Annotated in this window: 205 protein-coding genes and 1 tRNA gene (2 of these 206 cut by a window edge); 114 read left to right on the top strand and 92 right to left on the bottom strand. The window is 39.6% G+C overall.

The annotated features are described in order from the left end of the window. The 4 genes in view from ATE92_RS05170 to ATE92_RS05155 are tightly spaced (at most 47 nt apart) and all read left to right on the top strand, a layout consistent with a single transcriptional unit that may run on beyond the window. Positions 1 to 374, top strand: partial view of an O-antigen ligase family protein gene (locus ATE92_RS05170; protein ID WP_100802691.1) — the final stretch only. 850 nt of this gene lie to the left of the window's left edge; the window shows 374 of its 1,224 coding nt (coding positions 851–1,224); the start codon falls outside the window, past its left edge; it ends in the stop codon at positions 372 to 374. Positions 375 to 421: 47 nt separating this feature from the next. Beyond that, positions 422 to 1,732: a UDP-glucose/GDP-mannose dehydrogenase family protein gene (locus tag ATE92_RS05165; protein ID WP_100802690.1), complete on the top strand. Its 1,311-nt coding sequence runs from the start codon at positions 422 to 424 to the stop codon at positions 1,730 to 1,732. Next, on the top strand, positions 1,732 to 2,721 hold the full coding sequence (locus tag ATE92_RS05160; protein WP_100802689.1) for a UDP-glucuronic acid decarboxylase family protein: 990 nt from the start codon (positions 1,732 to 1,734) through the stop codon (positions 2,719 to 2,721). The genes ATE92_RS05165 and ATE92_RS05160 overlap by 1 nt, the downstream gene beginning before the upstream one ends. Before the next feature lie 5 nt (positions 2,722 to 2,726). Beyond that, positions 2,727 to 4,079: an exopolysaccharide biosynthesis polyprenyl glycosylphosphotransferase gene (locus ATE92_RS05155; protein WP_100802688.1), complete on the top strand. Its 1,353-nt coding sequence runs from the start codon at positions 2,727 to 2,729 to the stop codon at positions 4,077 to 4,079. Here ATE92_RS05155 and ATE92_RS14135 read toward each other — a convergent pair. The 3 genes from ATE92_RS14135 to ATE92_RS05145 are packed head-to-tail and all read right to left on the bottom strand — an operon-like array spanning position 4,076 to position 6,560. Beyond that, entirely contained in the window at positions 4,076 to 4,501 is a 426-nt protein-coding gene (locus tag ATE92_RS14135) for a glycosyltransferase (RefSeq protein WP_232729116.1), read from the bottom strand. The genes ATE92_RS05155 and ATE92_RS14135 overlap by 4 nt on opposite strands. 53 nt (positions 4,502 to 4,554) lie before the next feature. After that, a complete protein-coding gene (locus ATE92_RS14130; protein WP_232729115.1) occupies positions 4,555 to 5,241 on the bottom strand; it encodes a glycosyltransferase in 687 nt (228 codons plus the stop codon). 11 nt (positions 5,242 to 5,252) lie between these two features. After that, positions 5,253 to 6,560 (bottom strand): phenylacetate--CoA ligase family protein, encoded by a 1,308-nt coding sequence (locus ATE92_RS05145; protein ID WP_100802687.1) that lies wholly within the window; start codon positions 6,558 to 6,560, stop codon positions 5,253 to 5,255. A gap of 164 nt (positions 6,561 to 6,724) precedes the next feature. Here ATE92_RS05145 and purD point away from each other — a divergent pair, with 164 nt between their 5' ends. After that, positions 6,725 to 7,999, top strand: a complete 1,275-nt coding sequence (purD, locus tag ATE92_RS05140; protein WP_100802686.1) for a phosphoribosylamine--glycine ligase — start codon at positions 6,725 to 6,727, stop codon at positions 7,997 to 7,999. On the opposite strand, the gene ATE92_RS05135 is transcribed toward purD, so the two are convergent. Continuing rightward, the gene (locus ATE92_RS05135; protein WP_100802685.1) at positions 7,991 to 8,224 is read right to left on the bottom strand and encodes a uracil phosphoribosyltransferase; all 234 of its coding nucleotides are present in this window, start codon (positions 8,222 to 8,224) and stop codon (positions 7,991 to 7,993) included. The genes purD and ATE92_RS05135 overlap by 9 nt on opposite strands. Positions 8,225 to 8,263: 39 nt before the next feature. Here ATE92_RS05135 and ATE92_RS05130 point away from each other — a divergent pair, with 39 nt between their 5' ends. The 3 genes from ATE92_RS05130 (at position 8,264) to ATE92_RS05120 (ending at position 10,982) form a co-directional block, all read left to right on the top strand. Next, the gene (locus tag ATE92_RS05130) at positions 8,264 to 9,190 is read left to right on the top strand and encodes a DUF6427 family protein (protein ID WP_100802684.1); all 927 of its coding nucleotides are present in this window, start codon (positions 8,264 to 8,266) and stop codon (positions 9,188 to 9,190) included. 145 nt (positions 9,191 to 9,335) lie between these two features. Then, on the top strand, positions 9,336 to 9,944 hold the full coding sequence (locus ATE92_RS05125) for a DUF4254 domain-containing protein (protein ID WP_100802683.1): 609 nt from the start codon (positions 9,336 to 9,338) through the stop codon (positions 9,942 to 9,944). A 6-nt stretch (positions 9,945 to 9,950) separates the two neighbouring features. After that, a complete protein-coding gene (locus tag ATE92_RS05120) occupies positions 9,951 to 10,982 on the top strand; it encodes a glycosyltransferase family 9 protein (protein ID WP_232729114.1) in 1,032 nt (343 codons plus the stop codon). Positions 10,983 to 10,999: 17 nt separating this feature from the next. On the opposite strand, the gene ATE92_RS05115 is transcribed toward ATE92_RS05120, so the two are convergent. Next, positions 11,000 to 12,049 (bottom strand): ferredoxin--NADP reductase, encoded by a 1,050-nt coding sequence (locus ATE92_RS05115; RefSeq protein WP_100802681.1) that lies wholly within the window; start codon positions 12,047 to 12,049, stop codon positions 11,000 to 11,002. A gap of 248 nt (positions 12,050 to 12,297) precedes the next feature. Between ATE92_RS05115 and ATE92_RS05110 the strand changes: the two genes are divergently transcribed. From ATE92_RS05110 to ATE92_RS05030, 17 genes are all read left to right on the top strand, one after another. After that, positions 12,298 to 14,877 carry a hypothetical protein gene (locus ATE92_RS05110; protein ID WP_100802680.1) on the top strand — a complete coding sequence of 860 codons (2,580 nt, stop codon included), beginning with the start codon at positions 12,298 to 12,300 and terminating at the stop codon, positions 14,875 to 14,877. A 6-nt stretch (positions 14,878 to 14,883) separates the two neighbouring features. Further along, positions 14,884 to 15,366 carry a polymer-forming cytoskeletal protein gene (locus ATE92_RS05105; RefSeq protein ID WP_100802679.1) on the top strand — a complete coding sequence of 161 codons (483 nt, stop codon included), beginning with the start codon at positions 14,884 to 14,886 and terminating at the stop codon, positions 15,364 to 15,366. Next, the gene (locus ATE92_RS05100; RefSeq protein WP_157809564.1) at positions 15,317 to 15,568 is read left to right on the top strand and encodes an AtpZ/AtpI family protein; all 252 of its coding nucleotides are present in this window, start codon (positions 15,317 to 15,319) and stop codon (positions 15,566 to 15,568) included. The genes ATE92_RS05105 and ATE92_RS05100 overlap by 50 nt, the downstream gene beginning before the upstream one ends. Next, positions 15,561 to 15,956: a hypothetical protein gene (locus ATE92_RS05095; protein WP_100802677.1), complete on the top strand. Its 396-nt coding sequence runs from the start codon at positions 15,561 to 15,563 to the stop codon at positions 15,954 to 15,956. Before ATE92_RS05100 ends, ATE92_RS05095 begins: the two co-directional genes overlap by 8 nt. Before the next feature lie 69 nt (positions 15,957 to 16,025). Further along, positions 16,026 to 17,141 carry a F0F1 ATP synthase subunit A gene (gene atpB, locus ATE92_RS05090; RefSeq protein ID WP_232729113.1) on the top strand — a complete coding sequence of 372 codons (1,116 nt, stop codon included), beginning with the start codon at positions 16,026 to 16,028 and terminating at the stop codon, positions 17,139 to 17,141. A 23-nt stretch (positions 17,142 to 17,164) separates the two neighbouring features. Next, positions 17,165 to 17,404 (top strand): ATP synthase F0 subunit C, encoded by a 240-nt coding sequence (gene atpE, locus ATE92_RS05085; RefSeq protein ID WP_100802676.1) that lies wholly within the window; start codon positions 17,165 to 17,167, stop codon positions 17,402 to 17,404. A 74-nt stretch (positions 17,405 to 17,478) separates the two neighbouring features. Continuing rightward, positions 17,479 to 17,973: a F0F1 ATP synthase subunit B gene (locus ATE92_RS05080; RefSeq protein WP_100802675.1), complete on the top strand. Its 495-nt coding sequence runs from the start codon at positions 17,479 to 17,481 to the stop codon at positions 17,971 to 17,973. A gap of 37 nt (positions 17,974 to 18,010) precedes the next feature. Beyond that, on the top strand, positions 18,011 to 18,553 hold the full coding sequence (atpH, locus tag ATE92_RS05075) for an ATP synthase F1 subunit delta (RefSeq protein WP_100802674.1): 543 nt from the start codon (positions 18,011 to 18,013) through the stop codon (positions 18,551 to 18,553). A 112-nt stretch (positions 18,554 to 18,665) separates the two neighbouring features. Then, a complete protein-coding gene (gene atpA / locus ATE92_RS05070) occupies positions 18,666 to 20,246 on the top strand; it encodes a F0F1 ATP synthase subunit alpha (RefSeq protein WP_100802673.1) in 1,581 nt (526 codons plus the stop codon). 88 nt (positions 20,247 to 20,334) lie between these two features. Next, positions 20,335 to 21,198, top strand: a complete 864-nt coding sequence (gene atpG, locus ATE92_RS05065) for an ATP synthase F1 subunit gamma (RefSeq protein ID WP_100802672.1) — start codon at positions 20,335 to 20,337, stop codon at positions 21,196 to 21,198. A gap of 103 nt (positions 21,199 to 21,301) precedes the next feature. Next, positions 21,302 to 21,823: a hypothetical protein gene (locus ATE92_RS05060; protein ID WP_157809563.1), complete on the top strand. Its 522-nt coding sequence runs from the start codon at positions 21,302 to 21,304 to the stop codon at positions 21,821 to 21,823. Positions 21,824 to 21,880: 57 nt separating this feature from the next. Continuing rightward, entirely contained in the window at positions 21,881 to 23,341 is a 1,461-nt protein-coding gene (locus ATE92_RS05055; protein ID WP_100802670.1) for a lipopolysaccharide biosynthesis protein, read from the top strand. Next, positions 23,338 to 23,772, top strand: coding sequence for a dUTP diphosphatase (gene dut, locus ATE92_RS05050; RefSeq protein ID WP_100802669.1), 435 nt, complete (start codon positions 23,338 to 23,340; stop codon positions 23,770 to 23,772). Before ATE92_RS05055 ends, dut begins: the two co-directional genes overlap by 4 nt. A 21-nt stretch (positions 23,773 to 23,793) precedes the next feature. Further along, positions 23,794 to 24,810: a sugar nucleotidyltransferase gene (locus ATE92_RS05045; protein ID WP_100802668.1), complete on the top strand. Its 1,017-nt coding sequence runs from the start codon at positions 23,794 to 23,796 to the stop codon at positions 24,808 to 24,810. 133 nt (positions 24,811 to 24,943) lie between these two features. Further along, positions 24,944 to 26,290, top strand: a complete 1,347-nt coding sequence (locus ATE92_RS05040) for a tetratricopeptide repeat protein (RefSeq protein WP_100802667.1) — start codon at positions 24,944 to 24,946, stop codon at positions 26,288 to 26,290. A 1-nt stretch (position 26,291) separates the two neighbouring features. Continuing rightward, complete coding sequence (locus ATE92_RS05035; protein WP_157809562.1) at positions 26,292 to 27,065, top strand: DUF4292 domain-containing protein; 774 nt, start codon at positions 26,292 to 26,294, stop codon at positions 27,063 to 27,065. 9 nt (positions 27,066 to 27,074) lie between these two features. Then, positions 27,075 to 28,301 (top strand): murein hydrolase activator EnvC, encoded by a 1,227-nt coding sequence (locus ATE92_RS05030; RefSeq protein WP_369819682.1) that lies wholly within the window; start codon positions 27,075 to 27,077, stop codon positions 28,299 to 28,301. A 28-nt stretch (positions 28,302 to 28,329) separates the two neighbouring features. Here the strand turns inward: ATE92_RS05030 and ATE92_RS05025 are convergent, their stop codons facing one another. Next, positions 28,330 to 28,839 carry an acyl-CoA thioesterase gene (locus tag ATE92_RS05025; protein WP_100802664.1) on the bottom strand — a complete coding sequence of 170 codons (510 nt, stop codon included), beginning with the start codon at positions 28,837 to 28,839 and terminating at the stop codon, positions 28,330 to 28,332. A gap of 74 nt (positions 28,840 to 28,913) precedes the next feature. Then, a complete protein-coding gene (locus ATE92_RS05020; protein WP_100802663.1) occupies positions 28,914 to 29,855 on the bottom strand; it encodes an SPOR domain-containing protein in 942 nt (313 codons plus the stop codon). Positions 29,856 to 29,966: 111 nt separating this feature from the next. Here ATE92_RS05020 and dprA point away from each other — a divergent pair, with 111 nt between their 5' ends. Next, the gene (gene dprA, locus ATE92_RS05015) at positions 29,967 to 31,073 is read left to right on the top strand and encodes a DNA-processing protein DprA (protein ID WP_100802662.1); all 1,107 of its coding nucleotides are present in this window, start codon (positions 29,967 to 29,969) and stop codon (positions 31,071 to 31,073) included. Here the strand turns inward: dprA and trpS are convergent. Then, complete coding sequence (gene trpS / locus ATE92_RS05010) at positions 31,070 to 32,038, bottom strand: tryptophan--tRNA ligase (RefSeq protein ID WP_100802661.1); 969 nt, start codon at positions 32,036 to 32,038, stop codon at positions 31,070 to 31,072. The genes dprA and trpS overlap by 4 nt on opposite strands. A 143-nt stretch (positions 32,039 to 32,181) precedes the next feature. On the opposite strand from trpS, the gene ATE92_RS05005 reads away from it, so the two are divergent. Then, positions 32,182 to 32,928, top strand: a complete 747-nt coding sequence (locus tag ATE92_RS05005) for a 1-acyl-sn-glycerol-3-phosphate acyltransferase (protein ID WP_100802660.1) — start codon at positions 32,182 to 32,184, stop codon at positions 32,926 to 32,928. 81 nt (positions 32,929 to 33,009) lie between these two features. Here the strand turns inward: ATE92_RS05005 and ATE92_RS05000 are convergent, their stop codons facing one another. The 3 genes from ATE92_RS05000 to recA form a co-directional block, all read right to left on the bottom strand. Continuing rightward, positions 33,010 to 34,581: an outer membrane beta-barrel protein gene (locus ATE92_RS05000; RefSeq protein ID WP_100802659.1), complete on the bottom strand. Its 1,572-nt coding sequence runs from the start codon at positions 34,579 to 34,581 to the stop codon at positions 33,010 to 33,012. A gap of 29 nt (positions 34,582 to 34,610) precedes the next feature. Continuing rightward, a complete protein-coding gene (locus ATE92_RS04995; RefSeq protein WP_100802658.1) occupies positions 34,611 to 35,147 on the bottom strand; it encodes an RNA polymerase sigma factor in 537 nt (178 codons plus the stop codon). A 115-nt stretch (positions 35,148 to 35,262) separates the two neighbouring features. Beyond that, positions 35,263 to 36,270, bottom strand: coding sequence for a recombinase RecA (gene recA, locus ATE92_RS04990; protein ID WP_100802657.1), 1,008 nt, complete (start codon positions 36,268 to 36,270; stop codon positions 35,263 to 35,265). A 369-nt stretch (positions 36,271 to 36,639) separates the two neighbouring features. Here recA and ATE92_RS04985 point away from each other — a divergent pair, with 369 nt between their 5' ends. From ATE92_RS04985 to ATE92_RS04960, 6 genes are all read left to right on the top strand, one after another. After that, on the top strand, positions 36,640 to 37,671 hold the full coding sequence (locus tag ATE92_RS04985) for a rhodanese-related sulfurtransferase (protein WP_100804358.1): 1,032 nt from the start codon (positions 36,640 to 36,642) through the stop codon (positions 37,669 to 37,671). A 138-nt stretch (positions 37,672 to 37,809) separates the two neighbouring features. Beyond that, entirely contained in the window at positions 37,810 to 38,970 is a 1,161-nt protein-coding gene (locus ATE92_RS04980; RefSeq protein ID WP_100802656.1) for a regulatory iron-sulfur-containing complex subunit RicT, read from the top strand. Next, entirely contained in the window at positions 38,963 to 39,445 is a 483-nt protein-coding gene (locus ATE92_RS04975; protein ID WP_100802655.1) for a gliding motility lipoprotein GldH, read from the top strand. Before ATE92_RS04980 ends, ATE92_RS04975 begins: the two co-directional genes overlap by 8 nt. Before the next feature lie 6 nt (positions 39,446 to 39,451). Then, entirely contained in the window at positions 39,452 to 41,764 is a 2,313-nt protein-coding gene (locus ATE92_RS04970; RefSeq protein ID WP_100802654.1) for a penicillin-binding protein 1A, read from the top strand. Between the two features lie 165 nt (positions 41,765 to 41,929). Beyond that, positions 41,930 to 42,631 (top strand): CoA transferase subunit A, encoded by a 702-nt coding sequence (locus ATE92_RS04965; protein ID WP_100802653.1) that lies wholly within the window; start codon positions 41,930 to 41,932, stop codon positions 42,629 to 42,631. Continuing rightward, a complete protein-coding gene (locus ATE92_RS04960; protein WP_100802652.1) occupies positions 42,631 to 43,287 on the top strand; it encodes a CoA transferase subunit B in 657 nt (218 codons plus the stop codon). The genes ATE92_RS04965 and ATE92_RS04960 overlap by 1 nt, the downstream gene beginning before the upstream one ends. A 364-nt stretch (positions 43,288 to 43,651) precedes the next feature. Here ATE92_RS04960 and ATE92_RS04955 read toward each other — a convergent pair whose 3' ends face one another. Continuing rightward, positions 43,652 to 45,340, bottom strand: a complete 1,689-nt coding sequence (locus ATE92_RS04955) for an ABC transporter ATP-binding protein (protein ID WP_100802651.1) — start codon at positions 45,338 to 45,340, stop codon at positions 43,652 to 43,654. 208 nt (positions 45,341 to 45,548) lie between these two features. Between ATE92_RS04955 and ATE92_RS04950 the strand changes: the two genes are divergently transcribed. Beyond that, positions 45,549 to 49,628 carry a M4 family metallopeptidase gene (locus ATE92_RS04950; protein ID WP_100802650.1) on the top strand — a complete coding sequence of 1,360 codons (4,080 nt, stop codon included), beginning with the start codon at positions 45,549 to 45,551 and terminating at the stop codon, positions 49,626 to 49,628. Positions 49,629 to 49,706: 78 nt separating this feature from the next. Here the strand turns inward: ATE92_RS04950 and ATE92_RS04945 are convergent, their stop codons facing one another. The 17 genes from ATE92_RS04945 to hemA all read right to left on the bottom strand — a co-directional run bounded on the left by ATE92_RS04945 (position 49,707) and on the right by hemA (position 62,838). Next, on the bottom strand, positions 49,707 to 50,081 hold the full coding sequence (locus ATE92_RS04945; RefSeq protein ID WP_100802649.1) for a hypothetical protein: 375 nt from the start codon (positions 50,079 to 50,081) through the stop codon (positions 49,707 to 49,709). A 94-nt stretch (positions 50,082 to 50,175) separates the two neighbouring features. Continuing rightward, positions 50,176 to 50,889, bottom strand: a complete 714-nt coding sequence (locus ATE92_RS04940) for a 3'-5' exonuclease (RefSeq protein WP_100802648.1) — start codon at positions 50,887 to 50,889, stop codon at positions 50,176 to 50,178. A 44-nt stretch (positions 50,890 to 50,933) separates the two neighbouring features. Then, positions 50,934 to 52,073: a serine hydrolase gene (locus ATE92_RS04935; protein ID WP_100802647.1), complete on the bottom strand. Its 1,140-nt coding sequence runs from the start codon at positions 52,071 to 52,073 to the stop codon at positions 50,934 to 50,936. 1 nt (position 52,074) lies between these two features. Continuing rightward, positions 52,075 to 52,548, bottom strand: a complete 474-nt coding sequence (locus ATE92_RS04930; protein ID WP_100802646.1) for a methylated-DNA--[protein]-cysteine S-methyltransferase — start codon at positions 52,546 to 52,548, stop codon at positions 52,075 to 52,077. Next, positions 52,549 to 53,643 (bottom strand): CNNM domain-containing protein, encoded by a 1,095-nt coding sequence (locus ATE92_RS04925; RefSeq protein WP_100802645.1) that lies wholly within the window; start codon positions 53,641 to 53,643, stop codon positions 52,549 to 52,551. It abuts the gene before it with no gap. A 104-nt stretch (positions 53,644 to 53,747) separates the two neighbouring features. Beyond that, on the bottom strand, positions 53,748 to 54,218 hold the full coding sequence (locus ATE92_RS04920) for a hypothetical protein (RefSeq protein WP_100802644.1): 471 nt from the start codon (positions 54,216 to 54,218) through the stop codon (positions 53,748 to 53,750). Between the two features lie 95 nt (positions 54,219 to 54,313). Further along, the gene (locus ATE92_RS04915) at positions 54,314 to 54,667 is read right to left on the bottom strand and encodes a hypothetical protein (RefSeq protein ID WP_100802643.1); all 354 of its coding nucleotides are present in this window, start codon (positions 54,665 to 54,667) and stop codon (positions 54,314 to 54,316) included. A gap of 67 nt (positions 54,668 to 54,734) precedes the next feature. After that, complete coding sequence (locus tag ATE92_RS04910) at positions 54,735 to 55,247, bottom strand: DinB family protein (RefSeq protein ID WP_100802642.1); 513 nt, start codon at positions 55,245 to 55,247, stop codon at positions 54,735 to 54,737. Positions 55,248 to 55,256: 9 nt separating this feature from the next. After that, positions 55,257 to 56,231 carry a porphobilinogen synthase gene (gene hemB / locus ATE92_RS04905; protein ID WP_100802641.1) on the bottom strand — a complete coding sequence of 325 codons (975 nt, stop codon included), beginning with the start codon at positions 56,229 to 56,231 and terminating at the stop codon, positions 55,257 to 55,259. Between the two features lie 62 nt (positions 56,232 to 56,293). Then, positions 56,294 to 57,196 carry an oxygen-dependent coproporphyrinogen oxidase gene (gene hemF, locus ATE92_RS04900; protein ID WP_100802640.1) on the bottom strand — a complete coding sequence of 301 codons (903 nt, stop codon included), beginning with the start codon at positions 57,194 to 57,196 and terminating at the stop codon, positions 56,294 to 56,296. Continuing rightward, complete coding sequence (locus tag ATE92_RS04895) at positions 57,193 to 57,723, bottom strand: GNAT family N-acetyltransferase (RefSeq protein ID WP_100802639.1); 531 nt, start codon at positions 57,721 to 57,723, stop codon at positions 57,193 to 57,195. The genes hemF and ATE92_RS04895 overlap by 4 nt, the downstream gene beginning before the upstream one ends. Beyond that, the gene (locus ATE92_RS04890; protein ID WP_100802638.1) at positions 57,716 to 58,477 is read right to left on the bottom strand and encodes an EI24 domain-containing protein; all 762 of its coding nucleotides are present in this window, start codon (positions 58,475 to 58,477) and stop codon (positions 57,716 to 57,718) included. Before ATE92_RS04890 ends, ATE92_RS04895 begins: the two co-directional genes overlap by 8 nt. Continuing rightward, positions 58,477 to 58,899 (bottom strand): hypothetical protein, encoded by a 423-nt coding sequence (locus ATE92_RS04885; protein ID WP_100802637.1) that lies wholly within the window; start codon positions 58,897 to 58,899, stop codon positions 58,477 to 58,479. Before ATE92_RS04885 ends, ATE92_RS04890 begins: the two co-directional genes overlap by 1 nt. Before the next feature lie 62 nt (positions 58,900 to 58,961). Then, entirely contained in the window at positions 58,962 to 59,999 is a 1,038-nt protein-coding gene (gene hemE, locus ATE92_RS04880; protein ID WP_100802636.1) for a uroporphyrinogen decarboxylase, read from the bottom strand. Beyond that, the gene (locus ATE92_RS04875) at positions 59,986 to 60,672 is read right to left on the bottom strand and encodes a uroporphyrinogen-III synthase (protein ID WP_100802635.1); all 687 of its coding nucleotides are present in this window, start codon (positions 60,670 to 60,672) and stop codon (positions 59,986 to 59,988) included. Before ATE92_RS04875 ends, hemE begins: the two co-directional genes overlap by 14 nt. After that, positions 60,659 to 61,570, bottom strand: coding sequence for a hydroxymethylbilane synthase (gene hemC / locus ATE92_RS04870; protein WP_100802634.1), 912 nt, complete (start codon positions 61,568 to 61,570; stop codon positions 60,659 to 60,661). Before hemC ends, ATE92_RS04875 begins: the two co-directional genes overlap by 14 nt. Further along, positions 61,567 to 62,838, bottom strand: a complete 1,272-nt coding sequence (gene hemA, locus ATE92_RS04865) for a glutamyl-tRNA reductase (protein WP_100802633.1) — start codon at positions 62,836 to 62,838, stop codon at positions 61,567 to 61,569. Before hemA ends, hemC begins: the two co-directional genes overlap by 4 nt. A gap of 191 nt (positions 62,839 to 63,029) precedes the next feature. Between hemA and ATE92_RS04860 the strand changes: the two genes are divergently transcribed. The 8 genes from ATE92_RS04860 to ATE92_RS04825 all read left to right on the top strand — a co-directional run bounded on the left by ATE92_RS04860 (position 63,030) and on the right by ATE92_RS04825 (position 73,723). Continuing rightward, entirely contained in the window at positions 63,030 to 63,920 is an 891-nt protein-coding gene (locus tag ATE92_RS04860; RefSeq protein ID WP_100802632.1) for an AraC family transcriptional regulator, read from the top strand. Between the two features lie 91 nt (positions 63,921 to 64,011). Next, entirely contained in the window at positions 64,012 to 65,049 is a 1,038-nt protein-coding gene (hemH, locus tag ATE92_RS04855; RefSeq protein WP_100802631.1) for a ferrochelatase, read from the top strand. Next, the gene (locus ATE92_RS04850; protein WP_100802630.1) at positions 65,049 to 66,425 is read left to right on the top strand and encodes an MATE family efflux transporter; all 1,377 of its coding nucleotides are present in this window, start codon (positions 65,049 to 65,051) and stop codon (positions 66,423 to 66,425) included. Before hemH ends, ATE92_RS04850 begins: the two co-directional genes overlap by 1 nt. 53 nt (positions 66,426 to 66,478) lie before the next feature. Then, the gene (locus ATE92_RS04845) at positions 66,479 to 69,589 is read left to right on the top strand and encodes a glycosyl hydrolase (protein ID WP_100802629.1); all 3,111 of its coding nucleotides are present in this window, start codon (positions 66,479 to 66,481) and stop codon (positions 69,587 to 69,589) included. Then, positions 69,589 to 70,125 carry a CopD family protein gene (locus ATE92_RS04840; protein ID WP_100802628.1) on the top strand — a complete coding sequence of 179 codons (537 nt, stop codon included), beginning with the start codon at positions 69,589 to 69,591 and terminating at the stop codon, positions 70,123 to 70,125. The genes ATE92_RS04845 and ATE92_RS04840 overlap by 1 nt, the downstream gene beginning before the upstream one ends. Before the next feature lie 153 nt (positions 70,126 to 70,278). Next, on the top strand, positions 70,279 to 71,736 hold the full coding sequence (locus ATE92_RS04835; protein WP_232729112.1) for a PAS domain-containing sensor histidine kinase: 1,458 nt from the start codon (positions 70,279 to 70,281) through the stop codon (positions 71,734 to 71,736). A gap of 55 nt (positions 71,737 to 71,791) precedes the next feature. Beyond that, positions 71,792 to 72,574 (top strand): enoyl-CoA hydratase/isomerase family protein, encoded by a 783-nt coding sequence (locus tag ATE92_RS04830; protein WP_100802626.1) that lies wholly within the window; start codon positions 71,792 to 71,794, stop codon positions 72,572 to 72,574. Positions 72,575 to 72,652: 78 nt separating this feature from the next. Continuing rightward, entirely contained in the window at positions 72,653 to 73,723 is a 1,071-nt protein-coding gene (locus ATE92_RS04825; RefSeq protein ID WP_100802625.1) for a PA0069 family radical SAM protein, read from the top strand. On the opposite strand, the gene ATE92_RS04820 is transcribed toward ATE92_RS04825, so the two are convergent. Together ATE92_RS04820 and ATE92_RS04815 are read right to left on the bottom strand one after the other, a co-directional pair. Then, the gene (locus ATE92_RS04820; protein WP_100802624.1) at positions 73,720 to 74,463 is read right to left on the bottom strand and encodes a 1-acyl-sn-glycerol-3-phosphate acyltransferase; all 744 of its coding nucleotides are present in this window, start codon (positions 74,461 to 74,463) and stop codon (positions 73,720 to 73,722) included. The two genes, ATE92_RS04825 and ATE92_RS04820, sit on opposite strands and share 4 nt — an antisense overlap. Before the next feature lie 66 nt (positions 74,464 to 74,529). Beyond that, on the bottom strand, positions 74,530 to 74,940 hold the full coding sequence (locus ATE92_RS04815; RefSeq protein ID WP_100802623.1) for a BrxA/BrxB family bacilliredoxin: 411 nt from the start codon (positions 74,938 to 74,940) through the stop codon (positions 74,530 to 74,532). Positions 74,941 to 75,078: 138 nt separating this feature from the next. Here ATE92_RS04815 and ATE92_RS04810 point away from each other — a divergent pair, with 138 nt between their 5' ends. The 8 genes from ATE92_RS04810 to ATE92_RS04775 all read left to right on the top strand — a co-directional run bounded on the left by ATE92_RS04810 (position 75,079) and on the right by ATE92_RS04775 (position 81,955). After that, on the top strand, positions 75,079 to 75,816 hold the full coding sequence (locus ATE92_RS04810; protein ID WP_100802622.1) for a TerB family tellurite resistance protein: 738 nt from the start codon (positions 75,079 to 75,081) through the stop codon (positions 75,814 to 75,816). A 247-nt stretch (positions 75,817 to 76,063) separates the two neighbouring features. Beyond that, a complete protein-coding gene (locus ATE92_RS04805; RefSeq protein WP_100802621.1) occupies positions 76,064 to 76,720 on the top strand; it encodes a metal-dependent transcriptional regulator in 657 nt (218 codons plus the stop codon). Position 76,721: 1 nt separating this feature from the next. Then, positions 76,722 to 77,513, top strand: a complete 792-nt coding sequence (locus tag ATE92_RS04800; protein ID WP_100804357.1) for a transporter — start codon at positions 76,722 to 76,724, stop codon at positions 77,511 to 77,513. A gap of 5 nt (positions 77,514 to 77,518) precedes the next feature. Then, on the top strand, positions 77,519 to 78,430 hold the full coding sequence (locus ATE92_RS04795; RefSeq protein ID WP_100802620.1) for a metal ABC transporter solute-binding protein, Zn/Mn family: 912 nt from the start codon (positions 77,519 to 77,521) through the stop codon (positions 78,428 to 78,430). Further along, positions 78,430 to 79,167, top strand: coding sequence for a metal ABC transporter ATP-binding protein (locus ATE92_RS04790; protein WP_100802619.1), 738 nt, complete (start codon positions 78,430 to 78,432; stop codon positions 79,165 to 79,167). The genes ATE92_RS04795 and ATE92_RS04790 overlap by 1 nt, the downstream gene beginning before the upstream one ends. A 41-nt stretch (positions 79,168 to 79,208) precedes the next feature. Further along, complete coding sequence (locus tag ATE92_RS04785; RefSeq protein WP_100802618.1) at positions 79,209 to 80,333, top strand: metal ABC transporter permease; 1,125 nt, start codon at positions 79,209 to 79,211, stop codon at positions 80,331 to 80,333. Continuing rightward, positions 80,326 to 81,486, top strand: a complete 1,161-nt coding sequence (locus ATE92_RS04780; protein WP_100802617.1) for a metal ABC transporter permease — start codon at positions 80,326 to 80,328, stop codon at positions 81,484 to 81,486. Before ATE92_RS04785 ends, ATE92_RS04780 begins: the two co-directional genes overlap by 8 nt. Positions 81,487 to 81,538: 52 nt before the next feature. Next, positions 81,539 to 81,955 (top strand): hypothetical protein, encoded by a 417-nt coding sequence (locus ATE92_RS04775; RefSeq protein WP_100802616.1) that lies wholly within the window; start codon positions 81,539 to 81,541, stop codon positions 81,953 to 81,955. Between the two features lie 2 nt (positions 81,956 to 81,957). Here the strand turns inward: ATE92_RS04775 and ATE92_RS13990 are convergent, their stop codons facing one another. The 4 genes from ATE92_RS13990 to ATE92_RS04760 form a co-directional block, all read right to left on the bottom strand. Beyond that, positions 81,958 to 82,116, bottom strand: a complete 159-nt coding sequence (locus ATE92_RS13990; RefSeq protein ID WP_157809561.1) for a hypothetical protein — start codon at positions 82,114 to 82,116, stop codon at positions 81,958 to 81,960. A gap of 12 nt (positions 82,117 to 82,128) precedes the next feature. After that, positions 82,129 to 84,228: a ferrous iron transport protein B gene (gene feoB / locus ATE92_RS04770; RefSeq protein ID WP_100802615.1), complete on the bottom strand. Its 2,100-nt coding sequence runs from the start codon at positions 84,226 to 84,228 to the stop codon at positions 82,129 to 82,131. A gap of 7 nt (positions 84,229 to 84,235) precedes the next feature. Then, complete coding sequence (locus tag ATE92_RS04765; RefSeq protein ID WP_369819675.1) at positions 84,236 to 84,460, bottom strand: ferrous iron transport protein A; 225 nt, start codon at positions 84,458 to 84,460, stop codon at positions 84,236 to 84,238. 81 nt (positions 84,461 to 84,541) lie between these two features. Continuing rightward, positions 84,542 to 85,207, bottom strand: a complete 666-nt coding sequence (locus tag ATE92_RS04760) for an SCO family protein (RefSeq protein WP_100802613.1) — start codon at positions 85,205 to 85,207, stop codon at positions 84,542 to 84,544. Between the two features lie 148 nt (positions 85,208 to 85,355). On the opposite strand from ATE92_RS04760, the gene rseP reads away from it, so the two are divergent. From rseP to ATE92_RS04730, 6 genes are all read left to right on the top strand, one after another. After that, the gene (gene rseP / locus ATE92_RS04755; protein WP_100802612.1) at positions 85,356 to 86,678 is read left to right on the top strand and encodes an RIP metalloprotease RseP; all 1,323 of its coding nucleotides are present in this window, start codon (positions 85,356 to 85,358) and stop codon (positions 86,676 to 86,678) included. 90 nt (positions 86,679 to 86,768) lie between these two features. After that, positions 86,769 to 86,842: transfer RNA gene (locus ATE92_RS04750), tRNA-Asn, on the top strand. A 415-nt stretch (positions 86,843 to 87,257) separates the two neighbouring features. After that, positions 87,258 to 88,097, top strand: coding sequence for a helix-turn-helix transcriptional regulator (locus ATE92_RS04745; protein ID WP_100802611.1), 840 nt, complete (start codon positions 87,258 to 87,260; stop codon positions 88,095 to 88,097). Positions 88,098 to 88,286: 189 nt separating this feature from the next. Next, positions 88,287 to 88,895, top strand: coding sequence for a hypothetical protein (locus tag ATE92_RS04740; RefSeq protein WP_100802610.1), 609 nt, complete (start codon positions 88,287 to 88,289; stop codon positions 88,893 to 88,895). A 1-nt stretch (position 88,896) separates the two neighbouring features. After that, entirely contained in the window at positions 88,897 to 89,292 is a 396-nt protein-coding gene (locus tag ATE92_RS04735; RefSeq protein WP_100802609.1) for a hypothetical protein, read from the top strand. A gap of 19 nt (positions 89,293 to 89,311) precedes the next feature. After that, positions 89,312 to 90,637 carry a hypothetical protein gene (locus tag ATE92_RS04730; protein WP_157809560.1) on the top strand — a complete coding sequence of 442 codons (1,326 nt, stop codon included), beginning with the start codon at positions 89,312 to 89,314 and terminating at the stop codon, positions 90,635 to 90,637. 90 nt (positions 90,638 to 90,727) lie between these two features. On the opposite strand, the gene ATE92_RS04725 is transcribed toward ATE92_RS04730, so the two are convergent. Together ATE92_RS04725 and ATE92_RS04720 are read right to left on the bottom strand one after the other, a co-directional pair. Further along, positions 90,728 to 91,309, bottom strand: coding sequence for a c-type cytochrome (locus tag ATE92_RS04725; protein WP_100802607.1), 582 nt, complete (start codon positions 91,307 to 91,309; stop codon positions 90,728 to 90,730). Between the two features lie 194 nt (positions 91,310 to 91,503). Next, positions 91,504 to 92,448, bottom strand: a complete 945-nt coding sequence (locus ATE92_RS04720; RefSeq protein ID WP_100802606.1) for an NAD-dependent epimerase/dehydratase family protein — start codon at positions 92,446 to 92,448, stop codon at positions 91,504 to 91,506. A gap of 113 nt (positions 92,449 to 92,561) precedes the next feature. On the opposite strand from ATE92_RS04720, the gene ATE92_RS04715 reads away from it, so the two are divergent. Continuing rightward, a complete protein-coding gene (locus ATE92_RS04715) occupies positions 92,562 to 93,158 on the top strand; it encodes a hypothetical protein (protein ID WP_100802605.1) in 597 nt (198 codons plus the stop codon). Positions 93,159 to 93,245: 87 nt separating this feature from the next. Beyond that, positions 93,246 to 95,312: a M13 family metallopeptidase gene (locus tag ATE92_RS04710; protein WP_100802604.1), complete on the top strand. Its 2,067-nt coding sequence runs from the start codon at positions 93,246 to 93,248 to the stop codon at positions 95,310 to 95,312. Positions 95,313 to 95,366: 54 nt separating this feature from the next. Here ATE92_RS04710 and ATE92_RS04705 read toward each other — a convergent pair whose 3' ends face one another. Together ATE92_RS04705 and ATE92_RS04700 are read right to left on the bottom strand one after the other, a co-directional pair. Next, a complete protein-coding gene (locus tag ATE92_RS04705) occupies positions 95,367 to 96,173 on the bottom strand; it encodes an NAD(P)H-binding protein (protein WP_100802603.1) in 807 nt (268 codons plus the stop codon). After that, complete coding sequence (locus tag ATE92_RS04700; protein ID WP_100802602.1) at positions 96,166 to 98,529, bottom strand: M28 family peptidase; 2,364 nt, start codon at positions 98,527 to 98,529, stop codon at positions 96,166 to 96,168. Before ATE92_RS04700 ends, ATE92_RS04705 begins: the two co-directional genes overlap by 8 nt. 120 nt (positions 98,530 to 98,649) lie before the next feature. On the opposite strand from ATE92_RS04700, the gene ATE92_RS04695 reads away from it, so the two are divergent. Beyond that, the gene (locus ATE92_RS04695) at positions 98,650 to 99,114 is read left to right on the top strand and encodes a CBS domain-containing protein (RefSeq protein ID WP_100802601.1); all 465 of its coding nucleotides are present in this window, start codon (positions 98,650 to 98,652) and stop codon (positions 99,112 to 99,114) included. A 3-nt stretch (positions 99,115 to 99,117) separates the two neighbouring features. Here ATE92_RS04695 and ATE92_RS04690 read toward each other — a convergent pair whose 3' ends face one another. From ATE92_RS04690 to ATE92_RS04680, 3 genes are all read right to left on the bottom strand, one after another. Then, entirely contained in the window at positions 99,118 to 99,477 is a 360-nt protein-coding gene (locus ATE92_RS04690; protein WP_100802600.1) for a hypothetical protein, read from the bottom strand. 3 nt (positions 99,478 to 99,480) lie between these two features. Beyond that, a complete protein-coding gene (locus ATE92_RS04685) occupies positions 99,481 to 100,041 on the bottom strand; it encodes an endodeoxyribonuclease (protein ID WP_100802599.1) in 561 nt (186 codons plus the stop codon). Positions 100,042 to 100,103: 62 nt separating this feature from the next. Further along, a complete protein-coding gene (locus ATE92_RS04680) occupies positions 100,104 to 101,027 on the bottom strand; it encodes a DUF6268 family outer membrane beta-barrel protein (RefSeq protein WP_100802598.1) in 924 nt (307 codons plus the stop codon). A 173-nt stretch (positions 101,028 to 101,200) separates the two neighbouring features. On the opposite strand from ATE92_RS04680, the gene ATE92_RS04675 reads away from it, so the two are divergent. The 6 genes from ATE92_RS04675 (at position 101,201) to ATE92_RS04650 (ending at position 110,616) form a co-directional block, all read left to right on the top strand. Continuing rightward, positions 101,201 to 102,838, top strand: a complete 1,638-nt coding sequence (locus ATE92_RS04675) for a tetratricopeptide repeat protein (RefSeq protein ID WP_100802597.1) — start codon at positions 101,201 to 101,203, stop codon at positions 102,836 to 102,838. 113 nt (positions 102,839 to 102,951) lie between these two features. Further along, the gene (locus ATE92_RS04670) at positions 102,952 to 105,255 is read left to right on the top strand and encodes a T9SS type A sorting domain-containing protein (RefSeq protein ID WP_100802596.1); all 2,304 of its coding nucleotides are present in this window, start codon (positions 102,952 to 102,954) and stop codon (positions 105,253 to 105,255) included. A gap of 207 nt (positions 105,256 to 105,462) precedes the next feature. Next, positions 105,463 to 108,867: an isoleucine--tRNA ligase gene (gene ileS / locus ATE92_RS04665; protein ID WP_100802595.1), complete on the top strand. Its 3,405-nt coding sequence runs from the start codon at positions 105,463 to 105,465 to the stop codon at positions 108,865 to 108,867. Positions 108,868 to 108,871: 4 nt separating this feature from the next. After that, positions 108,872 to 109,255 carry a TraR/DksA C4-type zinc finger protein gene (locus tag ATE92_RS04660; protein WP_100804356.1) on the top strand — a complete coding sequence of 128 codons (384 nt, stop codon included), beginning with the start codon at positions 108,872 to 108,874 and terminating at the stop codon, positions 109,253 to 109,255. A gap of 50 nt (positions 109,256 to 109,305) precedes the next feature. Continuing rightward, the gene (locus ATE92_RS04655) at positions 109,306 to 109,935 is read left to right on the top strand and encodes a hypothetical protein (RefSeq protein WP_100802594.1); all 630 of its coding nucleotides are present in this window, start codon (positions 109,306 to 109,308) and stop codon (positions 109,933 to 109,935) included. Positions 109,936 to 110,004: 69 nt separating this feature from the next. After that, the gene (locus tag ATE92_RS04650) at positions 110,005 to 110,616 is read left to right on the top strand and encodes a lipoprotein signal peptidase (RefSeq protein WP_100804355.1); all 612 of its coding nucleotides are present in this window, start codon (positions 110,005 to 110,007) and stop codon (positions 110,614 to 110,616) included. Here the strand turns inward: ATE92_RS04650 and ATE92_RS04645 are convergent. The 8 genes from ATE92_RS04645 to ATE92_RS04610 all read right to left on the bottom strand — a co-directional run bounded on the left by ATE92_RS04645 (position 110,613) and on the right by ATE92_RS04610 (position 116,391). Next, complete coding sequence (locus tag ATE92_RS04645; RefSeq protein WP_157809559.1) at positions 110,613 to 111,707, bottom strand: ATP-binding protein; 1,095 nt, start codon at positions 111,705 to 111,707, stop codon at positions 110,613 to 110,615. The two genes, ATE92_RS04650 and ATE92_RS04645, sit on opposite strands and share 4 nt — an antisense overlap. Before the next feature lie 140 nt (positions 111,708 to 111,847). Then, entirely contained in the window at positions 111,848 to 112,258 is a 411-nt protein-coding gene (locus ATE92_RS04640) for a DUF2752 domain-containing protein (RefSeq protein ID WP_232729111.1), read from the bottom strand. Continuing rightward, positions 112,233 to 112,520 (bottom strand): CD225/dispanin family protein, encoded by a 288-nt coding sequence (locus ATE92_RS04635; protein ID WP_100802592.1) that lies wholly within the window; start codon positions 112,518 to 112,520, stop codon positions 112,233 to 112,235. Before ATE92_RS04635 ends, ATE92_RS04640 begins: the two co-directional genes overlap by 26 nt. 30 nt (positions 112,521 to 112,550) lie before the next feature. Next, entirely contained in the window at positions 112,551 to 113,120 is a 570-nt protein-coding gene (locus ATE92_RS04630) for a 5-formyltetrahydrofolate cyclo-ligase (RefSeq protein WP_100802591.1), read from the bottom strand. Positions 113,121 to 113,123: 3 nt separating this feature from the next. Further along, on the bottom strand, positions 113,124 to 114,131 hold the full coding sequence (locus ATE92_RS04625) for a succinylglutamate desuccinylase/aspartoacylase family protein (RefSeq protein WP_100802590.1): 1,008 nt from the start codon (positions 114,129 to 114,131) through the stop codon (positions 113,124 to 113,126). 2 nt (positions 114,132 to 114,133) lie between these two features. Next, complete coding sequence (gene rimK, locus ATE92_RS04620; RefSeq protein ID WP_100802589.1) at positions 114,134 to 115,006, bottom strand: 30S ribosomal protein S6--L-glutamate ligase; 873 nt, start codon at positions 115,004 to 115,006, stop codon at positions 114,134 to 114,136. After that, on the bottom strand, positions 114,996 to 115,427 hold the full coding sequence (locus ATE92_RS04615; RefSeq protein WP_100802588.1) for a RimK/LysX family protein: 432 nt from the start codon (positions 115,425 to 115,427) through the stop codon (positions 114,996 to 114,998). The genes rimK and ATE92_RS04615 overlap by 11 nt, the downstream gene beginning before the upstream one ends. A 91-nt stretch (positions 115,428 to 115,518) precedes the next feature. Further along, positions 115,519 to 116,391, bottom strand: a complete 873-nt coding sequence (locus ATE92_RS04610; protein ID WP_100802587.1) for a RimK family alpha-L-glutamate ligase — start codon at positions 116,389 to 116,391, stop codon at positions 115,519 to 115,521. Positions 116,392 to 116,536: 145 nt separating this feature from the next. On the opposite strand from ATE92_RS04610, the gene uvrC reads away from it, so the two are divergent. The 12 genes from uvrC to ATE92_RS04545 all read left to right on the top strand — a co-directional run bounded on the left by uvrC (position 116,537) and on the right by ATE92_RS04545 (position 134,130). Next, positions 116,537 to 118,333 (top strand): excinuclease ABC subunit UvrC, encoded by a 1,797-nt coding sequence (gene uvrC / locus ATE92_RS04605; protein ID WP_100802586.1) that lies wholly within the window; start codon positions 116,537 to 116,539, stop codon positions 118,331 to 118,333. Continuing rightward, positions 118,330 to 120,564, top strand: coding sequence for a patatin-like phospholipase family protein (locus ATE92_RS04600; protein WP_100802585.1), 2,235 nt, complete (start codon positions 118,330 to 118,332; stop codon positions 120,562 to 120,564). The genes uvrC and ATE92_RS04600 overlap by 4 nt, the downstream gene beginning before the upstream one ends. A 61-nt stretch (positions 120,565 to 120,625) precedes the next feature. Further along, on the top strand, positions 120,626 to 121,783 hold the full coding sequence (locus tag ATE92_RS04595; RefSeq protein ID WP_100802584.1) for a homogentisate 1,2-dioxygenase: 1,158 nt from the start codon (positions 120,626 to 120,628) through the stop codon (positions 121,781 to 121,783). Between the two features lie 260 nt (positions 121,784 to 122,043). Then, positions 122,044 to 123,204, top strand: coding sequence for a 4-hydroxyphenylpyruvate dioxygenase (gene hppD / locus ATE92_RS04590; RefSeq protein ID WP_100802583.1), 1,161 nt, complete (start codon positions 122,044 to 122,046; stop codon positions 123,202 to 123,204). Positions 123,205 to 123,305: 101 nt separating this feature from the next. Next, positions 123,306 to 124,076 (top strand): DUF3108 domain-containing protein, encoded by a 771-nt coding sequence (locus tag ATE92_RS04585; RefSeq protein ID WP_100802582.1) that lies wholly within the window; start codon positions 123,306 to 123,308, stop codon positions 124,074 to 124,076. 21 nt (positions 124,077 to 124,097) lie between these two features. Then, entirely contained in the window at positions 124,098 to 125,012 is a 915-nt protein-coding gene (locus ATE92_RS04580) for a tryptophan 2,3-dioxygenase family protein (RefSeq protein WP_232729110.1), read from the top strand. Between the two features lie 18 nt (positions 125,013 to 125,030). Further along, positions 125,031 to 126,254, top strand: a complete 1,224-nt coding sequence (locus tag ATE92_RS04575) for a peptidoglycan DD-metalloendopeptidase family protein (RefSeq protein WP_100802580.1) — start codon at positions 125,031 to 125,033, stop codon at positions 126,252 to 126,254. 184 nt (positions 126,255 to 126,438) lie between these two features. Continuing rightward, a complete protein-coding gene (locus tag ATE92_RS04570; RefSeq protein WP_100802579.1) occupies positions 126,439 to 129,054 on the top strand; it encodes a TonB-dependent receptor in 2,616 nt (871 codons plus the stop codon). Between the two features lie 112 nt (positions 129,055 to 129,166). Next, positions 129,167 to 129,610 carry a hypothetical protein gene (locus tag ATE92_RS04565; protein WP_100802578.1) on the top strand — a complete coding sequence of 148 codons (444 nt, stop codon included), beginning with the start codon at positions 129,167 to 129,169 and terminating at the stop codon, positions 129,608 to 129,610. A 526-nt stretch (positions 129,611 to 130,136) separates the two neighbouring features. Next, the gene (locus ATE92_RS04555) at positions 130,137 to 131,807 is read left to right on the top strand and encodes an AAA family ATPase (RefSeq protein WP_100802576.1); all 1,671 of its coding nucleotides are present in this window, start codon (positions 130,137 to 130,139) and stop codon (positions 131,805 to 131,807) included. A gap of 161 nt (positions 131,808 to 131,968) precedes the next feature. Beyond that, complete coding sequence (locus ATE92_RS04550; protein WP_100802575.1) at positions 131,969 to 133,114, top strand: PIN-like domain-containing protein; 1,146 nt, start codon at positions 131,969 to 131,971, stop codon at positions 133,112 to 133,114. Positions 133,115 to 133,266: 152 nt separating this feature from the next. Then, positions 133,267 to 134,130: a hypothetical protein gene (locus tag ATE92_RS04545; protein WP_100802574.1), complete on the top strand. Its 864-nt coding sequence runs from the start codon at positions 133,267 to 133,269 to the stop codon at positions 134,128 to 134,130. A gap of 272 nt (positions 134,131 to 134,402) precedes the next feature. Here ATE92_RS04545 and ATE92_RS04540 read toward each other — a convergent pair whose 3' ends face one another. From ATE92_RS04540 to ATE92_RS04530, 3 genes are read right to left on the bottom strand one after another with little or no spacing between them, the layout of a single operon-like run. Next, positions 134,403 to 136,292, bottom strand: a complete 1,890-nt coding sequence (locus ATE92_RS04540; protein WP_100802573.1) for an OmpA family protein — start codon at positions 136,290 to 136,292, stop codon at positions 134,403 to 134,405. A 23-nt stretch (positions 136,293 to 136,315) separates the two neighbouring features. Next, positions 136,316 to 137,230 carry a type IX secretion system membrane protein PorP/SprF gene (locus tag ATE92_RS04535; RefSeq protein ID WP_100802572.1) on the bottom strand — a complete coding sequence of 305 codons (915 nt, stop codon included), beginning with the start codon at positions 137,228 to 137,230 and terminating at the stop codon, positions 136,316 to 136,318. A 57-nt stretch (positions 137,231 to 137,287) separates the two neighbouring features. After that, positions 137,288 to 139,579: a gliding motility-associated C-terminal domain-containing protein gene (locus ATE92_RS04530; protein ID WP_157809558.1), complete on the bottom strand. Its 2,292-nt coding sequence runs from the start codon at positions 139,577 to 139,579 to the stop codon at positions 137,288 to 137,290. A 478-nt stretch (positions 139,580 to 140,057) separates the two neighbouring features. Here ATE92_RS04530 and hflX point away from each other — a divergent pair, with 478 nt between their 5' ends. Continuing rightward, a complete protein-coding gene (gene hflX / locus ATE92_RS04525) occupies positions 140,058 to 141,263 on the top strand; it encodes a GTPase HflX (RefSeq protein ID WP_100802570.1) in 1,206 nt (401 codons plus the stop codon). Between the two features lie 122 nt (positions 141,264 to 141,385). Here hflX and ATE92_RS04520 read toward each other — a convergent pair whose 3' ends face one another. From ATE92_RS04520 to ATE92_RS14255, 18 genes are all read right to left on the bottom strand, one after another. Then, positions 141,386 to 142,306, bottom strand: a complete 921-nt coding sequence (locus ATE92_RS04520) for a DUF3078 domain-containing protein (protein ID WP_100802569.1) — start codon at positions 142,304 to 142,306, stop codon at positions 141,386 to 141,388. A 113-nt stretch (positions 142,307 to 142,419) separates the two neighbouring features. Continuing rightward, entirely contained in the window at positions 142,420 to 142,926 is a 507-nt protein-coding gene (locus ATE92_RS04515; RefSeq protein ID WP_100802568.1) for a DUF2480 family protein, read from the bottom strand. Continuing rightward, positions 142,926 to 143,255 carry a DUF59 domain-containing protein gene (locus ATE92_RS04510; RefSeq protein WP_100802567.1) on the bottom strand — a complete coding sequence of 110 codons (330 nt, stop codon included), beginning with the start codon at positions 143,253 to 143,255 and terminating at the stop codon, positions 142,926 to 142,928. The genes ATE92_RS04515 and ATE92_RS04510 overlap by 1 nt, the downstream gene beginning before the upstream one ends. Positions 143,256 to 143,259: 4 nt before the next feature. Continuing rightward, positions 143,260 to 143,685, bottom strand: coding sequence for a SufE family protein (locus tag ATE92_RS04505; RefSeq protein WP_100802566.1), 426 nt, complete (start codon positions 143,683 to 143,685; stop codon positions 143,260 to 143,262). A gap of 1 nt (position 143,686) precedes the next feature. Next, positions 143,687 to 144,121 carry an META domain-containing protein gene (locus ATE92_RS04500; RefSeq protein WP_100802565.1) on the bottom strand — a complete coding sequence of 145 codons (435 nt, stop codon included), beginning with the start codon at positions 144,119 to 144,121 and terminating at the stop codon, positions 143,687 to 143,689. A gap of 10 nt (positions 144,122 to 144,131) precedes the next feature. Continuing rightward, positions 144,132 to 145,349 carry an aminotransferase class V-fold PLP-dependent enzyme gene (locus ATE92_RS04495; RefSeq protein ID WP_100802564.1) on the bottom strand — a complete coding sequence of 406 codons (1,218 nt, stop codon included), beginning with the start codon at positions 145,347 to 145,349 and terminating at the stop codon, positions 144,132 to 144,134. Between the two features lie 23 nt (positions 145,350 to 145,372). Further along, positions 145,373 to 146,689, bottom strand: a complete 1,317-nt coding sequence (gene sufD, locus ATE92_RS04490; RefSeq protein WP_100802563.1) for a Fe-S cluster assembly protein SufD — start codon at positions 146,687 to 146,689, stop codon at positions 145,373 to 145,375. 23 nt (positions 146,690 to 146,712) lie between these two features. Then, positions 146,713 to 147,465, bottom strand: coding sequence for a Fe-S cluster assembly ATPase SufC (gene sufC, locus ATE92_RS04485; RefSeq protein WP_100802562.1), 753 nt, complete (start codon positions 147,463 to 147,465; stop codon positions 146,713 to 146,715). A 2-nt stretch (positions 147,466 to 147,467) separates the two neighbouring features. Beyond that, positions 147,468 to 147,863 carry a hypothetical protein gene (locus ATE92_RS04480; protein WP_100802561.1) on the bottom strand — a complete coding sequence of 132 codons (396 nt, stop codon included), beginning with the start codon at positions 147,861 to 147,863 and terminating at the stop codon, positions 147,468 to 147,470. Between the two features lie 18 nt (positions 147,864 to 147,881). Then, positions 147,882 to 149,330, bottom strand: coding sequence for a Fe-S cluster assembly protein SufB (gene sufB, locus ATE92_RS04475; protein ID WP_100802560.1), 1,449 nt, complete (start codon positions 149,328 to 149,330; stop codon positions 147,882 to 147,884). A 19-nt stretch (positions 149,331 to 149,349) separates the two neighbouring features. Then, positions 149,350 to 149,679 carry an iron-sulfur cluster assembly accessory protein gene (locus tag ATE92_RS04470; protein ID WP_100802559.1) on the bottom strand — a complete coding sequence of 110 codons (330 nt, stop codon included), beginning with the start codon at positions 149,677 to 149,679 and terminating at the stop codon, positions 149,350 to 149,352. A 167-nt stretch (positions 149,680 to 149,846) separates the two neighbouring features. Continuing rightward, complete coding sequence (locus ATE92_RS04465) at positions 149,847 to 150,917, bottom strand: cytochrome-c peroxidase (protein ID WP_198515598.1); 1,071 nt, start codon at positions 150,915 to 150,917, stop codon at positions 149,847 to 149,849. Positions 150,918 to 150,931: 14 nt separating this feature from the next. After that, positions 150,932 to 151,696 (bottom strand): MbnP family protein, encoded by a 765-nt coding sequence (locus tag ATE92_RS04460; protein WP_100802557.1) that lies wholly within the window; start codon positions 151,694 to 151,696, stop codon positions 150,932 to 150,934. A 16-nt stretch (positions 151,697 to 151,712) separates the two neighbouring features. Then, on the bottom strand, positions 151,713 to 153,104 hold the full coding sequence (locus ATE92_RS04455; RefSeq protein WP_100802556.1) for a hypothetical protein: 1,392 nt from the start codon (positions 153,102 to 153,104) through the stop codon (positions 151,713 to 151,715). A gap of 10 nt (positions 153,105 to 153,114) precedes the next feature. Next, the gene (locus ATE92_RS04450) at positions 153,115 to 154,524 is read right to left on the bottom strand and encodes a choice-of-anchor B family protein (RefSeq protein ID WP_100802555.1); all 1,410 of its coding nucleotides are present in this window, start codon (positions 154,522 to 154,524) and stop codon (positions 153,115 to 153,117) included. 128 nt (positions 154,525 to 154,652) lie between these two features. Then, entirely contained in the window at positions 154,653 to 156,071 is a 1,419-nt protein-coding gene (locus ATE92_RS04445) for a choice-of-anchor B family protein (protein WP_100802554.1), read from the bottom strand. A gap of 112 nt (positions 156,072 to 156,183) precedes the next feature. Beyond that, positions 156,184 to 157,596 (bottom strand): choice-of-anchor B family protein, encoded by a 1,413-nt coding sequence (locus tag ATE92_RS04440; RefSeq protein WP_100802553.1) that lies wholly within the window; start codon positions 157,594 to 157,596, stop codon positions 156,184 to 156,186. 121 nt (positions 157,597 to 157,717) lie between these two features. After that, entirely contained in the window at positions 157,718 to 159,628 is a 1,911-nt protein-coding gene (locus tag ATE92_RS14255) for a choice-of-anchor B family protein (RefSeq protein ID WP_157809557.1), read from the bottom strand. Between the two features lie 278 nt (positions 159,629 to 159,906). Here ATE92_RS14255 and thiL point away from each other — a divergent pair, with 278 nt between their 5' ends. Further along, positions 159,907 to 160,962: a thiamine-phosphate kinase gene (gene thiL, locus ATE92_RS04430; RefSeq protein ID WP_100802552.1), complete on the top strand. Its 1,056-nt coding sequence runs from the start codon at positions 159,907 to 159,909 to the stop codon at positions 160,960 to 160,962. A gap of 3 nt (positions 160,963 to 160,965) precedes the next feature. Here thiL and ATE92_RS13980 read toward each other — a convergent pair whose 3' ends face one another. From ATE92_RS13980 to ATE92_RS04420, 3 genes are all read right to left on the bottom strand, one after another. Then, positions 160,966 to 161,169, bottom strand: coding sequence for a hypothetical protein (locus ATE92_RS13980; RefSeq protein WP_157809556.1), 204 nt, complete (start codon positions 161,167 to 161,169; stop codon positions 160,966 to 160,968). Between the two features lie 3 nt (positions 161,170 to 161,172). After that, the gene (locus ATE92_RS04425; protein ID WP_100802551.1) at positions 161,173 to 161,421 is read right to left on the bottom strand and encodes a hypothetical protein; all 249 of its coding nucleotides are present in this window, start codon (positions 161,419 to 161,421) and stop codon (positions 161,173 to 161,175) included. 64 nt (positions 161,422 to 161,485) lie between these two features. Continuing rightward, positions 161,486 to 162,256 carry an alpha/beta fold hydrolase gene (locus ATE92_RS04420; protein ID WP_100802550.1) on the bottom strand — a complete coding sequence of 257 codons (771 nt, stop codon included), beginning with the start codon at positions 162,254 to 162,256 and terminating at the stop codon, positions 161,486 to 161,488. Between the two features lie 31 nt (positions 162,257 to 162,287). Here ATE92_RS04420 and brnQ point away from each other — a divergent pair, with 31 nt between their 5' ends. Then, positions 162,288 to 163,571, top strand: coding sequence for a branched-chain amino acid transport system II carrier protein (gene brnQ, locus ATE92_RS04415; protein ID WP_100802549.1), 1,284 nt, complete (start codon positions 162,288 to 162,290; stop codon positions 163,569 to 163,571). 15 nt (positions 163,572 to 163,586) lie between these two features. Here brnQ and ATE92_RS04410 read toward each other — a convergent pair whose 3' ends face one another. The 3 genes from ATE92_RS04410 to ATE92_RS04400 all read right to left on the bottom strand — a co-directional run bounded on the left by ATE92_RS04410 (position 163,587) and on the right by ATE92_RS04400 (position 166,365). Next, the gene (locus ATE92_RS04410; protein ID WP_100802548.1) at positions 163,587 to 164,330 is read right to left on the bottom strand and encodes a hypothetical protein; all 744 of its coding nucleotides are present in this window, start codon (positions 164,328 to 164,330) and stop codon (positions 163,587 to 163,589) included. An 86-nt stretch (positions 164,331 to 164,416) separates the two neighbouring features. Continuing rightward, entirely contained in the window at positions 164,417 to 165,709 is a 1,293-nt protein-coding gene (locus tag ATE92_RS04405) for an aminopeptidase P family protein (protein WP_100802547.1), read from the bottom strand. 71 nt (positions 165,710 to 165,780) lie between these two features. Continuing rightward, positions 165,781 to 166,365: a Crp/Fnr family transcriptional regulator gene (locus tag ATE92_RS04400; protein ID WP_100802546.1), complete on the bottom strand. Its 585-nt coding sequence runs from the start codon at positions 166,363 to 166,365 to the stop codon at positions 165,781 to 165,783. A gap of 129 nt (positions 166,366 to 166,494) precedes the next feature. Between ATE92_RS04400 and ATE92_RS04395 the strand changes: the two genes are divergently transcribed. The 5 genes from ATE92_RS04395 to ATE92_RS04375 all read left to right on the top strand — a co-directional run bounded on the left by ATE92_RS04395 (position 166,495) and on the right by ATE92_RS04375 (position 173,321). Beyond that, positions 166,495 to 169,341, top strand: coding sequence for a glycosyl hydrolase (locus tag ATE92_RS04395; RefSeq protein ID WP_100802545.1), 2,847 nt, complete (start codon positions 166,495 to 166,497; stop codon positions 169,339 to 169,341). A gap of 106 nt (positions 169,342 to 169,447) precedes the next feature. Then, positions 169,448 to 170,113 carry a succinate dehydrogenase cytochrome b subunit gene (locus ATE92_RS04390; RefSeq protein ID WP_100802544.1) on the top strand — a complete coding sequence of 222 codons (666 nt, stop codon included), beginning with the start codon at positions 169,448 to 169,450 and terminating at the stop codon, positions 170,111 to 170,113. 10 nt (positions 170,114 to 170,123) lie between these two features. Continuing rightward, positions 170,124 to 172,139, top strand: coding sequence for a fumarate reductase/succinate dehydrogenase flavoprotein subunit (locus tag ATE92_RS04385; protein ID WP_100802543.1), 2,016 nt, complete (start codon positions 170,124 to 170,126; stop codon positions 172,137 to 172,139). Between the two features lie 33 nt (positions 172,140 to 172,172). Continuing rightward, positions 172,173 to 172,532 (top strand): four helix bundle protein, encoded by a 360-nt coding sequence (locus ATE92_RS04380; RefSeq protein ID WP_198515597.1) that lies wholly within the window; start codon positions 172,173 to 172,175, stop codon positions 172,530 to 172,532. Positions 172,533 to 172,574: 42 nt separating this feature from the next. Beyond that, entirely contained in the window at positions 172,575 to 173,321 is a 747-nt protein-coding gene (locus ATE92_RS04375; RefSeq protein WP_100802542.1) for a succinate dehydrogenase/fumarate reductase iron-sulfur subunit, read from the top strand. Position 173,322: 1 nt separating this feature from the next. Here the strand turns inward: ATE92_RS04375 and ATE92_RS04370 are convergent, their stop codons facing one another. Beyond that, on the bottom strand, positions 173,323 to 175,572 hold the full coding sequence (locus tag ATE92_RS04370) for a response regulator (protein WP_100802541.1): 2,250 nt from the start codon (positions 175,570 to 175,572) through the stop codon (positions 173,323 to 173,325). Positions 175,573 to 175,677: 105 nt separating this feature from the next. Between ATE92_RS04370 and ATE92_RS04365 the strand changes: the two genes are divergently transcribed. From ATE92_RS04365 to ATE92_RS04350, 4 genes are all read left to right on the top strand, one after another. Then, entirely contained in the window at positions 175,678 to 176,817 is a 1,140-nt protein-coding gene (locus ATE92_RS04365) for a methionine aminotransferase (RefSeq protein WP_100802540.1), read from the top strand. A 148-nt stretch (positions 176,818 to 176,965) separates the two neighbouring features. Next, complete coding sequence (katG, locus tag ATE92_RS04360; protein WP_100802539.1) at positions 176,966 to 179,209, top strand: catalase/peroxidase HPI; 2,244 nt, start codon at positions 176,966 to 176,968, stop codon at positions 179,207 to 179,209. A gap of 45 nt (positions 179,210 to 179,254) precedes the next feature. After that, entirely contained in the window at positions 179,255 to 179,719 is a 465-nt protein-coding gene (locus ATE92_RS04355; RefSeq protein WP_100802538.1) for an ankyrin repeat domain-containing protein, read from the top strand. Next, positions 179,720 to 180,499: a nitrilase family protein gene (locus tag ATE92_RS04350; protein WP_100802537.1), complete on the top strand. Its 780-nt coding sequence runs from the start codon at positions 179,720 to 179,722 to the stop codon at positions 180,497 to 180,499. On the opposite strand, the gene ATE92_RS04345 is transcribed toward ATE92_RS04350, so the two are convergent. Together ATE92_RS04345 and ATE92_RS04340 are read right to left on the bottom strand one after the other, a co-directional pair. After that, positions 180,486 to 182,090: an Ig-like domain-containing protein gene (locus ATE92_RS04345; protein ID WP_100802536.1), complete on the bottom strand. Its 1,605-nt coding sequence runs from the start codon at positions 182,088 to 182,090 to the stop codon at positions 180,486 to 180,488. The two genes, ATE92_RS04350 and ATE92_RS04345, sit on opposite strands and share 14 nt — an antisense overlap. A 36-nt stretch (positions 182,091 to 182,126) precedes the next feature. Further along, complete coding sequence (locus ATE92_RS04340; RefSeq protein ID WP_232729109.1) at positions 182,127 to 182,657, bottom strand: ComF family protein; 531 nt, start codon at positions 182,655 to 182,657, stop codon at positions 182,127 to 182,129. Positions 182,658 to 182,889: 232 nt separating this feature from the next. On the opposite strand from ATE92_RS04340, the gene ATE92_RS04335 reads away from it, so the two are divergent. Continuing rightward, positions 182,890 to 183,771 carry a hypothetical protein gene (locus tag ATE92_RS04335; protein ID WP_100802534.1) on the top strand — a complete coding sequence of 294 codons (882 nt, stop codon included), beginning with the start codon at positions 182,890 to 182,892 and terminating at the stop codon, positions 183,769 to 183,771. A gap of 65 nt (positions 183,772 to 183,836) precedes the next feature. Beyond that, positions 183,837 to 185,375 carry a glycine--tRNA ligase gene (locus ATE92_RS04330; RefSeq protein WP_100802533.1) on the top strand — a complete coding sequence of 513 codons (1,539 nt, stop codon included), beginning with the start codon at positions 183,837 to 183,839 and terminating at the stop codon, positions 185,373 to 185,375. A gap of 22 nt (positions 185,376 to 185,397) precedes the next feature. Here the strand turns inward: ATE92_RS04330 and ATE92_RS04325 are convergent, their stop codons facing one another. Then, positions 185,398 to 185,775 carry a hypothetical protein gene (locus tag ATE92_RS04325; protein ID WP_100802532.1) on the bottom strand — a complete coding sequence of 126 codons (378 nt, stop codon included), beginning with the start codon at positions 185,773 to 185,775 and terminating at the stop codon, positions 185,398 to 185,400. Between the two features lie 252 nt (positions 185,776 to 186,027). Between ATE92_RS04325 and ATE92_RS04320 the strand changes: the two genes are divergently transcribed. After that, positions 186,028 to 188,655 (top strand): GEVED domain-containing protein, encoded by a 2,628-nt coding sequence (locus ATE92_RS04320; protein WP_100802531.1) that lies wholly within the window; start codon positions 186,028 to 186,030, stop codon positions 188,653 to 188,655. Positions 188,656 to 188,712: 57 nt separating this feature from the next. Here ATE92_RS04320 and ATE92_RS04315 read toward each other — a convergent pair whose 3' ends face one another. Then, on the bottom strand, positions 188,713 to 192,129 hold the full coding sequence (locus ATE92_RS04315) for a hypothetical protein (protein WP_100802530.1): 3,417 nt from the start codon (positions 192,127 to 192,129) through the stop codon (positions 188,713 to 188,715). Between the two features lie 123 nt (positions 192,130 to 192,252). Between ATE92_RS04315 and ATE92_RS04310 the strand changes: the two genes are divergently transcribed. From ATE92_RS04310 to ATE92_RS04295, 4 genes are all read left to right on the top strand, one after another. Next, positions 192,253 to 193,017, top strand: a complete 765-nt coding sequence (locus tag ATE92_RS04310) for an exodeoxyribonuclease III (protein WP_100802529.1) — start codon at positions 192,253 to 192,255, stop codon at positions 193,015 to 193,017. Then, positions 193,017 to 193,388 carry a DUF2255 family protein gene (locus ATE92_RS04305; protein ID WP_100802528.1) on the top strand — a complete coding sequence of 124 codons (372 nt, stop codon included), beginning with the start codon at positions 193,017 to 193,019 and terminating at the stop codon, positions 193,386 to 193,388. The genes ATE92_RS04310 and ATE92_RS04305 overlap by 1 nt, the downstream gene beginning before the upstream one ends. A gap of 12 nt (positions 193,389 to 193,400) precedes the next feature. Beyond that, positions 193,401 to 194,363, top strand: a complete 963-nt coding sequence (locus ATE92_RS04300) for an OmpA family protein (RefSeq protein ID WP_369819665.1) — start codon at positions 193,401 to 193,403, stop codon at positions 194,361 to 194,363. A 136-nt stretch (positions 194,364 to 194,499) separates the two neighbouring features. Further along, on the top strand, positions 194,500 to 195,531 hold the full coding sequence (locus ATE92_RS04295; protein ID WP_100802527.1) for an NADP(H)-dependent aldo-keto reductase: 1,032 nt from the start codon (positions 194,500 to 194,502) through the stop codon (positions 195,529 to 195,531). A 6-nt stretch (positions 195,532 to 195,537) separates the two neighbouring features. Here the strand turns inward: ATE92_RS04295 and ATE92_RS04290 are convergent, their stop codons facing one another. Together ATE92_RS04290 and radA are read right to left on the bottom strand one after the other, a co-directional pair. Further along, positions 195,538 to 196,902, bottom strand: coding sequence for an acyl-CoA dehydrogenase family protein (locus tag ATE92_RS04290; protein WP_100802526.1), 1,365 nt, complete (start codon positions 196,900 to 196,902; stop codon positions 195,538 to 195,540). Between the two features lie 90 nt (positions 196,903 to 196,992). Continuing rightward, positions 196,993 to 198,354, bottom strand: coding sequence for a DNA repair protein RadA (gene radA / locus ATE92_RS04285; RefSeq protein WP_100802525.1), 1,362 nt, complete (start codon positions 198,352 to 198,354; stop codon positions 196,993 to 196,995). 49 nt (positions 198,355 to 198,403) lie between these two features. Between radA and ATE92_RS04280 the strand changes: the two genes are divergently transcribed. The 5 genes from ATE92_RS04280 to ATE92_RS04260 all read left to right on the top strand — a co-directional run bounded on the left by ATE92_RS04280 (position 198,404) and on the right by ATE92_RS04260 (position 209,418). After that, positions 198,404 to 200,422: a sensor histidine kinase gene (locus tag ATE92_RS04280; RefSeq protein WP_100802524.1), complete on the top strand. Its 2,019-nt coding sequence runs from the start codon at positions 198,404 to 198,406 to the stop codon at positions 200,420 to 200,422. A 1-nt stretch (position 200,423) separates the two neighbouring features. Further along, a complete protein-coding gene (locus tag ATE92_RS04275) occupies positions 200,424 to 201,074 on the top strand; it encodes a DNA-binding response regulator (protein WP_100802523.1) in 651 nt (216 codons plus the stop codon). Between the two features lie 404 nt (positions 201,075 to 201,478). Then, positions 201,479 to 204,379, top strand: a complete 2,901-nt coding sequence (locus ATE92_RS04270) for a histidine kinase (RefSeq protein WP_100802522.1) — start codon at positions 201,479 to 201,481, stop codon at positions 204,377 to 204,379. Next, entirely contained in the window at positions 204,376 to 205,020 is a 645-nt protein-coding gene (locus ATE92_RS04265; protein ID WP_100802521.1) for a response regulator transcription factor, read from the top strand. Before ATE92_RS04270 ends, ATE92_RS04265 begins: the two co-directional genes overlap by 4 nt. A 123-nt stretch (positions 205,021 to 205,143) precedes the next feature. Next, positions 205,144 to 209,418, top strand: coding sequence for an HYR domain-containing protein (locus ATE92_RS04260; protein WP_198515596.1), 4,275 nt, complete (start codon positions 205,144 to 205,146; stop codon positions 209,416 to 209,418). Between the two features lie 70 nt (positions 209,419 to 209,488). On the opposite strand, the gene ATE92_RS04255 is transcribed toward ATE92_RS04260, so the two are convergent. From ATE92_RS04255 to panC, 4 genes are all read right to left on the bottom strand, one after another. After that, on the bottom strand, positions 209,489 to 210,643 hold the full coding sequence (locus ATE92_RS04255; protein ID WP_100802519.1) for an alpha/beta hydrolase-fold protein: 1,155 nt from the start codon (positions 210,641 to 210,643) through the stop codon (positions 209,489 to 209,491). A gap of 66 nt (positions 210,644 to 210,709) precedes the next feature. Beyond that, entirely contained in the window at positions 210,710 to 211,675 is a 966-nt protein-coding gene (locus tag ATE92_RS04250; RefSeq protein WP_100802518.1) for a lysylphosphatidylglycerol synthase transmembrane domain-containing protein, read from the bottom strand. 1 nt (position 211,676) lies between these two features. Beyond that, positions 211,677 to 212,027 carry an aspartate 1-decarboxylase gene (panD, locus tag ATE92_RS04245; RefSeq protein WP_100802517.1) on the bottom strand — a complete coding sequence of 117 codons (351 nt, stop codon included), beginning with the start codon at positions 212,025 to 212,027 and terminating at the stop codon, positions 211,677 to 211,679. Between the two features lie 12 nt (positions 212,028 to 212,039). Beyond that, on the bottom strand, positions 212,040 to 212,882 hold the full coding sequence (gene panC, locus ATE92_RS04240; RefSeq protein WP_100802516.1) for a pantoate--beta-alanine ligase: 843 nt from the start codon (positions 212,880 to 212,882) through the stop codon (positions 212,040 to 212,042). Positions 212,883 to 213,078: 196 nt separating this feature from the next. On the opposite strand from panC, the gene ATE92_RS04235 reads away from it, so the two are divergent. From ATE92_RS04235 to bioA, 8 genes are all read left to right on the top strand, one after another. Further along, entirely contained in the window at positions 213,079 to 213,888 is an 810-nt protein-coding gene (locus ATE92_RS04235; protein ID WP_100802515.1) for a glycogen/starch synthase, read from the top strand. A 16-nt stretch (positions 213,889 to 213,904) separates the two neighbouring features. Beyond that, positions 213,905 to 215,506 (top strand): DUF4270 domain-containing protein, encoded by a 1,602-nt coding sequence (locus ATE92_RS04230; protein ID WP_100802514.1) that lies wholly within the window; start codon positions 213,905 to 213,907, stop codon positions 215,504 to 215,506. Between the two features lie 11 nt (positions 215,507 to 215,517). Then, positions 215,518 to 217,365, top strand: coding sequence for a glutamine--fructose-6-phosphate transaminase (isomerizing) (gene glmS, locus ATE92_RS04225; RefSeq protein ID WP_100802513.1), 1,848 nt, complete (start codon positions 215,518 to 215,520; stop codon positions 217,363 to 217,365). A 381-nt stretch (positions 217,366 to 217,746) separates the two neighbouring features. Beyond that, on the top strand, positions 217,747 to 219,252 hold the full coding sequence (gene atpD, locus ATE92_RS04220) for a F0F1 ATP synthase subunit beta (RefSeq protein WP_100802512.1): 1,506 nt from the start codon (positions 217,747 to 217,749) through the stop codon (positions 219,250 to 219,252). Between the two features lie 91 nt (positions 219,253 to 219,343). Then, positions 219,344 to 219,622 (top strand): F0F1 ATP synthase subunit epsilon, encoded by a 279-nt coding sequence (locus ATE92_RS04215; RefSeq protein WP_100802511.1) that lies wholly within the window; start codon positions 219,344 to 219,346, stop codon positions 219,620 to 219,622. Positions 219,623 to 219,760: 138 nt separating this feature from the next. Continuing rightward, a complete protein-coding gene (locus ATE92_RS04210) occupies positions 219,761 to 220,918 on the top strand; it encodes an 8-amino-7-oxononanoate synthase (protein WP_100802510.1) in 1,158 nt (385 codons plus the stop codon). Continuing rightward, positions 220,915 to 221,541: a dethiobiotin synthase gene (gene bioD, locus ATE92_RS04205; protein WP_100802509.1), complete on the top strand. Its 627-nt coding sequence runs from the start codon at positions 220,915 to 220,917 to the stop codon at positions 221,539 to 221,541. Before ATE92_RS04210 ends, bioD begins: the two co-directional genes overlap by 4 nt. Next, complete coding sequence (gene bioA, locus ATE92_RS04200; protein ID WP_100804351.1) at positions 221,519 to 222,784, top strand: adenosylmethionine--8-amino-7-oxononanoate transaminase; 1,266 nt, start codon at positions 221,519 to 221,521, stop codon at positions 222,782 to 222,784. The genes bioD and bioA overlap by 23 nt, the downstream gene beginning before the upstream one ends. Here the strand turns inward: bioA and ATE92_RS04195 are convergent. Beyond that, entirely contained in the window at positions 222,773 to 223,210 is a 438-nt protein-coding gene (locus ATE92_RS04195; protein WP_100802508.1) for a cytochrome c oxidase assembly factor Coa1 family protein, read from the bottom strand. The two genes, bioA and ATE92_RS04195, sit on opposite strands and share 12 nt — an antisense overlap. 67 nt (positions 223,211 to 223,277) lie before the next feature. Between ATE92_RS04195 and ATE92_RS04190 the strand changes: the two genes are divergently transcribed. The 4 genes from ATE92_RS04190 (at position 223,278) to ATE92_RS04175 (ending at position 227,395) form a co-directional block, all read left to right on the top strand. After that, entirely contained in the window at positions 223,278 to 224,435 is a 1,158-nt protein-coding gene (locus tag ATE92_RS04190; RefSeq protein WP_100802507.1) for a beta-ketoacyl synthase N-terminal-like domain-containing protein, read from the top strand. Between the two features lie 150 nt (positions 224,436 to 224,585). Then, a complete protein-coding gene (bioB, locus tag ATE92_RS04185) occupies positions 224,586 to 225,680 on the top strand; it encodes a biotin synthase BioB (protein WP_100802506.1) in 1,095 nt (364 codons plus the stop codon). Between the two features lie 73 nt (positions 225,681 to 225,753). Then, the gene (locus tag ATE92_RS04180) at positions 225,754 to 226,386 is read left to right on the top strand and encodes a fibronectin type III domain-containing protein (RefSeq protein ID WP_157809555.1); all 633 of its coding nucleotides are present in this window, start codon (positions 225,754 to 225,756) and stop codon (positions 226,384 to 226,386) included. Between the two features lie 139 nt (positions 226,387 to 226,525). Then, complete coding sequence (locus tag ATE92_RS04175) at positions 226,526 to 227,395, top strand: cupin-like domain-containing protein (protein WP_100802504.1); 870 nt, start codon at positions 226,526 to 226,528, stop codon at positions 227,393 to 227,395. 27 nt (positions 227,396 to 227,422) lie between these two features. Here the strand turns inward: ATE92_RS04175 and ATE92_RS04170 are convergent, their stop codons facing one another. The 3 genes from ATE92_RS04170 to ATE92_RS04160 all read right to left on the bottom strand — a co-directional run bounded on the left by ATE92_RS04170 (position 227,423) and on the right by ATE92_RS04160 (position 230,187). After that, positions 227,423 to 227,899: a regulatory protein RecX gene (locus tag ATE92_RS04170; protein ID WP_100802503.1), complete on the bottom strand. Its 477-nt coding sequence runs from the start codon at positions 227,897 to 227,899 to the stop codon at positions 227,423 to 227,425. 75 nt (positions 227,900 to 227,974) lie between these two features. Further along, entirely contained in the window at positions 227,975 to 229,528 is a 1,554-nt protein-coding gene (locus tag ATE92_RS04165) for a ribonuclease E/G (protein ID WP_100802502.1), read from the bottom strand. A gap of 368 nt (positions 229,529 to 229,896) precedes the next feature. After that, entirely contained in the window at positions 229,897 to 230,187 is a 291-nt protein-coding gene (locus ATE92_RS04160) for an HU family DNA-binding protein (protein WP_100802501.1), read from the bottom strand. 127 nt (positions 230,188 to 230,314) lie between these two features. Between ATE92_RS04160 and mutY the strand changes: the two genes are divergently transcribed. Further along, positions 230,315 to 230,686, top strand: partial view of an A/G-specific adenine glycosylase gene (gene mutY, locus ATE92_RS04155; RefSeq protein WP_100802500.1) — the beginning only. Its footprint extends 696 nt past the window's final position; the window shows 372 of its 1,068 coding nt (coding positions 1–372); it begins with the start codon at positions 230,315 to 230,317; its stop codon lies beyond the right edge, outside the window.

The raw sequence follows: 230,686 nt of genomic DNA, 5'->3' as shown, positions 1-230,686 counted from the left end.
TTACTACAGGATTTGGATTCGAAAATACCAAAGAAAAACTAATAGACTGTTATAATGAAAGTATAAAAGATGCTGTAAAAAGAGAGGAGTTTATTTCTGAAAGATATAACACCCATAATCAGTTTTTCGACCTGTATATCGGTTACGGAATTGTCTCTGTGCTGCTTTTTTTAGGTTTTCTTTTACTTGTTTTCTGGAAGAGCCGAAAGGATTATTATTCAGTGGCTTTTTTACTTTCATTGATATTTTATTGTTTGGTCGAAAACCTTTTCCATCGTCAAATAGGAGTTTATTATATGGGACTCTTTTTGATATTACTTTTAATTAAAAACACTGAGATTCAAAACAACAACCCAAAAACAGAGTTAAAATGACAGCAAATTGTATTTTTGCACTTTCAAAAATGAATCCACTGTAAATTATGAAAATAACGGTAGTAGGAACAGGATATGTGGGGTTGGTGACAGGAACCTGTTTGGCCGAAACTGGCAATGAAGTAATCTGTGTAGACATTGATGCCGATAAGGTGGCTAAAATGCGCAATGGCATCGTGCCAATATATGAACCTCATTTGGATGTTCTCTTTGAAAGAAATATCAAGGCAAACCGCCTTAGATTTACAACTTCTTTGGCAGAAGGGTTAGCTCATGGGGATATTATCTTTTTAGCACTTCCTACGCCGGAGGACGAAGACGGATCGGCCGATTTAAGATATGTACTGGATGTTTCGGAAGAAATAGGGAAAATGATAAAAGAATACAAGGTTATCGTCGATAAGAGCACTGTTCCTGTAGGCACGGCCGATAAAGTAGTGGAGGTAATCTCAAGGCACGCCATCTGCGATTTCGATGTTGTTTCCAATCCCGAATTTTTAAGAGAAGGGTTTGCGGTAGATGACTTTTTAAAACCGGAAAGAATTATTGTAGGATCTTCAAGTGAGCGAGCAACCTCATTGATGAAAAAATTGTATGCACCCTTTGTACGATCTGGCAATCCGGTGATTATTATGGATGAACGCTCAGCCGAACTAACAAAATATGCGGCAAATGCTTTTTTGGCTACCAAGATCACCTTTATGAACGAAATTGCGAATTATTGTGAAAAAGTAGGGGCAGATGTTGATCAGGTTCGCGTTGGTCTGGGAACCGATTCAAGGATTGGAAAGCGATTCTTATTTCCGGGAATCGGTTATGGGGGCTCTTGCTTTCCAAAAGATGTTAAAGCGCTTAAAAAAGCGGGGGCCGACTTACAATACGATTTTAAAATATTGGATTCCGTACTAAAAATTAATAGTACTCAAAAAACCATATTGATTCCTAAGATAGAAGCCTACTTCAACAGTGATCTCGCAAACAAGAAAATCGCAATTTGGGGATTAGCGTTTAAACCCGAAACCGACGATATACGGGAAGCTCCTTCTATTGATATTATCAATGCATTACTGAAACGGGGTGCTAATCTCACTGTTTTTGATCCCGAAGCCATGCCCAACATACAAAAATTGTTTGGAGATAAATTAACCTATGCAAACTCATTGTACGAAACTACGGAAGATGCCGATGCTTTGGTAATTTGCACAGAGTGGAGCATCTTTAGAACTCCTAACTACCAAAAGCTGAAACAACTGTTAAAGAACCGAGTTATCTTTGACGGAAGAAACCTTTACAACTTGGAAGATATGGAGTCTGAAGGATTCACCTATTTTTCTATTGGAAGAAAACAAATAAACTAATGCGTAAAAGAGTTTTAATTACAGGGGCTTCAGGGTTTTTAGGATCTCATCTGTGCGATAGATTTATTAAAGAAGGATATGAGGTTATTGGAATGGACAACCTCATAACAGGAGATTTAAAAAATATTGAACACCTTTTTAAGCTGGAAAATTTCGAGTTTTATCATCACGATGTTACAAAATTTGTCCACGTCCCCGGAAACATAGACTATATTTTACATTTTGCCTCTCCGGCAAGTCCTATAGACTATTTAAAAATACCCATTCAAACCTTGAAGGTAGGCTCTTTGGGAACCCATAATTTATTAGGTCTCGCGAAAGAAAAAAAGGCACGCATTCTAATAGCATCCACTTCCGAGGTATATGGAGATCCTTTGGTGCATCCGCAAAGTGAAGAGTATTATGGAAATGTTAATACAATTGGTCCCAGAGGCGTGTATGATGAGGCAAAACGCTTCCAGGAGTCCATTACAATGGCATATCACCGTTTTCATGGATTGGAAACTCGCATTGCACGAATTTTTAATACCTATGGCCCTAGAATGCGATTAAACGACGGACGGGTAATTCCGGCGTTTATTGGTCAGGCGCTTAGAGGGGAGGACCTTACCGTTTTTGGTGATGGCTCTCAAACAAGATCCTTTTGTTATGTAGATGATCAGATTCAAGGGTTGTATAATCTTCTTTTAAGTGATTACTCATTGCCCGTAAATATTGGAAATCCACATGAGATCACTATTTTGGAATTTGCTCAGGAGATTATAAAATTAACTGGAACAAAACAAAAAATTATCTTCAAGCCATTACCTCAGGACGATCCAATGCAAAGACAGCCGGATATTTCGAAAGCAAGGCAAATTTTAAATTGGGAGCCTAAAGTATCCAGAGAAGAGGGCATGAAAAAAACATTCGACTATTTTAAAAACCTTTCAAAAGAAGAGTTATTTAAAAGCGAGCACAAGGATTTTTCAAAACACAATAGGAATTAATAAAAATGTTTAAACGCGGAAGATATTCGGGATTGTTGAGGCCTATTTCATATGTTATTGATCTATCAATAATACATGTTTTAGCTTATCAGTTCTTTACTTCCGAACTACATTTTATACACTACATTATTTTTGTTTCCATTGCCTGGATAATACTTTCTCTAAAATCAAATTTTTACGAAATATATCGTTTTACACATGTTGCGAAGATCATTTCTTTGGTAGCTAAGCAAGGGGTTCTATACTTTTTAATTGTGTTTGCCTTTTTTGGATTTTATAACGGATTGAGAATAGATCCAATAGCAATTATTAAATATGTCATACTTGTGATGCTATTGATTAGCATCATTAAGCTTACCATTTATTTTTTACTGAAAAAGTACAGACAACTTTTAGGCGGAAATAATAGAAAAGTAGTCATTATTGGTTTGAATCAGAAAACAGATCAATTGCGAAAATTTTTTCTGGACCGCCCCGAATTTGGTTACAAATTAAACAAGACTTTTGACCTTAGAGGGCCCGATAAATTTAAAATAGAAGACTGCTTCGAATATATTTCCAAAAACGACGTAGACGAAATTTATTCATCGGTGGCCGAACTCAACAACGAGAATTTAATTAAGTTAATCGACTTTGCAGATAATAACCTGAAAATTCTGAAGTTTTTACCTGATAATAAAGAAATCTATTCAAAGAAATTAGATTTTGCTTACTATGGTGTCCTTCCTATTTTATCACTTCGTAAAATTCCTATGGATGAACCTTTTAATAAGTTCATTAAGAGGAGTTTCGATGTGATCTTGGCACTTTCAATAATAGTTGGAATTTTATCCTGGCTTACACCCTTGTTAGGGATTATCATAAAATTAGAATCAAAAGGCCCGGTCTTTTTCAAACAAAAACGAAACGGACTGGATTATAAAGAATTTTACTGTTATAAATTTAGATCCATGACACCAAATCCCATAGCAGATCTTTATCAGGTAACAAAAGGCGATGAAAGAATTACTAAGGTTGGAAGGATAATTAGAAAAACAAGTATCGACGAACTACCACAATTTATCAATGTATTAAAAGGAGAAATGTCTGTAGTAGGTCCTCGACCACATATGGTAAGTCATACACATATGTATGCCGAGCGTATCGATAAGTTTATGGTACGCCACTTTATAAAACCCGGAATAACCGGTTTGGCACAGGTAAGTGGCTATAGAGGAGAAGTAGAAAATGAGAACGACATTATCAACCGAGTGAAATACGATATTTTCTATTTGGAAAATTGGTCACTTTTTTTAGATATTAAAATTGTGTTTCAAACAGTGTTTAATGCGCTTAGGGGAGAAGAAAAGGCCTATTAAAGCGATTCAATTTTGGTGTTAAACATCTTAAACTGTTTGTGAAAGTCGAAAAGCAAATCGGCTTTTTTCTTAACCATATCCTTAGGAAATTCATTCAACTTCTCTTTTGAAAGCTCGTCTATAAACTGTTGTAAAAAGTTAATATTATTCACCGGGATAGACCATCCTAATTTATAATCGGTAACAAGACCTTCTCCTTCTCCACCCGCATAATACAAAATAGGAAGTCCAAGTTTTGTGTATTCAAATATTTTTGAAGGAACCGAACCATAAATCCTGTTGACCAGTGGAATAAAACCAATATCATATTTTGTAATTTCTTGATGTAATTTTGCCCTATCAATTTCACCATGAAAAACAATTTCTGGATTTTTGAGTTTTCCAATCGCTTCTGCTTCAGGGCCGGCGCCATAAATGTGCAAAGTGACGCCTTTCGGGAATTTTATTTGAGTGCAAATGGCATAAATTCCTTGTGCTACCCCAACAGGCCTGCATAAACTATAGTAATGGAGCGAGACGCATCCTCATAAGTTAAACTGGATGAATTAAAATTTGGAAAGTTTCTATATAAAAAGGTGTCTTTCGCAGGATATAATTTGCCAATATGAGTAAGTATTTCTTCGGACTGTCCCAAGATTAAATTTGATTTTCGATAACAGAAATATTCCATTTTTTCAAGGACCGAATAATAAAAACCTCTTTTTAATAGCCCCATTTCCAAACCTGCTTTTGGCCATAAATCTGATACATTTAGAACAATTCGCTTATTTAAAATACGAGCCCAGAATACAGCCGTAACCCCAATAAAAATTGGGGAATATTGCACAACAACCACTTTTGGGATTTTTTTAAAAAGAAAATAGAAATGTAAACTTATTGAAAACGAAAACATCGACAGTAATCGCAAGAATGTGTTTTTTGAATTACTGGGCCAGATCCAAAGGCGAGAGATACTCATTCCATGTTCAACAGACTTGCTATAAAAAGACCCTTTGTATGCAGTTTGAATTTTACCATTAGGATAATTTGGCAATGGACAAACAATTGTTACCGAATAGTTATTGTTAGAGAGCGCAGCAGCCAATGAATGCATTCTATTGGCCGCTGCACCTTTTTCAGGAGGAAAATAATTAGTAATTAAGAGAATGTCTTTTTTGCGCATTCAATTGTAAATTAAAAGGTTGAGATAAACTGTTTCAATTTTCCACGGCTGCTTCGGTCAAGCATGGCAACACGATTAAAAAGCAGGTTGAGGTCGTTTTCCAGATAGTCGAATAACGCTCTTTTAATCACATCAATTTCAACCAAAGTAAGCTCCCTTTCAGAAACATAACGAATTAAAAAGGTATCCAAAGCGGTCTGTTCAATTATAAATTCCTTTACATTCCCATCGTCCTCGATCACACTTTTGGTGACATAATAAAAGGTAAGTCCGGGCACCGTTTTTCCACTGGGTAAACGGGCGATGTCGTTGGTACGACCAATTAATTGCTGTAAAATGGGCTTTTTTAGGGTGCTTTCGGGTGCTAAAATTCCCAAATCTCCAATGTCGTAGCGTATCATAGGATGTGCCCTATTGTACAAAGAGGTGATGATAATTCTTCCCGGAAATCCGTTGGCAACAGGCTTATTATGTTCATCCAATATTTCAACAAAGAGCGTTTCACTATTTACTATAAAATCGTTGTCGGCATTTGTAAAAGCTATCAAATCCAGCTCGCTGGCGCCGTATTCGTTAATTACCGGCACACCAAAGGTAGTTTCCAATAATTTTTTATCGTTTTCGAACAACATTTCGCTGGTAACAATACAATATCTCAAGGAAGGACAAATGTCTTTTAAATGAAGATCCCGGGAATGCAGATATTTAGCAAATAGCACCACAGAACTTGTGTAACCATTGATGTAATCGAATTTTCTCTTTCGGAAAACCTGTAGAAAATCTTCCATTTTGGCATCTGAAAGATCAAAAATTGGAAATCGGTAGCGGTTACTCAATTTGTCTTTTAGCCGTTCTTTACGATACCCTTTTGCGTCTAAGGGAATTCCGTAAAATCGCGCCTCCAGCGAGGTGGAAAAATCGAGATCATGCCAACCATAACGATTCAAAATGGTAGCCCAGGTTAGTGCATGTGTAAATTTGTCCTTTGCAAAAATAAAGGGGTGCCCGCTCGATCCCGATGTTTTATTTACATAACTGTTTTTTTCTGAAAATCCATTGGACAGGCGTTCTGCCAGCGGACGTTGCAGATCGCTTTTTTGTAGGACAGGAATAGCTTCCCATGTTTCGAAGGCTGACGTGCCGGCAAAGGTCTTGTACGAAGGATTTTCCCGAAGATGATACCTAAAAATATCCTCCCGAAGTTTATAAACATACGTTTCGTACTCTTTTTCAGGAATTGCTTGAATTTCCTGCAGCCGTTTTTTGGCTTCAGCAATTGGAAAACCTTTGAGACGTAATGTGAGTTCGAATAAATTCAATAGAGAATATTAATAGGTGAATTTAGTGAAACTGCGATTCGAAAAAAAGCCTTTGATTCATTTTTCAAAAGAGATCGTAAAGTAATCCTTCGTAAAACCAATTTTGGTGATGGTCAAAGCATAAAATTCCTTTATTTTTGCAACCAATTAAAATTCTTCCAAACATGAACATTTTAATATTGGGTTCCGGTGGTCGCGAACATACATTTGCATATAAACTTGCAGAGAGTGCTAACTGTGATAAACTTTTTGTTGCTCCCGGAAATGCAGGAACAGCAGCGATTGCTACTAACGTCGCCTTGTCTGTAACCGATTTTGAAGCTGTAAAGAACTGTGTACTGGAAAATAAAATTAAAATGGTAGTTGTGGGTCCGGAAGATCCTCTGGTACATGGAATAGCCGATTATTTTGCTGAAAACAAAGAATTGCAAGGCGTGATGCTGATTGGACCCTCTAAACGAGGAGCGCTGTTGGAAGGAAGCAAGGAACGCGCCAAAGAATTTATGATGCAGCATAACATTCCAACGGCCGCCTATGCCAGTTTCACCAAAAAATCACTGGATGCAGGGAAACAGTTTCTGGAAACACTCAAAGCGCCCTATGTGTTAAAAGCGGATGGTCTTGCAGCAGGAAAAGGAGTTTTAATTCTGAAAGATCTCCAGGAAGCCAAGCAGGAATTGGAAAACATGCTATCGCATTCTAAGTTTGGTGCCGCTAGCGAAACGGTGGTTATCGAAGAATTTTTAGACGGTATCGAACTGAGTGTGTTTGTTCTTACCGATGGCAAAAATTATAAAATATTGCCTACGGCGAAAGACTACAAACGAATTGGTGAAGGAGACACAGGCTTGAATACAGGGGGAATGGGTGCGATCTCACCGGTTCCGTTTGCAAACGATGTGTTGATGCAAAAAATTGAGGAGCGTATTGTAAAACCTTCAGTTTTAGGACTGCAAAAAGAAAAGATCGATTACAAAGGATTTCTCTTTATAGGGTTGATAAAAGTAGGAGATGAGCCTTATGTTATCGAATATAACGTACGGATGGGAGACCCCGAAACCGAAGTGGTGTTACCCCGAATTAAAACCGATTTGGTCAATTTGTTGGAAGCAACCTATCATCAAACTTTAAACAAAATCGATGTAAGTATCGACGATCGGGCTGCGACTACAGTAATGTTGGTCTCTGGAGGATATCCTGAAGCTTATGAGAAAGGAAAAGAGATTTCGGGAATTTCAGAAATAAGCGATTCGATTGTTTTTCATGCGGGAACTACTCAAAAAGAAGGAAAGGTAGTGACCAATGGCGGACGTGTACTTGCGGTTACTTCCCTGGATACAGATTACAAACTGGCACTAAAAAAATCCTACCAAAACATAGCTAAACTATCTTTTGACAGGATGTATTATCGCAGCGATATTGGATTCGATTTATTCTAAAAACGAATGAGAAGTACTGGTTTTGTCTTCTTCTCCATTATCGTTATACTTTTTTAACTCGCCCATCCAGTAAATAAAGGCTACTAATCCAATGATGGTCAATACCCAACTCATAATGTTAGACATCCACCAACTGTCAACTCCCAAACGCAACGCATCGTATGGCGCGAATAATACAGTTTCAGATATTGATTGTATTCCTTCAAAAAAACCTTTCCAAGTCATATCTTTATATTTATAACGCAAAAGTATAAATTAGCGCGCATGCTTACAAGCTTTTTTGGCAAATCTAATCCTGTTAATTATTTAATCTTAGGTATTTTCATTGGTTTGGGATACATAATTGCAATTTTTACTGGTCCGCCAATTGAATTTTCCTTACAAAATATAGTAGCGTATATCTTCGGACTTGGACTTTGTGTTTTTACAATGTTGTTGGTCGATTTTATTATTCGGAAGAATGATTTGACCAAGCCCAATACCTTCGGAATCCTATTCTTCAGCTGCTTTCTAATCATGCTTCCCATTATTTTTTTCGACCGAAACATATTACTTTCCAATGCTTTTCTATTGCTTGCATTACGAAGAATCCTCAGTTTGAAGTCTGAAAAAAACCCTGAAAAGAAAGTACTGGATGCTTCCCTTTGGATTTCGATCGCAGCATTTTTCTATGTCTACAGTTTATTGTTTTTTGCGGTATTGTTTTTGGCAATTCTTCGGAAAAAACACACAACCTACAAACACCTACTTATTCCTTTTGTTGGATTTTTTGGTGTTTTTGCCATTGCTACTGCCTATAACTATGTAGTGTTTGGCAGTTTTAATTGGTTTTTTGAATTTGATGCACTTATCAATTTCGACTTTAGCGCTTACAATTCGGTTGCGCTGCTTATCCCCCTAACTATTTTAGTAACCCTTATTATCTGGACCAGCATCCATCGTCTTTATAAGTTAGCTTCGGTTGCCAAAAAGGACAGGCCCAACTATCTTTTAATGTTGATAATAACTGCAGCGGCTGTTTTAATGGTCTTGGCGAGCCCGCAAAGAACAGGGGCAGAACTTTTGTTTTTAGTATCTCCTTTGGCAATTATAGCTGCAAATTATGTGGAGAGCATAAGTGAGTTTTGGTTTAAGGAAGTTTTGCTTTGGCTAGTGGTGTTACTTCCCGGTATATTGTTTTTTTTAAGATGAGTCATTGAAATAATTACAATTCCTCAATTGCCGCGATTTTGTTGCGAAACTGGAAATTAAGTCAAATTGTGATACCTTTGTACACTAAGCTTTAAAGCTGAAAAGAATTCGATTTTCAATCTAAATATTATTAAAAAATACGCGTATGTTTTCCAAGAAGGCCAATACAATCTTTGCTGATGTAATAGACACTTATCACCTAATTAATACTGTCGATCAGCCTTTTCAAAATCCCTACGATAAGAATACCGATCTTCTGGAACATTTGTTATATAGTAAATGTTGGATAGACACCGTGCAATGGCATTATGAAGATATTATTCGCGATCCCAATATTGATCCTGTTACCGCGCTGAAACTGAAACGACAAATTGACGCTTCCAATCAGGATCGCACCGATATGGTGGAATATATAGACAGCTACTTTTTAGCAAAATATAAGGATGTAACTCCTAATTCCGATGCCACTATTAATACCGAAAGTCCGGCCTGGGGGGTCGACCGACTCTCAATTCTGGCGCTGAAAGTATATCACATGAATGAAGAGGCAACGCGAAGCGATGCATCCGAATCGCATCGAATTGCCTGTCAGACAAAACTGAACGTCTTGTTGGAACAAAGAGTAGATTTAAGTACTGCAATAGACCAGTTATTAGACGATGTTGCCGCCGGCAGAAAGTATATGAAAGTCTACAAGCAAATGAAAATGTACAACGACGATGAATTGAATCCTGTACTGCGCGGCGGTAAATAAGTTGTCTTGGCACTCCCAAAACACATATTGGTAATCAGGTTATCGGCCATGGGTGATGTTGCCATGACCATTCCCGTGCTTCGTATTTTTACACAAACATATCCCAATGTCAAGATAACCGTGCTTTCAAGAGTTTTTTTTAAACCCTTGTTCGATGACATACCCAATGTCAACTTTTTGGAGGCAGATGTTTATGGAGAACACAAAGGTTTCGGCCTGCTAAAATTGGCAAATGAGGCCAAGGAATTGGGGATCGATGCAGTTGCCGATCTACACAATGTAATTCGTTCCAAAGCCATTACCGCCTACTTAAAGATGACAGGCTTACAAACCGCAACTATTGACAAAGGCAGAGCCGAAAAAAAAGAGATTACCCAAGCCAAAGGAGCTGCTATTAGTCCGTTGAAAACCACTCACCAACGATACGCCGATGTTTTTAATGGCCTGGGTTTCCCTTTGGAATTAAAAAACCCCTCGTCGCAGGTGCGCAAACAATTAACACCGCGATTGCTTAGTCTGATTGGAAAACACTCTCAAAAAGCTATTGGAATCGCTCCTTTTGCTGCCTTCGAGGGGAAAATGTATCCCATAGATTTAATGCAAGAAGTAATTGCACAATTAGATGCCTTGGGGAAGTATCGCGTTTTTTTGTTTGGAGGAGGTAAAGAGGAAATTCAACAACTTTCGGAAATGGCGTTACAGTACACTTCGGTTGCCAATGTTGCTGGACAGCTCACTTTCGACGACGAACTGGCGCTAATTTCAAATCTCGATGTGATGCTTTCCATGGATAGCGGCAACGGTCATTTGGCTGCGATGTGCGGAATTCCGGTAGTGACTTTATGGGGTGTAACACATCCCTTTGCAGGATTTACGCCTTTTAATCAGCCTTCCGAAAACCAATTAACTGCAGATAGAGCGCAGTACCCTCTAATTCCAACTTCTGTTTACGGAAATAAATTTCCCGAGGGATACGAAAAAGCAATGACCACGATTACACCCAAGAAGGTGGTTGAAAAATTGCTGGAAATTGTATAAACAATAATTCCGAGCTTTTACACATCGTCATAATCGATCACCAAAGTTGCGCTGGTAGGGTGTGCCTGACAAGTTAATACAAGGCCTTCGGCGATTTCATCATCTGTAAGAATTTGGTTTTTCCGCATTTCGGCCTTCCCTTCAACAATACGGGCGATGCAGGTACTGCAAATTCCACCCTGACAGGAATAAGGAGCATCTATCTTTTGTTCCAAAACCGCTTCTAAAACCGATTTGTTTTGAGGCATGGTAAAGGTTGCTGTTTCATCGTCGACCGTCACCGTAATTTGGGTTGTTCCATCGTGCGGTTCCACCAACATTCCTTTTTCGGCAGTAGTAAATAGTTCGAAATGAATCTGCTTTTGATTAAATCCGTGTTCCTTCAGCACCGATGCAACTTCATCGATCATAGGCTCGGGACCGCAAAGGTAGAATTCATGAAAATTGAGTTCCTTGTACTTATTTTTCAGAATATAATTTACGGTAGAGCGTTCAATACGGCCAAACATCGCACCTTCTTCCTGCTTTCGGCTGAAAAGCCATTCAATTTGAAATCGGTTTGGATACCTTTCCTTTAACTTAAGTAATTCGGAATAAAACATCGCTTCCTCTAGCGTCTGATTTCCGTAGACTAATACAAAAGAACTCAAAGGTTCTTCTTCCATGACAGCCTGAATGATAGACAAAACAGGTGTAATTCCGCTTCCGGCAACAAAGGCTGCATAATTTTTTGAGGTGGATGCTTCGGGATTTAGTATAAATTTACCTTCAGGCAACATTACATCCAGCGCATCACCTTCCTTTAAAGTTGTATTGGCAAATTCTGAAAAAGCACCATCGCTCACTTTTTTTACTCCTACTTGCAGCAAGCCGCTTGAGGGAGCACTGCATATAGAATAAGCTCTTCGAATTTCCTTTCCGTCAACCAAATATTTTATGGTGATATATTGACCGGCTTTATAACGATATTTTTCGCGTAATGCGTCCGGAATTTCAAAAGTGATGCAAACCGAATTAGGGGTTTCTTTATTAAGCTGCGATACCGCAAGTAGGTGGGATTCGCTCATAGACTAATTTTTTTTTTGCAAAAGTAGTAAAACGTGTAAGAAATGAAGGTTAAAAGTAGGGATAGTTCAATGTGCCCTTTTTTTGTTTATCCCGTGAAACACTCTTGTGAATGGAGCTTAAGGCACCATTTTTTTAATCGATTAGCAGGGGAGATATTAAAAAGAAACGTATTTTTACCGTTCCGTTACATTTTTACATACTAAAAGCAAGGCTTTTAAGTTACAATATCATATAAACTGTAAGTATTTTGAAAGGCATATATAAAATTACCATTTTTTTATTCGCTGTTGCAATCCTGGCAGCTTGTTCCAGAAAGAAAAACACATTTTTAAGTCGTAATGTTCATGCAGTCACAGCAGAATATAACACCCTATACAACGGAGGATTGGCTTTTGAAAAAGGAAAGGAACAATTGGCCCTTACTTATCGTGATAATTTCTGGGAGATTCTTCCCGTAGAACGTATTGAACTTACGGAGGACGATATTTCTTTGCCTGAAGCATCCAAAAACCCGGATTTTAACCGAGCCGAGGAAAAATCGGCCAAAGCCATTCAGAAACATTCCATTTATATAGACGGTAAAGAATACAATCCGCAGATTGACGAAGCCTATATGTTGCTTGGGAAATCTCGTTATTACGACATGCGATTTGTACCGGCATTGGATGCTTTCAACTTTATTTTAAACAGATATCCCACCAGTAACAATATAAATCGGGCCAAAGTATGGAAGGCCAAAACAAACATCCGTCTTAAGAATGAAGATGTTGCCATAGAAAACCTTCTGGAAATGTTTGAAAAAGCAACATTAGACGATGAAGAATTAGCCGAAGGAGCTGCTATCTTGGCACAGGCGTATATTAATCTGGATTCTATTCCCGAAGCCCTACCGTATATTAAAATGGCTTCAGAATATGTAAAGGACAACGAATTAAAAGGACGTTACGCCTATATAAAAGGACAAATCTATAATCGTTTAGAGCTTAGAGACAGTGCTAATATGGCCTTCGATGAGGTGATTGAACTCAACCGAAAGTCGCCACGCACCTATATGATTAACGCCTATATTGCCAAGGCGAAAAACTTTAATTACGACAAGGAAGACAAAGTGGCCCTGTTGGAATTGCTTCAGGATTTAGAAGAAAATCGTGAAAATCGTCCGTTTTTGGATCGCATTTACAACCAGATGGGAGAATATTACCGCAATACTAAAAACATAGATACGGCGGTGCTATTCTACAATAAATCAATTAAAAAATTTACGGACGATAAAATATTACAAGCTGTAAATTATCAAACCCTAGCCGAAATTAATTTCGACCATGCCGAATACAAAATCGCCGGGGCTTATTACGACAGTACCATCACATTCCTGGAAGTTAATACGCGTCTAATGCGTCGAATTAAAAAGAAACGCGAGAACCTGGATGACGTTATCAAATATGAAGACATTGCAACCCGAAACGACAGTATTCTTCGGTTGGCCGGAATGAGTGAAGGGGAGCAACTCGCTTACTTTACTGAATATACCACCAAATTAAGGGAAAAGGCAATTGCAGATTCGCTTGCAACGATACAACTGGAAAAGAGCATTGCTAATAAGGAATTCTACAATAAGCAAGGAGGATCTGCAGACAAAAAAGCCAATGGTGGTCCAAGTTCTTTTTATTTTTACAATCCCACAACCGTGGCGTATGGAAAGCAGCAATTTAAAGATGTATGGGGAGATAGACGCCTAGAAGATAACTGGCGTCGTTCTACCAAACAAAGCACCGGCATAAACAACGAGGAGAAAGTAGTAGCCGATGCAGCTCCTATTGCTGAAAGTGAATTGTACAAGCCGGAGACCTATATTTCGAAGATTCCTACCGATCAAAAAGTGATTGATAGCCTCGCCAAGGACCGAAACTTTGCGTATTATCAATTAGGACTTATTTACAAGGAGAAATTTAAGGAAAATGGCCTGGCCGCAAACCGATTGGAGAAGCTATTAACTTTGAATCCGGAGGAACGATTGATTCTGCCTGCAAAATACAATCTTTATAAAATCTACAATGAGCTGGGGAACACAGCATTGGCAGAAAATTATAAAAGCGACATTATTAATAACCACCCCCAATCTCGTTATGCCGAGATACTGTTAAATCCGAATACCCAATTAGCAACAGACGAATCGAGCCCCGAGTTTAAATACAAAGCCCTGTACAAAGAATTTGAAGCCGGAAAGTACAATTATGTAATCGACACCGCCGACGAGTACATCACGCTCTATAATGGGAATGATATAGTGCCGAAACTGGAAATGCTGAAAGCAACTGCTTTGGGACGTCAGGACGGATTTGAAGCCTATAAAAAAGCACTTAATTTTGTGTCTCTTAATTATCCGAATTCGGATGAAGGAAAACAGGCTCAGGAGATTTACGGCACCGTGCTTCCAAAAATAGCTGCCAAAGAATTTATTGGTGATGAAGACAGCAATAGTTGGAAGGTAATCTATACTTTCAATACGACCGAAATTGCTTCAGCAACGGCTCTGAAAGAAAAGTTGGATGCTGCAATCGAAGAATTTAGATATTCCAATATGAGTGCATCCATAGATTATTACAATCCAACGACAACCTTTGTGATAATTCACGGATTAAAGACAAGAATGGGAGGTAGAGGCATTGGAGAAGTGCTAAAAGAGAACAAGAAATATAAAATTAAACAACTTTTTTTCGAAATTTCAACACCTAATTATACGACCATTCAGATTCATAAAAATCTTGAAGACTATTTGAACAGAGGTTCGGTAGAAGAAGAAAAGAATAGTAATCCCCAAAAGTAATTGACTATGTTTTCAGACAAAAAAGAGAAGAATATGACAGAACCAACAACAGGACAAAATCGTATTAATGAAGGAACCACCTTGAATGGCGACATTCAATCTGAAGGCTTTTTCAGAATTGACGGTACCATCAAAGGAAATGTAAGTACTCCGTCAAAGGTGGTGTTAGGAAAATCGGGTTATATAAACGGAACATTAACCTGTGAAAATGCAGATATTGAAGGGAAATTTGAAGGAGATTTAAATGTCTCGGGAACGCTCACGCTTAGAGCTACAGCCCATATTGAAGGCGAAGTAGTAGTTGGAAAACTTGCTGTAGAGCCCGGAGCAACCTTTAATGCGTCTTGTAAGATGAAAGGTTCAGAAAAAGATAGAAAGGCAACGGTTTCTGAAACTGAAATAAAAGATGCCGAAAGCTTAAAAACGCAAAACCACCCTTTTGACAGATCCCAAAGAATCCAAAAAGCCAAGACCGAGCAGCAGAATTAACAACTATGCTCGCTTCACGGGAATCGGATTTCAAATGGTTGCCATTATTGGAATAGGAGCTTACGGAGGCGTAAAACTGGACGAACGGTATCCCAATGAATATTCCCTCTGGACAATTATTTGCAGTCTCGCCGCGATAGGCATTGCTATGTATTTTGTGATAAAACAAGTGACCAATTTTTCAAACAGAAACAATGACTAAAGATTTGCTCAATTTCTTTCTAAAATTAGCAGCCTTTACAGGATTGTTGTTGGCAATTCACTATTACATTTTTTTTAATTTCTTTTCTGAGATTATACTTTATTTTCCGCTTTGGATTATTTACACCTTTAATGCGGTTTTAGTTTTTGCCGTTTTTGCCTTTGTAAATTACAAATCTTTGCAAGGAAGTGAGAAAATATACAATATTTTTTTAGGGCTAACTCTTGTTAAAATGGTCTTGGCCATTATTTTCTTATTACCTGTTTTTGCTGGTAAAGTCGAGTCTCCCCGTGTGGAAGTCATCAACTTTTTCATTCCGTATTTTGTGTTTCTTGCCTTCGAAATATTTTCACTGAATAAAATTTTCAGAAACCAACAAACAAAGTAATTTTTGGTTTGTCAATTCATTTACTATTAGTACATTTGCACCAAATTTCAGGAACGCAAAAGAACTACATTGAAAACAACCAATTTTAACGCGATTAAAAGCCTCATTTTAGGGGTGTTTTTTATTTTAGCAGCTAACCCTACTTTTGCCACCGCAAGTCCTTCTGCCAGCGATGGAGGTGAAACAGAAAAAGAATTTGACGTAACCAGTATGATCATGCATCACATTAAAGATGCGCACGATTTCCATATTATGGACTGGGACGGTCATGCAGTTTCTATTCCGTTACCGGTAATTCTTTGGACCGAAAACGGGCTGGTAACCTTTATGTCCAGTGAGTTTCATCACGACGATACAGGAACTGTGGTTGTTGAAAAAGGCGGACAGAAATTTGTAAAATACCACGAAGAAATTTATTATGCTTCCGAAGCGCCTCACGGGGCTTCAACAATGACCCCAACCGAAGGAAATCACCCTGAGGGTCATAAACCATTGGACTTTTCCATTACTAAGTTAGTGTTCTCAATGTTCCTTTCAATAGTATTGTTGTTGGTAATCTTCGGACTTTCGGCAAGAAAATACAGCAAGAGCGGTGTGCCAAAAGGCATCGCTAAGTTTACAGAGCCTTTAGTACTATTTATAAGAGATGAGGTAGCAAGACCTAATATAGGTGAAAAGCACTATAAGCGATTTATGCCTTTCTTATTAACCCTCTTCTTCTTTATCTGGATAAACAACGTGATGGGTCTTATTCCATTCTTCCCCTTTAGTGCTAACCTAAGTGGAAACATTGCTTTTACCTTGGTATTGGCAGTAATTACCTTTGTAATTACTACAGTTGTTGCAAAAAAGGATTATTGGAAACACATCTTCTGGATGCCGGGAGTACCCGTTCCTATGAAAATATTTTTGGCCCCTATTGAATTCCTCGGAATTTTTATAAAGCCTATCTCGCTAATGATTCGGTTGTTTGCAAACATCACGGCGGGACATATTATTGTATTAAGTCTAATCTCTTTAATATTTATTGCGAAAAGCATCTGGATCTCACCGGCTTCGGTATTCTTTTCGGTATTTATAAGTCTTATTGAGGTATTAGTTGTTGCCATTCAGGCATATATTTTCACCATGTTGTCGGCTCTTTATATTGGATCGGCCATGGAAGAACACGAGCACGAACATTAATTAATCTTTAATATTTAAACACTATGAGTAGTTTAGCATTAGTTCAAGACGTAGTAAGTTACGTTCCTTTTGCAGCAATTGGAGCTGGTCTTGCAGCTATCGGTGCCGGTATCGGTATTGGTAGAATTGGAGGATCTGCAATGGACGCGATTGCGCGCCAGCCGGAGATGCAAGGAAAAATACAAGGATCTGCAATCGTACTTATCGCTTTCGTTGAAGCGGTAGCACTTTTTGCGGTGGTTGTATCACTTATTGCAAAGTAAAAAAGATCGGCGCAACGGTTGGTTGCGCCGCCTTTTTAGTTTTAAATAGTATAGATTATATAAAATAGAAAGAAATGGATTTAGTTACTCCGGACGTAGGATTATTATTTTGGACCTTTATCTCGTTTATTGTTTTGTTTTTTCTTCTGAAAAAATTTGCATGGAAACCTATCGTAGGGACCGTAAACGACAGAGAGCAGTCTATTAAAGAAGCATTGGCCTCGGCCGAAGCTGCCAGAAAGGAAATGCAAAACCTTACTGCAGATAACGAACGTATTTTGCAGGAAGCCCGTGCCGAAAGAGAGTTGATGATGAAAGAAGCTCGTGAGTTAAAGGCGAAAATGATTTCCGACGCAAAGGAAGAAGCCAAAACAGCCGCCGATAAAATGATTATCAGCGCACAGGCTGCCATCGAAAACGAAAAGAAAGCCGCAGTTGCCGAACTGAAAAGTCAGGTAGCTTCTTTATCTGTTGAAATTGCAGAAAAAGTAGTAAAAGCAGAACTTTCAGACAAAGGCAAACAATTGAAATTAGTAGAGGAAATGTTGGGTGACGCCACCTTAAACTAACAAGAATTAAAAGATACCCGCCTTCGCGGGCAATACTATGAGCGGAAGCAAAGCAGGAATACGATACGCAAAAGCCGTTTTACAACAGGCCAACAGCGCCAATAATGCAACCGAAGTGTTTAACGACATGCAGGCTGTGGCTGCTACCCTTTCAGGAAGTAAAGAGTTGCGAAATGTGCTTCAAAGCCCGGTAATAAAGTTGAAAGACAAAAAAGAAGCGCTTCTTACCATATTTGATAAGGAAGGTGAACTCACAAAATCCCTTATCAATGTTTTGGCAGACAATAAACGTATTGCCAAACTGGGCGAAGTGGCCGATAGCTACATCAACATTTACAATGAAGCCAAGGGAATAAAAGTAGCCAAGGTAACTACCGCGGTAGCACTTTCAGAAGCCTTAGAACAGCAAGTGCTGGCTAAGGTTAAAGAAATGACAGGTAGCACCAATGTTACGTTGGAAAATGAAATTGACCCCGATATAATTGGAGGATTTGTGTTGCGAGTAGGTGATTTACAGTACAACGCCAGTATCGCAAACCAACTGAGTAATTTAAAGAGAGAATTTAGTAAAAGTTTATAGTCCTTCGCATAGTGCTTAAGACTACAAGTATATTTAAATAAACTATTATAATTAGGAGAAGTATTGGTTTTAGTCTAACGTCTAAAATCTAATTTCTAAAATCTAGAATAAAATGGCAGAAGTTAAACCAGCTGAAGTATCAGCAATCTTAAAGCAACAACTTTCAGGTTTTGAAGCAACCGCTTCATTAGACGAAGTAGGAACTGTATTAACCGTAGGGGATGGTATTGCCCGTGTATATGGACTTGCAAACGTACAGTACGGGGAATTGGTAGAATTCGAAGGCGGTTTGGAAGGAATCGTACTTAACCTTGAAGAAGATAACGTTGGGGTAGTATTACTTGGACCTTCCAGAGGAATTAAAGAAGGGACTATTGCAAAGCGTACAAAGCGTATTGCATCTCTTCAAGTAGGTGAAGGTATTGTAGGACGAGTGGTAAACACACTAGGTCAGCCAATCGATGGAAAGGGACCTATTGTAGGGAAAACTATCGAAATGCCATTAGAGCGTAAGGCGCCGGGAGTAATTTACCGTCAACCGGTAACCGAGCCGTTACAAACAGGAATTAAATCCATCGATGCCATGATTCCGGTTGGAAGAGGGCAACGTGAGTTGGTTATTGGTGACCGTCAGACCGGAAAAACAACGGTTTGTATCGATACTATTTTGAATCAGAAAGAATTTTTCGATGCTGGAGAGCCTGTATTTTGTATTTATGTAGCTATTGGACAAAAAGCTTCGACTGTAGCAAACATTGCGAAAGTTCTGGAAGAGAAAGGTGCTTTAGCCTATACAACTATTGTTGCTGCAAATGCATCAGATCCAGCTCCTATGCAGGTATATGCTCCTTTTGCAGGTGCAGCTATTGGTGAGTACTTCCGTGATACCGGGCGTCCTGCCTTGATTATCTATGACGATTTATCTAAACAAGCGGTAGCATACCGTGAGGTATCTTTGTTATTACGTCGCCCACCGGGACGTGAGGCATATCCCGGGGATGTATTTTACCTTCACTCCAGATTATTGGAGCGTTCGGCAAAAATTATAGCCGATGATGATATCGCAAAAAACATGAACGATTTACCGGATAGTTTAAAACCGATGGTAAAAGGAGGAGGATCATTAACCGCTCTTCCAATTATTGAGACACAGGCGGGTGACGTTTCTGCCTATATCCCAACCAACGTAATTTCGATTACCGACGGACAGATTTTCTTGGAATCGGATTTATTTAACGCAGGGGTTCGTCCGGCGATTAACGTAGGTATTTCGGTATCTCGTGTTGGAGGTAACGCTCAAATTAAATCGATGAAGAAGGTAGCAGGTACCTTGAAACTGGATCAGGCGCAATTCCGTGAATTGGAAGCGTTTGCAAAGTTTGGTTCCGATTTGGATGCTGCGACAATGAATGTAATTTCAAAAGGACAACGTAACGTTGAAATCTTAAAGCAGGCTCAAAACGATCCATTTACGGTTGAAGATCAGGTGGCAATTATCTATGCAGGTTCTAAGAACTTATTGCGAAATGTTCCCGTGGTAAAGGTGAAAGAGTTCGAAAGAGATTTCTTGGAAATGATGAACGCAAAACACAGAGATACACTGGATAGTTTGAAAGCCGGAAAGTTAACCGATGAAGCGATCGATGTGATTACCACAGTGGCGGCAGATCTTTCAGCGAAATATAAAAAGTAATTGTCATTCCCGCGAAAGCGGGAATATCATATTTTGAAGCTCAATTTTAATAGATTCTGTAGTAAATACAGAATGACAAAAAAGTGAAATGGCAAACTTAAAAGAAATACGTAACAGAATTGCTTCGGTAGGATCCACGATGCAGATTACCAGTGCCATGAAAATGGTATCTGCTGCGAAGCTAAAAAAGGCACAGGATGCGATTACCGCTATGCGCCCATATTCAGAAAAACTATCTGAACTGCTTCAAAGCTTAAGTGCTTCTTTAGATGGAGATTCAGGAAGTAAATACTCAGACCAGCGCGCAGTGAATAAAGTGTTGGTGGTTGCAATTACCTCGAACCGTGGTTTGGCAGGAGCCTTTAATAGTAATATTATCAAGGAAGCAAGAACATTGGCCGCCGAAACATATTCCGGCAAGCAAGTAGATTTTATAACCCTTGGAAAAAAAGGGAATGACATCCTAAAGAAGTCGGGGACTATTATTGAAAATAACAATGCTATTTTCGATGAACTGAGTTTTGATACTACCTCCGGAATTGCTGAAAAACTGATGGATTTATACGCGAAAGGCGCGTATGATAAAATCTTTTTGGTCTATAACCACTTTAAAAATGCGGCTACTCAGTTAGTAATCACTGAACAGTTTTTGCCAATTCTTCCGCCAGAAGCTACAGAAGTTACAACTACAACCGATTATATTTTTGAACCTTCTAAACTTGAAATTGTTGAAGGCTTAATTCCGAAGAGTTTAAAAACACAATTGTTTAAAGCACTTCGTGATAGCGTTGCAAGTGAGCACGGTGCTCGAATGACAGCCATGCACAAGGCAACCGATAATGCAACCGAATTAAGAGATGAATTAAAATTACAATACAACAAAGCCCGTCAGGCTTCCATCACAAACGAAATCTTAGAGATTGTGGGTGGAGCCGAAGCCTTGGCAGGATAAACATAAGTAACCTACTTAGTACGAAAAAGCCTTCTGAAATCACAGAAGGCTTTTTTGTATCTTTATAGCAAGACTTTTGAAATAGATGTTTAAACAACGGCAAATGAATCAGCTAAAAACTATCCTTGGGCTATTGGGAGTATCAATTCTCCTTTTCAGTTTTTTTAACTGTGGCAACACCAAAATGACCGAATCGGGATACGCATTAACCGAAAATCCTCCTTTTACATTGGGAGAAGTTTATTTTCAGGAATGGATTGCCGGAACACCTCAAGGCGGTTCGGGGACCAATGTGCACATTACCTTCGAAAACTTTACCGAAGACATAGTGGTGCAGGATATCTATTTCAATAAAAAAGTGATAAAAGCTCAAAATTCTCCTCAATACCGCAAACAGTATGTGGGTTATTTTAAGAATGAAATGGCACAGGATTTAGTGATGGACAGTAATCCGGTTAAAGAAGCTCAAAACACACCTCCAAAAACATTTCCCTTTGCGTTAAAAGTTGATGAAGCGGTAGTTAGTTATTTGCATAAAGGTAAAACAGCCTATTATAAGATTTCAAATATGGAGCGAAAACCCTTGCTTGCTTATCCTGCCTCCAATCCGAATAAGGAGAATTAAATAAGTAACGCAAACCAATTGTAATTTCAATACTTTTGTTAGCAAAGCCAAAAGACATTGAGCGTCTTCAAAAAACTATTTAAACAAACTTTTATTTATGGTCTGGCCACGGTACTTCCGCGCGCACTGGCCATTTTTTTAGTTCCGTTATATGTTACCGTACTTGGAAAGGAACAATACGGAATTTACGCCTCCCTAATGGCTTTCCTCATTTTAGGAAATGTTGTGCTTTCGTATGGTATGGAGACAGCTTTTTTCCGCTTTATCAATAAAGACAAAAGTAAAAAGGCAATCGTGCAATCCACTGCACTTACGTCCTTAACAATTTCCACCTTACTTTTCTTGGGATTGTGCCTGCTGGTGAGAGAACCCATGGCAACTTTTCTCGAATTTAAGACCGAATATGTCACTTATGGCCTGCTTATTTTAGCCTTAGACGCTCTGGTTGTGTTGCCCTTTGTATGGTTTCGGGCAAACGAAAGACCCATGCGCTACGCCATTGTCAAGATATTTAATGTATTGGTGAATTTGGGATTTAATCTATTCTTTTTTCTGGTCTTACCGGGACTGGCAACCGGCAGTCCCGATTCGTTTTGGAGCACAATTTATTCCGAAGAAAACAATGTAGCCTATGTATTTATAGCGAATCTAATAGCAAGTGGAATTACATTATTGATTCTGTCACCACTTTATGTTAAAATCGGCTTCAAATTTAATACAGATGTTTGGAAACAAATGCTGAAATATGCCCTTCCCGTACTCATTGCAGGGATTGCCTTTTCAATTAATGAAGCATTCGATAAAATTTTGCTGAAATACCTGTTACCTTCAGATATCGCTGAAGCCGAAGTGGGAATTTACGCAGCCTGCTATAAATTGGGAGTGTTTATGACGCTTTTTGCAACGGCTTTCCGTTTGGGAATAGAGCCCTTCTTTTTTAATCATGCTCATAACGAGAATGCCAAACAAACCTATGCAACTATTACAAAATACTTCACTGTTTTCGGGTGCGTAATTTTACTATTTGTAATCGTATATATCGACGTTTTTAAACGTATCCTTATCCCGGAAAGTGACTTTTGGGAGGCCTTGGTGATTGTCCCCATAATTTTATTGGCCAATCTTTGCCTGGGTATTTATCATAATTTGTCGGTGTGGTATAAGGTTACCGATCGCACCAAATTTGGGGCTTACATTTCGGTAGTTGGGGCAATTATCACGTTGGCACTCAATTTTGCCTTAATACCTATTATAAGCTATAAAGGATCAGCCATCGCCACTTTAGCCGCCTATGGCACTATGATGGTACTTTCGTATTTCATTGGGCAAAAACACTATCCTGTGCCCTACAATCTAAAAAAAATAGGAGGCTTTTTAGTAGTCTCAATAAGTTTTTCGGCACTCTCTTTTTATGTTTTTGAAGGGAATTTAATGATAGGGACTACTTTATTATTGGTATTTTTGTTGCTCATTTATGTTGCTGAAAGGAAAGAGTTCTATAGAATACTTAGAAAATGAAAATTAAAATAATCAACAAGTCGGGACACGCATTACCTTCTTATGAAACAATCTATTCGGCAGGAATGGATTTACGCGCAAACGTTCCCGAGCCTTCTACCTTACAACCTTTGGAGCGCGCTATTGTAAAAACAGGTCTTTTTATTGAATTGCCAATAGGCTTTGAAGCGCAGGTAAGACCCAGAAGCGGCTTGGCAGCTAAAAAGGGAATTACGGTACTCAACGCTCCGGGAACCATCGATTCAGATTACCGTGGAGAAATTGGAGTAATCTTGGTCAACCTGTCAAACGAGCCGTTTACTATTGAAAATGGGGAGCGCATTGCCCAGTTGGTAATTGCAAAGCACGAACGGGCCGTCTGGGAAGAAGTAAACGAATTAGCAGAAACAACTCGTGGCGCCGGAGGTTTTGGCAGTACGGGAACAAAATAGAATGATAATTCAAAGAACAGCATGAAAATAATTGTCCCAATGGCAGGTCGCGGATCGCGTCTGCGCCCACATACCTTAACCGTTCCCAAACCGCTAATACCCGTAGCGGGAAAACCAATCGTGCATCGTTTGGTGGAAGATATTGCCGGAGTACTCAATGAACCAATCGACGAAATAGCCTTTATTTTAGGCGACCCTGCATTTTTTGGAGACGAGGTTGTGGAAAGTTTAAAAGCGCTTGCAATTGATTTAGGCGCAAAACCAACAATTTACTGGCAATTGGATCCAAAAGGAACAGGACACGCTATTATGTGCGCCGCACCTTCACTTTCGGGGCCGGCTGTAATTGCCTATGCCGATACTTTAATCCGTGCCGATTTCAATCTCGACAAGGATGCAGACAGTGTAATTTGGACCAAAGTTGTGGATAACCCCGAAGCCTACGGAGTTGTTAATCTCAATGAAAAGAACGAAATCACACAATTGGTTGAAAAACCTACCGAATTTGTGAGCAATCAGGCGGTGATAGGAATCTATTACTTCAAAGACGTCGCGGAATTAAAAAAAGAGCTTCAGTACGTGTTGGATAACAACATCATCAATGGCGGGGAATACCAGATTAACGACGGAATAAAACGAATGATGGCCGCAGGAAAGATCTTTAAAACCGGAACGGTAACCGAATGGATGGATTGCGGAAACAAAGAGGTCACAGTCGAAACTAATCGAAGAATGTTAGGTTTTTTAGCTGAAGCCAATGCACCTTTGATAGCTGCTTCGGTAAGTAACAGTAATTCGAAAATCATCCCTCCCTGCTTTATTGGAGAAGGTGTTGTTTTAAAAAATAGTACGGTGGGTCCGTATGTGTCTATCGGACAGGGCACAATTATTGAGGAAAGCAACGTTAAAAATAGTATAATCCAAACGAACTCGGTGGTGAAAAATGCTACCTTAGACAACGCAATGATTGGCAATAACGCTATTTTTGATGGGAATTTTACCAATGTGAGCATTGGGGATTATTCCGAATTGAAATAACCAAAAGTTCCCCCGAGCGCAGTCGAGGGGTCATAAAGCAAAGATAACTCTTAAATAGGTCTCGACTGCGCTCGACCGGACAAAGTACTTGAATTTCAGATGTATACATATCATACTGTTACTCTTCGGAATAATGCTCCTTCCGGAGCCTGTCTATGCGCAAGAAATTAAACCGGATGGGGTAGAAGAGCCCACAGACGATTTGGGAAATGTTAGTGATGCCTTTCAGGAAAACTTTTTTGAAGCTTTAAAGCAAAAAGGAATTGAAAATTACGAATTGGCCGTCGATGCCCTAAAGAAAGCCGAAAAAGCAGCTAAGGGTGATTCAAAACAGGAGGCAGTAATCTATTTTGAAATGGGTAAAAACCTTACCTATTTAAAAAAATACGACGAGGCCGAAGAAAGCTTTCTGAAAGTCCTTCAAACCGAAGTAGATCGGTTGGATGTATTGGAGGCCTTGTACGATCTCTATTATCAAAAAAGAGATTACGAAGCTGCAATCCCATTGCTCGAAAAATTGATAAAAATTGACGACGACTATAAAGAGGATTTGGCCAATGTGTATTTACGCACAAAACAATACGACAAGGCAATTCAGATGTTAGATGAGCTCGATGAAACCTGGGGCGAAAGTGATTATAGGGATGCTTTGCGTACCCAAATTTATAAGGAAACAGGGAATGCTTCAGGACAAATAGAAAAACTGGAAGACAAAATCGATTCAAAATCTAAAAACGAGAAGGATTATTTAAATCTTATCTTTTTATATAGTGATCAAGGGGATTCACAAAAGGCGTATGAAACAGCACAAGAATTACTAACTAGTTTCCCGAAATCTGAATTGGTCCATTTGGCACTCTACAAATACTATCTGGAAGACTCAAAATTACAGGAGGCTATCAATTCAATGAAAAAAGTGTTTGCTTCAACCCAAGTAGACAGTGACAGTAAATACAGAGTTCTGGGTGACTTTATGCAATTTGTAAAATCAAACCCCGAATTTGAAAAAGATCTGGATGAGGTAGTGGCCATATTTTCAACAGAAAATAACGGAAAAGTATACGAGCAGTTGGGGGACTTCTATATTTCAAAAGGCATGAAAGAGGAAGCCTTAAAATTTTATGAGAAAGGGATAGTGAAAGATGGGGACAATTTCAGTCTGCTGAAAAACACCCTTTTACTGCAAATAGACTTTAAAAAATATACCGAAGCTGTCCAGTTAAGTTCTAATGGAATTGAAATCTTTCCGTCTCAACCCATGCTGTATTTAATCAATGGGGTTGCCAATATCGGACTTCAAAAGTGGGATGATGCCATTGAAAGTATGGAGACCGGAGTGGATTATTTATTCGAAGCCCCGGTTATGGAAAAGGATTTTTACGAACAATTGGGGATTGCCTACACCCAAAAAGGAGACACGAAAAGAGCAAACGATTATATTAAAAAAGCTTCAGAAATTAAACCCCCCAATCACCCCTAAGATGCACAAACTTCTTTATTTATTATTTTTAGTAGTTGTCCTGTCATCTTGTGGAGGGACTAAAGGAATTACCGGTTCCAATAAGGCCGACAAATCGTTTTCGGCAAAAAAAATTACAGAAAGTCACGCAGCGGCCTCTCCCAACTTTTCGACCTTGGCGGGGCGGTTACAAGTAGTGTACGAGGACAACAACAAACTGCAAAGCATCACCGTAAGCCTTCGAATGGAGAAGGATAAAATTATTTGGGTGAAAGCTTCTCTGTTGGGAATTACCATTGCCAAAGTGTTAATTACCCCGGACAGAGTGAGTTATTACGAAACCATTGGAAGCACCTATTTCGATGGGGATTTTTCACTGTTAAGTGAATGGCTGGGAACCGATATAGACTTCGAAAAAGCACAAGCCATTCTACTGGGACAGTCTATGTTCAATTTAAATACAATGGACTATACGGTGAAAGTTGCTCAAAATCAATACCAGCTTTCTCCAAAGCAACAGCCGCAGAATTTTATTCACTACCTGTTCTTGAATCCGGAGAATTTTAAAGTAGTTTCAGGCTCGTTATCACAACCCAATGACAGCCGTCTTTTATCGATTCGATACCGTGATTACCAAAAAATTGACGGGGGTTTTTATCCTTCAGACATTTTAATAAATGCCTCGGAAAAGGAGTCTACCACGAAGATCGAATTAAATTATAAAAAGATTGAACTCAATGTTTCGGTAAGTTTTCCGTTTACTATTCCTGAAGGATATGAAGAAATTCAATTATAACCTATGAAAATGTTTCGTCTTTTTTGTTTTCTGGTTTTCAGTTTCATCACAGTAAATTCGGTACTGGCGCAACCTAACAAGCAGCGTGAGCTGGAAGACAAGCGCCAATCCATCCTTTCAGAAATAAAACAAATTAACTCACTTCTTTTTAAAACACAGGGGCGTAAAAAATCTATTCTTACCGATGTCGAAGATTTAAACTACCGTATTTCAGCAAGAGAGAATCTAATTAAAATTACCAATCAGCAGGCAAATTTGTTAACTCGTGAGATGAATGACAATCGCAAGAAAATAGACGAACTAAAAGCCGAGCTAAAGACGTTGAAGGAAGATTATGCGGCCATGATTAACAAGTCGTATAAAAGTAAATCGCAACAAAGCAGGGTAATGTTTTTATTGTCTGCCGAAAATTTTCTGCAGGCCTACAAGCGTTTGCAGTATATGAAACAATACGCAAAACACCGGAAGGAACAAGGGGAAAGCATCAAATCGAAAACAAATTTACTGGAAGTACTCAATAAGGATCTGGCTGTTCAAAAAAGTAAAAAACAGGAACTTATTGAGGAAAATAGAATAGCAAAGATAAAATTAACCGATGAGAAGAAAGACCAGCAGGAACTTGTTGCTTCTTTAAAGAAGGAGGAAGGGAAGTTCTCGGCTCAGATACGGGACAAGCAAAAAGAAGCCGATGCTATTGACCGTCAAATTGATGCGTTGATTAAAGAAGCCATTGCAAAATCGAATGCTACAACCAATGAGACGAAGGCTGTAAAAACTTCTTCCGAAGCTTTCGCACTTACTACCGAGGCCAAGGCCCTGGCTGCAAGTTTTACCAACAATAAGGGGAAATTACCCTGGCCGGTAGAAAAAGGAGTGGTGATAAAACACTATGGGAAACAACAACATCCGCAATTGTCGAACGTGACCACATTTAATAGCGGTGTTGAAATCGCCACCGAAGCCAACGCCAGAGCCCGCGCTGTGTTTAATGGAGAAGTACTGGAAATTCAGCAATTAAAGGGCGCCAACAAAGCTGTTTATATTCAGCATGGTAGCTATATCACGGTGTATAACAATTTGGTGAATATCACGGTTAAAAAAGGCGACAAGGTATCGACCAAACAGGAAATTGGCACCATTTATTCCAATCCAACTACGGGAAAGACAATTTTAAAATTCCTTCTTTACCAAAACACGAATAGAATGAATCCGGCCGACTGGATTTTTAGCATGTAAAAATTACCGAAACTTTTTATTGAAGTACTTATTCGAAAAGTGCCTTAAGTTCGGTTGCATCTTTGGCCTGCATTTTTCCTGCAAGCACCAAACTCAGTTGTTTTCTTCGTAAAGCGGCTTCAAAACGGGCCTTTTCCTGAGGAGTTTCAGGAATTAATTCGGGTACAGGAACAGGATTGCCCATTTCGTTAACCGCGACAAAGGTGTAAATCGCTTCGTTGGCTTTGCTGCGCAGCCCACTTTCACGATCTTCAATCCAAACATCCATATACACCTCCATAGAGCTTTTAAAGGCTCTGGAGACATGTGCTTCGACGGTAACAACACTTCCCAAGGGAATCATCTTATTAAACGCAACGTGATTCACCGAAGCGGTTACCACTATTCTACGACTATGACGTCTCGCCGCGATACTTGCTGCACGATCCATACGGGCTAATAATTCGCCTCCAAACATATTACCAATAGGATTGGTTTCGCTGGGAAGCACTAAATCGGTGATGACTGTTCTGGACTCTGCTGGAGTTCTGGATATCATTGCAACTATTTTTTGCAAAGGTACGCAGTATTCTATGGAAAGTTGAAATGTTTTTTCTGAAATACAGGGGAATCTTAGTCGTTCATATCCTGAACTAACAACCATGCATCCACATTTTCGGTACGCTTAATGGTGTGAAGAGTTTGCAAAGCTTCCAGACGGTTTTCATGACTGCTGTAGATAACCTGATGCAAGCCGTATCTGTTTATCCCAATAAGTCTGGGAGAGTATCCTTTTTCAATAAGCTGTGCGACTTTTGTTTGTGCGTTTTCCTCCACTCTAAAGGCTCCGGCGATAATATGGTACTTTCCGGTTCGTTTGGGTAGGGTAATATTTAAGGAAGGCAACGGATTCTCAAGTACAAATGTCGCTTCCTGAATTTGATTTTCAACCAGCGTATTTGCCTTTTGTTTTTCTACAAAATTGTGCTTCTGCACATTCCCTTCGTATAGTTTCATGCCTACAAATCCGCTTAACGCGATGGCAATAAGTCCGATGGCAGCATATTTTAAATAAGGTAGTGCAGTGCGTCTTTCAGGCGTAAACAATAATGGGGCTTTCTCTTCAAGAGCGGCTACGGTTTCTTTGTATACTTCACGGTTAATTGAGCGAGAAACATACGAACTCAATCCAAAGGATGCTGTACTGAAGTTGGCCGAAGGCGCAGGAACAAATTGTACAGACTGCTCTTTATTCAGAAAGAATTCGCCAATACGCAGCAAAGTTACTGTCTCTCCTTCCGAAAGCTGCAAAGATAGCGTCCCCGTAAAGTTTCTTATTTGCTGAAGCGCAATCTCATAACTGGAATTTTCTACCGAAGCCACATAATTGGCCAACAATCCGTCGTTGGTTTGTAATTGTCTGTTAAAGGAAAGTGTTTTTCCCGGCGGATAAAAAGTATGTGTTTCCGGATCGATTTTTGCCGACTGATATTGTGTTAAAAACGCGCCGAAACCCGGAATAATAACACACTCGTAGCGGTATAATAAATCGTTTATGTAGGTAGCCAATTGCATTAAAACAAACTTATAAGTTTTTTAAGTTTCATTCAATTTTAAAGATACGAACTTATTAACAACCTAAAAAATTTGTATTTTTAACCACTCCCCGGTTTCATTGAAACCACTATGCTTTCCAAAAACGAATTACGATATACCCTTGCCCTACAGCGCGTTCCTAATCTTGGAGATACTTCAGCCAAGAAATTATTGCAACATATTGGTTCTGCCGAAGGGATTTTTAAAGAGAAAAGGAAAAATCTACTAAAAATAGACGGGATTGGAGCGTTTAAACTGAAAGACCTTTCAGAAAAAAGATTGCTCGATGAAGCCGAAGAGGAACTCTCTTTTATTGAAGCCAATAATCTCTCAGTGAGTTATTTTCTGGATAAAAGCTATCCCGAAAGATTGAAACATTGTCTCGACGGACCTATTCTTTTTTTTCATTCAGGAAATATCGATTTACAGAAAAAACATATGCTAAGCATTGTAGGAACACGCAACGTGACCTCCTATGGCAAAATGGTTTGTGAAAAATTAATTGAAGAATTAGCCCCTTTGCAACCCGTAATTGTTTCGGGATTTGCATATGGAGTGGATATTGTAGCACATAAAGCCGCCATGAAAAATAATCTACAGACCATTGGATGTTTGGCACACGGATTCAATCAAATATATCCGAAAACGCATGCTAAATATGTAGCGGGAATGAAGGATAACGGCGGATTTATATCTGAATTCTGGAGTAGCGATGCTTTTGATAGAAATAATTTTTTAAAGCGCAACCGCATTATTGCCGGTCTAAGCGAGGCTACGATTGTAATTGAATCTGCCGAAAAAGGGGGGAGTCTGGTCACTGCTGATATTGCCAATTCGTACCATCGAGATGTTTTTGCAATTCCCGGCAAGACGACCGATACCCAGAGTGAAGGATGTAATAATTTAATAAAGGCGCAAAAGGCACACCTGCTAACTCGGGCAGCGGATGTACCCTATATTTTAGGATGGGAACTGGAAGAAAGGATGCAGAAGCCTCAGCAAATACAGCTTTTTGTTGAACTAACCGAGGAAGAAAAAATAGTTTTCGATTTTTTAAAAACCACTGAGAAAGAATTATTAGACACTATTGCATTGCAATGCAAGTTTCCTACCCACAAAACGGCTTCAATTTTACTGAACATGGAACTGAAAGGCGTGGTACGACCATTACCGGGAAAACTGTTTCAACTTATTTAATACCCTAACTTCGTTCTCACTCTTTGCAGCACAGCATCGGCTACTTTTGCGGCTTTTGCAGCACCAATTTCCAAAGCGCTGTCGATTTCCGATAGGTTTGCCATATAATGGTTATACCGTTTGCGTTCTTCAGCAAAGCGGGTAGTAATCAATTCGAACAAAGCCTGCTTGGCATGCCCAAAACCATAACCTCCACCTTCGTAGTTCTTCCTCATTTCCGAAATTTCTTCAGAAGATGCCAATAACGAATACAATGCGAACACATTGCAGGTGTCGGGATTTTTAGGTTCTTCCAGAGGTGTACTATCTGTTTCGATAGTAAGTACTTGCTTCCGAAGTTGTTTGTCGGGCAAAAAGATATTGATGATGTTATTTTTCGACTTACTCATTTTCGCGCCATCCGTTCCGGGGATAAGCATTGTATTTTCCTGCACTTTGCCTTCGGGCATTACAAACACTTCTCCCATCTGGGCGTGAAACCTCGAAGCAACATCACGCGTCATTTCTATATGCTGCAATTGATCTTTACCTACCGGAACAATTTCGGCATCGTACAACAAAATATCTGCAGCCATTAACATTGGATAACTAAACAATCCCGAATTCACATCTTCCAAACGATCTGCCTTATCCTTAAAAGAATGTGCCAAGGTTAAGCGTTGGTAAGGAAAGAAACAACTAAGATACCAGGTTAGTTCGGTCGTTTGAGGCACATCACTTTGGCGATAAAATACCGTTTTATTTATGTCGAGCCCAAAAGCAAGCCATGCAGCGGCCGTGCTATAGGTATTGGCACGAAGCGTGGCCGAATCTTTAATTTGGGTTAATGAATGCATGTTGGCAATAAACAAAAACGATTCATTTTTTGGGTTATTGGCCATTTCGATGGCAGGAATAATGGCGCCTAGTAAATTGCCTAGGTGTGGTGTGCCAGTACTTTGTATACCTGTAAGAATTCTCGACATAATCTGTAAAATTGTGCAATTAGAAGTTGAGAATCTTCAGTTAGTTTACTAATCTGAAATGCTGAAGTGTCAACTTTAAATTATTGGCAAAGTTACTTTTTTTACTGTATTCCTAGAGTTCAAATCACTATTTTTGACCCTTGATGAATATACTGCGTTACATTCTTAGTTTCCTCTACCGTATTTGGTTTTATATTTTATTGACAGTCCCTATCATTGTGTTATTTCCCATCCTTTTTATTAGCATCCTTCGGGAAGAATGGTATCCGCTATTTTTTAGGTTGGCACGCCTCTGGGCGACTATTATTTTATTCGGAATGGGTTTTGTTCCGGTGATATACAGGGAAGTAACCTACAACAAGAACGAAAGCTACCTGTTTGTTTCCAATCATACATCCATGACCGATATAATGCTCATGCTGTATCTTACCCGAAACCCTTTTGTTTTTGTGGGGAAGAAGGAATTGGAAAGGATACCCTTGTTCGGGTTTTTTTACAAGCGTACCTGTATCATGGTGGATCGTGGCAGCCCCAAAAGCAGGATGGAAGTTTTCAGGCAAGCGCAAAGGAAGTTGAGTCAGGGACTAAGTGTTTGTATTTTTCCGGAAGGTGGTGTTCCCGAGGATGAAGATGTTATATTGGATTTGTTTAAAGACGGGGCATTTCGGCTTGCCATAGAACATGCTATTCCCATAGCACCCATGACCTTTTTCGATAATAAAAAGAGACTTCCTTATAATTTTGCTTCGGTAAGTGCAGGACCAGGAAGGTTGCGGGTACGCTTGCATCCTCTAATTTCAACCAAAACTTTACAGCCGGAAGACAGGAAGGCGTTAAAAATGGAAACCCGGGAAATAATTTTGGAAGCGTTACAGCATCCTGTAAAATAAAAAAACCGTTCTATGGCGAAGAACGGTTTTTTCTGTCATCATTGTTTGGTATTTCCAAACCTAACCAACTAAAAAACTAACCTAAAACTTAAAACTCAAACCGCTATAAATCCCCACATAGTAGGGTTTAAAGTTTACAGACGAATCTGTATACGGATTAAGCTGGTATTTAAACATAGGTTCAATATTAAACTTCAGTTTTTTACTAATTTTATAATCGAAGCCAAGACCAACATTTGTTGTAAAACTCACAGATGATAAATTGTTGGCTTCCCCCAACGTATCATTAAAGTCACCTGCCGTTACCGAAACTTCATTATTTCCTAAAAACAAGGTGCTGAATCCTCCAATTAGATTAATGCCAAATTTATTGGTAAGCACGGCATATTTTAATTCTAATGGGATTTCGTAATAACTTATATTTTGTATTAACTCCACTTCTCCACTGGTCGATTTTGGAGTGATAGAACTAAAAGGATCGTTAGGATTTTGCATAGAGCTAAGTGTGCCTTTGTCAACAGCGGTTATAACAGTCTCTTTGCTTCCATAATCAACAGACTTCAACGCGACATTGACAGGAGCTGTTCCCAATTCCAATCCACCGGTAGCATAACTAAGATCTACGTTACTCACACCACTTCTAATACTAAGACGATCATTCACATTGTAACTTATTTGAACCCCGTAACTAAAGTTCACATCTCCACTCTTGGTATTGTCCGAAAAAGAAGGATCTATAGATGAGCCTTGCCCAAGACTGTTGTAATAAACAGGGGCAAAATTAGGAGCCACATCCCATCGATTTTCAGGTTTGTTGTTCGCTGTAGCAACTACAGCCTCTTCATTCTTCTCGTTGATAGCGTCTAAAAGGGAGCGCTTTTTCGCCTCCTCTTCCTTGGTAAGTAAAGTGTTTTCGGTATTTTGTGTATCCGAATTAATTTCTTTTTTAGTTTCGGTTTCCGTGGCCACCACTACTTTGGTGGTTTCCTCGATTCCCACTTCTTTTTTAATAAGATCGTTGTTCTTTTTTAAAGCGTCCTTTTCAAGTTTTGCAGCCTCTTTTACTGAATTTGTTTCAGAATTAGTAGTGGCAGCAACTGCATCTTTTTGGGTGTTAACACCTGCCGAAGTTTTGTTGTCGACATTGGTTGCCTTGTCATTTTTAATTTTTGAAGCTTTTTCTGAAGTGTTTTCAACCGCGATTGCATTCTTTGATGCTTTCGCCTTTTTAAGAACAACATCTTTTGCGTTTTGAGTGTTTACATTGTTGATTTCTGAAGCCGCTTCTGAAGTGTCGTCCGTGGTGGTAGGATTTTCAATTTCTTCAGAAGCAACGTCAGACTTATTAATATAATCATGAATAAGCGGGTCCTTTTGTGTGTTAGTATCCACCGGAAGGGTTGTGTCATTTTCTTCCGTAGTAATAGCATCGGTAGTCGTAAAAGGGTTAAAAAAAGTAGAACCGATTGTGAAAAGTAATGCTATAAGCGCAGCAACACCACCCAATTTCCACCAAAGTGGAATCACCTTTCGGTCTTCCTTCTCTTCCTGTAATTTTGCCTGAATTTGATTCCAGACATGTGGAGATGGGGAAGCCTCAAAGTTTTTGAAGCGGTCTTTAAAAAGCTCGTCTATGTGCTTTTTGTCTTTCATTGTGCGTCTTACTAAGACAGGTATTTACGTTATCTATTTTTAAGCTTGCTGTTGTACACTGTAATCTTTTGTTGCAATATTCCTCGTGCTCTTGCCAGATTCGATTTAGACGTTCCATCAGAAATTCCTAACATTTCGGCTATTTCTTTATGTGAATAATCGTCCAAAACATACATTGAAAATACCAATCGATACCGGTCCGGGAGTTCCTGAATTATCTTCAGTAAAAAATCCAACGGAACACCATGGTCTTCAATGTCTTCCTCTGCATCTTCAATCTGCTCTTCGTTTGTGATGTCAAATACACGTTGTTTTCGGTATTTTTGAAGCACCGTATTAACGGTAATTCGTTTCATCCAGCCTTCAAAAGAACCCTTGTCTTTAAACTGCTCAATTTTTTTAAAAATTGTAAGAAAGGAATCCTGTAGATTATCTTCGGCTTCTGCATGATTCGGTGAATATCTAAGGCAAATAGAAAATAAAGTACCCGAATAACGTGTGTACAATTCTCCTTGTGCCTTAGCATTCTGCTTCTTACATTGTAATATGAGCTCGTCTAAAGTCAAATGCAGTCCCAAAATTATTATTAATTACACTGTTTGAGCGGGCAACCATAACAATTTAGGGGTCTACGTTAAGTAGATACCTGAGTAGTAAAAGGGTTGCGTGGGTATCTGAAAATTATTGGTTTAGGGCTGTAATGGCTTCCTTGATTTTTTGTTCGAGTTCGTCCATCAATTCGGGATTATCCAGTAAAAGTGTTTTTACGGCATCACGCCCTTGTCCAAGTTTAGTATCGTCGTAACTAAACCAGGAACCACTCTTTTTAATGATTTCAAAATCTACTCCAAGATCTATAATCTCGCCTACCTTGGAAATTCCCTCTCCATACATAATATCAAATTCGGCTGTTTTAAAAGGAGGAGCTACTTTGTTTTTTACCACCTTCACCCGGGTTTTATTGCCCTTTACATTGCTATCTGTATCTTTAATTTGCGTAGAACGACGAATGTCTAATCGCACCGAAGCATAAAATTTTAAGGCGTTTCCACCTGTGGTAGTTTCAGGATTTCCAAACATCACACCAATTTTTTCACGTAATTGGTTGATAAATATCACGGTACAATTCGTCTTGCTGATAGATCCGGTTAATTTTCGAAGTGCCTGTGACATAAGTCTGGCATGCAACCCCATCTTACTATCTCCCATTTCACCTTCTATCTCACTTTTAGGAGTCAATGCCGCAACCGAATCGATTACAATTATATCTATGGCGCCACTTCGAATCAAGTTATCGGTAATTTCGAGCGCTTGCTCCCCGTTATCGGGTTGTGAGATGATGAGGTTTTCTATGTCTACTCCCAGTTTTTCAGCATAATATCTGTCAAAGGCGTGTTCTGCATCTATAAACGCTGCAATGCCACCCTTTTTTTGCGCTTCTGCAATGGCGTGCAAGGTTAAAGTAGTCTTCCCTGAAGATTCCGGACCGTAAATTTCAACAACTCTTCCTCTGGGATATCCTCCAACTCCTAAGGCCACATCCAACCCTAATGATCCTGTTGGGATTATTTCCACTTCCTGCACGGCCTTGTCGCCCATTTTCATCACGGCACCTTTTCCGTAAGTTTTATCCAATTTATCTAAAGTGAGCTTTAAAGCCTTTAGTTTTGCGTCTTTTTCGTTACTCATGAATTCAAAAATTATGTTGAAAAATGTATCTGGCTAAGGTACTATTTCTTTGTGTTTACCCCAAAGGGAAAAACCCCGGGAAATAGTTTTTTGTTAACAGTGTAGCTAAGAAAGGCCTTCTTCATTTTTTGAATTTCAGATGTAATGCTCCATCTGGAAAGAGTTGAGCCACATAAGAGCTTCGAAGTACATTTTAAAAGCAACAAATTCATTTTACTGTCGCGATTCTAGAATTTCGTTTAATGTTTCTAGTAGGACACTGTGATAATTCGTTATTCCCAGCCCTTCTTTTTTGTCAACATGCCTAAAAATGGTACTTTTGCAACTCGAATTTATAGTAACATCTTTTTCACTCAAAAAAAGTATAGCATGCAACTGTACAACACTTTAAGTGCAAAAGAGAGGGAAGCTTTATTGGAAGCTGCCGGTGAGGACCGACTTACCCTTTCTTTTTATCAATACGCCAAAATTGGCAATCCCGAACTTTTTAGAAATCATTTGTTTGTCGCTTGGAACGAGATGGAAGTGCTCGGCCGAATTTACGTGGCGCACGAAGGCATTAACGCACAACTTTCTGTTCCTGCAAAAAAGTTTGGTGTTTTTAAGGCATTTTTGGACGGAGTTTATTTTTTGGAGAATGTCCGACTAAATATCGCGATCGAACACGATTTAAAATCGTTTTTAAAGCTGAAAGTAAAAGTACGCAACAAAATTGTCGCCGATGGTTTGAACGATGAAACATTCGATGTGCGAAACAAAGGTATACATGTAGACGCCGAAACTTTTAATAACCTTATTGAAGACCCCGATACGGTTTTGGTCGATATGCGCAATCATTACGAAAGCGAAATTGGCCATTTTAAAGGCGCCATTACTCCCGATGTGGATACATTTCGGGATTCGTTGGACATCATTGAAGCAGATCTTAAGGACCACAAAGCAGATAAAAAACTGGTGATGTATTGTACCGGAGGAATCCGTTGCGAAAAGGCCAGTGCTTACTATAAGCACAAAGGCTTTCAGCAGGTGTACCAGCTGGAAGGCGGCATCATAGAATATGCCAGACAGGTGACTTCCAAAGGCCTGGAGAACAAGTTTATCGGTAAAAATTTTGTGTTCGATCATCGCAGAGGTGAACGAATTACCGATGCCGTAATAGCAAGTTGTCACCAATGTGGAGCCCCTTGCGACACTCATGTTAATTGTGCTAACGAAGCCTGTCACCTATTGTTTATTCAATGTGAAGCCTGTGCGGCAAAAATGGAGAGTTGTTGTTCTTCAGACTGTCAGGAAATTATTCAATTGCCGTATGAGGAACAAAAAAAACTACGACAGGGCATTCCAAACAGTAATAAAATATTTAAAAAAGGGCGTTCCGAAAAACTAAAGTTCAAAAAATAGGCGATAGTTTCAGAGGGATCGTGAAAATTCAGAATTCAGAATTCAGAATTCAGAATTAATATAGGTATCTTTACCTCTTAAGACAAGGTTTAATCTACGTCTCTTTTTCAATGGAAAAAGAGCTTTATATACAATAATATGGGCTGTACAAGCTGTGCCACAGGTACCAACGGTCAGCCAAAGGGATGCAAGAACAATGGGACTTGCGGAACGGACGGCTGTAACAAATTAACGGTATTCGATTGGCTATCCAATATGTCACTTCCCGGAAATCAGGAGCCTTTCAATGCGGTTGAGGTGCGTTTTAAGAACGGAAGAAAACACTTTTATCAGAATCCTGAAAAAATCTCCTTGAGTATTGGAGACATAGTTGCCACCGAAGCCGAAAGCGGTCACGATATAGGAATAATTACTTTAACCGGAGAGCTGGTGCGGGTTCAAATGAAGAAGAAAAAGGAACCCCTGGCCGTAGAGGCACTTCCAAAGATTTACAGAAAAGCTTCTCAACGAGATATCGATGTTTGGCAGAAAGTGCGGGACCGAGAAGCCGACGTTCAAAAACAATCCCGTGAAATCGCAATCCGACTTGGACTACAAATGAAAATTTCGGATGTAGAGTTTCAAGGAGACGCTTCAAAGGTGATTTTTTATTACACAGCCGAAGAGCGCGTAGATTTCAGACAATTAATAAAAGATTTTGCCCGTGCTTTCAATACGCGAATTGAAATGAAACAGGTTGGATTTCGTCAGGAAGCAGCCCGATTGGGTGGTATTGGCTCTTGTGGCCGCGAATTGTGTTGTTCTACCTGGTTGACCGATTTCAGGTCGGTGAATACTTCGGCCGCACGATTTCAGCAGCTGTCTTTGAATCCGCAAAAATTAGCGGGACAATGCGGAAAATTAAAATGCTGCCTTAATTATGAATTAGACACCTATTTGGAGGCATTGGATGAATTTCCGAAAAGCGATGTAAAGCTATTTACCGAAAAAGGAGCCGCTGTTTGTCAGAAATCGGATATTTTTAAAAGAATGCTTTGGTATGCCTACGAAAAAGAAGGAATGCACTGGCATCCTATGGATTTAGAAAAGGTAAACGAAATTATAGCGCTTAACAAAAAAGGCAAGAAAGTAGCAAGTTTGGAAGAATTTGTTGTTGAGATAGAGCAAAAAGAAGAGGAAATTTTCAGCAATGTGGTGGGTCAGGACAGTTTAACGCGTTTCGATAAACCAAAAGGCAGCCGCAACACAAACAGAAACAAAAAAAGAAATAAAAAACGCACCCCTAAAAAGAATGCATAAAATTGTTTTCTTAGTCTTAATTTTCCTCGTGGTTTCGTGCACATCCGATACGATTGTGAGTGAAACACAGCCGTTACCGGGGTATTGGGAAAAGGACAAAACTGTCGAATTCTCCATTCCGCAGCTGGATTCACTAAAAAAGTACAATGTTTTTTTACACCTGCGAAATACCAATGAGTATCCGTATAACAATCTTTTTTTAATTGTTTCCATGCAATTCCCTCAGGGAAAAACGCTGGTTGATACTTTGGAATACCGAATGGCAACTCCGGACGGCACATGGCTGGGCGAAGGAATAGGCAGTGTAAAGGAGAACAAACTTTGGTATAAGGAAAAGGTGTCTTTTTTTGAAGAAGGAAATTATAACATAACTATAACACATGCGGTTCGCAATAACGGTGATGTTGAAGGCGTTACCCAATTAGACGGGATAACAGACGTAGGATACAGTATAGAAGAAGCACTGCAACAGTAAGGTATTATGGCAAAAAAACAAGTACGAAAAACAAAAGCCCCTCAAAATGATGAGCGTCGAAATGTTCGATTGTTTTGGAAGATATTGGGAGGCATTGTAGGCTTTATCTTTTTGATATTTATATTGGCATCCTGGGGAGTCTTTGGAAGCCTTCCCGATGAAACCAGTCTGGAAAATCCTGAAAAAAATCTTGCTACCGAAATCATTGCTTCCGATGGAAAAGTGATAGGTAAATTTTATCAGGAAAACAGAACCCCGGTACAGTACGAAGAATTACCGGATCATTTAATAAAAGCATTAATTGCCACCGAGGATGTTCGGTTTTATGATCATTCGGGAATAGATGCCAAAGGTACCGTGAGAGCCTTCGTTTTTTTAGGAGCTAAAGGTGGGGCCAGCACCATTTCACAACAGTTGGCAAAACTGTTTTTTACCGAACAAGTTTCTCGAAATAAACTGTCCAGAGCCACTCAGAAAATAAAAGAATGGATTATCGCGACTCGTTTGGAACGGCGCTATACCAAGGAAGAAATCATTACCATGTATTTTAACGAATACGATTTCTTAAATCAGGCGGTTGGAATTGAGTCGGCAGCCAATATCTATTTCGACAAGGCTCCTTCCGAATTAACCACGGTTGAATCTGCCGTTTTGGTAGGAATGTTTAAAAACTCATCACTTTATAATCCGCGTCGTAATCCTGAAGGAGTGCGCAACCGAAGAAATGTAGTCCTGGCACAAATGGCCAAATACGATTTTATTTCCGAGACGGTGAAGGATTCATTACAAGCCCTTCCACTCAATATAAAATATACGCCGCAAGGACATGATGAAGGTTTGGCGACCTATTTCAGGGAATATGCAAGAGCCTTTATGGCCGATTGGATAAAGGCAAATCCGAAGACCGACGGATCTAAATACGATATCTACAGCGACGGATTGAAAGTCTACACCACAATCGATTCAAAAATGCAGGAATACGCCGAACAAGCTGTAGACATGCATATTTCACATCTTCAGAAAGAATTCAACAAACAAAACGAAAAGAATAAAACAGCACCTTTTCGTGACATAACAGAACAAGAAACAGACGATATCCTAAAAAATTCCATGCGCCGTAGTGACCGCTGGAAAGAGTTGGAAAAGCAAGGGAAAAGCGAGGCAGAAATTGTAAAAAGTTTCAGCAAAAAAACAGCCATGACCATTTTTGCATGGGGCGGAGATAAGGATACCATCATGACTCCCTTGGATTCTATTCGCTATTACAAATCCTTTTTACAGGCTTCTTTAATGTCTATGACTCCGCAAACCGGAGAAGTAAAGGCCTGGGTGGGAGGAATTAATTACAAGCACTTTAAATACGACATGGTGAAAAAGGGCAAGCGCCAAATTGGCTCTACCTTCAAGCCTTTTGTTTATGCCACGGTGATAGATCAGATGCATATGTCGCCATGCGACACACTGCCTAACACACAATGGACTATTCCGGCCGGAAAATACGGTTTAATTAAACCGTGGACTCCCAAAAATGCCGGAGGAGGTTATGGCGGTATGGTCACTTTAAAAAATGCGCTGGCGAATTCCATCAACACAGTAACGGCGAGACTTATAGATCGAGTAGGCCCCAGGCCGGTAATCGATTTGGTCAAAAAGATGGGGGTAGACACCAAAGAAATGCCCGAAGCACCTTCGATAGCCTTGGGAACTCCCGATGTATCTTTATATGAAATGGTGGGAGCCTACAGTACTTTCGCCAATGAAGGAGTTTTTGTAAAGCCCACTTTGATTACGCGAATTGAGGATAAAAACGGAACGGTATTGTTTCAGAACGTACCCGAAACCAAAGATGTAATCAGTAACGAAACGGCATATGTTACGGTAAGTTTAATGGAGGGTGTTACCCAGAGTGGATCGGGACAACGACTTCGTCATACATGGGCAGTTGGAAATGCTGCTTACAAGAATGCCGTAACCGGATATCCATACGCTTTCGAAAATCCAATTGCCGGAAAGACCGGTACCACCCAAAACAATAGTGACGGATGGTTTATGGGAATGGTTCCCAATTTGGTGACCGGAGTATGGGTAGGAGGAGAAGACAGAGCGGTTCATTTTAATTCTACTACCTACGGACAAGGAGCCACTATGGCATTGCCAATTTGGGCTATTTATATGCGAAAATGCTACGAAAACGAAGAATTAGGCATTTCGAAAGGAAGCTTTAAACGCCCGGCGAATTTATCAATTGTCACCAATTGTGCCGAATATAGAGAAGGGAATTCAGATGTGGAAGGCATTCCGGATGAGTTCGATTTTTAAAATAACAATATAAATTAGACCCGAAGTTTCCTTCGGGTTTTTTATAAAAGGAAGTGTGCTTCGGAAGTATTTCTAACGCAATTTCAGTATTTTTATAACTTCAAATAAAAAACATAACACAACACTTCATTCTTTTACCTTGAGGTGATTTCAGAAATAAAAAATATGATTAATAAAACTGTTTTAAATGTTTCCGAAGCCTGCAAAGGTGTAAAAGACGGGATGACATTTATGTTAGGCGGCTTCGGTTTAAGCGGGATACCCGAAAACTCTATTGCCGAACTGGTCCGACTCAATGTAAAAGGAGTTACCTGTATTTCCAATAATGCGGGTGTGGATAATTTTGGATTGGGACAATTGCTTCAGAAGCATCAAATAAAGAAAATGATCTCTTCCTATGTAGGTGAAAACGCCGAATTTGAGCGTCAGATGCTAAGTGGCGAGTTGGAAGTTGAATTGATTCCGCAAGGAACGTTGGCACAACGATGTCTGGCCGCCCAAAGTGGAATTCCTGCTTTTTACACTCCTGCCGGATATGGTACCGAAGTGGCCGAAGGCAAGGAATCCCGTGAGTTTAACGGAAAGATGCATATAATGGAAAAGGCGTTTAAAGCCGATTTTGCCTTTGTAAAAGCATGGAAGGGTGATGCGGCCGGGAATCTGATATTTAAAGGAACTGCCCGGAATTTTAACCCCAATATGTGCGGTGCAGCAGCTATCACCGTTGCCGAAGTAGAAGAATTGGTTCCGGTGGGTTCTTTAGATCCCAATCAGATTCATATCCCGGGGATTTTTGTACAACGCATTTTTAAAGGGGAAGCCTACGAAAAAAGAATCGAGCAATTAACCGTAAGAAAGAGAAACTGATGAGTTTGACAAAAGAACAAATAGCGAAACGCATCGCAAAGGAAGTAAAGGACGGATATTATGTGAATCTCGGAATTGGAATACCAACGCTGGTCGCCAATTTTGTACGCAGTGATATTGAAGTGGAGTTTCAAAGTGAGAATGGAATACTAGGGATGGGACCCTTTCCTTTTGAAGGTGAAGAAGACCCCGATTTGATCAATGCCGGGAAGCAAACCATTACTGCACTTCCGGGAGCTTCTTTCTTCGATTCGGCCACCAGCTTTTCAATGATACGCGGGCAACATGTGGATCTTACCATTTTAGGCGCCATGGAAGTATCGCAAAACGGCGATATCGCTAACTGGAAGATTCCGGGGAAAATGGTAAAGGGCATGGGAGGCGCCATGGATCTTGTAGCTTCGGCTGAAAATATTATTGTCGCCATGATGCACACCAACAGGGAAGGTGAATCTAAAGTGCTTAAAAATTGCAGTTTGCCCCTTACCGGAGTGAATTGTGTAAAGAAGGTGGTTACCAATTTGGCTGTATTGGAAGTGGTAAACGGAAGCTTTAAATTACTGGAAAGAGCTCCTGGAATATCTGTGGAACAAATTCAAAACGCGACAGAAGGAAACCTGATAGTTGAAGGTGAAATTCCCGAAATGGCATTATAAAACAAAACATTTTATATAGGAACCAATGTTTTCACATTGGTTTTTTTATGCAAAAAAAGTAGGAAAATACAGCATAGTATATTTGAAATGTTAAAAAATCACGCATTACATCGAAATAAAATGCTTTTTAACGTGATTATCAAGATAAGTTCACATATTAGCAGTCCCAAATGTAACCAACTTAACCTACTATGCAAACGGTATTAAAATCTATAAAAAGTACAATGCGTCTTTTGAAGAATGTATTGTACGTTGCGAAGAAAGTCTTTTTATTGATGTAATTTAAGAGAGTACATTACCCCCCGAATCTTTCATGATTCAAATAGTAAGTCCCGTTCTTTGTGAGGTTAGAACGGGGCTTTTTTTATAACCCTTTCGGAATGGCATCAATAAGGCGCCGTGTATACGGTTTTATCGGATTTGCATAAATCTCATCGGCATCTCCCAATTCTTCAATTTTACCTTCATTCATTACCATAAGCTGATCTGCCATATATTTTACCACAGCTAAATCGTGGGATATAAATATATAGGTGAAGCCAAAATCTTCTTTTAATTCATTTAATAAGTTCAATACCTGCGCCTGCACCGAAATATCCAATGCCGAAACCGATTCGTCACAAATTACCAACTTCGGTTCCATTACAACAGTACGCGCAATTCCTACCCGTTGTCGTTGACCGCCCGAAAGTTCATGAGGATATCGATAATAATAACTTGGATCCAAGCCCACCCGCTCCAGTACCTCAAGCACTTTTTCTTTTCGCACCTTTTGCGATTTTAAAATATTGTGTACCGTCATGGGTTCCAACAATGCTTCTCCAATTAATAACCTCGGATTCAATGAAGAATAAGGGTCCTGGAAAATAAGCTGAATCTCTTTCCGCAATTTTCTAATTTCTGAAGGTTTTAAGTTTAATAATTCTTTGCCGCGGTATTTAATACTTCCTGCTGTCGCCCTGTCCAATTGAAGGATTGCTTTTCCAAGTGTGGATTTCCCGCAACCTGATTCACCTACCAGGCCCAATGTTTCACCTTCAAAAACCTTAAAACTAACATCATTCACCGCCTTAAAACCTCTTTTAGGCTTAAAAAGCCCGGCGTTGCTATAATACTCTTTTTCTAAATTACGAACCTCTAAAAGCGGAGCGTTCATATACATTTTTTTATGTTTCAAGGCGCGTTGCTGAGGTGTAACCTCTTTCGCTTTAAAACTCCCATCAGTCAAGGAAGCAATCGTAGGAAGTTTGGACAGACGAACATCTAATGTGGGTCGTGAAGCCAACAAAGCTTTAGTATAGGTGTCTTTTGGAGTTTTAAATATTTGGAAAACACTGCCCGATTCCACAATATCACCTTTGTACATGACGAGCAGACTGTCTGCAATTTCTGAAACCAAACCAAGATCATGTGAGATAAACAACATGCTCATTTTAGTCTCTTTCTGAATTTCTTTAAGCAACGACAGAATTTCTTTTTGAACGGTAACATCCAGAGCGGTAGTAGGTTCATCGGCGATTAACAATTTTGGTTTACAGGCAATCGCCATGGCAATCATCACCCGCTGCATTTGTCCGCCACTAATTTGGTGCGGATAACTACTGAAAATTTCCCGTGGACGCGGGAGTTTTACTTTTTCGAAAAGTGAAATGGTTTCTTTTTTTGCTTCGGAAGGCTTCATTGCCAAGTGATGTTGAAGAATTTCAGCAACCTGAAATCCGCAAGTAAGCGACGGATTTAAAGCACTCATAGGTTCCTGAAATATCATCGCAATTTCTTTTCCCATGATCTTTCGAAGTGCTTTTGGGGCTTTAGTCAACAATTCTTCGCCTTCAAAAATAATCTGTCCTTTAACCCGAGAATTTTTAGAAGGAAGCAATCCCATAATCGCCATAGAAGTAACCGATTTTCCCGATCCCGATTCACCCACGATGCCTACTACCTCATTTTCAGCTATTGAAAAGGAAATACTATGCAAAACTTCAGTCCGGGATTTTTTGAATCCAAAGGAAACTGATAGATCGATGACATCTAAAATGGAGGTTTTTGACATTTCTCAAAGATAAATATTTTTAATCGCAAATTGTAATAATTGTTTTTAACCCACTAAAAGAGTAGGCTTTACAGTTGTAGGAAAAATATTGTTAATAAATTCTTAATGTCGTTCATCGAAAAATATTTTATTATTCGCAAAAAAAATGTTCTTTTAATGCCAATTATTAAAAATTAACACACATTATTAACCTTAACACTAATTCATTATGAAAAATTTTAGTAAGTTGACATTACTCTTTTTCTTAGCTGCCTTGGTTTTTACGGCAGGAACAACGAAAGTTGTCTCGCAAAACAAGACAGACGAAAAAAGAAATGTGAAAAAACCACCCAGCCTTTTGGTGCTGAATGAAGCTCAGAATTATTCGCTCCAAAATTCCTCACAATTATTCAAAGAAGTCCTAGACCCCTCCCCTCAAACTTCTTTTTCTACCATCAGACAAGAACAAGACAATTTAGGTTTCACACACCAACGATTACAACAGTATTACAACGGTGTAAAAGTAGAATTTGGAACCGTCATCTTGCACAGTAAAGGCAGTAGTATTAAGTCTTTAAGCTCAGAGTATTATCCTATAGAAGAGTTCAACGTAACTCCCGGGATGAGCAATTCACAGGCTTTCAATAAAGCCTTACAGCATATTGGTGCGCAGCATTATATGTGGGAATATCCCGAAGCCGCCAAAGAAATGGACAATTATAAAAAACCGGCAGGCGAACTGGTAATCCTTCCGGATTTTAACAGCGGAAGAGATGTAGAAGATATCAATACGTTCAAATTGGCGTATAAATTTGATATGTTCGCCACCAGTCCTTTGAGTCGTGGTATTTTGTATATAGATGCCAATAACGGACAAGCCTTATTCTACAACGCAATTATTAAACACGCCGGAGATTTTGGTCATGTAGGCACAACTCCTTTTTCTGTTGAAACGGAAGCCGAATTTTGTGAGCGTATAGCAAACGAAGATTTCACCACCCTTGTGAGTGGAACCGGCGCGACACGATACAGTGGTTCTCGTACAATTGAAACTGCAGTAAGCGGAAGCAATTATATTTTATCGGATGCCGGCAGAAAAGTATACACTCGTGATGCCTTAAATCAAGCACCCGGTTTTAACTATCCTTACGTAACGAATTATGCCCAATTCACCGATAATGATAATAACTGGACCGCCGCAGAACATAATAATGCCGATAAGGACAATGCTGCCTTAGATGCACATTGGGGAGCTATGATGACCTTCGATTACTGGCAACAAAAGCACAGCAGAAATAGCTATGACAATGCAGGAGCGCAAATTAGAAGCTATGTCCATGTGGATAACAATTACAACAACGCTTTCTGGAATGGATCTGTAATGTCTTACGGAGATGGTTCTTGTGTTAATGAAGGTTGCAACGGTTTTGATGCACTAACATCAATCGATGTGGCTGCTCACGAAATTGGTCACGCTGTAACCGAATTCACCGCAAACCTGGCGTACCAAAGAGAATCGGGCGCCTTAAACGAAGGATTTTCAGATATTTGGGGAGCTGCTGTTGAGCATTTCGCCAAAGGAAACGGAAGTGAAACGAATCCATCTGCAGCCGTATGGTTAATTGGAGATGAAATAGACAGGCGTAGTGGTTCTGCCGCGTTGCGTTCTATGAGCAATCCAACTTCATTAGGTCAGCCGGATACATATGGAGGAACATACTGGCAAAATCCGAATTGCGGTACACCTACCCAAAGCAACGATTACTGTGGAGTACATACCAACTCAGGCGTACTTAACTATTGGTTCTATCTTGCGGTAGTAGGTGGTTCAGGCACCAACGACATTGGGAGTTCGTTCAATGTTGCAGGAATTGGAATGACTAAAGCGGCTGCAATTTCTTATAGAACACTAAATAATTATCTTTCTTCTAACTCTACCTTTGCAAATGCAAGAACAGGCGCCATTCAGGCTGCTATCGATTTGTATGGAGCGGGTGGAGCCGAAGAACAAGCCGTTACTAATGCATGGCACGCCGTAGGTGTTGGCGCTGCTTATGGTGGTGGTGGTAGCGGAAGCTACTGTGCTTCTGCAAGTACCAATGTAAACGACGAATATATTAGTAGAGTACAGCTAAATACAATCAACAACGCCTCAGGCGCTCAGTTCTATTCAGATTTTACCGGTATTTCTACTACCTTAACTGAAGGCCAAGCCTATACTGTTACCGTAACTCCAACATGGACAGGTACTGTATATGCTGAAGGCTATGCGGTTTGGATTGATTATAACGCCGATAACGACTTCTCGGATGCAGGAGAATTGGTATGGTCTAAAGCTGCTTCAACAAACACCCCTAACAGCGGAACTTTTACAGTGCCAACGGGAACAGCGGGAACTGCAACCAGAATGCGTGTTTCAATGAAATACAACGGCATTCCAACTGCCTGTGAGTCGTTTACGTACGGTGAAGTAGAAGACTATACGGTTAATTTAAGCGGTTCTGCACCCGATACCCAAGCGCCTTCGACACCAACAGCTCTTGCAGCTTCAAACGTTACACAAACTACTGTAGATCTTTCCTGGAATGCTTCCACAGACAACGTGGGTGTTACCGGGTACGATGTATATCAGGGAGCTACCAATATTGGAACTGTAACAGGAACCTCAACGCAAATAACCGGGTTGACAGCGTCAACAGCCTATTCATTTAGAGTACGCGCCAGAGATGCTGCCGGAAACCTTTCGGGATACAGTAATACAGTAAATGTAACTACTGCAGCTGCGCCAGATACTCAGGCACCATCGGTACCTGCAAATCTTGCAGCTTCAAATATTACAAATACTACCGTAGATCTTTCCTGGAGTGCTTCCACAGACAACGTAGGAGTTACCGGGTACGATGTGTATCAAGGAACTACCAATCTTGGAACCGTTACCGGAACTTCGACTCAGGTTACAGGACTAACAGCTGCAACAGCCTACTCTTTTAGAGTTCGTGCACGTGATGCAGCCGGAAATCTTTCTGGATATAGTAATACTGTAAACATCACTACTACCGGGGGTGGTGGTGGAGGCTGTACAGGTGGGATTTCATCCTTCCCGTACACCGAAAGTTTCGAAAGTTCATTAGGTGCCTGGACTCAGTCCACTACCGATGATATCGACTGGACCCGTGATTCTGGAGGTACGCCTTCAAGTAACACAGGACCGTCTACCGGAGCTGCGGGGGCTTGGTATATGTATGTTGAGGCTTCATCGCCTAACTATCCGAGTAAGAGAGCTATTTTAAATTCTCCTTGTTTGAATTTAACAGCTGCAACTTCGGCAACCTTTAACTTCAGCTATCATATGTATGGTGCTGCAGATATGGGAAGTATTGCTTTGGAAGCCAGCGCAAATAACGGAGCTTCCTGGACGAGCTTATGGAGCCAGACAGGAAACAAAGGAAATGCCTGGTTAAGTGCCAGTATCGATCTTTCTGCGTATGCAGGAGGTAGTGTACAACTGCGATTTAACCGACTTACAGGATCAACCTGGCAAGCCGATATTGCCATCGATAATATCAACATGACTACCGGCGGCGGTGGCGGAACTCCTCCAACAGGATATTGCGCATCCAATGGTAATAATACTTCCGATGAATACATTCAAAGAGTACAAATAGGAAGTATAAACAATGCAACCGGAGCTTCGGCAGGTGGATATGGTAATTATACATCGCTTTCCACTACTTTAAGCTCGGGAAGTAATACTATTACCATAACTCCGGCCTGGACAGGCACGGTTTATTCTGAAGGATATGCTGTATGGATTGATTATAACCGTGATGGAGACTTTGCAGATAGCGGAGAATTGGTTTATTCTCGTGCTGCCACGACTGCAACACCGGTCTCGGGAAGTTTCACACCTCCGGGAAGTGCTTCTTCAGGACCAACCAGAATGCGTGTTTCTATGAAATACAACGGCATTCCTACCGCTTGTGAGTCGTTTACCTATGGCGAAGTGGAAGATTACATTGTAGTAATTCCGGGAACCAATCCAATTCAAGGGATTATGGGTGGCGAAACCACTGCAGCTAGTAATGCAGTAATGAGCATTCATCCAAATCCGGTGCAAGGAAATGTACTGAATGTAGATGTCTTGGAAGCTACTCCAACAGATTATGTGATCTATAATTTAATTGGACAGGTGGTGAGTAAAGGAGCATTTAACAACCGAGTAGATGTAAGTACACTGGAAAGTGGAATGTACATTATTCAAGTAAATGCAGGCGCAGAAAAATTCATCGAACGCTTTGTAAAAGAATAGTTTAATATTTAATTAGGATGAAAAAAGCCTCGCGATTTTATATCGCGAGGCTTTTTGCTTTTTCTAAAAGGTAGTAGATTATAATGGATCTCCAACATTTATGTCGCAACGATGTCCCGGTTGTCCGTGAGGTGGATTCAAATTCCCGGTAGTACCTGTCGCTTTGATCACAGGCGAGCCGCTATTTGTATTAGTTGGCGTTGCTTCCGAATTTAAAGGTGCACCTACCGGTAAATCACAACGATGCCCGGGCTGTCCGTGTGCAGGATTTATAGTTATAGCTTCACCCGATGCAGGAGTTGCTGCTTTTTCCTGGGTGGTATTTTTTACGGGAGTAACCTCGGTAGTTGTTTCTTTAGTTTTTGCGTCGTCTTTGCAAGAAATTAGCATAGGCACAGTAATCAAACATAGGATTACAGCTATTTTTTTAAAGGAAATGGCAATCGTTTTCATAGTCTTAAATTTTTATTATATGTTGTAAAACTACATCTTTTTACTGATATACAACCTTCGGCACTATTCTGAAAAGATTTATATGCTTCGGAAATTACACCGACAAAACCTCAGATTCTTCTAAAATAGGCTCATTCCGAAGCCTTAAAAATAATTGCGCAACCGTGGTGGTATCTTTTTCGCAGTAAGTAATTATTCGATCAATGTCTTTTTCATTATAGTATACATTGCGAACTTCGCTACCGTCAATATCATCTTTTGGAGAAGGTATTCCCAAAACATGAGCCATTAATTTTAAGGAGGTAAATGTTTTGTAATCGCCGAATTTCCAAAGCTCCATGGTGTCCAAATGCGGAATTTCCCATGGTTTTTTTCCGAAGAGATTTAATTTAAACGGAATGTCAATACAGTTAATAATCATTCTGCGGGCGATGTAAGGAAAGTCGAACTCCTTCCCGTTATGAGCACACAACACATGGTGGGGTCTGCTGAAATGAGTCTCCAAAAGCACTTTAAATTCTTTTAGAATAGTTACTTCTTCTCCGTGGAAACTCGTCACTCTAAAATTCCTGGTTTCGCCGGCAATCTTAAAATATCCCACCGAAATACAGATAATCTTACCAAATTCGGCCCAAATTCCGGCCCGGTCGTAGAATTCTTCTGCAGTAAAATCCTCTTTGCGTTGATACTGCGTTTTGTGTTCCCATAACGATTGTGCAACGGGTTCCAGATCGTTAAAATCTTCGTGCTGCGGAACCGTTTCAATATCCAGAAAGAGGATATGTTCCAAGTTAATTTTTGTAAGCATAGTGTGAAAAATAATCGGGGAGCGCCCTTAAAACTACAAAATATTTACGAATTTTTTTCCAGCATCTTATAGGCTTCTTCAACAAAAATGTAGAAATCGTCACTAAAAGGTTTTTCGGATCTCACTCCGCGATTGTGTCCAAGTCTAACAATAATTATATTGTCTTCGGGAATGGTTATTACATATTGTCCTAAAATGCCGCGCATCACAAATATTTTTTTATCCAAATGATTGCTCAACCAAAACCCGTATCCGTATTCTGGGCTTTCTTCAAAGCGAGGGGTAATCGACTTTGCCGCAAAGACAGAATCTATAAGTTGTTGTCCGTTCCACTTACCGAAATCTTTGTACAATTTCCCGAAACGAGCAAAATCCCGTGCGTTCCCGGCAATACAACAATAGGCTTTTACCAAGCGATGTTTGGCGTCGTCTACCTGCCAGAGTGCCGGTTGCTCAAATCCCATGGGCTTCCAAAAGCTTTCAGATAAATACGCCGCTAGTCTCTTTTGAGTTGCTGTTTCCAGAACCATTCCCAGTAGTTGTGTATTTCCGCTTAAATAGGTGTATTGCCGGCCCGGGGACTCAGTAACTTTTAAATTGAGAATGGTTTTGGCTAGATTATCGGCGTAATAGGAACGAGCCGTAACGCTAAACGGACTCTTATACGATTCGTCCCAATTTAGGCCCGAAGCCATCGATGACAAATCGCCAACGGTCATCCCACTTTCTTTAAATTGAGGGTAAAAATCACTAACCGGTTGTTCCAGACTTTTTATATAACGCTCTTGAATTGCCTTTCCCAACAAGGCCGAAGTAATACTCTTGGCCATGGAAAACGAATTGGTTTGTGAAGCGGCTCCATAGTTGTTTGCGTATTCTTCAAACCAGATACTATCGTTTTTAATAATAAGGAACGCAACAGTACCAAGCGCTTCGTTCGTTTCAACTAGTTTTTCAGTTGCTTTTTCTAAATTGTAATTTGCATGTAAAGGCCAGGGTTGAGGTTGGACACTGGCCGCAATTGTATCATTTTCAAAGTAGCTATGGTCGTCGATAAACGCGGTAGAATGTCCTGTAAGATAAACTATCCGCATCCCTTTTAGAATATACTCATAATCGGTGATGTACAAGAGCGCAACAATAGCGATGAGGAAACCCGCGAACCATTTTAAAAAACGTTTCATACTAAAATAGAGATTGCTGTTTTACCGGATTTTCGTGCTCCAGCAACCATTTTTTACGATGCAACCCTCCGGCATATCCTGTCAAAGAGCCGTCACTGCCTATAACCCGATGACAGGGAATAATAATCGCAATAGGATTTTTGCCATTTGCCGAAGCTGCGGCACGAATGACCTTGGGATCTCCTAATTTATTGGCTATTTCCTGATAGGAGCTTGTTTTCCCGAAGGGAATTGTGGTTAAAAGATGCCATACTTTTTTCTGAAATTCGGTTCCTTCAGGAGAGAGCTGAAGATCGAATTGGGAGCGTTTTCCTTCAAAGTATTCGGTGAGTTGTGTGGTTGCTTCGAATAATTCCGAAGGAATTTCAGCAGCAATTATTTCGGAAGCATCCGTAAATTCAACCGATCTTATACCACTGCTATCACCGGTGATTTTTATGATACCGATAGGGCTTTGTAAAAAGGAGGTTTCCATTTATTCGTTCTCGTCTTCTGTATAATCTTGTACTGCTATTCCCATACGTTTTGCTCGCCGTTCCCAGTTTTTTCTTGCCTGAGCCTGCATATCTTCAATATCATCACTTTCGTCCATAATTTCCAGCCCCAGAAGAGTTTCAATGATATCTTCCATGGTTACAATGCCTGTGGTATTGCCAAAATCGTCTACCACCAAGGCTATGTGAGCTCGCTGTTTGATAAAGGTATCGAACAATGAAGGGATAGGAGTTTCTTCCTGAACAACCGTTATTTCACGCCTTATATCACGTAACAGTTTATCCCCGTGTTCTTCCACAATTTCTTCAAGCAGATCGTCCCGGAGGATAAAGCCGGTAATATTGTGGCTTTTACCTTCGTAAACGGGAATACGCGAGAACCTCAGATTTTTGTGGGCTTCATGAAACTCACTCAGGGAAATAGTCTCTTCTTCGCTCGTTACAACCGGAAAAGGAGTCATCACGTTCTTTGCTTCAACCGATTTGAAAATGAGCAGGTTTTTAATCACGGCACTCTCATTTTCTTCAAAAACCCCTTCCTGTTCGGCAGCATCGGTAATGGCAATAAATTCCTCCCGACTCATCGTACTAACATGAGCCGATTTGCCTATCAATTTTGTGGTAAGTAAAAGTAACCACAGAATGCCTGTATACTTTAGAGGAAAGATAATTACATTCAGAAATATAGCCGTGAAGGAACCTAATTTCTTCCAGTAGGTAGCCCCTATCGTCTTTGGGATTATTTCAGAAACAATCAAAATGAGAAGCGTCATTACCGCCGAAACAATTCCCACCAAATTTATGCCCATGACCTCAACTTTATAGGGAAGTTTTTCTGCCTGTACTCCTACAAGAATGGCACCTACGGTGTGGGCGACGGTATTTATGGTTAATATTGCTATAAGCGGTCGGTCAATATCCTTTTTAAAATCTGCCAGCGTCTTCGCATAAGCCTTTCCTTCTTTGCGCTTCAATTTTATAAAAGTAGGTGTAAAGCTGAGCAGTGCAGCTTCTAATATGGAACACAAAAATGAAAAGAATATGGATAGAACAGCGTAAACTATAAGTAATGTCATTCTTTGGCTTTAAGAATTTACTAAATTAAAGATTTTGTTGATTACTATCTATACTTTAATGTTAATACATAAAAAGGGCGGTAAAAAACCGCCCTCAGTCTAATTTATGAAGCCTTCAACAAGGGTTTGATTATTTTTTCCCACTTTAAGGCCTGTTGGATACAAATTTGCGAATCGGTTGAAGGGTTGTCTTCATCGTCTTCGGCATAGAATGCAACTTCCTTATTGTAATCCGTTCCAACCAGTTCGAGTCCTACCCAGTCTGTGGTTTTTGACGTTAATTTAACTGTTTTAACTCGACAATCTTTTAAAGTTGGGAGATCGATGATTTGAAAATCGTTTTCAAGCTGTTTTCTGTTGGAAACCACTAATTTTTTGGAAACTGAATCCAGTCCTAATACTACATTTCCCGTGATATCGAACACAGAGAGGTTGACTCCGCTGGCCCGACATAATTTAATCACTTTTTTCTTTACTCTTTTCTCACCTTGAGTGGTGTATATTACTAAAAATGCTAATGGAATTGCGATTACCAAGAACATGATACTATTTATAATTATTGAACTTTTTTCCATGATAAATATTTTATGTGTGAATGATTGAATTAAATGCAAGGCAATGCTGAAGCTATACAGCTACGCCTTGCGGTTACCGTTAAACACAAAAATAATTACCAGAAAAAGTGAAAGGGGAAGAGAACCTGCTCCAACAGCCTTCGATGATCCCGAAACGGACTCGATGCATATTCCTTACATTCGGAAACGGGAGTATAGAACAATTCTCCCGATTGTGAAAAATACAAGCCAAGCAATCCCGGTTCATTTTCAGAAAGGGACTGATTGATCTTTGAAGCCGAAACTTCTTCAAAAATGAGTGCTTTTGAATTGCTTGTTGCCTTAAGCACATCTTGCTCATGCGTAGTTTGCGGGGCAAGCGTTTCAGTAAAAGCAAAGGCAGCATTGCCCGACCCCAGCAAAAAAGAGAGAAGCAAGAAAAAGGCGGCAATTGATTTTAAATTTTTCACAGCACAAATGTATGTGAAAAGTAATTTCGTTGTGCTAAAATTTTATTAATTCTTTACGGGATCAATATTACCACCCTACATACTTGGGGGGCTCTATATTGTTGAGGTTGAGGTATACGATTAACTGCCCGCGATGGTGAGATACATGGTCTTGCAGCAAATTAAGTATCTGTAGTTTGCTTTTCAGACCGCTGAAAAAATCTACAGTTTCGGATAAATCGCTTTCTGACGTATTTTTGATAATATTCAAAGTAGCATCAAATGCTTCAGATAATAAAGCAATGGTTTCCGCCTTTGTTGCAGGAAGCTTGGCCTTTTCTCTTTTGTATTCCGAAGCGGTAAAATAGGTATTGCTCAACCAGTCCATATTGTCTTTTATATGAACGAGTTGTTCTTTAAAGCTCATTTGTCGCTCGGTAGGTTTAAAATCGAAATGATTTTCGGGCATGGCTTCGGCAAGGGCAACGAGATAGTTTTTTGAGTTCTCCCACTTTTCCAGAAACGCCTCTTTGGGAGTGCTTTGTTGCGCTAGTAAAGGCGTCACACAAAAGAGAACAAGACAAAACAGGTAATTTTTCATAGCAACAATTTACGAAATTAATCTTACCACATCTTTGGCAAAATAACTGGCAATAATATGTGCGCCGGCCCTTTTAATAGCAGTAATCTGCTCCATCATCACCGCGTCGTGGTCTACCCAGCCTTTTTCGGCAGCAGCCTTTAGCATGGCATATTCTCCGCTTACCTGATAAACGGCAACGGGTACATCTACGGCGTTACGAACTTCACGTACAATGTCCAAATAACACAATCCGGGTTTCACCATCACAATATCGGCGCCTTCCTCAACATCCATAAGGGTTTCTTTGATGGCTTCTTCGCGATTGGCGGGATCCATCTGATAGGTTTTTTTGTCTCCAAATCCGGGCGCAGAGTCCAACGCATCCCGAAACGGGCCATAAAACGCCGATGCGTATTTGGCGCTGTAACTCATAATTCCGGTGTCGTGAAAACCTTCCTCTTCCAACAGTGTTCTAATTTCAAATATTCTACCGTCCATCATGTCGCTGGGCGCCACAAAATCGGCTCCTGCCTTGGCGTGCGACAGGGACATTTCTGCCAAAATGATGTTGGTATCGTCGTTGCTAATTTTACCATCTTTTACAATTCCATCGTGACCATAACTGGAATAGGGGTCTAACGCCACATCGGTCATTACGAGCATTTCGGGGACTGCATTTTTTACCGTCTGAATGGCTCGCTGCATGAGTCCTTTGGAGTTCAGAGCTTCTTTACCGGTATTATCTTTCAGATTTTCGGGCACTTTTACGAATAACAAAACCGATTTTAAGCCCATCGCCCACAATTCTTTTACTTCCGAAGCCAACAAATCAAGACTATAGCGATAGTAATTTGGCATAGAAGGAATTTCTTCTTTGATTCCCTTTCCTTCCACAATAAACAGAGGAACGAGGAAATCGTTAGGGGAGATAATCGTTTCGCGAACGAGACTCCGTATGGTTTCGGAAGAGCGTAATCTTCTGTTTCTTCTTAGTGGGTACATAGTTTTTATTTTAAAGCTATTAGCTTAAAGCCGTAAGCTAATTGTGATGTTATTTATAAAGTCTAAATCCAATCTTTCGGGTTTTTCAATACTTCAATTAATTTCTCCTCTTCACTTCCCTCTTCGGGATGATGGTCGTATTTCCATTGTACAACGGGAGGTAAACTCATTAAAATACTTTCAATACGGCCGTTGGTTTTGAGTCCGAAGAGCGTTCCTTTATCGTGCACCAAATTAAACTCAACATAGCGTCCGCGGCGAATTTCCTGCCAATTACGATGCTCTTTTGTAAAAGGAGTGCCTTTCCGTTTTTCAACTATGGGAAGATAACTTTCCAGAAAACTATTGCCCACTTCGGTGACAAAATTGTAGCGGTTTTGCATTGAAAAGTCATCATTTTCCTTTAAATAATCGAAAAACAAACCTCCAATCCCTCTGGCTTCGTTGCGATGTGAATTATAAAAATAGTCGTCGCAGCGTTTTTTAAAATCGGGATAAAATTTTGGGTGATGTAAGTCGCAGGCTTTTTTGCATACTGTGTGGAAGTGTTTGGCATCTTCTTCAAACAAATAGTAAGGCGTAAGATCCTGACCCCCGCCAAACCAACTATCGACGACCTCTCCTGAAGCATTGTACAGTTCGAAATAGCGCCAATTTGCATGAACGGTAGGAACAAACGGATTTTTTGGGTGCAATACCAAGCTCAGACCGCAAGCAAAGAAATCGGCGTTATCAACTTCCAGATACTGTTGCATGGAAAGCGGAAGCTTCCCGTACACTTCGCTGATATTTACACCTCCTTTTTCGAAAACCGCTCCGTTTTCCAAGATGCGACTTTTACCACCACCTCCTTCCGGTCGCTCCCAAAGGTCTTCAACAAATGTTGCCTTCCCATCTACTTCTTCTAAAGCCGAAGTAATGATTTGCTGTAATTCTATTATATATGCTACAAATTGCTCCTTCATACTTGTAATTCGAATAATTCCATATCTAAAGCCTCGCCGGTTGGAGAAGTAAATTCATCGATCAAGGTTTTTTTCCACACAAAACCATTCGATTTGGCAACTTTGCAACTGGCTATATTGGTTTTATGTGCTATAATTTGCAGTTTTTTCAGCCCTAATTCTTCCGAAGCAAAACGAGACATCTCCTGTACTGCTTTGGTAGCCCAGCCATTTCCGGTAAATTTTTCGCCAATACAGTAGGCAAATTCTCCCTGTGATTTAGTTTTATCGATATTCTTTAAAATAATTAGACCCGCCACTTTACGCGTCTCTTTTACCTTGACAGCATGTGTAATTGTGCTTTTCGTTTGGTTTTCGGAAATTTTATTTTGAATATATTCTCTGGATGCTTCTGGTGTTTGGTTTTGAGCCAGGGTTTTGGGCAAGAAGTTTTTAAATTGAGATGCATTTGAAGTCATTAAATTATAAAGACTATCTGCGTCATCAAGGCGAAGTGGAGCGATATAACAAGCTTTTATACTATCCATTCGCATTAATTTTTTGTTGTTTCGAAGCTTCCAACAACCGGACCGTTTCTGTAGTGGCGGCCGTTACTGAAAGCGGGAGTACTAAAATAATTCCTATAATCGGGATGAATAACATTCCCATAAATACCAACCCATTTCCAATCGCTATTCCGCGGTTTTGCCTTACAAAGCGCACACTGTCTCTAACTTCAAAATGACGTTCCAAGGTATAATCCATATTTCCGAAGCCTGCATAATACGATTGCACCAGAAACAGCAAAATGGAAGAGAAAAACCCAATTACCGGGATAAAACTTATAAGCAAAATTGGCACTGTAAAGAGTAGTTCCATGATCAAATTCCTACTGTTTATTCGAATTCCCCTCCACAATTGGGCGGCATTCCCGGTGTTTCTATGCGAATGTGAGTTTCCGGTGAGATGAGTTTCTATTTTCTCTGAGACAGGGCTCATAAAAGGAGCGCTTAGAGCCATAACAATGTGTTTGTACAAAATAAGTCCCACCACAATAATAATAAAGGCACCTAGAATTGTGCCTATGGTTTTAAATGTTTCGGCACCCCATTCCCAGAACCAAATTTTGGCAATAACACTTCCTATGTTGTCACTTAAGCCCCAGGCCGAAACTCCAATGAGGACAGCCGTTAGAAAACTAATAAGCATAGGAATGCCAAAATATTTCCACAACCCTAGTTGTGAAATAAGCCTGAAAGTGCCTCCGTAGGCTTTTACTCCTCTTAGTATATTTTTAAACATTATTCAGAAATATAGACAAGTTGCTTGGTATACATATTGGTTTCTTCAATTTTGATGATTTTAACTGCTTTTTTCATCATTTCAGTTAAAAAAGACAAAAAATCATCAATTTTCGATGTTTTTTCGTTTAAAAACAACATTCTTCCAATTTCATTATTGTGCAAATCCATCGCCTGTGCTAAAACATCGTTTTTTGTCACTTTTTCATATAATTTGGTGACTTTTTCGGCCCAAATGAGGGCTTTTTCGTCCGTTTTTACAAATTTCAGGGTTTTTTCACAAATTGTATAGTTCCAAAGTGCATGTCTAAATGCATTCGCCCTATTATTTTTATGATGTGCCATTCCGAAGCGCTCATCACATATTTTCATGGTCTCCTTAGTGGCGCGAAGGGTTGGCAAAATTAAAAGCGGTCTGCTCATAAATAATAACGACAACTTAAAGAGTTGCCTAACACTTAGTTGTTTTATGCGCGCCCAGAGATTCAATTTTCTGCCTTATATTCTTTTACGGCATCAATAAATGCCTTTGCATTTTCTAATGGAATATTTGGGAGAATCCCGTGTCCTAAATTTACAATATATCTGTCTTTTCCAAATTCATTAATCATTTGCGTTACCCTCTTTTTAATTTCCGCCGGCGGACTAAACAATCTTGTAGGATCAAAATTTCCTTGCAAGGTTATCTTTCCTCCTGTGAGGTAACGAGCATTTTTTGCAGAGCAGGTCCAATCCACACCCAAAGCCGAAGCACCACTTTTTGCCATTTTATCGAGTGCAAACCAACATCCTTTTCCAAAAGCAATTACATGCGTTTCATCTTTAAGAGCGTCAATTATCTGTTGCATATACTGCCAGCTGAACTCCTGATAATCTTCGGGAGACAACATCCCGCCCCAGCTGTCAAAGATTTGAACGGCATTTACTCCTGCTTTTACCTTCTCTTTTAAATATAAGATGGTGGTATCTGTTATTTTCTGAAGCAATTCGTGCGCAGCTAACGGTTGCGTAAAACAAAATTCTTTGGCAATGTCGAAGTTTTTACTTCCCTGCCCCTGTACACAATAGCAAAGTATCGTCCACGGACTCCCGGCAAAACCAATTAACGGAATGTCATCGTTTAGTTTTTCCTTTGTCATTTTAATAGCCTCCATAACATAACCCAGAGATTCATGAATATCGGGTACAATTACGCGCTCCAGATCTTTTTGCGACCGAATGGGATTGGGAAGCCAGGGACCCAGACCGGGTTTCATCTCGACATGAATGTTCATGGCTTGTGGAATAACCAGAATATCACTAAACAGGATAGCCGCATCCATCCCGTATCTTCTAATGGGTTGGATGGTAATTTCACTGGCAAGTTCGGGTGTCTGACACCGGGTAAAGAAGTCGTATTTTTCCTTTATCTCCATAAACTCGGGTAAATAGCGCCCGGCTTGTCGCATCATCCACACAGGAGGACGATCTACGGTTTCCCCATTCAAGGCTCGAAGAAATAAGTCGTTTTTAATTTTTGTCATTTTTCAATGTATTTACAGCCAGCTCAATTGTACTATTAATTGATGCAGTTGTAGCAAGCTGTACATTTTTAGTATATTTTTTTGCTTTTGAAGCGGTCGTTGCACCTATGCAAAAAGCAGTACTCTGTGCTATTTTATTTTCAGCAACAAAACTTTCCACTCCACTAGGGCTAAAAAACAGGATTCCGTCGAATATTTCATCAAAATAACGTGGTTTTAGCTCAGTTTGGTACGTTTTTACTTCAAAATGCTCAATTTTTGCCTTTTTCAATGCAGCAGGAATATCATCTCTTCTTCTACTTCCGCAGAAAAAGTAAAATGCATCATTTTTATGGTTTTTTATTATAAATTCGGCTAATTCTGAAGCATTTTGAGTTGTTTTTGTCACTTTTTGCCCATTTTCAGTTAAAAACTGCGTTGTGGTTTTACCCACACTGAAACAATTTTCAATATTTCCTGAAAAGAGGTCAGAATTGTACTTTTTAATCGATTTTACCGCATTTTTGCTCGAAAAAATCGCATTTTTGACCTTTTTTGGCGTAAAAGTAGGTTTCAGAGTCACGTTAATGGCGTTGTAATCAATTAAGGCAATCCCGTTTGAAATTATGGATGCTTTTTGAGATTCGGTAAGAACCTTTGTAGAAAGTAGTATGGGAGATTTACCTAAGCTCATTTTTGATGTTTTTCATCAATTCTTTGCCGCTGTTTGCGAGTAATTCTAAAGCACACTCCCTGCCGAAGTTTTTATAACTCTCTACCTTGGTTTCTTTTTCAATTTCAAGTTTTGTTTTTCCGTCTAAGGAAAACAACACCCCTTTAAACTGAACAATATCTTCATTAACCAATGCTAACGCTCCAATTGGTGCTGTACATCCTCCTTCCAGAACATTCAGAAATTCACGTTCTATATGCGTGCAAAGGTATGAGTTAAGATGATTTAATTTGGAAGTAGCCTCAATACAAAAGGTGTCATGCTCTAAGGCTACCACTACCATAGCGCCCTGTGCCGGTGCCGGAATCATCCAGTCCAGAACAGTATGGTTTTTTGGAAGTAGATTGATTCGCTCCAAACCTGCCTTGGCAAAAATGGCTCCCTGCCAATTGTTGTCTGTAAGTTTTTGCAGTCGGGTATTTACATTGCCTCGTAATTCCACAACTTCATGATGCGAATACCGGTGTAGCCATTGTGCTTTCCTCCTAAGACTTCCTGTTGCAATGGTACACGCCTTGGTTGCGTCAAAAGAGCCGCTTGTAACCAAAATATCTTCAAAAGCCGCTCGTTCCAAAACGGCCGTTTGAACAATGCCTTCCGGCAAAAGGGTAGGCACGTCCTTCATGCTATGCACTGCAATGTCGATACTCCCGTTTAGCATGGCAACATCGAGGGTTTTGGTAAAGATTCCCGTGATTCCCATGGCATAAAGAGGCTTGTCCAGGACCAAATCTCCTGTAGATTTTACCGGAACTAAGGTAGTTTCATAACCCAGTTGCTTCAGTTGCTCCTGAACAGTTTTCGCCTGCCAAAGCGCCAATTCACTGTCCCGGGTGCCAATTCGAATTACTTTTTTCACGATTCTGAACTTGAAAGTTGGAAGACTTGTTTAATAAGTTCGATACTGGCAGGAGTTGAAACAGCATCGTCCTTTAAATGATTGGCAAAATGGGTTGTGATTTTTTGAATTATACGATTGCTGATAATTTCGGCCTGTGATTCGTTAAAATCGGCTATTTTTTTACGCTGAAAATCAATTTCACCCGATTTAATTTCGGCGAGTTTGGCTTTTAAAGCTTTGATAGTAGGTGCAAATTTGCGATTTTCGGCCCAGAGATTGAATTCTGTTTCGATTTCACGGATGATAACTTCTGCCCGGGGAATTTGAGAAGCCCTGTGTTCAAGTGTTTTATCGGTTACTGAAGCAAGATTGTCTAAATGAACCAGAGTGACCAATTCATTTTTAGTGACATCTTCTGAGACGTTCTTCGGAATGGACAAGTCGAGAATAAGTAAGGGTTTTTTTAGAAACAACAATTCTTTCGAAATAGTAGGTTGCTGTGCCCCTGTGGCCACGACCAACACATCGCTATGTGCAATTTCACTCTGGATATCGGCGTAATCTTTGACAATAAGATTAAACTTTCCGGCAATTTTTTCGGCCTTAATTTTAGTCCGATTTATAACCGTAATATGTTCGTTTTTGGTGTGTTTTATTAGATTTTCGCAGGTGTTCCGTCCAATTTTACCGGTTCCGAAGAGCAGGATATTTTTTTCTGAAACATAGGGAACACGCGCCATGATATACTGTACCGCGGCAAAACTCACTGAAGTGGCGCCTGTTGAAATTTCGGTTTCGTTTTTAATGCGTTTGCTCGCCTGAATGACCGCATTTGCCAATCGTTCCAGAAAAGGATCCATCAAACCTAATTTTTTCGACTGCCGGAAGCCGTTTCGCAACTGACATATAATCTCAAAATCGCCTAGAATCTGACTGTCAAGTCCGGTGCCTACTTTAAAGAGGTGGGAAACTGCAGCCTTACTTTTATGGACATAGGCAACCTTTTCGAATTCCTCGACGGTGCCCTGGGTGTGTTCGCAGAGTAATTTTATAAGCTGAAAAGGATGTTGTGCAACGCCGTATAATTCGGTACGGTTGCAGGTTGAAATAACGCTAAGCGATGAAATTCCTTCTTCCTTCGCCTGAAGCAGAATGTTCTTTTTTGCAGTTTCGGAAATACTGAAATGCCCTCTGGTTTCTGCATCCGCCTTTTTGTAATTAAGGCCTATAGCGTAAAAATTTCCTTCAGTCATTACAGAATTAAGTTGCGTACCGTTATTTTTCATGGCTAACGGTGCAAAAGTAAATGCATTCCAAATCAAAAAATAACGCCAGCGGTATCATTTATGTCGTTAGGCGTTAAATTTCATATAAATCGCCTTCGATTGTATAAAAAACCAGTAATTTAGCACCTTGAAAGAAAGCTTAGTAAAAAATTATTTAGAAACATTCTAAATAAAAATTGAATTATTCCATCATGGAAATTGAAAAAAGTATCGCTCAAAGATTTTACGAAGAAGAGGTTGTCGAAGAGGGTTTTTTTATACTAAAATTTAATAATGAAACCCATGATACCCAGTTATTTAAACGAGAAGTAAGTTCGCATTTTATACAGTTTCACTTTTGTATCAAAGGGTCGGCAAGTTTTAGCTTTAACGATGGGAATTACAGACTTCCGCTTAGGGAAGACAATTCACTTCTTTTGTACAATCCACAGCGAGACCTTCCTTTGCATTTAACGATAAGTGCCAATTCCTGGGTGCTGTCACTATTACTTCCTATTAAAAAATTTCACGGCTTATTTTCGCGTGAAGCCAACTATATCACCTTTTTAAGTGATGAAAATAAAGACCGAAAATACTATAGAGACGGAGCTATTTCACCGTCTATGTCTATTGTCCTCAATCAATTGCTGAATTACAACCTCCATCCATCCATTAAACCTCTGTACTTTAAGGCTAAGGCATACGAGTTATTAAGTCTTTATTTTAATCGGCCTGCCGATGGCGATATTGAACAATGTCCGTTCTTGGCAGATGAGGTGAATGTGACTAAAATTAAAAAAGCCAAAGAGATTATAATTGCCAGAATGTCCGAGCCGCCCACGCTACAGCAGTTGGCAGATGAAATCAACATTCCCATTAACAAACTGAAAGAAGGTTTTAAGCAAATTTACGGGGATTCGGTTTTTAGTTTTTTGTTCGACTATAAGATGGAAGTAGCGCGACAATTATTGGCTACAGGCACACACAATGTGAATGAAGTGGGACTGAAAGTGGGTTATAGCACCGCAAGTCACTTTATTTCGTCCTTTAAAAAGAAATTCGGAACGACTCCCAAAAAATATTTGATGAGTCTTTCGGCATAACAATTACCTATAGGCAAATAGTTTTTACCACCTATGGTTTTTGAATTATGCCTAATTAAAAATTACTTTTGTACTCTAAAAATTACTTTTAATGAAAGGAGTTCTCCTTGTCAATTTGGGGTCACCGGACAGTACCCAACCCAAAGACGTAAAAAAATACCTCGATGAATTTTTAATGGATCCTCGTGTTATTGATGTACCGCGTTGGGCGAGAATTTTATTGGTACGTGGAATTATTCTGAATACCCGCCCCAAGCAGTCGGCTGCAGCCTATAAACGAATCTGGTGGGAAGAAGGCTCCCCATTGATTGTTATTTCACAACGACTTCAGAAAAAAATTCAGCAGAGAACCACTATTCCGGTTGCCTTAGCCATGCGTTACGGCAGTATGACACTGCAGAAAGGGCTTCAGGAATTGGCAGATAAAGGAGTAACCGAAGTATTGGTAATTCCGTTATATCCTCAATTTGCGATGGCAACCACCGAAACTATTGAGGTGGCGATCGAAAAGCTTCAGAAAATGTACTTTCCACAGATGGAAATCACTTCAGTGCCCGCATTTTATAAAAAGCCCGATTATATCGACGTGCTTTCCGGAAGCATTTCAGAAACCCTGAAAAGCTTCGATTATGAGCATATTCTTTTTAGTTATCACGGAGTGCCCGAACGACACATCCGTAAAAGCGATATCACGCAATCCCATTGTAAGATTAACGCAGCCTGCTGCGCAACCCCTTCTCCTGCGCACCAGTTTTGTTATCGCCACCAATGTTTGAAGACAACTTCTCTAGTCGCAGAAAAACTGGGGCTGAAAGAAGGAACTTATTCGACATCGTTCCAATCACGGCTGGGCTTCGACCCATGGTTATTACCCTATACTGACAGAACCATTGAGCGGCTTGGCAAGGCAGGAATAAAAAAATTGGTCGTTGTAACGCCTGCATTTGTTAGCGACTGCCTGGAAACACTGGAAGAAATTGCCATGGAAGGAGAAGAAATTTTCCACGAAGTGGGAGGAAAGGAATTTACCACCGTTCCTTGTTTAAACGATCGTGACGACTGGGCCGATGTACTTACCGGCTGGATCGATCACTGGAGAATCGTAGATACAAAAAGTGCGATAGCCTAATGGCCAAAACAAGAAAATCCAATACCCTCGGAACCGACCCCATTAGTAAATTACTGGTACGTCAAGCGGTTCCGGCTTCCATCGGAATTTTGGTGATGTCACTCAACATGATTGTGGACACCATCTTTGTAGGGAGATGGATTGGGCCTTTGGCGATTTCTGCAATTACCGTAGTAATTCCCGTAACCTTTTTTATTGGAGCCATTGGTTTGTCTATTGGAATTGGGGGAAGTTCGGTGCTGTCGCGAGCCCTTGGATCCGGTAATGAAACCAAGGCATTACGCGTATTTGGGAATCAAATAACGCTTACCTTTTTAAGTTCCGGTTTACTGGCAGTACTCGGACTCGTATTTCAGGATTATTTAATTGAATTTTTTGGAGCCGACGAGTCGTTTAAAGATTTGGCACTCACCTATTACCGCATAGTGATGTACGGAATTGTGATGCTTTCCATGTGTATGATGGGAAATAACGTGATTCGTGCCGAAGGCAAACCCAAATTTGCCATGTATGCCATGATGCTTCCGGCCATTGCCAATATTTTTATGGATTACATTTTAATAAATGTGTTCGATTTTGGGATGGAAGGAGCCGCCTGGGCAACGTTTATTAGTTACTTTATATGTTTTGCCTTTATACTTTGGTTTTTTATTTATGAAAGTGAGTTACGATTGCGTTGGGAATCTTTTAAACTTCAGAAAAAATTAGTTTCAGAAATAAGCAGTCTTAGCTTTGTAACCCTTGCCAGACAAGGAACCATTGCGGTATTGACAATTTTACTGAACAACGTCTTAATTACCCATGGCGATGCGCTCGATGTGGCTTCCTACGGAATTATTAGTAGACTCCTCATGTTTGCTCTCTTCCCGGTTATTGGTGTAAATCAGGGATTCTTGCCTATAGCCGGCTATAATTACGGCGCCGAAAAATACGAACGCGTACGGGAATCCATCAACACCTCCATTAAGTATTCGGGTGCTTTGGCATTGTTTATTTTTGCGATTATTATGATTTTCCCAACGCATTTAGTTTCGGTTTTTATCAGTAATAACAATGCACTGGATACTGAAACGATAGCCTATAATGCCGAAATCTTACACAGAACTCCGGATGCATTGCGTTGGGTCTTTGCCGCAACCCCTGTTATTGTTATTCAGTTGATTGGAGCCTCCTATTTTCAAGCCATTGGAAGGGCAGTTCCCGCCTTATTATTGAGTCTTACTAAGCAAGGTTTTTTCTTAATTCCACTGGTATTAATTCTTCCGCAGTTTTTTGGCGTTTGGGGCGTTTGGCTTTCCTTTCCCATTGCCGATGTACTTTCCACCATCCTCACCGGCTACTTTTTAAACAAAGAGGTTCGAAAAATGGTGCGTTAAGTTTCCTGAAACAAAAGGAAATTTTATCTTTAAACAAATTTCAATTTCAGACAATGAACGCTATCCAACGAACCCTTCCGGTACTACTATCTATTTTATGCTTCGGAATATTTTCAGAAACAATTACCGCTCAAACCTATGACAAAGCACTATACGAAGCCGTGGAATACCGCCTTATCGGACCGTTCCGTGGTGGCCGAAGCGCAGCCGTAACCGGTGTCCCCGGCAAACCCAATCTTTTTTATTTTGGTGCTACCGGTGGCGGAATTTGGGAAACCAAGGACGGAGGAAGACACTGGAAGAATATTTCGGATGGTTTTTTTGGAGGTTCCATTGGTGCCATCGAAGTGGCCGAAGACGATCATAATGTAATTTATGTGGGTGGTGGTGAAAAAACCGTGAGAGGGAATGTTTCTTCCGGTTATGGTATCTGGAAAACTGAAAATGCCGGAAAGACCTGGAAACAAATGGGCCTTGAAAACGGCCGTCATATTCCAAGAATATCGGTGCATCCAAAGGACCATAATATTGTATACGCAGCCGTTTTGGGAAATATCTACAAACCCACCCAGGATCGCGGAGTATACAAAAGCACCGATGGCGGAAAAACCTGGAAAAAAACACTGTTTGTAAATGAAAATGCCGGTGCAGTCGATCTACAAATGGATCCTAACAACCCGCGAATCTTATATGCGGCTACCTGGAATGTACGTCGGACGCCCTATAGTCTAAGCAGTGGAGGTGAAGGCTCAGCACTTTGGAAAAGTACCGACAGTGGTGAAAATTGGAAAGAAATTTCAAAAAATAAGGGCTTTCCAACCGATACCTTAGGAATTATTGGAGTTACCGTTTCACCTGCAAACAGTGACCGCGTATGGGCCATTGTTGAAAACAAGGAAAAAGGAGGTGTATATCGCAGTGATGACGGAGGGGATACCTGGGCGAACACGAATGATGAACGTAAATTACGCCAAAGAGCCTGGTATTATACCCGAATCTATGCCGATTCTAAGGACGAAAACGTGGTGTATGTCTTAAATGTGAATTATCATAAAAGTACCGATGGCGGAAAAACCTTCGACAGCTACGATACACCCCACGGAGATCATCACGATTTATGGGTAGCTCCCGAAAACCCCGATAGAATTATAGTCGGGGACGATGGCGGGGCGCAAATTACGTATGATGGGGGAAAAACATGGAGTACTTATTACAATCAGCCTACCTCACAGTTTTATCGTGTTACGACGGACAACTCTTTCCCCTATCGAATTTATGCTGCGCAACAGGACAATTCGACCATCCGAATTCGACATAGAAACGAAGGCTGGAGTATAGACGAAGACGACTGGGAAGAGACAGCCGGAGGAGAAAGTGCACATATCGCTGTAGATCCTGAAGATAACGATATTGTCTACGGAGGGAGCTACGACGGATTTTTAACCCGTTACAATCACGATAAAGGAACGGTTCGCAGTGTAAGCGTTTGGCCCGACAATCCGATGGGACATGGGGCAGAGGATATGAAATACCGTTTTCAATGGAATTTCCCTATTTTCTTCTCACCGCACAATCCGAATAAATTGTACACAGCGTCGAATCATTTGCACGCCACCACCAATGAAGGAGAGAGCTGGGATGTAATTAGCCCCGATCTCACCCGAAATGATCCCACAAAGCTAAAATCTTCGGGAGGACCCATTACACAAGATAACACATCGGTGGAGTACTACTGTACTATTTTCGCAGCAGCCGAATCACCCGTCACTGCCGGAGTTATCTGGACCGGAAGTGATGATGGTCTGGTGCATGTTACTCGTAACGGCGGACAAAGCTGGGAGAATGTTTCGCCAAAAGGCATGCCCGAATGGATGATGATTAACAGTGTAGAGCCTTCGGTTTTTGATGCAGGAACCTGTTATATAGCCGGAACCCGTTATAAATTGGGCGATTTTGCTCCCTATTTATATAAAACAACCGATTTTGGGAAAACATGGAAAAAAATCACCAATGGTATCAATGAGGAGCATTTTACACGTGTTCTTCGGGAAGACCCAAAACGAAAAGGATTGCTCTATGCAGGTACCGAAACCGGAATGTATATTTCATTCGATGATGGCGCCAACTGGCAATCGTTTCAGCTAAACCTTCCCATTGTTCCTATTACCGATCTCGCCGTTAAAGAAAACAACCTTATTGTTGCTACTCAGGGAAGAAGTCTTTGGATAATTGATGATTTGACTGTATTTCATCAATTGGCTTCAGCAAAAGGAAAGGATAACTACCTTTTTAAACCCAAGGATACCTACAGAATGAGTGGGAATTCCCGAAAGGGATCTCTTACCAGAGGAACAAATCATCCGGAAGGGGTGATGACCTATTTCTTTCTGAAAGATTCGACAGACCAGGAAGTAAAATTAAGCTATCTCACCGTTGCCAACGATACCCTTAAAACTTTTAGCACAAAAGGAAAAGAAGGAGAAAAACTGGAGGTAAAAAAAGGGGCAAATTATCATAGTTGGGATTTGCGAGGCAAAGGAGCCGAACGATTAAAGGGAATGATCTTATGGTGGGCCAGTACCGAAGCGCCTCAGGTAGTTCCCGGGCAGTACAAGGTAGTTCTAACAGTTGGAGAACAGTCGTATTCACAATCCCTTAGCATTTTACCCGATGGCAATGCCGAAACAGATATCGCCGGAATGCAGCGTCAATTCGACTTTATTACCGACGTAAATACTACAGTGGATAAGGCGCATAAGTCCATCAAAAAGATTCGGAATATAAACGCACAGTTGGAAGCCTTTCAGAAACAGTACAAAGACAACGAAGCTGTAAAAGATCTGGTAGAAAAGGCGAAAAACCTGAGCGAAAAATTTGGCGACATCGAAAAAGCGCTGTACCAAACTAAAAACAAGAGCGGCCAAGATCCGTTGAATTTCCCCATAAAACTTACCAATAAATTGGGGCATTTAAACAGTCTGGTTGGCATGGACGATTTTCCGCCAACACAACAAGATATAGAGGTAAAGAATGAATTAACCCAGCAAATTAATGTTGAACTTGAGAAATTTGACACCTTGGTTTCGGAAGAAATTGAAAGTTTTAACACCTCTTTCAATAGCATGAATTTAAATTATTTATTTATTGAAGAGGAAAAGGAATAATGGAATACAATTATATAAAATCACTTCACCTCATTTTTGTTATCACCTGGTTTGCGGGCTTATTTTATATTGTCCGCCTTTTTGTGTATCAGATAGAGGCGTATTACAAACCCTCTCCGGATAAGGAAATCTTGGGCGCACAGTTTAAAATTATGTCCAAGCGACTGTGGTACATTATCACCTGGCCGTCCATGATTTTGGCAACAGGATTTGCCATCTGGCTAGTAGTCTTACGGCCGTTTTATCTTACGGATGGGTGGATGCAGGTTAAATTAGGTTTTGTAGTATTGCTTATTATTTATCATCTAAAATGTCATAGTATTTTTAAGCAACTACAGAATGATGTTGTAAAGCACTCTTCCAATTTTATGCGAATTTTTAATGAAGGGGCTACTATTATTTTATTTGCTATCGTGTTCTTGGTCATTCTGAAAAATTCCATTAACTGGATCTACGGGGTGCTGGGAATTGTATTGTTTTCGGTATTGATAATGCTGGGATACCGTTTTTACAAACGAATTAGAGAAAGTAAATAACTCATATCTGAAAACAAGAATATTCCTCCCCTTAAAGGGGAGGTGGACGACTTAGTAGGACGGAGGGGTAATTTGCTCTCGGTAAATTTCACTAAAATGTAGATTCCTACTTTGGTGCAATTATTGTTATCTTTCCTCCACAAATCGGGATTCATGAATTTCACTAAGTCACTGCGTTTTCGAATATTTTTATCGATGCTCTTATTGGTAATAGGAGCCTCTATTTTAATTGCCGCGGTGACCGTGTATCAGTACCGTGAAGAAGCTGAAGACTATCATCGAGAGCGTTTGCTGCGGAAAGAATCTGCCATTCGGGAAAATATAAATTATGCTTTAAAAACGACCACTTATCCTGTAGATACTGAAAATATCCCGCTAATTTTTAAGGATAAGATTTATGAAATAAAAAACATCCACAACCTCGAATTGTACCTATATGATTTGGACGGGGTTTTACTAAAATCTTCCAAAGCAACCTTTTTTAAAGACACCACTCATACTAAATTGTCGAAGGAGATAATGTTGGCTCTTGAAAGCGCTCCCAACCATCATTACGTCGAAGAATTTAAAGAAGACGAACAAAATTATCAATCGTCCTATTCTTATATTACCGATAGCTATTTTAAACCCCTGGCAATTTTAAACCTACCCTATATTGAAGATGATGGGTTCTTAAACAAGGAATTAAAGGAAAACCTTACCCGTTTGGGGTATGCCTATATTCTCATGTTGCTTATTGCAATTGCACTCGCCTATTTTCTGTCGAAATATATTACCCGTTCCTTAAATGCCATTAGTTTAAAAATTACTGAAACCCGATTAGACAAGCGGAACAAGCGAATTCTTGTAGAAGACAATACTCGGGAAATATCTACGCTGGTAAACGCCTACAACAGCATGATTGATGAACTGGAAATAAGTGCGGCACAACTGGCAGCTAACGAGCGGGAAGCCGCCTGGAGAGAGATGGCGAAGCAGGTAGCTCACGAGATAAAGAATCCGTTGACACCCATGCGATTGACGGTGCAAAGTTTTCAGCGAAAATTCGATGTGAACGACCCGGATGTAAATAAGAAGCTGGATGAATACACAAAAACGCTTATCCAACAAATAGACACCATGAGTTCGATTGCTTCGGCATTTTCTACCTATGCCCAAATGCCGGCACAACAAGATGAGACTTTAAATGTTCTAAAGATCACGAAGCTGGCACTCGATATTTTTAATGAAGAGTATATTTATTTCTTTTCTGAAGAAGAGAAAATCATAGCCAGATTTGACCGTACCCAACTCATTCGGGTAATTACCAATTTAATAAAAAACAGTATTTATTCCATAGAACAGAAAAATCCTGAAGAACCTCGCATTGAAGTGAACGTTTTTTCGGAAGGGAATAATGCAGTAATTACCGTTAAAGACAATGGTCTAGGCATAGCTGAAGAGAATATGGAAAAGGTTTTTGAACCCAAATTCACTACCAAAACAAGCGGGATGGGACTTGGACTGGCTATGGTCAAAAAAATAGTTGAAACCTACAACGGAGAAATTACCCTTACCTCGATTCCCGGAGAACAAACCACATTTAAAGTCGCTTTTCCAAAACAATTATAGCGAGTTTCGTATTTTTACAATACAAACCAACTTTTATTTCCAAACTGCAATCACTATGAGCTATAAGAATCTTTTATCCGAAACCCAAAACGGAATTACAACCATTACCATCAACCGCCCCGCAAAATTAAACGCCTTAAACAGGGAAACTATAAAAGAGCTGCACGAAGCTTTTAAGAAGGCGGATGCAGATAAGAAGATAAAGGTGATAATTGTAACCGGAAGCGGAGAGAAAGCATTTGTTGCAGGAGCAGATATTAGCGAATTTTCCGATTTTTCTGTAGCACAGGGAGAACAGTTAGCCGCCGAAGGACAGGCTAAATTATTCGATTTTGTAGCACATTTATCTACCCCTGTCATTGCTGCTGTAAACGGTTTTGCGTTAGGTGGCGGACTCGAATTGGCCATGGCAGCACATTTTCGCACGGCAAGTGAAAATGCCAAGATGGGCTTGCCCGAAGTATCTCTTGGGGTAATTCCGGGTTATGGAGGGACACAACGCTTACCTCACTTAGTAGGAAAGGGCAGAGCCATGGAACTTATCATGACTGCCGGAATGATTGATGCACATCAGGCATTGCAATACGGCCTCGTTAACCATGTCACTTCCCGGGAAGAATTAATGGACTTAACCATTGCGATTGCCGAAAAAATTAAAAGAAATTCATCGGTGGCTATTGCATCGGCAATTGCTGCTATCAATGCCGGATACGAAGACGGGGAGAATGGTTTTGATGAAGAAATCACTCAGTTTGGAAAGTGTTTCGGCACAGCCGATTTCCATGAGGGCACACAGGCATTTTTGGAAAAACGTAAGGCGAATTTTCCCGGAAAATAGATTGGGAATAAATCCAATTTAAATAGGAAATATTCCAATATTTAAATAACTTTGAGGAACATCTTCAAAGTTATTTTTATGTCCGAACAATTTTTAAAAGGGCGTGGTGCTCAGAAAAATGTGGCCAATCGCTTCTTCGAACTGCGCCATGAAATTCGGGACGATTTCCTTAATTTTTGCGATGCCGAAGGGGAAGAAGCAGAAAGTAACAAGACAAATTACATCGACGTCTTTCCAAAAACATTTGTAAACAAGGTAGACAGCCCCGATGTTGGGATGGGATTTTCTGCAAATCCGTATCAGGGTTGTGAGCACGGTTGTGTGTATTGCTACGCACGTAACAGCCATGAATACTGGGGATACGGCGCAGGTTTGGATTTTGAGCGTAATATCCTGATAAAAACGAATGCCCCGCAGTTGTTGGAAGAAAAGCTGAAGAGCAAATCCTGGCAACCACATCCTATTGTTTTTTCGGGGAACACAGACTGCTACCAACCTATCGAAAGAAAGCTGGAGATCACGCGAAAATGTTTGGAAGTAATGCTGAGGTGGAAGCATCCTACCGGGATAATTACCAAAAACTCATTGCTGCTTCGTGATCTGGATATTTTAAAGGAATTGGCAAAATTGAATTGTATCGTGGTAAATATTTCCGTTACCTCACTTTCCGAAGAAACCAGACGCCTGCTGGAACCTCGAACGGCAAGTATCAAACAACGTCTAAAAACCGTGGAAGTGCTTTCAGAAAATAATATTCCTGTTCGGGTTATGATGGCGCCCATTATACCGTCCTTAAACAGCCATGAAATCCTGCCATTGGTTAAGAAAGTAGCCGAATTGGGAGCGCTGGATGTAGGGCACACCATTGTTAGACTGAATGGGCAAATTGCCGAGCTCTTTACCGATTGGGCACATAAAACCATTCCCGATCGTGCAGAACGGATTCTCCATCAAATTGCCGAATGCCACGGCGGAAAACTAAACGATAGCCGCTTCGGAATGAGGATGAGAGGTGAAGGAACCATTGCTACACAAATAAATGATACCATAAAATTGGCGCGAAAGAAATACTTGAAAGACCGAAAAATTCCTCCATTAGACGGTTCCCATTATTTGCAGCTTAAGAATCCGCAAACAAGCTTGTTTTAATTAATAACAGCGTCTTTTATCTGTTTTTCGACCTTGTCGATAAGTGCTTCTGAAGTGTATTCGGAAACTTTTATAGCAGGATGCACCAAAAAATGCAATCGAACTCCAAGAGGAATGGGAAACAATCCATTTTGCTGTAATTTCCATGAATTATTGACCGTAACCGGAAGGACATAGGCTTCGGGTGCATTTTTAAATAATATAGTGAGACCCTTACGGTGAAACGTTTTTGGAACTCCGTTCCTACTTCGGGTACCTTCAGGAAAAATAACAACACTGCGGTTGTGTCGAGAGATGTACTTGGCAATTTTCGCGATTTGTTCGGTAGCTTGCTGCGGATTTTTCCGATCAATTAGGACGCTTCCGCCGTATTTCAGATTGAATGAAACCGAAGGAATTCCTTTTCCCAATTCAATTTTCGAAATAAATTTAGGATGACATTTCCGAAGAAACCAGATAAGGGGAGAAATATCCCACATACTTTGATGGTTAGAGGCAATAATAATTGGAATGTTTCTGGGTATACTTTCTAAAATTTTTACCGAATACGTTGTACCCACTATATGTAACAATCGAATGATTACCCAATTAAAATAATCGACACTTTTTTTATGTGCCTGATATCCGAAAATATTGAGACAAATCCACTGAATTGGGTGAAAAAACAGCAGATTTAACCCAAAAAGGATAAAAAACAGCGCCGAAAACGGATAACTTACAATTTTGTAAAGTTGTTTCATTACTTCAAAAGTATAAAAAAACCGCCTGGGATTACCCGGCGGTTTTTGAAAAGTTTGATAGCTTTTTTAGCAATGTTCGTTATAAGCGCCCATTAAATTTTCGGCAATCATTGTAGCGGGTCGTCCTTCAATATGATGACGCTCCAGCATATGAACCAATTCTCCGTTTTTAAATAGGGCCATAGAAGGCGAGCTTGGGGGAAAAGGAATCATATGCGCCCTTGCAGCATCTACTGCTTCGCGGTCTACACCGGCAAATACAGTAACTATATTATCGGGTTTTTTTGTGTTTTGTAAGGACATGGTGGCTCCGGGACGTGCGTTTGCCGCTGCACAGCCACAAACCGAATTCACTACCACAAGGGTAGTTCCTTCTTTGGCAATGGCATTGTTCACTTCGTCTGCGGTATATAATTCGGTAAAACCTACCTTGGTTAGGTCTTCGCGCATAGGTTGTACTAATTCTGCTGGATACATAATAAATGTGATTAAATGTGTAACAAATTTGATGCAAAGGTAACCAATTTTAAGGTTATCAAAGCGTTAAAGAGTTCCAAAACTCTTACTGTAATTAGTTATCTTTGGTCGCTTTTTAGTCACAGAAATTACATTTGCATGATTCGTTGGTTTGCCGCTATTTTAGGCTATACATTTTTTAGATTCCCCGGTGCTATCTTAGGATTTTTAATTGGAAGTTTACTCGACAACCTTATCGGTAAAAAAGGGTCTTCATTTCAACAGGTTTTTCAACCGCAACAAGGGGATAGAGTCACTCCTGCCGATTTTGAATTAAATCTGCTCTCCCTCGCCTCCCTGGTTATTAAAGCCGACGGAACCGTAAATAAGAGTGAACTGGATTACGTACGTCAATATTTCGTTCAGGCCTACGGAGCTGAACGTGCCAACGCAACCTTTCGCGTTTTCAATGAGGTAATAAAGAAACGCCAGGTTTCGGCAGTGCATATTTGTCAGTTGCTACGTTCAAGAACTAGGTATGAATCCCGACTCCAGATTCTTCACTTTTTATTCAGTATTGCGAATGCCGACGGACATGTATCCAATCCTGAAGTAGCCGAAATACATAAAATTTCAGGATATCTGGGAGTCCAGTTTCGGGACTTTGAAAGTATCAAGGCCATGTTCTTCAAAAATCCGGATAGCGCCTATAAGATTCTTGAAATTGAGCGCACCGCCACCGATTTGGAAGTGAAGGCGGCCTATAGAAACATGGCGAAAAAATACCATCCGGACAAACTGCAACACATGGATGCCGCCTATCAAAAAGGGGCTGAAGAAAAATTCAGAAAAGTTAGGGAAGCCTACGAACAACTTCAGAAAGAGAGAGGTTTTTGATACATTCTGTGATTAAAAGATTCTGACTTGCGTCAGAATGACAAAGGAATAGTAGAATGATAAAAATTCTTCAGAATAACAACACCATCTTATTTTGCACGCCGCATTTACCTGCCGAAGGTTGGCTTGATACGGCGCCCACAAGTTGTACTTAGAGAATAGGTTTTCTGCAATGCTTTCTATTCATATTTAGACAAGGCTAAAAATAAAATGCATATAAATAGAAAAATATCTTTACCTTTGCCCTATGTTTTCATTAGCAGAAGAGAATTATTTAAAAGCCATCTATCATTTGGAGCAACAAATGCAAGGGGAGGTGAGTACCAATGCTATCGCCGAGCGCATGGACACCAAACCCTCATCTGTAACGGATATGGTACAGAAACTGGCCGAAAAAGAAGTGCTTTCCTATAAAAAGTACAAAGGAACTTTATTAACTCCCAACGGAAGAAAGATCGCAGCGAGTGTGATTAGAAAACACCGCCTTTGGGAAGTGTTTTTGGTTGAAAAACTCAATTTCCATTGGGATGAGGTGCATGAAATTGCCGAACAATTAGAACATATCCAGTCCGATGAACTTGTGACCCGATTGGATAAATTTTTAGGAAACCCCGATTTCGATCCGCATGGCGACCCTATCCCCGATAAACACGGAAATGTAAAACGCACCGAAAAGAAACTGCTTTCAGAGTGCAATAAAAATCAGCGGGGAGTATGTGTAGGCGTTAAAGAGACCAGCCCCGAATTTTTGCAATATCTGGACAAAAGAAAAATTAGCATCGGCACAAAAGTAAAGGTGCTTGGAAAGGAGTTTTTTGACGGTTCCATGATTATCCAGGTAGGGAGTGACCAATTCTTTATTTCCCAAAAAATAGCCGAAAACCTCTATGTACAAACCAATTAGTATGAATTATCTTAAACATTTTTTCCTCGTTTCGTTTATTGGCGCTGCCTTTGGAATTCAAGCACAGGAAAAAGAAGAAACTGCCGACTTAATTACCGACAGGCCCGATGCCACCGAATCTCCAAATACAGTTCCGAAAGGATCAATTCAACTGGAAACCGGCGCTTTTTATGAATCTTATAAAAATGAGGGTATCCAAGATGAGATCTTGGGATACAATACCACATTGGTGCGATACGGCTTGCTGAATAACTTCGAATTGCGAGTGGGCTGGAATTTTGAAGAAGGCAGAACTTCGCTGGATGGAACCCGAATTTCGGATGTTTCTAGTGGATTTTCACCCTTGCTTCTGGGGATGAAAGTTGAAATTACTGAAGAGAAAGGATTATTGCCCGATATTGGATTGTTAGGACATCTAATGCTTCCGTTTTTGGCCGCAACAGACTATAGGCCCGAAACAACGGGAGTCGATTTCCGTTTTTCGTTTGCACATACCATAAATGAAAAATCGGGTATTGCCTATAATTTGGGAGCCCAGTGGGGAGACGATTCTTCGGAAGTCGCCTATGTCTACACCCTGGTATATGGTTTCAGTATTTCAGAAAAAATAGGCATCTACGCCGAAGTCTATGGAGATTTTCCTGAAGATAGTAAGGCAAATCATTATTGGGATACCGGGTTGACGTATGCCCTTCAAAAAAACATACAACTGGATGCAACATTCGGTCGAAGCTTCACCGAAGGACAAGATATACTAGTGAGCGCAGGACTAAGCCTGCGATTACCTAATTAATTACGATGAAAAAGATACTACTACTTATTGCCATAATTTCAATGTTCACAGGGTGCAAAAGCCCTGCTGAAGATAATGGAAAATTAAAAATTGTTACCACTACTACCATGATAACCGATTTGGTTAAAAACATTGGTGGAGATTTTATCGAAGTCAACGGACTCATGGGCGCCGGGGTGGATCCTCATTTGTATAAGGCAAGTGAAGGCGATGTGTCGAAACTTTTCACCGCCGATATTATTTTTTACAACGGGCTGCATCTGGAAGGGAAGTTGGTAGATGTATTTGAAAAAATGGAAAGCACCAATAAAAAGCAAATTGCACTTGCTGAAGTATTAGACAAGAATACGTTAATTGGCTCCGAATATTTTGCGTCCAATTACGATCCGCATGTATGGTTCGATATTCAGTATTTTATACAGTTTGCCGAAAAAGTAACTGATGAACTGGCAAAAGCCAATCCTGAAAACGCAGAAGCTTTTCAGCAAAACAAGCTGGTGTATATTGAAAAGTTAAAAACACTTGAAGCCGAAGTAAAAGCAATCATTGCAACACTTCCGAAGGAAAAAAGAATACTTGTAACGGCACATGACGCCTTTAATTATTTTGGAAAGGCATACGATTTTGAGGTTGTGGGACTGCAGGGAATTTCTACTGCCACCGAAGCAGGAGTGCAGGATGTACAGCGCCTATCAGATTTTATAATTGAAAAGCAAGTAAAAGCCATCTTTGTGGAAAGTTCGGTGCCACGAAGAACCATCGAAGCACTTCAGGAATCCGTACTTTCAAAAGGCGCCGAAGTCTCAATTGGCGGATCTCTTTACAGTGATGCCTTAGGAAACACGGGAACTGAAGAAGGAACCTATATAGGGATGTTTCGATACAATGTAACCACAATAGTTAATTCCTTAAAATAATGGAAACCAAATACGCTGTTCAAGTAGATGATCTTACGGTAGCCTATAACTACAAACCGGTTTTGTGGGATATAGATTTAGCTGTCCCTGAAGGCGTACTTATGGCAATTGTGGGTCCCAATGGAGCCGGAAAATCCACTTTGATAAAGGCTATTCTAGGAATTATAAAACCCATTGCGGGAAGTATTTCTATTTACGATAAACCTTACGAAAAACAGCGAAAGTTAGTCGCTTATGTTCCCCAAAAGGGAAGTGTAGACTGGGATTTTCCAACCACGGCCATCGATGTAGTAATGATGGGTACCTACGGAAGCTTAGGATGGATAAAACGCCCCGGACAGAAGGAGAAAAAAGCCGCTCTGGAAGCTTTGGAAAAAGTGGGAATGCTGTCCTTTAAAAACCGACAAATTAGTCAGTTGAGCGGCGGTCAGCAACAACGGGTCTTTCTGGCTCGAGCCTTGGTGCAGAATGCGGCCATCTATTTTATGGATGAACCCTTTCAAGGTGTTGATGCCACCACCGAGATAGCGATAATCAATATTTTAAAAGAACTACGAAAGGACGGGAAAACCTTAATTGTGGTACATCACGACTTACAAACCGTGCCCGAATATTTCGATTGGGTCACATTTTTAAATGTGAAAAAGATCGCAACCGGGCCCGTAAAAGAAATTTTTAATGACGATAACCTTACAAAAACGTATGGCATCAATTATAAAGTAGCTATCAATAAATAGATTTTTAAGAGAAAAGAAAATAGATAAAAGAGCCTAGACGCATGACCCTTTCTGAATATTTCGAATTGCTCTGGAGTGATTACACCCTCCGAACCATAACAATGGGGACGGCGGTATTGGGAGCTATTTGCGGAATGTTGGGAAGTTTTGCGGTCTTGAGAAAACAAAGTTTGTTAGGAGATGCTATTTCTCATGCAGCCTTACCGGGGATTGCGCTTGCCTTTTTAATTACAGGAGCCAAAGACACCAATATCCTTTTGTTAGGCGCTTTGATTAGCGGATTAATCGGGACATTTTGGATTCGAGGAATGACATCGAAAACACATCTTAAAAGCGATACTGCTTTGGGATTGGTGCTGTCGCTTTTTTTTGGTTTCGGAATGCTTTTGTTAACTTTTATTCAGAAACAACCCAATGCCAATCAAGCCGGATTGGATAAATATTTATTCGGACAGGCAGCAACACTGGTAGAGGACGATGTGCGCTTAATGCTAATCGTTACGGGAATAAGCCTGGTAATTTTATTGCTTTTCTGGAAAGAATTTAAAATTCTGCTTTTCGACGCAGATTACACCAAAACGCTGGGTTTCAATACAAAATTTATTGATGTGCTTATTACATTTTTTATTGTTCTGGCCATTGTGTTGGGACTGCAAACCGTAGGAGTTGTCCTTATGAGCGCTATGTTGCTGGCACCGGCAGCCGCGGCACGTCAATGGACCAACAGCTTAGGGGTTATGATTGTTTTGGCAGCAATTTTTGGAGCATTTTCGGGCGTTTTTGGTACAGCCATTAGTGCGAGTCAGAATAATTTATCTACAGGTCCGGTAATTGTTTTGGTAGCAGCGGTTTTTGTTTTGGTTTCATTTGTGTTTTCTCCCGGAAGAGGTTTGTTGTTTCGTGAAATACGTTTCAGAAATAACCGGAGAGACTTAAAACTAAAGAAAACCCTGCAAGTTATGTACGGGATAGCAAGAGATCACGAAAATATTTCGCATCCGCATGCCATTCGTATTCTAAATAACTTCCAGGGATTTACGAGAAAATCACTCAAACAAATGGAAGATAAGGAATGGATTACGCTTGAGGGACAGCAGTGGGCCATGACCGAAAACGGCTTTGAAGCTGCAAAAAATTTATATAGCCAACAACTTAAAGATGACTAGTCCGCAAATAGAAATACAATTAATCGCTGTAGTGGTGGCGATTGCCTGCGCCATTCCCGGGGTGTTTTTGGTGTTGCGGAAAATGGCCTTAATAAGCGATGCGATAAGTCATTCCATATTACCCGGAATTGTAATCGGGTTTTTTATCACTCAGGATTTAAATTCTCCTCTGCTTATTTTATTGGCAGCGTTAACGGGTGTCATTACGGTAGTCTTGGTGGAAGCCATTCAGAAAACAGGTCTGGTAAAAGAAGACACTGCCATTGGGCTGGTATTCCCGGCCTTATTTAGTATTGGAGTGATACTTATTGCCAAGAATGCAAACGATGTGCATTTGGATGTCGATGCCGTTCTTTTAGGCGAATTGGCCTTTGCTCCTTTTGACAGGCTTCTGATATCGGGCATGGATTTGGGACCGAAATCGTTGTGGCTCATGGGAACCATTTTATTGATAACCATCGCATTATTGATACTCTTTTTCAAAGAACTGAAAGTGAGTACTTTCGACGCCGGACTTTCTTCGGCTTTAGGGATTTCTCCAATAATTATGCATTACGGACTCATGTCGGTTTCTTCGGTAACGGTGGTGGGGGCTTTCGATGCAGTAGGTGCCATTTTAGTGGTTGCATTAATGATTGCTCCGGCGGCGACCGCCTATTTGCTCACGAGCGATTTAAAGAAAATGATAGCTTTGTCCATTGTCTTTGGAATTGTTTCGGCACTTGGTGGCTACTGGCTTGCACACGGCTTGGATGCTTCAATTTCGGGATCCATAACCACAGTGCTAGGAGTTTTGTTCCTGTTTGTGTATTTATTCGCACCTCGAAAAGGATTGCTTTCGGTTTTGTACAGACAGAAGCAACAACGTACAGAGGTTTCTTTAATTACCTTTTTATTGCATTTGAACAACCATTCCGAAGAAAATGAACGCCATATCAATCACCTAAACGAGCATATAAATTGGCAGAAGGTACGGGCTAAAACGGTACTTGATTTGGCCCAGAAGAACAATATGATATCGATCCAAAAAGGGGTGGTCTCGTTAACCGAAAAAGGGAAAGATTTTACTCAGCGTGCTCTGGAATACATTATGACTAACAAAGATGACAGGATTGAGCATATGAAGGATGATTTCTTTTTATTTAGAGGTTAGCGTTTTTTGGCACAATATTTTCCTTTATCTTTAAAAATAAAATCGTTTTGGAATGAAAAAATCACTTTTATTGGTTGTTGTATTGTTTTCAGCCATCGTTTATAGTCAAAGTCAGAATCCGGTGGAGATTCCTAAAATTGTTATCAAGGTTGCTTTGGGAGAATCGGCTCAAATTGGACCTGTTATTATCAAGTTTCTCGATGTAGTGGAAGATTCCCGATGTCCCGAATACGTAACTTGTGTCTGGGCGGGACGTGTTGTTGTGAATGTTGAAGTAAAAGCGAAAGGGAAACCTACCGAAATTAAGAAACTAATTTTTGGTCAGACAAAACCGGGAGAATCAATAGATAACATCTTATATTCTGTTTCGGGATATAGTTTGGAGGCCACCATGGTAACTCCTTACCCGAAGGAAAGCACAAACGAAATAAAGGATTATGCTTTGCTTATTTCAGAAAACAAGGGATAAATTTAGTGACAGCCGCAATCTTTCTTGCCGCATTTAGTTTTACCTCCGTCTAAGGTTTTAGACGTTTTTTGTCTGCCTTCAAAAATAGGATTCCACACAAATTTTCTTAGCAGATAACCTGTGGCAAGACAGAAGGTAATAAGGACTAATATAGTTTGCATATTACAAAGATATTATTTTAAAATTTGATACGCTGCCAAGGCAACGATATAAGCGATAGCGCTCATGGCAAATAGTTGCCACATTGGCCATTTCCAACTGTTTGTTTCTTTTTTTACGATTGCCAGTGTACTCATACACTGCATGGCAAAGGCATAGAATAAAAGTAAGGAAACCCCACTAGCAAAATTAAACAAGGGCGTGCCTAATACCGGATTTACTTCGGCGGCCATACGGTTTTTAATGGTTTCTTCTTCTTCACTTCCCACGCTGTATATAGTCGCTAAAGTACCCACAAATACTTCTCTTGCTGCAAAAGAGCTCACAATGGCAATACCAATTTTCCAGTCGTACCCCAGGGGTCGTACAGCGGGTTCGATTCCTTTTCCAAGGATTCCTATATAGGAATTCTCCAACTTGAAAGCTGCTATTTTGGTTTCAAGTTCAGGTTCTGAAAGTGATGCTGCTGAATTTTCCTGTGTCACTATGGCTTCGGCATTATTGAAATCTCCCGGGCCGTAGGAAGCAAGTACCCAAAGAATTACTGAAATCGCCAGGATAATTTTACCGGCACCCAAGACAAATGATTTTGTCTTTTCAACTACGGTAATTACCACATTTTTAAACATGGGAAGTTTGTAGTTAGGCATTTCAACCACAAAAAAGGTTTTGGATCTAATTTTGAGAATTTTATCTAAAATATATGCCGAAAAGATTGCGGTAGCGAATCCCAACATATACAATAACATCAAGGTAATACCTTGTAAACTGAAAATACCCAAAATACGTTGTTCGGGAATTACCAGCGCGATAATAATTAAATACACCGGAAGCCTTGCCGAACAAGTAGTAAAGGGTGTTACCAATATGGTAATAAGGCGTTCTTTCCAGTTTTCAATATTTCGTGTTGCCATAATCGCCGGTATGGCGCAGGCTGTTCCCGAAACCAAGGGGACAACACTTTTTCCGCTTAAACCGAAACGACGCATAATGCGATCCATTAAAAATACTACCCGACTCATATAGCCGGTTTCTTCAAGAATGGAAATAAATAGGAAGAGAAAGGCGATTTGTGGAATAAAAATCACAATTCCGCCTAATCCGGGGATGATCCCTTCGGCAATAAGACTGGTAAAATCTCCCGGAGGCAAGGTGTTTTTTATCCATTCACTCAAAGCGGCAAAGGAACTGTCGATAAATTCCATTGGGTAGCTGCTCCAATCGAAAATTGCTTGAAAAATTAGCAGGAGGATTCCGAAGAAAATAACATATCCCCAAACTTTATGCGTCAACACTCGATCCAATCTGCTTCGTAAATCCTTGGCATTAGCGGTATCGATGGTGAGCGTATTTTTTAATGCATCGTTGATAAACTGATAGCGGGCAATGGTTTCCTTTTGCTGAAGACGTTTTAAATTACTTACCGATTCGGTTTGAAAGGTAGCCATGCCTTTCATTTCTTTTCGATCTAGTTTTCCGAAATTCACATCCTGGGTGATCACCAACCAGAGTTTGTACAAATCTTGAGTAGGAAAGGCTTTCCGAAGTCGGTCAAAATATTCGGGCGCAATAGACGAAGCATTTACACAAGGTTTTGTGGAAAGCTGGCCGTAATTTGAAATGTATTCTTTTAAAGGCTCGAATCCTTCATTTTTGCGCGAACTAATCATGCAAATTTTGGTTTCCAACCGCTGTTCAAGCTCTTCAACATCCAGAGAAATCGCCTTCCGCTTCATTCTGTCGGCCATATTAATGGCGAGGATGGTTGGAATTCCAAGGTCTTTAATTTGGGTAAAGAGCAATAAATTTCGCTTCAGATTTTCAATTTCAGAAACAACGACGGCTACGTCTGGAAAATCTTTGTCGTTTTTATTGAGAAGCAATTCGATTACAACGTTTTCGTCGAGAGAAGAAGCATTCAGACTATAGGTTCCCGGCAAATCGAGAATATGTGCTTTTACACCGCGGGGCAATTTACATACCCCCTGCTTTTTCTCGACGGTAATCCCGGGGTAGTTTCCTACCTTTTGATTTAAACCTGTGAGCCTGTTAAACACCGAAGTTTTACCGGTATTAGGGTTTCCAATAAGTGCAACGTTAATTTGTTTTGCCATTACCAGTCTATATCAATTCTATTTCAATTTGAGCAGCAGTTTCTCTTCTAATGGCAAGATGACTTCCGTTAATATTTAGATATAAGGGATCTTTAAATGGAGCTGTTTGAACCAGAGACACTTCGTTGCCGGGGAGACACCCCATTTCCAATAATTTTAACGGCACAACTTCTACCGAAAATTCCTTGATTATGGCAAGCTGACCTTTTTTTAATGAAGCAATCGTGAGCATTATGTTTATTTAGATTGATTTTAAACAAGGCAAAAGTAATCGAAAAAAGGGAGGTGTAAAAACATTTCAGTTTAAAAAAGACTATTGCTCTTTTTTTAAGATTTGAATGTCTTCTAAAAGTTGTTCGATGGCCTTAGGATCGGTGCCGTCGTAATATCCCCGTACACGTTTTTTGGTGTCTACCAACACAAAATTTTCGGTATGGATAAGGTCATATGGGGAATACGGATTGTCTTTTGCGGCCAGGTAGGATTTTCGTGCAAGGTCATAGATTTGTTTTTTATCGCCCGTCACCAAATTCCACTTTTGGTCGTCCACCCCTTTTTCGGCAGCATATTTTTTAAGTAGAGGCACCGAATCGGTTTCGGGCATTACGGTATGAGATAGTAATAATACGGAGGCGTCATTTTTCAGTTTTTCCTGAATTTCCACCATATGATCTGTCATAATGGGGCAGATAGTCTGGCAGGTGGTAAAAAAGAAATCGGCCACATAGATTTTATTTTCGTAGTCGCTTTGTGTGATTTCTTTTCCGTTTTGATTGGTGAGTGAGAAGTTGTCAATTGTGTGGTATTTTTTTACGTGCTGAAGGGTACTGTCTACCAATTGAGCTGTGACATCGGCAGGCTGATAGACAGGAAGTACTCTTTTAGGATTCAGAATGCTGTAAATAATGCTGATTATTATAACCGAAAGCACTAAAAGCACTATTCCCAGCAACTTGTATTTTGAAAAAAACCGAAGCATATTTTAATATATCTGATGCAAAATTACCACCTATAAAAATATTTTCGGGTTTGTAACGTATTAAAGTTTGTGCGGACTAATGACAAGTTTGCAATAATTTTTTTAACAAGGCAGAATAGATTACTTTTGTGCCCTAATTTTAATGACTATGACTCCATTTGCTGTAAAAGCAGTTCAGCTTCTTTTAAGCTTATCTATATTAATTGTTCTGCATGAGTTGGGACATTTTATTCCTGCAAAAATATTTAAAACTCGGGTAGAAAAATTCTTCCTCTTTTTTGATGTCAAATTTGCCCTGTTCAAAAAGAAAATTGGTGATACCGTCTACGGAATTGGCTGGCTTCCATTGGGAGGTTATGTGAAGATTTCCGGAATGATCGATGAGAGCATGGACAAGGAACAGATGGCTCAACCGCCTCAACCCTGGGAATTTAGAAGTAAACCGGCCTGGCAACGATTGATTATAATGCTGGGAGGAGTTACCGTAAATATTATAGTGGGATTTGTAATTTATGCGAGTATTTTATATTTCTACGGACGAGATATTACTACCGTTTCAGATTTACCACAAGGATTTGCAGTAGCGCAGGAATTTAAAGAGCTTGGTTTTGAAGACGGAGACAATATACTGAAGGTAAATGGGAAAGAATTTGAAGATGTAAGGGCTATTAATAAATACCTTTTCTTAAGAGATGTAAACAGTGTTACCGTCCTTAGACAGAATGGCGCTACCGAAACTATTTTGGTGCCTGAAGATATTGGAGAGCAGATGTTTAAGAAGGGTGTAATGTTGCCTTTTCAGGCGATACGAAGTTCTGTGATTGATACGGTAAATACAGAGTACCCTGCTGCCGCTGCCGGATTTAAAAAGGATGATAAAATTGTGGCGGTTAACGGCAATAATGTTGCGTATTGGCATGAGTTTCAGAATTCATTGGATAAAAAAGGTGAAAACTCCATTGTTGTTTCCCGAAACGGGAGCTTAGACACCTTAAAAGTTACTCCCAATGATGAAGGCGTTATTGGAATCAACAATTTTGGAAATGATTTATCCACCGGAGCGACAAAACTAACGTACGGATTGGGGGCGAGTATCACCGAAGGTGCTGCTTATGGCTATAATATCCTGAAAGATTATGTGAAACAATTTAAGTATGTCTTTACTGCAAAAGGGATTACCCAGGTTGGTGGTTTTGGAGCGATTGGGAATTTATTCCCGGGAGAATGGAGCTGGCTTGCTTTTTGGCATACTACGGCACTAATTTCCATTATTTTGGCGTTTATGAATGTACTGCCTATTCCTGCATTGGATGGAGGACATGTAATGTTCTTATTGTATGAAATGGTTAGTGGGCGAAAGCCAAACGACAAGTTTATGGAATATGCACAAATGGTTGGATTCTTTTTATTGATTGCCTTGGTTTTGTTTGCCAATGGAAACGATATTTACAGGGCAATTGTCGGAAAGTAAAAAAAACAGATTCTTTTTTGTCGCACTTAGAAAATAAATTATATTTGCAACCGCTAAAAGGGTAACACCTTTTATATTTCTATATGAAATTCCTCTTTAGCTCAGTTGGTTAGAGCATCTGACTGTTAATCAGAGGGTCCTTGGTTCGAGCCCAAGAAGAGGAGCGAAAGAAGCCTGTATGTCATTGATATACAGGCTTTATTGTTTTTATTGTAGCGTGTTTATCCCGCACATGTTGCGGGAAGCCAGAACTTTTAATACGAAAGCGACGAGAAGCCATCTACGAAGGTAGGTGGCTTTTTTCGTAAGAAAAACTTGGGCGAGAAGTTTATCCCGCACATGTTGCGGGAAGCCCGAACTTTTAATACGAAAGCGACGAGAAGCCATCTACGAAGGTAGGTGGCTTTTTTCGTAAGAAAAACTTGGGCGAGTATAACATCACGGAAGCGCTTTCAAGGCTCTCGTTACGACCCAAAATCACTTTTTAGCAAAGCGGATAGATTCAATCAGAAGTTGTTTTTCCCATGTTGCATTGCATTAATACATCCTATTGTGTAATTTAATTTTTTATCTTTAAGCATGTTCACTACTTATTTACCTGATAAGGTTCTCGAGCCCTATGTGGCGACTCTATATACTATCGAGTGGGAGGGTGAAAGGGATAGCGACATATTTAATGAACTATGCCTGCCTACCGGCTATTGCATTTTGGCGTATTTGTTTGATGGAGGATTTACGGTCTACGTTGAGGGAGCAAAAATCCCTTTGCCCAATTTTTATGTGACAGGTCAACAAGCATGCAAGTATATCTTTAAGTCGAATGCAAATAGTATTAAAATAGTTGGGGCAGCCCTGAAACCAACCGGATTATGGCATTTATTCGGATTAAATATGCCTTCATTAGTCAACAAGGCTGAACCTGCATTAAATTTACTTGATATTCCTTCGGATTTGTTACAGGAATCTTTGAGTACTATAAAAGCTCCCAAGGAAGGAGTTTCTATTTTAGAAAAGATTCTTATCCAAAGGGTACAAAGCAGCGTCCAATCTCCAAATGCTGTCGATATAGCCATTGGTATGATTCATGAGAAAAGAGGATGTGTTTCGGTAACGCAGCTAATTCAAAAATTGAATATCAGCGAACGGTATTTTCAGAAACTGTTTAAGAAAATGGTAGGATTAACTCCTTCTTTATACACTCGTATTGTCCGATTCAATTTTATGTTTTCTGAAATGAATCCCAAAGCCGAACAGGATTTCAAAACGATTAGCGCCTTGTATAATTATTACGATTTTTCACACTTTTCACGGGATTTCAAAAAATACTGCGGAGAGGCCCCTACCAAATTTCACATTGACAGGTTTCATTTTCTGAAGGAAACCATGATCGAAGCACCGGTCATCCTAAAACACAAGTAATACTTCCTATAACATGCTAAGTCCTCGCATTTATGGACGGATTTATACATCACTTGCGTGGTATTTTCTCATAAATTCACAATAGAAGGAGTAACATTCCATTTGTGAAGCTCATTCGCAAGCACACGATGTAGTTATTTCCTCTAACGTAAATTGCTAAAACCGAGTAATGTAATCAAATTGAAAGCAATGAAATTCACATACTTAATTATTATACTTATCACCATCCAGAGTTGCAACAACGCTCAAAAAAGCGATGTAGAAACCTTAGAAAGCACAACTCAGCTTGAAGAGGAAGCATCTTCGACCAAAGAAGTCAATAAAATTGAGTTGCAACAAAAGGGCGACTATTCAAGACTATTTGCGAAAGATTCGAACTGTAAACTGAGTTTAGATGAAGTCGCCACGATATTTGCACTATCGTCTGGTCAAATCAAAACCAATATTGAAGAAATGTCTCCCTGTCGATTCAATATTACTTATCGGGATGGCGGAGAAGGATATTTCGCTATTACAGTTTCAGCGTTACCCAATAAAAGCGTTCAGAAAGAAATAGAGAATAAGCTTTCCAATTCCTATCAAAAGGACTTTATAAAGAAAAGTGATACAGGGGACCACTATATATTTAAGCATCCAAATCAGGGGTATTTGCTTCTTTTAAATCCAAATTACGACAATGTTGTTAAGATTCAGTACAGAACTATGCTGGTATCGGATCTCACGCAAACTCAATTAGAAATACTGGAACAAAGAGGATATCACACGGCAAACTACCTAATCGCAAAATACCAAGACTAAGATGAAAACGATAAAAGTTCTGCTTACTGCATTTGTTATTTCGATGGGTCTTGTCTTCTGTGGTACTCAGAAGCAACAAGTAAATACGAATCGAAGTATCATAGGTTCCTGGCAAGGATGCGATGGCCGAGTGGTGACTTTTACTCGAAAAGGAGATTCTATTCTAGGTCATTATACAGAGTTAAATGGTTTGGAGCGATTTGGGTTTACTAGAAATGAAATTGGACACAAACTTATTAAAGAGAGTGCCGGTTCCTATTCGGGTCTGGTAAAGTGGCGCGCCGTGAATATTAAAGAGCCAACTTGGAGGACTGTGAATGTTTTTATAAATGGAAATGTATACAAAGACCAGGGTTCAGATCGCTGTGGCAGAGACATGACACGCATCACTAAATAGTAAAAAAAAGACGAACATTATGAATAGAATTCTCTGCTTACTTTTTGGACTTATGCTGCTCGTACAGCCATTGCTTCACGCACAGCCCTATTCGCTGAAAAAGGATTTCAAACCCGTCAAATTGGAACTGTTGAAGGATACCCGTAAAGGCCATGAGGGTGAAAAGAGTATTACCTATGTTGGTAAGGTTGCCGACTCGGCCAGTTTTCATTACATAAAGGGATATGATATGTATCAAAAGGTGGATATCTTGGTTGCCAATTATGAGAGCGATGAATCGCTAACGGTTTCATTAATTACTGATACCTGGGACGAAGTTGTAGCTACACAAAATACAGGTTCATCGAAAGACGGAATTGTGAATTTTAAACTACAGGATCATGGTGCTATCGGAATTAAAATAGACCCACCTTCAAGTGGTGCTGCGAAATATGTAATTGTGGTCCTGGCGAGTCCGCCAAAACAAGAACATTTGGGAAGTCCCTTTGTGCCTATTGAAAAAAGCCAGATGAAAGTTAGCGGTTCTGAATCCGGTGATGACGGTGGAGGAAGTAATCTTATTCTGTATCTAATAATAGGAATCGCCTTATTAGTGATTGCTTTTTTGGGCGGAAAATTACTCGGAAAGAAGAAAGCAGCAAACTTTTTTATCCTAATGCTTTTCACTTCTATTTCGGTTTCGGCTCAAATGGGAACCACCGGGATTCCGGAGGGATCACTGGATATAATGGAATCACAACAACAGCAAGATTCTAATGATAATCAGGCACGCAGAGATTTCAGATCCAATACAACTCAGAATATAGTGACTCGTTTAATTGAAATTCGGTCTACATGGAATGAAATCCGCAGCTTCGACAGAAGTTATACCACATATCGTAATTGTGTGCCAACGGGAATTGCGCCGGACGACCCAAGAATTCCGTCCTTTTGTACCGAATCTTCAACCGAAACAGGAACTTACGATTCGAGTAATTGTGCGGGTTGCTTTGGAAACTCACGGCGTGATTTTAACGAGGCAAGATATAAGTTAGAAATGCTGGCGGGGATTTATAAATGTGCCAAAACATATTCAAATGCTGCAATTGCACTTGGGGACAATACTTCGGGAATACATGCTGTAACAGGAATTGTATGGCAGCAGGAACGTGCTAAAATTATGAAAGATGTACAAAAAATGGAGGAGGAGTACGACAAAACCTATTCGTATTTGATGCAAGAACTTCGTGATTCGATGATGGAATTAAATTTATGTGAAGAACAATATGGTGTAGAAGATTGGTTTGATCGATTTGGTTTTATGTATTTTGAATTTATGCAGGAAAAATACAGACGGGTGAATTAATGAATAATTGCCTTAAGAAGAGATTCATAAACAACAAAAAGCCATTCACTTTTGTGAATGGCTTTTAAATTAAATAGTCATAATGAATATTTACATTGCTGGAGGCAGCGGTGCCGGCACCACATTCTCTACAGGTTTTACTGTTTTTAAGTAAGCGAAAATGGCCTTCAAATCTTCATCCGGGAAGTTTTTATAAAATTCCCACGGCATTGGAGGCAACAAACTTCTGCCGTCTTTTTGGCCCTTGAATTTTCCTTCTTTAATAGCTACTAAGAACTGTTCTTCGGTCCAAGTGCCAATTCCTGTATCATCGGAGGTTAGGTTGGCCGCAAATGAGGTTCCCCAAGGCCCGATAGCAGCGGTTAACCCCATAGAAAATAGCGCATAATTTTTTGCAGTTTCTTTGTCGTATGGAAGCAAGACTTCACTGGCAGGATGGCCCGATAGCAGTCTATCAGGGTCTATCGTCGGGCCATGGTCCGTCATTTTCTTTGGAGTATGACAGTCGTGGCAACCTATGGAATTCACCAAAAGCTTGCCTCGTTCAACGGGATCAGCAACGGTTGTAGCGGGTTCGTAAAGTTTTACATCTTCTTTTTCTTTCTTTGAAGGTGCATCACAAGCAATTGCAAGTAGTAGACAAGCAAATGCTAACAAATTAATTGTCTTCATGGGTTGTATTCGTTTGATTGTTAGTACAGTATTAAAAATACAAAATTATTGAATAAAAAAATATAATAGATAAAATAATCTGTAGAACTAGTGACGAGTAGGCCTAAAAAATGTGACATTCGGAACATCATAAATTTAACTACGCACTATAAAAACAATCAAATGTCTGGAAATAATAAGGTTGTCGTAAAAAATTATTTTTTGGAGATGTTTTCAAGCATTTCCCGGGTCATCTCTTCCAAAGAATAGTTGTGTTGCCAACCCCAATCTTTTCTTGCTTCACTGTCATCAATTGTTTGCGGCCAGGAATCGGCAATGGCCTGCCGGAAATCTGGTTCGTACGAAATACTAAACTCGGGAATATGTTTTTTTATACTTGCAGTAATTTCCTCGGGATTAAAGCTAAAAGCTGCCAGATTATAAGCGTTCCGTATTTTTACTGAATCGGCCGGGGCTTCCATAATACGCACTGTAGCTTCAATGGCATCGGGCATGAACATCATTGGTAAAGTTGTTTCAGCATTTAAAAAACACACATATTTTTTATGCTTTAAAGCTTTGTAATAAATATCTACTGCATAATCTGTTGTCCCGCCTCCCGGCATGGTTGTATAACTAATAAGGCCGGGATAACGTATACTTCGAACATCTACACCGTAGCGATTGTGATAATATTCGCACCATCGCTCTCCCGTTTGTTTGCTAATACCATAAACTGTCGAAGGTTCCATAGTGGTGCGTTGAGGTGTTTCCTTTTTTGGAGTAGTAGGACCAAAAACAGCGATACTTGATGGCCAGAAAATCTTTTCAATTTTTTTGTCTCGCGCCAAATTCAAAACATTGAATAGAGAATTCATATTAAGATTCCAGGCTTTCATAGGGAATTTTTCGGCGGTTGCCGATAACATCGCGGCCATTAAATAAACATCGGTAATTTCATAACGCATCACAACATCTTCCACTGCATCATAATCCATGGCATCCAAAATCTCAAAGGGACCTTCCTTCATCATTGTAGCATCGCCTTCAACTATATCGCTGGCGATTACCTTATGACTTCCGTATTTTTTTCTTAAATAGGTAGTGAGTTCGGTTCCAATTTGTCCGGAAGCACCGATAATGAGGATTCTTTTTTTCATTTTAATTTTTTTCGAATTGGCCGATAAAGATAGCGATAATCCTAACGTTCTTTTTAAAAATTATCTTTTGGTTGGTGAAAGAACCGCTATATTTGTGACTTCTAATTGAGTATATGAAACTTGCAGTGTACCTATTTGTTTTTTCCCTGGCAGTAGCGTTTACGATTGTTTCCTGCGGAAATCCTTCGGAAGAGAATACACAGGATCAGGATGTTTTGCAAAATACAAAAGGAATCTTCGGGTTGAAGCCGTACACAATTCCCCAACTTTCCGAAGCCGTAAAGACACATATTACACAATGGTCGGTTTTTGAAGAATTTGAAGGCGATGTGAGGTCAATTCACGGAAGTAATTTGGAGAAACTGAGAAGCACTTCAGACAGACTGGTACAGTACTCCGATTCGCTTTCAAAAAAAATCCCCGACACCCTCAACAGTAAGGCAATTATTTCACGACTCACTGTGGTGAACACACGGGCAAACATACTTTCACAAGAGGTACATAGATCGAGGATTGATTCGTTACAATTAGAAAACGCTATTGCCGAATTGGACAAGGCAATGACCAATTTTATTGTGCAGCTAAACGAAAAGTTTCAAAAAGATGCCATCGATTTCCAGCGAAGGGATAATGAGGAAAACGAACTTAAAAAACAGAAAAAATTTCTCGATTCGGTGTATAAAGCTGAACTACGAGACAAAAACAACTAAAAAATGTAACTTTTCCCACACTTTTTAGTCTTATAAATCGTTATAACAATCTCTGAAATTTCAGAAAATTTAATACCCTACCAAATAATGAAAACAAACATTTTAACAGCTGCTTTCGCGACAGCAGTGCTAACAGTTGCCGTAACATCTTGCGGGGATAAAGACAAAACAGCAAAAGCAAATGCTGAGCCAAGGGGAATTATCCTGGCAAACATGGATACTACAGTAAGCCCAAAAAACGATTTCTACAATTACGTAAACGGAAATTGGATGAAAACCACCGAAATTCCTGATGATCAGGTACGATGGGGAGGCTTTAATGTGCTGCGTAAAAAGACAGATTTTGATGTGCTGGCTATTTTGGATCGAGCTAAAAAGAGTGATAAATATGCGGCCAACACCGATCAGGCAAAAGCGTTGATGATTTTCGATACCGAGTTGGATTCTGTTGCTCGTGATGCCGCCGGGGTAACTCCGTTACAACCTGCGCTAGATAAGATTGCGGCTATTAAAACAGTAGCCGACTTTCAAAAAGCTATGACTGTTAATGCCACCGAAATCTCACAACCCTTCCTGGGAATTGCTGCTTTTTCAAACCCCAACAACAGCGCTATGAACTCTGCATACATCACTCCCGGCGGATTGGGATTGCCTGAAAGAGACTATTACACCAACACCGATGCAAAATCGGTTGAAATTAGAGGTCAGTATGTAGATCACATCACCAGAATGCTTCAGTTTTTAGGAGATAGTGAGGCTGATGCGCGAAAACAAGCCGAGGCTATTTTGGCGTTTGAAACTAAATTGGCTATCCCAAGACTGGATAAAGTAGCCAGTAGAGATTTCAGAAATTTTAACAACCCGAGATCTATGGAGGAGGTTCAAAAATTAGTACCCGCCATAAAATGGAATGAAGCTCTTACCGATTTGGGAGTTTCGAAAAAGGTAGATACACTTATTGTAATGCAGCCTGCCTATATGAAGGTTGTACAAAAAACATTGGCTGAAGGAGATGTAGAAACATGGAAAACAGTAATGCGCTGGCAAACACTCAACGACGCTGCCGGTAATTTAACTACCGAAATTGACAAAGCAAATTGGGACTTTTACAGTAAAACCTTAAGCGGTGCGAAAAAACAAAAGCCAGCTAACGAGCGAGCTTTAGCAACAGTAAACAACACTGTTGGAGAAGCGCTTGGAAAACTATATGTAGACGAGATGTTTCCTCCGGAAGCGAAGGCAAAAGCCGAGACTATGATCGCTAATATTATTGATGCTTTTAAAGACCGTATCAAGACTTTAGACTGGATGAGTGATAGTACCAAGGTGAAGGCAGTGGAAAAATTAGATAAGTTCACCGTGAAAATTGGATACCCCGATAAATGGAAAGATTACTCTTCTATGGCAGTAAAACCCGGAAATAGCTACTACCAAAATATGGTGGCCGTTAATGCCTGGAACTTAAAAGACAACTTAGACCGAATAAATGAGCCGGTAGATCGCACCGAATGGGGTATGTCTCCACAAACAGTAAACGCCTATTTCAACCCGTTTAATAACGAGATTGTATTCCCTGCCGCTATTTTACAACCCCCTTTCTACGATTATTTGGCAGACGACGCTGTAAATTACGGCGGAATTGGAGCCGTAATTGGTCATGAGATTTCTCATGCCTTCGACGATAGTGGTTCGCGTTTCGATGCAGATGGAAACCTTGTAAACTGGTGGACAGATGCCGATTTGGAAAATTTTACCGGAAGAGTAGGAAAATTGGCTGAACAATACGACCGAATTGAGGTTTTGGACAGCGTATTCATCAACGGTAAATTTACCTCCGGAGAAAATATTGGCGATTTGGGAGGTCTTTTGGGAGCCTATGACGGATTGCAAAAATTCTATAAACAAAACGGAAGACCCGAAAATATTGACGGATTTACTCCGGAACAACGTTTCTTTATGAGCTGGGCGACCGTTTGGCGTACCAAGCAGCGTGATGAAGCATTGCAAACACAAATAAAAACCGATCCGCATTCTCCCGGAATGTATCGCGCAACACAACCACTTAAAAATATTGATGCCTTTTACGAGGCTTTCGATATCAAAGAAGGGGATGCCATGTATGTGAAACCGGAAGACAGAGTACGTATCTGGTAAAAAAATAAAAGTCTTTGAAAAGGGGCTGTGTAAAATTTTACACAGCCCCTTTTTTTATAATGAATGGGTAAACCTATACCCAAGAATTCCTTTTAAATTCTCTGAAACAACTTCTTTGTATACAGCTTCGGCGTCTTCTGCTAGAAAATGAGGAGGAATCAAATTCAATTCTTTGCATTTTTGAGTATAATACTCCTTTTTTGACGGATGTTGTGGTGTAACTCCATTGAATATATGTCCAAAGGCGTTCTGCTTAATAATATTGGTAAGAATACCAATACAGTCTTCCCGATGAATTAGGTTTACCGGGGCATTGGAATCGTTCAAATTCTCCCTTCCGGCCAAATAACGTGCAGGTTGTCTGCTTCCGCCAAAGAGTCCGCCGAAACGAACCACAGTTGTCTTTAGAAAAGGTGCATAAAAGAAGAGTTGTTCTACTTGTAGCAATTGCTTTCCTGCTCTGGAAGTAGGCTTCGGAAGGTTTTTTTCTGAAACACGACCTTGTGCATCATCATACACTCCGGTACTACTTATAAAGATTACATTTTCTACGGAAGCTTTTTCAACTTCTGTTAAAAAATGAGACATTTTTAGTACATAATCGGCTCCGGTATGCCTTCGTAATCCGGGGGGAATCATGACAATTAAAATATCAATTTCTTTAAGGAAAGCCTGTACTTCGCCGGTGACACCGGTTTCAGAAATTTCCATTGGGAAGACATTAAACCCCTTTTTCTGAAGCGTCGTAGCCTTTTCTCTGTTCGTAACCGAACCTTTTACAACAAAACCCAATGTGGTAAGATGCTGGGCAAATGGAAGTCCCAACCAACCCATTCCGGCGATGGCAATTTTTTTATTCATTCAAGAGTCGTTCTTCAGAAATTATGGAATCATTTTTGGTCTGAGGCAAAGAATCTACCGTAAATTTTCGCAGCACAACAATGGCATCGGTGATTACAAATGGTTTGGGCATCATCGCTTTAGTTCTCTTGTTAATGGTAAACTGTGGATGTTCCAGTAAATCGAAGGAATACTCCAGAGCAGTAAATTCAACCGGCTCATTTTCTTCGGTAACATAGGTGACTTCCAAAGGTTCATTGTTAGCGATATAATAACGAATCAAGCCGTTATTTGTGCGAGAGGAAAAAACATTCCCTAAACTGTCTTTCGACACTTCTTTTCCATTGAAAACCAATTTCTTAAAAACACGGGTCGTGTCTACATACAACAAAATCTGATGCACTTTTCGTTTGGGAAGAAGCGTAAAACTAACCGTTCTTTCGGTACCGCCTAGAGTGTCTTTTTTTACTAAAATTTCGAAGGAAGCAATTTCCTTATGAGGCGCTGTAGCGGCATAAGTATAACTGGTATTGTACTTGCTTCCTGCCGCATTTCCGATGTATTTTGAGGCTTCTTCAGGGGTATCTCCCAGATAGCCTTTTGTCCAGTCGTCTAAAACTGTATCGTAAGTTACCCAATACGATTTTCCGTCTTCTTCATTTTGATAATAGACCAGACTATTCGGTTTTTGACGGGTTTCTGAAAAATCACTGTTAAGATGAGCGCCTATAAAAAATCCGACAGAAATGAATGCACAAAGAATTGAAAGTGTACGTTTCTGAGTGTATAAACTGAAGACCGGGACTAATAATCCAAAGGTTAGCACCGTAAAAACACAACTTATCACAAGCATTTCCAGTCCTAATCCTACCGGAAAAAACTGAATCAAGGGTGCAAAAAAGAAAAGAGCAGGAGCCGATAATAAAGTGAGTAACAAAAGACTCGGTGTTTGCTGTTTCAATAGCAACCAGAAGGATACAAGGCCAAAAAATACCGGAATTATAAAATAAGCTGCACCTTGTAAGTAAAGGCATACCAACACATTTACAAGCAACCATAGCAACAAAGGAGCAACGTAGAGTCCTGCACTGCGTTGTTTTCTTCCAAATCTGCCATAAAGAAAAAACAATATTGCCAGGGACAAAAAGACAAAAAAGGCAATATACATATGGCCGTTGTAGGTAAAGCCGTGTTGGATTTCTAGATAATGCGGATAAAATGCCAGAATGAGTTCCCACCCAAAATATCCTAAAACGCCACAGACAAATAGTGATAGGAATAAGGCTATAAACCCTTTACCAACCGACGCTCCTGTAACTTTTCCGTTAGAAATCCCATAGATTAGCAACACAATAAAAACAACTATGGCAAGAAGCAGCATCCACACAATCCAGGAAAAGGGGTAGCTTATCATTTTTACAACCGGGAAATTTACATACACATAATCTTCTTCAGCTTTGAGTTTAGAAAGATCGGCATCTGCAAAATAATGTAGCAAGGGAAGCAAATAACTTCCTTGATGCTGCAGGGTATTTCGGTCTAAATTCTCAAAATTATCATTTGCAGTATGGTAGTCGAAATGATCGTCTATAAAGGCAAAAAAGAAACTGTCAATGTCTCCGTCTTCTCTAAAAACTGTTGAATCGGTATCGTTGGGGAGCATTTTATAGATACTGTACATGAGTGAAGAAGCCACGGGATATCTGGGATTTGCTTCAGAAAAAGCTTTTACAAGGTTTGCGTTTCCTTGATTGGTTTCTAAAATCATGTTGCTGGGACCACCGCTTCCACGGGCTTCAAAATTTAGAGCTAATCCAACATTTTTTGCCCATGGATGCTCATTCACAAAGAGTTTGGCACCGTCCAGACCCAGTTCTTCCCCGTCTGTGAACAGTATAATAATATCGTTTTTAGGAGTTTTTTCACTTGCCAAATAGGCACGAAAACTTTCCAAAATAGTTACAATTCCACTTCCCGCATCGCTGGCTCCCGGAGATGGTACTTTTGCGCTGTCATAATGTGAAAGCAGAAGTAGCGCCTTCCCGGTTTCTGTTCCTTTTATTTTTGCTATTATATTTTTAGGTCGATCCAGATTTTGCCAATCTTCTTGCAAAACATAGGCTTCTTGTGTTTGCACTTCTAATCCCAAACTTTCTAATTGGGCCACTAAATATTGACGTACTCTTTCGTGTTCTTCTGAGCCCAGATAATGAGGGGCTTTGCTAATTTCCTTCAATGGAACCAAGGCTCTTTCGGTTGAAAACTCGGTTGCAGGAATTGTCGCGGGAGTCCCGGATGAAGGCATTAAGCTGTAAAAGCTATAATAAATGAGACCTACAATTAGTAGTAAGGAGATAATTGCACTAAATTTTTTCATGGATGGGTTGTTTCTATTTCTAAAAGTACAATTTTACGCGCTGTTTTAATGCCTTCAGAATAATTTGAAAGGAACTTGTTTCAAAATTACCTATCTTAGAACGACTTAAAAATCAAAAATATGGGAATTAAAAGCTTTATGGGTAAGCGCGTTAAGCCAAGCAAAGGTAGTAATGAGAATATCAAAGTTTCAGATTATATGAGTAGAAATTTAACCACGTTTCGCTCAGACCAGTCTGTACTGGAAGTCATGGAAACACTTATAAAAAAGAAGATATCAGGGGCTCCCGTTGTAAATGATCAATATGAATTGGTTGGAATTATTTCGGAAGGGGATTGTATGAAACAAATTAGCGAAAGCCGTTATTACAACCATCCAATGGAAGATGTAAAAGTGGAACAGCACATGGCAAAAAATGTAGAAACCATCGATGGCAATATGAATGTGTTCGACGCTGCCAATAAATTTTTAGAATCTAAACACCGCCGGTTTCCAATCGTTGAAAATGGAAAACTAGTAGGGCTTATTAGTCAGAAGGACGTATTAAAAGCAGCTTTAAAATTGAAGGGACAAACCTGGAAATAGGAATTATTTCCTTTCCTTTTTCACAATTAAATATTCATCGAAGTCGTTCTCAAGATCCAAATACCCTTGATCGTATAAATAGTAATAGACCTTTCCTGCTTTAGTGGTATAAATACTTGTAAAGTACTCGAAGTTAAATCCCGCACGCAATAATTTCTCCTTGGTCACCTTGGTTTTGTCTTTGGTATTGAGTGCTTCAAGGATGCGATAGTTTTTGCGCAGGCGATTATTGACATTTCGCAGGAGGTTCTTGTTGTCTTTATTTAAGGAATTGTTATAGGTATTACGGCAAGCGTCGCTACAGAATTTCTTATCGGCCCGACCAATTAATTTATCTCCGCATTCCGGACAAACTCTTTCCATATTTTATTCGTATTCTATATGGCCCCAATTTTCGCCCGACTTGATGCGATAGAGCTGCATTTCGGAAATACCGAATTGTTTTGCGATTAATCGCATGCGGGTTTTTCTATTGGGATCGAAAATTTTACGTTTTATCATTCGTACTTTTCCGGCAGATAATTTTGAATAATTCGGATTTAACCGCGCCTTCTTTCTTGCCTTAATCACTTCCGGGTTTGTTTTATTATGCGCTACCAATTCCTCTTTGGTAGCATAGTCTAAATTCGAAAAATGGTTGTTTATTTTATCAAAATCAGTATGAATCACATACGGTTTGTCCAGCGGATTCTCAAGAAAGAGATGAGCAACGGCTCTATGAATATAAATCAAATCTGTTTTGCCGGTTTTTTTCGTTACCGAAAAGACTTCATAGCCACCTAATACGTATGGTTTAATCATTTCGCCCTCAGGATCGAATTTGTATTTCAATACTCTTCCGTAATTTGATACTTTGTAAATTTCATTATCGCGCCACGACGTTTTTTTGAAATCTTTCCAGATCTCGTTTTTTAAATTAATTAACATGAACAGGGGAGTTTATCCAAAGATAAGAAAATGAAATCACTTTAAAAATTGTGGCCAGTTGGCTAGTGTTCAGCTTGCTTTGCTGAACCGGAAGCAATATGAAACCGATAGATGGCTTCAAATTTTACAAAGACGCCTCCGTTAAGATCGGGATTCAATTGGGTGCGACTATCACCGAAACTAAATGCTGAAAGTCCTAAATCTATAGTATCGCCATCAGCATACACTTCATAGTTATTACTGGCATACCCCACCTTGGCCCGAAGCAGTACACTTTTTTGAAGCGCATTAAATTGAATATAGGTAGCAAATTCCAAAGAACTTAAATCGACGTAAACAGGAGATTCTGAGGCGTCACCATATAAACGAAAACTGCGCCCAATACCGTAATAGTCTATTCCGAGTGTGGTAGCGCCCAAACAATAATTTACATCGGCGGCAATTGGAAGCGACATATCCATTTCGAATCTGGAATTGGGACTTAGATAATACCACCCAATAATTGGAGTGGTGAAAAGTCCGAAAGCTTCGGAAGTAGCATAGAGTCCGAAGCGATATTTTAAATGTTCGGTTTTTTGGTATTTCAAAAGGGCTAATCCGCCAAAATAAAAATCTCTACCCGTAATATGCTTATAGTCTGAAGCGATTTTTGGCAATAAAACAATTGTACTGCTCCATTTTTCAGTATATGTAGAGGCCAGACCTAATTTAAGTGTAGTGCTGTGTAAACTTGTAAAGTTTGCTTCAGGGAAAAGTTCTAAGTTATTTCTACTATAAGCCGCGCCCGTAATAATTGCGTGATTATCGTTGACTACAACAGGAAAAGTAAGATCTGCCTCAACAGATTTTACAAAGGTACTTCCTTCTACATCGACATACCCATTATTAAAAGTCTGGCCGTAGCCAATCTTTATAAGATCCACATATTCTTGTGCAAAACTCGATACAGGTATCAGAAAAAATACAAATGCTATTTTTTTAACCATGTTGCAATTTTACTTTAAATATAGAATTTAATTGAGAATACGGCTGCTTCAGCAAAACAATTCTGAAGTCTGAGAATTTATCATAGGATCATTCGTTCAAGAAAAGATATAATAATTCATCGGTACAGTTTATTTTTGCAATAGCTGTATACCGAATTTTTTACGTTGTATTTATGTTTTCAATTAAATATTTAGGAATTTTTCTTTTAATCTTTCTTCAAACTTCGGAAGGAATACAACGCTGTGATTCTCTTATACTTAGCGGGGTTGATGCTATGTTGGCAAAGGACCATGCCCGATCGCTCGAATTGCTTACAGAGGCTCGCACTATGGCTGTCAATAACAATTGGAATTCGCAATTGTTTCTTGCAACCAACAACATAGGAGCCAATTATTATTCTATGCTGGATTATGGTGAGGCGTTGGACTACTATTTGGAGGCCTATACCATTGCCTTGAAGGAATTGGACGTTAGTCATGAAATGACGGTACTCAACAACATTGCGATTTTATATTCCAAGGAGCGAAATTTCGAAAAGGCCGAAGAATATTTTCTGAAAGCCTACGATTTGGCAAAGGAAAATTCACTCACCGATAAGAAGGCAATCTATGCTGTTAATTTAGGACTTGTCTTTAACGAGAAAGGGGATTATTTAAAGGCGAATTCGTATTTAAATGAAGCTCTTTCCCTTTCCGGCGAACTGCCTCAGGTTATTATGCAGGCAAAGGTTGCGTTGGCCGACAATTATGAAAAACGCGGAATGCATGCGGAAGCAAAGAGTTTGGCCGAGAGTTTACTTACGCAAATAGACGATTCGAAGTATCTCGAGGAACGCCTGTCCTTGCTTCTTAACTTGTCGGCTATTTATAGAAAGCAGGGCGATTTCGAAGCTGCTATATCGTATGCTCAAAGTGCGCTCTCTGCGGAGTTGAGCTGGGAACAGAAGATTGTACTTTACGAACGATTAGCCAATTTATTTGAGACCACTAAGGATTATGAAAATGCGATAAAGGCAAAGGATTCTGTGATATATGCAAAAGAGCAATTTTACGAGCTTAAAAACGGGAGGTTGTTTGAAAGCAACAAGGTGAAGTTCGAAGTACAGAATTATCAGAATCAACTTCGTCAAAACCAAATGGAGCTTGAGGAGGAACGAAAAAAGGTATATACAATCTCAGGAATTGCCCTGTTAATCATCGTTTTAATTGCCTGGTCGCTTCGAAATTTATATATCAAAAATAAACAGCGAAAAATTCTTCACAGGCGCAGCGAAGAAATTATGGCACTGGAGCTTGAAAAGGAAAAGCACGAAAATCTTATTCTGGATAAACAGCTCAAAGAAAATGAGGCCTTGGCTTTGCTGGAGAAGGAGCGTTTTAAAAATGAAATTGAGCAAAGAAACAGAAAGTTAACATCCAAAGCTCTCTATCTGGCCGAGCGAAATGAATTGATTAAAATAATATTAGATGATTTGGTTAAGTTTCAAAACAACCAAACCGCACAGTCTTTGTCGGTTCCTATCAAGAAATTAAAAGAACTTTTAAAAACAGATGTGGAATGGGAAAAATTCATTGCTCATTTTGAAGAAGTAAATCAGGGTGTACTCAGCGCTCTCAAGGAGAGGCATCCCGATTTAAATGCAAACGATATACGTTTTATTTCCTATGTCTTTATGAATCTTACGAACAAGGAAATTGCTTCCATGTTAAACATAACTTTGGAAGCCTGTAGAAAGCGCAAGGAACGCATTGCAAAGAAAATGGATCTGGAGGATAGTGCTTCGTTATATCATTATCTTTTTACGGCATAGGGCATTAAATCACACTTTTACGAATAAATGTCACGTTTTTTCTGCTTCAATTTTTGATAATTATTCATGTTTTTTGAAACATTTGGACAGAAATCAAATAAAGTAAATTCATCATGAAAAAATTATCCCTATTACTCTTTTTAATTGTTGCCTCGTTGGGAACAAGTATTTCCTGCGTTGCTCAAATATCCTTTGAAGGTGTTCAGGATTTTGGACGCATTTACGATATTACCTATCATCCCACCATTCAGAATAAAGTGTATGCACTCTCACAAGGAAGTCATATTCTGGAGTCAAATGACAATGGTCAAACATGGACTATTTTATATAGTTATCCTCAAAGCGGTATTGCCCTTCAGCGATTAGAGTTTTTGAACGGGAATAGTTTGAGCTATAATGCTGCATTTTCCTACGATTCTTCTGCAAATACTGTTTATATATTCGATTTGGATACTAATTCCATTAGTAAACAATACAATCCACCAACTTCGGGAGGGGATAAAGAGTGGGTTGCATCCTTCGATATTTATGCGGCCAACACAGATATTGCCATAATACATCAAGGCTATAAAATTGGCGCTTCAAATTATGCAAAAGTATATTACACCGCTGATGGAGGCCAAAGTTGGACTGAAATTTATTACAATGAAAATTACGATTCTGTTTTTCCAAACAATGTGGCAATAAGCCCTGGAGATCCTACAAAACTATTCATTGCAAGAGGTGAAGGTCCTACAGCAATAGACGGAGGTTTGTTCTATTCGGAAGATACAGGTGCAACATGGACCGAAAAATTGGCAGGGAATGCGTTTGGCCCTATTCGATTTCATCCTGTCAATCCCGATATTATATTGTTGGGAACTTTTATTGGAAATGAGACTTCTCATACTCAAAACCTATTCCAATCTGTCGATGGGGGTGCTACATGGAATGCTTTCCCTATTGTTTGGAGCGATTATATTTTAGATAATATTGTGGACATTCGTTTCGATCTTCAAAATCCCGATAATATCATTGTACTCGAAGAGAATGAAGTTGTTTTAACAACCGACGGCGGCGCCAATTGGCAAAATTTTGTCTATCCGGATGACAACCCATACGATTACTATTACGGGCTAAAGGCATCTTTTAATCCGTTTCAGTCGCAGGAAATAATGATCAGCGCCAATTATTACCCTATGTTTTCTACGGACGGAGGACAATCAATGTCGCAATTACTCAATCCTTTCTATCCGGTAACATTTGTTCAAGTTGTTCCCGGCTCAGAACCAATGCTTTACTACAGTGTGCAAAGCGGTATTACAAATAGAAATCTTGTTACCAATGCCGCCGAATCTTATGATATTTTCCCTATTAATTATATTTCGGTAAACGATGAACCGGCTTATTTTGTGGATAAATATATCGATGGACGCGTATATTCGTTTTCGGGTGGGTTTATGGGTGTAAACTTATTTGTAAGCGATGATAACGGGCAGAACAAAACGCCTGTCTATACCGACTTCTTTGTAAAAGCAAGTGCTTTGGCCACGGTACCAAACAATCTAAATACTGTTTGGTTGGGGCTATATGATGCAGGTGTTCGCGTCATCGATTTCAATGACCTCAACAATGTAATAGTAACTACTCCCAATCTGCCAGTGTCGGGAATTGTTACCTCAATTCATATTGATGAAGTAGATACAAACTTGATTCATATAGCTATTGGTGCCAAAATCTATCAATCTGTCGATGGGGGAGCAAATTGGGAGTTGAAGAACAACGGAATTAATCTGGATCCAAATAATGATTTAATTTTCGATTTTCAGCAAAGTCCGTTTCATCCAAATGAGTATACCATTGCTACAAGTCAGGGGGTTTATAGATCAACCGATAGCTCTGAATCATGGAGTCAAATTTACGTTGGTCAGAATGTAAGAAAGATTGAATACTCTGAAATTGCTCAAAATCATATTGTAGCTTCAATTTATACAAGTCAATTTACTGATGCACAAATAGTGTATTCAGACACCAGCGGAGAAACCTGGACGGAAGTCCCCTTTGAAGCAATAGAATATGTAGGGTCTAACGCGATGGATTATTTGTTTCACGAAGATAGTGTTGATGTATATATTGGCACTTACGACCTGGGGGTTGTTAAATATACTATAGCGCTCGAAACTTTAGGAAATCCTGAGCCCACAAACCCTAATTTGAATGTGATAGTTACCCCAAATCCGGCGCAAGATGTGTTATTTGTTAATTTAAAGCAGGGGTCTGTTCAAAAATTGACCATCATTTCATTGACCGGACAACTTCAGGAAGTGGAATACAATGAGTCGGGAATAGACGTTTCACATTTACCAACGGGTATTTATTTTATCCGGGTTACAGGTACTTCGGGAGATAATTTTCTTCAAAAGTTTATTAAAATGTAATTTTTTTTATTAGTTTGATAGAAGGAAGAGGTCATACAGTCGTGTGGCCTTTTTTGTTTGTAATAACAACTAGCATATCTACTAGCCTATTTCTCTAATTTTTACTAATTTCGCAGCCTTATATCCATTGGTGTTTATACTCAGGGGATTTCAATTAACTATTAATATTCAACTACCCATTTAGCGGTTGTTGAGCGCAGTCGAAACATGAGCAAAAATTTTAAGGAATACAAGGGTTTAGACCTCCCCAAGTTAGGCGAAGAAGTACTCGATTTTTGGAAAAGTGACAGCATTTTCGAAAAGAGTATTGCCATTCGTGATGGGGCACAACCTTTTGTGTTTTTTGAAGGCCCACCATCGGCAAATGGATTGCCGGGGATTCATCACGTGATGGCACGCGCAATTAAGGATATTTTTTGTCGCTATAAAACTCAAAAAGGTTTTAAAGTAGACCGTAAAGCAGGGTGGGACACTCACGGACTGCCTATTGAATTAGGTGTTGAAAAAGAACTGGGAATTACCAAAGAAGATATTGGCAAAAAAATATCGGTAGAAGCCTATAATGAAGCTTGTCGTAAAGCGGTTATGCGCTATACCGATGTATGGAACAAGGTAACCGAAAGTTACGGCTATTGGGTAGATATGGACGATCCGTATATTACTTACAAGCCAAAGTATATGGAAACTGTGTGGTGGATTCTTAAACAAATCTACGACAAGGGTCTTTTGTATAAAGGATATACAATTCAGCCGTATTCTCCAAAAGCAGGAACCGGACTTAGTTCTCATGAGTTGAATCAGCCGGGAACCTATCAGGATGTGACCGATACTACAGTGGTCGCTCAGTTTAAAGCCGCTGCTGAAACCCTGCCCAATGTTCTTGCCAATGTTTCCAACAATATCTGGTTTTTGGCATGGACAACGACACCCTGGACGCTGCCTAGTAATACAGCTCTGACCGTTGGGTCTAAAATAGATTACGTACTAATAAGAACTTTTAATCAGTATACCTTTCAGCCTATCAATGTGGTTTTGGCCAAAAACTTGGTAGCCAAGCAATTTGGAGATCGCTATGAAGAAAAACCCAACGAAGAGATTCTGGAGAGCTACAAACAGGGAGATAAAATCATTCCTTACTTTATCGCAGCCGAATTCAAAGGAAAAAAATTAGAAGGAATTCGCTATGAGCAATTGTTGCCTTATGCGCTTCCTTATGAAACTCCCGAAAATGCCTTCCGGGTAATTACAGGAGATTTTGTTACCACCGAAGACGGTACGGGAATTGTCCATACCGCTCCAACCTTTGGCGCCGATGATGCCAAAGTTGCCAAAGAAGCCACCCCTGAAGTTCCGCCGTTATTGGTAAAAGATGAAAGCGGAGCACTGGTTCCTTTGGTCGATTTACAAGGTAAATTCAGACCCGAAATGGGTGAATTTGCCGGGAAATACGTCAAAAACGAATACTACGAGGACGGTGAGGCACCCGAAAAGAGCGTAGATGTGGAACTTGCCATAAAGCTGAAAACTGAGAATAAGGCTTTTCATGTTGAAAAATACACCCACAGTTACCCCAACTGCTGGCGTACCGACAAGCCTATTTTGTATTATCCACTGGATTCGTGGTTTATAAAAGTTACCGATTTCAGAGATCGTATGTTCGATCTTAACAATACCATCAACTGGAAGCCAAAAGCGACCGGAGAAGGCCGATTTGGAAACTGGTTGGCAAATGCCAACGATTGGAATCTTTCTCGCTCCAGATATTGGGGAATTCCTCTACCGCTTTGGCGTACCGAAGACGGGAAGGAAGAAAAAATAATAGGCAGTATTGAAGAGCTAAAGGCAGAAATGCAAAAAGCAGTTACCGCCGGACTTCTTGAAAAAGATATTTTTGAAGAGTTTGTTGCAGGAGATTTTTCAGAAGAAAATTACGCCAAAGTCGATCTTCATAAAAATATTGTCGATGCCATTATATTGGTTTCAAACACAGGGAAACCCATGAAACGGGAAGCCGATTTGATCGATGTGTGGTTCGATAGTGGTAGTATGCCCTACGCACAGTGGCATTATCCGTTTGAGAATAAAGAAAAAGTGGATGAAATTTGGCGTAAAGCCGATTTTATTGCGGAAGGCGTGGATCAAACACGAGGGTGGTTTTATACCCTTCATGCCATCGCTACAATGCTTTTTGACGATGTGGCCTACAAAAATGTGGTATCAAACGGCCTGGTTTTAGACAAGAACGGACAGAAAATGTCCAAACGTTTAGGAAATGCTGTTGATCCTTTCGAAACTTTGAACACCTTCGGACCGGACGCAACACGCTGGTATATGATAAGCAATGCCAATCCGTGGGATAACTTGAAATTTGACAGTGACGGAATTGCTGAGGTACGCAATAAATTCTTCGGAACGCTATACAATACCTACAGTTTCTTCAGTTTATATGCCAATTTGGACAATTTTCAATACGCCGAGGCGGATGTTCCCTTGGAAAAACGTCCCGAGATCGATCGTTGGATTCTTTCAGAATTAAATACATTAATCCAAAAAGTAGACGATGCCTATGCCGACTATGAGCCAACGCGAGCTACAAGAGTCATCTCAGAATTTGTTCAGGAGAACCTCAGCAACTGGTTTGTTCGCTTAAGCAGAAGACGTTTTTGGAAGGGTAGTTACGGCGAAGATAAAATTTCGGCCTATCAGACGCTATATACCTGTTTGGAGACCGTGGCACGACTGGGAGCTCCGGTAGCACCTTTCTTTATGGATCGTTTGTATAAAGACCTAACCGAGGGAATTGTGAAAAAAGGAGAAGAATCGGTTCACCTAAGTAACTTTCCAACGAGTAATGCGTCTTACATAAACACTGCTCTAGAGCATAAAATGCAACAGGCACAGACAATATCGTCACTGGTATTGTCGTTACGTCAACGAGAGAAGATTAAGGTACGACAACCGCTTCAGAAAATTATGATTCCGGTTTTGGACAATGCTTCAAGAAAGGAAATTGAAGCTGTAGCCGATTTAATCAAGTCGGAAGTAAATGTGAAGGAAATCGAATTGATTGACGAAGGCTCCGGAATTCTGGTAAAACAAATAAAACCGGACTTTAAAAAGCTGGGACCTCGCTTCGGGAAAGACATGAAAGCAGTTGCACAGGCAATTACAGGATTTGGGCAGGAGCAAATTTCAGAATTGGAAAAAGAAGGGGAAATAAGTGTTTTTATTAACGAAAAAAATACTACATTGAACCTTGATGACGTAGTAATAAGTTCTCAGGATATTGAAGGATGGTTGGTCGCAAACGCCAATGGAATCACCGTTGCATTGGATATTAGCATCACTCCGGCCTTAAAAAATGAAGGTATTGCCAGAGAGTTGGTGAACCGAATTCAGAATGTAAGAAAAGATTCGGGATTTGAAGTAACAGATCGAATTGAAGTTACGCTGCAATCTGAAGAACAATTACATACCGCCGTACAACAAAATTTAGATTATATTAAACAAGAAACGCTAACGGAGGTGCTGCAGTTTGAAGATGAACTAAGCAATGGAACAGAAATTGCTTTTGACGATATTGCAACACGCTTACGTATTAAAAAACATTAAAATTATGTCACAAGAAGAAAAAAACCGCTACAACGATAAGGAATTAGAAGTCTTTAAAAAACTAATTCAGGAAAAAATTGTAAAAGCGAAGGAACAGTTGGAATTGATCCAAAGTTCTTATAAGAACGATAGCAATAACGGAACAGACGATACATCGCCTACATTCAAAGCCTTTGATGAAGGAAGCGAGGTAATGAGTAAAGAGGCAAATTCACAATTGGCCATTCGTCAGGAGAAATTTATTCGTGACTTAAAAAATGCTTTGGTACGTATTGAAAATAAAACTTACGGTATTTGCCGTGTTACCGGGAAACTAATCAATCCCGAACGTTTAAAATTAGTCCCTCATGCTACTTTGAGTATTGAGGCGAAGAACCTGCAGAAGTAATTGGTTGCAACATAATAAAATGAGAGCCCTATTTACGATAGGGCTTTTTTATGCCTAAAAAAATACTCTACATATTGATTTTCACGGCTTTTATTGCTGAAGGCCATGCTCAAAAAATTATTGAGAAGCAATGGGATGCTTCTGGAATAAGCAAATTGGTAATTGAGAGCGATGTGGTTTTTGAAATTGAAATTGTTTCAGAAAAAATCGAAGCGATTAGCGTGTCGACCCATATTCATGGAGAAACTTCCGAGAATGTAGTCTTAGACGTTCATGAAAGCAATGGAATATTGACAATTAATACTGGCTTTACTCCTTTTTTTGAAGCTCAAAACGATAAACTTGCTGCGCATAAAGTCCTGGCAATAGAAATGTATATCAAGATTCCTGAATCTATGGAAGTCGAAATCGACGCTAAAATAGCTTCGGTTGAAGGAAACGGTAGTTTTAAATCGTTTGTCGTCGGACTCGAAAACGGAAGCTGTAGATTGTATAATTTTACAGGCAATGCCAGACTTCTCACAAAAGCAGGTGAGATTACAGTGTATACAACTAAAAATGCGAAAGGGCAAGCTTTGACAAGAGAAGGCACAATTTACAATGAGCTACCCACAACAGGAAAATTCACAATTTATGCTGAAAGTAGCACCGGTGCCATTTCGTTATTTCAAACCAAATAATATTGCTATTTTTGCCGTCGAATGTATGAGTTGGCCAAAATGAGCTCCATTCAATTAATTATCACCTCAATGTCTTTAAAAAAAGCTGCAATTATTATTTTCTTGATCTTACTTATAGATCAGATTTCAAAAGTTTATATAAAAACCCATTTTATTTTAGGGGAAGAGATACGAGTTTTTGAATGGTTCCGAATTTTATTTGTAGAAAATGAAGGAATGGCATGGGGTGCGAAAATACCGGGTACCTACGGGAAGCTGTTTCTAACCTTGTTTCGCCTTGTCGCCATTGTAGGAATTGGGTATTGGCTTTGGGATGCCGTACGTAAAAAGTCATCCAGAATCCTGATAGTTTCAATTGCTTTAATATTTGCCGGCGCCTTCGGAAATATCATCGATTCGGTTTTTTACGGGATTATTTTTGAAGACAGTCACCATCAGGTTGCTTCTTTTCTCGCCGATGGAGGAGGATACGGAACGTTGTTTCACGGAAAGGTTGTAGATATGTTGTATTTCCCGCTATGGAAAGGCTATTTGCCCGAATGGATTCCGTTTTGGGGAGGAGATTATTTTACTTTTTTTGAACCCGTATTTAATATAGCGGATACGTCAATAAGTTTTGGTGTTGGATTGTTAATAGCATTCAATAAAAGAGCATTTCCGAAGAAGGAAAAAGCAGACTAAAAGGTAATTCTAAAAGTGGTTCCAACATTTACCATACTCTCAACTTCAATAGAGCCTTGTAGCGCTTCCACCTGATTTTTAGTAACAAACAATCCTACACCATTTGAGTTAATATGTGGATGAAATGTTTGGTACATATTAAATATCTTGGTGCCGTGCTTTTCAAGGTCGATTCCCAGTCCGTTATCCTTTATCATTAAGCAAGTTTTATCTTCATCTTGATAAGTGCAGATGTCGATTATGGGTCTTCGGCTTGGGTGCTTAAATTTTATTGAATTGGTGATTAGATTTAAAAAGATACTCTCCAGATAGGCAGGGATATATTCAATGCTGGGTACTTCCGTAAAATCTGAATAAACTTCAGCATCGGTGCTGAAAATAGAATCTTGTAGCGAATGCGTCACTGTAAGGAGTATATCCCGAAACGAAATTGATTTTTTATCATTTCCTGCTTTTGCTTGAATCGCAACAATTTCATTTAAATGATTAATGGTGGTATTTATGTTCTCCGAAATTTCATTCAGCCCTTTTTTAAGTTCCCGCTCCTCCTCCTTGGATTCGGCCGAATTTAATAATTCGGCTGTCAACTGCAAATTACTCGCATGAGAACGCAAATTGTGAGATACGATATTCGCAAAATTGAAGAGTCTTGTATTTTGAGACTCTATTTTTTTCAAAGTATTTTCTAAATGAAGTTCTTTTTCCTTGGCTACAGAAATATCCTGAAATACCCCTTGAATTCCAACAACCTGATTCACTTCATTGTAAACAGGTTTTCCTATGGCACGGGCCCAAAATTCCTTCTTATTGTAAGTTAGCATTTTTACGGTTCCTTTGTAGGGCTTACCCATACTTCCTTCCATAAATGCTTCTTGAATAATCTCTCGGTATTCGGGAGCATAAAACTGTAAGGCGGTAGACAAGGACGGAATATATCCCAAAGGCGTATTTAAAATTCTTCTGGCTTCCTGATCTAAATGGGAGGTCTTAGTTATAAAATCAACGCTCCACCCTCCTGCTGCTGTAAGTTGAGCAATTTCCTTATAGTAGAAATCATTTGTTTGCTCACTAACTTTTGATGCGGGGGGCATGCTATTTTTATTATCTAAGAGAATTTTACTTCTCTTCTGTGCTAAAAAATTCATCAATCAATTTGGGTTAGGAAGGGGAAAGATATAAAAATTTTTGAATTGTAGGATAATTCTTGCAATAATTAATAAAATCTATTGGCTTATTTAGCAAATGGATAGAAGGAAAGATTGCGTATAAACCAATATATAATGGCAATGCCAAAATATATATAAATGAATACGTTACTATAGAATAATTGTACTCTCAGCTCTGTTTTAAAGATATAATTCCATAGTCTCAACCCCAAACTATACAAAATCAATGGAAGGGACAGTATCAATAATGGGTTTAACCCAAAGGCTGTAAATACATCTCCGTGTAGCAAATGATGAATGGCACGCTGTGAACCGCATCCCGGACAATTAAAACCGGTGAGGTATTTAAAGGGACAAGGAAGAAAAAAGGAATGCTGAGAAGGGTTAAATAAATAAAAAAATACAAAACCACCCCCAAGCAACAGTAGCAGGAGGGTGATTTTACTAATTTTAATAGCCGTTGGCGAAAAGGGCACCTGCGTAAATTATAAAGAAAATAACGTAAAAAATAATCACGGCAAGAGGTCCGATAATCGCACCCCAAATCGCCCATTTTTTGGCATCACTGGCTGCCTTACGTGCACCCTCATGATCTCCTTGAGCCCATAATGTATTTACTTTGTTCGCTTTTAAAATTGACACTATCCCGAAAGGTAAACAGCACAATACGGTACATAAAATTGCCCATACCAGGTTGTTATCTGGAGGGGTGCCTAATGAATTTTGGGTTGGTTCCATATTTAATTTGGTTTTAGAATTTTAAATATACTATGTTTTCTTAAAAGAATATATTTTTTTGGGAGTAACACAAAAGTGCAATGGAATATCTGTGTTTTCAACGCTTATACTTATTTCAGGCTCGAAGAAAGAAAGGCCCACCACTAAAGTTTCCGGACGGCATTGTTCTAAAAAACGGTCGTAAAAGCCTTTTCCATAACCAATTCGGTTGCCATGAGTATCGAATGCCAAAAGAGGAACAAAAACTACGTCCAATTGTTGAGGTGCTATTTCTATTCCCGTTACAGGTTCAGGAATGCCAAATTCTGAAATATGTATGGCGGTATTTTCCTGGAGCAGAATATGCCGTAATTCCCCCGTTTTGAAATCGGATTTAGACAGCACGACACTTTTGTCTTTTCCCTGAAGGATATGAAGCAAATATTCTGTATTCACTTCTTTTTTTCCAATAATAGACAGGAAAATGTGATAGTTCGTAGCATCCCATATAGGAAGTTCTAAGGATTTGTTGGCAATTTGCAAACTTAATTCTTCAACTTCATCCGGGGACAATTGCGCTCTTAGCTCTTTGTATTTTTTCCGAAAGGCAACTTTATCCATCGGTTAATCTTCCATTTCGTCTTCTTCAGAAGGCATGGCAGCAGCATCTGCTGTTGAAATATGAAAAATAGCATCCCCTTGATGCACAATGGGAGCATGATTCACATTGATGATATAGCCTTCGTTGGGAGATTTTACTTTAAAACGCATTGTGCCGTAGGGATCGGTAATAGTAGCTAGAAATTCGTCCTTCATAACGTGCTTGTTACATTCAATCTTCACGTGTAACAAACCGCTCTTTTGAGCTCTAATCCATTTGCTTTTTTCAATTATGATAGCCGGAGAAACAATTTCAGGAACTAGGTGTTTTTCTGAAAGCATATTAAAATGCCGCAACATTCGCAGTACCCCATCCACACCATGTTTCACAATATGTTTATTACTTTCTAACGATTTGCCGCCTTCAAAAAGAATGATAGGGATATTCATCTTTGCGCACGTACTACGAAACGATTTTTCAATATTTGAAGAAAACACTATAAATGGCGGATTAAATATTTTGGCTAGTTCCAGAAGTTCTTCGTCATTGGGGCGAAGACGCACCTGTGCCGCATTGAATCTGCTCGCTCCCCCGGTATGAAAGTCCATACAATAATCAATATGCGGCAGAATTTTCTTGGTGAGATGATAGGCCACTCTACTGGCAAGAGACCCTGTTTTGGTGCCGGGAAATACTCTGTTAAGATCTCTTCCATCAGGGAAAACCCTATCTGCATTTAGAAAGCCAAAAATGTTTAAAATAGGAATACAAATCACAGTACCTATAATGGGTTTGTTTATCTTTTTGGCAATTACCTGACGCACTATTTCTACTCCATTAATTTCATCACCATGAATACCGGCTGTTAGTAAAACTGTTGGGCCGGGAACAGCAGCTCTTTCTATTATAATTGGAATTTCAACTTTGGTCGAAGTATATAATTTGGCAATACTAAAATCGATGGTTTTGCTTTCACCCAATTTAATGGTATGCCCTAATATAATGAGATCGTTATTTTGAGCCTTTGCCATTATTATACGTGTCGTTCTATATATTTAATAATGGATGTAGCAATATCTATTCCGGTGGCCTTTTCAATACCTTCCAGCCCCGGAGAGGAATTTACCTCAAGAATTAAAGGCCCGCGGGAACTTTGTAACATATCAACTCCTGCAATTCCTAATCCCATGGCTTTTGCAGCCTTAAGGGCAGCCACCTCTTCTTCGTCGCTCAATTCTATGATACTCGCATGTCCGCCACGGTGTAAATTGGAACGAAATTCGCCTTCTTTTCCTTGTCTCTTCATCGCACCTACCACCTGTCCGTCTACAATAAATGCACGCACATCGGCTCCTCCGGCTTCTTTAATAAATTCCTGAACAATGACTCTGGCCTGTAAATTGTTAAATGCTTCGATAACCGATTCGGCTGCCTTTTTTGTTTCAGCCAAAATAACTCCGATTCCTTGTGTTCCTTCCAATAATTTGATAATTACGGGAGCTCCACCGGCTTGTTCCACAATTTCTTTTACGTTTTTTGAATAATTGGTAAAAATAGTTTTTGGTAATCCTAATCCTGCGCGCGATAGTACTTGTAAACTTCGCAATTTGTCCCGGGAACGAACCAGGGCTTGTGATTCGGTGGTGGTAAATACCCGCATCATCTCGAACTGTCGTACTACAGCAGTCCCATAAAAAGTAACAGAGGCGCCAATTCTCGGGATTACAGCATCGGTATGTTCAATTTTCCTTCCTTTATAAAAGATACAGGGGTTTTTCTTTTCAATAACAATATCACATTTGGTATGATCGATTATTTCTATTTCATGTTTTCTTTTTTTAGCAGCTTCAACAAGACGCTGTGTAGAATACAAAGAAGGATTTGCGGATAATATTTTAATGTTCATTTTTAAGTTTTAGCTTATAGGAAAGGTCTGTGTTATTAATATCAACCACAAATCTTTTGGTTAAAAATTTTCTTCCCAATAAAACAGGGTAGCGCATTTCTTCCCGGTCGCTCAAGGTTAAAAATATTGGATAGGTTTTACCAAATAATACAATTTCAGTGAGAACGCGATATCGGGCCTGAGCAATTCCATTGCTGCTTTTAACAACCTTTACGTCGTACCTGTCAAATTTAAACTCTTTTTCATGATACGCGGGATGTTCTTCGTCCAAAAACACACATTTGAGGTAATTATCTTCTACGACAACATTTTTACAATGGATGGACGAAGTGTAAGCACCCGTATCAATTTTTACTTCAATATCAAATAGATTGAGCAACGGAAAATCGGCATGATCTATTCTTCCTATTTTTCTTTTCAAATTTTAAGTTTTAACACAATTGCAAGATACTAAAATGCATTCCTAATATAAAACTTAGCGACAAATGTTCTAGCGAAGGAAAACAGTACAGCTATCGCTTGTTCCGTTCAATATATCCAATGATGCTTTTCGAAATGTTTTTGCCTGTGGCGGTTTCGATACCTTCCAGCCCGGGGGTAGAATTTATCTCCAGTACCAAAGGACCGCGCTCCGATTGCAAAATATCCACCCCACACACGCCCAGACGAAGTGACTTTGCGGTTTTAAGAGCTATAGTCTGCTCATCACTACTTAGTGTAATTTCTTGAGAGGAGCCTCCCCGATGTAAATTAGACCTAAAATCCCCAGCTTTACACTGTCGTTTCATAGCTGCAACTACCACACCATCGACCACAATTGCTCGAATATCGGCGCCCATAGATTCGGCTATGTACTCTTGAAGCAAGAACTTCACCCCCGCCGCATGTAATGTTTCAATCGTGGCGAGTGCGTTCTGATAAGTTTCGGCTAAAATAACACCCTGCCCATGCGTGCCCTCCAATAGTTTTATTATTATTGGTTTTCCTTCAAAACTCTTTAACTGATCTTCAAAATTAATGGGATGTACCAACACTGTTTTTGGAGTGGGAATACCAGCCTGCGACAATATCTGAAAGCTAGTCCATTTATCACGGGATTGTACAATGGCATCGGCGGTGACCACTGTAAATACTTTCATAGCCTCAAAATGACGCACCAAAGCAGATCCGAAGTAAGTATTGGAAGCGCCAATTCGTGGAATCACTGCATGTAAATCGTCTACAAGCTCGCCTTGAAATTTTAACACCGGCTTTCCTTCTTCCACCGATAATTCACAATGATCGGGGTCCAGGACTTCCATTACATGATTTCTGGCTTCTCCCGCCTTTAAGAGACTTTGGGTAGAGTATAGCTTTTCTCCGCGGGATAAAATGGCTATGTTCATTCGTTGTAATTAGCTAATGCAATGTAGTAAAAAAATAAACCGAGAATGTTAGGATAAATATAACGTATTGGGTTTAACCCTTCTTTAACAATAATTGAAACAAGGAAGCGCTTTTTAAAAGCAAAAATGCAACTATCTTTGAGGTATGGCAGAAGCGTCTATTCCCTTACAAATTTCTACGCTGCCCCAATCGCCGGGGGTCTATCAGTATTACGATAAGGATGAAAAATTGCTCTATGTAGGAAAGGCCAAAAATTTAAAGAAACGGGTCAATTCCTATTTTACAAAACAACACGATAATGCCCGTACACGCTTACTGGTAAAGAAAATACATAACATAAAACACATTGTAGTTGCCACCGAAACAGACGCGCTTTTACTTGAAAATAACCTGATTAAAAAATACCAGCCCAGGTATAATGTCATGCTCAAGGATGATAAAACTTATCCTTGGATTTGTATAAAAAACGAACGTTTTCCAAGAGTTTTTTCCACACGCAGACTTATAAAGGACGGCTCCGAATACTTTGGTCCTTACACCAGTATGAAAACCGTCCATACGTTATTAGATCTTATTAAAGGATTGTATCCACTTCGTACTTGTAATTACGATCTGGCTGAAGAAAAAATACAGACCGGAAAGTATAAGGTGTGTTTGGAATACCATCTGGGTAATTGCCTGGGACCCTGTGAAGGGTTGTATTCTGAGGCGCAATACAACGAAACCATCGAGTCCATCCGAAACATTGTAAAAGGGAATTTTAAAGATTCGCTGGTGCGGTTTAGAAAGCAAATGAAAACCTATGCCGATAACCTCAACTTTGAAGACGCTCAGCGAATTAAGGAAAAGATAGATATTCTTGAAAACTATCAGGCAAAATCTACGGTTGTAAATCCGAAGATCACCAATGTAGACGTCTTTTCCATCGTTTCGGACGAAAGTTATGCCTATGTCAATTTTCTTCAGCTGTCCTTTGGCGCGATCATTCGATCGCACACCCTCGAAATAAAAAAGAAACTGGATGAAACCGATACCGACTTATTACAATTGTCCGTAATCGAATTGCGGCAACGCTTTCATTCACAATCCAAAGAAATCTATGTTCCTCTGAAAATTGTAGTGGAAGATGGAGTAAAAGTGCATATCCCGAAGGCCGGAGACAAAAAACACATTTTGGATTTATCGACCCGAAACGCCAAGTATTACCGAATGGAGCGCTTTAAGCAGGCTAAAATTGTAGATCCCGATCGTCATGAAAAACGCATCATGGCGCAGATGAAAAAGGATCTTCGATTATCCGAAGAGCCTCGTCATATAGAGTGTTTTGACAATAGCAACATACAGGGATCACATCCTGTAGCTGCCTGCGTGGTTTTCAAAAACGGAAAACCAAGCAAGAAGGACTATCGAAAGTTTAACATAAAAACAGTAGAAGGCCCCGATGATTTTGCTTCTATGGAAGAAGTAGTTTTCCGCAGATATAAAAGAATGCTCGAAGAGGAGCAACCCTTACCACAATTAATCATCATAGATGGAGGGAAGGGACAATTGTCCTCGGCGTTAAAGAGTTTGGATAAATTGGAATTGCGAGGGAAAATTGCTATAATAGGAATTGCCAAGCGTTTGGAAGAACTATTCTATCCCGATGACCCCATTCCGTTGTATTTGGATAAAAAATCGGAAACCTTAAAAATAATTCAGCAACTTCGAAACGAAGCCCATAGATTCGGAATTACGTTTCACAGAGACAAGCGAAGTAAAGATGCTTTAAATACAGCATTGGAGACCATTCCCGGGATTGGCGAAAAAACAGTAATCGAATTAATACAACAGTTTAAAAGTCCCAAACGTATTGCCAAGGCTAGTTTCGAAGAACTTGCCCAGGTAGTTGGAGCGAACAGAGCTCAAAAAATTATAACCCATTTTCAATCCGCCGAATGAAGAGAATAACTTTTATACTCCTTGTATTACTTTCAGGATTAGTCCTTGCGCAAGAGCAAGAGACCAAAGACCTAAAAGTAGGTTTGGTATTGAGTGGTGGGGGCGCAAAAGGACTGGCACACATCGGGGCATTAAAAGTGATTGAAGATTCGGGGATACGAATCGATTATATTGGAGGAACCAGTATGGGCGCGATTATAGGGGCGCTATACGCTTCGGGATATAGTGCAAGGCAATTAGACTCCATTTTTAATCAAATTAACTTCGACGAGTTAATTCAGGATCAAATTCCGCGTAGCGCCAAAACCTTTTACGAAAAAGAAGAATCTGAAAAATATGCGCTTACACTTCCTTTCGACAAGTTTCAGGTTGCGTTTCCATCGGCCTTGTCTAAAGGGCAGAATGTCTATAATTTTCTATCAAAACTCACTGCCCATGTTAACAATGTGGAAGATTTTAATAAACTCCCCATCCCTTTTTTCTGTGTTGCAACTAATGTCGAGACAGGAAAAGAAGTAATTCTCAACAAAGGCTACCTCCCCAGAGCGATTACCGCCAGCGGTGCATTGCCCTCGCTTTTTAGTCCGGTAATTATTAATGAAACCTTAATGATTGACGGGGGGGTGGTAAATAATTATCCGGTAGATGAAGTACGAGCCATGGGAGCCGATATAGTAATTGGAGTAGATGTGCAAGACACACTTCGTACGCGGGATAAATTAAAAACCGCTTTCGACGTATTGGTTCAAATTAACAATTACCGCACCATTAACGACATGATAAAAAAGCGGGTCAAAACAGATATTTATATTCACCCCAATATCGATGATTTCACGGTTGTTTCCTTCGATCAGGGAGAAAATATTATAAAGGCAGGTGAGGATGAAGCCAATACTTTTAAAGATGAATTACTGCAGCTGGCAGCGCAACAAAAAGCAAAACCAAAAGTGAAAATCGATTTTGTAAAAAGCGACTCACTGTTTATTAAAGAAGTTCGTATTGATGGAATTGAGAAGTATACCCGGTCGTATGTGCTGGGTAAATTAAAACTTCTTACTCCCGCAAAAACTTCATACAAGCGTTTTAACGAGGGAATAAATAACCTGTCTGCCACAGGAAATTTTCAGGATATAAATTACAGGTTTATTGAAGACAGGAATGGAGAAACAACGGTATTGCTGCATGTGCGTGAAAGTCGCACTAATACATTGTTGCGATTGGGAGCACATTATGACGACCTCTTTCGAACAGCAGCCTTGATAAATGTGACCCAAAAGCGCATCTTTACGAACAACGATATAGCCTCTTTCGATTTTATAGTAGGAGACAATGTGCGCTACAATTTCGATTACTATATCGACAAAGGTTATTATTGGAGCATCGGTCTTAATTCTAGGTACAATACTTTCGAAAAAGGTGTTCCCATAGATTTTGTTGACAGTGAAGTTTTTGCTGCAGTAAATACACAACTCAATCGAATTTCCCTTAAATACCACGATGTAACCAATCAGATATACGCTGAAACGCTTTTTAGACGCTCCTTTTTATTGGGATTGGGGGTCGAGCACAAATGGCTTCGCTATTTGTCTGAATCTATAGGCATAGACGAAGATAACAACCCAAGAACCATCTTTGAAAGCACCAATTATTTCAGCAGCTACGGGTATTTAAAGTACGATACATACGACAATAGTTTTTTCCCAAATAAAGGCTTGTATTTTAAAGGAGACTTTCACCTCTATCTGTTTGCCGAAGGCCTGAACAAAAACTTCGACCAATTTTCAATCTCAAAAGCCAAAGCAGGTTATGCATTTTCCTTTTTAGATAAGTTTTCGGCAGTGCTATCCACCGAAGGCGGCTTTAAAATTGGAGGAAAGAATACCAAGTCGCTCGATTTCTTTGTTGGGGGTTATGGTTTTAAAGATATCAATAACTTGGTATCGCTTTACGGGTACGAAGCGCTAAGCCTCAGAGGAGATACCTATTTAAAGTCTACAATAACTTTGGACTATGAAATCTTCCGAAAAAACCACATCAATATTTCAGGAAATATTGCAAATGTAGGAGACAATCTGTTTGGGAACGGACAATGGATTGACGGAGTGGATTACAGTGCGATTGCGTTGGGATACGGACTCGAAACCTTCTTAGGGCCTGTGGAGGCAAAATATTCGTTTTCTCCCGAGCGTAACGAAGGCGAGTGGCATGTAACGGTGGGGTTTAGGTTTTAATAAAACCTTAGACAAAAACCATCATATTTTTTCCGATATTTGTATAGCAAACACCCATATTATGCCTTTTTATCACAAATTGGGAAAGATACCTCCCAAACGACATACACAATTTCGCAAACCCGATGGCACGCTTTATTCCGAACAACTTTTTGGAACCATTGGTTTCGACGGGATGTATAGTAATTTATACCACGAACAACGGCCTACTCAGGTTAAAAAAATTGAAAAGCAATACAGCGTTGCGCCTAAAATAGCCAAGGCAAACAATATGCAGTCGTATCGCTTTCGCGGCTTTCAGGTGGCTCCCGAAAATGATTACCTGGACAGTCGGAAAATCGTACTTACCAACAACGATTGCAACATCATACTCGCAGCGCCCAAAGAGTCTCAAAAAGAGTATTTCTATAAAAATACCGATGCAGACGAGTTAATCTTTATTCATAAAGGAAGCGGAAAGTTACGCACCCACATGGGGAATCTGGATTTTAAATACGGAGATTATTTGCTGGTACCTCGCGGTATTATCTATCAAATTAATTTCGACAGCGAAGACAATCGCTTGTTTATTGTAGAATCCTATCGTCCAATTTATACACCCAAACGATACCGAAACTGGTTTGGCCAACTCCTGGAACACTCCCCCTATTGCGAAAGGGACATCCGCAAACCCATGGAACTGGAATCTTATGATGAAAAAGGGGACTTCCTGATTAAAATTAAAAAGCAAAACGAAATTTTCGAAATGGTTTACGCCTCACATCCTTTCGATGTGGTGGGATACGACGGGTTTAACTACCCCTATGCCTTTTCCATTCACGATTTCGAACCAATAACGGGCCGAATCCATCAGCCGCCACCGGTGCATCAAACCTTCGAGACCGATGCCTTTGTGGTGTGTAGTTTTGTGCCGCGAATATACGATTATCACCCCTTGAGTATTCCCGCACCTTACAACCATAGCAATATAGACAGCGATGAGGTGTTATATTATGTAGACGGCGATTTTATGAGTAGAAACGATGTAGATGCAGGCCATATTTCGTTGCATCCGGCCGGAATTCCACATGGACCGCATCCCGGAGCTACCGAGCGAAGTATCGGAAAGGTAAAAACAGACGAGCTGGCAGTGATGGTCGATACATTCAAACCCTTAAAAGTAACCGAAGAAGCCCTAAAAATAGCCGACGAAACCTATTATCAGTCATGGCTCGAATAAAAATAATGCAGGAGCTTTTTCCCGCTTTCCGCTGTATCTCCCAATCAAGTTGGGAGGATGCCGCTGCAATCGGGGCTATTTCTGGAAATTAGAAAATAGATGTTAGATATTAGAGAAAAGTAAGGAGAGAATAGAAGTTAGATAGTAGAGAAAAGACAAGAGCGGTAAGAAAAATAACACTTTAAAAATTTTAAATAAAATAAATAGCACTTCCAAAATAGGCTAATTCGCCAATTGGCTTATTATCAAATTATCAAATTATGAGTAAAGAAATTAAATCAGTAGACTACGGCTTAGAAAAAATATTTGAAGGCGCCGAAGACTTTCTGCCCTTGTTAGGAACAGATTATGTCGAATTTTATGTAGGTAATGCCAAGCAATCGGCACATTTTTACAAAACCGCCTTCGGTTTTCAATCACACGCCTATAAAGGTCTGGAGACGGGTTCAAGGGATTCGGTAAGTTATGTGTTGAAGCAGGATAAGATTCGTATTGTACTCACCACACCTTTAACAAGTAAATCTCCTATTAACGACCACATTGTAAAACACGGTGACGGAGTAAAAATAATTGCCCTTTGGGTAGACGATGCACGTTCTGCCTACGAGGAAACCACTAAACGCGGCGCAAAGTCGTATATGGAGCCTACGGTCGAAAAGGACGAAGATGGAGAAGTAGTTCGCGCCGGAATTTACACATACGGTGAAACTGTACACATGTTTGTGGAACGCAAAAATTATAAGGGTGTTTTTCTTCCCGGATTCAGACCTTGGAAGTCGGATTATAACCCGGAGCCAACAGGTCTTAAATACATAGACCATATGGTGGGCAATGTAGGTTGGGGACAAATGAATACCTGGGTAAAATGGTACGAAGATGTGATGGGATTTGTAAATTTCCTTTCCTTCGACGACAAGCAAATTCACACCGAATATTCGGCATTAATGAGTAAGGTGATGAGTAACGGGAACGGCCGTATCAAATTTCCTATCAACGAACCTGCCAAAGGAATTAAAAAATCACAAATTGAAGAGTATTTAGACTTTTATGAAGATTCCGGGGTACAACATCTTGCATTGGCGACAGACGATGTAATTAAGACCGTAGCACAATTAAAAGCGCGTGGCGTAGAATTTTTGCCGCCTCCGCCACAAGAGTACTACGACGATATCCCGAGACGTTTGGGAACTCATATGGACGTGATGAAGGAAGATATAAAGGAATTACAAAGGCTTTCTATTTTGGTGGATGCCGATGAAGAAGGTTATTTGTTGCAAATATTTACAAAACCTTTGGAAGACAGACCTACGCTCTTTTTTGAGATTATTCAACGTATGGGTGCCAAAGGCTTTGGAGCCGGAAATTTTAAAGCTTTGTTCGAGTCTATTGAACGCGAACAGGCTGCGCGAGGAACGCTCTAAGGCAGTTGTAACATTACCTAAACTCCATCGACTATTCTGATGGAGTTTTTAGTTTGGAATGGAAGTTGCATTTCAGCTTTCATAAACAATAACCCAAACCTATGAAAAGACTAATTATAGTATGTTTACTCGGGGTGGTTACTTCGGTAGCGGCACAACAGAAATCCTATGGCGACGGCGAGTGGTTTAAATTTAGAGTGCATTATGGTTTTGTAACTGCCGGATATGCTACTTTGGAAGTAAATAACGCAAAACTCAATGGTAAAGAGGTATATCACATAAAAGGAGAAGGAAAAACAATTGGCGTTTCACGATGGTTCTTTAATGTTGAAGATTACTACCAGTCGTATGTAGATAAGCAGAAGGATATTCCATATCGGTTTATTCGGAAGATTGACGAAGGAGGACATACCAAAGATATTCAGATAGATTTTAATCACAATACCAATAAGGCTACCATATTAAATAAAAAACACAACGAAACCGAAATTGTTTCCTTTCCAAAGGATGCCCAGGATATGGTCTCTTCCTTTTACTATTTGAGAAACAATCTGGACGTAAAAAATCTCGAAGTGGGTGATACGATGGATATGGATATGTTTTTCGACAAGGAAAATTATAAATTCAGGCTTAAATTTTTGGGTAGGGAAACCCTAAATACTAATTTTGGCAAAGTTAGGTGTTTAATTTTTCGACCTTACGTACAAGCGGGAAGAGTTTTTAAGGAAAAGGAGAGCCTTACAGTTTGGGTAAGTGATGACGAAAATAAAATGCCGTTGCTTATAAAAGCAGATTTGGCAGTAGGTTCCTTAAAGGCAACGCTAACACAATTCAAAGGACTTAAACACTCTTTTAAAATTATTGCAGACTAAATCATGGAGATAACCCCTGAAATGAAGAGCCTTTTAGAACAGCTGGAAAAAAAATATGACACCATTGGTCAGGATTTGAATACGCATTTGGAAGGCTTATTGTACAGCGAGCCCATAACCTATTGGGATTATATTCAAACCGATGCCCTGCTTAATCTCCAAACGCAAAGAACAACCTTACCCGATGAGATGGTCTTTATCATGTACCATCAAATTAACGAGTTATTGTTTAAAATGATACTTTGGGAAATAGATCAGGTAGCACACAACAAAAACATCACAGCTCAGTTTTTTTCAACCAAATTAATGCGAATTAGCCGCTATTTCGATATGCTTACCTCTTCATTTACAATTATGGGTGATGGAATGGAAGTTGAGCAGTATATGAAATTCAGAACGACCCTAACTCCGGCCAGCGGATTCCAAAGTGCGCAGTATCGAAAAATTGAATTTGCTTCCACAGACCTCATCAATTTAATAGATGCAAGGTTTAGAGATACGATAGACAGAGATACACCTTTCGAACACGCCTTGGAACATTTGTATTGGCAGGCTGCAGGGAAGGATTATAAAACGGGTAAAAAATCCCGCTTACTCACCGCTTTTGAGGAACGATATAAAAATGAATTTATCGCCTTTACAAAAGAATATAATACTATAAATTTGTATGCAAAATTTAAAGAACTTCCTAAAGAGGTGAAGGAAGACCCTAAATTAAGAGACGCCATGCGTCATTATGATTATACTGTGAACGTTACCTGGGTGATGTCCCATTATAATACGGCTAACAAATACCTCAATATAAATAATAAGACGGTCGAAGCAACGGGTGGAAGTGAATGGACCAAATACATGCACCCAAAATACCAAAGAAGAATATTCTTCCCGGAAGTATGGACCGAACAAGAATTAAGAGATTGGGGAACCAATGTCTAGCAAAATGTAAAACATAAATTGAAGAAACTAACCTATTTACTCCCCCTGATTTTAGCTTTTATAGCCTGTGACACGACCAAAGATGATGTGGTTGAAGAAGAAATAATTGACGAGATTCCCATCATCGAAGAATACGGCTACACCCTAAACGACTTTAACGTAATACGTGACACCATTAGACCCGGAGATACATTTGGGGTTATTCTGGATGCAAATGGTGTTCCCCAGCATAAAATATTTGAAGTAGCCAATAAGTTTAAAGACAGTTTCGACGTTCGGAAAATCGTAGTTGGAAAACCTTATGTATTACTAAATTCCAAAGATTCCTTAAATACTACTCAGGTTTTTATTTACGAAACGAACAAAATTGACTTTGCAGTAGTAGATTTTCGCGATACAGTGAATTGCTATACCGATAGAAAACCAATTCGTTTTCAGGAAAGAGAGGCTTCGGGAGTTATTACCAATTCCCTCTCTCAAACAATGGAGGAACAGAATTTAAGTCCGTATATGACAGATCGTTTGGCGAATATATATGCATGGACAGTTAATTTCTTTCATTTACAACCGGGGGATAGATTTAAAGTTATCTACACCGAAAAGTTTATCAATGATACTATTTCTGCCGGCTTGGAAGATATAAAGGCGGCTTATTTCGAGCATAAAGGCAAACCTTTATATGCGTTTAACTTCGAAACCGATTCGGTAAAGCACGTAGCAGATTATTACGATGAAAAGGCCGATAATCTAAGAAGGGCTTTTTTAAAGTCGCCCATTAAATTTAATTTCAGAATATCCTCGCGCTATAATTTAAGCAGACGTATTAAATACTACGGGTACAAATTGAGACCGCATCGGGGTACCGATTTTGCCGCTCCCATGGGGACACCTATTCTCGCCACAGCAGACGGTACCGTCACTAAATCTGAACGCAGAGGAGGCAATGGAAATTATGTAAAAATAAAACACAACAGTACCTTCGAGACACAATACCTACACATGAAAAGTCGCAATGCAAGAGTAGGGCAATACGTTCGGCAGGGCGATGTAATTGGCTGGATAGGAATGACCGGAAATACCGGAGGTCCGCATGTGTGTTATCGATTTTGGAAGAACGGAAAAGAGGTAGACCCGTTTAAAGAGGATCTTCCTTTTTCAAAACCCCTACCCGTCGAATTTCATGAGGATTATTTCGCTTTTATCTCTCCTTTAAGGGAACAAATAGATTGTATTCCTTTTTAAATGAACTCTTTTTCATTTGTTGATAAGATTGTTATTAATTAAAAGCCTGTGAATTAATAGCTTATATAATTCATAGTAATTTTAATGTTAAGAAATATTGTTAATTTCTTAACATTTATTGCCGTGTAAAAGTTTTATTTAAAATACTTTTGCAGGTAAATTTATTTAACTAAAACTAACACTTATGAAAAAACTACTACTCTTTATTTTACTATTAGGCAGCTTTGCTGCTTTTTCACAAGGAACCGTTACGGGGACCTTACTAGACGGGGAAACCGGGGAAACGCTTCCGAGTGCGAACGTGGTTGAAACCGGAACCTCCAACGGTACAGTGGCCGATATGGACGGAAACTTTACATTGAATGTTTCCAAAAATCAAGGAGCTGTAACCGTTTCTTTTGTGGGATATTCTTCCAAAAAGATTAATTACACTCTGGTAAACGGATCAGCCAACTTAGGTTCTGTCAGTCTGGATTTAGATGCCGACGCTTTAGGGGAGGTAGTGATTGTTGGTAAAGGAGTAATCGATCTTGCCGGTGGAAGAGAAACACCTGTGGCTGTTACTACTATTCTTGCTGAAGAAATTCAAAGAAAAGCAATAGGGAATGTCGAAATTACCGAAGCGGTTAAAAGCGCTCCTTCTACACACGTATCAGGTGAAAGCGGATTTGGAGATTCTCAATTGTATTTAAGAGGATTCGACCAAAGCAACATTGCCATCTTACTAAACGGACAACCGGTAAATGGGATGGAAGATGGATTGGTATATTGGTCAAACTGGGCCGGTGTTGCCGATATTGCCACCGCAATTCAAGTACAAAGAGGTCTTGGTGCTTCAAAATTGGCTATCTCTTCGGTGGGTGGAACTACCAACATTGTAATGAAAGCAGCCGACAGAAAAGCCGGTGGTTTTGCTCGCTTTTTAGGAGGTAACGATAGTTATGCCAAAGGTACAGTTGCTTACAACACGGGAATAAACGATAATGGATGGGCTTTTTCTGCCCTGGTAGATTACTGGCAGGCACATAGAAAATGGTCAAAAGGAACTTATGGACAGGGACAAAATTATTTCTTTGCTGTTGGGTATAAGCCAAACGAAACACATGCATTTAATTTCTTGATCACAGGTGCACCACAATTACACGGTCAAAAATGGTCACAGTCTAAAGAACGTATCGCAGCAGATCCAAAGTTCAACGAACACTGGGGCTATACTTCTGACGGAATTGAGTCTGAAAGACAAAACTACTATCACAAACCGGTTATTAACTTGAACTGGGACTGGGATATAAGTGATGTAACCGATCTTTCGACAGTGGCGTATGCCTCATGGGGTCGTGGTGGAGGAACCGGAAATTTGGGTTCAAGTTCGGCAAGAAAGAGAACCGAAGATCCCGATGGGGATGGCCCTCTTATTGGTCAAATAGACTATGACGCTATTGCGGCTAACAATGCCATAGTTGGAGTTGGTGGTGATTATGGTGGTGAATTTGGATCAGGTTATATTAGAAGAGCCTCTGTGAACAATCACCAGTGGTTTGGAATGGTTTCAAATTTAAACCACGAATTTTCTAAAAGCTTCAACGTGAATGTGGGAGCCGACCTTCGATTCTATAGAGGAGATCACTTTAGACAAGTAACAGATTTATACGGATTATCGGGATGGGATGATAATGGTACCGATAACCCAGGATTATTAATCACGGCTACTTTTGACCCAACTCCATGGGCAGCATTATCTAATTTTGCAGATGAAGGAGATAGAATTGGGTATGATTATTCCGAAAACATTAACTACCAAGGAATTTTTGGACAAATGGAATACGCAACCGATGTATTTTCTATGTTTGTTCAGGGAGCATTTTCTAATCAATCCTACCAAAGAGATGGTCGTTTTATAGAGGACGAAGACGGATTAGGAAAGTCGGACAAAGTAAGCAAAACAGGTTATAATGTTAAAGGAGGTCTTTCTTATACGATTGCCGGAGATCACAAAATATATGCAAATGCCGGTTACTATTCAAGACAACCTTATTTGGATAATATTTTTGTAGATATTAGAAGTTCGAACGAATTAATAAAGAATCCTGAAGTTGACAATCAAACTATCACTTCTTTCGAAGGGGGATATCATTTCAAATCGAATAGAATTAAGGCAAATTTCAATGCCTATGTAACCGATTGGGACAACAGAACTTTAACCGATGACGGTATCGATGACAATGGTACTCCAAAAGATGAAACGGATGATTTTGAAATAAATATTATCCAAAGAGGGATCAGACAATTCCATACAGGAGCCGAGTTCGACATTAGTTTCAAGGCTTCAGACTGGCTAACGTTGCAAGGATTTTTGTCCGGAGGACGTTGGATTTACAAAGGAGAGTCCAGTGTTTTTATTTATAATGATGCAACAGGAGCACTTATTTCAGAAAGTGACGGTGTGAATCGCGATGGTGTGAAGGTGTCCAATGCCCCTCAACTTACCATGGGTCTTGGCGGACTTGTAAAAATAGTAAAAGGTCTTAGTGTGGATGCAAGTATCAAACACCAGGAGCGTCACTACGAATATACCGATGTTAATACCTCAGCGACTGATTATATGCCATCTAGACTAAGTCCGTATGCTATCACCGATGCAGGTCTTACATACGATTTCGACTTGGGAAGTAATGAGCTTACTTTTAGAGCAAATGTGTATAATGTGTTTGACTATATAAGACTGTCTAATAGCGATGCATTTGGGTACTATACAACCAATGGTAGAACCTATAACGGATCTATTAAGTACTCTTTTTAATCCTTCCTAAGGATTACTAAATCTTAAAAATGAAAGAGGCTGCTATTATTTAGTAGCCTCTTTTTTATGGTAATTATTCCTACCTTTATATAAATTAACTAAAACCAAAACTATGTACTCAACATTACAATTCATTCATTCATGGTGGGCCTATCTGGTCGTGTTTGTGGTAGTGATTGCCACTATTAATGCCCTTGCAGGCTTTGTTACTAATAAAGAATACGGTCCCAAAGACTTCAGACTTGCCCTCTTCGCCCTTATAGTAACACATATTCAATTTTTAATAGGCCTGATTCTGTTTTTTGTGTCTCCTTTGGGTCTTCAGAATATATCAAACCTGGGGATGGGAGAAATCATGAAAAATTCCGAATTCAGATTGTATGCCATCGAACACCCAATTGTAATGCTTTTAACGGTTATTTTAATAACAGTGGGCTATTCAAAACACAAAAAGAAACTGGTTTCCAAACCCAAATTTAAGGTGCTTACCATTTTTTATACCATAGCCTTGGTTTTTCTTTTAAGTAGAATTCCATGGCAACAGTGGTTTAATTAAACTGAATTTATAAATGAGCCTGTCTGTAAAGTATTAAAACTTGTCATTCTGAACCAGCCTACCTACCGGCAGGCTTAATTCAGAATCTTAGAATATTTATTTACAATGAAGATTGAGGTTTTTAATAAGCTAAACAAATTCGATAAATTTGATTTCTTATGTGATTATGGTATTTTTTTGTGCGCAAAAAAGGAATTGAACAAGAAATTTCTCCTCTATTCAGTCGATAATTATTTTGTTGAAGAAGAGTGGGATTATCCAAATAAGAGAATAGTTGCTTATAGAAGTTTTGTCGATGACAGTTTATTAGATGAATATTATCAAATTTTAAGAACGACAATGACATCCTAGTGCAACCCCAACCATTGCAATAATACACTGGGATTTTTACTTTTTTATTAGGGGCAATATTATGTATTGCTTCTAAGGGCTAAGAACTAAAGAAGACTATTATTATTCTGAGGAAGTTTTTGGGGTAAGACGAATAAAATAGATTATATAATACGTTGGCGTTAATTTAAAAAAAATGAGAATACGAAAAATAGAATTTGAAAATCATCCAATTTTAGGAAATACAAAACTTGATTTTACGGATAATACAGGAAAAACTATTAATACCATAATATTAGCCGGAGAAAATGGAACCGGTAAATCAGTAACTCTAAATACTATTTTTAATTTTTCAAATTATAGCCTTGAAGTTAAAAAAAGAGACGAAAAAAGAACTTTTGAAATTGAATTAAGTGATGATGAAATTAAGACGCTTAAAGAAAGTGAAAACTCAAAAGACTTTTTTAAGCAGCCTTTAAAAAATAATATTTTTAAAATTGGTTTTGACTATTCAATCACAAATAGTTGGAATCAAATTAGCATTACAGCCGAAAATATAGATAATACTATTTTATCTCTACAAGGAACTTTGTTCATTCAGAATGATACAAGACCAATATTAAAAACTATCTTTTCTGATGTTGAAATAAATTTTACATCAAAAGGAATAAAGTCAGTTACAGCAAAAAATATTGATAGCGAAGAGATTCATAGTGAACGTTCAAATTCCGATTTGTCTACTGAAATTGCTCAGCTACTAATCGACATACAAAATCAAGATGCTTTAGAACTTACAGAATGGGCAAGGAATAACACAGGTCAGCCTGTTGAAGAATCAAAAGTAGATGTTAGAACCAAAAGGTTTTCGAAAGCGTTTGAATCAATATTTCCAACAAAAAAATTCAATCGAATTGAAAATCGAAATAATCAAAAGGAAATTGTTTTCGCACAAGGAGAAAATGAAATGACCATTAACGAATTGAGTTCTGGCGAGAAGCAAATTGTTTTTAGAGGAAGTTTTTTATTAAAAAATAAGGAAAGTTCAAAAGGAGCCTTGATTTTAATTGACGAGCCAGAAATAAGCCTTCATCCTACTTGGCAATTAAAAATTCTTACTTATTTCAAGAACTTATTTAGTAGCGAAAATGAACAAACATCTCAAATAATTATTGCAACACACTCACCATTTATAATTCATAATTCAAACAGGGTAGATGACAAAGTAATAGTTTTAAAGAGAAATGACGCAGGACAAATTATAACATCTAATAATCCTGAATTTTATAATTGGACACCTGAAGAAAAAATAAAAAGTGCTTTTAACGTAACTCATATTCTAAAGCCCAATATAATTAATGTTCTTTTAGAAGGAGAAACCGATGAGAAATATTACAATAAGGCAGTTGAGATTTTCGGAATAGATGAAAATTCTATTGACTTTAAATGGATTGGTAGAATTAATGAAAATGGGAATGCTGAAAACACTGGAAATTCTGCTCTAAACCAAGCAAAAACATTTTTTAGAGCTAATCCAAATATGCTAACAGGTAAAGTCATTCTGCTTTATGATAGTGACACAGATAAACCTGAAGAAACATTTAATAATTTAGAAATCAGAATAATGCCTAAAAATGAACATAACAATTTATATTTAATAGGTATTGAGAATTTGCTTGTTTTGCCAGACGACTTTGACAAAGAACTATTTTACAAAGTAAAAACAAGAACAGATAAGTATGGAGCTGAAAGTTTAATAAGAGAATTAGATAAATCAAAATTATGTAATTATATCTGCGATGATTTGGATATAGAAAAACAAAAAGAAATTTTAATTAAACTTAATGTAGAAATTGAGAAACTGAAATAAAAACTAACGCCAACACCGTGTATAATTAATGGCTGGTTCTCGCCTACTTACGAAAATCCTCGCGGATTTTCTATTTGGTTTTTATTTACCAAATTCCGTGCTTAAACACGCCACTAATCATACACAAACACGTTAGGTGTAATTAAAGCTCACTCAAAACTATGATGAAAGAATTATATAGTGGATATTCAAAAAAGACTGAGAAAGAGTTAAAAGAACTTTGGAAAAACAGTCTCATTACATTTGATACAAATGTTATTCTTAATCTTTACAGATATTCTGATTCTACAAGAGTTGCAATTTTAGAATTGATTAAAAAATTTGAAAAACAAATATTCTTGGCGTATCAAGTTGGATTAGAATACAATCGAAATAGATATGAAATAATATCAGACCAAGAAAACTCTCATAACGATTTTTTAAAAAAATTAAAAATTATTGAAGACGACCTTAATTCTAAAGACAGCCCACCTTTTTTATCAGACAGTTTGCACAATTCATTAAGTAAAGTATTCAATAATGTAGAAAAGGAAGTGAAAGAACATATTGAATCTTTTCTAAAAATGCCAGAGAATGATGAAATATTCAACAAAATAGACAAGCTCTTCAATGGTAAAATAACCGAAAAATTTGATGAGGAAAGAATAAAGCAAATATATCAAGAAGGAAAATTAAGGTTTGACAAAAAAATACCACCAGGTTATGAAGACCATAAAAAACCTGAGGAGACAAGATACGGAGACCTCATTTTTTGGTTGCAAATTTTAGAAAAATCTAAAGCCGAAAAAAAATCAATAATCTTGATTTCAGATGAAAGAAAAGAAGACTGGATTTGGAAGCTAAAAAATGGTAAAACAATTGGGCCTAGACAAGAATTACTTGAAGAAATGAAAACATTCTCAGGTAAAGATTTCCATATTTATTCAACAGAAAGATTTCTAAACTTTGGGCAAATGTATTTACAGGAAAATGTTAATGATAAAGCGATTAAAGAAATTGAAAACATCAAAAAGTCTGACTTAGATGCTCAAATACGTGAATTACAAAAATTAAGTGAAAGTGCGATTTTGAAATCGCAAGAACGTCAAAAAACATACTACCAAAGAATTGAAAAATATTTAGAACAACTTACGCCAAGAGAAGCAGATGTTTTTCGATTGAATGCAGGAATTGGCTCACAAGACGCAATGTCACTAAGGGAAATAGCAGAATTGTTTGACTTAAGTCCGTCTATGGTTAGTAAAATTAAAAATAATGCAGTAGAAAAATTAAGAAAGATTTCAGATAATGATAAGCTGATAGATTAATTAAAATAACTACACCTAACACCATAAAATTAATTGCTAGTTCTAGCCTACTTACGAAAATCCTCGCGGATTTTCTGTTTGGTTTGTATTTGCTAAATTAGGTGCTTAAACACACAACTAATATTATACACAAACGTTAGCCTGCATTTAATTTGACCCGTAAATTTACATTTAATAAAATCTATGTTATTGAGTCTCTAAATGAAAATGAGGATCAATTAACTGGCTCTTTATTATATAATGATTTGCTCCGATGGAAATCATTTAAACGGATGGATCTCAGTTCGGAATTGGTCAAAGTGCATAACAAAAATGATTTTTTTCAATTATTCGAACGTATTTTTATAGAATGTACTGTAGAGAAGATATTCCCAATGTTACATTTTGAAATTCACGGAGACAAATTAAAAAAAGGATTAATATTAACTTCAGGTGAAATCATAGAATGGAATAACTTGTACGAACAACTTGTTAAAATTAATAATGCAATCGGAAATCATCTTTTTATAACTTTAGCTGTTTGTTACGGTGCATATCTAATGCAACTAATACAAATTTATAAGCCATCTCCATTTTGGGGAATTATAGGATCATTCGAAGAAATTCAACAAAGTGATATTTTAATAAGATACAACGAGTTTTATAATGAATTTTTAGATTCCTTAAACCTAAATAGTGCTTTAGAAAAGCTTCATAAAGCAAATCCGACCTTGCCTTCAAACTATCGATTTATAAATTCAGAAGAAACTTTTCAGAAAATATATAAAAAATATATATCAGAAAGATTTACCCATGACGCATTAAATCAACGAACATTACAAATTATTACTAACAGTGAAGTTCCAATTCAAAATCGTAGTCATAAAAGGAAGTTTTCTAAAGATTTTAAGAAAAAATTAATGTCTACTCGTAAATATTACTTTAAAAAACATAAATCCATTTTCTTTATGACAAAAGAATTTCCTGAGAATAAAACTAGATTCAAAATAAAATTAACGCAAGCTAACACAGGCTAAATATTCAGCGGTTAGATAGTCAATAATTTAGAAATTACTACATTTAATAAACTAAAGAGGTTCCGACAAATTCACGTACCTACTTTTGCTCGTCCTTCCGAGTCGTTCGCAGCTCCGTGAGCCGCTTCTGAAGCACACTCACAAAAGTAGCAGTCCGCCGAAATGTTAGCCCTACACGTTACAAGAATAGGCTACATAGCCTGGAAATACACAGGCAGCGGCAATCCCGAAAATGACGGTACGTACGAGTTAGATGATATTGAAATCAGTTATTAACGTTCTATGATCAAAAACTCAGACCTTCTGTTCTTCTGATGTTGTTCTTCGGAACAATTATCTCCACAGGAAACAGCCGGTTTAGACTCGCCAAATCCTTTTCCGCTAATGCGATTTTTATCGATTCCTTGTGCGATTACATACTGTACGGTCGATTGTGCACGTCTTTCCGATAAATCCATGTTGTATTCATCACTCGCACGGCTGTCTGTATGACTTTCCACCGCAATTTTTAAGTTGGGATATTTCTTCATGAGACTCACCAATTTGTCCAGTTCGAAGGCAGCCTTCGGCTTAATATTGTGTTTGTCCAAATCGAAAAGAATAGGGTTGAGTTGAATCTTATCATCCACAATAATCGCTTCAATAGGTCTTAGTTCCAGTACATTTGAAATACGGGTATCGTTAGCGGCCTCAACGGTCAAGGCATTGCTCTCATATCCGGGAGCTACCGCCTGTACCACGTGCGATTTATCGCAGGCAGCTGTTAGCACAGATTTCCCCTCAGCGTTGGTGGTCTTACTTCCCAGGATGTTTTCAAGAGTATCGTACAGGTCTAATCGAGCCCCTTCTATGGGTTGACGCGTATATTCATTGATGACCAACATATCCAACATCACTTCACAAAATTCTAATTTTTTGATCGCAAAGATATCGTCACTTCCTTTTCCGCCCGATCTGTTTGATGAAACATATCCTGTCTTGGTATCGGGGTTGTATTTAAAAGCGAAATCGTCTTCAGAGCTGTTCACACCTTTTCCCATGTTTATGGGTTCGGCAAAGCCGCTTTTGGTAATATCTGCCACAAAAACATCTAGTCCGCCAATGCCCAAATGTCCATCACTCGAAAAGTACAGATTTCCACTGTTGTCTACATATGGAAAGACCTCTTTTCCTTCGGTGTTAATGGCATCGCTCAAGCGTACCGGGCTTCCCAAACTTCCGTCGGTTGCAATGGAAACACTATAAATATCGCTCATGCCTTTTCCTCCGGGCATATCGCTCACAAAATATAAGGTCTTTTCATCGGGACTTAGGGCCGGATGTCCCGTGGAATATTCATCGCTGTTAAAGGCAACCGATTGCACGTCTTTCCAAACACCGTCTATATTTTCGGCGTAGTATAAATTTATCTGATTGATCCCTTCGGCACTTTTATCGTAATCGCCTTTGTGATAATCGTTTCGGTCAAAATACATGCGCTTTCCATCTGAAGTAATGGCCACATTCCCTTCGTGAAATTTTGTATTGACATCTCCCTTAATTAATTCGGCATTTTTAATGGTACCGCCCACGTCGGTGGCTTTATACACGTCCAAAAAGGGTTCTTCATTCATGCCGTGTTTTTTACGGGTTGTATTTCTTGCTGAAGAAAAATAGAATTCCTTCCCTAACATAGTTCCTCCAAACTCGGAGTAAGTAGAATTTATTTCTTCCATGTTCTTGGCTTCGTATTGAGGCCTTTCTTCCATAATGGTAGGGAGATAATCGGGGTTTTTCATGAATTCAATTGCTCTGGAATCACTTGGTTTCATTTCGGCGAATTGCTTCATATAGGTATTGTAGTCACTAAATTTTCCATTGGCTTTTAGTGATTGAGCGTAGTTGTACACGGTTTCGGCTTCAACTTTTTTCCCTTTTACAACTCTGCCGTAAAAGGTTTCGGCTTTTTTCGTATCGTTAATATAATAATAGCTATTTGCCAGGCGTTCAAAAACATAACGACTTCCTTTACCGTTTTTCAGCAATTTTTGATAAGCTTCGGCTGCATCGGTATACAACAATCTGTCGTATAATTGATCGGCCTTCTTCGTGTCATTATTTTGAGCTTCGACCTGAAAAGCGCCGAATGTAAAAAGTAATAGTATGAGGTATATATTTTTCATCTTCAATGAAATTAGATTTGTTGTTAAAAGTATCTTGGAGAGCGTAGTGCACGTTTGGAGAAACCAATGTCAAAGGTCAGAATGATTTCGTGAGAAGCATCACTCACCACATTGATATCGGATACCACATGATCGTATGCATATCCAATTCGAATATTATCTGTGGCTTGAAAGCCTACCAGTCCGCTAAACGAATCGTCCAGTCTGTAAGAAGCTCCAATTTCAAATTTCTCGTAGAATAAGGCATTGAGATTCACATCGTATGAAAGAGGCGCATCGAATGCCGATTTCACCATTACAGAGGGTTTTAACTTTGTGTTTTCACTTAGCTGAAACACATATCCGGCGGTTCCGAAATAGTGATTGGTCTCGCTTCCGTATTTAAGTCCGTTCTCATCCAAATGCACCGAATTCAAGAAATTGGGAACCGATACACCTATATAGAATTTATCGCCATAGAAAAATGCGCCGGCACCAACATTGGGATAGGTGTTATTGATGTTTTGAGAAAAAAACGGATCGTTTGGATCTTGCAATTCTAAATCTAAAAGGCCTACATCGTGAAAGGTAACGCCGGCTTTTAGACCCAGTGCTAGTTTTAAATTTTCACCCACTTGAAGGGTATAAGAGAAATCTGCATATACATTGGTCTCCTTTACGGGGCCCAATTCGTCCTTTATAGCTGAAAGTCCCAGACCCACCTTGTCGCTTATGGGAGAATGAGCCGAAAAGGTAATAGTTTCGGGGGCACCGTCAAATCCCGACCACTGTTTTCTATACAAGGCTGTGACAGACAGCAATTCTTTGGCTCCCGCATACGCCGGGTTCACCACATTCATATTGTACATATATTGAGTGTACTGAGGATCTTGTTGCGCCGAAGTAAGGGAAGGGCACAATAAGCAAACCAAAAGTACTAGTATGATAACGTTTTTCATTATGAGGTTGTTTAGGTTAGTTAAATAAAAATAAATCCTATCGACATGTATCATAGCTTAATTTGATTCTCTGTTCAGATAAATCCATCCCGTCTTTAGATCTCCAAATTCAACATCAGGATTCGAGAATTTAATCACATAGAAATACGTTCCTGTAGGCAGGTCGGCGGCGTCTTTGTCTTGTCCGCACCATTGGTTCAGATAGTCACTTTGATTAAACACCGAGGCGCCATATCGGTTAAAGACCTCAAGAGAGAAAGATCCACTCCTATCGGATATAAATTCTAGGTCGAGACAATCGTTCATTCCGTCACCATTAGGGGAAAGGCCTTCCGAAATTAGACATTGCCCGATGTTGTATAATGAAATGTCAACTGAATCTTCTCCGGTACAATTTCCGGAAGAGATGATTACGGTAACAGTTTGAGATCCTGTCGTATTCGAAGCGAAAGAAATATCTATACTACTTCCTGTTTCATCAGGGAGTGTATCTCCATTTACTAACCATTGATAGGTCACATCTGTTTCTTCGGTTGCGGCGGAAATGGTACGAACTTCATTCGCGCAGGTTTTAAAATCCTCCCCCAGAGAAACCACTAAGTCTTCTCGAGGCGAAACAACAACCGAATCTTCGGCGGTGCAAATTCCTATTGAAACTACTACGCTATAAACACCTTCTTCTAAAACCTCCAATGTTGGAGATGTTTCTGATGGGAGGATAGTTCCATTCATGCTCCACTCATAGGTTGCCAAGGCAGGGTCGTAGTTGGACGGACTGGCGTCCAAGATAAGGGCTTCATCAAAACAAGTTTCAATATCTTCACCCAAAGACATTTCAATTTCGTTTGGCACTACACTAACTGTGTCCACACTATTACAAAAACCAAACGTAACAACTACACTGTAGTCTCCGAAGTCTGATACCAATAAGGTAGGGCTTGTTTCAGCAGGCAATACATTTCCGTTTAAACTCCATTGGTAAGTAGCTAATGCCGGATCGAAATTAGAAGGAGAAGCGTCTAATAAAGCAACTTCTTCGAAACAGGTAGTTATGGTATCACCAAGTTCAATTAACGGATCTTCTCCGAATTCAATAGTTACATCCCGGTTTACAATACAGTCATCAATTTCAACTTCCACACTGTAGGTGTTGGATTGCGAAACAGTGATTGATTGAGTAGTTTCTCCGGTGCTCCATAAAAAGGTAGCATCTGCAGGATCGGCACCACCAATAGCTGCTGTAATTTCATAGTCGGCTTGATCGCATAATTGCTGATCGGCACCTAAATCGACAGAGTAGCTAGCCACCGAAGTCACCGTAACATCATCTTGTAATACTACGGTATCCCCGTTACACTCATTGGTATAAGTTACTCTGGCCGTGTATACCTCGCTTCCGTCTGGACACACGTTTATTGTTGCCGTGGTTCCAATTACAGTTCCACCGGCATCAACCCATTCGAAACTAAATGTTTCAGCCCCAGCCGGAGTAAAACGCCATGCTTCGTTTGTGGTTGTCCATGGAGAATCGGAAGTGTTTCTTCCCGGAGGGACATAGGCAATGTTCCCGTCGTTATTTTGTATTCCCAAAGCGGCATTTCCGTCATTCCATGACGGACAGGAAGGTTTGTCCTGAATATAAATCTCAATCACATTGGAAAATTCGTAAAACACAACCATTTGAGTCGCCAATAGGCTATTACAAGTGCCTGAGAACATTGGAACTTCGAAATAGGATACTACCAAAACCCGATTGGGATAAGTTCCTAAGACTTCGTAGCCAATTTCCTCGGTATTCGATACAGATGGGTCTATATCATGCCCGGGAGTAAATACATTTGCTTCCCCCAAAGTTGGATTCGAGTTATTAGGAAGATCCTCGGTAAAAGACCATCCATTGGAAGTATCGTTTGGATCGACGTCAAAACGAATTACACCATTCGAGCCTACCTGAAATTGCTGTTCTAAATTTCCGAAATAACAAAAATCAAATGGTAGCGTATCCACATCGGACCAAGCATCGTCGATATTCGGGTTTAGAGGATTGGCCAAACCATTAAAAGCAAACGGTGGATTATACGGAATAGATTCTACCGTATAAACTGAGCTACTGGTTTCATAGGTTGAAAGAAAGCTGGCCGTAATATCGGCGCAACCGTTCGTGCCATCACAATCTATTGTCACATCCGGGCCGGCATCAACAAACAAAGAGCCGGGTCCCTGCGCCATAGTGGGCAAAGTTAAAAAGATCAGAAAGACAGTGGGGATCAATAATTTTTTAGTACTGCCTAAAAGTGAGGTTTTTCCAACCCATAAGGCTGAAAATTTTGAGGAGTAAAAATGATTCATAAAAATAAAATTGGTTGATAGGGTAGCTAATGTATACAAATAAATTTCTTCTGTCAAAATTTGTAAGAAAAAAACTCACACCCTTAAAAAAAACACCTTATTAAATTGTTATTTTTTGGCGCTTCTTATCCGCTGGAAATGTGTTGTATACGGGAAAATAATCATTAATTCCTCCAAAATATTTATGTCATGCGAAAGTTCTAAAAGGATTACCTTGAATCTTACCGTCATAGTGTGTTAGATATTTTGGAGTGAAAAAAACTGTTTGGGTTGAATTTTTAATTCTTTTTCTGCGAGCATCGTCACCCAATGTCGATGCGGGCTTGAATGTGTCGAATAGATTTTCCGGATGTTAAAGAGCAATAGTATAACGGTTGCTTTGTTCTGAAGCATCCTGCATGCATTGTCTGTTAATTGCTTCTAAAATACAAAAAACCCTTGCAATGTGTTTTGTACATTTGTGAAAGATATTTAGTATATGCTCGAGAAAAACGAAATAGATTACGAAAAGGTCATACTTATTGGTCTTATTACACAACAACAGGATGAAGTCAAGTCTCAGGAATATTTAGATGAACTGGAATTTTTGGCGTATACAGCCGGAGGAGAAGTCTTGAAGCGTTTTGTTCAGAAAATGGAAATGCCCAATCCCAAAACTTTTATTGGAACCGGGAAGTTGGAAGAAGTACGCGTTTTTGTGGAAGAAAACGATATTGGCGTTGCTATTTTCGATGACGAGCTTTCTCCTGCACAACAAAAAAATATTGAAAAGATATTGCTTTGTAAAATAATAGACCGCACCAATTTAATCCTCGACATATTTGCCCAACGTGCTCAAACAAGTTATGCACGAACACAGGTAGAATTGGCACAATATGAATATTTACTACCACGTCTGGCAGGAATGTGGACTCACCTTGAAAGACAACGTGGAGGAATAGGAATGCGGGGTCCGGGGGAGACAGAAATTGAAACCGACCGGCGTATTGTTAGAGATCGTATTGCATTATTGAAAAAGAAAATTAAATCCATAGACAAACAAATGTCTGTACAACGAGGCAATAGAGGGTCCCTTGTTAGAGTTGCGCTGGTAGGATATACCAACGTTGGAAAGTCAACCCTCATGAATGTGATAAGCAAAAGTGAGGTATTTGCCGAGAATAAGCTCTTTGCCACCTTGGATACTACTGTGAGAAAGGTTGTGATTGGCAACCTGCCTTTCTTGCTTACCGATACCGTAGGGTTTATCAGGAAATTACCCACCCAATTGGTTGAAAGTTTTAAAGGAACCTTAGATGAGGTTCGGGAAGCCGATTTATTACTGCATATAGTAGATATTTCGCATCCTTCTTTTGAAGATCATATTGCTTCAGTAAATAAAATTTTGGACGAAATTGATAGTGCAGATAAGCCAACTGTGATGGTTTTTAATAAAATTGATGCCTTTGAAGCTGAAACCATAGATGAAGATGATTTGGTGACCGAAAAAACGAAAGCACATTATAGCCTAGAAGACTGGAAGCGCACCTGGATGAATTCCATGGGGAGCGATGCCATTTTTATTTCAGCCTTAGAAAAAGAGAATTTTGAAGAATTCAGGAAGTTAGTCTACGAGAAAGTGAAGGAAATTCATAGTAGCAGATTTCCATATAATCACTTTTTGTATGATGAATTTACCGAATAAAAAAGCCGTCAATTAAGACGGCTTTTCGCAGTAGCTTGAACCTTTCGAAACTAACTAACCAAAGATATAAAAACATCGATCGGTCCAATTTAGCGCTACTACTTAATCAATCAATTCGGGTATTAAAATCCATATGTCACTCCAATACCCAAAGCTTCTCTAATTTGGAAACCTTGTACGGCATTGTCGTCATAAATAGCTTGTAAAGTTGCATTCGCTGTTATGTATTTGTTTACAGACAGCATCAAATTAAGGGTGTAATCTATATCCACGTTTTGAGGATCTTCCAGGTAATTTGAGTAGAGATTTAAAACGTTTTCCATTGTAACGTTTTTCATTAAATCTGTCTTCGCATATGCCGAAACCGAGGCTCCAAACTCAAAACGAGTTGTTTCATTCGCTTCCACCCCAAAGTATCCACCTGCTTCATTAAAGGCGTCAATAAGCGCTTGATCTGGTCCAACATCGGTAAAATCACTACTTACAATAATGAGTTTCGCAGTTGCAGGGGAGATATTAACTTTTAAATTATCACTTTTTTTCCAGAGCATTCCGGGTCCCGTTTGAATATAGCCCGGTGATAAAAACTTGGTTACTTCGGTTCGAGTTTCATTACCGGCATCGACTTCACCATACACATATCCGGAAGTAATTTGAGTTTTGAAGTTAAGGAAATAAGAGTAATACCAGTTGCTTTCATTTATTTGTTTCCCAACAAGCGAGTTTAATTCTAAACGATCGTTTGTCTTTCGGGAAAATTCCTGATCTTTTAATTTGGTAATACCGTAATCGGCAACGATACGGTTGTCCCAAACTAACTTCCCTTGACGGTAGTTGAAATCGTATGTAAGATTCAAATTCGCCGAATAGTTGGAAGTTCCGCCTCCTGTCCATTCTTCGTTAAATGCTGCCTGACTAAATAATAAGGACACATTTCCTGTCTTTACCCAACCGTCCTTTGGCGGTTCTTTCTCATCGCTGTCCTGCGCAAAAAGAAGAGTAGGGAAAATAAAAAATACAAGTAGATAGGTCAGTTTTTTCATTCGTTAGAGTTTTATACGGGACAAATTTAAGGCTTACTTTCTTCTTTCTGAAAAAATAGCACACCGGGATAACTGTGCTTTCGATATGCAACACTACATTTTCGATAAACAACTTACTTTTTTTTGTACAATGGAACTGAAGAACAGGCTTCCCCGTACATAATACTTTGTGCCACCGCCTGAAGTTTTTGCGCTAACAGCACATAGGCGGAAGCAGGAATAGGTTTATGCGAACATCCTTTAATGATCACAGACTTACTGGTATAAGAATCGACCGGCATATTTTCAATTATTTCGGAAAATAAAACAGTTTCGAGTTCTTCCAGCGTTCCCACTGTAGTTTTTTCAGCAAAAGGAGCTAATTTAAGAGATAAAAACATATATGCCCAGCCCGGAATAATAGCCTCGGTACTGCAGTAAAGCGCTACAAAACAACCTGAATATTGCGACCAATCATGTGTGTTTGCAGCCTCCCGAAAGTCTTTTTCCTTCAACACAATCCCTTCGAACAACCATTGGGAGATATCAATACTAATGCGTTCTCCCTTCGGATAAAAATCTTCCAAGTCGAGCGTAACGAGTTTACTGTTGGCGACTCTATTTATAATCTCCTCTTTCATTACAGCATGCCTAATTCCAATTTGGCTTCTTCGCTCATTAAATCCTGAGTCCACGGCGGATCAAAGGTAATTTCAACTTCTGCGTCCTTCACCAATTTAATAGATTTTACTTTGTCTTCTACTTCTACAGGTAGTGTTTCGGCGACCGGACAATTTGGAGTGGTGAGCGTCATTAGAATTTTTACTTCCAAATCTTCGTTTACGAAAACATCATAAATCAATCCTAATTCATAAATATCGACAGGTATTTCCGGGTCGTAAATGGTTTTAAGGACCTTTACAATTTTTTCTCCCAGTTCGGTGGTGTCTACAGGGGTTGTTGTTGCCATTTTTTTAGTTTTTAAGTTGTGCCTGATAGGCTACAGCGTACAATTTCATTTGCTTAATCATCGACGCCAATCCATTTGCGCGGGTAGGTGATAAATGTTCTGTCAGGCCTATTTCGTTTATAAAGTCAGTATTGGCGGCTACGATAGCTTCCGGTTTTTGATTGGAGAACACACGTATTAAAATAGCCACAATCCCTTTGGTAATTATGGCATCACTATCGGCGGTAAATACGATTTTGTCACCATTTAATTCGGAATGCAGCCAGACTTTAGATTGACATCCTTTTATTAATTTATCATCAGTTTTAAGGGAAGCGTCAATAAGAGGGAGTGTTTTTCCCAGGTCTATCATATATTCATACTTTTCCATCCAATCATCGAAAAGTGCGAATTCATTAATTAATTCCTCTTGTATGGCCTCAATAGTCATCTTAATTTGTTTCTTTTTTAGCGGTAAGCAAAACGCTTCGGTCTGTTTTTGAGTAGAGCGTAAGCACATTTTCCTGGATTCCATAGGATCCTGTGTTGTTAAGCGCTTGCATAAAATTTCTTTCAGTAGTCATTACCGGCTCCTCACAATACATTTTGGTCGAACCAACTCCACTAAATGACAACGCATATAGATCGAGGGTGTAGCTGCCAAAAAAGTCGTTACAACCTGTATTTCCCCGAATAGTCTTGTCGAGAGCGGCAAAGGTTATAAATGCTTTCTTATCGGCCAATGTGGCCACATTTTTTCCCTCAATAGAAGTAACATTGTAAGTTCCGGAAAGCTGAACGCTACCGGCCACATCAATTACCTTTTTAGTTTCGTCACAACTCATAAGAGCAATGGAAATAGTAAACAATAGAATCAATTTTTTCATAACATTTTTTTTAAGTGAGCATTTTTTTAGCCTTTGTCACGGCTTCAACCAGTTTGTCCACTTCCTCCATAGTATTGTAAAATGCAAAGGAAGCACGGACAGTTCCCGGAATTTTGTAAAAATCCATTATAGGTTGCGCACAATGATGTCCGGTGCGTACCGCTATTCCCAGTTTGTCAACAATTGTACCGATGTCATAAGGATGAATTCCTTCTATATTAAAAGAAATCACCGATGTTTTGGCAGAACCGGTTCCGTAAATTTTTAATCCCTCAATCGCAAGCAATTGTTGGGTTGCATAGTTTAATAACTCTTTTTCATAAGCTTCGATGGCATCAAAACCAATAGTGTTAAGATAATCAATTGCAGCTCCAAAAGCAATTCCCCCACAAATATTTGGTGTGCCTGCTTCAAATTTATGCGGTAATTCTGCATAAGTGGTTTTTTCAAAAGTAACCTCCTTAATCATTTCTCCACCTCCTTGATATGGCGGAAGTTTATTCAACCAAACTTCTTTTCCGTATAAAATACCTACTCCGGTCGGGCCACACATTTTATGAGCAGATGTAACATAAAAATCTACGTCCAATTCTTGTAAATCGGGTTTTATATGAGAACAGGATTGAGCTCCATCTATTAAAACCGCCGCACCAAACGCATGTGCTTTCTCAATAATAGTTTTAATGGGATTAATTGTTCCCAGTGCATTGGAAATATGATTTACAAAGACCAGCTTCGTTTTTTGTGAGAGTAGTTTGTCGTATGCTGAAAGAATCAAAGTGCCTTCCTCGTTCATGGGAATCACTTTTAAAACAGCGCCTGTGTGTTCACATAGCATTTGCCAAGGCACAATGTTGGAATGGTGTTCCATAGCCGAGACAATAATTTCATCCCCCGATTTGAGTAGCGAAGAAAATCCATTAGCCACCAAATTTATTCCATGTGTTGTTCCCGAAGTGAATAGTATTTCGTGGTTGTGTTTACTGTTAAAATGAAGTTGAATCTTTTTGCGGGCTGCCTCGTACGCATTGGTAGCTTCCTGAGACAATGAGTGCACACCACGGTGAATATTTGCATTGTAATTAGAGTAATAATCTACAATACTATCTATAACCTGTTGCGGTTTTTGCGAAGTGGCGGCGTTATCCAAATACACCAAAGGATGTCCGTTTACCTCGCGATGCAGGATAGGAAAATCGGTTCGTATTTTGTGAACATCGAATGCCATGAGAAAGCTAAAAATGATTAAAATTAGACTTCGAAGCCTAAACTGACTCCAATTTTATTGGCAATCAACTTGTTAATTCGCCTCTTAAGTTCAGGAATCTTAACGCTTTCCAAAACATTGTTTGCGAAGGCATACATAAGCAAGGCGCGGGCTTCTTTTTTGGCAATTCCACGGGACCGCATATAGAACAAGGCGTCTTCATCCAGCTGACCAATAGTACAACCGTGTGAACATTTTACATCGTCTGCAAATATCTCCAATTGAGGTTTTGCATTGATGGTCGCTTTATCGTCCACCAGTATATTGTTATTTTGCTGAAAGGCATCCGTTTTTTGAGCGTCTTTTTCGACCACAATCTTTCCATTGAAAACCCCTGTTGAAGCTTGGGCAAAGATTCCTTTGTAGTCCTGATGACTTTCACAATTAGGTGCAATATGATGTACCAAAGTGTTATGGTCTACATGCTGCTTGTCTTCCAGAATGGTAACCCCTTTTAAAGTTGAATTGCAATGCTCTCCTCTTTGAAAAAAGTTAAGGTTGTTTCGGGTGAGGTTTCCGCCAAATGAAAAGGTGTGAACGTTACAATTACTTTCGCGTTCCTGCGAAATATAAGTGTTATCGATTAACGAAGCCGTAGCGACATTATTCTGAATTTTATAATAGTCGACATAGGCTCTTTTTTCAGCAAAAATCTCGGTAACTACATTTGTTAGTACGTTATTCTCTGAAAGGCTTTGATGTCTTTCAATAATTTGAACATGCGCATTTTCTCCAACCACAATTAAATTTCGGGGTTGCAAAAACATAGCCGCTTCATTTCCTGTTGAAAAGTAAATAATCTCAATAGGCTTTTCAACTTCTTTATGCTTCGGAATATGAATGTAAGCTCCTTCTTTGGCAAATGCCGTATTTAGAGAAGTAAGACTATCGTCCATTACTGCTTTGTTAAAATAAGCCTCAATAACGGGCTTGTATTTTGGCTTGTTTAGTGCCGAAGACATTAAACAAACATCCAACTTATCGTGAGTGGTTTCAGAATGAAAAGAACTATACACTCCGTCAATAAACACAATTTTATAGGTGTCTATATCGTGCAGGAAGTACTTTTTAACGTCCTTAAATTCTATAGTTTTGTCCAGTTGCTTCGGAAAAACGTCGTAGTCATTTTTTAGGATGGCGTTTAAAGACGTATACTTCCAGGCTTCTTCTTTTTTTGTTGGAAATCCTTTCTCTTCAAAATTTTTAATAGCGTCATTCCGAAGATCGTGAATAGGCGAATCGTCTTCCAAATTGTCTTCGAAAGCAATGTAAGAGGAAAGTATTTTTTCTTTTAAACTCATGTTTTCAATTTTCGAAATGCTTGTTAGGCGTTTACTTCTTCTTTAATCCAGTCGTAGCCTTTTTCTTCCAGTTCGTGCGCCAACTCTTTTCCTCCCGATTTTACAATTCGACCGTCCAAAAGCACGTGTACAAAGTCGGGAACTATATAATCCAGCAAACGCTGATAGTGGGTAATAACCACCACAGCATTGTCTTTGTTTCTCAATTTATTAACTCCGTTGGCGACAATTTTCAAGGCATCGATATCCAATCCCGAATCTGTTTCGTCCAAAATAGCCAACTTCGGCTCCAGCATCGCCATTTGGAATATCTCGTTTCGCTTTTTCTCTCCTCCTGAAAACCCTTCATTTAAGGATCTGGATAAAAATTTACGATCGATGTCCAACATATCCGCTTTCTCCTTGATTAATTTCAGCATTTCGCCGGCAGGCATGTCTTCCAAGCCTTTTGCCTTACGCGTTTCGTTGATTGCGGTTTTAATGAAGTTGGTGACACTTACTCCGGGAATTTCGACGGGATACTGAAACGATAAAAAGACGCCCTTATGAGCTCTTTCCTCGGGATCCAGTTCGGTGATATCCTGATTGAAAAGCGTGAGTTCTCCCTTGCTTATTTCAAATTCTTCTTTTCCTGCAATAACAGAGGCCAAGGTGCTTTTTCCGGAGCCGTTAGGTCCCATAATAGCGTGTACCTCTCCGGCTTTAACATCCAGATTAATACCCTTAAGTATTTCTTTTTCCTCGACACCTGCGTGCAAATTTTTAATGTGTAGCATGCTTAGCTTTTCTTTTCTTCGATTTTTACATCGGCTTGTGCCGGTGTATTGCTTACTTTGATTATTTCTGTGATGGTTAGAATATGATCCCAGCCTTCTTGGCCCTGTGGTTTAGGTGATAGAGCGCCTTTTACCGTTACTTCTACCATATCAAATTCTTCCTTTTTTACGGGTTTAACCTGTTCTCCAAGTTTCGCTGCCATGTCGTCCATTTTTACACCGTAGATAAAATCGGATCCCTTTAATACAGCCGCATCGGCCATATAAATAAATTCACCACGATACACCTGAACCGGGCCTAAAACTTCCGAAGCAGTGTCTTCCGAATTTTTTTCTTCCGAATTTTTACAAGAAAAAAGAACTAATGAAAGTGCAAATAGTAAAAAGATTTTTTTCATAACAATACGCTGTTTTTTTTATCCAACTGAGCCTTCGAGGCTTATTTCCAGTAGTTTTTGTGCCTCTACGGCAAATTCCATAGGAAGCTTGTTCAACACTTCTTTGCTAAAACCATTTACAATTAAAGCGATGGCTTTTTCGGTATTAATACCTCGCTGATTACAATAAAAAATTTGGTCTTCCCCAATTTTACTCGTGGTAGCTTCGTGCTCTATCTGAGCCGATTTGTTTTTTACTTCAATATAGGGGAAGGTATGAGCCCCACAATTGTTACCCATCAACAACGAATCGCATTGCGAAAAATTACGAGCATTGTCTGCGTTCGGACTAATTTTTACCAAGCCTCGGTAGCTGTTTTGAGATTTTCCGGCCGAAATTCCTTTAGAAATAATGGTGCTTCTCGTGTTTTTTCCCAAGTGAATCATCTTGGTTCCTGTATCGGCCTGCTGGTAATTATTGGTTACCGCAATCGAGTAAAACTCACCTATGGAGTTATCACCTTTAAGGATACAGCTAGGGTATTTCCAGGTGATAGCACTTCCGGTTTCTACCTGTGTCCATGAAATTTTAGCTCCGGTTTCGCAAAGACCTCGTTTCGTTACGAAGTTGTAAACCCCTCCTTTACCGTCTTTTCCTCCCGGATACCAGTTTTGTACGGTCGAATATTTTATTTCGGCATTGTCTAAAGCCACTAATTCGACGACTGCGGCGTGCAACTGATTTTCATCGCGACTTGGCGCAGTACATCCTTCCAAATAGCTAACGTAACTTCCTTCGTCTGCAATTACCAGCGTTCTTTCAAACTGACCGGTTCCGGCCTGATTGATTCTGAAATAGGTAGACAATTCCATAGGGCAACGAACGCCTTTCGGGATATAACAGAAGGAGCCATCACTAAAAACAGCACTGTTTAAGGCCGCATAAAAGTTGTCGCGCTGAGGAACCACACTGCCAATATATTTCTTAACTAATTCGGGATGTTTTTTAATTGCTTCGGAAATGGAACAAAAGATGATTCCTTTTTTAGCCAAAGTATCTTTAAAAGTGGTGGCAACCGAAACAGAATCCATCACGATATCGACCGCAACTCCCGCCAGTTTTTTCTGCTCATCCAACGAAATACCCAGTTTTTTGAAAGTTTCCAATAATTCTGGATCTACTTCATCTATGCTGTCGTATTTAGGTTTTTTGGAAGGCGCCGAATAGTAGGAAATATTCTGAAAATTCGGCTTTTGATATGTTACGTTTGCCCACTCGGGTTCAGTCATTTCTTGCCAATATCGAAATGCTTCAAGGCGCCATTGCGTCATCCAATCGGGTTCTTCTTTCTTTTTAGAAATTGCCCTAACAATATCTTCGTTTAAACCAATAGGAAATGTTTCCGATTCTATATCGGTATAGAAACCGTATTCATATTCTTTGGTCTCGAGTTCTTTCTTTAAATCGTCTTCAGTAAACTTACCCATTTTTCTTTTTCAACATTTGTTAAAGCGAAAAGCTTTCTCCACAACCACAAGTTCGGTTAGCGTTTGGATTATTAAATACAAATCCCTTTCCGTTAAGGCCTCCGCTATATTCTAAAGTAGTTCCAACGAGATATAAAAAACTCTTTTTGTCCACAACAATTTTTACCGGGTTGTCTTCAAAAAGTTTATCGCTATCTCCCAAAGCCTTGTCGAAGGTAAGCTCATAAGACAAGCCGGAACAACCTCCGCTTTTAACGCCTACGCGCACAAAATCGTTCCCAACATCGTATCCACCTTCGGACATGAGTTGCGAAATTCTCGATTTTGCAGTATCACTTACTTTAATCATTTAATATAGATTAGTTCTAAATTAGAGTGCAAATATACGTTAAATGGGACGTTAAACCATACCCTAAAAAGGAATTTAAGCTTATAGCATTATAGATTTAGCTAATAATTAACAATTCCCGTGCAATGGCAATTGTAGGCTACTATTGGGAAAAAACAACTATTTTATTAATTGGGATCTTGAAATGCGGGATTGGAGATAAAAGAAGGATCAGACAATGTTAAAAGGAAAGCTTTTAAATCGGCTTTATCCTCTTCAGTTAGATGTACACCTCCTTGTGCAATCGTTTTCATCAAGGGGTCTATGGTTTCTGAATAGACCAAACCTTCACTGTAATGATTTATAACTTCTTCTAAGGTAGCAAAACGACCATCGTGCATATAGGGAGCCGTATACGCTAAATTTCGTAATGAAGGAGATTTAAAGAGGCCAAACTCTCTTGGGTCACCGGTGACAATGCCACGTCCGCGATCTGTAAAACTATCGTCCAGGCCATTGTTGTGAAAAATATTGTCGGTCCAAAGCGGACTATTGGGGTTTCCGTGACAATGAAAACAATCTCCTCTGTTCTCATCTAGAAAAACGTTGAGACCGTTTAATTCGGAAGGAGTAAGTTCTTCCAACCCCGCGGTATACCGGTCAAATTTTGAATTTGCCGAAATTAAGGTGCGCATAAATTGTGCTATCGCCTTTGTTGTTAACTCTGAAGAAATCGTAGAAGTGCCAAATGCGGCTTCAAATAAGGCAGGGTAATTAACATCGGCCTGTAAACTGGCGGTTGCATTTTCCCAGGTGTTGTGCATTTCAATAGGATTCGTCACAGGCTCTAATGCTTGTTCTTCCAAGGAAATAGCTCTCCCATCCCAGAAGAATAATTCAGAAATATTCCAGGCTAGATTAAAGATTGGCATTGAATTGCGGGATCCTTCGATGCCATCAATTCCAATACTGAATTGTCTGGAATCGGTAAATGCACTTTGCGGACTATGACAGGTCGCACAAGCCTGAGTTCCATTACCAGAGAGGATGGGGTCGAAAAAAAGTTTTCTTCCCAATGCAATTCCTTCAACGGTTTGAGGGTTGTCTGCAGGAATGAGAGGTGGTACCAATTTATCTTGAAATAGCTGCGGAACCACCAACGGACTTGGAGTTGCCATATAGCTATCGCCCGAATCATCTCCCGAATTGCAAGAGATGATTAGTAGCGACAAGAATAATATTGGTAAAGAACGAAACATTCGTAAGATTTATTTTAATTCTGAGTGACTGCTCCTTTACTGAATACAGAAACCCCGTTTTGAGACATCATAATTTGAGCATCAAAATTTGGCATTAAACCTGAATGCAGCACATTTAGGTCCCACTCATTCGGATTTTTAAACCACTCGGCAACATTCATTTTTACTTCTACCTGAGTATTTGAACCCACGGTTACTGTCCCTAAGCTTACTTTAAACGAAGTATCCTGAAGAAGTAGCGGAGTTACACTCATATCGTTTGCTCTTATGGTATGATATTGATACCCTATTTCGGCGGTGGTGTTATCGATAAATTTACCTTCCAGTCTCATATAATGGTAGCCGCCTCCCATCATCATGGGGACATTCCAACCGGCTGTGTTTAAATCGGGATACCCACCATCGATATTGTCTTCATCATCAAACCCAAATGTAAAGGAAACCGTATAGTCTCCTTCCGGGATTTGAATGTTTGGGGTGAATGTTAGATTTGTTCCCCCTCTTGCATCAATAAGGTTATAATCCCCGGCATCATAAACATCTCCATTGGAACCGGTAAAGGTGATATCTGAAATTAGATATACCAATGTTGAAACGCTTAGTTGTTCTCCATGAGCATTGGTGTATTGAATTTGATCGAAATCGGAATTGGCAATTGCATCTCCATCCCAATTATGTGTAAATACAAAATCTACATTGGCTTGCGCAACGCTATCGTCGTCATTGTTACAGCTAACTGCTACTAGAGCAATAAGCATAATTAAAGCAATTTTTTTCATTTTTTTGAATCCTATTTTACTTAATCTTTATAATTAAAAAGTCTTTGATACCCCTGTTTTGAAGAATATCACCGTTATTACTTTCAGTATTACCAACGGCTATAATTTTCTTGTCGGACGTTTCTATAGCCTGATTTGCAAAGTCTAAACTGCTACCGCCCACAGAAAGTTGAAGGACAATACTTCCTGCTTCCGTAATTGTATAAATCCAAGCATCATTCTGACCGTTATTTTCGGTAAGATCTCCATTTGAACTTCTACTGGATCCGGCCACTACGTACTCGCCATTTGCCATGCGAGAGATACTTCTGGCAGATTCAAATTCGGTTCCACCAAAGGATTTTTGCCAAATCTTATTTCCGCTATTATCAAATTTAACCACGTACGAATCGGCATTTCCCTTCGGATTGGTAACATCACCATCACTACTTCGAGAGTCTCCAACGATTATGTAATTTCCGTCACCGGATGTAGTAACCGCATAGCCTACATCGATTTCAGAGCCACCGAAAGATTTGGTCCATAATTTATCACCATTACTGTTCACGCGAACTACCCAGAAGTCATAACTCCCTTTGTCATCCGTGATATCAAAATCTGAACTTTCGGACGACCCGATCATTAAAAAGTCACCGTTTGCAGTTTCCATCGCATCATAACTTCGATCGTTGTTAGATCCTCCAAAGTAACGCCTCCATTCTTTATTACCGTTAGCGTCCAGTTTAATGGCCCAGAATTCTCCAACACCGTGTTGCCCGTTTCGGGTTTCAAGGGGTGCTCCATCCTGTAGATCATTTCCCGGACAAAGATCCGGAAAGCATGCACTTACGTCAAAAAAGCCGGTAACAAAAAAACCGCCATCCTGCGTTTGAAATGCATCAAAAGCCTGATCACTGCCTGAAAACCCATAATTTTTATCCCATTGCTTAACACCTTCACTGTTCACTTTCACAATCCAAAAATCATGAAATCCTTCATTCCCCGAAACGTCACCGTCAATACTTGTACTATAACCACTTAATAGAAAACCGCCATCATTGGTTTTTGTAATTCTAGAGGCTTTTTCATCTGCACTCCCACCAAAAGTTTTGCTCCATATTATTTGACCTTCCTGAGATAATTTTAATAACCAAAAGTCGAAATCGTTTCCGGTCTTATCGGTTATATCGCCATCGGTGCTTTGGGTAGACCCCAAAATTACATAAGATCCATCGGGATTCTGCACAACAGATACCGCATCATCTTCAAGGCTTCCTCCAAATGTTTTGACGTATTCGATTTCACCTAGCAATCCTGTTTCGTCCGGAGGGTCAATGGGGTCGCCATCATCTTTATTACAGGAGAAAATAAAGATTGCAATGAATAAAATTCCAATAAAATGTAGTTTCTTTTTCTTTTTTAATAGCATGAAATGGGGGTTAATTAATAAGCAGTCGTTTTGTGGTTGTATTATTAATTTTTACCAGATACATTCCGGAGCTCAACGCTGAAATATCCAATGTTTCTGAAACACTATTGTTAACGATATGATTCTGTATTTGTTGTCCTACAAGGTTATAGACGGCAATTTCGGAAATTGGACTCGCCTGTGACGAAATAGTAACGCTATGCATCGCAGGATTAGGGGCCATCACGAAATCGAAAGGAGTGGCATCGTTAACACCCAGATTCGCACTTTTTACCAAAGTGAATCCATTGGACCCTGAAATTACTATATTTCCACTAGCGAAGAAAGGATATACATTCCAGCTACCATTATAACTTGCATTATTGTTGCCGGGATGCGTATCGAAAGACCCTATTTCAGTCATGTTTTCATTGTCGATATCACTAATGTCTATAGTTCTTAAACCTGCCGCATAATTTGCCAGATAGAACTTATTTCCAATCACATATCCATTATGGTCCACAGCGGCGGTTGGTCCAAAATACTCAAATTTAAAGGAAGGGTTGTCCAGGTCGGAGACATCAAAAATAACGGTTCGGGTGTTAAACCCAAAGTCGAACTCATCACCTTCATCTCCAAGTAAAAAGTAATTTCTATCGTCTGTTAGCCATCCTTGGTGCGTATATCCAACTGAAGGATAAGCGATATTTGCAATTAGCTGAGGATTTGCCTTGTTGGTAACATCTACAATTGCTACGTGTGTTTCATTGCTTCCGAATAAAATTTCTTTCCCAACATGTTCTGTGTCCGGACCGTCGTATACAATTACCTGAGCATCGTGGGTATAACCTCCGGCCGAATATCCCCCGGCAGGAATTGGAGCCAACGGATTTTGGATGTTGATAAAATGGGGTCCACCACCAAAGGTATTATTACCAACTGCATACGCATAGCCGGTTTCTTCATTTATTACAATGTTGTGTGAACTTCCAAAGCCAGAATAATGAGCATCTTCGGTAAAAGTGGCAGGTGGATTTGCGACATTTCTTAGTTTTGTTAAATCGAATATTTGCATGCCATGACTTCCATTCGCATCGCTCACAATAAATGCAAAATTATTATATACTTTGACGTCTCTCCAAAAACTTGACCCGGTTGCTGTAGCAAGTTTTCCAAGATAGGTTGGATTGGTTGGGGTTGAGATATCAAAAAAAGCGGTTCCATTGTTAAGTCCAATTATAGCATACTCCGCTCCGTCAGCAGGATCGGTCCATCCCCAGGAATCATTGCCGTCTGATGCTCCCATTTCAGCTAAAAAAAAGTGCGCTTGCAGATCGTAACCGCTACAGGGATAGCTTCCTGCAAATCCACTAACACAGGGCGTTTGCCCAATTACTACAGAGGTTATCAATGCTAAAAATAAGGGTAGTGCTTTTTTCATTTGAGTTGAATTAAATTATAGTTCGTAAAAATAATATTATAAAAGTAGCAACAGCAACTATATGGGCTAAAATTCGAAGCACCAATAGTTTACAGTCGTAAAAGTGGTTATGTATTACAAAATAACGGCTATTTTTTGATAATTTTTTTAGTGGTATTGTCGTTGATGTTTAGAAAGTACATGCCTTGACTATAGATGGAGATGTCGATTTCTTTCTCGTTTGTATTCAAGTTTTCTGCAGTGTATAAAATATTTCCAATCATATCGGAAATAGTTATTTTTAGAATAGCGCTATTAGCTGCCTCAATATTTAAAGTAGTTGAAGCCGGATTAGGGTATACGGCAAAATTATTTGTTTCCGAAAAATCATTTACGGCAAGAGATGAAGATTTTACCAGGAAAAAACCACCGCTTCTATCTGTAATTAAAATATTTCCACTGTCGAAATAAGGATAAACATTCCAGGCCCCGCTATAACTTGCATTATTATCGGCGGGGTAGGTGTCAAAAAACCCTACTTCAGACATATTGCCGTTGGCAATATCACTAATATCAATTTCTCTAAATCCTGCGGCATAATTGGCCAAGAAGTATTTGTTTCCTTTAACATATCCGTTGTGGTCAATGGCTGTAGTTGCTCCAAAATATTCGAAACTTTGTTGTGGATTATCCAAATCACTTAGGTCAAAAACAATCGTTCTGGTATTAAAACCAACGTTCGATTCATCAAATTCATCTCCTAAAAGGAAATATCTTTGGTCTTCCGTAAACCAGCCTTGGTGTGTATATCCAACGTTGGTATAAGATAAGGTGGAAATGCTCACAGGATTATTTTTGTCTGTAACATCTACAATAGATACAATTTGTTCGCTTCCACTGCTGCTAATTAAAATTTCACGACCCGTATAATCTGAATCAGGGCCATTGTAAGTTACCACTTGGGCATCGTGAGTATAGCCGTCTGTCGCAAACCCACCGGCCGGCGTAGGGTTTAAAGGGTCCTGGATATTTACAAAATGAGTTCCTCCACTAAATGTATTGGTTCCCACTACATAAGCAAACCCTATATCTTCGTTTATTACAATATTATGGGCGTTGCTAAAATCGTCGTAATGTGCATCGGTAGTAAAAGTTGTTGGAGGGTTGGGTACATTTCGCAATCGGGTTAAATCGAATATTTGCATCCCATGACCCGGAGCTTCGCTTACGATGAAAGCATAGTTATTATATGTTTTTATATCCCGCCATACCGTAACGCTGGTTTGAGTAGGTAGTTTCCCCAGGTAAACAGGATTCACCGGATCTGAAATATCAATAAATGCAGTACCGTCTTCCAATCCTACTATGGCATATTCATCTCCATTATCCGGATCAATCCAACCCCATGAATCGTTTGCACCGGGGGAATTCATTACCGCTAAACTAATTTGAGATTGTAAGTCGTAACCACTACAAGGAAAGGAATTCGCAAAACCGCCGGTACATGGCACTTGAGCAGTTACCATACCGCAGCATAGGATAATTATAAAAGGGAGTAATTTTTTCATCTAAATATTAAATTAATTGGAAGCGAGTAAAGCTAGGAATAAAAAAGCATTAATCCCTAACATAATTCGTTAAAAAATAATCCTCTAGTAACTTACTAGGTCAATAAAAACGCTAGTTTATAAGTATTTTTTTGACTGTAAGATTATTGATGTTAACGAAATATATCCCCGGCGGAAAATTAGAAACAACTATGTTCGACGCATACGAATCTATAGAATCCAGAGCTAAGACTTTTTGCCCAAGACCCGTATAAATTGTAATTGATTCTAATTCCATACTTTTTGAACTCACTGTTATATTTTCGGAAGCCGGATTAGGATACACTGTAAATTCATCGTTGTAGGGGAGATCATTCATTCCCAAAACTGATGGAGTTACAAGCAAGAATCCTTGTGTTCGGTCGCTTATTACAATATTTCCGCTTTCAAAAAAGGGATACACATTCCAGGCCCCGTTATATCCTGCGTTATTGTCCGGTAAATAGGAATCGAAAAAACCTTCTTCCATCATATTCATATTTGCAATATCCGAAATATCTACAGCACGTAAACCTGCCGCATTGTTCGAAATATAAAATGTATTTCCTTTTACATAACCATTGTGATCTGTGGCAGCGGTTGGCCCCAGATAGTCGAAATGAAACTGCGGATTGTCCAAATCGTTAAAATCGAATACAATGGTTCTGGAATTTAAGCCCAAATTAATTTCGTCCTGTTCGTCGCCTAATAGAAAGTAACGATGATCTTCGGTAAGCCACCCTTGATGGGTATATTCTACATTCGTATAGCCTATAGTCGAAATGGTTTGTGGATTGTTTTTGTCGGTGACATCTACAATTACAACCTGAGTTTCATAGCTTCCAAATAGAATCTCACGCCCGGTATAATCTGTATCGGGGCCATTGTAAATTACTACCTGGGCATCGTGACAGTAACCGTTAGTTGAATCACTTCCAACTCCTATAGGGGTTAAAGGGTCTTGGATGTTTATAAAATGAGGTCCTCCACTGTTCATATTAGTACCCACACCATAGGCGTAGCCAGTGGCTTCATTGATCACGATATTATGTGCAGATCCAAATCCGCTGTAATGAGCGTCTTCTGTAAACACAACCGGCGGATTTGCAACATTTCGCAAACGAGTTAAGTCGAAAATTTGCATCCCGTGTCCGGAATCTTCACTCACGATAAAGGCATAATTGTTATATGTTTTCGCATCTCTCCAAGTACTACTGTTATTTTCGGTGGGTAATTGTCCCAGGTAAATAGGATTCACAGGATCGGAGATATCGATAAAGGCCGTGCCTTCTATGAGGCAGATTATAGCGTACTCTTTCCCGTCCTGCGGATCGGTCCAACCCCATGAATCATTGGCTCGGGTTGAATTCATCACTCCTAGGGGAATTTGCGATTGTAAATCGTAACCACTGCAAGGAAATGATCCTGCCATACCGCTTTCACATGGTGTTTGTGCATACACTGAAAAGGAAATCAAAAAGGCCAGAATTGTAGTAATTTGCTTCATGAAAAGTCGAATTGTAATAAAGAATTTTAAAAATAGCAATAAAAAAGCACTAACCACAACCCATGGGTTATTAGTTAGTGCTTTGTTTAAATTTTAGCTTTTGCTACAATGGTAGCTAGGACTATTTTTTTATGATTTTCTTGGTAACAGTATTATTAATTATTACAAAATACATTCCTTTAGACAAGGCCGAAATATCTATTGCAGTAGTTGCTGAGTTTAGATTTGAAACCGAATAGATTCGCTTTCCTAAAATATCAACTACTTCAAGAGAAGTAAGCGCGATGTTTTTTGATGCAATGGTAATTACTTCTGAAGCAGGATTAGGGAATATTGATAATCCGCTTTCCAATTCAAAATCGGCAGAGCCTAAAGTTCCGTCTATAGTAAGTTCAAAACTACATGAGTCTGTGTTTCCTGAAGCATCGGTTACATCGAAAGAAATAGTATACGTTCCCGTAGTTAATTCAGTTCCTTCAATAGGATCTTGAGTAATGGTTGTTGCACAATTGTCGACAACAGTAACAACTCCGGTAGTACCGTAACTTGGAACTGTATAAAATTGATTTCCTCCGTTATATCCAACGGTAAAGTCTGCAGGACACGTAAGCACAGGAGCGATGTTGTCAATTACAGTTACAGTTGCAGAGCAATAATCTCTGTTTCCGAAATCGTCATACACTTCCAGTTCTACCGTGTTTTCGCCCAAATCTGAACAGTCGAAAGTGTTATTACATAACAAGGTGTAAACAGTTCCGCTATTGTCGGCCGATCCATTATTCACTTGAGATGCCGCAACAGTTGCGATGCCATTGGCGTCAAGTGAAACAGTAACATCTTGACACACTGCAGTTGGAGGTATTAGATCGTTGGTTGCCGCTTTTACAAGAAGAAAACCTCTGTTAATATCACTAATTACAATATTTCCGCTTTCAAAATATGGGTAAACATTCCAAGCACCACTAAAGTTGGCGTTGTTATTATTTGGATAACTGTCAAAAAATCCTTCTTCTACAATATTCTGATTTGCAATGTCCGAAACATCAATAACTCTCAATCCGGCTCTGTAATTCGCCATGTAGTATTTAGTTCCTTTTACATAACCGTTGTGATCGATTGCCGGAGTTGGTCCGGTGTATTCAAAATGAAATTGAGGACTATCCAAATCGTTGAAATCGAAAATTATGGTTCGTGTATTAAAACCAACATTTTGTTCATCTATCTCGTCACCGAGGATGAAATAACGCTGATCTTCTGTAAACCATCCTTGGTGGGTATAACCAACATTTGTGTAAGAGATATTTGAAATTCCAACAGGGTTCGCCTTATCGGTTATATCTACAATAACTATATTGGTTTCGTTGCTTCCAATTAAGATTTCACGCCCCGAATAATCACTGTCGGGACCGCAATAGGTAACTACTTGTGCATCGTGGCTATATGATCCTAATGAATACCCACCTGCCGCTGTTGGATTTAACGGGTTTTGAATATTTACAAAATGCGGACCTCCATTGAAAGAGCTTGTCCCAACACCATAGGCATAACCGGTATCTTCATTTATCACAATGTTATGGGCACTCCCGAAACCATTATAATGGGCATCTTCAGTAAAAGTAACCGGAGGTGCAACCACGTTTCTTAGACGTGTTAGGTCGAAAACCTGCATCCCATGATTGTTAGCCTCGCTTACCACGAATGCATAATTATTGTATACTTTTATATCTCTCCAGGAACTGTTGGATGTATGTGTTGGAAGTTTTCCAAGATAAACGGGATTTACAGGATCGGAAATGTCTATAAAAGCCGTCCCATTATTTAGACCTACTATTGCATATTCGTCCCCGTTGGCAGGGTCTGTCCATCCCCAGGAATCGTTTCCTGCACCCGCATTCATATCATTTAGAGAAAATTCAGATTGTAATGTATATCCGCTACATGGATATGGACCGGCCATACCACCCGTACAAGGTGTTTGGGCACTCACATAAGTTAAGCTCAAGGCTAAAATGGGAAGTAAAAAGTTTTTCATTGGTTATTTTTTAAATTAGGTATTCTTGTGAACGAGTTTTTGTATTAAATATTGGGAATTATGCAATAAAAAACATGGAATCGATGCATAATCTGGAATTATAGGCTTGGTAAGGAGGCCAAAAATATAAAAAATACAATAATACGCACAAATTCAAATGTTAATTAATCTTAGACTCGTGAGTTGCTTTTTGGTTTAATCACCTTGTAAGGATTTTTCAAATTGTTCACATATTACAATTCGAAAACGTATTTTTGCATCCTTAACTTTGAAGAGGCATGCTTGAAAATAAAAATCCTTCTAAAACCAATATTTCAGAATTGGGAGAATTTGGTCTCATAGACCATCTTACCAAACAATTCAAAATAAGTCAAAAAACTACTATCAAGGGAATAGGCGACGATGCTGCAGTATTAGTTTCCGAAGCCAAAAAACAAATAGTAGTAACTACCGATTTGTTGGTGGAAGGGGTGCATTTTGACCTTAGCTATGTACCTTTAAAGCATTTGGGCTATAAGGCTGTGGTGGTAAATCTCTCCGATGTATATGCCATGAACGCTACGGCGGCTCAAATTACAGTTTCCATCGCGGTGTCGAACAGGTTTCCCATTGAGGCCCTGGAAGAATTATACGCAGGAATTGCCACGGCTTCTAAGGTTTATAATGTCGACGTAGTTGGAGGAGATACCACTTCATCCACCACCGGACTTATTATTAGCATCACCGCAATTGGCTATGCAAAACCGGAAGATATTGTATATCGTAACGGGGCGAAAGAAAACGATTTGCTAGTGGTGACAGGGGATTTGGGAGCCGCTTATTTAGGGTTGCAAGTTCTTGAACGAGAAAAGGAAGTCTTTAAGGTAAATCCAAATTCACAACCCGATCTGGAGCCCTATACCTATTTAATAGAACGCCAATTAAAGCCGGAAGCCCGTAAGGATATTACAAAGCTCTTAACCGATTTGGAGGTTAGACCCACCGCGATGATTGATATTAGTGACGGACTTTCTTCAGAAATTTTGCATATCTGTACACAATCCGGAGTTGGGTGTAATTTGTATGAGGATAAAATTCCTTTGGACCCGCAGGTTATTAGTGCCTGTGAAGAATTTAATTTGGACAGCACAACGATCGCCTTAAGTGGGGGAGAGGATTATGAATTGTTATTTACTATTGGCACAGAAGACTTTCCGAAGATAAAAGCCAATCCGCATTTAACCATAATTGGGCACATTTCTCACAAAAAGGAAGGAACACATTTAATCACGCGAGCCAATACTAAAATCCCGTTGATCGCACGGGGTTGGAATTCTCTTCAAAAAGAGGAGTAATTTTTAGGATGCAGATTGTTTTGTAAAGTGCTTTTCAAAAAACTGATGATTGGCTTGCCAATATTTGGTTAGTTTCACCATACGCCCGTACCCATCTGTGGTATATAATTGTTTACAATGCAAACATTCATACTCCGAGATAGAAGAGGGCGCTTTTTTAATTTGGGTAAAGGTGTGTCCCTTGAGCTTACAGACTATATTTTTCATAGGTTATTGAATAGGAATTCGATTGGTCCTTTTTTGAAAAAATTCGGCAACGTTGGTATTCACTTCTTTAATCTTTTGAGTGAGGGTTTCCAATTTTCCGCTTTGGTTGTCTGTTACTTCGCGTCCGCAATGAGTGCATTTATACTCGTTGATGTGGTTGGTCACTTTTCGGGTCACTTTGTAATGGTGACCTACAGTGGCGCAGAGCACGCCTAATAACGAAACCGATGTTTTTGGGGAAAGATTATTCATGGTTCAGGTTTTTGTTTTGTTAAATATATAAAAATATTGTTACAAAACACGATTAAGTGCAATATTATTCGATGAAGTGCAAAATTTTCTGAATTTCACTTTTATTTTCAATGTGACTCATATGCCCTCCTTTTACTTTTTTTAAGGGAGTTTCACAAAATTTTGCCCAGACAGCGACCACTTCAAATGGGATAATGGGATCTTCGGTGGCACAGACCATCAGTTTATTTTTTTTGAACTGTTTTAATACTGAAGTGCGATCTTTCCTATCGCGCATCCCTTTAACGGCAGCAGTAATGCCTTCGGGAGGAAATGCAAGCGCTTCTTTTTTCAGCTGTTTTATTTCTGAAGCATACTTGGTTTGAGAACCTTCGGCAAATAAATTAGCAATTGCCATACTTATAAATGCCTTCCTGTTTTTTTCAATCACCTCCAGCGCACGGGTTCTATTTTCTTTTCGTTCCGGGGAATCTTCCGCCGGAGTTGAATTTAACAATACCAACGAACGGATTTCCTTCGTGTACAATTCGGCGTAAGCCAAAGCAACATAACCCCCCATAGAATGTCCAACTATAATGGCGTCCTTTATTTTAAGATGTTGCAAAATACTTCGAACAGCATCCGCCATTTGCTCCATGGAATGTGTTTCAGAAAGACACCCGCTGGCTCCATGCCCGGGTAAATCTAATGTTACGACCTTATACTTTGCCGCTAGTTCGGGCACGAGCTTCTTCCACATGGTGGCACTTTCTAAAAACCCGTGAATTAATACCATAACCGGACCTTGTCCAGAAACTTCATAAAAGAGCGATGTGTGTTGATACTTCAGTTTCATTTTTCTATATTCGGCACACAAATATCTGCCAATGAACCACAGTAAACAAACCTTTGTGACAGCTTTTGCACTCTTCTCACTTTTTTTTGGAGCCGGGAATTTAATTTTACCTCCTTTTTTAGGGTACAATGGAGGGGAAAGCTGGTTATGGGTTACGTTAGGCTTCTCTGTTTCGGCGGTGGTAATTCCAATTTTGGCGATTTACGGCTATGCAAGATTGCAAGGGACCATGCTGGATTTTGCCAAAAAAGTATCTCCCTGGTTTGCCATACTGTATGCGGTACTTGTGTATGCGATTTCGGTTTCGTTACCTTCTCCCCGAACGGCTTCAGTTACCTATGAAATGGCAATTCAGCCTTATTTTGAAATCTCGTCACTTTGGACAAGCTCCTTGTATTTTGCCTTGGTACTCCTCTTTGTACTTAACCGAACAAAAATTATAAGTTTAATCGGTAAATTTTTAACACCGCTAATCATTCTCATTCTGCTTGCCATAATAGGCATTGGAATTTTTAGTGATATTGAACCCATTCGAGCCTCAATTTTCGACAACTCCTTTACAAGCGGTATTCTGGAAGGATATCAAACCTTCGATGCTATTGGAGGGGTGGTAGTAGGTGGCGTAATTGTAATTTCTTTGGCTCTGCAAGGAACTTACAATTATGAAGAAAAGAAAAGCATGATTGCCAAATCGGGTTTGTGGGCCGGCATCGGACTCTTTTGTATTTACGGTGGCCTCATTGCTTTGGGAGCTTTCAAAAGTGGAACGCTACAAGTAGAAAATAGAACCGAATTACTCACACTGTTAAGCACAACAACGTTGGGCAGTATCGGCACTGCATTTTTAGGTGTGTTGGTGGCTTTGGCATGCTTTACCACAGCCGTTGGAATTGTGACAGGAACGTCCGATTTTGTAAAGGGGATAGCAGGGAATTCACAATTCGCATATCGAATTACAGCAGTTTTGGGATGTTTACTGGGTGTTGCCGTGGGACAATTCGACGTACATTATATTATAGACATCGCTGTTCCGGCTTTGATGTTTATATACCCCATCACCATTGTTTTAATTTTATTGAATGCCCTTCCCGAAAGATTCGCTTCGCCAGTTGTTTTTAAGGGCGTAACACTGGTTACCTTACTATTCAGCATCCCCGATTTTTTACAATTCGTTATTTCTGAAACTGCAGTTACCCAAATCAAATCCTGGATTCCGTTGGCAGAGCACAGTTTGGGGTGGGTCCTTCCGGCCTTGGCGATTTTTTTAATAATAAATTTCTTTCATAAAACTTCCAAAGTGTCAATAAAAAGTTGATTCAGGAATTTGAGTCTAAAGAAGAGTGTTATAATAGTTCGAGATCTTTATTAGATCCTCTTCATCATTTATTTTCAAACGATTGGTTTCAATATAACTTCTTACCGCATTTTTCTTTTCATTGAATAAACCGTAGAATGATTTTTTATTTTTCGGAATTTCTAAGAGGCGATGCCCCATTTTAAAATAATAAACATCCCGTACTCTTTTAAAGCTATTTGGCGTATCGGTCACAAAAGAACTGGAGGCTTTTTCAGCTTTCATAAATTCGATGGTTTCCTTTTTTAACAGCGTACACTTTTGCGTATCGTTTTCAGAAAGAATAACAAAGAATTTGTAACTACCATCTACATTATATGCACGATAGGTTTTTTTACCCAAAACAATATACAGATAGTCCGGTTTTTTTCGGAGATAGTAATAATCGATTCCATCTTCCAACAACGATACTTCCATATTGTCTGTATAGGCGTTGTATCTTGCAAGAGCTGTTTCTATATATTCAAAATCGGGAGAATAAAACTTGCCAATTGGAACGGCATTGGTTTCAGACGAATTGTCGATGTAAGGAGTGCCTTCAATTTCCTGATACTTGAGGACCGCAGGTCCCGCCGAATTGGAAGGCATTGTAAAATTAGGATCATTAAATATGGACATGTTCGAGCCGGTCACCACCTGCCCCGAACTTCTCTCCGGGAGTTGGCAAAAAGGCTTGGAAAAAATAAGCAGGAAGGCAAAGAGCACAAAATATTTTTTCATCACTTCATTTTAATTTTCGGTTATATGCCAAAACTAAAATTACAAAAAATATGTGCTTTTTACCTTGAAATCAAGGGATTTAAACCTTAGCGATTCATCAATTCCTCGATTTCTTCGGCTTCAATAGGAATATTGCGCATCAGGTTAAGGGGTTCTCCTTTTTTCTGAATTACCACATCGTCCTCCAAGCGTATTCCGAAGCCTTCTTCAGGAATATAGATTCCGGGTTCAACGGTAAATACCATATTGGCCTTCATGGGCTCCCAAAGAATTCCGTAATCATGTGTATCTAACCCTATATGATGCGAAGTGCCGTGCATAAAATATTTTTTATAGGCAGGCCAATCGGGATTTTCATTTTTTACATCTGCCTTGTCTATCAATTTCAGCTTCAATAATTCGGAAGTCATTAATTTACCCACTTCTACATGATATTCCTTCCAAAATGCGCCGGGAACCAACATTTTGGTTGCCTCATCTTTTACCCGAAGCACAGCGTTATATACCTCCCGTTGGCGTTTGGTAAACTTTCCGTTTACGGGAATGGTACGCGTCATATCACTACTGTAATTGGCGTATTCGGCACCAACGTCCATCAATAGTAAATCGCCGTCCTTGCATTGTTGATTGTTTTCTATATAGTGTAACACATTGGCGCTGTTTCCGCTGGCGATAATAGGTGTATAGGCAAATCCTTTGGATCGATTCCGAAGAAACTCATGCATAAACTCTGCTTCAATTTCGTATTCCCAAACCTTAGGTTTCACAAACTTGAGCACTCGACGAAAGCCTTTCTCGGTGATATCACAGGCAGTTTGTAAAAGGTCAATTTCTATAGCATCCTTTACCGAACGAAGGCGTTGTAAAATAGGATTGCTCTTCGCCCAACTATGTGCAGGAAACTTTGCTTTTGTAGTTTTTATAAATCGGTCTTCACGGGTTTCGGTAATTACTGCCTGACGGTAGTGTTCGTTGGTATTAAAATAAATGGTTTCGGCCTGAGTCATCAATTCAAAAAAGACCTTGTCGAATTCTTCCAACCAATACACGGTTTTAATTCCGCTTACTTCAAAAGCACGCTCCTTGGTTAATTTTTCACCTTCCCAAACGGCAATATGGTCGTTGGTTTCTTTCAGAAAAAGTACTTCTCTGTTTTGTGCATCCGCAGCGTCGGGGAATAACAGTAAAATACTTTCTTCCTGATCGACCCCGCTCAAAAACAAAATGTCTCTGTGTTGTTGAAAAGGCATGGTGCTGTCGGCACTTACCGGATAAACATCGTTGCTGTTAAAAACGGCAATGCTTTTAGGCTTCATTTGCGCCATAAAGTTTTTACGGTTTTTACTATATAATTTTCGGTCTACTGGATGATACTTCATAAGATTGAATACTAAAGAATAAGATGTTCAAAAATAAGTAAAGAATTCAGCAATGAAGTAGCCATTTGGCGTTAAATTACATTTTTCCGAATTCTGCTCATATGTCTGGTAGAAATACCTAAAAATGAAGCGAGATAGTGCAAAGGCACCTGTTGTAACAACGTAGGCTCATTGGACAGCATTTTTTTGTATCGCTCTTCGGGCGTGAGTGTGAGCAGGTCGATACGATAATCGTCTATTAGGTAAATCTGATTTTCAATTAAATTGTAATAAAATTTTTTGAATGCACTGTTGTTGGTTATTAATTGATTAAAAGTATTTAGATCAATCACCCATAATGAGCAATCACTAATGGCTTTGATATCTTTTCTAGAAGGAACCAGGTCTTTAAAACTTTTTAACGAAGAAGTCACCGTATTTTTTAGTGCGAGATAGGTAGTTTTTTCTTCTCCTTCAATGGTAATGGAATGTTGTAAAATACCACTTTCAATAAAACAGAAATAGTCACACACCGAGCCGGTTTTACAGAAATAGCTGTTTTTGGAGAGGGATACATGTGAAAATTCATTTAGAATGGCAGGTAGTTGGACGTCAAGACGGCTGTCATTTATTACTCCGATTAAATACTTTTCTAATACACTGCCGGATTTACTCATAATTACTATTCAAGTTAAGGCGTCCGTAAAATTCGAGTCGGATAAAGATGCTGCAAATTAATAAATCTCAAATATATTCCTATTGCCTATTTTCCATTTATGAGTATCTTCATCCTTTAATTTATAGTTATGAAGTTCAAAATCTATTTCCTCTTAGTAGTATGTTTTGTTTTTACGGTGAAGGCGCAACAACCCGCCAGCTCGGTTAGTGAAGTCACTACCGGGTTACAGCAAAAAACCACACTAACCGAAAACTCTATCGTTAAAAACCTTCCTTTCAAAAACATTGGCCCCACGGTAATGAGTGGACGCGTCGTAGGTTTTGCAGTAAATCCCGACAATCCAATCGAATTTTATGTGGGCTATGCAAGTGGGGGAGTTTGGCATACCAATAATAACGGGACGAGTTTCACCCCTGTTCTCGACAACAGTCCAACCCAAAATGTCGGGTCTCTGGCGATGGATTGGAAGACCAATACCTTATGGGTTGGAACGGGAGAAGTAAATGCTTCGCGCTCTTCGTATGCGGGAATTGGTTTGCTGAAATCTACAGATGGAGGTAAGACATGGGAGAATATGGGGCTGAAAGATTCGCATCACATTAGCAGCATCTTAATCAACCCGAATAATCCTGAAGAATTAGTGGTAGGAGTTTTGGGACATTTGTATTCAACAAATGATGAAAGAGGAATCTTCAAAACAATGGACGGGGGTAAAACCTGGAACAGAACCCTTTTTGTAAACAATCAATCGGGGATTATCGAACTGGAACGCGACCCCAACAACTATAATTTAATGTATGCCGCTTCCTGGGACAAAGATCGCAAGGCGTGGAATTTTACTGGTAACGGAGTAGGCAGTGGAATTTATAAGTCTACCGATGCCGGAAATTCTTGGACAAAGGTTTCAGTAGATGGCAGTGGCTTTCCCACCGGGGAGGGTGTAGGTAGAATTGGTCTTGCTATCTATGACGCCAATACCGTGTATGCCATTCACGACAACCAGGCGCGACGTAAAGAAGGAGACAAACCAAGCGATAAAAGCGATATGTTGTCGAAAGACGATTTTAATACTATGACGACGACTCAGTTTCTGGCATTGGATAATGACAAACTGAATCAGTATTTACGAATGAATGGATTTCAGGAAAAATACAAGGCCGAAAATGTAAAGAATATGGTGCGAAGCGGGACCGTAAAACCTATCGATCTGGCCAAGTATCTGGAAGATGCCAATTCGCAATTATTCGATACACCGGTAATAGGAGCCGAGGTGTATAAAAGCACCGATGGTGGAAAAACCTGGAATAAAACTCACGATGGCTTTTTGGACGCTATTTATTATTCCTATGGGTATTACTTCGGAAAGGTACACGTAGACCCAAGTAACAAAGACGGTATTTACATCTATGGAGTACCTATTCTAAAATCGAAAGACGGTGGAAAAACCTTTACATCAATTGACGCAGATAATGTGCACGCAGATCATCATGCATTATGGATCAACCCGAAAATGCCCGGACATTTGATTGACGGGAACGATGGCGGAATAAATATAAGCTACGATGACGGCGCAAACTGGATTAAAAACAATGCGCCTTCGGTAGGGCAATTTTATGCGATAAACGTGGATAATGAAGAACCGTATAATGTGTATGGCGGACTTCAGGACAACGGAGTTTGGGTGGGCGCGCACAATTATGAAGCAGGACCTTATTGGCATCAGGGGGGAGAATATCCTTATAAAATGATTTTGGGAGGTGACGGAATGCAGGTTCAAATAGACAGTCGTGACAGTGACATTGTTTATACCGGATTTCAGTTTGGAAATTACTATCGAATCAACCGCAAAACAAAAGATTACGCCTACATACAACCCAAACACGAATTGGGAGAAACTCCCTATCGTTTCAACTGGCAAACACCTATTTTATTGAGTCCGCACAATCAGGATATCCTGTATCTGGGCGGAAACAAATTGATGCGAAGCATGAATCAAGGGACCGATTGGGAAGCTATTTCGGGCGACCTAACCCATGGAGGAAAGCCGGGGAATGTAGCCTACGGAACGCTGACCAGTATTAGCGAATCTCCGTTGCAGTTCGGATTGTTATATGCCGGAAGTGACGACGGACTCGTCCATGTATCAAAAAATGCCGGCGGGAATTGGGTAGCTATTTCAGGATCTTTTCCAAAGGATTTGTGGGTAAGCAGAGTCATAGCTTCAGCACATAAAAAAGAACGTGTGTATGTAACGCTTAACGGCTACCGTTGGGACGATTTTAAACCGTATGTTTATGTGAGTGAGAACTACGGAGCAACCTGGAAGAATATTACAGCCAATCTTCCTATGTCTCCGGTAAATGTAATTAAAGAAGATCCCGAAAATGAAAATCTGTTGTATCTGGGAACGGACAATAGCGTTTATGTTTCGTTTGATCGCGGAGATAGTTGGGAAGCATTTGCTAACGGGCTGCCCAATGTAGCAATGCACGATTTGGTGGTGCAGGCGAAAGCCAAGGATTTGGTGGTTGGAACCCATGGACGTTCTATTTATGTAGCCGATATTTCGTTGCTTCAGAAATTGAATGCCTCAAATATGAATGATTTATTAATGGCTGAAATAGAACCCCTTCAGGCTTCACGACGCTGGGGAAGTAGTTTCAGTCCTTGGAATGACGCCTATGAGCCATCGGTAATGCTTCAGTTGTATAGTCCGCAAGCCGGTAAGGTTATTGTTTCTATTCAGACTGAAGACGGCAAACAAATACAAGACTTTACTTCAGAAGTTTCAAAAGGGGTGAATATGATACCCTACGATGTGACAGTTTCAGAAAAGGGAATTAAATACTTGGAAAAGGCAGATAAAAAAGTGAGTAAAGCTGATAACGGGAAGTATTATTTGCCCAAAGGAACCTACAAAATTGTCATTTCCCAAAACGGAAAATATGTAAAATCATCGTTGGAAGTAAAATAGTGTTTATAACTATTCTAAATAGCCGGTAAAACAAATCATATTGTTTGGCAAAATAGGCAGTGAGCCGTATTTTTGTACTTTAATTTTTCTATAAAAGAAAACCATAATGGGATTACTCTCCTCTTCGATAGCCAGAAAAGTTGCGATGGCACTTTCGGGTTTATTTCTTGTTGTTTTTTTAGCACAACATTTTACGATCAACATCACTTCGGTAATTGCGCCCGACACTTTTAACAGCTGGTCGCATTTTATGGGCACCAATGGCCTGGTGCAATTTGGATTGCAACCTGTTCTAATTTTAGGGGTATTATTTCACTTTATCATGGGCTTTGTACTGGAAATACGAAATCGGAATGCACGTGCAGTTTCGTACCAATCGTTTAAAGGGAATAGAAATTCAACCTGGGCCTCCAGAAATATGATTGTTTCCGGCCTGGTAATTTTAGCCTTTTTAGGATTGCACTTTTACGATTTCTGGATTCCCGAAATAGTCCACAAATACTTCGAGTCCAACCCCGAAGATCCAACGCGTTACTATGCAGAGACTGTACATAAATTTGAAAGTCCCGTTCGCACCGGCTTATATGTTTTGGCCTTTGTACTATTGGCCTTTCACCTGTGGCACGGCTTTTCTTCGGCCTTCCAGAGTATGGGATTTAACAACAAATATTCGAAGGGATTGAGGGGCTTTACCCAATTATTTGCGATTGTAATTCCGTTAGGATTTATTTTCATAGCCTTGTATCATCATTTTAATCAGTTACCCCACTAAAAAATAAGCTATGTCGATATTAGACTCCAAAATACCAAAAGGACCCTTAGCCGATAAGTGGACAAATTATAAGAATAAGATCAATCTTGTAAATCCGGCAAACAAACGGAATATAGATGTTATCGTTGTAGGAACCGGACTTGCGGGAGGAAGTGCTGCCGCTACATTGGCAGAGCTGGGCTACAATGTAAAAGCCTATTGTTATCAGGATTCTCCAAGACGGGCGCATTCTATTGCGGCTCAGGGAGGAATTAACGCAGCAAAAAATTATCAGGGGGATGGCGATTCGGTATTCCGTCTTTTTTACGACACTGTAAAAGGAGGAGATTATCGTTCTCGGGAAGCTAATGTGCATCGTTTGGCTGAGGTTTCGGCAAATATTATTGATCAATGTGTGGCTCAGGGAGTTCCTTTTGCCCGAGATTACGGAGGATTACTCGACAATCGTTCGTTTGGAGGCGTATTGGTGTCTCGTACTTTCTATGCGAAAGGTCAAACGGGTCAGCAATTGTTGTTGGGAGCCTATTCTGCGATGAATCGGCAGATTGCCCGCGGAAAAATTCAGATGTTCAATAGACATGAGATGTTGGACGTTGTGAAGATTGACGGAAAAGCCAGAGGAATTATCGCCCGCAATTTAATCACCGGCGAAATTGAAAGACATTCGGCACATGCTGTGGTAATTGCTTCGGGAGGTTATGGGAATGTGTATTACCTTTCTACAAATGCAATGGGGTCGAACGCCACGGCAGCCTGGAAAATTCATAAAAAAGGTGCTTTTTTCGCCAATCCGTGCTATACTCAAATTCACCCCACCTGTATTCCACGATCTGGAGATTATCAGTCTAAATTAACGTTGATGTCTGAATCGCTTCGGAATGACGGCCGTATCTGGGTGCCAAAACGGATGGAAGATGTAATGGCAATTCGGGAAGGAAAATTAAAACCGACAGAAATTTCGGAAGAAAACAGAGATTATTATCTGGAGCGTCGTTATCCTGCCTTCGGAAACCTTGTGCCTCGTGATGTGGCTTCCAGAGCCGCAAAAGAGCGTTGCGATGCCGGATTTGGAGTAAATGCGACGGGAGAAGCTGTGTATTTAGACTTTAAAGCGGCGATAAAACGCTACGGAACAGAAAAGGCTAAATTGCTGCATCTTGAAGATGCTTCGGAAGAAAAAATTTTAGAATTAGGCGAAGCCGTTGTAGAAGAAAAGTACGGTAACCTTTTTCAGATGTATGAAAAAATTGTAGATCAGAATCCGTATAAAACACCCATGATGATCTATCCTGCAACGCACTACACCATGGGAGGTGTTTGGGTAGATTACAACCTAATGACAACCGTGGAAGGGTTGTATTGTATTGGAGAAGCCAACTTTTCAGATCATGGAGCAAACCGATTAGGGGCTTCAGCTTTGATGCAGGGGTTGGCCGACGGGTATTTTGTGTTGCCTTATACTATTGGTGACTATTTATCGCACGATATTCGTACCGGAAAGATTCCAACCAACACACCGGAATTTGATGCAGCCGAAAAGGAAGTAAAAGACAAGATAGATTTCTTTGTAAATAATAAGGGAACTCATTCTGTAGACCATTATCACAAATTACTCGGAAAAATTATGTGGGACAAGGTTGGAATGGCGCGAAATGCCAAAGGCTTAACTGAAGCAATGACCGAAATTAAAGCGCTGCGAGAAGATTTTTGGAAGAATGTAAAGGTTCCGGGAAGTGCAAATGAAATGAATCCCGAACTGGAAAAGGCAGGTCGAGTAGCCGATTTCCTCGAATTGGGAGAGTTGTTTGCCAAGGATGCCTTGATGCGGGAAGAATCCTGTGGAGGTCATTTCAGAGAGGAATCTGTTGAAACCGATGGGGAACAAAAAGGAGAGGCCAAACGAAATGACGAAGAATATGCCTTTGTAGCCGCTTGGGAGTATAAAGGAGAACCGGGAGCTGCAGTTTTACACAAAGAAGACCTGGAGTTTAAAGATATTGAGTTGAAACAACGGTCTTATAAGTAATTAGGGAATAGGGAATAGGGAAAAGAAAGATTAATGGGTAGTATTTCGTCATACAAAGAGTTGATTGTCTGGCAGAAATCTATTTCTCTGGTGAAATTAATTTATGAGTGTACAGCAAGCTTTCCTCAGGATGAAAAGTTTGGTTTGATAAGTCAAATGAACAGAGCTGCTGTTTCCATTCCTTCAAATATTGCTGAAGGATGGGGAAGAAATACGGCAAAAAATTATATTCAGTTTCTAAGAACGGCAAGAGGTTCTTTGTTCGAATTGGAAACGCAATTGTTAATTGCAGTCGAGTTAAAATATATTACTGATTGCATGGAGATTGAAAAATTAATTGTTGAGATTAGTAAAATGCTAAACTCATTGATAAAAAAATTGGAAATGAAATAATACCCTTATCGCTATTTCCTCTTTACTAAAACCTAACTAGGTATGAATCTTACATTAAAAATCTGGAGACAAAAAGACGGAGCGTCCAAAGGAAAGATGGTCTCTTATAACGTTACCGAAATTTCGGAACATATGTCTTTTTTGGAAATGATGGACGTTCTCAACGAGCAGCTTGTAAACAGCAATGAAGACCCCGTAGCCTTCGATCACGATTGTCGTGAAGGAATCTGCGGAATGTGTTCTATGCAAATTAACGGCGAGCCTCACGGTCCGGACAGAGGGGTAACTACCTGTCAGTTACACATGCGAATGTTTAAGGACGGAGACACTATAGTTATAGAACCTTTTAGAGCCAGAGCTTTTCCCGTGATAAAGGATTTGGTGGTAGATAGAACTGCTTTTGAACGTATTCAGCAGGCGGGAGGTTATATCTCGGTAAATACTTCAGGGAATACCCAAGACGCCAATGCCATCCCAATTCCAAAAGACGCCGCAGACGAAGCCATGGATGCTGCAACCTGTATTGGTTGCGGAGCCTGTGTAGCAGCCTGTAAAAATGCTTCTGCGATGCTATTTGTTGGCGCAAAAGTTTCACAATATGCGCTATTACCTCAAGGACGTATTGAAGCCACGGAAAGGGTACTCAATATGGTGGAGCAAATGGACAAAGAAGGTTTTGGAAATTGTACGAATACAGGTGCCTGTGAAATTGAATGCCCAAAAGGAATTTCATTGGAGAATATTGCCCGTATGAACCGGGAATATTTGAGTGCCAGTTTGAAAGCGTAATTTAAATAGCGCGTAGCTTTATAACCTTGTCTTGAACTTTGGGTGTTTCAGATAGATTTTTTGAAAGCGTTTGTATAAATTTGGTAACATCGTAGGGCTTTACGATGATATCGTTCATCCCCGATTCGAAAATGTTCTGACGTATTTCCTCAATTTCAACTGCTGTTAACGCTAGAATTGGGACAGTAGCATTGAAAGTCCTAATTTGATTTGCCGCCGAAATACCATTCATTACAGGCATGTTTATATCCATTAAAATAAGGTCGAACACTTCAGATTGTGCTTTTTCTACTGCGATGGCACCATTTTCAGCAATCACACAACTCATGTCATTTTTCTCCAGAATCTTTTTGGTAACAGTTTGGTTAATTCGGTTGTCTTCGGCTACAAGAATCTTTTTACCTTTTAGCAACGAAGTGTCTAAAAACACAGGAATTTCGGAGTTTTGTTTTTCAGCAACGACATCGTATTCGAGGGTGAAAGAGAACAAAGACCCCTTACCCGGATCACTTTTTAATGTGATATCGGCATTGTCCAGTTGTAGTAGCTTTTTCACAATGGGAAGACCCAGTCCGGTACCTTGATATTTGTAGTTGTGATTGTCTAACTGTGAAAATTCTTCGAAGATATTTTGTTGTTTTTCGTATGGAATTCCCATTCCGGTATCTCGAATATAGAATTTTATAGCAGTTTTGTCCGGGGTATTTTTGGTGGTTTCGGCAATAATATAAATATTTCCGTCTTCAGTAAACTTACAGGCATTTCCTATTAAATTCATTAAAACCTGCGACAATCGCACCGAGTTCCCGTGAATAAACTCCGGCACCGAATCGGATATATGAATGTGTATTTCATTGTTGTTTTGAATACGCATATACTCGAAGGACGATACAATCTTTTTAGTAAGTTCTCTCAAACTGAATGTTGTTTGCTCGTTTTCGATGGTATTGGAGTCTATTTTATTTATCTGAAGCACATCGTTTATTAACGCAAGCAGATAATCTGCCGAAAACTTTAGTGATTTCAAATCATTTAAATGACTCTTGAGCGATTTGTCTTCAAGGAGGATTGTCGTTAATCCAATAACACCATACAGTGGGGTGCGCAATTCATGACTTACAGTAGAAAAGAACTTCCCTTTGGCCTTGGATAACCTTTCGGTCTCCTCTTTGGCTCTGAGATATTCTTTATTTTTAAATTTTAGCTCTTTTACCAGATGTTTTCTATTTCTGTAGGCAAAAAACAAGGTGACAAATAGTATTAGAAAACAAGAAAGGCCAATGATTAAAATCGTGTTTAGTCTGCTCTTGCTATTTATGATTTCGTTTTGAAGTTGATACTGAGTTTCGGCTTCCGCTACATCTTTTCGGTATTCTTCTACCTGATAACTGGCAGAGATGGATTCAACATCACTGGATATTATCTTCTGCTGATTGATACTAAGATATTCTTCATATTTCGTTTTTGCATCGAAGGCAGCCTTATAATTTTTCTGTGCAAATAAACTCTCACTATAATCGTAATAGGCCTCCTCCAACACCAACACATGGCCTTCTATTTCGGCAGCTGTAATAGCCTTTCTGAAATACAAATTGGCCGTTTCAAAATTTTCCTTCAGATAATGGTATTGCCCCATTAAGTTATCTAAGGCCGCTGAATATGCAGGATCACCATGATTAATAAACTTTCTCGCCTTAATAATATGTGTATAGGCTGTATTAAATTCCTTGTTTTCAATAGCAGTGAGTATCAAATTATAATGGGCTTTGGCCAATCCTACCGAATCTTTTATGGTTTCAAAAAGTTTGATGGATTTATCGTGATAGTCGAATGCCTTCGCAATACTATCTCTATTTACGGAATAAATATTAGCCAAATCCATATAGGTGAGTGCGGTCGCGGTATCATTATTAGATAGCCTTGCTTGTTGCTCAGATTTGTTGAAACTTTCTTTGGCCAACAAAGTGTCGCCCAGAACCAGATAGTCGTACGCCAGATTTCGATACCCCTTGTGAATATAGTATGGCTCATCTATTTCGAATGCCAATTTTAACAGCTTAAAATTTAAGGCAAGATCTTTTCGGTAATCTCCATTGTTGTAATGAACTATTGATGAGTCCATTAGCTTCTGAAAAAGCACCTTCTTTTGAGGTGTTTTTGTGTCCTCTCCTCCCGATAAAAACAAAGTATTTTGTCCACTAGCAGGGAATAGAGACATAGAAAACAACAAGAAATAATAATATTTCTTCATTGGTTAAGTACATTTGGGGAAGGCAATATACGTTTTTTCTTACAATTCTTATAAAAAATCAGATAATGACATGCTGTATATGAATCACTTACTTAAGACCTCACCATGATTATTTCAAAACTTCCCGATGTTACCACCTCGATATTTACCATTATGAGTAAGATGGCGGCAGAGCATAATGCCATAAATCTCTCACAAGGTTTTCCCGATTTTGATAGTGATCCTCTGCTCATCGAATTGGTTTCGAAAGCTATGAAAGAGGGACATAACCAGTATGCACCCATGGCAGGAGATATGATGCTGCGGGAGGAAGTTTCAATAAAAGTGGCAACAGCTTATGGTAGGACCTACAATCCCGCTTCAGAAATTACAATAACAGCCGGAGCAACACAGGCTATTTTTACAGCAATAGCGGCTACCATTAAGATAGGTGATGAAGTCCTAATTTTCACCCCGGCCTACGATTGTTACCAACCGGCCATTCAACTTTTTGGAGGGATTACGATACCCGTTCAGCTTCAGGCACCCCTATTTGCCCCTAATTGGGAAGAAGTTGCACAAAAAATCACGACAAAGACAAAACTTATTATTGTCAATTCTCCACATAATCCCAGTGGGATGCTTTTCTCTGAAAATGATATGAAGCAGTTGGAACGCTTAGCCGTCAAGCACGATCTGTTGGTAATAAGTGATGAGGTATATGAGCATATTATTTTTGACGGAAACCTACATCAAAGTGCCGCCAGGTTTCCCGAACTGGCGAAGCGAAGTTTTATTACCGCTTCCTTCGGAAAAACATTTCATAATACAGGTTGGAAAATAGGATACTGTCTTGCACCCGAAGCGCTTTCAAGCGAATTTCGGAAGGTTCACCAATACAATGTTTTTTGTGTAAATCATCCTATTCAGAAAGCATTGGCAACCTATCTTGGCCATCCAGATAACTATCTGGGGCTGGCTTCTTTTTACCAGCAAAAACGGGATTATTTTCTTGATCTTTTAAAGGATACAAGATTTACAATGATTCCCTCGAGAGGAACTTATTTTCAGTTGTTGGATTTTTCAGGTATTTCTTCGGAAAGCGATATCGCATTTGCTGAACGTCTTACCAAAGAAAATAAAATAGCGACCATTCCCACTTCAGTATTCAACGAAAACAAGGAAGATTTTAAACAAATAAGAGTGTGTTTTGCGAAAACCGAAACAACCCTCAAAGCCGCTGCGGCTATTTTGCGCACCATCTAAATGACTGCTTAAATAATTTATTTATATAGTCGGAACTACGTACTATCAATTTTATCAATTCTTAAATTAAAACATACAATTTAAAGTATTAGGCTTTGCAGTTTGTTATTGGTAAATTTAGCCTTGTATAGATTAAAACAGTTACATTATGGATACTACAAAAAACAATGGCGAAGCCTGGGAAATTAACGAAGGTGGCGACATCACTAAATGCCCTTTTATGGGGGGGCCTCAAAATATCACTGCAGGAGGTGGTACATCGAATAGGGATTGGTGGCCCAACCAGTTAAAGCTTAACATTCTAAGACAACATTCTTCAAAATCGGATCCCATGAATAAGGGATTCAACTACGCAAAGGAGTTTAAAACACTTAACCTGAGTGCTGTTAAAAACGATTTATACCAATTAATGACCAAGTCGCAGGACTGGTGGCCGGCAGATTTTGGCCACTACGGCCCGTTTTTTATTCGAATGGCATGGCATAGCGCCGGCACCTATCGAATTGGAGACGGTCGTGGAGGTGCGGGCTCCGGAAGTCAGCGTTTCGCTCCTCTTAATAGCTGGCCGGACAATGGAAATCTCGACAAGGCACGTTTACTTTTATGGCCTATTAAAAAGAAATACGGAAAAAAACTTTCCTGGGCAGATTTAATGATTCTGGCAGGTAACTGTGCCTTAGAATCTATGGATTTTAAAACCTTCGGCTTTGCTGGTGGCAGGGAAGATGTTTGGGAACCCGAACAAGATATTTACTGGGGTAACGAGGCCGAGTGGCTTGGAGACAAGCGGTATGAAGGAGATCGCGATCTTGAAAATCCGTTGGCGGCTGTGCAAATGGGACTTATTTATGTAAATCCGGAAGGACCCAACGGAAACCCGGATCCCATCGCAGCGGCTCACGATATTAGAGAGACTTTTGGCCGTATGGCCATGAACGACGAAGAGACCGTTGCGCTTATTGCAGGAGGTCATACCTTTGGAAAAACACATGGGGCAGCCGATGCAGGAAAATATGTGGATAGAGAACCGGCCGCAGCCGGAATAGAACTGCAAAGTATGGGCTGGAAAAATTCGTTTGGCTCAGGAAAGGGAGGCGACACAATTACCAGCGGATTGGAAGGTACGTGGACAACCACACCCACAAAATGGAGTAATAATTTCTTCGAAAATCTATTCGGATTTGAATGGGAACTTACAAAAAGTCCGGCGGGAGCGCATCAATGGAAACCGAAGAACGGAGCAGGTGCAGGAATTGTTCCCGACGCACATGATCCTTCAAAGAGTCATACTCCCATCATGCTTACAACCGATCTTTCGTTACGGGAAGACCCGGCATACGCAAAGATTTCAAAACGGTTTTATGAAAATCCGAAGGAATTCGCCGATGCTTTTTCACGTGCATGGTACAAATTGACTCATCGTGACATGGGGCCCATTTCTCGATATCTTGGACCGGAAGTTCCTGCAGAAGAGCTTATCTGGCAGGATCCGATTCCAAAAGTAACTCATGCACTTATCGACAATCAGGATGTTGCAACTTTAAAGAAAGCGCTACTTTCTTCGGGACTTACAATTTCACAATTAGTAACCACTGCATGGGCTTCGGCATCTACATATCGAGATTCCGACATGCGTGGAGGGGCCAATGGAGCACGAATTCGTTTGGCACCACAAAAATATTGGGAAGTAAATAATCCTTCAGAGTTATCAAAAGTTTTGGAGACTCTTGAAAAAATTCAAAAGGAATTCAATCAAAATCAATCCGGAAATAAGCAAGTTTCTCTGGCCGATATCATTGTATTAGGCGGATGTGCGGCTGTAGAAAAGGCGGCCAGAAATGCCGGTCAGAATGTAACAGTTCCATTCAATCCCGGGCGTACAGATGCATCACAGGAACAAACCGATGTAGAATCGTTCGGATATTTGGAACCTGTTGCCGACGGATTTAGAAACTATGTAAAAAAGGGACAAAAGACTGCTGCCGAAGAAATGTTAGTAGACAAGGCGCAATTAATGACACTTACAGTCCCCGAAATGACAGTGCTTGTAGGAGGTATGCGAGTTCTAAGCACAAATTGTGACGGCTCTAATTGTGGAGTATTTACAAAGGACAAGGACACTTTGAACAACGCTTTTTTCGTGAATCTTATAGATATGGGAGCTACATGGAAAGCAACTTCAGACGACCAGTATCATTTTGAAGGCACCGATCGGGTAACAGGAGAACTTAAATGGAAGGGAACCCGAGTGGATTTAATTTTCGGGTCCAACTCGGAGTTAAGAGCGCTTGCCGAAGTGTATGCCTGCGACGATGCTAAGGTACAGTTTGTGAATGATTTTGTTGCTGCATGGGCGAAAGTAATGGATTTGGATCGTTTCGATTTGAAATAAAAGCGAAAGCGAGGGTTTCAGAATTTATAAACTTTAAAATACAGAATGCTACTTTTTGATGCTATAAGATCAAACGACTTAGAAACGGTAACGTCATTGCTATCGCAACAGCCCGATTTGGTAAAAGAAAAGGATATGCGAGGGTCTACGCCGCTGCTATTGTCGACCTATTATGGCTATGGCGATATTACCGAAGAAATTCTGAAACACCCTCAGGACATCGACGCCAAAGATGCATCGGGTAATACTGCTCTCATGGGGGTTTGTTTTAAAGGGTTTCTTTCCATTGTACAATTGCTTATCGACAAAGGCGCCAATGTAAACAGCACCAATTACAACGGTGCAACAGCACTAATTTTCGCTGCTACTTTTGCAAAAAAGGATATTGTAAATGTATTACTGAAGCACGGAGCCGATCCAAAAATAAAGGATGACAAAGGGAATACGGCATTAATGCACGCCCAAATGCAGGGAACAAAAGAAATTATTCAAATTCTGGAAAATCAATAAATGAAAGAGAAACTTTCAGTTACGAGTATTCAAAGTCATTTGCACTGGGAAAACCCCGTAGCGAATCGGAAACTATTTTCAGAAAAATTCAATTCAATTTCAGAAAAAACCGACCTGATCGTGCTTCCCGAAATGTTTACCACAGGTTTTTCGATGCATGCCGAGCGACTTTCAGAAGAAACCAACGGACCAACAGTTCAATGGATGATTGCTGAAGCTAAAAAACACAATACAGCCATAACGGGAAGTCTTATTATTTCTGAAGCGGGAAATTATTACAATCGGTTGTTTTTTGTTTTCCCCGACAGCTCTTTTACTTCCTACGACAAACGCCACACATTTACGTTGGCAGGTGAAGATAAAGTCTATTCTGCGGGAGTTGAAAAATGTATTATTAACTATAAAGGATTTAAAATTTGCCCTTTAATTTGTTATGATCTTCGGTTTCCGGTTTGGGCGCGTAACACCGAAGCATACGATGTCTTGTTGTATGTTGCAAATTGGCCTGTAAAACGGATTGTTGCCTGGGATACCTTGCTAAAAGCCCGTGCCATTGAGAACATGAGTTATTGCATTGGAGTAAATCGAGTGGGATTGGACGGTAACGGTCATGAATATGTGGGGCACTCGGCGGTGTACGATGTGTTGGGAGCACAAATCTCAACGCCGGACTTCGAAAAGGAATTTGTAGAAACGGTTATTCTGGAAAAGGAACATATTCTATCCAATCGTGAACATCTTCAGTTTTTAAACGACCGCGATACGTTTAGTCTAACTTAAAAGTTTCGTTTAGACTCCAATTGGCCAGCATTTCTATTTTTGCGGGATAATAAACAATCTTTTCGGGTTGTAAACGTCTTAAAAAATTACCGGTATCCCAGATTCCGTTGTTGTTTGCGTCAAAAACAACCCGAATATAGTAGGTTCCGGGGGAAACATAATCGAAATACGCCTTGTTTGTCGCTGCCACTCGTTTTTCGGCAACAATTTTAAACTTACTATCTACTAATTGAACCAGTAAGGCTTCAGATTTTGATGTACTTAATGTAAGTGAAATGGTTCCGTAATCTGAAGTTGTTTTGGTTCTCACTCCATAGTTTAAAGTGTCGTTTTGCTTTTCATAGAAATCGGTTATCGCCCCCGGAAGCAATTGTACTTTATAGGTTTGTTCTTCTTTTTTCGGAAAAAAGATTTCAACAATATTGTAGTTGAAGTTTAGCTTGGCTGTCGCCGGAATTGCCACTGTATCTTTATCGGTGACTTTAATTTTTTCAGAATCGATAGCAATCAAGGGAGTGTTTGAGCCTAATTTTAGAGTATCCCGAAGCACTAATGTCCCGGAGCTAAGCGACTTAACCGATAATGAATCTTTGTACAGATTTCGCATCCGAACATTTAAGGTGTCGGTACTTTTAGGATGTCTCACAACAAACGCTAAAGAATCATTTTCGACCGTGGGTTTAAACCAATAATGAAGCGTATCACTTTTACTATCTCGATATGTTTTCCCCGAAAAACCTTCCGGCACATTAGACAGTAGTTCAATGTCCAATGCTTCCGGGTCGCCTTCAAATCCGAATACAATATGGTTTTTTGAAGTATGTTTAGGTCTGCCAATTTTGTAATCGGGAGTCTCATTGAATAATGAAACAGTATAGGTGCTGTCGGTTGGTAAGGTGATTAGCTCGTTTACAAAGCCAATTTTATCGGTTTTAGGTTGAAATGTATAATCGTTTGATTGTTCTTTCAGCGCTACCAATAAATACTTTCCTTCCTTTAAATTGGTGAGCTCGAAAGTGCTGGTACTATCTCTGGTGGTAGTGATGTACATAGGTTTTTCAGAAAAAATTAAGGAATCCTTAAACGCCTCATTTACCTCGTACAGCATGACAGTTGTTGGAGTTTCAGGGCGTAATAGCAGGGCGTCATTCAGCTTTCCGGAAAGTTTTAAACTATCAATATAGCTACCCGTGGAGAACACGTATTTAAAATAGTCGTACGCATTTTCTTCATTGTTATCGACAATACTTTGCCCAAAATTGATTGAATAGGTTGTATTTGGAAGCAGTGTGTCGAGTATTTTAATTTTGATAAACTTTGAAGTGCTCAGCGGGGTTATTACAGGAGGATACTTTAAGGGAGGTGATATAATAAGATGTGTCTGCAGATTTTTCAGCTTAATATATTCATCGAAATAGATTCTAATTTCAGTGTCGGTAAAGTTAATGCTGAAATTTTCGGGAACGCTTTTTACGATTACAGGAGGAATCGAATCTTTTTTTCCGCCGGTTGGAGTCCCTTTTTTGGCACAATCCACAAAGGATAACAAGAACAATACAGCGATTGGAATATATAATAAGCGGTGTTTCACGAAGTTGAAATTACGGAATCACAAAAATAGGGTTTTTTATGCGATGGCAATAGTGGCGAGGCTCAATTTCGCATTTGTGTTTTGAAGTAATTGAAGCGCACAATTTTCCAGTGTAGCACCGGTTGTCACAATGTCGTCGACCAACAGGATATGTTTATTGGTCACAGCTTCGGGTTTTTGAACCGTAAATATTGCTTCAGCTTCAAATCGTGTAAGTCGCTGTTTAAAAACCTGTGAGTTTGTTTTGGAGATTTTCAGTAAAATATCTTCCCGAAAAGGGACGTTAAGTGCGGCTGCAATTTCCTTTCCAAAACCACTCACTTGATTGTAGCCTCTCTGCTTCAGTTTTTGTTTATGCAGCGGAACCGGGAGTACCAAATCTATAGATTGATATGCAGTAATTTCGGCTAATTCGGCACCCAGCCATTTCCCGAAGAACGAACTTATATCCTTTTGTCCTTTGTACTTTAAATTGTGTAAAATTTCCTGTGTCATTCCTTTTTTTTGAAATTGAAGCACAGCTGTGGCCATTTCGACCTCAACCCGACCATAAAAAATATTTTTCATGGCCGGGTTGTTATTTCGGTGATGGCAAATTAGCGGAAGCCGGTGTACACAGGACATACAGAGTGTTTTTTCGGCTTTTAACAGCACGTTTTTACAACTCGGACAAACCTTTGGAAACAAGATATTTAACATAATTTAATATAATTTTCCATTTTTTACCATTTTGTAAACGTTTCGGTGTGATATCTCGCAGTACTTTAGCAGTCTAAATCTATTATAACATAAAACTATTATGAGTACAGAGAATAACAGTACAAAATTTAAAGTATTAATTGGAGTACTTTCTGCATTGTTAATCGCATTAGCCGTGTATACCGTAACACTATATAATGATAGTAAAAATACGGTAACCGGTCTTGAGAAACAAAAAGTAGAAATCCAAGACGAACTGGAAGAACTTATTGCTAATTACGATGAGATCATTCAAGACAACGAATTAAAGGACAAAGATTTGTTGGCAGCACGCGAGCGAATTGAACTTTTATTGGATTCGGTTAAAGGAATGGAAGCTAACATTGGTTTAATTGAGCGCTACAAGGTTGAGGTTGGAAGACTAAAAGCTGAGCGTAAATTATTGTTTAAAAGAGCCGATAGTTTAATAGCTGCTAACCAAATGCTTGCTATTGAGCGTGACAGCACCAATGTGGTTTTAACCAATACTATTAAGGTAGTAGATTCGGTAAATCAGAAAAACGTTGCTATGGCAGAAACCATTAAAAAAGGATCTATTGTGAATGCAATCGATCTTCGTGGTGAAGCTGTGATTGTAAGAAGCAGCGGTAAAGTTGTAGACACAAGACGTTCCAGTCGTGCAGACAAGGTTAGATCTTGTTTTACATTGACTCCTAATCCTATTGCTGAAAAAGGAGACAGAACTCTTTATATTCAGGTAATTAATCCTAAGAATAATTTATTGGGTGAAAAAGGACGGCTTCAGCTAGAAGACAAGGTGCTTAACTATAGTGCTACAACTAAAGTCTTCTACGAAAATGAAGAACTGGACGTATGTGTATTGGTTGATGCCAAAGAAGAAGACCTAATTGAAGGTAGATATATTATCAATGTATTCGACGGTGGAAAGCAAGTTGCTACTACGACGATGGAGTTGAAATAAAAAAAATGATTTAAAAAAGTGAAACCGCTGTGATGTTATCGTAGCGGTTTTTTTATTTTTGCGCCATGGCAAACAACGAAGATCATTTTAAGAAGGTTATCTCCCATTCAAAAGAGTATGGATATATCTTTGCATCCAGCGAAATTTACGACGGACTTAGCGCCGTGTACGATTATGCTCAAAACGGAGTAGAATTAAAAAAGAACATACGCGAGTATTGGTGGCGCAGCATGGTGTATATGCATCAGAATATTGTGGGTATCGATGCCGCTATTTTAATGCATCCAACTACGTGGAAGGCTTCCGGTCACGTCGATGCGTTTAATGACCCCTTAATTGATAATAAGGATTCTAAAAAGAGATATCGCGCCGATGTCTTAATTGAAGACTATGCCGAAAAACTAAACCAGAAAGCTGAAAAAGAAATTGAGAAGGCAAAAAAACGATTTGGCGATAGTTTTGATGAAGCACAGTTTGTTGCAACCAACGAACGCGTAATTAGATACAAAACCGAACAAAAGACGATTCTGGAACGTATGGCACGTTCTCTCGAATCTGAAAATTTAGCCGATGTAAAGGCGCTTATTGAAGAATTGGAGATTGCCGATCCGGACACAGGAAGCAAAAATTGGACCGATGTACGACAATTCAATCTAATGTTTGGCACCAAACTGGGAGCTTCGGCAGATAGTGCAATGGACCTGTATTTACGTCCTGAAACAGCCCAGGGAATATTTGTAAATTTTCTGAATGTTCAAAAAAGTGGACGTATGAAAATTCCCTTCGGAATTGCACAAACAGGAAAGGCTTTCCGAAATGAAATTGTCGCGAGACAGTTTATCTTCCGGATGCGAGAGTTCGAGCAAATGGAAATGCAGTTTTTTGTCCGTCCCGGAGATGAAATGAAATGGTACGAATACTGGAAGGAAACCCGCCTCAATTGGCATCTTTCCTTAGGAATGGGTGCAGAAAATTATCGTTTTCACGATCACGAGAAATTGGCGCATTACGCCAATGCCGCGGCCGATATAGAGTTTAATTTTCCCTTCGGATTTAAGGAATTGGAAGGAATTCATTCCCGAACCGATTTCGATTTAAAGGCACACGAAGAATTCAGTGGAAAGAAATTACAATTTTTCGATCCCGAGCTCAACAAAAACTACACTCCCTATGTGGTGGAAACTTCCATTGGTCTTGACAGAATGTTTCTTGCTGTATTGAGTCATTCGTTGGTGGAAGAAACATTAGAGGATGGAAGCTCACGGATTGTCCTTAAAATTCCTTCTATTTTGGCACCTGTTAAAGCAGCGGTTTTACCCCTGGTAAAGAAAGATGGCTTGCCGGAAATAGCGCAATCCATTATCGACGAACTACAATGGGATTACAATGTGAGTTATGATGAAAAAGATGCAGTTGGCCGAAGATATCGCAGACAAGATGCTGCAGGAACGCCTTTCTGTATTACCGTAGACCATCAAACTAAGGATGATAATACGGTAACGATTAGGTACAGAGATACCATGGAGCAGGAACGTATCGCAATTTCTGAAATTTCAGAAAAAATACAGGAGAGTATTTCGTTTAAAGCCTGGCTTCAAAAATAAAACAGTAAAAAAAGAGCGGAATTTATTCCGCTCTCTTTCGTATATCCTGAATGCTTACAGGATTTGCTTTTTCACAACGATTCATCATTCGAAGTCCGTTATAGATAACCCAAACTTTCATGCCATTGGATTTATAGGTTTCCTCAAGATTAATAGGATCCAATAGGGCATTGTTATCTTCTACCATTTGTAGGGTATAAGGACAATCTCCTTCAACAGCAGATGCTACTATAGTGGCTCTTTTAAACCCGGCATCCAGCATTTTTTGAGACTCCTTGCTTAATTCACTTGCCGAAGGCGTATTAGATAATGTACTGTCATTGGTATTCGTCTTTGTAGAAGAACAATAAGAAAAAATTGCCAATGAAACAATTGCTACTGAGGTTTTAAAAAATGTCATAATGATTTTATTAGTGTTAGATAATGTTAAAATACAAATAATGTGCCGTTTACGATACAGCTTCACCTGATTTATTTTTATCTGCTTCAAAACGGGGCTAATTACTCTATAAATTTTGTAGGAATTTATCGTGATAGCCAACTGATTTTCAAACGTGTAATTTCTAATTTTAATGAGAAATTTTCTTGTTATTTGAAGAATTGGTAGTATTTTTAATGACTTAATTTAATATTATAACCAAAAACTATTTCCATGAAATTAATTTACACATTTCTTTCGCTGTTGTTCCTAGTTAGTTTAGGAATGAGCGCGCAACAAGAATTAACAGCAAATGTCGAAACAAAGGCAAACTATGTTGGAACAGTTACCTCCATGGTACACGTACCATCCATTGCTTCGAGAATGAACGAAATTACGCCTGCACCTAATAATAACTTTACTGAGGCGAGAGACCGAAGATCCTTGGGAAATAAAACAATTATTGGTAAAGACAAGCAAACTCAGGATGACTATTTTGTAAGAAATAGACATGAAATGGAACAGAGCTTTAGAACAATGCCACCACTTCTGGTTTTTGATGCATATTCGTCGAACTCTCAACCTACAGATCCTGATTTGGCAATTGGTCCAAACCACGTATTTGTAGTGTTTAATACCGGGTTTACTATTTACGATAAATCTGGGAATGTAATGCTTGGACAAACGGCTCCTAATCCTGCTATTTTTCCTTCAGGGGGATGTTGTGATTTAACTGTATCGTATGACAGTGCTGCTAACAGATGGGTAGTTTCCTTCCTGGGCGCTGGAGCTCAAATTGCAGTTTCTGATGGACCGGATCCTATTAACGACGGTTGGTATGTATATAACATTGGTTCTATCAACGATTATCAAAAATTATCGGTTTGGAGTGATGGTTATTACTTAACAGATAATACAGGTTCTGCGAACAAAGTATGGGCAATGGAAAGAGCTCAAATGCTTGTTGGTAATCCTGCAGCTCAAATTCTAGGTTTCAACCTACCCGGAATTGTTACCAGTGGATTTTACAGCCCTCAGGTATTAAATGTAAGTGATGATACAATGCCTGCGGCAGGTGGAGCTACCATTGTGTATCTTCAAGATGATGCTTGGGGTGGTGTTGCTACAGATCACGTTAAAGTATGGAAATTGGATGTAAACTGGGTTACTCCCGGTAGTTCTACAATTTCAGCAGCTACTCAAATTCCAACAACTCCGTTTATCTCGGTATTTGATGGAGGTAGCTTTTCAAACCTAACTCAGCCGGGTGGTGGAGTTGCAATTGATGCGCTTCAAGCCACTATAATGAATCAAGCTCAATTTAGAAAGTTTGGTACGCATAACTCAGCAGTATTCAATTTTGTAGTTGATACTGACGCTACTGCCGGTGAATTGGCAGGAGTTCGTTGGTTCGAGTTTCGTCAACCAGGTGACAACCTACCTTGGACATTATTTCAGGAAGGAACTTATACTGCTCCCGATGGTAGACATGCATGGCATGCAAGTTTAATTATGGACGGAGTAGGTAATATTGGGATGGGATACTCTTCTATGTCCGGACCAACGACACCATCTACAGTACGAGTTAGTTCTTACTATACAGGAAGATTTGCAACAGATCCTATTAATACTATGACGGTAATAGAAGAGGTAATTGCAAATGGTAATGCCAATATCCCTGGATTAAGATATGGTGACTACAGTAAAATCGATATCGATCCGGCCGACGACCAAACTTTTTGGTTTATCAATGAATATATGAACAGTGGAAGAAAAGGAGTAGTTGGAAGCTTTCAACTTGCGCCTAATACCGCAGTTGATGATATTGGGGTAACTTCCATTGACGATCCGGATACAGGAATATTAGGTGCTGCTGAAGATATTGTAATTTCTATAAGAAACTTCGGAATCAACGGTATTACCAATCCGGCAGTACAATATCAAATTGATGGTGGAACTCCTGTGGTAGAAAACTACAGCGGAACTATCGCGCCGGGAGTAACTGTACAGTACACCTTTGCAACGACAGCAGATTTGTCTGCACCGGGAACCTATGTTATCGATGCCAGAACAAATTTGGCAGGTGATACAAACCCGGCGAATGACCCTGCATCTAAGACAGTGATGAATGGACTGGTATATTGCCAGCCACCAAGTGACTGTACATTTGGAGATGGTATCACTAAGTTTGTGTTGGAAACCATTACTAATGATCCTATTCCTTGTGGAACAGGTTACGATGATTTCACCTCCATGAGTACTACTTTAGAGGATGGAGTTACTTATACATTGACTGTGCAAACCGGTTACGATACTGTTGACGAATTAGCTACTATGTGGATTGATTTCAACAACAATGGTACTTTCGAAGCAAGTGAGCGCTTATTTACCGACGAGGTAATCAACCCCGATGGAGTAGATGTAAATATCAACTTTACGATTCCTTCTGGAGCTATTTCCGGTGACAGAAGACTTAGAATTCGTGCGGGAGATACAAGTTTCGCAGGTGATCTTAACAATCCTTGTGACTCCATGCAGTATGGAACAACTCACGATTATACCGTAACTATCGATGGAGTATTATCTGTTGAAGATGTGGCTATTTCTGAGGCTGACCTTGTTGTAACTTCGTTACCGAATAATCAGTTTGATATTAAATTAACCACCAGTTTCGACGGTGTTGCTTCTATTGGAATTTATAACTTGTTAGGACAAACTCTTGCCTTTAACAATTTAGAAAAAGAAGGAAACAGCTATAACTATCAGTTAGATATGTCGTATGCCGCTTCAGGTGTTTATTTAGTTAAAATTGGTAACAGAGCTACCAATACATTTAAAACTGCAAAAATTATTGTAAAATAGTTTTTCTGAAATAATTTTGAAAAAAGGTTCTCAAGTAATTGAGGACCTTTTTTTTTACTAGAAAAACGCCCGAAGTTGTATGCTTCCCGTGTGTATGGTTTGTGTGTTTTTACTCTTCCTTCCGAAGTAAGAAAGATTGGCATCCAAATATTTGGTAATTCTTTTCTGAAGTAACAAATTCCAGGTAAAATTCGTACCCGGTTGTAATCCCTCGAGCATTTGATATGCCACCGGAGAGAAAGAACTACCCACGAAAGTATTATCGATGTAGTTAAACTCTCCATGTAAGGAGATTTTCTGAACATTGCTGTAGGCAAAGGAAAAGCCTATTCTCTGTTGATCCAATTGTTCCATTTCTCCCAAAGTATTGTCTTCGTGTAGAAAGCCGTAAAACACATCGAAGCGGGTTTGCGAATTTAAGAGATATGAAAGTTTAGGCTCCGCCTCATAACTCTCTAAATTATAATTACGTGCTGCAAAATTTTCCGAAAGACTTTCGTTCGTCCCTAGAGCACCTTTAAGATTAATAAGCCAACTTTCCCAAAACTTATGATTGAAATTACCCTGATGACTTTTCAATTCATTTTTTTGTAATCCCAAAGACAACAAATTATCACTGGACGTAGAAATATAGGTGTAGCTGGTTGTATATTTTTGCTTCCCTCGGTTAAAAAACAATGCATTTCTGAAATTCAATACCAATCCCAGCTGGTCTTCTCCGCCATCTTCAAATGGATTTATATTAAATGCATCGTTCTTACGCCTAACCTTTCGGTCCAGAACATAGGATGTCTGATTGTAAAAATGAGACAGAAACTTTTTAAATCCTGCGGCATTCTCCCAGGTTTTTGGGTTTATTGTCACAATCTGACTGAATTTATTCTCCCTTATTTTTAGAAACACCTGATTGGGCAATAGAATACGAACGTACTCGGCTTCGTCCTGAAACTGGGCAATTTCAAATTCTTCCAAAGCCTGAATCCCATCATTGTCATAATCAATCCAAGTGAAAATACCCTCTCCGGGTTCCACCTTTACATAGGTAAACTCTTGCTGCGGAATAACTCCATTATTTGTTGAAACGGCAGTAGTAAAGCTAATGCCGCCTTTTAAGACACTCTGATTGTACAATATCCTGGAATTTAGCGACTTTTCATCCTCGTCTGTTCCATCCTCATCTTTTAGAACACGATAGTTTGCAAAAAGCGAAAGTTGTGCGTTCTCACTGTTCACAAGGCGTGATTTTAGAAAATAGGTATTCGAACTATTCACTTTTTGAAGTAATGTATTTCGCACGCTGTCGTTGGTTTGAAATCGATACCCTACTTCTACAAATACCTTAGTACTGTCCCCAATTCCGGTAAAAGCTTCATAGGCATTGTACTTCTGACTAACAGGAATTAAACTATCGTCGCGTACTGCACGCACCTTATTGTCTTCCAAACTCACTTTAGCGCCTACCCAGGATTTTTTCATCCCGTACACAGCTGTGTTGTGTATTCTGAAAAATTTCGAATCTAACGAATCTCCGGTTCCTTTCAAATAACTGCCATTGGTAAAAAGTCTCAATTTTCCGAATGTCAAATTGGAAGCAACAACATGTCTCGAACCACTGTAATTTTCAGAATAATCTAATTTCTGAAATTCATAGCGTCCGCCACCGGTTTTGGGATGAGAAACCTCTACCCCCCAAACTACAAAGCTTTGATCCCCCTTAGGATTCACTAGATTCCAGTCCCGACCAAACTCTACATTGTATACCCGTTCCACATTTCTGAAGTCTTTATTTAGGTAATCCATTGAAGCAAAACCATCTACTTTTAGAGTATCTGAAGTAGTAACTAAGGTTTGTCTCGCGGTAAGTCTTCCTGCAAATCCGTCGTTATTGCCATCATCGAGGTTCGAGAATAAGTTGAGATCTCGTTTACTTCCTGCAACCTCAAAATTTATATCGGTTTTTTCGGTGGGATGAAATCCTCCTGTTGCTCCGCCAATTTGCAATTTTGTAGGTGCCGTCAATTGAATGATGGGCTCGTAATTACCTTGAGGGATTCCATTTATGGGAGGGACATATTCAAAAATACGGCTGATGGCATTGTTGTCACTTATTACGTAATTTCCCACGCCATCTCCAACCAGAGAAAACCGAACATTGAACAATTCGTCTTCAGGGTTGTTTGAAAAAACAAAGGCTGTAACTCCGAAAATTGTTTCTTTTTTGTAGAGAATTTTATTTTCTGAATAGGTGTCCGGCACCGCCGAAGGGGCGGTCATAAAATCTCTGTTATCTCCTGCAGCCTGTAAAATTGCGACCTGTTCTTCCGATAAATTTTGCTGCAGCGGCTGATTTTTAGCATCACTTTCAGAATACATATACACCCCCAAATCGAATTTTTCGGTACTATATCCGCCACCTCCATAACCTATAAATCGGGTGTAATTTCTATCGGTATATTGGTATTCCACCGAAATTCTCATGTTCGCAGTGATAGGATAAGTAGGATTAAATTTGAGTTCCCCGGCGTTGTAGTCTATTACATAATCTTCGTTTTCCCCACGATTCAGCAATAAACCATTTACGTAAACACGCTCACTTCCTGAAACTATTAGGATAAAAAGTTCACCGTTGGGACCAACCAATTTATAGGGCCCTTGATTGCCTTCTTGCCCCGTAAATTTACTTTCGGCAAAAACACCTCTTACCAATGCTCCTGCTGCAAAGGCATTTGTTTTGGCTCCGTTTTCATGATTAAAAGTCCCTCCCAGGGAAATTCCCTGTACTTTTTTATTGAAGCGTCCAAAGTAACTATCCGTATTTTGTAAATCGACGTCTCCCGCACGAATGTTCCAGTTATCGCCGTAGAGTTCTATAAAAATCTGATCGAATTCATCCAGACTCTGCGAATATCCGCCTTCCTGTGTGGGAATATTTGCATCCTGTATTGAAGCGCGCAGCGAAACCTTGTCGCTTAATTTTCCTGTGATTTGTAAATCGAGCGCCGAATTTACCACGGCATTCTGGTTGTTACCTATGGTGACTCCTCTCGAAATGCTTCCAACGGTATGCAAACCATCGAAGGGGACATATTCCCGTTGCCCCGAACTTTCCTCAAGCGCATACAATTTTTCTATGGCTCCGGTATTTTCGACAATAATTTTCGGATCCAATCCGTAGTAGTCTTTTGTCAAGAAGTTGGGGTATCGAAGGTATTCTATGGTAATGGAGTCCTGTGATTGTGCTATTTTTTCTGAAAAAATGACCAGTGCTTTTTTAAAATCAACTGTATAGCCCAAGGAGTCAATGGGGACGCCGGCTGAGTCTAAAATTTGAAACCTCGAAGCATTGATACTAACACTATCCACGACAATGGTATCGCTAACAGCAACTCTTTTACTTCGGTAGTTGGAAGAAAGATCTTGTCCAAAGCAAAGACCGGCCACAAAAAGCAAGAAAATGGAAAGATAGATCTTCATTAGGTATACAACTTAACACAGCGCTGTTTATTTTGTTGATTGTTTTTTAAAATCTTTTTGGCGATGTTCCCTGTAAAAATACAATGTTATTTAATTTAGTAGCGCTTAAAGAAAACTGCTTTTATGAAGATTATCTCTTACAACGTAAATGGCATTCGTGCCGCAATGAATAAAGGGTTTGTGGCATGGCTTCAAGCCGCGAATCCCGACGTAATTTGTATACAGGAAACCAAAGCTATGGTCGATCAAGTGGATGTTTCACAAATTGAAGATGCAGGATATCCCTATCATTATTGGTTTTCAGCACAAAAAAAAGGCTACAGTGGAGTTGCAATTTTTTCAAAAACGAAGCCCAATCATATAGAATACGGGACAGGAATTCCTTCTATGGACTTCGAAGGCCGTAATATTAGGGTAGATTTCGATAACATTTCGATAATGAGTTTGTACTTACCCAGTGGAACCAATATTGCGCGTTTGGATCACAAATTGGACTATATGGCGCAATTTCAAAAGTACATAGACAATCTAAAAATTAAAATTCCCAACCTGGTGATTTGCGGCGATTACAATATTTGTCACGAGGCAATCGACATACACGATCCCGTTCGCAACGCGACGGTTTCCGGGTTTTTGCCTGTGGAGCGTGCATGGATTGGGAGTTTTATGAACAGCGGATTTATAGATTCCTTCCGTCATTTTAATAAGGATCCGCATCATTATACCTGGTGGAGTTACAGAGCAAATTCCAGAGCAAATAACAAAGGTTGGCGTATCGATTATAATATGGTGGCGCTTCCGTTACAAGAAAACCTGAAACGAGCCGTTATATTACCCGATGCCATGCACAGTGATCATTGTCCGTTGCTGGTAGAATTTGAATTTTAATGGGGTTTCCTACCGAGTTCTATAACCATTTAAAAGAGCATAATTATACCGAAATAAAAGGTGGTATAACCCGTACTACCTTTCTCGAAATTTGGGTGGTTGCGGTAGAAGGACGTGTTTTTGCCAGAAGTTGGAACAAGAGTGAACGCAGCTGGTATACCGCATTTTTAGAAACAGGAACTGGTCAATTAAAATATGGAGACACTATTATTGATGTGATTGGTGAAAAAATAGGACCGGGTTTAGAAATACATAAAAAGATAAACAAAACGTATCGTGACCGATATACAGAAAAAGAAAATATATATTATGCAGACGGGATATCCCAACCCGAATACGAAGATTACACCATGGAATTTTTTATCAAATAAAACAAACCTACTATGAAATTGATGTTTCAGAAAATTGCCTTCGGAATTGCACTTGCAAGTCTCTTAACTTCTTGTGTTTCCTCAAAAATTTACGACGATTTAAAAAGTAAATACGATGTACTTAAAGCCGAAAACGAAGCGTTAATGGCACAATTGGATGGTTCTGAAGGGAATGGCGATAAATTTACGGTAGCCAACCTTAGGGAAGAAATCGAAAAATTAAATGCTGAAAAAAGCCGTTTGGCGATGGAACTGGCAGCGGCCGAAAGTAACTATACACGTCTGAAAGATTCTTACGACGCTCTGGAGGCGAATAGTTCTTCGGCGCTGACTGAAAACTTGGAACTGAATAGAAAACTCTTAACTCAGTTGGAAGCCAAAGAAAAAGCATTGGCTCTTGAGAACGAACGTCTTGAAAAGCTGAAAAGAGATTTGGTATCGAGGTCGCAAAGAGTAGAAGAACTGGAAGGAATAATTGCTTCCAAAGATGCTAAAATGAAAGCTTTAAAAGACGCGATTTCCGCAGCACTCACCAATTTTGAAGGCAATGGGCTAACCGTAGAACAACGCGATGGCAAGGTATATGTTTCTATGGAAAATAAATTGTTATTCGATAGTGGAAGCTGGGCAGTAAATACGAGGGGGAGAGAAGCTGTTGTCGCTTTGGGAAGTGTACTCGCTCAAAACAAAGAAATTGCAGTACTTATAGAAGGACATACAGACAACGTTCCCTATGGCGGTAGCGGAAATATTTCCGATAACTGGGATCTTTCCACAAAACGGGCTACTGCCATTGTTTCTATTTTAACTGAAAATCAGGGAATCCCAAAAGACAATCTTACTGCCGCCGGTCGGGGAGAATTTGCACCAATTGCACCCAACAGTACAGCCGAAGGAAAGGCAAAAAACCGAAGAATTGAAGTCATTCTCACCCCAAAACTGGACGAGATTTCAAAATTATTAAACGAATTATAATTTATTACGATACTCATCCTTATGAAATCCTAGACATTCGCTCCCCATTTTAAAGGGGGCTGCCGAAAGGCTGAGGGGTTGTCTTTATTAAAGGCACAAGTTTAAATAGACAACTACATAAGCTTAAAAGCAATTTATGAAATACACACAATTACCCAATACCACCCTTGAAGTTAGTAAGATATGCCTCGGCACCATGACCTGGGGACAGCAAAATTCTGAAGCCGAAGGACATGCACAGTTGGATCTCGCACTCGAAAAAGGAATTAATTTTGTAGATACCGCCGAGATGTATTCGGTTCCCGGAAATCCGAAGACACAGGGCAGCACAGAGCGTATTATTGGAAGCTGGCTTGCAAAAACCGGAAATAGAGACAAGATAATTTTAACCTCAAAAATTACGGGACCCAATCGCTTTTTTGAGCATATTCGCAAAAATCTCGACTTCAGTAAGGAGGCGCTGACCGATGCTATTCATAAAAGTTTAGAACGTCTACAAACCGATTACCTGGATCTGTATCAATTACATTGGCCGGAAAGAGGGGTGAACATTTTTGGTACTAGGGAGTACAAACACAATGGAAAATGGGAAGATAATATTGCTGAAGTTATTGACAGGCTGGAAGATTTTGTAAGGCAAGGAAAGATTCGACATATTGGTTTGTCCAACGAAACCCCATGGGGTGTGATGCGGTATATGGAAGAGGCTCGAAAGGGTAAAACCAAAATGATTTCCGTACAGAATTCGTATAATCTCTTAAACAGAAGAGATGAAGCAGGTCTTTCAGAAGTATTGCTAAGAGAAAACATAGGCTATTTACCTTATTCTCCGCTGGCTTTCGGGCAATTGTCCGGAAAGTATCTCAACGGTGCAAAACCTGAAAATGCACGGGTTACGTTATTCCCAAACTATTCAAGATACCAGGGAAAGGCTTCTTTTGAAGCAACATCAAAATACTACGAGATAGCCAAAAAACACAACCTTAGTCTACCTCAGATGGCGTTGGCCTTTGTAAGACAGCAACCGTTTGTGACTTCAACCATTATTGGAGCCACTACTTTAGATCAACTTTCAGAGAATATTGAAAGTGTACACGTGACCCTTTCCGAAGAAATTTTAAAGGAGATCAATGCGGTTCATAGTGAAATTCCAAATCCGGCACCGTAAGAAATCCTAATTTACAAAAGCACTGTATCCGGTAATTGCCCTGCCAACAATGAGAGAGTTGATTTCCTTGGTGCCTTCATAACTGTAAATAGCTTCGGCATCGGCAACAAATCTGGCGACATCATATTCCAGTAGAATCCCGTTTCCTCCCATGACTTCACGAGCTCTACTCACAACATCGCGGGTGCGCATACTGCAAAACACCTTGGCGAGAGACGCGTGCTCATCAGTTAACAAATCGGCATCCTGTAATTCGGAGAGCCGGAAACACATGGTTTGCATGGCCGTGAGATTGGCAACCATTTCGACCAAATGATTCTGAATAAGCTGAAAACTCGCAATGGGTCGCCCAAACTGCTCTCTTTTCTTGGTGTATTTTAAGGCGCTTTCGTATGCACCTCTTGCACATCCTACAGCCTGCCAGGCAACCGCTGCACGAGTCATTTTAAGGACTTTGGCAGTGTCTTTAAAACTGTCGCATTTTTGAAGGCGATCACTTTCGGGCACTTTGCAATCTTCCATTGTGATCAGGGCATTTTGCACGGTTCGCAACGCCATTTTGTTTTCCATTTTTTCGGCTTTGAAACCGGGATTTCCTTTGCGAACCAAAAAGCCTTTTACATTGTTGCTCTCTTCATCTCGTGCCCAAATTACAGTCACATCACTAAAAGTTGCGTTTCCAATCCATTTTTTTTGTCCGTTGAGCACCCAGCTATCTCCTTCTTTTCTACAGGTGGTTCCCAAACCACCTGCTACGCCGGACCCCACTTCGGGTTCGGTGAGACCGAAAGCTCCAATAACCTCCATGCGCTGCATTTTTGGGAGCCATTCTTGTTTTTGTTCTTCACTTCCGCAGAGGTAGATCGAACCCATTGCTAAACCGCTATGCACCCCGAAAAAGGTAGAAATGGATACGTCAACTCTGGCTAGTTCCATTGCCATGATGCCTTCCATTAAAAAGGTTTCGTTGGGACATCCATACCCCTCGTAGGCCATACCACAAATATTGAGCTCGGCCATTTTAGGAATAATATGATGGGGGAATTCGGCTTTATTCCAATATTCGTTGGCGATGGGTTTTATTTCATCCTCCATAAAATTCCGCACCTTTAACTGAATTTCACGTTGATGGGGAGTAAGTTTCAGACTTAAATCGTAAAAATCGCCATCTATTGGAGGGAGTTTGTGTTGCCCTTTTTTCGCTTTGCTATTCAACATTTTCATCAGGCCTTGCAGCTGACGATCATCCAACTCGTTTAATGACGCCATCACTTTAGGAAGGTCTATTTTTTCTGAAATTTTACCCAGAGCATCAAGATCTACACTTCGCAATAATGAAATAGTTTGTTTTACTTTTTTGAATATGGACATGGTTAGAAGTTTAGCAGTACTTAAAGATACTTGCTCAATCTCTATTTGAAGCCCAAAGAAGTGTTAAATGGAGTGTTTGGGGTAAGACACCTAACCAAACAGGTGATGTACAATGTCGTGCACTTTGGCAACTTTTACGATGCCGATGCTGTAATCTTTTCGTTCAACTTTACTGTATTTCGAAATCACAATTGTGGTGAAACCCAGCTTTTCTGCTTCCAGAATTCGTTGATCGATGCGTGGGACCGGACGCACTTCTCCCGCCAATCCAATTTCGGCTGCGAAACACATGGTCTTATCGATGGCAACATCTATGTTCGAAGACAATACGGCTGCTACCACTGCCAAATCGATGGCCGGGTCGTCTACTGTGATACCTCCTGTTATATTCAGGAAAACATCTTTGGCTCCCAGTTTAAATCCGGCGCGTTTTTCCAAAACTGCCAGAATCATATTGAGGCGTTTTGCATTGTAACCTGTTGCGCTGCGTTGTGGGGTACCGTACACTGCCGAACTAACCAGCGCCTGAATTTCGATCATCAGCGGGCGCATTCCTTCCAGTGTTGCTGAAATGGCGGTGCCGCTTAGTTCTTCTTCGTTTTTTGAAATTAATATTTCGGAAGGGTTGGAAACTTCGCGCAATCCGCTGCCTTGCATTTCGTAAATTCCTAATTCATTGGTACTGCCAAATCTATTTTTGTTTGCCCGAAGTATTCGATATATATGATTGCGATCGCCTTCAAACTGAAGCACGGTATCGACCATATGCTCGAGCACTTTAGGTCCGGCAATGTTTCCGTCCTTGGTAATATGACCAATTAGAATTACCGGCGTTGCCGTTTCTTTGGCAAATTTGATGAGTTCGGTTGTGGTTTCGCGAATTTGCGAAATACTTCCAGCGCTGCTTTCAATAACATCGGTATGCAGTGTTTGAATGGAATCGATAACGACAATGTCGGGTTCTATTTCTTCAATTTGCCTGAATATATGTTGCGTATTCGTTTCGGTTAAAATATAACAATTGGAAGCATCGGGATAAATACGTTCTGCTCGCATTTTAATTTGTTGCGCACTTTCTTCGCCCGAGACATACAGGGTTTTATAGGGTAACTGCAACGCAATTTGAAGCATGAGTGTGCTTTTGCCAATGCCCGGTTCCCCTCCCAATAGGGTAAGAGATCCGGGAACCAATCCGCCACCCAAAACTCTGTTAAGTTCATTGTTTTGGGTATGCAATCGCGCTTCAGATTGACCCGATATTTCGGAGATTTTTTGTGGTTTTGAGACGCGTCGGGTAGAGGAGGTATCCGATTTCCAGGCTACTTTTTCAGCTTTTTGAATAACTTCTTCCGCAATGGTATTCCATTCCTTACAAGAGGTACATTGCCCTTGCCATTTTGCAAATTGTGCCCCGCAATTCTGACAGAAAAAAGTGGTCTTCGTTTTAGCCATAATAGGAAAGCTAAAATAGTTATATTTACGGGAAGAACTAATATCCTCAATGAAAGTAAGCTTACTTTTTTTTACGTTTCTTATCCATACTTTGGTTTTTGCGCAAGATGATACTTCAGCAAAAATTATTGAGGCTCTACAACAAAAAATTGAACAGTCTCAACAAGGAGAAAAACTGCGTTGGCTGGACAGTTTGTCTAATTATATTGCCTACGAGACTAATTTTGAAAGCGATTCGATTGTAAAAAAAACCGTGGATTACGCCTTGCGATTGGATTCACTTAACATTGCGACCTGGCAAACTGCAAATCGGATTTATTTTTTTAATAACATAAAAGGAAATCCACAGGAAGGGAATCGGATTTTTCTCGAGATGCTGGATCGTGCCAAGACTTTGGACAACCCAAACACCCTTGCCAAGTTTTATCTGGAAGGCGCGGACAGTTTTTATTTTTTGGAAGATCATATTACTTCGGTGGCCTACTACAATTTGGCCGAAACCAATGCCGTAGCAGCAAAAAATCAGAAATATGTAGGGTTGGCTAAATTATACAAGGGTGGAACTTTGAGCTTTTTAGGTGATTTTTCGGAAGCTTCACAAGTGCTGCAGGAAGCGAGTATTGTTTTTCAAAAGGCGAAGGACACCTTCAATATTATAAGTGCTAAAAATTCGCTCTCCATTCTCTACGGACAAAACGATTTCTTTAAAGAAGCGAAGGCGGAGCGTGATGAGGCAATTGCGTTGGCCATTCAGATTAAAAGCTATGCACATTTGGTTTCATTCTATTACAATGCTGCTACCGATGACCGAAAACAAGGACATAATAAAGAACGGATTGCCAATTTGAAACTGGCGCTCGTTTCCAGCAGAAAAACAGGAAACCCCGATTTTTATGAAGCAAACATGTTGTCGAGCCTGGTGATTGCCTATGCACAGACAGACAGTATTTCGAAGGCTGATGAGTATCTAAGGGAGCTTGAAAATAATCCGGAAAATAATACTTTAGGAAGGAACCGGGAACCCTATATAGACGCGTTAAAACATTTGGCATTTGCAAAAGGGGATTATGTAAAAGCATTACAATACGGCAAGGAGCATCTGGCTTTAAAAAGAAAAGGTACTCATTATGAAGAGATTCAGGAAGGTGAAAAATTTATGGCTGAAGTTTATGAGGCAATGGGGAAAAAGGATGAGGCTTTTTTACATTTTAAAAATTATGCTACCATAAAGGATTCCATTAATAATGTTCAAAAAGCAAAGGCACTTTCCTACTACCAAACATTGTATGAAACCGGAAAGCGGGATGCAAAAATTGAAACGCAACGAAAGGATATCGCCTTATTGGATGCCCGTAACAAAGTTAAAAACCAATGGCTTTTGTTTGGCGGAATAGGACTGTTGGGAGTATTTGGCGGAGTGGTTTTAATACGCTCTCGAAATGCCGCGAGAAAGAGGCAACTGCTTCAGGAAGCTTTTTCGCAAGACCTTATAAAAACACAGGAAGAGGAACGTACACGCCTGGCCCGGGAGTTACACGACAGTGTTGGGCAAAAACTCATGCTCCTAACCAAGAAAACAAGAGGAAAGGGAGATTCAGAAATGGAATCGTTAGCCGACATAACCTTGGAGGAATTACGGAGTGTATCAAGGGGTTTACATCCCGCCATGCTGGAGCGACTGGGAGTTACCGCTGCCATTAAAGCTATGATTAATGAGGTTGACGCCAATACCAACATATTTTTTACCAATGAAATTGAAGATATAGATAGCCTGCTAAGCAAGGATACTTCGTTACATCTTTATAGGATAATTCAAGAGGTGTTAAACAATATGGTAAAACATGCCGATGCCAAAGCAGCTTCCGTTAGTATTGAAAGAAATGGGAAACATTTAAACACGGTTATTTCCGATAACGGAAAAGGCTTTTCTTTTTCCGAAAAAATTAAGTCGGGAGCCAGTTTAGGGATGAAAACCCTTTTGGAACGCGCCAAGATTATACATTCCAAAATTGAAATAAAATCCTCGCACAATAAGGGGACAATAATCACCATCGAAATTCCGGTTTAAAATGATTTCAAAGCAAAGTATATCTCTTATTATTGCCGACGATCATCCGTTGTTGCTCAAAGGTCTTTTTGAAGAGTTTAAAGCCAACAATTATACCATTTTGGGAACGGCAGTAAACGGAATGGAAGCATTGGAACAGATTTTAACACACAAACCAAGAGTTGCCTTATTGGATATCGACATGCCGTTATTAACCGGTTTTGAAGTGATAAAAACGGCCAAGGAAAAAGGCTCTAAAACAAAATTTATTGTACTCTCTTTTCACAAGGAATCTGAATATGTGGCACAGGCCAAAGCACTCTCAATTAACGGGTATTTGTTAAAAGAGGATTCCTTTTCTGAAATTGAGGATTGTATAATAGCCGTCTTAAATGGAGATGAATATTTTAGCAAATCGTTCGATGCTTTTTCGCTTCAAAATGCTTCGGAAGAATTGCGAAAACTGAAGCAATTAACACCTTCAGAAATAACAATTCTAAAATTAATAGCGAGGCAAATCACAACGGGAGAAATTGCCGAGACTCTTAACGTTTCGGCTCGCACTGTAGAAAAGCATCGAAGTAATATTATTGCTAAGTTACATATAGATAATTCGTCTAACTCCTTGATAAGCTGGGCTTTGACAAATAAAAATATTGTATTGGATTTATAATGGAGGTTTATAAAAATACGTGTTCCTACGTAGTATTTAAGTGTAAGTACGTATTTAAAAAAAGCAAAATTATCCTTATATTTACGCTATAATAGCAGCCTAATTATTGAGGAGTAAAAAGGAGCTAACTAACCATATGTGAAACCCTCTTTTGTGAATTCAAAAGGGGGTTTTCCTATTTTTCAGGTCTTCTTTTTTTTGAAAATTCAGCAAATTATATTAGCTGTTTGCAGCTGTCTATATTTCGTAAAATTATGTATCTTTCAAAAAGAAGCAAATTGTAAAATCCTCGTCCTATCCCTCAATGTAAGCGCATATCACTTTACCTTCTTCTATGCATCTGTAAGTTTTCCTTTGCTCAAACTGAACGTATTTATCACAAAGTTTTTACGGCTCAGGATGGTTTGGAGCTGGACGTAATTCACGACATGGCCTTTGACCATAGTGGTTTTTTATGGCTAGGAGGAGAGACGTTGGACATTCGAACCATTATTCTAAGTGATAAAAAACTTTCACTGCAGCGTTTTGACGGACAAACTTTTCATACCATACCGTTACCCTATTTTGAAAAGAAACTACTGTCGGTAGGGCAAGTTTATCAAAGAAAGGACGGGAAGTTTTATATACTCGCCAACGGACAAGAACAAGCTTTAATGTTGTTCGATCCGCTTTCTATGGTTTTCACAAAAATAAAATTGGGGAACAATAAATTTCTGGCAGAAGCCATATCAAAAGTCTTTTCCTACAACAACAAGGATTATATTTTAACTCAAAAAGACCGGGAAATTACCTTGAATGTTCTCAAGTCGAATCTAGAATTGATTCCGCTTTTTTCATTTGAGTTTAAGGATGGTAAATACCTCTTGGACAATTCTACTCAATTTATACCCTTTGAAAAATTCATCCTTATTGGAGATGATAACTTCCCATTAATAGCGATGGATTGGGAAGGAAACAAACTGAAACAATACTCGGTCGCGTCCTTCTCCAGAGATCGTATTGCCAATATGAATAAATTTTGGATTACCGAAGCCTTTCAGAAAGGAGGTGCCTATTATACTTTTATGAATCAAAGCAATTTACTTCACAAAATCGATGAGGATAAAATCGATATCACTTCACTAAGGGGAAATTCACTTCCGGGACCGAATAATAAATTTGTGGTTGATTCGCTGTCCAATGAAATAATTTGCAGTAGAGAAGGAAACGATTTGGTAATTCGGTCGTTTGACGCAACAAATGGTTTTCAGGAATTATTCAGGGATGATATATTTGATGAAACCTCGGGTTTCGAATTGGAATCTAAAAATGTAAATGAACATCTTTGGGTGGGTACAACCAACAAGGAACTGCACTATTACAGATTTCCATCTAGTAAGGTAATTAACTATTTACCAACAAAAAGTATCCGAACGATCGCTTCGGTAAAAGACTCCACATTTCTAATTGCCACGGAGACAGACGGCTGGTATTATTTAGACAAAGCAACCAACGAAATTGCACCGTACAATTTAATTGAAAACGGAAAACCACTTAAACCCTATTCATCCCGAAATATCATTGTAGAAGATGAGATTATCTGGAGTAATTCCAAAGGCAACATCTTAGAGATTAACAAACTTACCAATGAAGTATTAGCCTATAGACACTTTCCGGTAATTTGTATGGAAAAACCCAATGATACTACTATTGTCTATGGTACTGTGGGATATAATTTAATGAGTTTTAATACAAAAACAAAAAAACACGAGAAGTTGGTAGCGACCGATTCGTTGTTTGTTTATGATATTGAAATAAACGACAACCTGTTGGTTGGAGCTACAGACAAAGGAGTTCTCACCTATCATCTAAAGACCAAGGAAACTGCCTTTTACGATGCTTCGAAGGTTGGGGAGGATGCATTTATGCTCATGGTAGATTATCACCCCGATTATGGCTTTTTATTAGGAACCCGTTCCGGAAATATACTTTCATATAGTCCCGACGACGGGATGTTTACAACGGTATATCGGGACGCGTTGCAAGCGGGGATTGCGACCATTCTTTTCGAAGAGGACAATTGGTATATCAATACCTTTAATGGATTTGTTTCCTTCGATCCAAAAAATGAGACGGTTACCAGATTTTCAGATAAAGACGGCTTTAGTAACAACGAGGCAAATCGTTACAGTGCATTAAAAACCAATGACGGACTTTTTGTGGGAACTATAAAAGGGCTCAATTTTTTTAAACCCTCAGATTTAACCTCTCTTTCGAATAATTCCCGGCTGGTATTATTGAAATTAAGGAGTTATAGTGAGTCGGAAGGACGAATTACAAATGTTTTTGACAGGAATGTCCTGGACAGCTTAAAGACCATTGTTTTGCCTTCAGAACACAAGGAGATGGAAATCGATTTTTCTCTTACTCACAATACACAGGACAGTAAGAACAGCTTTAGTTATAGACTGGGGGAAGAAGACTGGATAGATTTGAAGCAAAAACAGAGCATTCGGTTTCCCAATCTGGCGGCGGGAAAATACAGGCTTGAGTTAGTGGCAAAGGATTTTTCGGGAAACCGAATTGGAGTACCCATGATATTGCAGATTCATTCGAAAGACTTTTTCTACAAAACCTGGTGGTTCTATCTTATAGTGACGTTTGCGATCGCACTTTTATTGTTGTATTTTTTAAAACAAGCCATAGTTCGAAAAAAGCTACAGGAACAATTTTCGCATGAAATGATGCGATCCCAGGAGGTTGAAAGAACCCGAATTGCCAAAGAACTTCACGATAGTGTGGGGCAACAATTGACATTAATAAAAAAGAAGGCTCAAAATTCACAGCTGCCTGAAATAACGCATTTAACCCACAATGCCTTGGAGGAGGTAAGGGGAATTTCAAGAGGTTTGTTTCCCACCACATTAAAACAACTCGGACTTTCGGAAAGTATAGAACAACTTGTATACACGATGGATGAACAGAGTGAAATGTTTTTTTCTTCCGAAATAGATGTAATAGACATGCATTTCGACGAAACGGCAACGCTGCATATTTATCGATTCATTCAGGAGTCTCTCACCAATGTTATTAAACATTCCGAGGCAAAAACAGTTGTGATAAAAGTGCTCAGGAAAGAGCGTACTGTTTTTATTCATATAAACGATAATGGCAAGGGTTTTGTAGCTTCAGACAGGCTATTGAATAAAAGCTTTGGGCTAAAATCCATGGCGGAGCGTATAAAAATGTTGAGGGGTGTATTAAGTATTGATAGCAGGGCGGGCTCAGGTACCCGAATAACAGCAAAAATCCCAACAGAAAAATGACAAAAAACACAACTATTTTAGTAGCAGACGATCACCCTATCTTATTGAAGGGACTTATGGACGAACTGGACACGGCGGGATATACCTTGTTGGAAGGTGCTCCTAATGGTGCCTTGGCGTTAAATAGCATATTAGAATTACGGCCGGACATTGCTATTTTGGATATCGAAATGCCGTTGTTATCCGGCTTTGAAGTAATACAAAAGGCCAATGAAAAAAATGTAGCTACAAAATTCATTATTCTTACATCTCATAAAGAAAGAGGATATGTGGTACGAGCGAAAAAGTTGAATATTTCGGGATATATATTAAAAGACGAGCCTTTTTCAGAACTCAACAATTGCATTCGGGCACTGTTAAAAGATGAAACCTATTTCAGCATAACTTTCGATACGATTTTTAAAACTGAAGTCACACCCGAATTGAAGAAAATAAAATTCCTTTCTCCTTCAGAAAGAACTATTGTAAGAATGGTGGCACAGGAAAAAACATCGAAAGAAATATCACAATTACTCTCCATTTCATTGCGAACCGTGCAAAAACATCGCGCTAATATTATTTCCAAATTGGGACTTCCCGCCAGTGGTGATGCACTTACCATATGGACAACCGAAAATAAGGAACTCATTCTTTCCTTGTAGAAATCACATCCGAGTTTTTATAAGTTGATACTACGTACCCCTGCGTAATAATGCACATGTAATACGTATATCCTGGTATACTCTAGACCGGTATATTTATATCTAATGATAATCAAACGATATATGAAAAATTATTATTTAATTTTAACGATTGTTTCGCTCTTCATTGCTATGTCTGTAGGTGCACAGACAACATATACCTACAATGGCAATGGTCATTGGACCGCGCAAGGCAATTGGTCGCCAAGTTATCCGGGAACGTCAATTGCCGCAGGTGATACCGTTTTACTGGAAAATCAGACTGTTTCATCCTATGGTTTAGGAATTAGAGGAACTCTTATTGTAGGCCACGGGGCTACTTTTAACGTTACAGAGGAAAACGGGTATAGCCTTTTTATTGTAAATGGAGCTAGTGCGAGTGTTATAATAAGACCCGGGGGCACAATGAACGTTCATAATTCGATAATTCGTACCAATTCCGGCTCAAAGATGCATGTAGAAAGAACGGGCACGCTTAATATTCATCCCAACGATCCCGGTCATGTATCCTATATTGCGGGAACCAACAATGGTTATATTAATATTAATAATAGTGGAATCACTTACGCGAGGGTAAGTCTAATGGCCTTCACAAATCACGAATATGGGTATATCACCAACAGAGGGGTTCTTAACAAATGGTCAAATTCAACTTTAATAAATAATGGTAATATACACAACCATGAAAGATCCCTAAATGAGGGGTATATTATTAATAATAGGCGATTCAGGAATTTTGCAGGTGCAACGTTTGAGAATAGAGCTTCTTTTGAAAATCGGCCCGGCGGTTCTGTACACAACAGAGGTGTTTTTGAAAATGGCCCATCAAGTTTTAGAATAAAGAACGATGGTTCCTTTATCAATCAAGCCGGGGGAAACCTTTTTTTAAACAAATACTACGTAGATTTTGAGAATAATAATATTTTTTATAACAATACAAGCGCCCATATAACCGGATCGAATAATTTTCTTAATAATGGAACCTTAGTTGACAACGGCTCTATTGCGTCTAGCGTATTATTAAGAAACCCAGGATTGATCTATGGAATTAATCAAATTAATAATGCGACAATAGACGGTGAATTTGGCGGCGATGGCACTATTTCACCTGGAGCCGGGCCATCCAACTCTATAGGCACTTATAGGATCGGGCCTAATCCCGGCAGTGTTCTTGGAATAATTAAGTTGGAAATTCGAAACACATCGAATAATGATTATTTAATAATCGATGATAACGTGACGCAAAATTTAAGAGTTGAAGTTGAATTGATTAATGGTTTTGTCCCTCAAGTTGGAGATTCATTTATAATTATTGGACATCAAGGGTATACTGGACACACGTATGGGTTTGATCTACCTTCACTTCCGTCTTATCTCGATTGGAACATTCAATTAAATTCAGGTCATATCGCCTTAGAAGTCATTTGTGGATCATCTTCGGTTGTTTGTCCACCGGATATAACGGTAAATGTGGATCCCAATTCTTGCATTGCAACAAATGTTACACTACCGGAACCCACAGTCACTAGTTGTCATCCATACACCGCAACTTCTTCGGCACCTATAAATTACCAATTAGGTGATAATACCGTAATATGGAACATTACCACTTTTGATAATACGTTTACCTGCACGCAAATTGTCACAGTGGTTGACAATACCCCTCCTACTGCTAGTTGCAAGGATATTACAGTACATTTGGATGACTTCGGAAATGCTACTATTACCGGCAGTGATATTGACGATGGTAGTAACGATCCCTGCGGAATCGCTTCCCTTTCAGTATCACCGTCTACCTTTGATTGTAGTAATATTGGGGCAAATACGGTAACCTTAACAGTAACAGACAACAACGGAAATAGCTCCACTTGTACAGCCGTTGTAACGGTCGAAGATAATATACCTCCTGAGGCTAACTGTGCTGCTCCTTTTACTATTCAGTTGGATGCCAATGGAGATGCACAAATTGCTGTTGCAGATATTGATAACGGAAGTAATGATGCCTGTGGAATAGCGAGCACCTCGATAGACAAAACAGCTTTCACCTGTGCAGACGTAGGTCCAAACACTATTACTCTAACAGTGAGCGATGTAAACGGTAATACTTCAACCTGTACGACCATTGTAACGGTGGAAGATAATGTCCCTCCTGTAGCTCGTTGTACTGCTCCTTTCACCATTCAGCTGGACGCCAACGGAGATGCCAGTATAGCCGTTGGGGATATTGAAAACGGGAGTACCGATGCCTGTGGCATTGCTTCGCTAAGTGTTTCCCCAAGCAGCTTCACCTGTGCGGATGTTGGACCGAATACTGTCACCTTAACTGTGACCGATGTAAACGGAAATGTATCAACTTGTTCAACTACAGTTACTGTTGAAGACAACGTGCCTCCGGATGCTGTGTGTATGGATATTACCATTCAGCTGGACGCAACAGGGAATGCAAGTATTGTAGCTGCCGATATTGATGGTGGCAGTACAGATGCCTGTGGTATCGCTTCTCTTTCGGCTTCACAAACCGATTTCGACTGTAGTCATGTGGGTCCCAATAACGTGACTCTTACCGTAACCGATAATAACGGAAACACGAGTACCTGTGTGGCAATAGTTACTGTTGAAGATAACGTGCCTCCGGATGCTGTGTGTATGGATATTACCATTCAGCTGGACGCAACAGGGAATGCAAGTATTGTAGCTGCCGATATTGACGGCGGAAGTACCGATGCCTGTGGTATCGCTTCTCTCTCTGCTTCACAAACCGATTTCGACTGTAGTCATGTGGGTCCGAACAACGTGACTCTTACCGTAACCGATAATAACGGAAACGTAAGTACTTGTGTGGCGGTAGTTACCGTGGAAGACAATGTACCTCCGGTTATTGCGTGTCCCGCCGATGTGGCGGTGAATACCAATCCGGGACAATGCTACGCTATTATTACCTTCCCGGATGCCATTGCTACAGATGCCTGTGGAATTGCATCTATTGTACAAACAATGGGTGATCCAAGTGGAAGTCAGTTCCCTGTGGGAGTTTCTACCATTGAGTATACTGCCACCGATGTGAATGGAAATACTGCTACGTGTAGCTTTACCATTACGGTAACCGACAACGAACCGGCCATGGCTGTGTGTATGGACATCACCATTCAGTTAGATGAATTTGGAGATGCATCCATTACTCCAGCCGATGTGGACGGTGGTTCAACCGATAATTGTGGTATTGCTTCGATGACCATCGATGTAGATACCTTCGACTGTAGTGATGTGGGAGACAATCCTGTGGTACTTACTGTAACCGATGTTAACGGAAATGTATCCTCTTGTACCGCCATTGTAACAGTGGAAGATGTAACGCCTCCTGTGGCTGTTTGTATGGACATTACCGTGCAATTAGACCCAACAGGAACAGTTACTATCTTAGGTAGTGATATTGGCGGAGCCTCTACCGATGCCTGTGGTATTGCATCCTACGATCTGGATATAGATACCTTCGACTGTAGTGATGTGGGAGACAATCCTGTGGTCTTAACAGTAACCGATGTCAATGGAAATGTTTCTACCTGTACCGCAATTGTTACGGTAGAAGACAATACCTCTCCCGATCTTGTTTGTATGGACATCACCCTAGAACTGGGAGCAGATGGAACTGCAACTATTGTTCCTGAAGATGTCATCGCCACCAACGACGATGCCTGTGGTATTTTAACCACGGCTGTAGATATCTTTGAGTTCGATTGTAGTGATATAGGGACTCCGGTTACCGTTCAGGTGTTTAGCCAGGATGTAAACGGAAACCTCAGTACATGTACCGCGGCAGTGACCGTAGTAGACCTGTTGGCTCCTGAGCTTACCTGTCCTGCCGATCAAACCGTAGATCCCGGAGCAGGAAACTTGTTCTATGAAGTGCCGGATTACTTTGCCATTGGTGAAGCAACGGCTACCGATAACTGTACAGATCCTGTGGTAATTACCACCCAGGATCCTGCAGCAGGAACCTTATTGCCGGATGGTACTTATACAGTAACCATCACCGCCGAAGATGAGTATGGTAACATTGCCACTTGTACCTTCGAGCTAACGGTAGATACTACTTTAGGAATTGACGATAATGTTGATATCTCCAGTATTGTATTGTATCCTAACCCGGCAACGGACTATGTGATGCTAAGCAATCCGAATAGTGTGGAACTGAAAGATGTGGCCATCTACGACCTAACCGGACGATTGATTAAAACAATCAACCTGGCAGGAATGGGAGCAGAGAAAACCATCGATATCTCGGAACTGGCCAGTGCGCCCTATCTGTTTATTATACAAGGAGAAACAGGTCAGAGGACCACACAGATAATAAAAGAGTAGATTTTTAAATTAATAAAAAAACCTCTGTGGATGTTCCACAGAGGTTTTTTTATTTTATTGAATTTAGATTTTAGAACCCGAAATCTGTTTTAATTTTTTCTGCCTTGTCTAACATTAAATCGACCGTAATAAAATCGACTTCTTCTTTGTCGTAAGCCCCTTGAAAAGTTCGCATCGCTTTTTTTGGATCCCCGGTTTCTTCATAATAACGTCCTAAATAGTAATCCCCTAACACAGTATTTGGATATTGTTTTATAGCCATAGTAGCAATTTCGCGAAGTGATTCCCATTGTTTTTGTTTTTCAGAAGCCTTACAAACAGCAATAAAATCGTTTACACGAATTGTATTTGTAATTCCAAAAAGATCTTCAATTGTTTTGTATTTATCGACCAGATACTGGTGAATTGGAGTTTCCATTTTTAACAATACATCGGTGTATTCCTGCTTGCTAATGGGTCTGTATACCGAAAATATCTTTTCCATTGCGGAAGGAATAGCCCTTGCTACTAAAGAATAATGTGTGGCGCCTTCAAAATTGTCATAAAAATAACTAAAGTTTTTACTGTCAATGGGTTTTAATAATGTGTTCAATCTTTCGGCATTTTCCATAAGATCTTTAATATCATCGGTTCCGGTTGCCAAATAGTAGAAAAGTTTTGATTTAATATCCGGAATACGATCAAAAAGTCGCTCTTCCATCATAGGAGCGGGATCCGGACTCAAACTAATATAGCCGTTAAATAATGGAGGATCCTTAAAAAGGTAATAATTTATAAAATTGGCTGTAAAATCGTGACCTACCGCAATAATAAACTTAGCCGTTCTATACGTTGTGTCTATGTACGGGATAAGTTCCATACCAATAAATTCGAAGAATTTGGCTCCTTTTTCGGTGGGCACAAAGTTGGTGTCGTCGTAGTCACAATCTTCATAGCGACCATCGCCTTGCATAATTCCAACTACAATAGATTCGGGCATATCTTCCCAATAACTAAAGTAATCCACATTTCCCGCTACCGGCTCGAAGAGGTAATTAGCATCCAATACAACCACAATAGGGTATATCTTATCTAAGTTTGCGTCGTAGTCTCTGGGAAGTTGGATTTTAAGTTTTCTAAGCTCTCCAAGTTTTACCGAATCAAATTCATGATAGATGATTTTGGATTGTGCCAGAATTGAAAAGGAACTAAAAATACAAAACCCTATAAGGAGTAGTTTTTTCATAAGAGGTAATTTTTGGTTGCCGAAAGATAGTAAATTTTGAAATTGGTTTATGTCAGTAGTGATAGACTACTTGATTACCTTGTTGTAAACCGGTAATATAAAAAAAGACAGGGCTCCAAAAAGGACAATGGATGCAATATTGGAAGTCCACACGATCCATCCAAACGCAGTACCTACAGTTTCGGCAATGCCAAAAACGGCAAGTATTCCCGCAACAAAAAATGGATAAGAACCAAACCCGCTATTGGTAAAGGCAAATGTGAAACTGCCAATAACAAAGGCCGTAATTAAGGTGCCAACTGAGATTGCAGAAGTTGCGTCTAGCGCAAATGTCGCAGTGTAAAACGATAGTAGATACAATCCCCAGATAAAACAGGTATGTAAAATAAAAGCTCCTTTTTTCTTCATTTTAAGAATGCTGAAAATTCCTTCCTTTAATCCGATAAGAAATTGCTTCAATTTTTGTTGTAAAACCGACTTAGAGAATTTCAGAAATAAAAAGAAAACCAATACCATCACAAATAGCCCACCTAACGCAAATAATAGTTTTGTAAGTGGAATATTCGAAAGAATATAATCCTTTAAAATATCGAATTGGAGTAAAAATGCAGCAAGTGTGAATCCCAAAAGGAAGATAAGATCAACAACTCGTTCAGAAATTATAGTTCCAAAAGCCTTGTCGAACGGCACACCCTCGTATTTGTCAATTACCAGAGCACGAGATACCTCACCGCTTTTTGGAATGAAAATATTCATAAGGTAAGCAATACAAATCGCCATAAAATTATTGAACAGCTTGGGCTTATAACCCAAGGGCGCCAACATAAAACTCCACCGATAGGCTCGAGAAATATGACTTATCTGACTAAGAACAACAGCTAAGATTACGAAGCCATAATTAGCATCTTTAAAGTTGGTTTTAATTTCGGTAAGCTGCTCGGGCGTGAATTTTGAATAAGAATACCAGATTAAAAACACACCTAATCCTAAAGGAATAGCAATCTTTAAAAACTTGGTTAAAGAAGTTTTCAAATTAGGTGAGTAGGTTGTTTTCTTCGTTTGGGAAGACAAGTGCTGGCTTGAATTTTTTAGCTTCTTCTACCTCCATAATAGCGTAGGTAATTAAAATAAGAATATCCCCCGGCGCCACTCTTCTTGCGGCTGCACCGTTAAGCGTAATTTCTCCGCTATTACGCGGACCGGGAATGGCATAGGTTTCAAATCGCTCCCCATTGTTGTTGTTTACAATCTGAATCTTTTCACCTTCAATAATGTTGGCAGCATCCATTAGATCTTCATCGATGGTAATACTTCCTATATAGTTTAGGTCTGCACCTGTAACTTTTACTCTGTGAATTTTAGATTTTACTACATGTATTTGCATTGTGCAAAGGTATTAATTTAAAGGCATATTATCTATTAAACGGACGGATCCTGCATGGGCAGCAATAAATCCGCGATACGTATTGCCTTTACGTTTGTATTTTGCCGTGGCAAGTGTTTTCTCATTTGCGATTTCAAAATATTCTAATTTGAGTGAGCTATTCAAAAACCGTTCCTTAACCAATTCATTTAATTGTGAAATTGAGTAAGGTTTAAATTTTCGACGTACTTCCTGTAATGTTTTATAGAGTATAGTCGCGTCTTCGAGCTGTTTAGGGGTCAGTCGTCGATTTCGAGAACTCATTGCAAGGCCGTTTTTTTCTCTGACAATTGGGCAGCCTATTATTTTGACAGGTAATTTTTCGATTTGAACCAGTTTTTTTACAATTTGCAACTGCTGAAAGTCTTTTTCTCCAAAATATGCCGAATTTGGCTTTACGATTTTTAAGAGTAGACCAACAATCGTTCCCACACCATCAAAATGTCCTTTGCGGTGCTTTCCTTCCATTTCAAACTCGATGCCGCCATATCGATATTGTTTAGAAACAACCTCACCGGGGTAAATATCTGATTTGTCGGGTGCATAGACCAGTACCTTTCCTTTTATTTTCTGAAGCAGGGATACATCTTCCTGCAAATTTCTCGGGTATTTTTTTAAATCGGACGCATTATCAAACTGCGTCGGATTCACAAATATGCTCACAACCACACAGTCATTGGCATCTAATGCATTACTCACAAGAGAAAGGTGTCCCTCATGCAGTGCCCCCATGGTAGGGACAAAACCAATTTTTTTACCGTCTCGAAACAAAAAAAGTGATTTTTCAAGCGATGCACTATCGGTGTGGATGTTCATAAATATGAAATAAGAGCGAGCAAAATTAATATATTACGGGCAATCTTCATAAATTTTCGTAATTTTGCGTGTTTTTAAAAGCAAAGCCAGTAGAGTTTACAAAGTGTGCAAAACGTCGAACTTTTATTTAAGGGTTAAATTAAGTATTATAATTAGGACGAATAGCATCGAATCAACATTATAAAATAAATAATAGATGAAAGATAAGAGAATCTTGTATGTGTCTTCCGAAGTTATTCCATACCTCCCGGAGACCGAGATTTCTTCAATGTCGTTTGAAGCCCCCCGAATGGTGAATAATAATGAAGGTCAAATTAGAATCTTCATGCCTCGTTACGGTAATATAAATGAGCGAAGACATCAACTACACGAGGTGATTAGACTTTCGGGTATGAATTTGGTGATTAACGACATGGATATGCCGTTAATTATTAAAGTCGCTTCCATTCCGAAGGAACGCATGCAGGTGTATTTTATAGATAATGAAGATTATTTTAAACGAAAAGCTACCTATGCCGATGAGGATGGTAACTTTTTTGCAGATAACGATGAGCGTGCAATTTTCTTTGCAAAGGGCGTTATTGAAACCGTAAAAAAATTAAACTGGTCTCCGGACATAATTCATGTTCACGGTTGGCTGGCATCTTTCTTACCATTATACCTTAAAAATTACTACGATAACGAACCCTTGTTCGAAAATAGTAAAATAGTTACTTCCGTATACAATCACGGCTTCGATGGTACGTTAGATAATCAGGTTATGGAAAAAATTAAGTTCGACGGAATTGCCGAAGAACAAATTATTGAATTAAAAGAGCCGGATTATGTAAATATGATGAAGGTAGCGGTTAGAAATTCGGATGCTGTTATTGTTGGTTCTGAAGAAATCCCCGAAGAACTTACATCATTTCTTAATAATCTCGACAAACCTGTGTTAAAATATCACAATATGAACGATTTTTCCCAGGCATATTTAGACTTTTACCGATCTAAAGTATTGGTATAAACACACATTATTGCATATGAAAATCAAGTATACGTTGCCAAAATTAGCGGCAATATTTTTATTTATTATTGGTTTAGCTTCCTGTCAGGAAGATTTTGAACCTTTGGTGTCGAATATTGGGGTTCAAAACTTCGATTCGGATCTTTACATTAGTAATAATGTTGTGGCCTACAGCCGTAAATTACCACCGGTACAAACCAACGCCCTGCCATCATATCAACTGGGAATTTATAACGACCCGGTATACGGCAAGTCTACAGTTAATTTGCTTTCTCAAATATTGATGCAAAGCACGAATCCCGATTTTGGGGATAGTACCGAACTACAAAGTGTAATTCTCTACATCCCGTATTATGCAACCGGAACTACTACCGACGATGTCTTAACCTATAAACTGGATTCGGTGTATGGAGCCTCTCCCATAACTATTTCAATGTACGAATCGAATTATTTTTTAAGAGAATTCGATCCTGGAACTAACTTTGAGGAAGCGCAACAGTATTATTCTAGTCAGGGTCAACTTTTCAACAACTTTACAGGGCCGTTAATTCATACCATTGAAGATTTTATTCCAAGTGCGGCAGAAATAATTGTCACAGAAGACGATCCTGAAACCGAAGAAGACGAAGAAGAAAAACTACCTCCGGGATTGAGAGTGGAATTGCCTATCGAATATTTTCAGGAGAAAATCTTGAACAAAGAAGGAGGTTCCGAACTAATTAATAACAATAACTTTAAGGAGTACTTTAGAGGAGTTTATTTTAAAGCTACTTCAAATACAAATGACGGGTCTTTATTCATTTTTGACCTTTCAAAAGTTGAATTTTCTTTGAACTATACACATGTTGTGACCACGACATCCGATGGCAATACAACTTCAGAAACTGAAGAAGAATCCTTTTTATTGGGATTGGGTGGAATAAGCGTGAATGTATATGACAATGAATTAACACCAAGCATCGCAACTGCATTACAAAACCCCGATACCGAAAACGGGGAAGCAAACTTGTATTTAAGAGGGGGCGATGGCATTGTTACTATTGTAAATCTTTTTCAGGACGCAGATGTATTGAAAGTTGTGAATGGGGAACTGGTTGCAGGTTCAAATGGAATTCCGGATGAGTTGGATGAAATTCGAATAAAAAATTGGTTGATAAATGAAGCCAACCTCATTTTTTATGTAGATCAAAGTAAGGTTACCGGAGGAAGCGCCGAGCCGGAACGAATCGTTATTTTTGATGCGATTAATGGAAGATTGTTGAAGGATTACACCTTCGATATTAGCACGTCTACGCTCCCTGTAGAGGCAAAAACGGAACACCTGGGAAGATTGGACAGAGGAAGCGATGACAATGGTGATTTTTATAAAATTAGAATTACCAGTTTTGTAAGTGACCTGATTAGAAAAGATTCTACAAATGTGTCTTTGGGGCTTATGGTTAGTAATAATGTGTTGGTTCAGGATTTTCAGGATCTAGAAAACACGCAACCTCCCGGAATTAAAAGCATACCCGCCGCTAGTATTGTTTCTCCAAAAGGAACGGTATTGTTTGGCAATAATACCTCTAATCAAGAGAAAAAGTTAAAACTTCAAATATATTATACCAAACCTAATTAAATTAGTTTGCTATGTGTGGAATTGTCGGATATATTGGTAAAAGAGAAGCATTTCCTATACTTCTGAATGGTTTAAAACGTTTGGAATACCGTGGTTATGACAGTGCGGGAATTGCCTTATACGACGGTTCCGAAATTCAATTATGCAAGACAAAAGGGAAGGTTACCGATCTGGAAAGCAAAATAAACAATTCCATTACCACCAAAGGTAATCTTGGAATTGGTCACACACGTTGGGCAACCCATGGGGTCCCCAACGATATTAATTCGCATCCTCATTACTCACAGAGTGGAGATTTGGTAATTATTCACAACGGCATTATAGAAAATTACGGTTCCATTAAAAAGGAACTTACAAAGCGTGGCTATACCTTCGTCTCCGATACCGATACCGAGGTTCTTGTGAATCTTATTGAAGATATTAAAAAGAATGAAAAGGTAAAGCTAGGCAAAGCAGTGCAAATTGCGTTAAATCAGGTAGTAGGAGCATACGCAATCGCTTTGTTCGACCGGAACAAACCCGATGAAATTGTAGTTGCCAAACTTGGAAGTCCGTTAGCTATTGGAATTGGTGATGATGAATTCTTTGTAGCGAGTGACGCCTCTCCATTTATCGAATTTACCAATAAAACCATCTATCTTGAAGATGAAGAAATGGCAGTTATACGTCGAGGAAGAGAGGTAAAAGTTCGTAAGATAAAAGATGACAGCCTCGTAGCTCCTTATATTCATGAATTGCAATTAAATTTAGAGCAAATTGAAAAAGGTGGGTTCGACCATTTTATGCTGAAGGAAATTTATGAGCAACCTTCGGTAATTAAAGATACCTATCGCGGGCGCTTGTTGGCCAATGAAGGGATTATAAAATTGGGCGGACTTGAAGATTATATAGGTAAATTCACCAATGCAGACCGAATTATTATTGTTGCCTGTGGTACATCATGGCATGCCGGTTTGGTGGCCGAATATATTTTTGAAGACTGGGCACGAATTCCTGTTGAAGTTGAATACGCATCCGAATTTAGATACCGAAACCCAATTATTACTGAAAAAGACGTGGTCATAGCCATTTCTCAGAGTGGTGAAACAGCCGACACTCTGGCCGCAGTGAAACTGGCCAAAGAAAAGGGAGCTTTTGTGTACGGAATTTGTAACGTAGTGGGCTCAACGATCTCTCGCGAAACACATAGTGGAACCTATACGCACGCCGGACCTGAAATTGGAGTGGCTTCTACCAAAGCATTTACCACACAGATCACAGTTTTGACAATGATTGCCCTAAAACTGGCAAAGATAAAGGGGACAATTTCGCATTCCGATTATATGTTGCATCTACGGGAACTTGAAATGATTCCGGCAAAGGTGCAGGAAACTCTTGAAAGTGATGATAATATTAAGAAGATAGCTGAAATATTTAAAGATTCTAAAAACTTTTTATACCTCGGAAGAGGATACAACTTCCCCGTGGCTTTGGAAGGCGCTCTAAAGCTGAAGGAGATATCTTATATCCACGCCGAAGGATATCCTGCAGCAGAAATGAAACACGGTCCTATTGCCTTAATCGACGAGCACATGCCTGTGGTGGTTATTGCAGTAAATAGTAATCATTACGAAAAAGTAGTGAGTAATATTCAGGAAATTAAATCGCGGGCAGGGAAAATTATCGCTGTTGTTACCGAAGGAGATACTTCGGTGAAAGAGATGGCCGACTATATTATGGAAGTGCCCGATACCGCCGAAACCTTAACCCCATTGGTGACTACTATTCCTTTGCAATTATTATCTTATCATATTGCGGTAATGCTTGGCCGAAATGTAGATCAGCCGCGTAACTTGGCTAAGTCGGTTACGGTTGAATAGCTTTTTTTTAAGTGAGCAGTGAGTTTACCTACCGTAGGTAGGCAGTGAGCAGTGAGCAGTGAGTCATGAGACGTTAGTTGTGAGAAGAAATTATAATTTAATTTATTGATCATAGTTTTCAAATCCCAAATCCCAAATCCCAAATCGTACTTCGTTAATCATTAATAGTGAGCAGTGAGCAGTGTAGGTAATAGGAAAAAGTGAAAAACGCGGTGAGCTGCAGCATAAGCTTGCGAAATGCAAAGGGGAAGCTCTCCAAAAATCCTTCCAAAAAATTTGAACATTCCATTGCAATATTCTAAGAGAAAAAACTATCTTTGCACCGTTGAAAAACAGGGTGCTAAAGTCACCCCTAGATAACTAAAAAATAAACAGTTAATAATGTCACAAGTTACAGGAAAAGTTGCACAGATTATTGGCCCGGTAGTAGACGTTGAGTTTGCAAGCGGAGCAGAACTTCCAAAGATTTACGATTCGTTAGAAGTAGATAACAACGGAAATTTATTGATACTCGAAGTACAATCTCACATTGGTGAAAACACGGTACGTACCATCTCTATGGACTCTACCGATGGGTTAAGCCGTGGTGTTGATGCTGTAGCAACAGGAGCACCTATACAAATGCCTATTGGGGATGATGTATACGGACGTTTGTTCAACGTAATTGGGGATGCTATTGACGGAATCGGGAATTTGCCTAAAGCAGGTGATGACGGACTTCCAATTCACCGTGAAGCACCAAAATTTGAAGATCTATCAACTTCAACCGAAGTTTTATTTACAGGGATTAAAGTAATCGATTTGATTGAGCCTTACGCAAAAGGTGGGAAAATTGGATTATTTGGTGGTGCCGGAGTAGGTAAAACGGTTTTGATTCAGGAGCTGATTAACAATATTGCAAAAGGACACGGAGGTCTTTCTGTGTTTGCAGGAGTAGGTGAACGTACTCGTGAAGGAAACGATTTGTTACGTGAGATGTTGGAATCGGGTATTATTAAATACGGAGACGATTTTATGCATTCTATGGAAAACGGAGGATGGGATCTTTCGAAAGTAGACAAGAAAGTAATGAAAGAATCGAAGGCAACTTTCGTATTCGGACAGATGAACGAACCTCCCGGAGCTCGTGCTCGTGTGGCCTTATCGGGTCTTACAATTGCAGAATATTTCCGTGACGGAGCAGGTGATGGTCAAGGGAAGGACGTATTGTTCTTCGTAGACAACATTTTCCGATTTACTCAGGCCGGTTCTGAAGTATCTGCACTGCTTGGACGTATGCCATCTGCGGTAGGTTACCAACCTACATTGGCAACCGAGATGGGCGCGATGCAAGAGCGTATTACTTCTACTAAAAGAGGATCTATTACATCGGTACAAGCGGTATACGTACCTGCGGATGACCTTACCGATCCGGCGCCGGCAACTACCTTTGCCCACCTGGATGCAACTACGGTATTGTCTCGTAAAATTGCGGAATTAGGTATTTACCCTGCGGTGGATCCGTTGGATTCTACTTCTCGTATCCTAACAGCAGCTATTTTAGGAAAAGAACATTACGACTGTGCACAACGTGTAAAAGAGTTGTTACAGCGATATAAAGAATTACAGGATATTATTGCTATTCTTGGAATGGAAGAACTTTCGGAAGAAGATAAATTGGCAGTGCGTCGTGCACGTCGTGTACAACGTTTCTTGTCACAACCTTTCCACGTAGCGGAGCAGTTTACAGGTATTCCCGGAGTATTGGTAGATATTAAAGAAACAATAAAAGGTTTCAACATGATCATGGACGGTGAATTAGATCACCTTCCGGAAGCTGCCTTTAACCTAAAAGGTACTATCGAGGAAGCAATGGAAGCCGGAGAGAAAATGCTTGCTGAAGCGTAAATAAGTAATGAGATATTAGTATTGAGCTGCAAGATTGTGTAGTACACTGCTCTCAATACTTACTGCTCACTACTCAATACTATTTAAAACTATGTACTTAGAAATTGTAACCCCTGAAGCATCCATCGTATCGGGCGAAGTTGAATCGGTAACCGTACCGGGTGTTGAAGGACCCTTTCAGATGTTGAAGAATCACGCGGCCATCGTATCCTTACTGCAAGCCGGAAAAGTAAAGTTTCGTGGAAATCCGACTATTAAAGAAGGTTTCGAAAAGAAATTTACGAAGGAAGACAGTGGTAAGTGGGTAATGGAAATCAATGGTGGAACCGTTGAGTGTAAAGACAACAAAATAATTATATTGGCAGATTAAGCTTCGGCTTTTCTCTAGAGATACAACTTTTAAAAATCCCAAATTCCGATAGGAGTTTGGGATTTTATATTTTGGCATGTTTTATTTTAATTTGAAATAGTTGCCTTGGCTTTTAGGAAAGTTGGCTAAATTTGAAAAATGAATCTATTCCCCAAAAAACTTCAAAAAAAGTTGGACGAACGCAGCTCAAATGGAGCATTGCGTAGAATGGAAATTCAGAATTCGAGAGTTGATTTTTCGTCGAATGATTATTTGGGATTTAGTATTTCCGAAGCAATTTATGAGAAGGCTACGCTTCTATTAAAGGAAAGAAAGTTAAAGCAAAATGGTGCTACAGGCTCCAGACTGCTTAGTGGGAATTATTCGCTCTTTGAAGAAACCGAAGAGTTTATTGCTTCTTTTCACAAAGCTGAAGCTGCCCTGCTTTTTAACAGCGGCTACGATGCAAACATTGGATTGTTTAGCAGTGTGCCACAGCGAGGTGACCTTATTTTTTACGATGAATTAAGCCATGCATCGATTCGCGACGGCATTACAATGAGCAAAGCCAGAGGCATAAAGTTTAAGCATAACAACATTGAAGATTTAAAAGCTGGTATTGCACGAAACCAGAGTAATGCTGCTATATATATTGTAACCGAATCTGTTTTCTCAATGGACGGCGATAGTCCCGATTTACAGGAACTGGCAGCTTATTGCAAAAGCAATAACTATTTTCTCATTATAGATGAAGCCCACGCTTTAGGAGTTATGGGAAAAGGGAAGGGAGTGGTGCAGGAATTGGGGCTTGAGGCCAACGTTTTTGCGCGAATCATGACCTTTGGGAAAGGATTAGGGTGTCATGGTGCTGTTATCCTAGGCTCACAGCGGTTAAAGGAGTATTTAACAAATTTTTCGAGAAGTTTTATCTATACAACAGCCTTACCACCTCATTCGGTAGCTACTATTTTCACTGCCTATCGTCAACTTGAGAAAAGCATTATGATTTCTCCCGAAAGTAATGAAATAATCACTCTTCATCGTAACATCGCAATATTACGAAATAGCATCGATGAGCATGAGCTTGAACAGTATTTTATAAAGAGTGAGTCGGCCATACAGTGTTGTATTATTCCGGGGAATGAAAAGGTAAGAAGTGTAGCCGAAAAATTAGGAGAGAAGGGATTTGACGTAAAACCCATTCTTTCCCCAACCGTACCCGAAGGTCGGGAACGTCTTAGAATTTGTGTGCATAGTTATAATTCACCCGTCGAGATTAAGACCATGATATCATATTTACATACTTTATTACCATGAAAGAAACCTATTTTATAACCGGCAATGGAACAGACGTAGGTAAAACAATTGTCTCGGCAATTGTGACCGAAATTTTGCATGCAGATTACTGGAAACCAATACAGGCCGGGGATCTTGCCAACAGTGATACAAATAAGGTGAAACAACTTGTCTCAAATACAAAATCCAAATTTCACGACAGTGCATTCAATTTAAAAACACCAATGAGTCCGCATGCTGCGGCGAAAATTGATGGGGTCGAGATTCAATTAAGCAGTATACAACGTCCCACCACATCCAATACGTTGGTAATAGAGGGCGCCGGAGGCTTGTTGGTTCCATTAAACACGACCGAGACGGTTTTAGATTTAATCAATCTGAATGATAAGATAGTAGTTGTTTCAGGGCATTATCTGGGAAGCATCAATCATACCCTACTAACTATAGAAGTACTAAAGCTAAGAGGTTTTGAAATCTTTGGAATTATCTTTAACGGTGTTGAAAATTCCGAAACCGAAGAAGTTATTAAAAAAATGTCCGGAGTGCCAATTTTAGGGAGAGTTGATATAGAACCTTATTTCGACAAAAATGTGGTAATGGAATATGCCGAAAAATTTAGAAATGACGCTTTCAGAAAGAGATAAAAAACACATCTGGCATCCGTTAACTCAGCATCAAACTGCCACACCTCCCATTGGTATTGTAAAGGCAAAAGGGGCTTTGATGTGGGATGAAAACGGGAAGGAATATATCGACGGAATTGCATCATGGTATACCGCCATGTACGGGCACTGTAATGATGCAATTATAACCGCAGTTTCAAATCAGTTGAAAGAGCTCGATCAGATAGTATTTACAGGATTTACACATAAACCCGCTGTGGAACTTTCCGAAAAACTAATGGCGATACTTCCTTCCCATCTCCAAAAGATATTTTTTAACGACAATGGTTCTACAGCGGTTGAAGCGGGAATTAAAATGGCGTTGCAATACCATTTTAACAAGGGTGAAAAGCGTAATACGCTGATTGCTTTTGAAGACGGTTTTCACGGAGATACCTTTGGCGCCATGAGTGTTTCGGGACTTTCGGTGTACAATGGGCCTTTTGAAGATTTTTTTCTGAATGTGAAGCGCATTCCGGTGCCTCAAAAGCATAATCTTACGGAAGTTCTTTCAAAACTGAAGGAAATAATTTCGGAAAACAACTGTGCTGCCTTTGTATATGAACCTCTTGTACAAGGCGCCGCCGGGATGAAATTTCACAACGCCGAAGGTCTTGAAACCTTACTACAACTCTGTAAAGAAAATGAGGTGTTGTGCATCGCCGATGAGGTGATGACGGGTTTCGGGAAAACCGGTACAAATTTCGCGTCCGAATACTTGAAAACGCAGCCCGATATTATGTGTCTTAGCAAGGCCCTTACTGCAGGAGTAGCTGCTATGAGTATTACGGCTTGTTCGCAGGTGGTGTTCGATGCTTTTTTGGATGATGAAATCGCAAAGGGTTTTTTCCATGCACATACCTACAGCGCCAATCCGTTGGCATGTTCGGCGGCAATTGCGGGAATCGATTTACTTACTTCTGCCGAAATTCAAAATGATATTTTAAGAATTGAAAGACTTCACAAAGCCTTCTCCGAAAAAATTAAAGCACATAAAAAAGTAGCGGCAGTTCGCACGCTAGGCGTGATATTTGCCTTAGACCTCAATGTAGAAATGGAGCGTTATGGTACGCTCAGAAATATCCTTTTCGATCATTTTATGGCAGAAGGTGTTTTTTTAAGACCCTTGGGAAATACAGTTTATATTCTGCCACCCTATATAATTTCAAACGATCAATTGCACAAAATCTACAATACCATTGAAAGTGCCCTATCAATTGTCTAAATCGGTTTCCGGTGCCAGCAGTGATATGGTCTCTCCCGAATTTTTTATCTGAACCTCCAGAAGGTGGTATATCCATTCATCTCCCGGTTTGTTAGCAAAAACAGAAAGTACAGCTTCACCCTTTGGGCCTTTTATAGGAATAGACAAATTGGCCTGGCCCTCTCCGTTGTTATAGTTTAAACTTCCCATTGTCATCCCGTCCTGTTCGATTGGTTCTCCAATTGCAGCAACCACTAGTTCGTTTTCCTGCGCTTTGGACATTGCTTCTTTATACGGATCGGAATCGGTTAAGAGGGAGGTTACACCCATAACAAGGGTGCCTGCAAATACAACAAAAAGGATAATCGCAACCAGGCAACCTCCCGTGGGAACGACCCATTTCCAGTTTCGGCCGAACCAATTTTTGTGTGGGATATTTTCTTCCATTTAATTTAGTTTTAAGCTGGCTTACGAAATCCAGAACCTGTATTTTTGCTCCAAATTAGTAAAAAAATTGCAGCTACCTATCACCATTTCGGGAATCGCTTCTGTTTCGGCTTTGGGAACTTCACAGGATGAAGTTTGGCAACGTTATATTTTGGGGCAACCCCTTTTTAGTAAGGAAATTTTTAACGGAAAGGAGAGTTGGATTTCCGCTATTACTGCTGAAGGAGATACTTCTTTAAGCAAACTCCGTGACTCGAATGTACATTACAATCGTCTTGATCGCACGGTGCTTTTGGCAATGTTGGCAACAAAAAAGATGGCCTCCATGGTTTCATTAACCGGGAAGAGAGCCGGAATAAATATTGGTTCTTCCCGCGGTGCCACCCAATTATTTGAAGCGTATCATCAACAATTTTTAACAGATGGAAGTGTCTCGGCTTATACTTCGCCAACGACTACCTTGGGAAACATATCTTCATGGGTGGGACAAGAACTGGGAACTGATGGAATTGCGATAGATCATTCGGTTACCTGTTCCACCGCCATGCATGCACTATTAAATGGGATTGCATGGTTAGGGGCCAATATGGCCGATGCTTTTTTGGTTGGGGGAAGTGAAGCAGCGCTTACGCCTTTTACCATGGCTCAGATACAGGGGATGAAATTGTATTCCACCACCGAAAATGTGATGGCATGCGAGTCGATGCGATTGCAAAAAACCAAAAACACGATGGTACTTGGCGAGGGAGCGGCAGTTGCCTTACTCGAAAGGGGAATTTCTGAAAAGACTCAGGCTGTGATACAAGGTTATGGCTTTGCGACCGAAACACTGGAACACAGCAGCTCTATTTCGGCCAACGGAGTGTGTTTTCAGAAATCGATGAAAATGGCGCTCGACAATGCGAAGCTAGAATCGGTAGATGTAATTGTATTGCACGCCCCCGGAACGGTAAAAGGCGATATGGCAGAATACAACGCCATTGCAAAGGTATTCAGTCAAAAATTACCGCTGCTTACTTCAAACAAATGGTTGGTAGGACATACCTTTGCGGCATCGGGGATGTTGAGTATAGAAATGGCAATTTTAATGTTGCAACACAACAAACTTATTGAGAATCCTTTTTTTTCTAATCAGCGGGATCTCCCGAAAACACTGAAAACCATCATGATAAATGCTGTTGGTTTTGGTGGAAATGCTGTTAGTATTATTCTTTCCAAACCTTAAAATGAACCATATAAATTACATATTTTTAAGACCGGCTTAGGGGTTGCAGCGACATCCTCCCGACCTGTTTGGGAGATACAGCGGAAAACCCGACCCTCTGAAACCGTTGTTGACGGTGAAAGAGGGGAAGCCCCAAAAGACAAGCTATTTATGAGTGAAATAAAACACAACCGAACGCGCGAAGAAATTCTATCCATTTACAACAAGCCAATGATGGAGTTGCTGTATGAGGCAGCAACCGTACATCGCGAGTTTCATAATCCGAATGAGGTACAGGTTTCTACCTTACTTTCCATTAAAACCGGGGGTTGTCCGGAAGATTGCGGATACTGTCCGCAGGCGGCACGGTACCATACCAATATTGAAGGAAATGACCTGATGAGTGTTCAGCAAGTTAAGGCGCAGGCGTTACGCGCAAAGGCTTCGGGAAGTTCCAGAGTTTGTATGGGAGCGGCCTGGCGAAATGTAAAGGACGGGAAAGAATTTGATCAGGTGTTGGAAATGGTACGCACCATCAACAAACTGGAGATGGAGGTGTGTTGTACGTTGGGCATGATTACTGAAAATCAGGCGAAACGTTTGGCTGAAGCCGGTTTATACGCCTATAATCACAATTTGGATACTTCGGAAGATTACTATAAGGATGTAATTTCTACTCGTGCATATCAAGACAGATTGGATACTATTGGCAATGTGCGAAAGACCAATGTGACGGTTTGCAGTGGCGGAATTATAGGGATGGGAGAAAAACTGGAGGATCGCGCCGGAATGCTGGTGGCATTGGCGAGTTTGAATCCGCAGCCCGAATCGGTTCCCATTAATGCTTTGGTGGCAGTACCGGGAACACCTATGGAGGATGCAGCGCCAATTTCTATATGGGAAATGATACGGATGGTTGCCACCACACGAATTGTAATGCCGCAAACGCAGGTACGCTTATCGGCCGGAAGAACAGAAATGAGCAGGGAAGGGCAGGCCATGTGCTTTTTCGCCGGGGCAAATTCGATTTTTGCAGGGGATAAACTCCTTACTACGCCAAATCCGGATGTACATGAAGACATGGAAATGTTTAAGCTGTTAGGACTAGAACCACAGAAGGCATTTGTAAAAAAAGCCCAACCCGAAACCGTAGAAGCGGAAGCATCTCAATTTCAACCTCTGGGAGAAAAACCCAAATGGTCACGACCGCAGCATACAATTGAACGCAATGAAGAGGCCAAGCAAAAGGCAAAAGCTTCCAATTAATTACAACAAATTTTCAAAGCTCTTAAATAATTACCCATTCTTTTCGTTTAACAACAAAACAAACATAATAACTATGAAAAAGCTATTTTTAGTATTGCTTCTGGTAGCCACAGTCATTTCTTGTAAAAAGGATGACGACGGAGGAAATAATAATTGTCCGAAACCGGCCTCTATTTCTGCTATCCAAATTAACAGTACCTCTATTTTCTTTGAGTGGGATGCAACTAATGGGACTGCATGGCAGTTCGAATACGGCCCAACAGGCTTTCAGTTGGGGAACGGAACAGTGGTTTCGACCTCTCAGGTAAATTATTTAATAAACGGATTGACACCTTCTACAGCCTATACTATTTATTTGCGCAACAATTGCGGTAGTGGAGGATTTAGTGAATATAGAACCTTCGATTTTATTACTTCTGAACCTGCTGTAAGCTGCAATGCACCTACAAACCTTCAGCAAACACAGATTGGGTCAACCTTTATTGATATTACTTGGGTGGAAAACAACGAAACTGCATGGCAGGTTGAGTATGGATCGGTAGGTCACCCGGTAGGTAGTGGTACTACAGAGGATACCTCGCAGAGTAATTACCGAATTGATAATTTAACACCGTCGACCACCTACGAGATTTATGTACGTGCCAATTGCGGTTCGGATGGATATAGCACCTATACGCCGGCCCTGGTAATCACCACCAATAATTAAGATAATCTTTATAAATGAGACAAAGGCCGATTTTATCGGCCTTTCTTTTTGGAATGATTTAAGATAGATTCAGTATTTCGGATATTAAATTAACGTAAGGTTATGGTTATCTTTTGTAATTTTGAGGTTTATTTGTTTTATGCAATTACAGGAGATAGACCGCGTAGCAACCATCACAAAGGAGGACTTCCTTGCCAATTACTTTAGGCCGCAAAAGCCGGTGGTAATTGAACAATTTATAGAGGACTGGCCGGCATATGAAAAATGGAACCTGGATTATATGGCTGAAATTGCCGGAGATAAGACAGTGCCCTTATACGACAACCGCCCTGTAAATCATAAGGAAGGATTTAACGAACCTCACGCCACCATGAAAATGAGTGAGTATGTCGATTTGCTGAAGCGAGAGCCTACTAAATTCAGAATTTTTCTATGGAATATTTTAAAGGAAATTCCCGAGTTGCAAAAGGATTTTTCGTACCCCGATTTTGGATTGAAGTTACTTAAAGGATTACCCATGTTGTTCTTTGGGGGGAAAGACAGCTACACCTTTATGCATTACGATATCGATTTGGCCAATATCTTCCACTTTCATTTCCATGGAAAAAAAGAAGTGATTTTGTTCGACCAGAAGCAAAACGACTTTTTATATAAAATTCCTCATTCATTAATCACTAGAGAGGATATAGATTTTGCAGATCCGGATTATAAAAAATGGCCGGCATTAAAGCAAGCTCAGGGTTATGTTTCACATTTAGAACACGGAAATGTGTTGTATATGCCTGAAGGGTATTGGCATTATATGCGGTATATCACTCCGGGATTTTCTATGAGTTTACGAGCCATTGCCAGAAATCCCGTAAACTTAAGCAAGGCGCTGTACAATATTTTTATTATGCGTCATTTCGACAATTTTATGCGGAAGATGAAGGGTCAGGCCTGGATAGATGCCAAAAATGAAAAGGCTGTTACGCGTACCCATGAAAAACTTGGGATTTCTCAATCTTAGGGGTGGGTGTTTTATTGAAGTAAGTTGTCAATCTATGAGTTCTCTTACCTTTTCATATACCAAATGACTCTCCCAGCCTCTGTAAAGCAGGTAGTCGGCTAATTTTTTTCTTTTTTTCTGAAGGTTTTTTTCTGAGGTGAGTTGTGTAAGACGCTTTTGGGCGAGTGTGTCGAAAGTGGTTCTATAATTGGTTTCTGAAATTTCTTTCAGGGCCAAAGTGATATTGTATTTTGAAATCTCCCGAAGCTTCAGCTCGTTTACAATTCGATTTTTCCCCCATTTTTTGGTGTTGAATTTTCCTCGGGCGAAGGCTCGAGAGAATCGACTTTCATTTAAAAAATCGTGTTGCAGTAAGTGGTGAATAATTTGATCGACTGCAGCCGGAATCATTCGCATTTCCTTTAATTTTTGATGTACTTCCTTATGGCAGCGTTCCTGATAGGCACAGTAGCGTTCCATACGTCGGGTCGCTTCGGTAACAGAGTATGTTTTATGCGTTTTCAAGCTTGAAATTTAGAAAATCTTTATAAAAAAGGCATAAAAAAACCCTCCTTAGCTAAAGCTATGGAGGGTTTCGTTTTATTTTATCAATTCCCCGTTTTTGTCGTGGAAGTGATATTCAAGATACGTGTAAGCGTCTCTAGGTTGAATTTTGACCCATTTTTTGTGCTCCATAAACCACTTGGTTCGCACAGATGGAAAACCTTTGGTTAAAAAGGCCGCTATAAAAGGATGCGCATTTAGCGTAAACTTCTTATAGTCTTTTTGGAAAAGGCGTTTCACCTCTTCATTAATCTTATCTACCACTATGATAGGCGCCTCAATTTCACTGCTTTCGTCGCCCCCAAGGTTATCGGGGTCTTCTTCGCGTGTTTTAATATTCATTTCGGGCCTCACACGTTGGCGAGTAATCTGTATTAGTCCAAATTTACTTGGAGGGAGTATTTTGTGTTTTGCGCGATCGTCACTCATTTCATCACGAAGATGATTGAATAATTTCTTGCGGTTATTGGCATTACCCATATCGATAAAATCGACCACGATTATACCTCCCATGTCTCGTAAGCGTAATTGTCGTGCAACCTCTGTGGCAGCAATTAAATTAACTTCGAGCGCCGTGTCTTCCTGGTTTTTGGATTTGTTACTACGGTTCCCACTGTTCACGTCTATAACGTGCATGGCTTCTGTATGTTCAATTACCAAATAGGCTCCTTTACTACCGGAGACCGTTTTACCGAAGGAAGTTTTAATTTGACGCTCAATCCCAAATTTTTCAAAAATGGGCACTTTCGAGTCATAATACTTTACGATATTCTCTTTATTAGGTGCAATTTCCTGCACATAATCTTTTATTTGTAAGTAGAGTGTTTCGTCGTCTATGTGTATTGCCGAAAAAGAATCGTTAAAAACATCCCGGATCATAGAAGACCCTCTACTCAATTCACTTAGCACCTTACTAGGATGGTGCGCTCCTTGTAGCTTTTTACACATCGCTGTCCAGCGATCTGTGAGATTTTGTAAATCTCTATCCAGTTCTGCTACTTTTTTGCCCTCTGCTACAGTACGTATAATAACTCCAAATCCTTTAGGTTTAATGCTTGTAATTAAGCGTTTTAACCGTTCCTTTTCTTCTCTGGATTCTATCTTTTGTGAAATAGAAACTCGGTCTGAAAAGGGAACCAATACAATATAACGTCCGGCTATGGAAAGCTCGGAGCTAATTCTTGGTCCTTTTGTGGATATGGGTTCTTTAACGATTTGTACCAGAATAGATTGATTGGATTTAAGGGCGTCGTTAATGCCTCCGTTTTTATCAATCTCTTTGTCAAATGGGAATTCATTTAAAGAGTAATCTTTAAGTTTACCTGTGCTTACACGTTTTACGAATTTTAAAAGAGAGAGAACTTTAGGTCCTAAATCGTGATAATGCAAAAATGCATCTTTTTCGTAACCTACATTCACAAATGCAGCATTAAGACCGGGAACAGTTTTACGGATTTTGGCGATATATACATCACCAACCGCAAATTTGTTTCCTTCTTCCTCTTTGTTTAATTCGACTAGTTTTCCATCTTTTAATAAGGCAAAATCAACTTCTTGTGAACTGGATCTAATGAATAATTCGTAGTTCACTTTAATTAATTTTTATCCATCCACCAAAGGCGGACAAATGGATTAAACAATAATTTATCACAGGTTTTTTGTCACCCCGCATTGCATGCGGGAATAAACCCGTCGAAACCATAGGCTTTCAGGTATAAAAGCGATACAATTTCATTTTCAAAGAACTTTTTCAAGCCAATTTCTTTCCCAAGGCAGTTGCGTTTTGGAAAACTGTTCGGGAAAGGCATCGAAGTGTTTTTTAAATGAAAAAAGTAGTTGGAAAACTACTTTTTCTTGTGGCGGTTTGCGCGTCTTCTTTTCTTGCGCTTATGCGTTGCTACCTTATGTCTTTTTCTTTTTTTACCACTAGGCATACTAACTTTTTTTAAATGTTATTATTATTTTACTTCAACATTAGTTTTAACGCCTTCTACAAATATTTTTGCAGGTTTAAACGCCGGAATGTTGTGTGCGGGGATTTTGATAGTTGTGTTTTTTGAAATATTTCTACCGGTTTTCTCGGCTCTTTTCTTGATGATGAAACTTCCAAATCCTCTTAAGTACACGTTGTCTCCACTTTCCAGAGAACTTTTAACTTCATCCATAAAGGTTTCTACTGTAGCCTGAACATCTCCTTTTTCCATGCCTAATTTCTCTGAAATTTTAGCTACGATATCTGCTTTCGTCATTCTGTAAATTGTTTTAATTATAATATTAGGTTTATTTTTTTCAAGAGGGCAAATATAAGGATTTTAAAATCAATAATTCAAACCATAATCCGTTAAATTATAATTAGATATAGGCTATTTTTGTTAAATGCCCAAAAAGACCTCTTTTTTTTCTAAAAAACTCATTTCGTGGTATTTAACTAATAAACGTGACTTACCTTGGCGTAGTACATCCAACCCATATTTTATTTGGCTTTCTGAAGTAATCTTGCAGCAAACCCGTGTAGCACAAGGCCTGCCTTATTATTTACAATTTATTAAGGCATTTCCTACTATCGAACAGCTTGCCGCTGCCCCTGAAACTAAAATTTTAAAACTATGGCAGGGTCTGGGTTATTATTCCAGAGCCAGGAATATGCATTTCACTGCAAAATATATAGTAAACTCTTTAAATGGAAAATTTCCCACAACCTCTCAAGGGCTTTTACAGTTAAAAGGAGTTGGAGATTATACCGCAAGT

The sequence above is a fragment of the Ulvibacter sp. MAR_2010_11 genome, assembly GCF_002813135.1.
GTDB lineage: Bacteria > Bacteroidota > Bacteroidia > Flavobacteriales > Flavobacteriaceae > Altibacter.
Note: the sequence above shows the minus strand (reverse complement) of the source record. Positions and strands in the feature narration are given on the sequence as shown.

What these genes read in the sequence shown, in the direction of transcription:
- hemB (WP_100802641.1), bottom strand. Translation starts at nt 56,231, where the DNA reads ATGTACCCACTAAGAAGAAACAGAAGATTACGCTCTTCCGAAACCATA.
- ATE92_RS04775 (WP_100802616.1), top strand. Translation starts at nt 81,539, where the DNA reads ATGAAAAAATCACTTTTATTGGTTGTTGTATTGTTTTCAGCCATCGTT.
- ATE92_RS04600 (WP_100802585.1), top strand. Translation starts at nt 118,330, where the DNA reads ATGAAGAGAATAACTTTTATACTCCTTGTATTACTTTCAGGATTAGTC.
- ATE92_RS04450 (WP_100802555.1), bottom strand. Translation starts at nt 154,524, where the DNA reads ATGAAAAAAGCACTACCCTTATTTTTAGCATTGATAACCTCTGTAGTA.
- ATE92_RS04425 (WP_100802551.1), bottom strand. Translation starts at nt 161,421, where the DNA reads ATGAATAATCTTTCCCCAAAAACATCGGTTTCGTTATTAGGCGTGCTC.
- ATE92_RS04370 (WP_100802541.1), bottom strand. Translation starts at nt 175,572, where the DNA reads ATGAAGAAATATTATTATTTCTTGTTGTTTTCTATGTCTCTATTCCCT.
- ATE92_RS04650 (WP_100804355.1), top strand. Translation starts at nt 110,005, where the DNA reads ATGTCTTTAAAAAAAGCTGCAATTATTATTTTCTTGATCTTACTTATA.
- ATE92_RS14255 (WP_157809557.1), bottom strand. Translation starts at nt 159,628, where the DNA reads ATGAAAAACTTTTTACTTCCCATTTTAGCCTTGAGCTTAACTTATGTG.
- ATE92_RS04260 (WP_198515596.1), top strand. Translation starts at nt 205,144, where the DNA reads ATGAAAAATTATTATTTAATTTTAACGATTGTTTCGCTCTTCATTGCT.
- sufD (WP_100802563.1), bottom strand. Translation starts at nt 146,689, where the DNA reads ATGAGTTTAAAAGAAAAAATACTTTCCTCTTACATTGCTTTCGAAGAC.
- ATE92_RS04850 (WP_100802630.1), top strand. Translation starts at nt 65,049, where the DNA reads ATGGCCAAAACAAGAAAATCCAATACCCTCGGAACCGACCCCATTAGT.
- glmS (WP_100802513.1), top strand. Translation starts at nt 215,518, where the DNA reads ATGTGTGGAATTGTCGGATATATTGGTAAAAGAGAAGCATTTCCTATA.
- ATE92_RS04380 (WP_198515597.1), top strand. Translation starts at nt 172,173, where the DNA reads ATGGGTAGTATTTCGTCATACAAAGAGTTGATTGTCTGGCAGAAATCT.
- brnQ (WP_100802549.1), top strand. Translation starts at nt 162,288, where the DNA reads ATGAACCACAGTAAACAAACCTTTGTGACAGCTTTTGCACTCTTCTCA.
- ATE92_RS04445 (WP_100802554.1), bottom strand. Translation starts at nt 156,071, where the DNA reads ATGAAAAAATTACTCCCTTTTATAATTATCCTATGCTGCGGTATGGTA.
- radA (WP_100802525.1), bottom strand. Translation starts at nt 198,354, where the DNA reads ATGGCTAAAACGAAGACCACTTTTTTCTGTCAGAATTGCGGGGCACAA.
- ATE92_RS04805 (WP_100802621.1), top strand. Translation starts at nt 76,064, where the DNA reads ATGTTTTCATTAGCAGAAGAGAATTATTTAAAAGCCATCTATCATTTG.
- hemE (WP_100802636.1), bottom strand. Translation starts at nt 59,999, where the DNA reads ATGACAAAAATTAAAAACGACTTATTTCTTCGAGCCTTGAATGGGGAA.
- ATE92_RS14130 (WP_232729115.1), bottom strand. Translation starts at nt 5,241, where the DNA reads ATGCGCAAAAAAGACATTCTCTTAATTACTAATTATTTTCCTCCTGAA.
- ATE92_RS05115 (WP_100802681.1), bottom strand. Translation starts at nt 12,049, where the DNA reads ATGAGCGAATCCCACCTACTTGCGGTATCGCAGCTTAATAAAGAAACC.
- ATE92_RS04955 (WP_100802651.1), bottom strand. Translation starts at nt 45,340, where the DNA reads ATGTCAAAAACCTCCATTTTAGATGTCATCGATCTATCAGTTTCCTTT.
- ATE92_RS05035 (WP_157809562.1), top strand. Translation starts at nt 26,292, where the DNA reads ATGCACAAACTTCTTTATTTATTATTTTTAGTAGTTGTCCTGTCATCT.
- ATE92_RS04570 (WP_100802579.1), top strand. Translation starts at nt 126,439, where the DNA reads ATGAAAAAACTACTACTCTTTATTTTACTATTAGGCAGCTTTGCTGCT.
- ATE92_RS04985 (WP_100804358.1), top strand. Translation starts at nt 36,640, where the DNA reads ATGCAACTGTACAACACTTTAAGTGCAAAAGAGAGGGAAGCTTTATTG.
- ATE92_RS04875 (WP_100802635.1), bottom strand. Translation starts at nt 60,672, where the DNA reads ATGAGCTTAGGTAAATCTCCCATACTACTTTCTACAAAGGTTCTTACC.
- ATE92_RS04355 (WP_100802538.1), top strand. Translation starts at nt 179,255, where the DNA reads ATGCTACTTTTTGATGCTATAAGATCAAACGACTTAGAAACGGTAACG.
- ATE92_RS04335 (WP_100802534.1), top strand. Translation starts at nt 182,890, where the DNA reads ATGAGTACAGAGAATAACAGTACAAAATTTAAAGTATTAATTGGAGTA.
- ATE92_RS04785 (WP_100802618.1), top strand. Translation starts at nt 79,209, where the DNA reads ATGACCCTTTCTGAATATTTCGAATTGCTCTGGAGTGATTACACCCTC.
- ATE92_RS04930 (WP_100802646.1), bottom strand. Translation starts at nt 52,548, where the DNA reads ATGGAAACCTCCTTTTTACAAAGCCCTATCGGTATCATAAAAATCACC.
- bioA (WP_100804351.1), top strand. Translation starts at nt 221,519, where the DNA reads ATGACGCTTTCAGAAAGAGATAAAAAACACATCTGGCATCCGTTAACT.
- ATE92_RS04695 (WP_100802601.1), top strand. Translation starts at nt 98,650, where the DNA reads ATGGGAATTAAAAGCTTTATGGGTAAGCGCGTTAAGCCAAGCAAAGGT.
- ATE92_RS04715 (WP_100802605.1), top strand. Translation starts at nt 92,562, where the DNA reads ATGAAACTTGCAGTGTACCTATTTGTTTTTTCCCTGGCAGTAGCGTTT.
- ATE92_RS04945 (WP_100802649.1), bottom strand. Translation starts at nt 50,081, where the DNA reads ATGAAAACGATTGCCATTTCCTTTAAAAAAATAGCTGTAATCCTATGT.
- atpE (WP_100802676.1), top strand. Translation starts at nt 17,165, where the DNA reads ATGAGTAGTTTAGCATTAGTTCAAGACGTAGTAAGTTACGTTCCTTTT.
- ATE92_RS04530 (WP_157809558.1), bottom strand. Translation starts at nt 139,579, where the DNA reads ATGAATCATTTTTACTCCTCAAAATTTTCAGCCTTATGGGTTGGAAAA.
- ATE92_RS04180 (WP_157809555.1), top strand. Translation starts at nt 225,754, where the DNA reads ATGAAAAAGCTATTTTTAGTATTGCTTCTGGTAGCCACAGTCATTTCT.
- sufB (WP_100802560.1), bottom strand. Translation starts at nt 149,330, where the DNA reads ATGGGTAAGTTTACTGAAGACGATTTAAAGAAAGAACTCGAGACCAAA.
- ATE92_RS04385 (WP_100802543.1), top strand. Translation starts at nt 170,124, where the DNA reads ATGTCGATATTAGACTCCAAAATACCAAAAGGACCCTTAGCCGATAAG.
- ATE92_RS04670 (WP_100802596.1), top strand. Translation starts at nt 102,952, where the DNA reads ATGAAAAAATTATCCCTATTACTCTTTTTAATTGTTGCCTCGTTGGGA.
- ATE92_RS05005 (WP_100802660.1), top strand. Translation starts at nt 32,182, where the DNA reads ATGAATATACTGCGTTACATTCTTAGTTTCCTCTACCGTATTTGGTTT.
- ATE92_RS04550 (WP_100802575.1), top strand. Translation starts at nt 131,969, where the DNA reads ATGATGAAAGAATTATATAGTGGATATTCAAAAAAGACTGAGAAAGAG.
- ATE92_RS04840 (WP_100802628.1), top strand. Translation starts at nt 69,589, where the DNA reads ATGGAATACAATTATATAAAATCACTTCACCTCATTTTTGTTATCACC.
- ATE92_RS04965 (WP_100802653.1), top strand. Translation starts at nt 41,930, where the DNA reads ATGATTAATAAAACTGTTTTAAATGTTTCCGAAGCCTGCAAAGGTGTA.
- ATE92_RS04160 (WP_100802501.1), bottom strand. Translation starts at nt 230,187, where the DNA reads ATGACGAAAGCAGATATCGTAGCTAAAATTTCAGAGAAATTAGGCATG.
- ATE92_RS04885 (WP_100802637.1), bottom strand. Translation starts at nt 58,899, where the DNA reads ATGAGCAGACCGCTTTTAATTTTGCCAACCCTTCGCGCCACTAAGGAG.
- ATE92_RS04235 (WP_100802515.1), top strand. Translation starts at nt 213,079, where the DNA reads ATGAAAGATAAGAGAATCTTGTATGTGTCTTCCGAAGTTATTCCATAC.
- ATE92_RS04480 (WP_100802561.1), bottom strand. Translation starts at nt 147,863, where the DNA reads ATGAAAAAAATCTTTTTACTATTTGCACTTTCATTAGTTCTTTTTTCT.
- ATE92_RS04495 (WP_100802564.1), bottom strand. Translation starts at nt 145,349, where the DNA reads ATGGCATTCGATGTTCACAAAATACGAACCGATTTTCCTATCCTGCAT.
- atpA (WP_100802673.1), top strand. Translation starts at nt 18,666, where the DNA reads ATGGCAGAAGTTAAACCAGCTGAAGTATCAGCAATCTTAAAGCAACAA.
- ATE92_RS04390 (WP_100802544.1), top strand. Translation starts at nt 169,448, where the DNA reads ATGGGATTACTCTCCTCTTCGATAGCCAGAAAAGTTGCGATGGCACTT.
- feoB (WP_100802615.1), bottom strand. Translation starts at nt 84,228, where the DNA reads ATGGCAAAACAAATTAACGTTGCACTTATTGGAAACCCTAATACCGGT.
- ATE92_RS04645 (WP_157809559.1), bottom strand. Translation starts at nt 111,707, where the DNA reads ATGCCCCCCGCATCAAAAGTTAGTGAGCAAACAAATGATTTCTACTAT.
- ATE92_RS05020 (WP_100802663.1), bottom strand. Translation starts at nt 29,855, where the DNA reads ATGCAATTGGCTACCTACATAAACGATTTATTATACCGCTACGAGTGT.
- ATE92_RS04515 (WP_100802568.1), bottom strand. Translation starts at nt 142,926, where the DNA reads ATGAAAGAGGAGATTATAAATAGAGTCGCCAACAGTAAACTCGTTACG.
- ATE92_RS04395 (WP_100802545.1), top strand. Translation starts at nt 166,495, where the DNA reads ATGAAGTTCAAAATCTATTTCCTCTTAGTAGTATGTTTTGTTTTTACG.
- ATE92_RS04295 (WP_100802527.1), top strand. Translation starts at nt 194,500, where the DNA reads ATGAAATACACACAATTACCCAATACCACCCTTGAAGTTAGTAAGATA.
- atpG (WP_100802672.1), top strand. Translation starts at nt 20,335, where the DNA reads ATGGCAAACTTAAAAGAAATACGTAACAGAATTGCTTCGGTAGGATCC.
- purD (WP_100802686.1), top strand. Translation starts at nt 6,725, where the DNA reads ATGAACATTTTAATATTGGGTTCCGGTGGTCGCGAACATACATTTGCA.
- ATE92_RS04745 (WP_100802611.1), top strand. Translation starts at nt 87,258, where the DNA reads ATGTTCACTACTTATTTACCTGATAAGGTTCTCGAGCCCTATGTGGCG.
- ATE92_RS04835 (WP_232729112.1), top strand. Translation starts at nt 70,279, where the DNA reads ATGAATTTCACTAAGTCACTGCGTTTTCGAATATTTTTATCGATGCTC.
- ATE92_RS04290 (WP_100802526.1), bottom strand. Translation starts at nt 196,902, where the DNA reads ATGTCCATATTCAAAAAAGTAAAACAAACTATTTCATTATTGCGAAGT.
- ATE92_RS04910 (WP_100802642.1), bottom strand. Translation starts at nt 55,247, where the DNA reads ATGAAAAATTACCTGTTTTGTCTTGTTCTCTTTTGTGTGACGCCTTTA.
- bioB (WP_100802506.1), top strand. Translation starts at nt 224,586, where the DNA reads ATGAGTGAAATAAAACACAACCGAACGCGCGAAGAAATTCTATCCATT.
- ATE92_RS13980 (WP_157809556.1), bottom strand. Translation starts at nt 161,169, where the DNA reads ATGAAAAATATAGTCTGTAAGCTCAAGGGACACACCTTTACCCAAATT.
- recA (WP_100802657.1), bottom strand. Translation starts at nt 36,270, where the DNA reads ATGAGTAACGAAAAAGACGCAAAACTAAAGGCTTTAAAGCTCACTTTA.
- ATE92_RS04400 (WP_100802546.1), bottom strand. Translation starts at nt 166,365, where the DNA reads ATGAGTAAATCCGGCAGTGTATTAGAAAAGTATTTAATCGGAGTAATA.
- ATE92_RS04595 (WP_100802584.1), top strand. Translation starts at nt 120,626, where the DNA reads ATGCCTTTTTATCACAAATTGGGAAAGATACCTCCCAAACGACATACA.
- ATE92_RS04720 (WP_100802606.1), bottom strand. Translation starts at nt 92,448, where the DNA reads ATGAAAAAAAGAATCCTCATTATCGGTGCTTCCGGACAAATTGGAACC.
- ATE92_RS04860 (WP_100802632.1), top strand. Translation starts at nt 63,030, where the DNA reads ATGGAAATTGAAAAAAGTATCGCTCAAAGATTTTACGAAGAAGAGGTT.
- ATE92_RS04725 (WP_100802607.1), bottom strand. Translation starts at nt 91,309, where the DNA reads ATGAAGACAATTAATTTGTTAGCATTTGCTTGTCTACTACTTGCAATT.
- ATE92_RS04365 (WP_100802540.1), top strand. Translation starts at nt 175,678, where the DNA reads ATGATTATTTCAAAACTTCCCGATGTTACCACCTCGATATTTACCATT.
- ATE92_RS05080 (WP_100802675.1), top strand. Translation starts at nt 17,479, where the DNA reads ATGGATTTAGTTACTCCGGACGTAGGATTATTATTTTGGACCTTTATC.
- ATE92_RS05045 (WP_100802668.1), top strand. Translation starts at nt 23,794, where the DNA reads ATGAAAATAATTGTCCCAATGGCAGGTCGCGGATCGCGTCTGCGCCCA.
- ATE92_RS04195 (WP_100802508.1), bottom strand. Translation starts at nt 223,210, where the DNA reads ATGGAAGAAAATATCCCACACAAAAATTGGTTCGGCCGAAACTGGAAA.
- ATE92_RS04375 (WP_100802542.1), top strand. Translation starts at nt 172,575, where the DNA reads ATGAATCTTACATTAAAAATCTGGAGACAAAAAGACGGAGCGTCCAAA.
- uvrC (WP_100802586.1), top strand. Translation starts at nt 116,537, where the DNA reads ATGGCAGAAGCGTCTATTCCCTTACAAATTTCTACGCTGCCCCAATCG.
- ATE92_RS04320 (WP_100802531.1), top strand. Translation starts at nt 186,028, where the DNA reads ATGAAATTAATTTACACATTTCTTTCGCTGTTGTTCCTAGTTAGTTTA.
- ATE92_RS04265 (WP_100802521.1), top strand. Translation starts at nt 204,376, where the DNA reads ATGACAAAAAACACAACTATTTTAGTAGCAGACGATCACCCTATCTTA.
- ATE92_RS04980 (WP_100802656.1), top strand. Translation starts at nt 37,810, where the DNA reads ATGGGCTGTACAAGCTGTGCCACAGGTACCAACGGTCAGCCAAAGGGA.
- panD (WP_100802517.1), bottom strand. Translation starts at nt 212,027, where the DNA reads ATGCAAATACATGTAGTAAAATCTAAAATTCACAGAGTAAAAGTTACA.
- ATE92_RS05130 (WP_100802684.1), top strand. Translation starts at nt 8,264, where the DNA reads ATGCTTACAAGCTTTTTTGGCAAATCTAATCCTGTTAATTATTTAATC.
- trpS (WP_100802661.1), bottom strand. Translation starts at nt 32,038, where the DNA reads ATGTCGAGAATTCTTACAGGTATACAAAGTACTGGCACACCACACCTA.
- ATE92_RS04760 (WP_100802613.1), bottom strand. Translation starts at nt 85,207, where the DNA reads ATGCTTCGGTTTTTTTCAAAATACAAGTTGCTGGGAATAGTGCTTTTA.
- hppD (WP_100802583.1), top strand. Translation starts at nt 122,044, where the DNA reads ATGAGTAAAGAAATTAAATCAGTAGACTACGGCTTAGAAAAAATATTT.
- ATE92_RS04960 (WP_100802652.1), top strand. Translation starts at nt 42,631, where the DNA reads ATGAGTTTGACAAAAGAACAAATAGCGAAACGCATCGCAAAGGAAGTA.
- ATE92_RS05060 (WP_157809563.1), top strand. Translation starts at nt 21,302, where the DNA reads ATGAATCAGCTAAAAACTATCCTTGGGCTATTGGGAGTATCAATTCTC.
- ATE92_RS04795 (WP_100802620.1), top strand. Translation starts at nt 77,519, where the DNA reads ATGAAAAAGATACTACTACTTATTGCCATAATTTCAATGTTCACAGGG.
- ATE92_RS04535 (WP_100802572.1), bottom strand. Translation starts at nt 137,230, where the DNA reads ATGAAAAACGTTATCATACTAGTACTTTTGGTTTGCTTATTGTGCCCT.
- ATE92_RS05105 (WP_100802679.1), top strand. Translation starts at nt 14,884, where the DNA reads ATGTTTTCAGACAAAAAAGAGAAGAATATGACAGAACCAACAACAGGA.
- ATE92_RS04705 (WP_100802603.1), bottom strand. Translation starts at nt 96,173, where the DNA reads ATGAATAAAAAAATTGCCATCGCCGGAATGGGTTGGTTGGGACTTCCA.
- ATE92_RS04845 (WP_100802629.1), top strand. Translation starts at nt 66,479, where the DNA reads ATGAACGCTATCCAACGAACCCTTCCGGTACTACTATCTATTTTATGC.
- ATE92_RS04635 (WP_100802592.1), bottom strand. Translation starts at nt 112,520, where the DNA reads ATGGAACCAACCCAAAATTCATTAGGCACCCCTCCAGATAACAACCTG.
- ATE92_RS04950 (WP_100802650.1), top strand. Translation starts at nt 45,549, where the DNA reads ATGAAAAATTTTAGTAAGTTGACATTACTCTTTTTCTTAGCTGCCTTG.
- atpH (WP_100802674.1), top strand. Translation starts at nt 18,011, where the DNA reads ATGAGCGGAAGCAAAGCAGGAATACGATACGCAAAAGCCGTTTTACAA.
- hflX (WP_100802570.1), top strand. Translation starts at nt 140,058, where the DNA reads ATGCTCGAGAAAAACGAAATAGATTACGAAAAGGTCATACTTATTGGT.
- ATE92_RS04735 (WP_100802609.1), top strand. Translation starts at nt 88,897, where the DNA reads ATGAAAACGATAAAAGTTCTGCTTACTGCATTTGTTATTTCGATGGGT.
- ATE92_RS04410 (WP_100802548.1), bottom strand. Translation starts at nt 164,330, where the DNA reads ATGAAAAAATATTTTGTGCTCTTTGCCTTCCTGCTTATTTTTTCCAAG.
- ATE92_RS04565 (WP_100802578.1), top strand. Translation starts at nt 129,167, where the DNA reads ATGTACTCAACATTACAATTCATTCATTCATGGTGGGCCTATCTGGTC.
- ATE92_RS04920 (WP_100802644.1), bottom strand. Translation starts at nt 54,218, where the DNA reads ATGGAAAAAAGTTCAATAATTATAAATAGTATCATGTTCTTGGTAATC.
- dut (WP_100802669.1), top strand. Translation starts at nt 23,338, where the DNA reads ATGAAAATTAAAATAATCAACAAGTCGGGACACGCATTACCTTCTTAT.
- ATE92_RS04970 (WP_100802654.1), top strand. Translation starts at nt 39,452, where the DNA reads ATGGCAAAAAAACAAGTACGAAAAACAAAAGCCCCTCAAAATGATGAG.
- ATE92_RS04580 (WP_232729110.1), top strand. Translation starts at nt 124,098, where the DNA reads ATGAAGAGCCTTTTAGAACAGCTGGAAAAAAAATATGACACCATTGGT.
- ATE92_RS04890 (WP_100802638.1), bottom strand. Translation starts at nt 58,477, where the DNA reads ATGTTTAAAAATATACTAAGAGGAGTAAAAGCCTACGGAGGCACTTTC.
- hemF (WP_100802640.1), bottom strand. Translation starts at nt 57,196, where the DNA reads ATGAAGGAGCAATTTGTAGCATATATAATAGAATTACAGCAAATCATT.
- ATE92_RS04700 (WP_100802602.1), bottom strand. Translation starts at nt 98,529, where the DNA reads ATGAAAAAATTTAGTGCAATTATCTCCTTACTACTAATTGTAGGTCTC.
- ATE92_RS04555 (WP_100802576.1), top strand. Translation starts at nt 130,137, where the DNA reads ATGAGAATACGAAAAATAGAATTTGAAAATCATCCAATTTTAGGAAAT.
- ATE92_RS04610 (WP_100802587.1), bottom strand. Translation starts at nt 116,391, where the DNA reads ATGAACATAGCCATTTTATCCCGCGGAGAAAAGCTATACTCTACCCAA.
- ATE92_RS04305 (WP_100802528.1), top strand. Translation starts at nt 193,017, where the DNA reads ATGGGGTTTCCTACCGAGTTCTATAACCATTTAAAAGAGCATAATTAT.
- ATE92_RS04300 (WP_369819665.1), top strand. Translation starts at nt 193,401, where the DNA reads ATGAAATTGATGTTTCAGAAAATTGCCTTCGGAATTGCACTTGCAAGT.
- ATE92_RS04895 (WP_100802639.1), bottom strand. Translation starts at nt 57,723, where the DNA reads ATGGATAGTATAAAAGCTTGTTATATCGCTCCACTTCGCCTTGATGAC.
- ATE92_RS04500 (WP_100802565.1), bottom strand. Translation starts at nt 144,121, where the DNA reads ATGAAAAAATTGATTCTATTGTTTACTATTTCCATTGCTCTTATGAGT.
- hemA (WP_100802633.1), bottom strand. Translation starts at nt 62,838, where the DNA reads ATGAAAAATAACGGTACGCAACTTAATTCTGTAATGACTGAAGGAAAT.
- ATE92_RS04935 (WP_100802647.1), bottom strand. Translation starts at nt 52,073, where the DNA reads ATGAAACGTTTTTTAAAATGGTTCGCGGGTTTCCTCATCGCTATTGTT.
- ATE92_RS04710 (WP_100802604.1), top strand. Translation starts at nt 93,246, where the DNA reads ATGAAAACAAACATTTTAACAGCTGCTTTCGCGACAGCAGTGCTAACA.
- dprA (WP_100802662.1), top strand. Translation starts at nt 29,967, where the DNA reads ATGCTTTCCAAAAACGAATTACGATATACCCTTGCCCTACAGCGCGTT.
- ATE92_RS05030 (WP_369819682.1), top strand. Translation starts at nt 27,075, where the DNA reads ATGTTTCGTCTTTTTTGTTTTCTGGTTTTCAGTTTCATCACAGTAAAT.
- ATE92_RS05155 (WP_100802688.1), top strand. Translation starts at nt 2,727, where the DNA reads ATGTTTAAACGCGGAAGATATTCGGGATTGTTGAGGCCTATTTCATAT.
- ATE92_RS04975 (WP_100802655.1), top strand. Translation starts at nt 38,963, where the DNA reads ATGCATAAAATTGTTTTCTTAGTCTTAATTTTCCTCGTGGTTTCGTGC.
- ATE92_RS04280 (WP_100802524.1), top strand. Translation starts at nt 198,404, where the DNA reads ATGAAAGTAAGCTTACTTTTTTTTACGTTTCTTATCCATACTTTGGTT.
- ATE92_RS04740 (WP_100802610.1), top strand. Translation starts at nt 88,287, where the DNA reads ATGAAATTCACATACTTAATTATTATACTTATCACCATCCAGAGTTGC.
- ATE92_RS04230 (WP_100802514.1), top strand. Translation starts at nt 213,905, where the DNA reads ATGAAAATCAAGTATACGTTGCCAAAATTAGCGGCAATATTTTTATTT.
- ATE92_RS04460 (WP_100802557.1), bottom strand. Translation starts at nt 151,696, where the DNA reads ATGAAAAAAATTGCTTTAATTATGCTTATTGCTCTAGTAGCAGTTAGC.
- ATE92_RS04675 (WP_100802597.1), top strand. Translation starts at nt 101,201, where the DNA reads ATGTTTTCAATTAAATATTTAGGAATTTTTCTTTTAATCTTTCTTCAA.
- ileS (WP_100802595.1), top strand. Translation starts at nt 105,463, where the DNA reads ATGAGCAAAAATTTTAAGGAATACAAGGGTTTAGACCTCCCCAAGTTA.
- ATE92_RS04315 (WP_100802530.1), bottom strand. Translation starts at nt 192,129, where the DNA reads ATGAAGATCTATCTTTCCATTTTCTTGCTTTTTGTGGCCGGTCTTTGC.
- hemH (WP_100802631.1), top strand. Translation starts at nt 64,012, where the DNA reads ATGAAAGGAGTTCTCCTTGTCAATTTGGGGTCACCGGACAGTACCCAA.
- ATE92_RS13990 (WP_157809561.1), bottom strand. Translation starts at nt 82,116, where the DNA reads ATGCAAACTATATTAGTCCTTATTACCTTCTGTCTTGCCACAGGTTAT.
- ATE92_RS04420 (WP_100802550.1), bottom strand. Translation starts at nt 162,256, where the DNA reads ATGAAACTGAAGTATCAACACACATCGCTCTTTTATGAAGTTTCTGGA.
- ATE92_RS04465 (WP_198515598.1), bottom strand. Translation starts at nt 150,917, where the DNA reads ATGTTTCGTTCTTTACCAATATTATTCTTGTCGCTACTAATCATCTCT.
- ATE92_RS05165 (WP_100802690.1), top strand. Translation starts at nt 422, where the DNA reads ATGAAAATAACGGTAGTAGGAACAGGATATGTGGGGTTGGTGACAGGA.
- ATE92_RS04690 (WP_100802600.1), bottom strand. Translation starts at nt 99,477, where the DNA reads ATGGAAAGAGTTTGTCCGGAATGCGGAGATAAATTAATTGGTCGGGCC.
- ATE92_RS05000 (WP_100802659.1), bottom strand. Translation starts at nt 34,581, where the DNA reads ATGAAAGACAAAAAGCACATAGACGAGCTTTTTAAAGACCGCTTCAAA.
- ATE92_RS04505 (WP_100802566.1), bottom strand. Translation starts at nt 143,685, where the DNA reads ATGACTATTGAGGCCATACAAGAGGAATTAATTAATGAATTCGCACTT.
- ATE92_RS04325 (WP_100802532.1), bottom strand. Translation starts at nt 185,775, where the DNA reads ATGACATTTTTTAAAACCTCAGTAGCAATTGTTTCATTGGCAATTTTT.
- ATE92_RS04655 (WP_100802594.1), top strand. Translation starts at nt 109,306, where the DNA reads ATGCCTAAAAAAATACTCTACATATTGATTTTCACGGCTTTTATTGCT.
- ATE92_RS04510 (WP_100802567.1), bottom strand. Translation starts at nt 143,255, where the DNA reads ATGGCAACAACAACCCCTGTAGACACCACCGAACTGGGAGAAAAAATT.
- ATE92_RS04730 (WP_157809560.1), top strand. Translation starts at nt 89,312, where the DNA reads ATGAATAGAATTCTCTGCTTACTTTTTGGACTTATGCTGCTCGTACAG.
- ATE92_RS04255 (WP_100802519.1), bottom strand. Translation starts at nt 210,643, where the DNA reads ATGAAAAAACTACTCCTTATAGGGTTTTGTATTTTTAGTTCCTTTTCA.
- ATE92_RS04330 (WP_100802533.1), top strand. Translation starts at nt 183,837, where the DNA reads ATGGCAAACAACGAAGATCATTTTAAGAAGGTTATCTCCCATTCAAAA.
- ATE92_RS04790 (WP_100802619.1), top strand. Translation starts at nt 78,430, where the DNA reads ATGGAAACCAAATACGCTGTTCAAGTAGATGATCTTACGGTAGCCTAT.
- ATE92_RS05125 (WP_100802683.1), top strand. Translation starts at nt 9,336, where the DNA reads ATGTTTTCCAAGAAGGCCAATACAATCTTTGCTGATGTAATAGACACT.
- ATE92_RS05160 (WP_100802689.1), top strand. Translation starts at nt 1,732, where the DNA reads ATGCGTAAAAGAGTTTTAATTACAGGGGCTTCAGGGTTTTTAGGATCT.
- ATE92_RS05025 (WP_100802664.1), bottom strand. Translation starts at nt 28,839, where the DNA reads ATGATATCCAGAACTCCAGCAGAGTCCAGAACAGTCATCACCGATTTA.
- ATE92_RS05095 (WP_100802677.1), top strand. Translation starts at nt 15,561, where the DNA reads ATGACTAAAGATTTGCTCAATTTCTTTCTAAAATTAGCAGCCTTTACA.
- ATE92_RS04210 (WP_100802510.1), top strand. Translation starts at nt 219,761, where the DNA reads ATGAATCTATTCCCCAAAAAACTTCAAAAAAAGTTGGACGAACGCAGC.
- rseP (WP_100802612.1), top strand. Translation starts at nt 85,356, where the DNA reads ATGACTCCATTTGCTGTAAAAGCAGTTCAGCTTCTTTTAAGCTTATCT.
- ATE92_RS04780 (WP_100802617.1), top strand. Translation starts at nt 80,326, where the DNA reads ATGACTAGTCCGCAAATAGAAATACAATTAATCGCTGTAGTGGTGGCG.
- ATE92_RS04175 (WP_100802504.1), top strand. Translation starts at nt 226,526, where the DNA reads ATGCAATTACAGGAGATAGACCGCGTAGCAACCATCACAAAGGAGGAC.
- ATE92_RS04625 (WP_100802590.1), bottom strand. Translation starts at nt 114,131, where the DNA reads ATGGCAAAGGCTCAAAATAACGATCTCATTATATTAGGGCATACCATT.
- ATE92_RS04800 (WP_100804357.1), top strand. Translation starts at nt 76,722, where the DNA reads ATGAATTATCTTAAACATTTTTTCCTCGTTTCGTTTATTGGCGCTGCC.
- ATE92_RS04825 (WP_100802625.1), top strand. Translation starts at nt 72,653, where the DNA reads ATGTCCGAACAATTTTTAAAAGGGCGTGGTGCTCAGAAAAATGTGGCC.
- ATE92_RS04470 (WP_100802559.1), bottom strand. Translation starts at nt 149,679, where the DNA reads ATGATTAAAGTAAGTGATACTGCAAAATCGAGAATTTCGCAACTCATG.
- ATE92_RS04685 (WP_100802599.1), bottom strand. Translation starts at nt 100,041, where the DNA reads ATGTTAATTAATTTAAAAAACGAGATCTGGAAAGATTTCAAAAAAACG.
- ATE92_RS04455 (WP_100802556.1), bottom strand. Translation starts at nt 153,104, where the DNA reads ATGCTATTAAAAAAGAAAAAGAAACTACATTTTATTGGAATTTTATTC.
- thiL (WP_100802552.1), top strand. Translation starts at nt 159,907, where the DNA reads ATGCTTGAAAATAAAAATCCTTCTAAAACCAATATTTCAGAATTGGGA.
- ATE92_RS05040 (WP_100802667.1), top strand. Translation starts at nt 24,944, where the DNA reads ATGCTCCTTCCGGAGCCTGTCTATGCGCAAGAAATTAAACCGGATGGG.
- katG (WP_100802539.1), top strand. Translation starts at nt 176,966, where the DNA reads ATGGATACTACAAAAAACAATGGCGAAGCCTGGGAAATTAACGAAGGT.
- atpD (WP_100802512.1), top strand. Translation starts at nt 217,747, where the DNA reads ATGTCACAAGTTACAGGAAAAGTTGCACAGATTATTGGCCCGGTAGTA.
- ATE92_RS04540 (WP_100802573.1), bottom strand. Translation starts at nt 136,292, where the DNA reads ATGAAAAATATATACCTCATACTATTACTTTTTACATTCGGCGCTTTT.
- ATE92_RS04820 (WP_100802624.1), bottom strand. Translation starts at nt 74,463, where the DNA reads ATGAAACAACTTTACAAAATTGTAAGTTATCCGTTTTCGGCGCTGTTT.
- ATE92_RS05135 (WP_100802685.1), bottom strand. Translation starts at nt 8,224, where the DNA reads ATGACTTGGAAAGGTTTTTTTGAAGGAATACAATCAATATCTGAAACT.
- ATE92_RS04440 (WP_100802553.1), bottom strand. Translation starts at nt 157,596, where the DNA reads ATGAAGCAAATTACTACAATTCTGGCCTTTTTGATTTCCTTTTCAGTG.
- ATE92_RS04520 (WP_100802569.1), bottom strand. Translation starts at nt 142,306, where the DNA reads ATGAAAAAACTGACCTATCTACTTGTATTTTTTATTTTCCCTACTCTT.
- ATE92_RS04660 (WP_100804356.1), top strand. Translation starts at nt 108,872, where the DNA reads ATGTCACAAGAAGAAAAAAACCGCTACAACGATAAGGAATTAGAAGTC.
- bioD (WP_100802509.1), top strand. Translation starts at nt 220,915, where the DNA reads ATGAAAGAAACCTATTTTATAACCGGCAATGGAACAGACGTAGGTAAA.
- ATE92_RS04925 (WP_100802645.1), bottom strand. Translation starts at nt 53,643, where the DNA reads ATGACATTACTTATAGTTTACGCTGTTCTATCCATATTCTTTTCATTT.
- ATE92_RS04680 (WP_100802598.1), bottom strand. Translation starts at nt 101,027, where the DNA reads ATGGTTAAAAAAATAGCATTTGTATTTTTTCTGATACCTGTATCGAGT.
- ATE92_RS04585 (WP_100802582.1), top strand. Translation starts at nt 123,306, where the DNA reads ATGAAAAGACTAATTATAGTATGTTTACTCGGGGTGGTTACTTCGGTA.
- rimK (WP_100802589.1), bottom strand. Translation starts at nt 115,006, where the DNA reads ATGAACATTAAAATATTATCCGCAAATCCTTCTTTGTATTCTACACAG.
- ATE92_RS04830 (WP_100802626.1), top strand. Translation starts at nt 71,792, where the DNA reads ATGAGCTATAAGAATCTTTTATCCGAAACCCAAAACGGAATTACAACC.
- ATE92_RS04630 (WP_100802591.1), bottom strand. Translation starts at nt 113,120, where the DNA reads ATGGATAAAGTTGCCTTTCGGAAAAAATACAAAGAGCTAAGAGCGCAA.
- ATE92_RS04340 (WP_232729109.1), bottom strand. Translation starts at nt 182,657, where the DNA reads ATGAAAAATATTTTTTATGGTCGGGTTGAGGTCGAAATGGCCACAGCT.
- ATE92_RS04405 (WP_100802547.1), bottom strand. Translation starts at nt 165,709, where the DNA reads ATGAAGTATCATCCAGTAGACCGAAAATTATATAGTAAAAACCGTAAA.
- ATE92_RS04810 (WP_100802622.1), top strand. Translation starts at nt 75,079, where the DNA reads ATGATTCGTTGGTTTGCCGCTATTTTAGGCTATACATTTTTTAGATTC.
- sufC (WP_100802562.1), bottom strand. Translation starts at nt 147,465, where the DNA reads ATGCTACACATTAAAAATTTGCACGCAGGTGTCGAGGAAAAAGAAATA.
- ATE92_RS04215 (WP_100802511.1), top strand. Translation starts at nt 219,344, where the DNA reads ATGTACTTAGAAATTGTAACCCCTGAAGCATCCATCGTATCGGGCGAA.
- ATE92_RS04940 (WP_100802648.1), bottom strand. Translation starts at nt 50,889, where the DNA reads ATGCTTACAAAAATTAACTTGGAACATATCCTCTTTCTGGATATTGAA.
- ATE92_RS04765 (WP_369819675.1), bottom strand. Translation starts at nt 84,460, where the DNA reads ATGCTCACGATTGCTTCATTAAAAAAAGGTCAGCTTGCCATAATCAAG.
- ATE92_RS04275 (WP_100802523.1), top strand. Translation starts at nt 200,424, where the DNA reads ATGATTTCAAAGCAAAGTATATCTCTTATTATTGCCGACGATCATCCG.
- ATE92_RS04310 (WP_100802529.1), top strand. Translation starts at nt 192,253, where the DNA reads ATGAAGATTATCTCTTACAACGTAAATGGCATTCGTGCCGCAATGAAT.
- panC (WP_100802516.1), bottom strand. Translation starts at nt 212,882, where the DNA reads ATGAACATCCACACCGATAGTGCATCGCTTGAAAAATCACTTTTTTTG.
- ATE92_RS04350 (WP_100802537.1), top strand. Translation starts at nt 179,720, where the DNA reads ATGAAAGAGAAACTTTCAGTTACGAGTATTCAAAGTCATTTGCACTGG.
- ATE92_RS04815 (WP_100802623.1), bottom strand. Translation starts at nt 74,940, where the DNA reads ATGTATCCAGCAGAATTAGTACAACCTATGCGCGAAGACCTAACCAAG.